General features: G+C 35.9%; 202 protein-coding genes (2 of these 202 running past the window's edge). 85 read left to right on the top strand and 117 right to left on the bottom strand.

Annotated features, from left to right (window positions below; genetic code table 11):
- The 4 genes from BLS98_RS07635 to BLS98_RS07620 form a co-directional block, all read left to right on the top strand.
- Positions 1 to 1,215: the 3' portion of a hypothetical protein gene (locus BLS98_RS07635; protein ID WP_089735179.1), read on the top strand. It extends 804 nt beyond the left edge of the window; 1,215 of the gene's 2,019 nt are visible here — the last part of the coding sequence; its start codon lies beyond the left edge, outside the window; the stop codon is at positions 1,213 to 1,215.
- Positions 1,216 to 2,454 (top strand): hypothetical protein, encoded by a 1,239-nt coding sequence (locus tag BLS98_RS07630; protein ID WP_089735177.1) that lies wholly within the window; start codon positions 1,216 to 1,218, stop codon positions 2,452 to 2,454.
- Positions 2,455 to 2,479: 25 nt separating this feature from the next.
- Positions 2,480 to 2,818, top strand: coding sequence for a DUF6122 family protein (locus tag BLS98_RS07625; protein WP_089735175.1), 339 nt, complete (start codon positions 2,480 to 2,482; stop codon positions 2,816 to 2,818).
- A 66-nt stretch (positions 2,819 to 2,884) separates the two neighbouring features.
- Positions 2,885 to 3,955 carry a calcium:cation antiporter gene (locus BLS98_RS07620; RefSeq protein ID WP_089735173.1) on the top strand — a complete coding sequence of 357 codons (1,071 nt, stop codon included), beginning with the start codon at positions 2,885 to 2,887 and terminating at the stop codon, positions 3,953 to 3,955.
- Positions 3,956 to 3,974: 19 nt separating this feature from the next.
- On the opposite strand, the gene BLS98_RS07615 is transcribed toward BLS98_RS07620, so the two are convergent.
- The gene (locus BLS98_RS07615; RefSeq protein WP_089735172.1) at positions 3,975 to 4,355 is read right to left on the bottom strand and encodes a group III truncated hemoglobin; all 381 of its coding nucleotides are present in this window, start codon (positions 4,353 to 4,355) and stop codon (positions 3,975 to 3,977) included.
- Between the two features lie 145 nt (positions 4,356 to 4,500).
- Between BLS98_RS07615 and BLS98_RS07610 the strand changes: the two genes are divergently transcribed.
- The 3 genes from BLS98_RS07610 (at position 4,501) to BLS98_RS07600 (ending at position 6,577) form a co-directional block, all read left to right on the top strand.
- A complete protein-coding gene (locus BLS98_RS07610) occupies positions 4,501 to 5,472 on the top strand; it encodes an ion channel (RefSeq protein WP_089735170.1) in 972 nt (323 codons plus the stop codon).
- Positions 5,473 to 5,961, top strand: a complete 489-nt coding sequence (locus BLS98_RS07605) for a YkgJ family cysteine cluster protein (RefSeq protein WP_089735168.1) — start codon at positions 5,473 to 5,475, stop codon at positions 5,959 to 5,961. It begins immediately after the preceding gene.
- 298 nt (positions 5,962 to 6,259) lie between these two features.
- A complete protein-coding gene (locus tag BLS98_RS07600) occupies positions 6,260 to 6,577 on the top strand; it encodes a hypothetical protein (protein WP_089735167.1) in 318 nt (105 codons plus the stop codon).
- 44 nt (positions 6,578 to 6,621) lie between these two features.
- Here BLS98_RS07600 and BLS98_RS07595 read toward each other — a convergent pair whose 3' ends face one another.
- The 4 genes from BLS98_RS07595 to BLS98_RS07580 all read right to left on the bottom strand — a co-directional run bounded on the left by BLS98_RS07595 (position 6,622) and on the right by BLS98_RS07580 (position 10,580).
- Positions 6,622 to 6,990: an iron chaperone gene (locus BLS98_RS07595; protein ID WP_089735165.1), complete on the bottom strand. Its 369-nt coding sequence runs from the start codon at positions 6,988 to 6,990 to the stop codon at positions 6,622 to 6,624.
- Between the two features lie 129 nt (positions 6,991 to 7,119).
- Positions 7,120 to 8,478 carry an NADP-specific glutamate dehydrogenase gene (gene gdhA / locus BLS98_RS07590; protein ID WP_089735163.1) on the bottom strand — a complete coding sequence of 453 codons (1,359 nt, stop codon included), beginning with the start codon at positions 8,476 to 8,478 and terminating at the stop codon, positions 7,120 to 7,122.
- 190 nt (positions 8,479 to 8,668) lie between these two features.
- Positions 8,669 to 9,778 (bottom strand): DNA-processing protein DprA, encoded by a 1,110-nt coding sequence (gene dprA, locus BLS98_RS07585; protein ID WP_089735161.1) that lies wholly within the window; start codon positions 9,776 to 9,778, stop codon positions 8,669 to 8,671.
- Between the two features lie 34 nt (positions 9,779 to 9,812).
- Positions 9,813 to 10,580 (bottom strand): rhomboid family intramembrane serine protease, encoded by a 768-nt coding sequence (locus tag BLS98_RS07580; RefSeq protein ID WP_089735159.1) that lies wholly within the window; start codon positions 10,578 to 10,580, stop codon positions 9,813 to 9,815.
- 248 nt (positions 10,581 to 10,828) lie between these two features.
- Between BLS98_RS07580 and BLS98_RS07575 the strand changes: the two genes are divergently transcribed.
- Both BLS98_RS07575 and BLS98_RS07570 read left to right on the top strand, forming a co-directional pair.
- Positions 10,829 to 11,755 carry a DUF3078 domain-containing protein gene (locus BLS98_RS07575; protein ID WP_089735157.1) on the top strand — a complete coding sequence of 309 codons (927 nt, stop codon included), beginning with the start codon at positions 10,829 to 10,831 and terminating at the stop codon, positions 11,753 to 11,755.
- 228 nt (positions 11,756 to 11,983) lie between these two features.
- Complete coding sequence (locus BLS98_RS07570) at positions 11,984 to 12,889, top strand: DUF3078 domain-containing protein (RefSeq protein WP_089735156.1); 906 nt, start codon at positions 11,984 to 11,986, stop codon at positions 12,887 to 12,889.
- Between the two features lie 88 nt (positions 12,890 to 12,977).
- On the opposite strand, the gene sufD is transcribed toward BLS98_RS07570, so the two are convergent.
- The 6 genes from sufD to BLS98_RS07540 all read right to left on the bottom strand — a co-directional run bounded on the left by sufD (position 12,978) and on the right by BLS98_RS07540 (position 17,864).
- A complete protein-coding gene (gene sufD, locus BLS98_RS07565) occupies positions 12,978 to 14,285 on the bottom strand; it encodes a Fe-S cluster assembly protein SufD (protein ID WP_045491835.1) in 1,308 nt (435 codons plus the stop codon).
- A gap of 34 nt (positions 14,286 to 14,319) precedes the next feature.
- Positions 14,320 to 14,712 (bottom strand): four helix bundle protein, encoded by a 393-nt coding sequence (locus BLS98_RS07560; protein ID WP_089735154.1) that lies wholly within the window; start codon positions 14,710 to 14,712, stop codon positions 14,320 to 14,322.
- A gap of 30 nt (positions 14,713 to 14,742) precedes the next feature.
- Positions 14,743 to 15,486 carry a Fe-S cluster assembly ATPase SufC gene (sufC, locus tag BLS98_RS07555; protein ID WP_089735151.1) on the bottom strand — a complete coding sequence of 248 codons (744 nt, stop codon included), beginning with the start codon at positions 15,484 to 15,486 and terminating at the stop codon, positions 14,743 to 14,745.
- Positions 15,487 to 15,504: 18 nt separating this feature from the next.
- Positions 15,505 to 16,011, bottom strand: coding sequence for a GNAT family N-acetyltransferase (locus BLS98_RS07550; RefSeq protein ID WP_089735149.1), 507 nt, complete (start codon positions 16,009 to 16,011; stop codon positions 15,505 to 15,507).
- Positions 16,012 to 16,018: 7 nt separating this feature from the next.
- Positions 16,019 to 17,467: a Fe-S cluster assembly protein SufB gene (gene sufB, locus BLS98_RS07545; protein ID WP_089735148.1), complete on the bottom strand. Its 1,449-nt coding sequence runs from the start codon at positions 17,465 to 17,467 to the stop codon at positions 16,019 to 16,021.
- Between the two features lie 67 nt (positions 17,468 to 17,534).
- Positions 17,535 to 17,864: a HesB/IscA family protein gene (locus BLS98_RS07540; RefSeq protein WP_045491822.1), complete on the bottom strand. Its 330-nt coding sequence runs from the start codon at positions 17,862 to 17,864 to the stop codon at positions 17,535 to 17,537.
- A gap of 215 nt (positions 17,865 to 18,079) precedes the next feature.
- Between BLS98_RS07540 and BLS98_RS07535 the strand changes: the two genes are divergently transcribed.
- Complete coding sequence (locus tag BLS98_RS07535; protein ID WP_089735146.1) at positions 18,080 to 19,036, top strand: GLPGLI family protein; 957 nt, start codon at positions 18,080 to 18,082, stop codon at positions 19,034 to 19,036.
- 13 nt (positions 19,037 to 19,049) lie between these two features.
- Positions 19,050 to 19,901: a GLPGLI family protein gene (locus BLS98_RS07530; RefSeq protein ID WP_089735144.1), complete on the top strand. Its 852-nt coding sequence runs from the start codon at positions 19,050 to 19,052 to the stop codon at positions 19,899 to 19,901.
- A gap of 111 nt (positions 19,902 to 20,012) precedes the next feature.
- Here the strand turns inward: BLS98_RS07530 and ypfJ are convergent, their stop codons facing one another.
- The 13 genes from ypfJ to BLS98_RS07465 all read right to left on the bottom strand — a co-directional run bounded on the left by ypfJ (position 20,013) and on the right by BLS98_RS07465 (position 36,058).
- Entirely contained in the window at positions 20,013 to 20,876 is an 864-nt protein-coding gene (gene ypfJ, locus BLS98_RS07525) for a KPN_02809 family neutral zinc metallopeptidase (RefSeq protein WP_089735142.1), read from the bottom strand.
- A gap of 114 nt (positions 20,877 to 20,990) precedes the next feature.
- On the bottom strand, positions 20,991 to 21,440 hold the full coding sequence (locus BLS98_RS07520) for a hypothetical protein (RefSeq protein WP_089735140.1): 450 nt from the start codon (positions 21,438 to 21,440) through the stop codon (positions 20,991 to 20,993).
- Between the two features lie 574 nt (positions 21,441 to 22,014).
- Positions 22,015 to 24,093, bottom strand: a complete 2,079-nt coding sequence (locus BLS98_RS07515; RefSeq protein ID WP_089735137.1) for an LTA synthase family protein — start codon at positions 24,091 to 24,093, stop codon at positions 22,015 to 22,017.
- Between the two features lie 214 nt (positions 24,094 to 24,307).
- Positions 24,308 to 24,826, bottom strand: a complete 519-nt coding sequence (ribH, locus tag BLS98_RS07510; RefSeq protein ID WP_089735135.1) for a 6,7-dimethyl-8-ribityllumazine synthase — start codon at positions 24,824 to 24,826, stop codon at positions 24,308 to 24,310.
- 3 nt (positions 24,827 to 24,829) lie between these two features.
- Positions 24,830 to 25,537, bottom strand: coding sequence for a YfgM family protein (locus tag BLS98_RS07505; protein ID WP_089735133.1), 708 nt, complete (start codon positions 25,535 to 25,537; stop codon positions 24,830 to 24,832).
- A gap of 206 nt (positions 25,538 to 25,743) precedes the next feature.
- The gene (locus BLS98_RS07500) at positions 25,744 to 26,280 is read right to left on the bottom strand and encodes an adenine phosphoribosyltransferase (RefSeq protein ID WP_089735131.1); all 537 of its coding nucleotides are present in this window, start codon (positions 26,278 to 26,280) and stop codon (positions 25,744 to 25,746) included.
- Positions 26,281 to 27,486: a hypothetical protein gene (locus tag BLS98_RS07495; protein ID WP_089735717.1), complete on the bottom strand. Its 1,206-nt coding sequence runs from the start codon at positions 27,484 to 27,486 to the stop codon at positions 26,281 to 26,283.
- A gap of 171 nt (positions 27,487 to 27,657) precedes the next feature.
- Positions 27,658 to 28,989: a hypothetical protein gene (locus tag BLS98_RS07490; protein ID WP_045491796.1), complete on the bottom strand. Its 1,332-nt coding sequence runs from the start codon at positions 28,987 to 28,989 to the stop codon at positions 27,658 to 27,660.
- 8 nt (positions 28,990 to 28,997) lie between these two features.
- Positions 28,998 to 29,684, bottom strand: a complete 687-nt coding sequence (locus BLS98_RS07485) for a c-type cytochrome (RefSeq protein ID WP_045491793.1) — start codon at positions 29,682 to 29,684, stop codon at positions 28,998 to 29,000.
- A gap of 1 nt (position 29,685) precedes the next feature.
- A complete protein-coding gene (locus tag BLS98_RS07480; RefSeq protein WP_047376185.1) occupies positions 29,686 to 30,207 on the bottom strand; it encodes a DUF3341 domain-containing protein in 522 nt (173 codons plus the stop codon).
- Entirely contained in the window at positions 30,194 to 31,591 is a 1,398-nt protein-coding gene (gene nrfD, locus BLS98_RS07475) for an NrfD/PsrC family molybdoenzyme membrane anchor subunit (RefSeq protein ID WP_089735129.1), read from the bottom strand. Before nrfD ends, BLS98_RS07480 begins: the two co-directional genes overlap by 14 nt.
- A 25-nt stretch (positions 31,592 to 31,616) precedes the next feature.
- Complete coding sequence (locus tag BLS98_RS07470; protein WP_089735127.1) at positions 31,617 to 34,676, bottom strand: TAT-variant-translocated molybdopterin oxidoreductase; 3,060 nt, start codon at positions 34,674 to 34,676, stop codon at positions 31,617 to 31,619.
- A gap of 23 nt (positions 34,677 to 34,699) precedes the next feature.
- Positions 34,700 to 36,058 (bottom strand): c-type cytochrome, encoded by a 1,359-nt coding sequence (locus BLS98_RS07465; protein WP_089735125.1) that lies wholly within the window; start codon positions 36,056 to 36,058, stop codon positions 34,700 to 34,702.
- A 182-nt stretch (positions 36,059 to 36,240) separates the two neighbouring features.
- Between BLS98_RS07465 and BLS98_RS07460 the strand changes: the two genes are divergently transcribed.
- Entirely contained in the window at positions 36,241 to 36,798 is a 558-nt protein-coding gene (locus BLS98_RS07460; protein WP_089735122.1) for an SPOR domain-containing protein, read from the top strand.
- Between the two features lie 48 nt (positions 36,799 to 36,846).
- On the opposite strand, the gene BLS98_RS07455 is transcribed toward BLS98_RS07460, so the two are convergent.
- The 6 genes from BLS98_RS07455 to BLS98_RS07430 form a co-directional block, all read right to left on the bottom strand.
- The gene (locus BLS98_RS07455) at positions 36,847 to 38,124 is read right to left on the bottom strand and encodes a DUF6080 domain-containing protein (protein ID WP_228425477.1); all 1,278 of its coding nucleotides are present in this window, start codon (positions 38,122 to 38,124) and stop codon (positions 36,847 to 36,849) included.
- A gap of 77 nt (positions 38,125 to 38,201) precedes the next feature.
- On the bottom strand, positions 38,202 to 39,056 hold the full coding sequence (locus BLS98_RS07450) for a T9SS type A sorting domain-containing protein (RefSeq protein WP_089735120.1): 855 nt from the start codon (positions 39,054 to 39,056) through the stop codon (positions 38,202 to 38,204).
- Positions 39,057 to 39,139: 83 nt separating this feature from the next.
- On the bottom strand, positions 39,140 to 40,681 hold the full coding sequence (locus BLS98_RS07445; protein ID WP_089735118.1) for a protein adenylyltransferase SelO: 1,542 nt from the start codon (positions 40,679 to 40,681) through the stop codon (positions 39,140 to 39,142).
- A gap of 75 nt (positions 40,682 to 40,756) precedes the next feature.
- Complete coding sequence (locus BLS98_RS07440) at positions 40,757 to 43,132, bottom strand: transglycosylase domain-containing protein (protein ID WP_089735116.1); 2,376 nt, start codon at positions 43,130 to 43,132, stop codon at positions 40,757 to 40,759.
- Between the two features lie 6 nt (positions 43,133 to 43,138).
- On the bottom strand, positions 43,139 to 43,603 hold the full coding sequence (locus BLS98_RS07435) for a gliding motility lipoprotein GldH (RefSeq protein ID WP_089735114.1): 465 nt from the start codon (positions 43,601 to 43,603) through the stop codon (positions 43,139 to 43,141).
- Positions 43,596 to 45,023 (bottom strand): PSP1 domain-containing protein, encoded by a 1,428-nt coding sequence (locus tag BLS98_RS07430; protein ID WP_089735112.1) that lies wholly within the window; start codon positions 45,021 to 45,023, stop codon positions 43,596 to 43,598. The genes BLS98_RS07435 and BLS98_RS07430 overlap by 8 nt, the downstream gene beginning before the upstream one ends.
- A gap of 477 nt (positions 45,024 to 45,500) precedes the next feature.
- On the opposite strand from BLS98_RS07430, the gene BLS98_RS07425 reads away from it, so the two are divergent.
- From BLS98_RS07425 to BLS98_RS07405, 5 genes are all read left to right on the top strand, one after another.
- Complete coding sequence (locus BLS98_RS07425; RefSeq protein WP_089735110.1) at positions 45,501 to 46,742, top strand: OmpP1/FadL family transporter; 1,242 nt, start codon at positions 45,501 to 45,503, stop codon at positions 46,740 to 46,742.
- Between the two features lie 11 nt (positions 46,743 to 46,753).
- Positions 46,754 to 48,310: an SGNH/GDSL hydrolase family protein gene (locus BLS98_RS07420; protein ID WP_089735108.1), complete on the top strand. Its 1,557-nt coding sequence runs from the start codon at positions 46,754 to 46,756 to the stop codon at positions 48,308 to 48,310.
- Positions 48,311 to 48,395: 85 nt separating this feature from the next.
- A complete protein-coding gene (locus BLS98_RS07415; RefSeq protein ID WP_089735106.1) occupies positions 48,396 to 49,334 on the top strand; it encodes a ribose-phosphate pyrophosphokinase in 939 nt (312 codons plus the stop codon).
- Positions 49,335 to 49,390: 56 nt separating this feature from the next.
- Positions 49,391 to 50,032: a 50S ribosomal protein L25/general stress protein Ctc gene (locus BLS98_RS07410; protein WP_089735104.1), complete on the top strand. Its 642-nt coding sequence runs from the start codon at positions 49,391 to 49,393 to the stop codon at positions 50,030 to 50,032.
- 258 nt (positions 50,033 to 50,290) lie between these two features.
- Entirely contained in the window at positions 50,291 to 51,511 is a 1,221-nt protein-coding gene (locus BLS98_RS07405; RefSeq protein WP_089735102.1) for an aminotransferase class V-fold PLP-dependent enzyme, read from the top strand.
- Between the two features lie 88 nt (positions 51,512 to 51,599).
- On the opposite strand, the gene hemE is transcribed toward BLS98_RS07405, so the two are convergent.
- From hemE to hemA, 4 genes are read right to left on the bottom strand one after another with little or no spacing between them, the layout of a single operon-like run.
- A complete protein-coding gene (hemE, locus tag BLS98_RS07400; RefSeq protein WP_089735100.1) occupies positions 51,600 to 52,631 on the bottom strand; it encodes a uroporphyrinogen decarboxylase in 1,032 nt (343 codons plus the stop codon).
- Between the two features lie 46 nt (positions 52,632 to 52,677).
- Positions 52,678 to 53,361, bottom strand: coding sequence for a uroporphyrinogen-III synthase (locus BLS98_RS07395; protein ID WP_089735098.1), 684 nt, complete (start codon positions 53,359 to 53,361; stop codon positions 52,678 to 52,680).
- A 57-nt stretch (positions 53,362 to 53,418) separates the two neighbouring features.
- Positions 53,419 to 54,327 (bottom strand): hydroxymethylbilane synthase, encoded by a 909-nt coding sequence (hemC, locus tag BLS98_RS07390; protein WP_089735096.1) that lies wholly within the window; start codon positions 54,325 to 54,327, stop codon positions 53,419 to 53,421.
- A complete protein-coding gene (gene hemA, locus BLS98_RS07385) occupies positions 54,314 to 55,588 on the bottom strand; it encodes a glutamyl-tRNA reductase (RefSeq protein WP_089735094.1) in 1,275 nt (424 codons plus the stop codon). The genes hemC and hemA overlap by 14 nt, the downstream gene beginning before the upstream one ends.
- Before the next feature lie 351 nt (positions 55,589 to 55,939).
- Between hemA and BLS98_RS07380 the strand changes: the two genes are divergently transcribed.
- The 6 genes from BLS98_RS07380 to BLS98_RS07355 all read left to right on the top strand — a co-directional run bounded on the left by BLS98_RS07380 (position 55,940) and on the right by BLS98_RS07355 (position 62,282).
- Complete coding sequence (locus tag BLS98_RS07380; RefSeq protein WP_045491741.1) at positions 55,940 to 56,965, top strand: rod shape-determining protein; 1,026 nt, start codon at positions 55,940 to 55,942, stop codon at positions 56,963 to 56,965.
- Between the two features lie 28 nt (positions 56,966 to 56,993).
- A complete protein-coding gene (mreC, locus tag BLS98_RS07375) occupies positions 56,994 to 57,848 on the top strand; it encodes a rod shape-determining protein MreC (protein ID WP_089735093.1) in 855 nt (284 codons plus the stop codon).
- On the top strand, positions 57,841 to 58,347 hold the full coding sequence (locus BLS98_RS07370; protein ID WP_089735091.1) for a rod shape-determining protein MreD: 507 nt from the start codon (positions 57,841 to 57,843) through the stop codon (positions 58,345 to 58,347). The genes mreC and BLS98_RS07370 overlap by 8 nt, the downstream gene beginning before the upstream one ends.
- Positions 58,344 to 60,392, top strand: a complete 2,049-nt coding sequence (locus tag BLS98_RS07365; RefSeq protein WP_089735089.1) for a penicillin-binding transpeptidase domain-containing protein — start codon at positions 58,344 to 58,346, stop codon at positions 60,390 to 60,392. The genes BLS98_RS07370 and BLS98_RS07365 overlap by 4 nt, the downstream gene beginning before the upstream one ends.
- The gene (gene rodA, locus BLS98_RS07360) at positions 60,389 to 61,618 is read left to right on the top strand and encodes a rod shape-determining protein RodA (protein ID WP_089735087.1); all 1,230 of its coding nucleotides are present in this window, start codon (positions 60,389 to 60,391) and stop codon (positions 61,616 to 61,618) included. Before BLS98_RS07365 ends, rodA begins: the two co-directional genes overlap by 4 nt.
- Before the next feature lie 82 nt (positions 61,619 to 61,700).
- On the top strand, positions 61,701 to 62,282 hold the full coding sequence (locus BLS98_RS07355) for a pentapeptide repeat-containing protein (RefSeq protein WP_089735085.1): 582 nt from the start codon (positions 61,701 to 61,703) through the stop codon (positions 62,280 to 62,282).
- Between the two features lie 211 nt (positions 62,283 to 62,493).
- Here the strand turns inward: BLS98_RS07355 and BLS98_RS07350 are convergent, their stop codons facing one another.
- Positions 62,494 to 63,204: a C40 family peptidase gene (locus BLS98_RS07350; RefSeq protein WP_089735083.1), complete on the bottom strand. Its 711-nt coding sequence runs from the start codon at positions 63,202 to 63,204 to the stop codon at positions 62,494 to 62,496.
- Between the two features lie 507 nt (positions 63,205 to 63,711).
- Positions 63,712 to 65,907, bottom strand: a complete 2,196-nt coding sequence (locus BLS98_RS07345) for a glutamine synthetase III family protein (RefSeq protein ID WP_089735080.1) — start codon at positions 65,905 to 65,907, stop codon at positions 63,712 to 63,714.
- 880 nt (positions 65,908 to 66,787) lie between these two features.
- Between BLS98_RS07345 and BLS98_RS07335 the strand changes: the two genes are divergently transcribed.
- From BLS98_RS07335 to BLS98_RS07315, 5 genes are all read left to right on the top strand, one after another.
- The gene (locus tag BLS98_RS07335) at positions 66,788 to 68,479 is read left to right on the top strand and encodes a DUF6909 family protein (protein ID WP_089735075.1); all 1,692 of its coding nucleotides are present in this window, start codon (positions 66,788 to 66,790) and stop codon (positions 68,477 to 68,479) included.
- Positions 68,480 to 68,628: 149 nt separating this feature from the next.
- On the top strand, positions 68,629 to 69,099 hold the full coding sequence (locus tag BLS98_RS07330) for a DinB family protein (protein WP_089735073.1): 471 nt from the start codon (positions 68,629 to 68,631) through the stop codon (positions 69,097 to 69,099).
- 185 nt (positions 69,100 to 69,284) lie between these two features.
- A complete protein-coding gene (locus BLS98_RS07325; RefSeq protein WP_089735071.1) occupies positions 69,285 to 71,123 on the top strand; it encodes a M1 family metallopeptidase in 1,839 nt (612 codons plus the stop codon).
- Between the two features lie 102 nt (positions 71,124 to 71,225).
- A complete protein-coding gene (locus BLS98_RS07320; protein ID WP_089735069.1) occupies positions 71,226 to 71,984 on the top strand; it encodes a type III pantothenate kinase in 759 nt (252 codons plus the stop codon).
- Between the two features lie 60 nt (positions 71,985 to 72,044).
- On the top strand, positions 72,045 to 72,581 hold the full coding sequence (locus BLS98_RS07315; protein ID WP_089735712.1) for a GNAT family N-acetyltransferase: 537 nt from the start codon (positions 72,045 to 72,047) through the stop codon (positions 72,579 to 72,581).
- 75 nt (positions 72,582 to 72,656) lie between these two features.
- On the opposite strand, the gene BLS98_RS07310 is transcribed toward BLS98_RS07315, so the two are convergent.
- The 14 genes from BLS98_RS07310 to BLS98_RS07245 form a co-directional block, all read right to left on the bottom strand.
- The gene (locus tag BLS98_RS07310) at positions 72,657 to 72,839 is read right to left on the bottom strand and encodes a hypothetical protein (protein ID WP_089735066.1); all 183 of its coding nucleotides are present in this window, start codon (positions 72,837 to 72,839) and stop codon (positions 72,657 to 72,659) included.
- A gap of 52 nt (positions 72,840 to 72,891) precedes the next feature.
- Positions 72,892 to 73,083, bottom strand: a complete 192-nt coding sequence (locus BLS98_RS07305; RefSeq protein ID WP_089735064.1) for a hypothetical protein — start codon at positions 73,081 to 73,083, stop codon at positions 72,892 to 72,894.
- 51 nt (positions 73,084 to 73,134) lie between these two features.
- Entirely contained in the window at positions 73,135 to 73,332 is a 198-nt protein-coding gene (locus BLS98_RS07300) for a hypothetical protein (RefSeq protein WP_089735062.1), read from the bottom strand.
- Between the two features lie 88 nt (positions 73,333 to 73,420).
- Entirely contained in the window at positions 73,421 to 73,852 is a 432-nt protein-coding gene (locus BLS98_RS07295; RefSeq protein ID WP_089735060.1) for a nucleoside deaminase, read from the bottom strand.
- Positions 73,853 to 74,404 carry a hypothetical protein gene (locus tag BLS98_RS07290; RefSeq protein ID WP_228436011.1) on the bottom strand — a complete coding sequence of 184 codons (552 nt, stop codon included), beginning with the start codon at positions 74,402 to 74,404 and terminating at the stop codon, positions 73,853 to 73,855.
- Between the two features lie 129 nt (positions 74,405 to 74,533).
- Positions 74,534 to 75,454, bottom strand: coding sequence for a helix-turn-helix transcriptional regulator (locus tag BLS98_RS07285; protein ID WP_089735058.1), 921 nt, complete (start codon positions 75,452 to 75,454; stop codon positions 74,534 to 74,536).
- A 177-nt stretch (positions 75,455 to 75,631) separates the two neighbouring features.
- On the bottom strand, positions 75,632 to 76,051 hold the full coding sequence (locus BLS98_RS07280) for an SMI1/KNR4 family protein (RefSeq protein ID WP_089735056.1): 420 nt from the start codon (positions 76,049 to 76,051) through the stop codon (positions 75,632 to 75,634).
- Between the two features lie 2 nt (positions 76,052 to 76,053).
- Positions 76,054 to 78,528 (bottom strand): HNH endonuclease signature motif containing protein, encoded by a 2,475-nt coding sequence (locus BLS98_RS07275; RefSeq protein ID WP_089735054.1) that lies wholly within the window; start codon positions 78,526 to 78,528, stop codon positions 76,054 to 76,056.
- A gap of 73 nt (positions 78,529 to 78,601) precedes the next feature.
- Entirely contained in the window at positions 78,602 to 82,384 is a 3,783-nt protein-coding gene (locus tag BLS98_RS07270; RefSeq protein WP_089735051.1) for a hypothetical protein, read from the bottom strand.
- Between the two features lie 36 nt (positions 82,385 to 82,420).
- Positions 82,421 to 83,539 (bottom strand): hypothetical protein, encoded by a 1,119-nt coding sequence (locus BLS98_RS07265; RefSeq protein ID WP_089735049.1) that lies wholly within the window; start codon positions 83,537 to 83,539, stop codon positions 82,421 to 82,423.
- Between the two features lie 18 nt (positions 83,540 to 83,557).
- Positions 83,558 to 84,199 (bottom strand): leucine-rich repeat domain-containing protein, encoded by a 642-nt coding sequence (locus tag BLS98_RS07260; RefSeq protein ID WP_089735047.1) that lies wholly within the window; start codon positions 84,197 to 84,199, stop codon positions 83,558 to 83,560.
- A 238-nt stretch (positions 84,200 to 84,437) separates the two neighbouring features.
- Positions 84,438 to 84,686, bottom strand: a complete 249-nt coding sequence (locus BLS98_RS07255; protein ID WP_139166086.1) for a hypothetical protein — start codon at positions 84,684 to 84,686, stop codon at positions 84,438 to 84,440.
- Positions 84,687 to 84,848: 162 nt separating this feature from the next.
- A complete protein-coding gene (locus tag BLS98_RS07250) occupies positions 84,849 to 85,886 on the bottom strand; it encodes a patatin-like phospholipase family protein (protein ID WP_089735708.1) in 1,038 nt (345 codons plus the stop codon).
- 192 nt (positions 85,887 to 86,078) lie between these two features.
- Entirely contained in the window at positions 86,079 to 86,579 is a 501-nt protein-coding gene (locus BLS98_RS07245; RefSeq protein WP_089735043.1) for a M15 family metallopeptidase, read from the bottom strand.
- A gap of 224 nt (positions 86,580 to 86,803) precedes the next feature.
- On the opposite strand from BLS98_RS07245, the gene BLS98_RS07240 reads away from it, so the two are divergent.
- The 3 genes from BLS98_RS07240 to BLS98_RS07230 all read left to right on the top strand — a co-directional run bounded on the left by BLS98_RS07240 (position 86,804) and on the right by BLS98_RS07230 (position 90,572).
- On the top strand, positions 86,804 to 88,387 hold the full coding sequence (locus tag BLS98_RS07240; RefSeq protein ID WP_089735041.1) for a Na+/H+ antiporter: 1,584 nt from the start codon (positions 86,804 to 86,806) through the stop codon (positions 88,385 to 88,387).
- Positions 88,388 to 88,576: 189 nt separating this feature from the next.
- Complete coding sequence (locus BLS98_RS07235) at positions 88,577 to 89,848, top strand: Y-family DNA polymerase (protein ID WP_089735039.1); 1,272 nt, start codon at positions 88,577 to 88,579, stop codon at positions 89,846 to 89,848.
- A gap of 112 nt (positions 89,849 to 89,960) precedes the next feature.
- Positions 89,961 to 90,572 carry a hypothetical protein gene (locus tag BLS98_RS07230; RefSeq protein WP_089735037.1) on the top strand — a complete coding sequence of 204 codons (612 nt, stop codon included), beginning with the start codon at positions 89,961 to 89,963 and terminating at the stop codon, positions 90,570 to 90,572.
- Between the two features lie 151 nt (positions 90,573 to 90,723).
- Here BLS98_RS07230 and BLS98_RS07225 read toward each other — a convergent pair whose 3' ends face one another.
- Entirely contained in the window at positions 90,724 to 91,335 is a 612-nt protein-coding gene (locus tag BLS98_RS07225) for a YdeI/OmpD-associated family protein (protein ID WP_089735035.1), read from the bottom strand.
- Positions 91,336 to 91,341: 6 nt separating this feature from the next.
- Positions 91,342 to 92,475: a serine hydrolase domain-containing protein gene (locus tag BLS98_RS07220; RefSeq protein ID WP_089735033.1), complete on the bottom strand. Its 1,134-nt coding sequence runs from the start codon at positions 92,473 to 92,475 to the stop codon at positions 91,342 to 91,344.
- Positions 92,476 to 92,572: 97 nt separating this feature from the next.
- On the opposite strand from BLS98_RS07220, the gene BLS98_RS07215 reads away from it, so the two are divergent.
- Positions 92,573 to 93,901, top strand: a complete 1,329-nt coding sequence (locus BLS98_RS07215; protein ID WP_228425475.1) for a M48 family metalloprotease — start codon at positions 92,573 to 92,575, stop codon at positions 93,899 to 93,901.
- A gap of 146 nt (positions 93,902 to 94,047) precedes the next feature.
- Here the strand turns inward: BLS98_RS07215 and BLS98_RS07210 are convergent, their stop codons facing one another.
- The 3 genes from BLS98_RS07210 to BLS98_RS07200 all read right to left on the bottom strand — a co-directional run bounded on the left by BLS98_RS07210 (position 94,048) and on the right by BLS98_RS07200 (position 98,149).
- A complete protein-coding gene (locus BLS98_RS07210) occupies positions 94,048 to 95,577 on the bottom strand; it encodes a hypothetical protein (protein ID WP_089735029.1) in 1,530 nt (509 codons plus the stop codon).
- An 89-nt stretch (positions 95,578 to 95,666) separates the two neighbouring features.
- Positions 95,667 to 96,500: a hypothetical protein gene (locus BLS98_RS07205; RefSeq protein ID WP_089735027.1), complete on the bottom strand. Its 834-nt coding sequence runs from the start codon at positions 96,498 to 96,500 to the stop codon at positions 95,667 to 95,669.
- A 107-nt stretch (positions 96,501 to 96,607) separates the two neighbouring features.
- Positions 96,608 to 98,149 carry a glycine--tRNA ligase gene (locus tag BLS98_RS07200; RefSeq protein ID WP_089735706.1) on the bottom strand — a complete coding sequence of 514 codons (1,542 nt, stop codon included), beginning with the start codon at positions 98,147 to 98,149 and terminating at the stop codon, positions 96,608 to 96,610.
- 326 nt (positions 98,150 to 98,475) lie between these two features.
- On the opposite strand from BLS98_RS07200, the gene BLS98_RS07195 reads away from it, so the two are divergent.
- Positions 98,476 to 99,171, top strand: coding sequence for a pseudouridine synthase (locus BLS98_RS07195; protein ID WP_089735024.1), 696 nt, complete (start codon positions 98,476 to 98,478; stop codon positions 99,169 to 99,171).
- A 289-nt stretch (positions 99,172 to 99,460) separates the two neighbouring features.
- Entirely contained in the window at positions 99,461 to 100,498 is a 1,038-nt protein-coding gene (locus BLS98_RS07190; RefSeq protein ID WP_089735022.1) for a quinone-dependent dihydroorotate dehydrogenase, read from the top strand.
- 33 nt (positions 100,499 to 100,531) lie between these two features.
- On the opposite strand, the gene BLS98_RS07185 is transcribed toward BLS98_RS07190, so the two are convergent.
- Both BLS98_RS07185 and BLS98_RS07180 read right to left on the bottom strand, forming a co-directional pair.
- On the bottom strand, positions 100,532 to 101,425 hold the full coding sequence (locus tag BLS98_RS07185; RefSeq protein ID WP_089735020.1) for a hypothetical protein: 894 nt from the start codon (positions 101,423 to 101,425) through the stop codon (positions 100,532 to 100,534).
- Between the two features lie 21 nt (positions 101,426 to 101,446).
- Complete coding sequence (locus BLS98_RS07180; RefSeq protein ID WP_089735018.1) at positions 101,447 to 102,691, bottom strand: DUF445 domain-containing protein; 1,245 nt, start codon at positions 102,689 to 102,691, stop codon at positions 101,447 to 101,449.
- 95 nt (positions 102,692 to 102,786) lie between these two features.
- Between BLS98_RS07180 and msrB the strand changes: the two genes are divergently transcribed.
- The 3 genes from msrB (at position 102,787) to BLS98_RS07165 (ending at position 104,577) form a co-directional block, all read left to right on the top strand.
- Positions 102,787 to 103,314 carry a peptide-methionine (R)-S-oxide reductase MsrB gene (gene msrB / locus BLS98_RS07175; protein WP_089735017.1) on the top strand — a complete coding sequence of 176 codons (528 nt, stop codon included), beginning with the start codon at positions 102,787 to 102,789 and terminating at the stop codon, positions 103,312 to 103,314.
- Positions 103,315 to 103,333: 19 nt separating this feature from the next.
- Positions 103,334 to 103,720, top strand: coding sequence for a DUF7079 family protein (locus tag BLS98_RS07170; RefSeq protein WP_089735015.1), 387 nt, complete (start codon positions 103,334 to 103,336; stop codon positions 103,718 to 103,720).
- 98 nt (positions 103,721 to 103,818) lie between these two features.
- Positions 103,819 to 104,577, top strand: a complete 759-nt coding sequence (locus tag BLS98_RS07165; RefSeq protein WP_089735013.1) for a murein L,D-transpeptidase catalytic domain family protein — start codon at positions 103,819 to 103,821, stop codon at positions 104,575 to 104,577.
- A 17-nt stretch (positions 104,578 to 104,594) separates the two neighbouring features.
- On the opposite strand, the gene BLS98_RS07160 is transcribed toward BLS98_RS07165, so the two are convergent.
- Both BLS98_RS07160 and BLS98_RS07155 read right to left on the bottom strand, forming a co-directional pair.
- Positions 104,595 to 105,974 carry a sensor histidine kinase gene (locus BLS98_RS07160; RefSeq protein WP_089735010.1) on the bottom strand — a complete coding sequence of 460 codons (1,380 nt, stop codon included), beginning with the start codon at positions 105,972 to 105,974 and terminating at the stop codon, positions 104,595 to 104,597.
- Positions 105,971 to 106,657: a response regulator transcription factor gene (locus tag BLS98_RS07155; protein WP_089735008.1), complete on the bottom strand. Its 687-nt coding sequence runs from the start codon at positions 106,655 to 106,657 to the stop codon at positions 105,971 to 105,973. The genes BLS98_RS07160 and BLS98_RS07155 overlap by 4 nt, the downstream gene beginning before the upstream one ends.
- A 239-nt stretch (positions 106,658 to 106,896) precedes the next feature.
- Between BLS98_RS07155 and BLS98_RS07150 the strand changes: the two genes are divergently transcribed.
- Genes BLS98_RS07150 through BLS98_RS07140 form a run of 3 tightly spaced genes read left to right on the top strand, consistent with a single transcriptional unit; the run spans position 106,897 to position 109,156 of the window.
- Positions 106,897 to 108,225 (top strand): hypothetical protein, encoded by a 1,329-nt coding sequence (locus tag BLS98_RS07150; protein WP_139166085.1) that lies wholly within the window; start codon positions 106,897 to 106,899, stop codon positions 108,223 to 108,225.
- Positions 108,226 to 108,236: 11 nt separating this feature from the next.
- Complete coding sequence (locus BLS98_RS07145; RefSeq protein WP_167356184.1) at positions 108,237 to 108,656, top strand: Dabb family protein; 420 nt, start codon at positions 108,237 to 108,239, stop codon at positions 108,654 to 108,656.
- A 20-nt stretch (positions 108,657 to 108,676) separates the two neighbouring features.
- A complete protein-coding gene (locus tag BLS98_RS07140) occupies positions 108,677 to 109,156 on the top strand; it encodes a cupin domain-containing protein (protein WP_228425473.1) in 480 nt (159 codons plus the stop codon).
- 84 nt (positions 109,157 to 109,240) lie between these two features.
- Here the strand turns inward: BLS98_RS07140 and BLS98_RS07135 are convergent, their stop codons facing one another.
- From BLS98_RS07135 to BLS98_RS07115, 5 genes are all read right to left on the bottom strand, one after another.
- Positions 109,241 to 110,365 carry a TlpA family protein disulfide reductase gene (locus BLS98_RS07135; RefSeq protein WP_089735003.1) on the bottom strand — a complete coding sequence of 375 codons (1,125 nt, stop codon included), beginning with the start codon at positions 110,363 to 110,365 and terminating at the stop codon, positions 109,241 to 109,243.
- 190 nt (positions 110,366 to 110,555) lie between these two features.
- A complete protein-coding gene (gene fabF, locus BLS98_RS07130; protein ID WP_089735001.1) occupies positions 110,556 to 111,797 on the bottom strand; it encodes a beta-ketoacyl-ACP synthase II in 1,242 nt (413 codons plus the stop codon).
- 190 nt (positions 111,798 to 111,987) lie between these two features.
- Positions 111,988 to 113,256, bottom strand: coding sequence for an acetyl-CoA C-acetyltransferase (locus BLS98_RS07125; RefSeq protein WP_089734999.1), 1,269 nt, complete (start codon positions 113,254 to 113,256; stop codon positions 111,988 to 111,990).
- 10 nt (positions 113,257 to 113,266) lie between these two features.
- Positions 113,267 to 113,872, bottom strand: coding sequence for a TetR/AcrR family transcriptional regulator (locus BLS98_RS07120; protein WP_089734997.1), 606 nt, complete (start codon positions 113,870 to 113,872; stop codon positions 113,267 to 113,269).
- Between the two features lie 117 nt (positions 113,873 to 113,989).
- Positions 113,990 to 114,406, bottom strand: coding sequence for an OsmC family protein (locus BLS98_RS07115; RefSeq protein ID WP_089734996.1), 417 nt, complete (start codon positions 114,404 to 114,406; stop codon positions 113,990 to 113,992).
- 236 nt (positions 114,407 to 114,642) lie between these two features.
- On the opposite strand from BLS98_RS07115, the gene BLS98_RS07110 reads away from it, so the two are divergent.
- From BLS98_RS07110 to BLS98_RS07055, 12 genes are all read left to right on the top strand, one after another.
- Positions 114,643 to 115,521 carry an AraC family transcriptional regulator gene (locus BLS98_RS07110; RefSeq protein ID WP_089734994.1) on the top strand — a complete coding sequence of 293 codons (879 nt, stop codon included), beginning with the start codon at positions 114,643 to 114,645 and terminating at the stop codon, positions 115,519 to 115,521.
- A gap of 512 nt (positions 115,522 to 116,033) precedes the next feature.
- Positions 116,034 to 118,994 carry a SusC/RagA family TonB-linked outer membrane protein gene (locus BLS98_RS07105; protein WP_089734992.1) on the top strand — a complete coding sequence of 987 codons (2,961 nt, stop codon included), beginning with the start codon at positions 116,034 to 116,036 and terminating at the stop codon, positions 118,992 to 118,994.
- A 15-nt stretch (positions 118,995 to 119,009) separates the two neighbouring features.
- Complete coding sequence (locus BLS98_RS07100) at positions 119,010 to 120,647, top strand: SusD/RagB family nutrient-binding outer membrane lipoprotein (protein ID WP_089734990.1); 1,638 nt, start codon at positions 119,010 to 119,012, stop codon at positions 120,645 to 120,647.
- 155 nt (positions 120,648 to 120,802) lie between these two features.
- The gene (locus BLS98_RS07095) at positions 120,803 to 122,101 is read left to right on the top strand and encodes an MFS transporter (RefSeq protein ID WP_089734987.1); all 1,299 of its coding nucleotides are present in this window, start codon (positions 120,803 to 120,805) and stop codon (positions 122,099 to 122,101) included.
- 35 nt (positions 122,102 to 122,136) lie between these two features.
- The gene (locus tag BLS98_RS07090) at positions 122,137 to 123,108 is read left to right on the top strand and encodes a glycoside hydrolase family 130 protein (RefSeq protein ID WP_089734985.1); all 972 of its coding nucleotides are present in this window, start codon (positions 122,137 to 122,139) and stop codon (positions 123,106 to 123,108) included.
- 122 nt (positions 123,109 to 123,230) lie between these two features.
- Complete coding sequence (locus tag BLS98_RS07085) at positions 123,231 to 125,459, top strand: GH92 family glycosyl hydrolase (protein WP_089734983.1); 2,229 nt, start codon at positions 123,231 to 123,233, stop codon at positions 125,457 to 125,459.
- A gap of 33 nt (positions 125,460 to 125,492) precedes the next feature.
- A complete protein-coding gene (locus tag BLS98_RS07080; RefSeq protein ID WP_089734981.1) occupies positions 125,493 to 126,920 on the top strand; it encodes a glycoside hydrolase family 125 protein in 1,428 nt (475 codons plus the stop codon).
- Between the two features lie 109 nt (positions 126,921 to 127,029).
- A complete protein-coding gene (locus BLS98_RS07075) occupies positions 127,030 to 129,186 on the top strand; it encodes an endo-beta-N-acetylglucosaminidase H (RefSeq protein WP_089734979.1) in 2,157 nt (718 codons plus the stop codon).
- A 60-nt stretch (positions 129,187 to 129,246) separates the two neighbouring features.
- Complete coding sequence (locus tag BLS98_RS07070) at positions 129,247 to 131,652, top strand: endo-beta-N-acetylglucosaminidase H (RefSeq protein ID WP_089734977.1); 2,406 nt, start codon at positions 129,247 to 129,249, stop codon at positions 131,650 to 131,652.
- 126 nt (positions 131,653 to 131,778) lie between these two features.
- The gene (locus BLS98_RS07065) at positions 131,779 to 132,639 is read left to right on the top strand and encodes an ROK family protein (protein ID WP_089735702.1); all 861 of its coding nucleotides are present in this window, start codon (positions 131,779 to 131,781) and stop codon (positions 132,637 to 132,639) included.
- Between the two features lie 22 nt (positions 132,640 to 132,661).
- Entirely contained in the window at positions 132,662 to 134,944 is a 2,283-nt protein-coding gene (locus BLS98_RS07060) for a GH92 family glycosyl hydrolase (protein ID WP_089734975.1), read from the top strand.
- A 24-nt stretch (positions 134,945 to 134,968) separates the two neighbouring features.
- On the top strand, positions 134,969 to 135,466 hold the full coding sequence (locus tag BLS98_RS07055; protein ID WP_089734973.1) for a cupin domain-containing protein: 498 nt from the start codon (positions 134,969 to 134,971) through the stop codon (positions 135,464 to 135,466).
- Between the two features lie 254 nt (positions 135,467 to 135,720).
- Here the strand turns inward: BLS98_RS07055 and BLS98_RS07050 are convergent, their stop codons facing one another.
- The 5 genes from BLS98_RS07050 to BLS98_RS07030 all read right to left on the bottom strand — a co-directional run bounded on the left by BLS98_RS07050 (position 135,721) and on the right by BLS98_RS07030 (position 142,010).
- The gene (locus BLS98_RS07050) at positions 135,721 to 138,426 is read right to left on the bottom strand and encodes a TonB-dependent receptor domain-containing protein (RefSeq protein WP_089734971.1); all 2,706 of its coding nucleotides are present in this window, start codon (positions 138,424 to 138,426) and stop codon (positions 135,721 to 135,723) included.
- A 67-nt stretch (positions 138,427 to 138,493) separates the two neighbouring features.
- Complete coding sequence (locus tag BLS98_RS07045; RefSeq protein WP_228425471.1) at positions 138,494 to 138,856, bottom strand: hypothetical protein; 363 nt, start codon at positions 138,854 to 138,856, stop codon at positions 138,494 to 138,496.
- A 19-nt stretch (positions 138,857 to 138,875) separates the two neighbouring features.
- Complete coding sequence (locus tag BLS98_RS07040; protein WP_089734970.1) at positions 138,876 to 139,526, bottom strand: hypothetical protein; 651 nt, start codon at positions 139,524 to 139,526, stop codon at positions 138,876 to 138,878.
- A gap of 82 nt (positions 139,527 to 139,608) precedes the next feature.
- Positions 139,609 to 140,295 (bottom strand): response regulator transcription factor, encoded by a 687-nt coding sequence (locus tag BLS98_RS07035; RefSeq protein ID WP_002982671.1) that lies wholly within the window; start codon positions 140,293 to 140,295, stop codon positions 139,609 to 139,611.
- 176 nt (positions 140,296 to 140,471) lie between these two features.
- Positions 140,472 to 142,010: a sensor histidine kinase gene (locus BLS98_RS07030; protein ID WP_089734968.1), complete on the bottom strand. Its 1,539-nt coding sequence runs from the start codon at positions 142,008 to 142,010 to the stop codon at positions 140,472 to 140,474.
- Positions 142,011 to 142,211: 201 nt separating this feature from the next.
- On the opposite strand from BLS98_RS07030, the gene BLS98_RS07025 reads away from it, so the two are divergent.
- Complete coding sequence (locus BLS98_RS07025; protein ID WP_089734965.1) at positions 142,212 to 142,697, top strand: SRPBCC family protein; 486 nt, start codon at positions 142,212 to 142,214, stop codon at positions 142,695 to 142,697.
- A gap of 121 nt (positions 142,698 to 142,818) precedes the next feature.
- Here BLS98_RS07025 and BLS98_RS07020 read toward each other — a convergent pair whose 3' ends face one another.
- The 8 genes from BLS98_RS07020 to BLS98_RS06990 all read right to left on the bottom strand — a co-directional run bounded on the left by BLS98_RS07020 (position 142,819) and on the right by BLS98_RS06990 (position 150,131).
- Complete coding sequence (locus BLS98_RS07020) at positions 142,819 to 143,646, bottom strand: hypothetical protein (protein WP_089734963.1); 828 nt, start codon at positions 143,644 to 143,646, stop codon at positions 142,819 to 142,821.
- A gap of 1 nt (position 143,647) precedes the next feature.
- Positions 143,648 to 144,487, bottom strand: coding sequence for a hypothetical protein (locus BLS98_RS07015; RefSeq protein WP_111994876.1), 840 nt, complete (start codon positions 144,485 to 144,487; stop codon positions 143,648 to 143,650).
- Position 144,488: 1 nt separating this feature from the next.
- Positions 144,489 to 145,376 (bottom strand): hypothetical protein, encoded by an 888-nt coding sequence (locus BLS98_RS07010; RefSeq protein WP_139166084.1) that lies wholly within the window; start codon positions 145,374 to 145,376, stop codon positions 144,489 to 144,491.
- Between the two features lie 554 nt (positions 145,377 to 145,930).
- On the bottom strand, positions 145,931 to 146,269 hold the full coding sequence (locus tag BLS98_RS07005; RefSeq protein WP_045491598.1) for a hypothetical protein: 339 nt from the start codon (positions 146,267 to 146,269) through the stop codon (positions 145,931 to 145,933).
- 38 nt (positions 146,270 to 146,307) lie between these two features.
- Entirely contained in the window at positions 146,308 to 146,484 is a 177-nt protein-coding gene (locus BLS98_RS23235) for a hypothetical protein (protein ID WP_167356183.1), read from the bottom strand.
- A gap of 40 nt (positions 146,485 to 146,524) precedes the next feature.
- Positions 146,525 to 148,567: a S9 family peptidase gene (locus BLS98_RS07000; RefSeq protein ID WP_089734957.1), complete on the bottom strand. Its 2,043-nt coding sequence runs from the start codon at positions 148,565 to 148,567 to the stop codon at positions 146,525 to 146,527.
- Between the two features lie 142 nt (positions 148,568 to 148,709).
- The gene (locus BLS98_RS06995) at positions 148,710 to 149,450 is read right to left on the bottom strand and encodes a uroporphyrinogen-III synthase (RefSeq protein ID WP_089735698.1); all 741 of its coding nucleotides are present in this window, start codon (positions 149,448 to 149,450) and stop codon (positions 148,710 to 148,712) included.
- 12 nt (positions 149,451 to 149,462) lie between these two features.
- Entirely contained in the window at positions 149,463 to 150,131 is a 669-nt protein-coding gene (locus BLS98_RS06990; protein ID WP_089734955.1) for a DUF4271 domain-containing protein, read from the bottom strand.
- Positions 150,132 to 150,371: 240 nt separating this feature from the next.
- On the opposite strand from BLS98_RS06990, the gene BLS98_RS06985 reads away from it, so the two are divergent.
- The 4 genes from BLS98_RS06985 to BLS98_RS06970 all read left to right on the top strand — a co-directional run bounded on the left by BLS98_RS06985 (position 150,372) and on the right by BLS98_RS06970 (position 153,821).
- Entirely contained in the window at positions 150,372 to 151,088 is a 717-nt protein-coding gene (locus BLS98_RS06985) for a polyprenol monophosphomannose synthase (protein WP_089734953.1), read from the top strand.
- A 47-nt stretch (positions 151,089 to 151,135) separates the two neighbouring features.
- The gene (locus tag BLS98_RS06980) at positions 151,136 to 151,501 is read left to right on the top strand and encodes a DUF4296 domain-containing protein (RefSeq protein ID WP_089735696.1); all 366 of its coding nucleotides are present in this window, start codon (positions 151,136 to 151,138) and stop codon (positions 151,499 to 151,501) included.
- A gap of 69 nt (positions 151,502 to 151,570) precedes the next feature.
- Complete coding sequence (gene tgt, locus BLS98_RS06975) at positions 151,571 to 152,701, top strand: tRNA guanosine(34) transglycosylase Tgt (RefSeq protein ID WP_089734951.1); 1,131 nt, start codon at positions 151,571 to 151,573, stop codon at positions 152,699 to 152,701.
- Positions 152,702 to 152,708: 7 nt separating this feature from the next.
- The gene (locus BLS98_RS06970) at positions 152,709 to 153,821 is read left to right on the top strand and encodes an LptF/LptG family permease (protein WP_089734949.1); all 1,113 of its coding nucleotides are present in this window, start codon (positions 152,709 to 152,711) and stop codon (positions 153,819 to 153,821) included.
- On the opposite strand, the gene BLS98_RS06965 is transcribed toward BLS98_RS06970, so the two are convergent.
- Positions 153,815 to 154,531 (bottom strand): biotin--[acetyl-CoA-carboxylase] ligase, encoded by a 717-nt coding sequence (locus BLS98_RS06965; protein ID WP_089734946.1) that lies wholly within the window; start codon positions 154,529 to 154,531, stop codon positions 153,815 to 153,817. The genes BLS98_RS06970 and BLS98_RS06965 overlap by 7 nt on opposite strands.
- Positions 154,532 to 154,618: 87 nt before the next feature.
- Here BLS98_RS06965 and rsfS point away from each other — a divergent pair, with 87 nt between their 5' ends.
- The 9 genes from rsfS (at position 154,619) to BLS98_RS06920 (ending at position 163,609) form a co-directional block, all read left to right on the top strand.
- Positions 154,619 to 154,984 carry a ribosome silencing factor gene (rsfS, locus tag BLS98_RS06960; protein ID WP_089734944.1) on the top strand — a complete coding sequence of 122 codons (366 nt, stop codon included), beginning with the start codon at positions 154,619 to 154,621 and terminating at the stop codon, positions 154,982 to 154,984.
- A 21-nt stretch (positions 154,985 to 155,005) separates the two neighbouring features.
- Positions 155,006 to 157,024, top strand: coding sequence for an ATP-dependent zinc metalloprotease FtsH (ftsH, locus tag BLS98_RS06955; protein WP_089734942.1), 2,019 nt, complete (start codon positions 155,006 to 155,008; stop codon positions 157,022 to 157,024).
- A 135-nt stretch (positions 157,025 to 157,159) separates the two neighbouring features.
- On the top strand, positions 157,160 to 157,741 hold the full coding sequence (locus BLS98_RS06950) for an LUD domain-containing protein (RefSeq protein ID WP_181575130.1): 582 nt from the start codon (positions 157,160 to 157,162) through the stop codon (positions 157,739 to 157,741).
- Between the two features lie 24 nt (positions 157,742 to 157,765).
- Complete coding sequence (locus tag BLS98_RS06945; protein ID WP_089734938.1) at positions 157,766 to 158,638, top strand: phosphatidate cytidylyltransferase; 873 nt, start codon at positions 157,766 to 157,768, stop codon at positions 158,636 to 158,638.
- Between the two features lie 4 nt (positions 158,639 to 158,642).
- Complete coding sequence (locus tag BLS98_RS06940) at positions 158,643 to 159,296, top strand: phosphatidylserine decarboxylase family protein (protein ID WP_089734936.1); 654 nt, start codon at positions 158,643 to 158,645, stop codon at positions 159,294 to 159,296.
- Positions 159,297 to 159,766: 470 nt separating this feature from the next.
- Positions 159,767 to 160,759, top strand: coding sequence for a helix-turn-helix transcriptional regulator (locus tag BLS98_RS06935; protein WP_089734934.1), 993 nt, complete (start codon positions 159,767 to 159,769; stop codon positions 160,757 to 160,759).
- A 100-nt stretch (positions 160,760 to 160,859) separates the two neighbouring features.
- Positions 160,860 to 161,273 carry a transposase gene (locus BLS98_RS06930; RefSeq protein WP_089734931.1) on the top strand — a complete coding sequence of 138 codons (414 nt, stop codon included), beginning with the start codon at positions 160,860 to 160,862 and terminating at the stop codon, positions 161,271 to 161,273.
- A gap of 1 nt (position 161,274) precedes the next feature.
- Positions 161,275 to 161,595 carry a transposase gene (locus BLS98_RS06925; protein WP_089734929.1) on the top strand — a complete coding sequence of 107 codons (321 nt, stop codon included), beginning with the start codon at positions 161,275 to 161,277 and terminating at the stop codon, positions 161,593 to 161,595.
- Positions 161,596 to 161,806: 211 nt separating this feature from the next.
- A complete protein-coding gene (locus tag BLS98_RS06920) occupies positions 161,807 to 163,609 on the top strand; it encodes a hypothetical protein (RefSeq protein ID WP_089734927.1) in 1,803 nt (600 codons plus the stop codon).
- A gap of 49 nt (positions 163,610 to 163,658) precedes the next feature.
- Here BLS98_RS06920 and BLS98_RS06915 read toward each other — a convergent pair whose 3' ends face one another.
- The 4 genes from BLS98_RS06915 to BLS98_RS06900 form a co-directional block, all read right to left on the bottom strand.
- On the bottom strand, positions 163,659 to 164,006 hold the full coding sequence (locus BLS98_RS06915; protein WP_089734925.1) for a DUF1801 domain-containing protein: 348 nt from the start codon (positions 164,004 to 164,006) through the stop codon (positions 163,659 to 163,661).
- A gap of 21 nt (positions 164,007 to 164,027) precedes the next feature.
- Positions 164,028 to 165,866 carry an ABC transporter ATP-binding protein gene (locus BLS98_RS06910; RefSeq protein WP_089734923.1) on the bottom strand — a complete coding sequence of 613 codons (1,839 nt, stop codon included), beginning with the start codon at positions 165,864 to 165,866 and terminating at the stop codon, positions 164,028 to 164,030.
- 230 nt (positions 165,867 to 166,096) lie between these two features.
- A complete protein-coding gene (locus BLS98_RS06905) occupies positions 166,097 to 167,020 on the bottom strand; it encodes a M28 family metallopeptidase (protein WP_089734922.1) in 924 nt (307 codons plus the stop codon).
- A gap of 176 nt (positions 167,021 to 167,196) precedes the next feature.
- Positions 167,197 to 167,586 carry a DUF4293 family protein gene (locus BLS98_RS06900; RefSeq protein WP_089734918.1) on the bottom strand — a complete coding sequence of 130 codons (390 nt, stop codon included), beginning with the start codon at positions 167,584 to 167,586 and terminating at the stop codon, positions 167,197 to 167,199.
- 144 nt (positions 167,587 to 167,730) lie between these two features.
- On the opposite strand from BLS98_RS06900, the gene rho reads away from it, so the two are divergent.
- Together rho and BLS98_RS06890 are read left to right on the top strand one after the other, a co-directional pair.
- Positions 167,731 to 169,560, top strand: coding sequence for a transcription termination factor Rho (rho, locus tag BLS98_RS06895; RefSeq protein WP_089734916.1), 1,830 nt, complete (start codon positions 167,731 to 167,733; stop codon positions 169,558 to 169,560).
- 204 nt (positions 169,561 to 169,764) lie between these two features.
- Positions 169,765 to 170,361, top strand: coding sequence for a superoxide dismutase (locus BLS98_RS06890; protein WP_089734914.1), 597 nt, complete (start codon positions 169,765 to 169,767; stop codon positions 170,359 to 170,361).
- A 69-nt stretch (positions 170,362 to 170,430) separates the two neighbouring features.
- Here BLS98_RS06890 and BLS98_RS06885 read toward each other — a convergent pair whose 3' ends face one another.
- The 3 genes from BLS98_RS06885 to BLS98_RS06875 form a co-directional block, all read right to left on the bottom strand.
- The gene (locus BLS98_RS06885) at positions 170,431 to 171,930 is read right to left on the bottom strand and encodes a T9SS type A sorting domain-containing protein (RefSeq protein WP_089734912.1); all 1,500 of its coding nucleotides are present in this window, start codon (positions 171,928 to 171,930) and stop codon (positions 170,431 to 170,433) included.
- 323 nt (positions 171,931 to 172,253) lie between these two features.
- Positions 172,254 to 172,676, bottom strand: coding sequence for a DUF6146 family protein (locus BLS98_RS06880; protein ID WP_089734910.1), 423 nt, complete (start codon positions 172,674 to 172,676; stop codon positions 172,254 to 172,256).
- A gap of 49 nt (positions 172,677 to 172,725) precedes the next feature.
- Complete coding sequence (locus tag BLS98_RS06875) at positions 172,726 to 173,925, bottom strand: endonuclease/exonuclease/phosphatase family protein (protein ID WP_089734908.1); 1,200 nt, start codon at positions 173,923 to 173,925, stop codon at positions 172,726 to 172,728.
- A 413-nt stretch (positions 173,926 to 174,338) separates the two neighbouring features.
- Between BLS98_RS06875 and BLS98_RS06870 the strand changes: the two genes are divergently transcribed.
- The gene (locus tag BLS98_RS06870) at positions 174,339 to 177,086 is read left to right on the top strand and encodes a TonB-dependent receptor (RefSeq protein WP_089734906.1); all 2,748 of its coding nucleotides are present in this window, start codon (positions 174,339 to 174,341) and stop codon (positions 177,084 to 177,086) included.
- A gap of 11 nt (positions 177,087 to 177,097) precedes the next feature.
- Positions 177,098 to 179,260 (top strand): DUF5689 domain-containing protein, encoded by a 2,163-nt coding sequence (locus BLS98_RS06865; protein ID WP_089734904.1) that lies wholly within the window; start codon positions 177,098 to 177,100, stop codon positions 179,258 to 179,260.
- Positions 179,261 to 179,651: 391 nt separating this feature from the next.
- On the opposite strand, the gene BLS98_RS06860 is transcribed toward BLS98_RS06865, so the two are convergent.
- The 5 genes from BLS98_RS06860 to BLS98_RS06840 form a co-directional block, all read right to left on the bottom strand.
- On the bottom strand, positions 179,652 to 180,122 hold the full coding sequence (locus tag BLS98_RS06860; protein WP_228425469.1) for a DUF6702 family protein: 471 nt from the start codon (positions 180,120 to 180,122) through the stop codon (positions 179,652 to 179,654).
- A 58-nt stretch (positions 180,123 to 180,180) separates the two neighbouring features.
- On the bottom strand, positions 180,181 to 180,933 hold the full coding sequence (locus BLS98_RS06855) for an LOG family protein (RefSeq protein WP_089734901.1): 753 nt from the start codon (positions 180,931 to 180,933) through the stop codon (positions 180,181 to 180,183).
- A 10-nt stretch (positions 180,934 to 180,943) separates the two neighbouring features.
- Positions 180,944 to 181,657 (bottom strand): nucleotidyltransferase family protein, encoded by a 714-nt coding sequence (locus BLS98_RS06850; RefSeq protein WP_089734899.1) that lies wholly within the window; start codon positions 181,655 to 181,657, stop codon positions 180,944 to 180,946.
- A gap of 62 nt (positions 181,658 to 181,719) precedes the next feature.
- Complete coding sequence (locus BLS98_RS06845; RefSeq protein WP_089734897.1) at positions 181,720 to 182,136, bottom strand: RapZ C-terminal domain-containing protein; 417 nt, start codon at positions 182,134 to 182,136, stop codon at positions 181,720 to 181,722.
- A gap of 98 nt (positions 182,137 to 182,234) precedes the next feature.
- Entirely contained in the window at positions 182,235 to 183,251 is a 1,017-nt protein-coding gene (locus tag BLS98_RS06840; RefSeq protein ID WP_089734895.1) for an aminoglycoside phosphotransferase family protein, read from the bottom strand.
- Positions 183,252 to 183,515: 264 nt separating this feature from the next.
- Between BLS98_RS06840 and xrtF the strand changes: the two genes are divergently transcribed.
- On the top strand, positions 183,516 to 184,046 hold the full coding sequence (gene xrtF, locus BLS98_RS06835) for an exosortase family protein XrtF (protein ID WP_089734893.1): 531 nt from the start codon (positions 183,516 to 183,518) through the stop codon (positions 184,044 to 184,046).
- Positions 184,033 to 184,464, top strand: a complete 432-nt coding sequence (locus BLS98_RS06830) for an exosortase F system-associated membrane protein (RefSeq protein WP_089734891.1) — start codon at positions 184,033 to 184,035, stop codon at positions 184,462 to 184,464. The genes xrtF and BLS98_RS06830 overlap by 14 nt, the downstream gene beginning before the upstream one ends.
- A gap of 86 nt (positions 184,465 to 184,550) precedes the next feature.
- On the opposite strand, the gene BLS98_RS06825 is transcribed toward BLS98_RS06830, so the two are convergent.
- The 18 genes from BLS98_RS06825 to BLS98_RS06740 form a co-directional block, all read right to left on the bottom strand.
- Positions 184,551 to 185,537, bottom strand: coding sequence for a cation diffusion facilitator family transporter (locus tag BLS98_RS06825; protein WP_089734889.1), 987 nt, complete (start codon positions 185,535 to 185,537; stop codon positions 184,551 to 184,553).
- Between the two features lie 58 nt (positions 185,538 to 185,595).
- Complete coding sequence (locus tag BLS98_RS06820) at positions 185,596 to 186,588, bottom strand: aspartate-semialdehyde dehydrogenase (protein ID WP_089734887.1); 993 nt, start codon at positions 186,586 to 186,588, stop codon at positions 185,596 to 185,598.
- Positions 186,589 to 186,655: 67 nt separating this feature from the next.
- On the bottom strand, positions 186,656 to 187,087 hold the full coding sequence (locus BLS98_RS06815; RefSeq protein WP_089734885.1) for a hypothetical protein: 432 nt from the start codon (positions 187,085 to 187,087) through the stop codon (positions 186,656 to 186,658).
- Between the two features lie 85 nt (positions 187,088 to 187,172).
- A complete protein-coding gene (locus BLS98_RS06810) occupies positions 187,173 to 189,848 on the bottom strand; it encodes a TonB-dependent receptor (protein ID WP_089734882.1) in 2,676 nt (891 codons plus the stop codon).
- A gap of 208 nt (positions 189,849 to 190,056) precedes the next feature.
- On the bottom strand, positions 190,057 to 190,917 hold the full coding sequence (gene nadC, locus BLS98_RS06805) for a carboxylating nicotinate-nucleotide diphosphorylase (protein WP_089734880.1): 861 nt from the start codon (positions 190,915 to 190,917) through the stop codon (positions 190,057 to 190,059).
- Between the two features lie 12 nt (positions 190,918 to 190,929).
- The gene (gene nadB / locus BLS98_RS06800) at positions 190,930 to 192,501 is read right to left on the bottom strand and encodes an L-aspartate oxidase (RefSeq protein ID WP_089734878.1); all 1,572 of its coding nucleotides are present in this window, start codon (positions 192,499 to 192,501) and stop codon (positions 190,930 to 190,932) included.
- 30 nt (positions 192,502 to 192,531) lie between these two features.
- Entirely contained in the window at positions 192,532 to 193,158 is a 627-nt protein-coding gene (locus tag BLS98_RS06795) for an NAD(P)H-dependent oxidoreductase (protein ID WP_089734876.1), read from the bottom strand.
- 124 nt (positions 193,159 to 193,282) lie between these two features.
- Complete coding sequence (locus BLS98_RS06790; protein ID WP_089734875.1) at positions 193,283 to 195,550, bottom strand: T9SS type B sorting domain-containing protein; 2,268 nt, start codon at positions 195,548 to 195,550, stop codon at positions 193,283 to 193,285.
- 37 nt (positions 195,551 to 195,587) lie between these two features.
- A complete protein-coding gene (locus BLS98_RS06785; RefSeq protein ID WP_089734872.1) occupies positions 195,588 to 197,855 on the bottom strand; it encodes a T9SS type B sorting domain-containing protein in 2,268 nt (755 codons plus the stop codon).
- 163 nt (positions 197,856 to 198,018) lie between these two features.
- The gene (gene rnhA, locus BLS98_RS06780; RefSeq protein WP_089734870.1) at positions 198,019 to 198,495 is read right to left on the bottom strand and encodes a ribonuclease HI; all 477 of its coding nucleotides are present in this window, start codon (positions 198,493 to 198,495) and stop codon (positions 198,019 to 198,021) included.
- Between the two features lie 24 nt (positions 198,496 to 198,519).
- Positions 198,520 to 200,106, bottom strand: a complete 1,587-nt coding sequence (gene dnaB, locus BLS98_RS06775) for a replicative DNA helicase (RefSeq protein ID WP_089734868.1) — start codon at positions 200,104 to 200,106, stop codon at positions 198,520 to 198,522.
- A 152-nt stretch (positions 200,107 to 200,258) separates the two neighbouring features.
- Complete coding sequence (locus BLS98_RS06770) at positions 200,259 to 202,358, bottom strand: T9SS type B sorting domain-containing protein (protein ID WP_089734867.1); 2,100 nt, start codon at positions 202,356 to 202,358, stop codon at positions 200,259 to 200,261.
- 35 nt (positions 202,359 to 202,393) lie between these two features.
- Positions 202,394 to 202,990, bottom strand: a complete 597-nt coding sequence (locus tag BLS98_RS06765) for a tetratricopeptide repeat protein (protein ID WP_089734864.1) — start codon at positions 202,988 to 202,990, stop codon at positions 202,394 to 202,396.
- 298 nt (positions 202,991 to 203,288) lie between these two features.
- Positions 203,289 to 204,524 (bottom strand): MFS transporter, encoded by a 1,236-nt coding sequence (locus tag BLS98_RS06760; protein WP_089734862.1) that lies wholly within the window; start codon positions 204,522 to 204,524, stop codon positions 203,289 to 203,291.
- Between the two features lie 92 nt (positions 204,525 to 204,616).
- The gene (locus tag BLS98_RS06755; RefSeq protein ID WP_089734860.1) at positions 204,617 to 204,979 is read right to left on the bottom strand and encodes a hypothetical protein; all 363 of its coding nucleotides are present in this window, start codon (positions 204,977 to 204,979) and stop codon (positions 204,617 to 204,619) included.
- A gap of 69 nt (positions 204,980 to 205,048) precedes the next feature.
- Positions 205,049 to 206,548, bottom strand: a complete 1,500-nt coding sequence (locus tag BLS98_RS06750) for a GH3 auxin-responsive promoter family protein (protein WP_089734858.1) — start codon at positions 206,546 to 206,548, stop codon at positions 205,049 to 205,051.
- Between the two features lie 138 nt (positions 206,549 to 206,686).
- Complete coding sequence (locus BLS98_RS06745; protein WP_089734856.1) at positions 206,687 to 206,989, bottom strand: hypothetical protein; 303 nt, start codon at positions 206,987 to 206,989, stop codon at positions 206,687 to 206,689.
- A gap of 179 nt (positions 206,990 to 207,168) precedes the next feature.
- Positions 207,169 to 207,564 carry a hypothetical protein gene (locus tag BLS98_RS06740; protein ID WP_089734854.1) on the bottom strand — a complete coding sequence of 132 codons (396 nt, stop codon included), beginning with the start codon at positions 207,562 to 207,564 and terminating at the stop codon, positions 207,169 to 207,171.
- A gap of 249 nt (positions 207,565 to 207,813) precedes the next feature.
- Here BLS98_RS06740 and mfd point away from each other — a divergent pair, with 249 nt between their 5' ends.
- From mfd to pth, 6 genes are all read left to right on the top strand, one after another.
- Positions 207,814 to 211,182: a transcription-repair coupling factor gene (gene mfd, locus BLS98_RS06735; protein WP_089734852.1), complete on the top strand. Its 3,369-nt coding sequence runs from the start codon at positions 207,814 to 207,816 to the stop codon at positions 211,180 to 211,182.
- 373 nt (positions 211,183 to 211,555) lie between these two features.
- Positions 211,556 to 212,377 (top strand): hypothetical protein, encoded by an 822-nt coding sequence (locus tag BLS98_RS06730; protein ID WP_089734850.1) that lies wholly within the window; start codon positions 211,556 to 211,558, stop codon positions 212,375 to 212,377.
- An 8-nt stretch (positions 212,378 to 212,385) separates the two neighbouring features.
- Positions 212,386 to 213,207: a hypothetical protein gene (locus tag BLS98_RS06725; RefSeq protein WP_089734849.1), complete on the top strand. Its 822-nt coding sequence runs from the start codon at positions 212,386 to 212,388 to the stop codon at positions 213,205 to 213,207.
- 8 nt (positions 213,208 to 213,215) lie between these two features.
- On the top strand, positions 213,216 to 213,956 hold the full coding sequence (locus BLS98_RS06720) for a hypothetical protein (RefSeq protein WP_089734847.1): 741 nt from the start codon (positions 213,216 to 213,218) through the stop codon (positions 213,954 to 213,956).
- A gap of 392 nt (positions 213,957 to 214,348) precedes the next feature.
- Complete coding sequence (locus BLS98_RS06715; protein ID WP_089734845.1) at positions 214,349 to 215,290, top strand: hypothetical protein; 942 nt, start codon at positions 214,349 to 214,351, stop codon at positions 215,288 to 215,290.
- Between the two features lie 86 nt (positions 215,291 to 215,376).
- Positions 215,377 to 215,940 carry an aminoacyl-tRNA hydrolase gene (gene pth / locus BLS98_RS06710; RefSeq protein ID WP_089734843.1) on the top strand — a complete coding sequence of 188 codons (564 nt, stop codon included), beginning with the start codon at positions 215,377 to 215,379 and terminating at the stop codon, positions 215,938 to 215,940.
- A gap of 159 nt (positions 215,941 to 216,099) precedes the next feature.
- Here pth and BLS98_RS06705 read toward each other — a convergent pair whose 3' ends face one another.
- From BLS98_RS06705 to BLS98_RS06690, 4 genes are all read right to left on the bottom strand, one after another.
- On the bottom strand, positions 216,100 to 216,735 hold the full coding sequence (locus BLS98_RS06705) for a carbonic anhydrase family protein (protein ID WP_089734841.1): 636 nt from the start codon (positions 216,733 to 216,735) through the stop codon (positions 216,100 to 216,102).
- A 53-nt stretch (positions 216,736 to 216,788) separates the two neighbouring features.
- Positions 216,789 to 218,381, bottom strand: coding sequence for a SulP family inorganic anion transporter (locus BLS98_RS06700; protein WP_089734839.1), 1,593 nt, complete (start codon positions 218,379 to 218,381; stop codon positions 216,789 to 216,791).
- A 148-nt stretch (positions 218,382 to 218,529) separates the two neighbouring features.
- A complete protein-coding gene (locus BLS98_RS06695; protein ID WP_045491478.1) occupies positions 218,530 to 218,829 on the bottom strand; it encodes a hypothetical protein in 300 nt (99 codons plus the stop codon).
- Positions 218,830 to 218,851: 22 nt separating this feature from the next.
- Entirely contained in the window at positions 218,852 to 219,520 is a 669-nt protein-coding gene (locus BLS98_RS06690; protein WP_089734837.1) for a carbonic anhydrase, read from the bottom strand.
- Positions 219,521 to 219,908: 388 nt separating this feature from the next.
- Between BLS98_RS06690 and BLS98_RS06685 the strand changes: the two genes are divergently transcribed.
- Together BLS98_RS06685 and BLS98_RS06680 are read left to right on the top strand one after the other, a co-directional pair.
- Positions 219,909 to 221,024: a helix-turn-helix domain-containing protein gene (locus BLS98_RS06685; RefSeq protein ID WP_228425467.1), complete on the top strand. Its 1,116-nt coding sequence runs from the start codon at positions 219,909 to 219,911 to the stop codon at positions 221,022 to 221,024.
- A 97-nt stretch (positions 221,025 to 221,121) separates the two neighbouring features.
- Positions 221,122 to 221,730 (top strand): DUF2306 domain-containing protein, encoded by a 609-nt coding sequence (locus BLS98_RS06680; RefSeq protein ID WP_089734833.1) that lies wholly within the window; start codon positions 221,122 to 221,124, stop codon positions 221,728 to 221,730.
- Here the strand turns inward: BLS98_RS06680 and BLS98_RS06675 are convergent.
- From BLS98_RS06675 to BLS98_RS06665, 3 genes are read right to left on the bottom strand one after another with little or no spacing between them, the layout of a single operon-like run.
- A complete protein-coding gene (locus tag BLS98_RS06675) occupies positions 221,727 to 222,284 on the bottom strand; it encodes a serine acetyltransferase (RefSeq protein WP_089734831.1) in 558 nt (185 codons plus the stop codon). The two genes, BLS98_RS06680 and BLS98_RS06675, sit on opposite strands and share 4 nt — an antisense overlap.
- Positions 222,285 to 222,295: 11 nt before the next feature.
- On the bottom strand, positions 222,296 to 223,447 hold the full coding sequence (locus BLS98_RS06670; protein WP_089734829.1) for a glycosyltransferase: 1,152 nt from the start codon (positions 223,445 to 223,447) through the stop codon (positions 222,296 to 222,298).
- A complete protein-coding gene (locus tag BLS98_RS06665; protein ID WP_045491460.1) occupies positions 223,448 to 224,011 on the bottom strand; it encodes an acyltransferase in 564 nt (187 codons plus the stop codon). It abuts the gene before it with no gap.
- 41 nt (positions 224,012 to 224,052) lie between these two features.
- Here BLS98_RS06665 and BLS98_RS06660 point away from each other — a divergent pair, with 41 nt between their 5' ends.
- Positions 224,053 to 225,027 (top strand): 3-oxoacyl-ACP synthase III family protein, encoded by a 975-nt coding sequence (locus tag BLS98_RS06660; RefSeq protein WP_089734827.1) that lies wholly within the window; start codon positions 224,053 to 224,055, stop codon positions 225,025 to 225,027.
- 33 nt (positions 225,028 to 225,060) lie between these two features.
- Entirely contained in the window at positions 225,061 to 225,297 is a 237-nt protein-coding gene (locus tag BLS98_RS06655) for a phosphopantetheine-binding protein (protein ID WP_089734825.1), read from the top strand.
- 17 nt (positions 225,298 to 225,314) lie between these two features.
- Here BLS98_RS06655 and BLS98_RS06650 read toward each other — a convergent pair whose 3' ends face one another.
- Both BLS98_RS06650 and BLS98_RS06645 read right to left on the bottom strand, forming a co-directional pair.
- Positions 225,315 to 226,487, bottom strand: coding sequence for a glycosyltransferase (locus tag BLS98_RS06650; RefSeq protein ID WP_089734822.1), 1,173 nt, complete (start codon positions 226,485 to 226,487; stop codon positions 225,315 to 225,317).
- The gene (locus BLS98_RS06645; protein WP_089734820.1) at positions 226,487 to 227,326 is read right to left on the bottom strand and encodes a glycosyltransferase family 2 protein; all 840 of its coding nucleotides are present in this window, start codon (positions 227,324 to 227,326) and stop codon (positions 226,487 to 226,489) included. Before BLS98_RS06645 ends, BLS98_RS06650 begins: the two co-directional genes overlap by 1 nt.
- A 267-nt stretch (positions 227,327 to 227,593) precedes the next feature.
- Between BLS98_RS06645 and BLS98_RS06640 the strand changes: the two genes are divergently transcribed.
- From BLS98_RS06640 to BLS98_RS06630, 3 genes are all read left to right on the top strand, one after another.
- Positions 227,594 to 228,364, top strand: a complete 771-nt coding sequence (locus tag BLS98_RS06640; RefSeq protein WP_089735694.1) for an O-methyltransferase — start codon at positions 227,594 to 227,596, stop codon at positions 228,362 to 228,364.
- Between the two features lie 136 nt (positions 228,365 to 228,500).
- A complete protein-coding gene (locus tag BLS98_RS06635; protein ID WP_111994874.1) occupies positions 228,501 to 229,529 on the top strand; it encodes an acyltransferase family protein in 1,029 nt (342 codons plus the stop codon).
- A gap of 184 nt (positions 229,530 to 229,713) precedes the next feature.
- Positions 229,714 to 230,686, top strand: the 5' portion of a protein-coding gene (locus tag BLS98_RS06630; protein ID WP_089734817.1) for an MBOAT family O-acyltransferase. Its footprint extends 461 nt past the window's final position; 973 of the gene's 1,434 nt are visible here — the first part of the coding sequence; its start codon is at positions 229,714 to 229,716; the stop codon falls past the right edge of the window.

Raw genomic sequence — 230,686 nt, 5'->3', positions numbered from 1 at the left:
CAGAAAGAACAGGACTCCATCCGCAGAGAAGATTTCAAGATCGTTCAAAAGAATGCTGAAGATCGATTTGATAAGTACTTCAGTTCAAATTTAGAAATTGAAGTTCCTAAAGAAATGCTGTCATTCAGAGACGGTAATTCTGATGTCTTTGTCTATACAGACTACGGCAGAATAGTAAATGAAGGAATCTATGGCAAGATGACAAAGTATTATACTTATGGGCAGCTTTTCAAAAATATGTACAATTCTAACCATGCATACAATCTGTATTTTGATAAAGACAAAGTAAGATTGGTCAATAATTATCAGCACAAAAACTCTGAAATCCAAAAGAGTATGTCCGCGATTTACAAAGGGAAGAAAAATAGAAAACTTCTGGAGCTTATCAATGAAAAGAGCGTTGGTTACTATGCGATGAATGTAAATGGGGCAAAATGTTTTGATATGATGTACAGTCTTCTTCAGAATTCCGGAGTCAATGAGTACAAAAAAGAAATGGAACTCATCATGGAAACCATGAAAATTATTCTGGATGAAGAAGCCATTGCCAAAATAGCACCAGGAAACGGAATTTTTGTTTTGAATGAGTTGAAATCTAAAAAAGTAGAGTATACGGATTATGAGTATGATGCTGATTTCAATGAAAAAGAAGTAAAGAAAACTAAGGAGATTGCTGTTCCTAACTTTACATTTGCTTTTGCAACGGAGAATGAAGGATATTGGAATCGTATTTTTGATATGCTGGCTACCAATAAAAAGCTGTCTAAAAGATTCTCTAAAAAAGGAAACGTATATACTTTTAAAGAAGAGAAAGAAGGAGGATATATAGACCAGTTGTTCTTTACTGTAAAAGATGGAGTGGTATATCTGATGAGTTCTGCGGATAATATGTTGTCAACCAGTCAATCTGATATTTCCAGAAAATGGGCGAAAGATTCTGCTAAATATCCTTTATCAGGAAGATTGGATATCCAGAAACTTTTAACAGGCTTAGATAAAGAATTTAAAAGCCCTAAAGAAAGAAAGGCATTGGATGCCATCAAGAAAAATGTAGGAGAATTGTATTATAAAACAGAAGTGAAAGGAGAAAGCATCCAGACGGAAATGAATTATAATATTAAAGATACTTCAGAGAACAGCTTAATGTATTTCTTCGATGTATTCGATCAGGTTTTTAAAACAAAAGAAATAGAAAAGAAGGAACCCATACTATAGATGAAAAAAAAGAAGATTATTGTCCCGTTACTTTTATTGCTGGTTGTTGCAGTGTATTTTGTGGCTTTTTATAAAGATAAGAACCTCAGATATATTCCCGAGAACGCAGATACAGTTGTGTTAATAGATAGTAAGAAACTAATGGGACAATATCTCTTCAGCCTAGTAGCACATCCTTCAAGCTGGTCAGGAAGTGATACAAAAGGTAAAAGTTCTGCTTCATTTAAAGATTCAGGAATCAGAATTCCTGATTTTTTGCAGATTTTCCATATTAAAGATACTAAGTTCTCGGAGTGGTATAGTGTTTTAGAACTTAAAGATTCTCAAAAGTTCATTGCTTTTTTAAAGAAGAAACAGTTTACTGATAAAGGAAACAACAGCTTTCAGAAAGATCAAATTTTCCTTATGATAGAAGGGGGTCACTGCATTGCAGGAAGCTCTGATCTGGCTTTTGAAAAGATCAAGAAGCAGCTTCTTCAGAATACGGCAAATCATGTTTGGGATGCAAACAAGTTTATTCAAAATACATTAGGGAGTATTTCATTCATTTCAGGACAGAAAATTCATAATTTTTCCATTGAATTGAACGATGATGAAATTGAAATAAAAAATAATTCAAATCAGGAAATTTTTAATTCAATCGCTTCAAAAATTCAGAAAGGAAATCAATTTCTGGAATTGGAATTAGATCAGGAGAACATCAGAAACTTCAGTCGCTTTTTCAATAAGAGTATAGCAGATTCTTCACATGCTATTTCTTTAAAAGCCACGGCAAATCTTGAACAGATTAATGATACTATTATCAGTTATGAATACGATGATAATTTTAATGAAGTTGAAAAAAAGACCTTTCAGAAGATTACACAGCCTAACTATAGTATTGATATTCAAAGTAAAGATGCTGGAAAAACTTGGGCATATTTCCAATCTAAAAAATGGATTAACGGAGAAAACCAATTCACTGCAATTCCATTTCAACCCAATCAAATTAGCAAAAGTAATAGCGGAGTTGTCATAAAATCTACCAGAAAACCTGTAATAGAATCTCCTCAATTAAAAGAAAATTATATTTTGTTCAGAAATAATACTTTACTGTATTCGTCCTTGAAAACACTGAGTAACACTGAGAAAAGAATCATTTCAGACATTGATTATGTACTGTATGGTAATAAATCACAGGATTATTGGGTAAAAATAAAAGCAAAGAAAGGAGATTTACCCTTAATTTTACGGTGGTAACCTGGAAACTGAAAAAAATCCATTAATGGCTCCATCAGAAATTGCTTTACTCAAAACCTGTACACATTACTTTTTGCATTTTGTGTTTCCTGTCTTTATTGCCTTGACCTTTTATCCTAAAAACTGGAAGAAAGCATATCTGATATTATTGGCGACAATGCTGGTAGATCTGGACCATCTTCTTGCCAATCCCATTTTTGATCCCTCAAGAGAAAGCATAGGTTTTCATTTTTTACATTCTTATTATGCCATTGCGGTGTATTTTTTGCTGCTATTTTTTAGAGGAAATATCAGAATAATAGCAATTGGTCTTTTGTTTCATATGTTAACGGATTATCAGGACTTTAACTTCTGGCCTCATTAAAATATTATTAATATTTTCTTTCGATATTGAAAATGTTATAGATTTTTTGTATTTTGTAGTCACTATATGAGACTTAAAGAACTTTTACATTACACCTATATTTTTCCTGTCCTTGCGGTAGGTTACTACTTTTCCGGACTGATGGGAAGTGGCGTTATTTATGACATCATTGCCGGAATTTTACTCATTGGGAGTGTTTTATCGGCGGTTCACCATGCAGAAATGGTGGCTCATAAAGTAGGCGAGCCTTTCGGAACTATTATCCTTGCTCTTTGTATTACTATTATTGAAGTAGCGTTAATCATCTCACTGATGGTTGCCGGCGGAGATCAGGCGATCACGCTGGCCAGAGATACCGTTTTTGCCGCTGTAATGCTAATCCTGAATGGGATTTTAGGAATCTGTATTTTGGTAGGTGGCGTAAAATATCATGAACAGTTCTTTGCAAGAACTTCTGCAACTACCTATTTGGTGAGTACTGTTTCAATTCTTGTTCTTACTCTCGTTCTCCCTAATTTTACATCCAGTGTTAATGGACCTTTCTATAATCAGGCACAGCTTATTTTTGTATCTATCGCCTGTCTTGTTATTTACGGTGTATTTTTGATGGTACAAACCGTGAGACACAGAAGTTATTTTATTGTTCCTGAAGAACATCCTGAAGAGCATTATATTCCAACATTAACAAAGACACTAATAAGCTTTGGATTTTTAGTGATTTGTCTGGTAATTGTTGTTTTAATGGCAAAAGGACTTTCTGATACCATTGAAGGGATGGTACAGAGTGTAGGAGCACCTAAATCTTTGGTTGGGGTTATCATTGCAGCAGTAGTATTACTTCCTGAAGGTGTTGCTGCGATACGTGCAGCAAGAGCCAATCAGATACAATCGAGTTTAAATCTTGCTTTAGGTTCAGCATTGGCAAGTATTGGGCTTACAATTCCTGCTGTTTCTGTGGTGTGTATCATGTATGATATCCCATTGGTATTGGGACTCGATAAAAAAGATATTATTCTTCTGTCCTTATCTGTCTTTATCGTAATGCTTTCATTAAGCCGTGGAAAAACAAATGTCCTATATGGAACTGTGCTATTAGTGAATTTGGCAGCATATATTTTTACGGTGATTGTTCCTTAGAGAGAAACCACAAATCCCATTAAAGTCTTCTTGCCAAGTCCATTTTAAAAGCCATCAGCTTGGCAATATTTTCGGACTTGTAAATGGCCATGTCAGCATTTTCACCTACAAAATTCTCCTCAATGGTTGTTCTCCATAGTTCAAGCCATCTTTCGAAGTGTTTTTGCTCCATAGCCTGTATTTCATTAATCGGAAAATGGACACCCATAGGATTTCCTTTGTAAGTCATCTGTCCGAAAAGAATAGATTCCCAAAACGAATACATCTTGGGAAGGTGTTTATCCCAGTCTACTTTAGCAATATCATTGAAGAAGAAACTAATAGTTTCATCCTTTACTACTTTGGTATAAAATGAATTAACCAGGTGTTCAATGTCTTCTCTTGATTCAAGCTTTTTCATATCCCAAATTTACTGTAAAATCAAATTGAATAAGTAATGATTCAATTGATAAAATTCATGAAAACAATATTTTATCTTTGTATCCGGAATAGGGAGAAAGGGTAATGGTCAATAATTTAGCTATTCAAAAAACAAATGATATAAGATGACAAGAGGATTCAGAAAAAAGATCCGCCAAAAAAATACTGAGAACAGTGGTTTCGGAAGTAATTCCTCAGGAAGATTCATCAATAAAGATGGCCTGCCGAATGTAAAGAGAACCGGTGTAAATGTTTTCAACAGCCTGAGCTGGTATCATACCATGCTGAACCTGTCTTCATTTCGCTTTATTTCATACCTCGTTGTGGCCTATATTCTGATAAATCTTGTATTTGCAATGATTTATTACCTGATTGGAGTAGAGCACTTAACAGGAATAGATAAAAGCGATCCATTGAATGAGTTTATTGATGTATTCTTTTTCAGTTCTCAGACATTTACTACAGTAGGATATGGAAGGATTGCTCCTGTGGGCTTTTTGGCCAGTTTAGTAGCCACTTTTGAAGCTTTTCTGGGATTGCTTACCTTTGCCATTGCAACAGGTCTTTTTTATGGAAGATTTTCAAGGCCGAGGGCTTATTTAAGATTTTCTGATATCGCAGTGATTGCTCCTTTTGAAGAAGGTACAGCTTTAATGTTCAGATTAGCTCCCTATAAGAACAATGCCCTTACAGATGCTGATGTTATTGTATCTACAGCCATTGAGGTGATTGAAAACGATGTTCCCAAAAGTAATTTTTACAGATTGGAAACCCATTTAAGTAAGATCAATACGTTGGCGTTGAACTGGACGGTAGTTCATAAAATCAATGAAAGCTCACCATTTTATGGCTTCTCTGAAGACGATTTTAAAAGTACGGATATTGAGATCATTGTTCAGGTAAGAGCATTTGACGAAGTATTCTCCAATACAGTAGTTCAGAGGTCTTCATTTGTGACAGGAGAGATTGTATACGGAGCAAAATTTGTCCCGATGTATTATCCTGATAAGAAGAATCTTGCTACCATTTTAGATCTTGATAAGATTAATGAATATCAAAAAACAGATCTTCCTGTTCAGGCAGGAAATAAAGAATAAATGAATTTAGATTTTTATAAAAAACAAGCTTTACAAAAGCAGAAAGAACATAAAAAATTTCTGGACGGATTAAAGAAAAAACCGCCCAAAAACCTCGATTATATAGTACAGGAAACCCATGATGAAGTTTTTGATGAAATAGACTGTTTACAGTGCGCTAATTGCTGTAAAACAACAGGTCCTCTATATACTGAAAAGGATATAGAACGTATTTCTAAGCATCTGCGTATGAAATCAGCTGATTTTGAAGCTAAATTTTTAAGAGTGGATGAAGACAATGATAAAGTACTCCAGAACCTTCCATGCTTTTTCCTGAACAGTGACAATACCTGTTCTATCTATGAAGTAAGACCAAAAGCGTGTAGAGAGTACCCCCACACGGATCGTAAAAAGATTTATCAGATCAACAATCTAATGCTTAAGAATACTGTGATTTGCCCGGCTGCTTTTGAATTTGTAGAGAGGATGATGAAGAATATAGCAAAATAAATTCTAAGATAAAAGGCTGGGAGATTAGAAATGAATGCCTTGGCAGGAAATAGTTTAATAAAAACTGAGGAAGATTAACAGGAATTGTTAAAGTATTTAGTATTAGTTTTCATAAAAATAAAAGAATAAAAATAGTTGTTCTTTGAGCCTGGAAGGGCTTTTTTTTATGATTTTATTTTCTTTTTTGTATTTACAAATTCCTCTTAAAAACTGATAAAGTCCGTTAAATAAGTTATTTACGCATAATTTTTATAAATGACACTCCGTTTAGTTTAAACAATCATTTAAATATTACATTATGAAAAAGTTATTTTTAACGGCAGCGTTTACATTAGTCGGAATAATCGCAGTATCGGCTCAAACCCAAACCCAGAAGCCAGCTGAAAGCACCACTAATAGCCAGACAACAACAACTCAAACACAGCCGCAAACATCAGAAACTAAAGCAGATTGGAATTCTACCACTTCCGCAACAAGTGGACAAAATACCACTGCAACGGAAGCTTCAACAGCAACTCCGGCAGCTGAGGCCACTGCAAGTGCAGGAACTACGATGGAGGCCACTAAGCCTGCGGAAGCAACAAAAGAACAAAAGAAATCTAAAAAGAAAAAGTGATAGTGCTTTAGCAAACACTAGTCTGAATCCTGGAATCTTGTATTTCAGGATTTTTTTTGCTCAATTTCTCTCATTCTGAACCCGACAATCCGGTTAATCAGATCCAATGGAATCTCTTTGTCTATTGGAAACTGTACAGCTCCTTTAGAAAACTTATAATTCCTTTCTTCAAAATCTTTCACAAAGTTTTTGATTCCTTCAGCACCAGGATAAAATCCAATATGTTTTTTATAACCTGCAAAATAAATCAAAGGCTTTCCTTTATATTTAAAAGCAGGCATCTGATATCCAATATATTCTTCAAGATCCGGAACCTGGGAATGTATAGCTTTTCTCAGCTCAAGAAGCTTTTCTTGAACATTGATGGGGAATAAAAGGATGTAATCATCAATATTTTTGAAGGTGTTTTTCATGCTTATAAAAATAAAAAAAGCGCTGCACATGGCAACGCTTTCTCCTTTCACTTTTTACTTTTTTCCCATTATCCCGGGAACAGGCTATATCAAAAAAGGCCGGGAGTTTTTCCCAACCTTTATTATTTTTTATACCACTCCTTGAGCTAACATTGCCTCTGCTACTTTTACGAAGCCCGCAATATTTGCACCTTTCACGTAGTTTACATAACCGTCTTCGTCTTTTCCGTAGTCTCTACAAGCTTTATGGATTCCAATCATGATTTCCTTTAATCTTGCATCAACCTCTTCAGAAGTCCAGTTAAGACGGATAGAGTTCTGAGTCATTTCTAATCCTGATGTAGCAACACCTCCAGCGTTGGAAGCTTTACCAGGAGAGAATAATACTTTATTGTCTAAGAAATAGTTGATAGCGTCTAATGTAGAAGGCATGTTAGCAGCTTCAGTTACACAAAGACATCCGTTTTCAACTAATTTTCTTGCATCATCTAAATCTAATTCGTTTTGAGTTGCAGAAGGGAATGCTACGTCACACTTTACTTCCCAAGGACGTTTCCCAGCGTGGAATTCAGCAGATGGATATTTTTTAGCATAGTCCTCAGCTCTGTTATTTCCAGAAGCTCTAAGTTCTAATAAATAATCAATTTTGTCTCCGCTGATACCATCTTTATCATAAACATATCCGTCAGGTCCAGAAAGTGTTACAACTTTTGCTCCAAGCTCAGTTGCTTTTTTGATAACTCCCCAAGCTACGTTTCCGAAACCTGATACTGTTACCGTTTTTCCTTGGAAATTCTGTCCGATAGTTTTAAGCATCTGCTCAGCGAAGTATACCACTCCGTATCCTGTAGCTTCAGGACGGATTAATGAACCTCCGTAAGCAAGACCTTTTCCTGTAAGAACTCCAGTAAATTCGTTTCTGATTTTCTTGTATTGTCCGAATAGGTAACCAATTTCTCTTGCTCCTACACCAATATCTCCTGCAGGTACGTCTGTTTCAGGACCGATGTGCTTGCATAATTCTGTCATGAAAGCCTGGCAGAAACGCATTACTTCCATATCAGATTTTCCTTGCGGATCGAAATCTGAACCTCCTTTACCTCCACCCATTGGAAGAGTAGTTAAAGAGTTTTTAAACACTTGTTCGAAAGCTAAGAACTTAAGAACTGATAAGTTTACAGTAGGATGGAAACGGATTCCTCCTTTGTATGGTCCAATAGCAGAGTTCATTTGGATTCTGAAACCTCTGTTAACCTGAATCTCACCTTTATCATCAACCCATGGAACTCTGAAAATAATAATTCTTTCAGCTTCAGCCATTCTTTCAAGCAGCTTCATTCCTGTATATTCTTTTCTCGTAGCAATGAATGGAATTACAGTTACGGCAACTTCTTTTACAGCCTGTAAGAATTCCGGTTCGTTAGGATTTTTTGCTTCAATTTTTGCAATAAACTCTTGGATTTTCTGGTCAATATTATATTGTTCCATATATTAAGGTTGAATATTATTGTCAACAAATTTAATTTTTTTTTCAAGATTCACAACACTATATTTTAACATTGTTAAAAATTAAATAATAATGACCTGAAATATTATTAAATTGATAATTTATGATTAAAATTTATTAAAAATTAAATGTTATGTGTGAAATAATGCAGTATTAAGAAATCGTTAATTCTTAAATTGCGATAAATTGCCTCCCGGAAAACGATTTTACTTTCCCTAAAAGTTCCAATTCTAAAATTATCGGTAAAATTTTGTGGGACGGAAGGTTAATTTCCTGAGCAAGATCGTCTAAAGAAATTTGAGGATTCTGTTTGATGAATTGATAAATAGTTTCTTGATTATCAGTTAATTGAATTACTGTTTCACTATAAGGGAAAAGCTCCGCAATTTTTTCTTTTGGATTATTGAAACCTAGCATACTTATCAGATCTTTGATGGTAGAAATGGCTGTCGCTTTGTTGTGCAAAATCAATTGATTACATCCTTGGCTCTGAACATCCGTTATTTTTCCGGGAAGGGCAAAGACATCTCTGTTATAATCATTGGCAAAAGCAGCAGTGCTTACAGATCCGCCTCCAAATCCGGTTTCTACAACAATGGTTGCTGGTGAAAGCCCTGCTACAATTCTATTTCTCTGAATAAAGTTTTCACGATCCGGCTTTCTTCTTGAATTAAATTCTGTGAGTAAACTCCCACCTTCCTGGAGAATTTTCTCCGACAGTTTTCTGTTTTTAGCAGGATATAAAAATTCGAAACCATGAGCAAGAACAGCAATGGTTGGTTTTTGATTTTGGATAGATTGTTCGTGAACTTCTTTATCAACTCCTAAAGCCAGGCCACTTACAGAAGCATATTGTGAAGATCGAGTAGCTTCAAAAAAGTCTCCTATAAACTGTTTTCCGTAAGAAGTCATATTTCGGGTTCCAACAATGCTTATTTTTTGAAGTGAATCGTTAATATTTCCTTTTTGGTAGAGGATAGAAGGAGCATCTATACATTCATTGAGAAGAGTAGGAACTTCATTAAGATGCCTTATTCTGATTCGGATATTGTTTTTTTCGCAGAACTTAAGTTCTTTTTCTGCAAACTTAAGATGGTTCTCATTTCCAATATCAGCAACTGTTTTTGAGCCAATTCCCTCTAGTCTTTTGTATTCTTTTTTTGCTTTGTTCCATGCATTTTCGGCACTTCCAAACGTTCTTACAAGTTTATGGAAATTGATGTCGCCAATCTGGCTGCTTTCGCGTAAAGCGATAGCATATAAATATTCCTCGGAGATCATGTGTGTTTTTTATCAAATGTAATGAAATAAGTTTTTATTTTCTTCTTAATTCATCCAAATGATCCCAAATATCATCTCTTTTTTTGTAGGGAAGTTCCATAAAGTCTTCCGGATGATTTTCCTTGTATTCTTGCCATAGTTTGTCATCCTTTTCACTATAGTAATTAGGATATTCCCAAATGAATTTTTTCTTTTTCTCCCCTACATTTTTAAAAGCAAATGCGATGATACTGCCAACAACGGCTCCGGAAAGGTGGGCCTGCCATGAAATTTTACTAGGCTCCTCCATATTATAGAACAGTTCCTCGGGAAGCATGCCCCATACTAAACTTCCGTAATATAAAACAACGAGTAATGAAATGGTCAGAAGTTTCATATTCCATTTAAAAACCCCGCTGAAGAAGAGAAAAAATGCTAATACATAGACTACACCACTGGCTCCAATGGTACAGGTGTACATATATTCACCGGTCATAATGTCAATAGGAGGAAGAAGCCATACCAAAAGACCTGTTGCTACCCATCCGATAAAGAAAACTTTATTAGCTACCAATGGATAGAATTGATATAACAGAAACATCAATGCGGCAATGGGAATAGAATTTCCTATAATATGGTCTGTATTTCCATGTAAAAGTGGAGAGGTAAGGATTCCCAGCAGTCCCTCAGGAACAAGGGGAATAATGGCTCCGAAGCAACTTCCAAAAAAGCCCTGCATTTGTAAAAAAAATCCGAACCACATTGCAGATAGCATCAGCAAAGGGTATAAAATCGCTCTTTTGGAAATTACATTTTTAAACATGGAGATTGTACGTCAAATCAAAAGCCAATGATAAATGTCGGAAAATTTGTCGATGAAACCATTTCTACTCCCTTGATTTTAAGACAAAAGGTATCAAATTTAGTTTTTGAACCCATTATTTTGGCATTGATTGCATTGAAGTATTTTGTTGTCAGCAGGTTGAACTCTAAAAAAGTATATTGTTTAAAGGAAAATTTGCCTTTAAAAAAAATATATTAATATTTTTGCATTGAAAATTATTTAGAGTAATGAAGAAGTTTTTATTGATTCTTTCCATATTTATTGGGATTGATGCAAGTGCACAAGAAGAATTAAAAAAAGATTCCGTTGTAGTAGACACAGTGAAATACTGGTCCGTGTTAGGGAAAAACACTGTAATGATTAATCAGGCAGCCTTTTCGAATTGGGTAGGAGGGGGAGCCAATAACGTAGGTTGGCTTGCCGGTATTAATTATAATATTACCTATGAAAAAGATAATGATCTTTGGGAAAATATTATTATTCTTGGTTACGGACAGAATGATACTAAAGGGTTAGGAATAAGAAAAACCCAGGATGTTATCAACGTTTCTACCAACTATGGGCGAAAGTTTTCCAAAAGCTGGTATTTCTCCTTAGGTGCAGGCTTGCAGTCTCAGTTTGCTCCGGGATATGAAGACGGAAATAATCCTGAAGCCAAAAAAATCTCAAACTTTATGGCTCCAGGCTATCTGAATGCCGGTATGGGTATCACGTACAGGCCGAATGATAACTTAACTGTAACATTACGTCCTACCAACGGCAGATGGACATTTGTACTGGATAAAGATCTTCAGCTTGCTGGAAATTACGGTTTGAAGAGTGATGGAGCTACTTCATTGCTACAATTCGGTTTTCTGGGAACTGCTATTTATAAGCTTAAGATTATGGAAGATATTTACTTAACAAATACAGCCTCGGTCTTTTCAAATTATCTTGATCGCCCTGACAGATTGGTGCTTGCTTATGGTGCTCTTCTGAATCTGAAGGTTAACAAGTATATCTCATCCAATATTTCACTAGATTTATTGTATGATCATAACCAGATTGAAAAAACACAGTTAAAACAAACGTTGGGAATTGGCTTTGCATATACGCTGGATAACGGGGTAAAACGTTCTGATCGTAAAGACAGCCAATGGTGGATTAAAAAATAAATTATTAATAATAATTCAATTTTAGAAGCGCTTCAGTAATGAGGTGCTTTTTTAGTTGTAAAGACTCAATATTTAAGTTACTTTAAGTTTGCTATGCTAGAAATGGTAATTTAAAGGTTTTATTTTCATTGTGTTATAATGATAGAGTTACCTGAATTCAATTCATTTTAATGTGAGTTTTATCTTGACGTAAATTATTATTTATACATTTGTATGAAATCGTTAATTATGAAAAAAGTTTTATTGATCGCTTCCGTTTCTTTTGGAGCTTTGACTATGGCCCAGGAAGCAAAAACCGATGTTCCTGTAACAGATACTGTTAAAGCCTGGTCTATTCAAGGACAAAACACTTTAATGCTTAATCAGGCTGCCTTCTCCAATTGGGTTGGGGGGGGAGCTAATAACGTAGGATGGCTTGCGGGTGTCAATTACAACCTTACCTACGAAAAAGGTAAAAATCTTTGGAAAAGCATTATTATTCTTGGCTACGGACAAAACAACACCCAGGGTACAGGGGTAAGAAAGACTCAGGATGTTATTAATTTATCTACAGACTATGGTAGAGAGTTTGCTAAGCACTGGTATGTTTCTGTAGGTACTGGTCTTCAGACTCAATTTGCTCCAGGTTATGAAGATGGTGATGATCCTGATGCAAATAAAATCTCAAACTTTATGGCACCAGGTTACGTGAGCCTTGGGGCAGGGGTTACCTACCGTCCTAATGATAATCTTACCGTGACATTACGGCCCGCGAATGCCAGATGGACTTTTGTTTTAGATAAAGATCTTCAAATGGCAGGAACATACGGACTTAAAAATGATGGTGATTCTTCTCTTTTCCAGTTCGGTTTCTTGGGAACAGCAATGTATAAGCTGAAAATTATGGAGAACATTACTTTGCTTAATACAGCTTCTGTATTTTCAAACTATCTGGATCATCCGGAAAGATTGGTTCTAGCATATAGTGGCGTTTTAAGTATGAAGATCAATAAATATATTTCTACAAATGTAACGTTGGATCTACTTTATGATCATAACCAGATATGGAAAACCCAGTTGAAACAGACATTGGGTGTAGGACTGGGGTATAATTTTGATTACGGAAAGAAACGTTCAGAAAATAAAGATGACTAAAACTGGTTGAAAAAATAATTTCAAAAGGATAAAACAATAAAAAAGCACTTCATTTTGAAGTGCTTTTTATGTATCAATATATATAAGATTAAAATTCTATATCTACTTCAAGTTTCTCAGCCAAAAGCTTTGAAATTTTTTCTTTTAGAGGCTCAATATCGATGTTTTGCATCGCATCATTAGCAAATGCATATAGAAGTAACGCCTGAGCTTCTTTTTTAGAGATTCCTCTAGCTCTTAGATAGAACAAGGCATCTTCATTAAGCTGGCCTACCGTACATCCGTGAGAACATTTTACATCATCTGCAAAAATCTCTAACTGAGGTTTAGTGTCAATACTTGCTCCTTCGCTTAGCAATACATTATTGTTCTGCTGGTAAGCATTGGTTTTTTGAGCGATTTTATCAACAAAAACTTTTCCATTGAAAACTCCGTGGGCATTGCCATCGAAGATTCCTTTATAGTTTTGGTAACTTTCACAGTTCGGGAAGTTGTGGTGAACCGCTGTATGGTGATCTACCAACTGATCTTTTCCGATAATGGTAATTCCATTCATGAATGAATTGATATTTGATCCATTCTGAATAAAATCAAGGTTGTTTCTTACCAGTTTTCCTCCGAAAGAGAATGTATTTACAGTGGTTAAGCTGTCTTTCTCCTGTCTTGCAAAGGTATTGTCTACAAGGTAAGAAGTATTGTTATCGTTCTGAAGCTTGTGCCAGTCTGCTTTTGCATTTGGATAAGTGAAAATCTCTGTTACAGAGTTGGTGAACACATAAGTGTCATCAAAATTGTGGTGGCTTTCAATAACCTCAACTTTAGCTCCTTCTTCTACGATTAATAAATTTCTTGTATTGTAGAATGTATTTTCATCCTGATTCTGAGAAATGTAGAAAACATGAATTGGTTTTTCAATCACTACATTTTTAGGAACTTTCAAAAAGAAACCATATTTGCAGTATGCAAGATTTAAGTTTGTGAAAGCTAAATCCTTAGAAGCAATTGTATTGAAATACTTTTCAAATACCTCTTTATGTTTGTCATCATTCAATGCGTAATTGAATGAAAGGAACTCTACATTTTCAATAGAAACTTTTGAAAGTTCTTTGTGTAGTTTACCGTTTACAAAAACAATCCAATCAAAATTTTCTTCACCAAGGTGCAATTCATCAAACTGCTCTTTAGTGATGTTGTGGTTTTCTTTCGGGAAGAAGTTGTAGCTTTTTTCCGTGATCTCCTTTAGATTGGTATATTTATATTCTTCGTCTTTTTTTGTCGGAAAACCAATACCTTCAAACTTCTGAAGAGCAGCTTTTCTATCGTCATCCAAAAATCTGTGACGAAGGCTCTCCAAAAACTCATTATGGTTTTCGATGATTTGTTCTTTTAAACTCATTGTTTATTTGAAATTTGAGATTTGAGATTTGAAATTATAGACGGTTAAATTTATTTCCATTATGCTCAATAGTTTTTAAGTACTTCATAAAGCCTGAAATCATTTTTGATAAATCCGTATAATCTTTTTTCAAATCATTAAATTCATTTTCGTTAATAAAACTTCTATCAAATGCTCTGATCAATTGAGATCTTACCTCGCCACATGATCCTTTTGACATAGATAGAAAATTAATAAACTCTTTATTTCCCTCCCTTTCAAAACCTTCTGCAATGTTATCCATGACAGAAGCCGATGATCGGTCGATTTGATTTTTAATATTTTGACTGCAATTTGAATTTTGTATTACTGAGATAAAAATTTTTTGGCACAATTCTCTGGATTTCTTCCATATGTCTAAATCTTCAAAATTGTTTATTGTTGCCATAATTTCAAATCTCAAATGTTCAATTTCAAATTAATTTAAAAGCCAGTCGTACCCTTTTTCTTCAAGCTCTAATGCTAAAGATTTATCACCTGTTTTGATGATTTTTCCGTTAGCTAAAACGTGAACGAAGTCAGGTTGAATATAGTTAAGCAATCTTTGATAGTGCGTAATCAAAAGAACTGCGTTTCCTTCATTTTTAAAAGCATTTACCCCGTCAGCAACAATTCTTAATGCATCGATATCTAATCCTGAATCTGTTTCATCAAGGATAGCCAATTTAGGGTTAAGCATCATCATTTGGAAGATTTCGTTTCTTTTCTTTTCACCTCCGGAGAATCCTTCGTTTAGTGATCTTGAAAGGAAATCTTTTTTGATTCCTAATTTTTCAGATTTTTCACGGATTAATGCAAGCATTTCTTTTGCAGGCATCTCTGCTAATCCGTTTGCTTTTCTTGTTTCGTTTAAAGCAGCTTTGATGAAGTTCGTTACAGAAACTCCCGGAATTTCCACTGGATACTGGAAAGATAGGAAGATTCCTTTGTGTGCTCTATCTTCAGGAGCATCTTCAATAATATCTTCTCCTTGAAAAATGATCTCTCCACCTGTCACTTCGTAATCCTCTTTTCCAGCGATTACAGAAGAAAGGGTAGACTTACCAGCTCCGTTTGGCCCCATGATAGCGTGAACTTCTCCCGGTTTTATTTCAAGGTTAATCCCTTTTAATATTTCTGCGCCATCTTCAATTTTGGCGTGAAGGTTTTTAATTTCTAACATTTTATTTGCTTAAACAAATTATTTTTGAATTCTATATACTAAACTTTCAGGTTGACCAGGAACATCATTAAGTATCCCGATTTTGATCATACCTGCCTTTTCTAAAACTTTAACAGAAGCTAAATTATTGGGACGAACAATGGCAAATATTTCTTCTTTATTGTCCTTATTAAGCCCAAAATCTATAGCTTTCTTTGTGAATTCTGTGGCAAATCCTTTCCCCCATGCCTGGGAAGCAAAACGATAGCCTAAATTCAATTTTTCTTCTTCTCCATAAAGTCTGTAGCTCAGTCCTCCAAAACCTATTACATTCTCAGGGCTGTTCTTTTCAGCAATTGCCCAGCTTCCAAAATGATAGGTTTCCCAATGATCAAGCATTCTGGTAAATGTACCTTCTGCTTTTTCAAAACTCATGGGTCCGCTTGGATTATGAATGTTGGTTTCAGGGTCATGATTAATTTCAAAGAAACTTTCAAAATCTTCTTTTACAGGTTTTCTTAAAATTAATCTTTCTGTAGCTATCATCTCTTTTTTATCCTACTGATCCTTCTAGTGAAATCTCAAGTAATTTCTGTGCTTCAATAGCAAACTCCATTGGAAGTTTATTTAAAACCTCCTTACTGAAACCGTTTACGATCAAAGCAATGGCTCTTTCAGTATCAATACCTCTTTGGTTACAGTAGAAAATCTGATCTTCTCCAATTTTTGAAGTGGTTGCTTCGTGCTCCAATTGAGCCGTAGGATCTTTGATTTCAATGTAAGGGAAAGTGTGTGCCCCACATTCGTTACCCATCAATAAAGAGTCACACTGAGAGAAGTTTCTTGCTCCTTTTGCAGAAGGCATTACTTTTACCTGTCCTCTGTATGAGTTTTGAGATTTCCCCGCAGAAATACCTTTTGAAATGATCGTTGACTTGGTATTTTTTCCAATGTGGATCATTTTTGTTCCTGTATCTGCATATTGGTGATTGTTCGTTACCGCGATAGAGTAGAACTCTCCAATTGAATTGTCACCTTTAAGAATACAAGATGGATATTTCCATGTTACTGCAGAACCCGTTTCAACCTGAGTCCATGAGATTTTTGCATTTCTTTCGCAAAGACCTCTTTTTGTTACAAAGTTGAATACCCCACCTTTTCCTTCTTCATTACCCGGGTACCAGTTCTGTACAGTTGAATATTTAATTTCAGCATTGTCCATAGCAATAAGTTCCACTACTGCTGCGTGAAGCTGGTTTTCGTCTCTTGATGGAGCTGTACAACCTTCAAGGTAAGAAACATAACTTCCTTCATCTGCAATCACAAGCGTTCTTTCAAACTGTCCTGTTCCTGCCTGGTTGATACGGAAATATGTTGAAAGTTCCATTGGGCATCTTACGCCTTTAGGGATATAACAGAAACTTCCGTCAGAGAATACTGCGGAGTTCAATGCTGCATAGAAGTTATCTCCTCTTGGAACAACTTTCCCAAGATATTTTCTTACTAAATCAGGGTGGTTTTTAATAGCTTCAGAGATAGAACAGAAAATAATTCCTTTTTCTGCCAATGTATCCTGGAAAGTAGTTTTCACAGAAACTGAATCTATTACGATATCTACAGCAACTCCTGAAAGTCTTTTTTGTTCCTCAATATTAATCCCTAGCTTTTCGAAAGTTTTTAATAATTCAGGATCTACCTGGTCAAGGCTTTCCAATTCAGGCTTAGCCTTTGGAGCTGCGTAGTAACGGATCGCTTGAAAATCCGGTTTTTCATATTTGATATTAGCCCAAGTAGGCTCTACCATTTTTAACCAGATTTTGAAAGATTCCAAACGCCATTCAGTCATCCATTCCGGCTCTTCTTTTTTAGCAGAGATGGCACGAACGATATCCTCATTTAAACCAATTGGGAAATCTTCATAATCAATTTTGGTTTCCCAACCGAATTCATATTTTTTATTTTCTAGATCGACTCTTAAATCGTCTTCAGTATATTTACTCATTATAATTTTTTAGATTTCAGATTTAGACCTCATATTTTTCTGATGTCTAGGATCTTATGTCTTTTCTCTAAAGACTAAATGATTCTCCACATCCACATGTTCTGGATGCGTTCGGATTGTTAAAAACAAATCCTTTTCCGTTCAATCCTCCTGAATATTCAAGAGTAGTTCCTGCTAAATAAAGGATGGATTTTTTATCGATAATAATCTTAATGTTATTATCTTCAAAAATCTGATCCGCGTCTGTTTTTTGGTTGTCAAACTTTAAAACATACTCTAAACCAGAGCATCCGCCGCTTTTTACCCCAACTCTTATATAATCTTCAGCAGGGTTAAAACCATCTTCCGTCATAAGTTGGATGGCTTTCTCCTTTGCATAGTCTGATACTTTTATCATTGTATTTATTTAGAATGATTTAATGACGCAAAAATACGAACTAATTTCCGCAATCTCAAATCGAAGATATCTATTTTAATGATTCTGATCTTCATAGACAATTTTTAGCCTAATGATTTATGTTAAAGTTATATAAATTTTCTTCTTTAAAGCAGGTGATTCAGCTTCTGACTTTAACCTTGAATCTTATTTTTTATCTATAAAGAAAATTAGTAATGAGACAAAAGCTGCTTGTTTTTTGTATGTTATTATCCGTGATGGTGTGTTATGGCCAAACCATAAGGTATGTTTATGCAACCTTGGTGAATCCGGATTCAATTAATCTGGTGAGCATGAAGAGTGAAAGAACTTTTCTTGATATTAAAGGAAGCCGTTCATTATTTATCAGCGAAAATAAATTAGTGAGGGACTCTCTTTTTGCTTCCTTTAAATCAGAAGTGAAAGAAAGTAATAAGAAAGATGAAAAAAGCTTTTCAAAACTGGAAGGAAAAAGACACTCTGAGCCTACTTTTTTTGAATATTTTATTACTAAGAATATTCCGGAACAGAAAGTATATTATTATGATAAGGTTGCTGGGAAACAAATTTATTATCAGGAAGACAGACCTATCAAATGGGAAACTTCTAATACTTTAGAAAAGCAAAACGGATATTCTGTTCAAAAAGCAGTGGCCCATTTTGGAGGGCGGATTTGGACAGCCTGGTTTACAAAAGATATTCCTGTTTCTGAAGGACCCTATAAATTTTCTGGACTACCAGGACTGATTGTGAAATTGGAAGATGATAAAGGAGATTATAAGTTTGATCTGGTTGAAAAAATAAATATTAATAATGCATTTGAAGAACCGATAAATACAGAGGCAAAACAAAGCACAAGGGTTAATTTCCATGGTGATAGGGCTGCTCTGGAGCTGGAATTTGGTAAAAACCGGAGAATAGTGGCTGGAAGTATTGAAAATAATGGAGACGGAAACACCAATGCACGTGGCGGAGGAAGACATGGTGGCGGAATGAATGGAGGTGGTATGAGAGGCGGAAATCACTCTGGTGGTGGAATGCACCGTGGTATGGGTGGAAATCAAGGTTTTCCTATGCAAGGAGCAACGATAGGAGATGCAACTTTTAAAAATAGCGGGATCAGTCAAAATCAGAACCCAATAGAATTGAATTAAACAAAAAATATAAATGAAAAAGTTAGGAATTATTGTTCTGGCACTCTTTATACAGCAGGTTTCTGCGCAAGCTAACCGATTTGTATATCAAGTAACAATGAAGCCAGATGCTGAAAATAAAGCAGATATTAAAACTGAAAATGCATATCTTGATATTTCTCAGGATAAATCGATTTTTTATTCTGAAAATAGGATTAAAAGAGATTCTATCATGCAGAAAGCTTTTCAAGGTGGTGGTGGAAGAGGAAATATCAACAGGGATCAGATGGAAGGTCTGAGATCCAATATCAATTATTCAGTAGAAAAAGATAAAACCAATCAAAAAACTTATTTTAAGGATAGAATAGGAAGGGATATTTATTCTTATGAAGAAGATAGACCTTTGAATTGGAAAATTTCTTCGGAAACAACAAAAATTGGGGAGTACAAGGTTCAGAAAGCTGAAACAGATTTTGGTGGAAGAAAATGGACTGCCTGGTTTACTACAGACCTGCCTTATCAGGATGGTCCCTATAAATTTGGAGGGCTTCCGGGGCTGATTGTAAAAGTGGAGGATGATAAAGGAGACTATTCTTTTGATTTGATGAAGAATTATAAGATTACAGAACTTCCTTCTTTAAATCAATTTGGAAATACTTTAAAAGTAAAAAGAAATGATTTTGTAAAGCAACAGCAAAAGTTTAAAACAGATCCAATGTCATTTATGACTCAGGGGAGCGGTGGAATGGCTACTACCATGAGAATTGGTGGCGGAGGAAGAGGACAAGGAGGTGGAAATCAGGATCCTGCTGAGATGAGGAAACGAATGGAAGAAAGGGTGAAAGAAGAGGCGAAAAAGAATAGCAATCCGATTGAGTTACAATAAATATATATACTTACTAAACCCAGCAGGTTCTAAAATCTGTTGGGTTTCAATATACAATAAGCGCCAGTGAATAGATTCACTGGCGCTTATTGTATAATGTAAGTTTATTAATTATTTTAAAAGTTGGTTGAAGGTGTCACCCTGTCTGATATCACCAGTGTTATATCCTTTCATAAACCATTCTTTACGCTGTGCAGATGACCCGTGGGTAAAGCTTTCCTGATTCACATATCCTTGTGATCTTTTTTGGATGTTATCATCACCTACAGCTTGTGCTGCGTCTATAGCAGATTGAATATCTCCCGGCTCCAGAATTTTTCTAGAGTCATCCGTACGTTTTGCCCAAACTCCGGCATAGAAATCTGCCTGTAATTCTGTAGCTACGGATACCTTGTTCATTTCTGCTTCGGAATATCTTCCACTTCTTCTCAAGGCATCTACTTTTTGGGTGGTTCCTAAAAGAGTTTGTACGTGATGTCCCATTTCATGAGCAAGAACATAGGCTACTGTAAATTCAGTTACTTTCGCTCCGAATCTCTGCTGAAGCTCACCGAAAAATTCCATGTCCATATAAATTTTCTGATCTGCAGGACAGTAAAAAGGTCCCATGGCAGATTGTGCCGTACCACATCCAGAATTGGTAGTGCTTTCAAAAAGTACAATTCTAGGTTCAGAAAAAGTCATCCCATTTTCTTTAAAGATTTGATCCCAGGTTAGGGTATTCCATCCGGACATCATATCAACCATCTCTCCGATCTGTTTTTCCTGTGCAGTAAGCTCTCTTTTTTCACCTGCATTTCCTGAAGACTGCATGCTTCCGGAATTTAAAATACCGGAAGGGTCACCTCCCAAAAAGAAAACAATGGCTGCTATAATTAAAGTTCCGAGTCCACCGCCTACAATCATTCCGCCACTTCCGCCTCCGGAGCCACGGCGATCATCAACGTTACCGCCTCTGTCGTCTGTCCATCTCATAAGAATATCTTTTTTTGTGTCGTAAATTTATAAAATTAAACCTTACAATAATTAAAATCTTATGATGAGAAGATTTTTATAAGGATAATTATCAAACTTTTGAATCAGATTTTTCTATTCTTCATTAAACTTTTCTCTGAGAACTTTTTTATAATATTCTTTATTATGTCCGTTGATGTGTTCAAGGTAATTGTACTTCTGTTGAAAATACTGTTTTTGACAACTTTGTGGCAGATATTGATTAGTACTGTCATCCTCAGTATGCTCAACAATAGGATATATTGGAATTTCTATTTGTAGCAGATTTTTATTTTTTGCTAAAATCTCAATGACATTATACAGCAACGAATTATTGCAATGATATTTTTTTATATCAGTTTCTATATATTTTTTGAAATAATAATTGATAGCTTCTTTTTTAAAGCTTGTTTCTTTTCGGTCAAGGGTAGAAAATACGGTATACAGCCAGTTATATTTGATATGATTTTTTAATCTTTTGGTTGAGATTTTATCTTCTGAGTAAACTACAATGTCAGGTAATTTAGTTTTCTTTAAGACATCCACAAGGAGTAGTTCTGAGATGTTTTTTAGTTCACCGATATTCTTCTTCTGACCTATTTGTTCATAAGTGTTTATTTTACCGAAAGTATCAACATTTAATGTTTCGTTCAGGTATTTATGGAGTGCAGTCTTATCTCCGGTATAAACAACTTTTTTATCCTTTTCTACAGTAATATTTAACTTTTCTGTTGGTTCCAGAAATAGATTAATATTTTGATTGAGATTATTAGGAATAGTAATGGAGATCGTATTCGTATCAATAAACTCTTTTTTATCCCGTTTATTAAGTGTTATTTCCTTTTAGCCGTTCTTTACCATGATTGGGATATCGCTATTATTGATAATGGTAAGCATCTGAGCTCTTACTGCTGAAAATAAAAATAAGAGGATGAAAAACATCCTCTTATGTATAAATGAATACTTCATATTTTAAAGTACAAAACTCATCAGTAATTAAATCCTGCTATTTATTTACAGTTTTTAATTCTCTTCCTGAATTTTTTATTTTTGGTTATTGTTTTCTGCCTTCAAATATAAATAAAATATGTAATGAAGGAGAAGCTTATTAAGCTTGTTCTTATCGGTTAAGCTGTTTGGTTTTCAGCCAATAAGAGGTAGATTGATAAGCCGAAATAGCATCATCTACCAGTTTCTGATCTGTGTTTTTCAACAGCTTTTCATCATAATATAATTTAAATTCCGGAGCAAGATCGCTTTTCTCAAGTTCCAGAGAGTATTGTTTTGCTTTTTTAACTGGAGAAATGATGGTTAAACGATTGTCTTTTACAAAACCAAGATCCTGATAAGTTGCAATATAAGCTTTAGGCTGGAATTCCGGTTTGAAGACATCCTGGCCTAAGAATTTAGATTGATAATTGAAATTCAGAAGTCCGAAAAGGGTAGGCATCAAATCAATCTGAGACATCAAAGTATCAAACTTCTGTGGCTGAATAAATCCTTCTGAAAAGATCATTGCAGGAATTCTGTACTTATCCATCGGAAGCTCTGTTTTTCCGGCACTGGATGCACAGTGGTCTGCAACGATAACAAATACTGTGTTTTTATACCAGTCCTGCTTTTTGGCCATATCAAAGAACAGTTTTAATGAATAGTCTGTATATTTTACACCGCCTTCACGGGATTTTGAAGTTCCCGGAATATCAATTCTTCCATCTGGATAGGTGAAAGGTCTGTGATTGGAAACCGTCATCCAATGGTTAAAGAATGGTTTTCCTGATTTTGCTTCTGCATTCATTACCTGAATAGCTTTTCTGGCCATATCTTCATCTGCAACACCCCAAACATTGGCAAAGGTAATTTCTTCCGGTTTAAAGTTATTTCTGTCTACAATATCATATCCGTTTCCACCGAAAAAGTCCTGCATATTATCAAAATAGCTATATCCACCATACAAGAATTTAACATCATATCCTTTTGATTTGAATATATTTCCTGTAGTGAATTTGTTTTTATTATCATTTCTTTTAATGATACTTTCTCCCGCAGTAGGTGGAATACAAAGTGTTAAAGCTTCCAATCCACGTACGGTTCTGTTTCCTGTTGCGTAAAGGTTAGTAAACATCAAAGATTTATCTGCAAGGCTATCCAGGAATGGCGTTATTTTTTGAGTATTTCCATAATGTTCAAGGAAATCTGCAGAAAGACTCTCAATAGAGATTAATACTACATTTTTCTTGAGTTCAGGTTGTTCTGCTATGATGTTTCTTGATAAAGTATGCTGTGGATACTGGCTTAAGAAATTTTTCTCTGCCTGCTTTTGGTCTAGCTGTGAATAAAACTGGAAATAGTCAAGTTCATTATGGGTGAAAGCCCAGTAAAATTTAGGAAGTCCGTTGGCTTCAATTTCATCGGCAAATACATTGTCAGATTTGATCTGCATTAATGATGGAAGAGTCAGTAAGCTGATGGCACACAGTACCACAAAGGAACCGAGTAAAATCAATTTTTGTTTGAAGTTAGGAAGCTCCAGCAATTCATCTTTAGTCTTTTTGTAGATAAACCAGGTAATGGTTACTGTAACAAGCATTATCCCAGAAAACAGAGGAATAACAGGATAACTTTCCATGATATTTCCAATGACTTCATTGGTATAGATTAAATAATCTACTGCAATAAAGTTATAGCGTACTCCAAATTCATTATAGAAGAAGTATTCACTTACTCCGTTGAAGATGATGAGCAAAACATATAGCAATAAGGTAATAAAATATAAAACATTACGTATTTTAATCCTTTGGGTAGGAAGGAAAAGCATCAAACCAAATAGGAATGTTTTTATTCCTACAAAAGAAAGAGCTACTTCCGTTACAGAGCCTCCGTATTGTTTGAAAATATTATTTGGAATAAGCCAGATATATAGGAAAAAGGCAACCAATGCACCAAAAATAATATATCCGTAAGGTTTTTTATATTTCGAGTCGGAAAGGAATAAAAAGTAGAGTGCAAGGATAGCACTGGCAAGGATAAAAACAAAAATATCGTTGATAAGACCTACAAACAGTACTTTTATGATCTCAAAAATTCCGAAACTGGCTGTTGTAATAGGATGGAAAAAGAATATTGTCCTTACGAGCAGGGAAATAATCAGATAAAAAACTCCTAAATATAGGAAAGGTTTTATTTTTTTTAGAAACATGGATTTATGGTCTATACGATTTTCACAAAGATAGTTGTTGTATATAAATTTTGGGTGAAAAAAAGCAAAACCTGATATTTATTAATAAGATTTTAAGAATTTTTAGGCTTAATTTAAACGCTTGTTTAATGAATTGTGTTGTAATCTTAAAATATTCAAATAAAAAAGGACTATTAAAAAATAGTCCCGATATATTGTTAAAGCAGGTCAGCGATTAAGAATGTCCAAAACCGATGTTTCCTTTTTTATCAGATAAATTCTTTTTGAAATCAATCATTCTTAAAGCGGTTACTGCTGCTTCTACACCTTTGTTTCCAAGGTCTCCGCCGCTTCTTGCGATAGATTGCTCTTTGGTATCATCTGTAAGAACACAGAAGATTGTAGGAGTATCCGTCATAATGTTGCAATCTTTGATTCCCTGTGCTACAGCAGAACAAACATAATCGAAGTGAGGGGTTTCTCCACGAATTACACATCCGATAGAGATTACAGCATCATATTTTCTTTCTTTGCAAAGTTGCATACTTGCATAGCTTAATTCAAAGGCTCCCGGAACTGGGAAAAGTCTAATGTTTTCTGCTTTTACTCCTTCTTTTTCAAGAATTTCCAAAGCTGCATCACGAAGATTGTACGTTACAAAATCATTCCACTCAGAAAAAACAATGCCGATAGAAAAATCTTCGGCATTCGTTATATGAAGTGGCTTGTAATCGGAAAGATTAACTGTTGCCATTTTTTAGTAATATTTAGTCATTTCAATGTAAGAATCAGACATTCCGTTGTCATAATCCTGATATTTCTCGTCAATTGAAGAGAAGTATTTTTTAGCTTCTGCATTTTTCTTTAATCCTAATGCTACGATACCTGCTTTTCTTGTGAAGAAGTAAGTTGTATAAGGATCATCAGAAGCAGTAGCTGCTTTGTCTAATAAAGATAAAGCTTCATCATTTTTATTCAATCCTGATTTTGCATCAGCCATAGCTCCGTATTTCATTGCCATTAGCGTCTTGTTATCAGAAGAAAATTTATCTAAAAGATCATAAGCTTCCTGGAATTTACCTTCTTTGAATTTTAATAAACCAGCATTGTAAGCAGATAACTGACCGATGCTTGTTCCTGAATATTCATTAGACGTTCCGATAAACCCTGGGTTTGCAGCAGATTTTCCTCCTAAAGCTTCAGCGTTTTTATTTTCTGTAAGGTTTTTCTGAGCAGCAAGGAAGCTTTTTACAGCTTCAACATTTTTAGGAGCAACTACAAATTGCTTATATCCGAAGAATCCTAAAACTCCTAAAACTAAAACTCCAAATACAATCCCTAAAGGTTTTGAATATTTTTCAAGAAATCTCTCAGTGTTTAAGGCCTCTCTGTCAAGATCTTTGAAGAACTCAACCGTTTCTTTACCTTCTTGCTCATTCTGAGCATTCTTTCCCAATTTTGCCATAAGTTTTTAAAAATTGAATTGCAAATTTAATTGTTTCTTAGAGATTTACAAAATACTTTATTAGTATTATTATTTAAATCTTGAGAATTTGTTCTTATTTATCATAAAAAAGCTTCGACTCTGCTCTGCGCGACATTTCTAAACCTAGAGTTTTTCTAGTAATTGTCATGCTGAGCGGAGCCGAAGCATATTTGATATTCTGAATTTTAATATTCTAAAATGTGGTAGACTTCTGCACCGAACTTTTTCAGTTTTTCATCTCCGTTCAGTCCTTTTAAACCAATCAGGAAACTGAATTGAGAAACAGTTGCTCCTTGTTTTTCTACTAACTTGGCTGCGGCTTCGGTTGTTCCTCCTGTTGCCAGTAGGTCATCATGGATTAAAACTCTTTGACCAGGTTTTATCTGCCCTTCACGGGTTTCAATAATGGCACTTCCATATTCCAGATCATATTTTTCTGAAATGACAGGTGGAGGAAGTTTTCCTGCTTTTCTGATTAAGATAAAAGGAACCTCCAGTGCTACAGCAATCGCAATTCCAAAAAGATAACCACGGCTTTCTATTCCACATACTGCATCTACTTTCCCTTTACTTTTGGCAGCAAGGTCTGTAATTACATCTTCATAAAGTTTTGGATCTAAAAAAATAGGTGAAATATCCTTAAACTGAATCCCTGGAATAGGAAAGTCCGGAATATTTTCAATTGTATCTTCTAGTCTTTTGATTAGTTCTGCTGAAGCCATTTATGGGTTGATTTTATAGCTGGAAATTTTCCAGTCTCCGTTTACATTTTTAAGTCCGAAAGTTACTTTTAATGAAGTAGTCTTTCCATTTTTATCCGTTACATCATAAGTAGCGTTTACACTTGCCCCGTTAGCATTAGTTGCACTTGTGGTAATGTTTTTAACACTTACATTTTTTACAGCTCCAAAACCTGAATTAGGGTTTGAGAAAGATTCATAACTTCCCCAGCTTGGGTTATTGGATGTATCATAAGCGGCTTTTAGGTTCTGAGAACTTACGCTGCTTAGAAATTTACTTACTATACTTTTTGGATCTGCAGTTGGCTGTTTTGGAGCAGCTGGCGTTGCAGGAGTGGCTGTACCAGGTTCTGTAGTTGTTGGTGGAGTAGTAGTGGCCGGATTATTCGGATCTACTACTGCACTTGGTTGTTGTGGCACTGCTGTTGTATCTGTTTTTGGAACGGCAGGAACTCTTAGGGCAGCTGCATTTACATCCAATCCGATTTTAGACATTTTGAATGTCTTTGCCGTTGTTTTTACAGAAACGGTGATATCAATTTTATTGTCTACGACTTTTGAAGCAGGAATAGAAGAGAATTTAAGGTTAAATCCTTTAAAGTTGTTATCCTGCATCAGATTTTTAGCTGTTGAAAGTCTTACTCCATTGCTGAAAACTTCTAGTGTAGCTTCCAAACCAGCCCCTGTAAATGATACGGGTTTTCCGGCAGCATCTACTAATCTTGGAATGATTTGGATAGCTGTAGGTGCTCCATTTCCATCATCACCTGTTGGGTTGGTTACAATAGATAATGCTCCTGCTTTTACGTCATTAGGATCGCTTTCTTTAGCTTTATCATCACCGAAGATATTCATTTCACCTAATGAAGGAGGATTAGTACTGGCCCATTCAATTCCGTTTTTCTGTGCAACTTCGTCGGCAAGGGTCAGAATCTCGGGAACTTTTTTCCCGTTAATCAGTTTTCCAAGAGCTTTAAGTTCATTTACATCTCCATCAGCTTCCACGCCAAATGTCTTAAGGATATAAAGAGCTTCATTAAACTTAATCTGTTTAATGGTAGGTAGGCTGGAAGTCATATCATTGATACTTGACTGCAGCGTTTTAGTATTCGTAGCATCTACATGATCTTTCTTACATGCTGTAAAAAGCAACAGACTGAAAACAAGTAGAAAAGAAAACTTTTTCATTTTTATTTGGTTTGTTGCAAATTTACTAAAACCTTTATTAATAGTAGATTTTATTTTTTGATTTGTTTTTCTGAACATGATTATAGCAATGATTGCTTAAAGTTTGTGTATAAAAAAAAGACTGATCGTTTTAACAATCAGTCTTTTATATTTTCATTTTATGATAAGTCCTTAGAAAGGATACTCATAAATTTCAGATTCGTGTAAGTATGGGTTTCCTGTAGGAATCAACTTCAGTTTAGATAAAGCTGAAAGTACAGTAAACATAAATAGTCCAGCTACGAATAGAACTGCTCCTAGGATTAACAAGAATACTTCAGGAGTGTTCCAGAATGGTCCTACCGTTCCCGGCATTACCATGTTGAAGTAATCTAAAAGGTGTCCTAAGATAACTACTACTGCCATTGTGGTAACCACTTTGTAGTTTCTCTTGATGCTGCTACTTACTAATACCAATAGTGGTAATAAGAAGTTAATAATCAGCATTGGTAAGAATGTAGTACCGTAGTGTTGGAATCTTCCGAAGAAGTAGTTAACCTCTTCCGGAACGTTTGCATACCAATAAAGCATGAACTGAGCGAACCATGTATATGTCCAAAGCATACTTGTAGCGAAAAGGAAAACTCCTAAATCGTGTAAGTGGTTGTCATTGAACTGTGGTAAGAAACCATTTTTCTTAAGATAAACACTTAATAGGATGATAACAGCAATACCACTTGAAAGGCAGCTAACCATTGAATACCAGATATACATTGTAGAATACCAGTGAGGGTCAATAGACATCAACCAGTCCCAAGCCCAAGCAGCAGAAGCAAATCCGAAGAATGCAATATATCCTACTGCCCATCTGTAAAGCATTTGATACTCAACTTTAGATTTAGTATCATCCACTTTTTTAGACTGAGCTTTAAGTTTCCATGCGAAGAAAGAAGCACCTACTACGTAAATGATAGTTCTGATAGCATAGAAAGGTATGTTTAAGAATCTTTTCTTTTCGAATAAAATTACGTCAAAGTGTGCAGATTCAGGATTCGTTAATTCCGGATCCATCCAGTGGAATAGGTGGCCATTGTGAGTGATGTTTAAAATCATCATAATAACCAGAATAGCACCTCCGTAAGGAATATAAGAAGCAATAGCTTCCATTACTCTTGTAATAATAATTGGCCAACCAGCGTGGGCAGCATGCTGAATACAGTAAAAAAACAATACAGCACAACTTACTCCAAAGAAGAACACAGCTACAAAGTGCAGCGATGCTAACGGCTGGTTGTGTACTTGCATAGTAGCATGCTCTAAGTGAGCAGCATGATCCTGCGGTCCAACCATTTCACTTGAGTGTGTAGGAGCATCATGTCCAGAAGCGTGAACAGCTTCCATCATGTGTTCTATTTGCTCAGTAGAAAGTCCTTTGTTCATAAAGAAACCAATACCAAACAGAACTAAACCTACAACAAGAAGTATGATAGAAGTTGATTTTAATTTTGGTGAAAAACTATACATTTCTTTTCTTATTTTTTAGTTTCGGTAGTCGTTTCAGTTGCTGGTGCAGCCGCTGTAGCTGCTGCCGGTGCTGCTGCTCCTTTTTTGAAAGCACTCATCACATACATAGCCACTCTCCATCTATCTCCTGCGTTTAATTGTCCCGCATAAGATCCCATGGCATTTCTACCGTTTGTTAATACATAATGAACAGACCCTACTGTAAGCTCTCTATCAGCATAGTTCGGCACTCCGGAGAATGCTCCTGTTTGTACAATTGGTCCTTGTCCATCACCTCCTGTTCCGTGACATGCAGCACAAGTGTGGTCAAACAATACTTTTCCTCTTTCAAGATCCTTAGCTGCATTAGCTGGGTTTAGAGGAGAAGCAGTAAGTTTTTTAGAAGCATCATAACCTGCGTTGTACTCGTCAACATTCTTTGGTTTTAATCCTTCTTCAAAAACTCCATCTTTATTTTGAGCAACTGATCCTTCTACTGGAGAAAGACCTGTTGCACCATTATTTCTAACAAAAGCCGGAATTTCATTTTCATGATCTGAATACGCATCCTGAGCCTTCATCAATGGATCATAAGCTACCGGAAAATACATGTCCGGGAAATATACCAACGGAGTATTCTCCTTTGGTCCGCAAGAGTTAAGTAAAACTGTTGTTAAACCTAAAACTGCTGCAATTCTTAATACGTTCTTTTTCATTTTAAGCGTCTTTAACAGTTATTTCTTCAACTCCAGTTTCAATTAGCAACTGCTTTACAGATTCTACATCTTCAGTTACAAATTCCATCATGAATTTATCGTCAGTAGTTCTTGGATCTGGGTTCTGAGCTGGAGCTCCTGGATACATTTTGTTTCTAACTAAGAAAGTTAGAGACATCATGTGAGCTGCACAGAATACCATTAATTCAAACATTGGAACTACGAATGCAGGCATGTTGTGCGCCCAGTCAAAAGCAGGTTTCCCACCGATGTTCTGAGGCCAGTCATGATTCATTACATACCAAGTTACAGTAGCACCAATAGTAACACCATAAAGAGCATATAAGAATGCGGCATCAGAAATTCTAGTTTTCTTTAACCCTAAAGCTTTGTCTAGTCCGTGAACCGGAAACGGAGTATAAACCTCGTTTATTGCGATTCCTTTATCGTTGAATGCTTTAACGCCGTTCATTAAATCGTCGTCGTCAGCATAAAGTCCGTATACAATTTTAGTGGTGCTCATCTCCTTCTTTTGCTTTATAAGTTTCACCTGAGATTTTCAAAATCGATTTTAATTCAGCCTGTGCAATTACAGGGAATGTTCTTGCATATAATAAGAATAATACAGAGAAGAATCCGATAGTTCCTAAGTATACACCCACATCAATGATCGTTGGCTTAAACATTGTCCAAGATCCTGGTAAGTAGTCTCTAGAAAGGTTGATAACGATGATATCAAAACGCTCAAACCACATACCGATGTTAATAATCAATGCAACAATGAATGTCCAGATAATGTTCGTTCTAGCTTTTTTGAACCAGAAAGAAGCAGGAACCACAAGGTTACAGATGATTAGTGACCAGAATGCCCACCAGTAAGGTCCTACTGCAGCACCTGGAGAAAGGTAAGTAAAGTCTTCAAATCTTGATCCGGAATACCATCCGATGAAATATTCAGTAGCATAAGCTACAGTTACCATACCACCTGTAAGAACGATTACGATGTTCATAATTTCAATATGATACATTGTGATGTATTCTTCTAAGTGACAAACTTTTCTTGCGATTAACAATAGAGTCTGTACCATTGCAAATCCTGAGAAGATCGCACCAGCAACGAAGTAAGGAGGGTAGATTGTTGAGTGCCATCCTTTAATTACTGAAGTTGCGAAGTCAAAAGATACGGTTGTGTGTACCGAGAATACAAGTGGAGTTGCTAACCCTGCAAGAACCAAAGAAAGTTCTTCGAATCTTTGCCAGTGTTTTGCTTTACCCCCCCAACCGAATGCAAGGAATGTATAAATCTTCTTAGTCCAAGGAGTTTTCGCTCTATCTCTGATCATTGCAAAGTCAGGGATTAATCCCATGAACCAGAATACAGTTGATACTGAGAAATACGTAGAGATCGCAAATACGTCCCAAAGTAGAGGAGAGTTAAAGTTCCCCCAAAGAGAACCGAATTGGTTTGGTAATGGGAATACCCAGTATCCAACCCAAACTCTACCCATGTGAATTACAGGGAAGATTGCTGCCTGTACAACCGCAAAGATCGTCATCGCCTCTGCAGATCTGTTTACAGACATTCTCCATCTCTGTCTAAATAATAATAATACTGCTGAGATTAGGGTTCCGGCGTGACCGATACCTACCCACCATACGAAGTTGGTAATATCCCAACCCCAGTTAATAGTTCTGTTAAGCCCCCATGATCCAATACCTGTCCCGATAGTATAAGCGATACATCCGAATCCATAGATGAATAGAACTAAGGCTGCATATAATGAAATCCACCATAATTTACCTGCTCTTTCTTCGATAGGTCGTGCAATATCTTCTGTGATATCGTGATAAGTTTTGTGACCAATAATTAGAGGTTCCCTTATCGGAGCTTCGTAATGTCCTGACATTTTTTACCTATTTATTATTTAAACTTTATTTTTCTACTCTGTTTCTTACTTTAGTGTGATAGAACACGTTTGGTTTTGTGCCGATCTCCTCTAGTAAATAATATCTTCTGTTAGAGGCATATACCTTTCTAATTGAAGAATCTTTATCATTCATGTCTCCAAATGTCATTGCACCAGTAGAACAAGCTTTAGAACAAGCTGTCTGGAATTCTCCATCCTGCACTCTTCTTCCTTCTTTCTTAGCCTCAAGAATAGTATTCTGAGTCATTTGGATACACATTGAACATTTCTCCATTACCCCTCTAGTTCTTACAACTACGTCAGGGTTAAGTACCATTCTTCCTAAATCGTTGTTCATGTTGTAATCGAACTTGTCATTTAGGTTATAAGTAAACCAGTTAAAACGTCTTACTTTGTACGGACAGTTGTTTGCACAATATCTAGTTCCGATACATCTGTTGTAAGCCATATGGTTTTGACCTTGCTTACCGTGTGAAGTAGCCGCTACCGGACATACAGTTTCACATGGAGCGTGGTTACAGTGCTGACACATTACTGGTTGGAAGATTACATCTGGGTTATCAGCAGGGTGGTTTAATGCCCCTCCGTCTCCGAATGCAGTACCATACAATTCAGGTACAGCCATTCCTTCTTTTAATCCTTCGTAAACTTCAACTTTCTGTCTTGAAGAATAGTAACGGTCAATTCTTAACCAATACATATCTCTAGACATTCTTACTTCTTCTTTACCTACTACAGGAACGTTGTTCTCAGCCTGACAAGCAATAATACATGCTCCACAACCTGTACAAGAGTTCAAGTCAATAGATAAGTTGAAGTGAGGACCGTCAGTATCATCAAATGCATCCCAAAGGTCAATTTTTCTTGCTGGAAGAGCTCCACTGATTGTGTGGTATTCCAAAGGCTTGTTCCATCCTTTGTGCTCATCATCAAATGGTACGTTGATGAACTCAGCTAAAGGAACTTCTTTAGCGATTTCGTAACGACCCATTAATGTATTTTGAAGCTGGATACCTGCGAATTCGTGATCTTCTCCTGTTTTCTCGATTTTAGCACCAGAAAGAACAAGGTTAGAACCATCAAATAAAGGATAAGCATTTACCCCTGTATCAGCAGTTGCTCCTGAGTTTTTCTTACCATAACCAAGCGCAAGACCTACTGATCCTTCTGCTTGACCTGGCTGTACGAATACAGGAACGTCTTTTATTGTAACTCCGTTTACAGTAAGGTTTACGATAGAACCATCTAACTGCATTCTCGCGTTAAGATCGTTATCGATAGCAAACTTTTCTGCATCTTTTGGAGAAATTGTCAAGTAGTTATCCCAAGACATTCTAGTGATTGGATCAGGTAACTCTTGTAACCAAGGGTTGTTTGCCTGAGTTCCGTCTCCCATTGAAGTCGTAGTGTATAATACTAGTTCTAAATCAGAAGCTTTGAAGTTTCCTAATTCAGCAACAGCCTGAGCAGCGTTTCCACCTGCATAAGATAATGTTGTTGAGTTAGTAGAAGCATTGATACCATTATATAATGCTTTGTTGAAAGAAGTACCACCTAAAAGAGAAGCAGAGCTTGCCTTTAAATAATCGTAGTAATTGTTTGCAGCATTGTTCTTACCATTCTTCCAAACCAATAGAGATTCTTCAATCTGTCTTGATTTGTAGATCTTCTGGATTGTAGGCTGCATTAATGAATATACTCCAGTCTGTGGTTCGATATCTCCCCAAGACTCTAACCAGTTAGCTACTGGAATAACAGCCTTAGCTGCTTTGTACATTTCATTTTTCTTATCAGCAACAGCAATTACGTAAGGAACTTTAGATAAAGACTTTTTGAAGTCTTCTCCTTTTGGATGAGCATAGATAGGATCTACGTTGTTTGTAACTAGTACACCAACTTGTCCACCGTTTACCCAACCTAGGAATTCCTGGTATCTTGCACCGTTGAATTCTTTTAGGAAGTTTGCTTTACCAGTGAAAGCAACTGAACCTAATTTTTGGTTGATTAAGTGTGCTAAAACCTGTGCTCCTTTAGAACCGTCAGCAAAAACAACAGCTTTGCTTCCTTTTGCTTTCAATTCATTGGCAATTTCAGTAGCAGTCTTATCAGAAGTACCACCACCTACGATTGCATTGTAAACTTCAACTAAAGTTTTGTTTACTGCACTTGGTTTTAATCTATATCTTGAGTCAGCGTTAGCACCAGTTAATGACATGTTAGATTCCACTTGAATGTGTCTCAACATGGTTGCACTTGGTTTTCTAGCCGCTGCGTAAGAAGACTCTAAGCTCGAAGCGTTATAATCTCCTAAGAAATCAGCCTGGAAAGAAACTACCAATTCAGAACCGTTAAGGTCATAAACAGGTAATGCTCTTTGTCCGAATACTTCCTGAGCAGCATCTAGTCCTGCAGCATATGGATATGCATCGAAAGTTACTAATTCAGCTGTAGGATATTTAGCTTTGAATTCAGCGAATAACTTTTTGAAAGTTGGTGAAGCAAAAGAGTGTGATAAAACCACAATCTTTTTGCCTGACGCTTTAGCTTCTTCCAACCCTTTAATAACGAAACTATCTACTTTATCGAAAGTTTCATCTTTACCGTCTAGTTTAGGCTGCTTTACTTTATCATTATCATAAAGAGAAAGTACACTTGCCTGAGCTCTTGCGTTAGTTTTACCTAAATCACCACCAGCCGGGTTTGGTTCAATTTTGATTGGTCTACCTTCACGAGTTTTTACTAAAACACTAGCAAAGTCGAACCCATCAAAATATGTTGAAGCGTAATAGTTAGGGATTCCTGGAATAATATCATGCGGTTTTACCACATAAGGAATCGTTTTGATTACCGGAGCTTCGCAGGCAGCTAAAGTAACTGCTGCTGTAGAGAATCCTAATAATTTAAGGAAATCTCTTCTTGAAGTACTTGATCCGTTCGTCTCAGCATCTCCAAGGAAATCTTCTACCGGAATTTCTTCCTGAAACTCTTTCTGAGCCAGCTTATTGTTTAAAGCTGGATCTTTAAGTTCATGAATACTTCTGAATTGTATTTTGTTTGAAGCCATTTATACTTCTAATTTTTTAGTTATTAATAATGACATTTACCACACTCAAGACCTCCAATTGCATCTACAGTGATTTTACCTCCATCTTGTGGATATTGTTTTTTCAACTTGTCATGTAGATTCTTGAAGTACTCTTTATTATAACCGTTGTTCATATCAACCTCAGTTGTTCTGTGGCACTCGATACACCATCCCATAGTAAAGTCGTTAGCCATTTGAACAACATTCATTGTATCAATTTTTCCGTGACAAGCTTTACAAACAACATCAATTTTGTTGTTAGGGTTCTTTTTGTTGAAAGAATTGATGATCGCTTGTTCACCAGCAATTACGTGCTGAGAGTGGTTGAAGTAAACGAAGTCTGGCATGTTGTGGATTCTTGTCCACTCAACCGGCTGTGTTTTTCCTGTGTACTGTTGTTTTGCAGGATCCCAACCTGTTGCCGCGTAGATCTTCTGGATTTCTCCGTCATAGAATGCCTTATCTTTTCCTGGCTCCATGTAGTGATCTGCGTTGTATTCAGAAATTGTTCTGTGACAGTTCATACAAACGTTCATAGAAGGAATCTCAGATACTTTTCCGTATTTAGCACTAGAGTGACATAATTGACAGTCAATTTTCTGTTCTCCAGCGTGGATTTTGTGAGAGAAGTAGATAGGTTGCTCAGGCTTATAACCTTTGTAAACCCCAATCCACATTAACCAGTTCCAAACTCCGTAAGCAGCAAGAATAGCAAGAACAGCTATTATACCTTTTCCTACATAATGGAACTTCTCATACATTTCCTTGAACGAACGAACTCTCGATTCGTTAAGCCCTGTTAGTTCTTCAGATTGACCTAGTTTAACTAATTGTCTTAGTTTAACCAAAATCCAAACTAATAAACCAGCAATGGCTAATAGGGAAATGATGACAATGTTTGTAGTAGATTTGTCTGCAGGAGCTGCCGCATCAGCGCCAGGTGCAGGAGTTGCTTCCGTTTTTTTCTCTTCCGGAGCAGGTGGGTTAGTAGTGAAAGCTAAAATGTCATCAATATCCTTCTCCGTAAGGTTAGGAAACTGTAACATCTCAGTTTTGTTATACTTTTCAAAAATTTCATTGGCGTATTTATCCCCTGAAGCTCTTAAAGCTTTGTTATCTTTGATCCACTTGTGAAGCCAATCTCTGTCTACACCACCCTCTGTCTTTACACGTTCTACAACCCCCTTTAATGGTGGTCCTATTACCTGTTTGTCCAATGCGTGACATGCAGTACAATTCGCTTTGAAAAGTTTCTCTCCGTTTTTAGGATCGCCGTCTTGCCCGTAAAATGAAGCACTGGTTGATAGCAATAAGCCTATTGCGATCAACGTTTTTTTATAATGCTTTCTCCAACTAATCATTTAAATTATCTTATGTTAGTAAATTATTGAAACATATCAATTCCGCAAAAATAATATTTTTAACAGAAATTTAACGGCAAAGCGAAAGGGGAAAATATCATTTACGTTTAATTTGTATTGATTCTAAATAACTCGTTTGGTATAGTTTTTTAATTTGTATAAATTTGCGGAAACAAGTTTAAATGAGAAATTTGATTAAAATATTTTCGATATTATCATTGTTTGGTTTTTATAGTATTGAAGCCCAGCAGGTTGTTAAAAAAGATACGCTTTCAGGAACAGAGCTTGTCATCACCATGGATTCCAAAATAAATGCTGCTTTGGAAGGAGTTGAAGATAAATGTTCTAAAGTTGTTACCAATAATCCAACCAAAGATTACAGTAATAATGATTCTGGTATTTCTTCAGGGATCAGTACAAAACCTCCTAAAATCTATGTGCCGAATAGGGAATTAACCAATGCTGAAATCTGTAGAAAAAATCCTAGAATTTTAGGATATAAAATTCAGATTACAACGGTTAAAAGCAATGAGGAAGCCAATGAAGTGAAATCTTATTTCAGAAAAAGATTCCCTAATTTGAAGGTAGAAACAGACGCTTCTTTAAGACCAAACTATAAAATTTTAGCAGGAAGCTATTTTACTAAGCAAAGTGCAGCGGGTGATCTTTCAAAAATAAGAGAGTACTTTAAATCTGCAGTAGCTGTACAGTACAGAATTTTCTGCTCAGAAGCAAAATAATATTGAAAATTTCAAAAATATAAAAGCCGAGAATAGTCTCGGCTTTTTTTATTGATAATAGGTTTGTAAAAACTCAAAAAACTCTGACAGTCTAAATAGATTATTGGAAAGTAAATAAACAAATAATAAACTGACGATAAGTGTTAAAAAAGCCATCATTTTAGGAGATGATTTATACGCATAGAACAGCCATCCAATAAGCAATGGATATACGAAAACAAAGTGCCCGCCGTAGATGTATGAAGTATGAAGTCCGAATCTCATGATGCAATGGATGAAGATATCGAAGAAGAATGAGATCATAATGACCTGAACCCATTTGTTCTTAAAATTCTTAAGATAACTCCAACTTATCAGTACTAATAATATCGCTATAAAAATATAAGGAATTACAGATGAATAAAGATCCATATAAAGACCTTTAAAAGTAAAGCCTTTCATGTTATGTTTGTCGGAAATAATGAAACTCGGGAATAGGATATTACCTCCAAAAAAGAATGATAAAATCATATCCCAGGTCGGCATGGATTCTACATTTGAGAATTTTTCGTACTGTTGATTCGTCTTTGAGAAAATGTTCTCGTATTTGAAATCGATCCTATAGAGGTAAAGGAGTGCATATATAGTGATGGCTATTATTCCTCTTAGAATGGCGCTTCCTATTTTTTTCCAGCTTTTAAAAAGACCTTTTTCAAAGAATACCGGAATGAAAACTTTTACAATATTGGTAATAGTGAGCCCTCCAATAGTAATGCCTGCTAATGAGAGTGCTGCTGCAGGAGTCTTTTCTTCCTTTCTGAGCTTTATTGCGGCATAGTGATTATACAAAGAAAGTAAAAACAGAGTGTAGGTAAAGTTCTCCGGAGTGAAGGAAAGGATAATGTTGGTAGAAAATATTCCGAAAAATAGGGTAATGAAAAGACTGTAAGCTAATGGAAGTCTGATGATGTTCTTAAGATATTTGAAGATCTGTACAACGTTTAGGGTAATGATAATATTACTTAGCCATGCAAGGGTGAGCCTAAATGTTATATCCATTTTTCCTCCCGAAATAAATAAACACAATTCTCTGATCCAGTTGAAGAAATAATAGGAGAGCGGATGTCTTTCAAAGCTGCCGCCGGTCATCAGGATAGATTTGTTATCAAAGCTGAAGTAAGCATCCCATGGGATTCTGCTGTCAAAGATGATTCTGTAATGGATGGCGATATAAGAGCCAAGGATTCCGTAGCAAGTAATGAAGAACAGGAAAACCCCCAGTTCTGTATAAGAGGATGGAAAAACCAACCTGAAAAAGTTTAAAAATTTTGTTTTAATAAATGACACGTGTCGTTTTTTTTGCAAAAGTAAAATAAAAAACCACCAGAATTGGTGGTTTTATGAAGATTGTATATACGCTGTGATTATTGTTTGATTATACTTCTTGTAGAAGAAGTTCCATCTGTAAATATTATTTTTAATAAGTAAGTCCCTTTTGGAAGCGAAGAAATGTCTGTTTTTTCATTGGTGGTTTGTAGCAATGCTTTTCCTGTCATATCAAATAGAGTTGAAGATTTAATATTCTTATCTGTTTTGATACTTATCTGTCCTTTTGTGGGATTTGGATAGATTTCTAATGAAGCTTTTTTAGACGAAACTTCATGAGTTCCTAATGTTCCGTTTGTAAGAACCTGTACGTCGTCTATGGAAACAGCGTCAGCATCTGTTGCTGTGTATTGGAATCTTATCTGAACATTAGTTTGCCCCGCATAGGCAGATAAATCTTTCTGAACCGATACAATATTGTATAAGTCGGTGTTTGCATTTCCGTCACCATCGTCAATAAATCCTGTCTCAGTATCTTCTGTCCATAATGTAGTCCAGGTTGTGCCTCCATTTGTAGATATTTGTGCAATAAGATCTCCTAAGTTCTGATCAATCATAAATGACCAGCCTACTACTACTTTAAATTTTAGGAGAGGGGCTGTTGCTCCTGCTAAGCTGAAGGCAGGACTTGTGAGACCAGCTGTATTAGCACCAGAAGCATAATCAATTGCGGCAGATGTATTACTAATAGAATAGGTTGCTATGGCAGCTGATCCACTTGAAGGGAACGTTGTTGCTACATTGGAAGGTCCCCAAGGCCTTGTTGATAGTGTTGCAGACCTTGTCCAACCAGTTGGAGGAAATGTTGCTCCATCAAAATTCTGAGACAATGCTATTTGAGCGCTGCTGTAAAAACTAGCTAATAAAGCTAAAGATAGTAGAATTCTTTTCATGTTAAATATTTTTCTAAAATTAGTGAAAATATTTAATACGGTATGAATAATTTAATATTTATTGTATTTTATTAGTGTTTTCGTTAAGAACTACACGAAAGTGTAGAGCATCCTGCAGTGTCGTCATATCCGGATGGTCTTTTGATAGAAAACTCCGGAAATATTTCTTCATAAGGGTTTTCCAGTGCTTTAGTGAGTTTTTCCAGCATTTCTTTTTGGCCATTGTTGATTTCCTCAATGCATTCATAGAGCAGATAATTTCTTAGAATGAATTTTGGATTTGATTTTGCCATCATTTGTAAAGACTCTTCTCTTGAGATGGTATTTGAATTCAGCCTGGATTCATAATTTTCAATAAAGTTCTTGAGCTTTCCAAGTTTTTCTTCATTTAAAAAAGTATAAGATATATTGCTGAAATGTTCTTCTAAATCAGTACCAACAGTAAATTTTTCCAATTGACAAAAAAATAAAGTGTGATCCAGTTCCAGTTCCTGCATTAATCCCTGCCAGTTGGTAAAAAACTCTTCGTCCTCTTTTCTTAGTTCATCAAAACCAAACTTTCTGCAAAGCATTTTGTCATGAGCTTCCCAGAAATAGGTGCCATATCTGTTTAATGTATTCTCTAAAAACTTCTCATCCTTGATTAACGGATGAAGTGCGTTGGCAAGTTGCCACAGGTTCCATTGAGAGATTTGTCCCTGTTTTCCAAAAGCATATCTTCTTCCTGGAAGATCCGTAGTATTAGGAGTGAAATTTAAATCATATTCATCCATCATGGAATAAGGTCCGTAATCGATCGTGAGTCCCAAAATTGACATATTATCCGTATTCATCACTCCATGCACAAATCCAACCCTGAACCATTCAACCATAAGATCTGCAGTTCGGATGCATATATTTTCAAAGAAATCTTTATATTTTTGGATGTCTGATGATGTGATTTCCGGATAATAATTTTCAATGATAAAATCCAAGAGATCCTTTAGGGTTTTATATTCCTGTTGGGCAGACATCAGTTCAAAGTGGCCAAAGCGGATAAAACTCTCTGCGGTTCTAATTACGGCTGCTCCTTTCTCCAATTGTGGATTTCCGCTATACATAATATCACGAACAACATCTTCTCCTGTAAATGCAAGGCTTAAAGCTCTGGTTGTGGGAACGCCTAAATGATACATGGCCTCACTCATCAGATATTCTCTTACGGAAGATCTGAGTACGGCTCTTCCATCCGCGTGTCGGGAATAAGGAGTTGCTCCAGCTCCTTTCCACTGAATTTCTGTCCTTTTTCCTGAAGTATTAGTGATTTCGCCAGCAATGATAGCTCTTCCGTCTCCAAGCTGTCCTGCCCAGTTTCCAAACTGATGTCCTGCATAGGCTGTAGCATAAGTTTGAACATTGTTGGGAAGATTGTTTCCAACCAGAAAATCAAGGTCTTTTTCTTCGAACGAACCTAATCCTATTTCTTCTGATAGCCTTTCATTAAAGGCAATTAACTGAGGTTTGTCAAAGCCTGCCGGTTTGATAGTTGAAAATAAAACCTTTGGCGTATTCCTTTGCATAGGGTTATTGGAAAAGTCTCCCGGAAACTTCTTGATAAAAGGCTGGCTGATGCGTTCGATATTCATACTTCAAAGGTATTAATTATAAAAGAAAAGACCTTCCAAATTATTGAAAGGTCTTGTGTATTTCTAAAAGAGAATTTATTTATTAAAATCTACCTCATCGTTTGAATGAAGGTTTTCATTAATATTTTCCTCTTTCTTTTCTGTTGGTTTCTTAGGAGTTGGATCTGCCGGTCTTGGATTCTTGATCTCATCAATGGTCTGAAGACTTCCGTCATCTCCATATCCGCCACCTAGTCCCTTAAGGTTTGAACAGCCGTCTTTCCAGTCTGAAGGTTTGATAAACTTATCATCCGGAGTAACTCCTAATGTTTTGTCTGCCCAAACTTTCTTCATGAAGATTGCCCATATTGGTAATGCCATTCTCGCACCCTGACCTTCACCAGTTCCGAAGAAGTGGGTTGCTCTGTCTTCCCATCCTACCCAGGCTCCTGTTGCCAGTTTAGGAGTGATTCCCATGAACCAACCATCGGAGTTGTTCTGTGTGGTACCTGTTTTAGCAGCAATTTCAACACCTTTTGAGATTCCTCTTCTTCCCAGTTCTCCTGAAGCTGTACCATATTGTGCAACACCTTTCATTAATTCAATCATGGTGTAAGCATACATTGGGTTCATTACTTCTTTAGGTTCTACATTAACTTCCTTAATTACTCTACCGTTGGCATCCTCAATTCTCCAGATCATTTCCGGTTTATTGTGATTTCCGTAGTTAGCAAAAGTACTGTAGGCACCTAGCATTTCATAGATTGTAATATCTGATGAACCAAGGGCGATGGTATTGTTTCTTGGAATATCTTCTGTTACTCCCAGGTCTCTTGCAGTTTGGATAACTGCATCTACACCGGTCATTTCAATAAGTCTTGCAGCAATTGGGTTCTGAGAGTGTGCTAAACCATCTTTCAGGGTAAGCATTCCTCCTCTTCCCGGTACATGCCATCCATTGTGGTCGTAAGTTCCGTTAGAAACCGTTGAACAAGGGGTCATACCCAGTTTCATAATTGCAGTTGCATATACAAAAGGCTTGAATGTAGATCCTACCTGTCTCTTACCTTGTTTAATGTGGTCATACTGGAAGTGCTGCCAATCAATTCCTCCTACCCAGGCTTTGATCTCTCCGGTTCCTGGAACCATAGACATTAAACCTGCCTGTGCAATTTGTTTGTGGTATCTGATAGAGTCCCAAGGTGACATTTCAACCTCTTCTTCTCCTGCCCATGTAAATCTTGAAGTTTTGATTGGTTTTTTGAACTCCATCATGATAGAATCGTCAGGCATACCATCTGCTTTTAACAGCTTGTATCTGCCGGTTCTTTTCATGGCCTGAAGCATTACATCTTTGATTTGCTTGTCTGTAAGATAGTAGAAAGGTCTGTTTTTTCTTCCTCTCTGTTCTGCATCAAATCTTTTCTGAAGATCAGTTAAATGTTCCTTAATTGCTTCCTCTGCATACTTCTGCATTTTAGAATCAAGGGTAACATAAATTTTTAAACCGTCTTTATATAGATTTAGTTTTTTACCGGTTTCTTTTTCGTGAGACTCAAGATATTTATCAATCTCTTTTCTCAGATAGAATTTGTAATAAGCAGAATATCCGTCAGTGATACTCTTAATTGGATGGAAATCTACTTCTACAGGAGTATTGATTGCTTTTTCATAAGTAGCAGCATCAATATATCCGGTTTTCTGCATTTGATCCAATACAACATTTCTTCTTTCCTTAGCCTTTTCGGGATATCTGTAAGGGTTATTCTTTCTTGGGTTTTCAAGCATTGCTACAAAAGTTGCAGCTTCCGGAAGGGTAAGTTCAGAGGTTTTTTTGTTAAAATAAACTCTGGATGCCATTTCAACACCATTTGCATTAAATAAGAAGTCAAACTTATTGAAATAAAGAGTGATAATCTCTTCTTTGGTATATCTTTTTTCAAGACTTACAGCTACTACCCATTCTTTCAGTTTCTGGAATGCTCTTTCAAATTTATTCTGAGAAGCAGTTCCGGTGAAAAGAAGTTTGGCTAACTGTTGAGTAATGGTAGAACCACCACCACGTCCTCCACCATAAGCAACGGCTCTGGCAATAGAGTATAAGTCGATTCCTGAATGTTCTTTAAAACGCTCATCCTCTTTTGCCTGAAGGGCATAGATAAGGTAAGGAGGAAGGTCCTTATAAACGATAGGTTGAGTTTTTTCTTTCTCAAATTTACCTAAAGTTACCCCATCTGAAGATATGATTTCAGAAGCTACGAAGATATCCGGGTTCTCAAGTTCTTTTACATCCGGCATCTCTCCAAGGAATCCCTGGGAAACCGCAAAGAAAAGTCCTGAAATCCCTAAAACTACCGCAATGAGTCCAATCCAAATAAATGAGACCCATTTTTTCCAAGAGGTGTTCTTTTTTTTGGGAGGCAGAGGAAATGTTTTCCCCTTATTTCCTGCATTTTTATTGTTTACTTCCATTTATGGTTACGGTTTAGCCGTTTCTATTTTTATCCCAACATCCTCAATTCCAGGAAGGTTGTCGTTTCTCATTGCCTGAGATAGACCAATTTCATATTTTCCTTTCGCTGGAAATTTATAATTTACCTTATATTGAAAAAAAGTTTCCTTTGTGTCACCAAAGCCTGTACCAAGCCATTCTCCGTTTGGTTTAGCCAAAACATAATTCAGGGTATCTGTCTCCTTTTTCTTGTTTTGGAGGTTGGTTAAATTCACAATAAACCTTATATTACTGTAAGGATAATTGTTGTTATTTCTTACGACAAATATAATATTTTTAGGATTCTGCGGATCTGAAATTTCAAGATTAAATTTTTGTTCACTTTTCTTATTCCACTTATTATCAACGGAATTCATAATAACATCTTCTCCTGAAGAAGAGTTACAGCTAAAGAAAAGGATAAAGGTGAATAATCCTAAAATTTTACGCATTTTTATCTTTTTTGGGAGGATATTTCTTTTTAAATTTTTTCTTGTGTGGGTTGCCTTGTTGCGCTTTATCTGCATCAGGGTTTGCTTCAGCTTTTACGTTGTCCACAGGTGCTTTTTGTTGCTGTTGCTGTTGTGGTTTTGGTTGCCTTGGCTGATTTTCGGAATTTGTATTAGGGTTTTCAGATTTCTCAGGTCTATTAGGTCTTTCCTGTCTTTCAGACCTGTTTTTCTTTTGTCCCTGTGGTTGTCCTTGTCCTTGTCTTTGTTCCTGCCCCTGATTTTGATTGTTGTTTGGCTTGTTTTGATTGTTTCTGTTTCTGTTGTTTCTGTTTTTCTTCTCAAAGCGGTCTACATTGTTCTCCTGAATAAGGTCAATGCTTTGAGATGGTGTTTCAGGCTGTTTCAGATCTTCTAAAGGAAGAATTTTTTCTCCTTTTTTGTTCTTTGAAATCAGTTTTTTAACAAGATCAATATCAAAATCATACCATGCAATGGAGTTGTCCACATAAGCAAACCACATTTTCTTTTTGAAAACGTCTATTTTAATACAGAATGCTCTTCCTTTTTCTGTATCAAGGGTTGTAGAAGAAGAAGGGAAGTGGCTTAATGCATCCAGATAACTGTCAAGTTCATAGTTAAGGCAACATTTAAGCTTACCGCACTGTCCTGCAAGTTTCTGAGGATTAATACTTAACTGTTGATATCTGGCTACGTTTGTATTTACAGATCTAAAGTCTGTTAACCACGTAGAACAGCAAAGTTCACGTCCGCAAGATCCTATTCCGCCTACTTTTGCAGCTTCCTGTCTGAACCCGATTTGTTTCATATCAATCTTGGTTCTGAAAGCTCCAGCGTAATCTTTAATCAACTGTCTGAAGTCTATACGGTTATCAGCCGTATAATAAAACGTTATTTTTGAAGAATCTCCCTGATATTCAACATCAGTTACCTTCATTTCAAGGCCTATTCTTTGAGCAATTTTTCTTGCTTCAAGCTTTACGCCATCTTCTTTTTTTCTTGCTTCCTGCCATACCTCAAGATCTTTTTGGTTGGCCTGTCTGTATATTTTAAGTGCTGATTCTTCTGAAAACTTTTTCTTTTTCATCTGAATCTTTACTAATTCTCCCGTAAGGCTTACTACGCCTACATCGTGTCCCGGACTAGATTCTACTGTAATTACGCTACCTATATGTAAAGGGATATTATTTACATTCTTATAAAACGATTTTCTGTCATTTTTAAACCTAACTTCTACAAAATCACACCTGTTTGGTGCTGGATTGTTGATGTTAGAAAGCCAGTCAAAAACACTTAATTTATAACTATTCCCGCAGGTATTTACATTTTCACAGCCATTTGCGGTTTTTTTAGGACCACAAGAATGTGCAGAATCGCCGGATGTTTTACATCCACAACTCATATTACTATTATTTATAATCTTGCAAATTTATGTATTTTTATCTTTATGCAATTCTAAAATACTCAAATAACCTGAATTCCGGGAAAAACATTTCTATATTTTGAGTAGGATGTGATTAGAGAATTGTACAGAAGCTAAGTTTTGCATGTTTGGAGAGCTGGTTTTCGAGTTTTTTAAAAATTTATAATTGTTGAAAAAGACCTGTCGATAATTTTAACATTTTTTTAGACTTACCTTAATCTTGATGCTTGGAAAGATGATAATTCACTTGTGTTAAACATATGTTTAATATTAAACGATTTTATCATTGTTTAGTTTACCTATTTATAATCCTTTGTTAATTATCGTTTTGTGGTTTATTATGTCTAGAATGTTATTTTAAACATAGTTTTCTTTTTGTATATTGTTTAAAATGTTATGAAATATTAACAGGTGTATTCAAAATAATTTTATATTTGGGTTATATAATAATAGTCTATGAAAAAAATATTAGTATCAACTGCTTTATTGGCGGGCGTTTTATCTTACGCAGGAGGCTTTAGAGTTTCTCTGCAGGGGGTAAAACAATTGGCAATGGCGCATACTAGTGCTCATGCCGAAGATGCAAGTGTGGCATTCTTCAACCCGGCAGGTATGTCATTTATTCCTTCCAAGCTGAGTGTAGTAGCGGGAGGGTTTGGTGCAAGTAATAAAGTTACTTTTCAAAACTTAAATACTTTGCAGAGTACAGAAACGGATAACCCTCTGGGAACTCCTTTCTATGCTGCGATTACTTATAAGCCAATAGAGAAACTATCCGTAGGTCTTAGTGTTTCAACGCCTTTTGGAAGTACAATCCAGTGGCCGGAAAACTGGGAAGGTAAAGAAATGGTACAAAAACTGGAACTGAAAAGTTTCTATTTCCAACCGATGGTTTCTGTGAAACTGGCTCCATGGTTGGCTTTTGGTGCTAGCTATATCTATGCAAGAGGAGTTGTAAATTGGGATAAAGCCGTAACACAATTCGGAGGACAGGTTAATATTAAGGACGAAAAAGCAACCGGACATGGGTATGGATTTGGTTTCTATTTCAGACCTGATCCAAAATTAGATGTGAGTATTGCTTACCGTTCACCAGTAGATATGAAAGCTAAGAACGGAGTGGCTACATTCAAGTTCCCAACGCAAACACCTTATTCACTATTGAAATTGAATGCTGCAGGCCAGGATGGGTTTACTGCAGAGCTTCCATTAGTTGAAGAATATACAATTGGTTTAACCTATAAAGTGACACCGAAATGGCAGATTTCTGCTGATTTCAACTATCACGGATGGGAAAGATATAGTAAACTTACTTTGGATTTTGACAATGCACCACTTGCACCTAACAATCCAGGTGATCCAACATTAGTTGTTAGTCCTAAGAACTTTAAAAACTCTAAAACATTCAGATTGGGAACTCAATATGCATTCACTAATATGATCTACGGACGTTTAGGAGCATATTATGATGAGTCTCCTTATACCAATGAGAACTTTATTCCGGAAACACCTTCTTTTGATACCTATGTAATTACGGGTGGGGTAGGATTTAAACTAAAGCAGTTTGGAATTGACATTGCTGGAGGATATGCAATGCCTCAATATAGAAATGTTAATAATGCTAATCTTGGATTCTATGGACAAGCAAAAGCAAGAGCGTTCTATTTTGGTCTTGGTTTATCTTATAATCCTTTTTAATTTAAAAGACTATGAAAAAAATTATAATATCAACAGTAGCAGTTTCTGCGCTTCTTTTTACCGTAACAAGCTGTAAAACTGATTTTGATACCGATGTAAAAGATATACAAGTGTCAAAAGGAAGTGCTGATTTCTCAAAGTATGTTGCTTTAGGAAACTCACTGACTTCCGGATATAGAGATGGAGCTCTTTATATAGATGGCCAAAATGAATCTTATCCTTCAATGTTAGCAGGGCAAATGAAACTTGTAGGTGGAGGAGAGTTTAAGCAGCCTTTAATGGGGGATAACAACGGAGGATTGCTTCTACCTATAGGAGGTGGTGCTACCGCTCAGATTCAGGATACAAAGCTTTATATAAAAAGTTTTGTTGATGGAGCACCTGATATTGGTCCAATTAATGATAATAAAGCAGCAAATTTAGTGAGTAATATTCTTAAGGGGCCTTTTAATAATATGGGGGTTCCCGGAGCAAAAGTAGCTCATTTGTTAGCTCCAAAATATGGTGATATTGCGGGAATACCAGGAAAAACTGCAAATCCTTATTTTGTTAGATTTGCTTCATCAGCTAATGCTTCTGTAATAGAAGATTTTGCAAACCAAAACCCTACGTTCTTCTCATTATGGATTGGGAATAACGATGCTTTACTATATGCTTTAGCAGGTGCAGACAATTCTATTGAAACTTTAACACCTCCCGCTCAGTTTAAAACATATTATGATATGTTGATTTCTAAAATTGAAGCCACAAAAGCGAAAGGTGTTATTGCTAATATTCCCAGTGTAACATCTATTCCTTCTTTAACAACAATACCAACAAATCCTTTGACGGCAGCTGTTTTAGGAAAAGGAAATGTTGCTGCTGGAGAGGCTGCAATTGATGATTTAAATAAAAACGTATATGGACCATTAAGCCAGATTTTAACAGCATTAGGAGCTGGAGACAGAATTAAACCTCTTTCTAAAACAGCAGCTAATCCATTGTTGATTAAAGATGAAAGCATTCCAAATTTAGGAACGCAAATTGCGGCTGCGGCTGCGGCTTCTGGAAATCCAACTTTAGTAATGCTTTCTGCTTATCTTGGTGCTACTTATGGGCAAGCAAGACAGGCGAAATCTGGAGACCTTATTCCTTTAACAACAAAAGCTGCTATTGGTACAGTTGAGCCACTTCCTGCACCTATTCCTGCATCTCTTGGCGCTAGAGGGATAGCTTACCCATTTGCAGATAAATATGTTCTGATTCCATCTGAGATTAAGGAAATCAATGATGCTATTGATGCTTATAACGTAACTATTAAGGCTGCAGCCACTGCAAAAGGATATGCTTTTGTGGATGCTAATGCTAAACTTAAGCTGCTAGCTGGAGATTCTGGTATTTCATGGGATGGAGTAAAATATACTGCTAAGTTTGTTTCCGGAGGGGCATTCTCATTGGATGGAGTACACTTAACAGGTAGAGGGTATGCTGTTATTGCTAATGAATTTATTAATGCAATTAATGCAACTTATAAATCGTCATTACCTCAGGTGAATCCTAATAATTACTCAGGAGTTACACTACCATAATTATTGATTAAATAAAAACTTAGAAACCACAAGAGTAAATCTTGTGGTTTTTTTTTAAATTTGCAAAATCTTTTAAAAAGTAAAAATGGCCGATCAGTTAAGTTATCTATTTTGTACAAGAACCAGCAGGGACTTGGCAGAGAAAATTGCCCAGAGTTATGGGAAAGAATTAGGAAAAATCAACTTTCAGGAGTTCAGCGACGGGGAATTTGAACCTGTTTTGGACGAATCTGTAAGAGGAGGAAGGGTTTTCCTAATCGGATCTACATTCCCGCCTGCAGACAATCTTTTAGAACTTCTTCTAATGATTGATGCAGCGAAAAGAGCTTCTGCAAAGAGCATTACCGTTGTAATTCCTTACTTCGGACTTGCCAGACAGGACAGAAAAGACAAACCAAGAGCGCCGATCGGTGCTAAGTTAGTTGCAAACCTTCTTACAGCAGCGGGAGCAACAAGAGTAATGACAATGGATCTTCACGCAGATCAGATTCAAGGGTTCTTCGAAATTCCGGTAGATCACCTTTATGCTTCTTCGATCTTTGTTGATTACATTAAGTCTTTACACCTTGATAACCTTACGATTGCTTCTCCGGATATGGGAGGTGCGAAAAGAGCGAAAAACTATGCTGGTCACCTAGGTGCAGAAGTGGTAATTGCTTATAAGGAAAGAAAGAAAGCAAACGTTGTAGAAGAAATGTTCCTTATTGGAGATGTAACAGGTAAGAACGTAATTCTTATTGATGACATGATTGATACTGCAGGAACACTTTGTAAAGCTGCTGATATCCTTATTGAAAAAGGTGCAAAAACTGTAAGAGCTATGGCAACTCACGGAGTGCTTTCAGGTAAGGCTTACGAGAATATTGAGAACTCAAAACTTCTGGAAGTTATTGTAACTGACTCAATTCCTGTTAAAAATAATTTGTCAACTAAAATAAAAGTGCTATCTTGCGCCCCATTATTTGCGGATGTTATGACAATGGTTCATGAGCACAAATCAATCAGTAGCAAGTTTGTTATTTAATTGATTTAAAGTAGTTTGCAGATTAAAATAAGAACAATTTTTTAAATTTTTTATAAATGAAATCTATTACAATTCAAGGTACAAAAAGAGAAAGCGTGGGCAAAAAGTCTACAAAAGCTTTACGTGATGCTGAATTAGTTCCTTGTGTTGTTTATGGAGGTGAGGCACCTTTAAACTTCTCTGCTGAAGAGAAAGCTTTCAAAGGATTAGTTTACACTCCTGAAGCACACACGGTATCTATTGAAGTTGACGGAAAAACAATTCCAGCAGTTCTTCAAGATATTCAGTTCCACCCAATTACTGACAAAATTCTTCACATTGACTTCTACCAACTATCTGACGATAAGCCAGTAGTTATGGAAGTTCCAGTAAGAATTATTGGACGTTCTAAAGGTGTTGTAGCTGGTGGTGTTTTACGTCAGTCTTTCAGAAAACTAAAAGTAAAAGCTATTCCGGCTAACCTACCTGACGAAATCGTTGTAGATGTTACTCCATTAAGAATCGGTAACAAACTTTACATCGGTGGTATCAAAACTGAAGGATATTCTTTCATGCACCCAGACAATGCAGTAGTAGTTGCTGTTAAGATGTCTAGAAATGCAATGAAAGGAGGTGCAGCAGCAATGGATGATGAAGATGATGAAGAAGTTGCAACTGAAGAAGGAGCAGCTCCAGCAGAAGAAACTGCAGCAGAATAAGAATTGCTTATTTAAACAATATAGAACCCGTCATTTTTTGACGGGTTTTTTATTGATGGTATTAGTAGGAAAGGCTGTACGTAATTTTAGTTTTTCTCGCTTAATTTTCTTTGCTTCATCAGCTTACTTCGTTATTCCTCATTGAATATTTCTATTAACTGACAAGTATCAGCTAGTATCTCCATGCTTCCTTTCGGAAAAAAAGCCGTAAATTTGAAGGGTTCTAAATAAGAACGTTTTAATTTAAAAAATAAATAAATGTTTGACATTCAGGAAATAAGAAGCCAGTTTTCTATATTGGACAGAGAAGTGAATGGTAAGCCATTGGTTTACTTGGATAATGCAGCTACATCTCAAAAGCCAAATTCGGTTTTAGACGTCTGTCACGCATATTATACAGAACTTAATGCCAATGTTCACAGAGGTATTCATACATTAAGCCAACTAGCAACAGAAGAAATGGAACTTTCCAGAAGAAAGATCCAGAAGTTCATTAATGCAGAACATGACTTTGAAGTTATTTTTACCAAAGGAACAACCGAAGGACTAAACCTCATCTCTTATATTTTAACACAGAAATTACAAAAAGACGATGAGATCATTATTTCCTATCTGGAGCACCATTCCAATATTGTTCCATGGCAGTTGCTTTGTGAAAGAACCGGAGCAAAACTTCGTGTGATTCCTATTGACGAGAATGGAATTCTTCAGTTAGATTATTTTGATCAATTTTTAAGTGAAAAAACAAAAGTAGTTTCTGTAAATCAGGTTTCTAATGCATTGGGAATTGTAAATCCTATTGAAGAAATCATTGCAAAAACAAGAAAAAATACCGATGCTTATGTTGTGATTGATGGGGCACAATCTGCTCCTCACTTCAATATTGATGTTCAGAAGATGGATTGTGATTTCTTTGTATTCTCAGGACATAAAATGTACGCTCCGATGGGAACAGGTATTTTATATGGAAAGCGTGAGATATTAGAAGCTTTACCACCATTCCATGGAGGTGGTGAGATGATTGCAACATGTTCTTTTGATGGAACAACCTATGCAGGACTTCCGTTTAAATATGAAGCAGGAACACCCAATGTAGGCGGAAATATTGCTTTAGGGGCAGCGGTTGATTTTATGAACAGAGTAGGACATGAAAATATTCAGAACCATGAAAATGCTTTATTAGAATACGCTCAAAGACATCTTTTAGAAATTGAAGGTCTTAAAGTATATGGTGAAAAAGCGAAGAGAACAGGAGTTGTTTCCTTTAATCTGGAAGGAGTTGGGATTTCTTCCGATGTAGGAATGATCCTGGATAAAATGGGTATTGCTGTAAGAACAGGACATCACTGTACACAACCTATCATGGAGTTCTTTAATATTGCAGGAACTGTAAGAGCAAGTTTTGCTGTTTATAATACCTTTGAAGAGATTGATCTTTTAGTAGAAGGCGTTAAAAAAGCACAACGAATGTTGAGTTAACAATGCAAAAAACATATAAAAAAGCCCTGTCAGTAATGATAGGGCTTTTTTTATTATCGAACTTTCGGTGTGAAAGTTAATTCTTGTTTTAAAGCGTCGGCTTCCAGTCAACAACTGCTCTGATGAACGCTTCAGCATTTTCAACAGGAACGTTTGGAAGAATTCCGTGTCCAAGGTTGGCGATGTATCTGTCTTTTCCGAAACGGTTGATCATTTCGTTCACCATTTTCTTGATCGTCTCAGGAGTTGAATGCAATCTTGCAGGGTCAAAGTTTCCTTGTAAAGTCATCGTGTGATTCGTTAGTGTTCTTGCGAATTCCGGTTTAATAGTCCAGTCAACACCAAGAGCAGAAGCTTTAGACATCGTCATATCTTCCAATGCAAACCAGCATCCTTTCCCAAATACTACTACATGAGTAAGAGGGCTTAATGCTTCAACAATCTGGTTGATGTACTGCCAAGAGAATTCCTGATAATCAGTTGGAGAAAGCATTCCTCCCCATGAATCAAAAACCTGTACAGCAGAAACACCTTTTTCCACCTTTCTCTTAAGATAAGCAATGGTAGTGTCAGTGATCTTTTGAAGTAATAAATGAGCCGCTTCAGGCTGTTGGAAACAGAAAGACTTAGCAATATCAAAAGCCTTACTTCCTTTTCCTTCTACACAGTAGCAAAGAATTGTCCATGGAGATCCGGCAAAACCGATCAATGGAATATCATTGTCTAATTTCTGTAGCGTTAATTCAATAGCATCAAAAACGTATCCTAAAGTATCGTTCACATCCGGAGTTTCGATATTCTGAACCTGTTCCATTGTTCTGATCGGAGTATCCAACCAAGGACCAACGGATTCTTTCATTTTGAAATCAATCCCCATAGCCTGTGGAACTACCAAAATATCAGAAAACAGGATCGCCGCGTCTAAAGGAAATCTGCGGATAGGCTGTAATGTAATCTCAGCAGCAAGTTCAGGTGTCTGACATCTTGTAAAGAAATCATATTTGTCTCTTAAGGCAATGAATTCCGGCAGATATCTTCCAGCCTGCCTCATCATCCAGACAGGAGGTCTTTCAACGGTTTCTCCGCGAAGTGCTTTTAAATATAGGTCGTTTTTAATCATAATCTATTTAATCTAATATTACCGTCATAATGCGGTAACAGAAATTTTAAAGTTTGCTCACAATTTCCTGTCTTATCAGCTCAAATATAGAGCTCAGCGTATTTTCTTCAGACGTAAAAATGTTCTCGTGAGTATAATTTCTTAATTCCCCGGAGGTGGTTTCTCCAATCGAAAACAGCTTCATATCTTTCAGGGAATTTTGCTTTGCAAAACTACGAACTCCGCTTGGACTAAAAAATACTGCGGCATGATATTTTTCAGGAATTAAAGGATTGATTTCCTCCGTATTGTAGATTGTAATCTTTTTATACTTAATATTTTGAAGAGGAAGCTCCTTATCAAGCACGTTGATGGCAAGATTACCGCAAAAGTGGAGAAACTGTTCATGCTGGCAGTTTCCGATAATGAATCTGGAAAGCGAATCAGCATTTCTTAATACCTTAAATGTTCCAAAGCCATGTTTCCTTAATGCTTTCTTGGTTTTTTCACCAACGCAGTAGATCTTGTTGTAGTTTTTAGCCGTGAAATTCTCATTAGGCTTAAATCTGTTTTTAAAAAAAGAAGCTACACCATTTACGCTGGTAAAAATCAACGAGTAATTTTTCAGATCAAACGGGCTGATCAGAATAGGTTTGGTCTTAATTACCTCAACACAGTCAACCGAGATATCCTCTCCTAATTCTTTGGATATTGTTGCTTGGTCTATATTTTTGGTAAATAAGATTTTCATGTCTGTTGATTAGAAAATGAAAAGGGGTTAAAAGAGAAGCTTGAAATCTAAAAGCTCTTAGATCTGGCTTTTGATTTCTGCCATCAATTCTTTTCCACCATTTTCCAGTACTACTTTTGCAAATTTTTGTCCAAAATCTTCTGTAGAGTTGTACTCGAAGTTCTCATCAATAGCAATGCAGTTTTTACCATCCAGCGAGCAAAGTGCTGCTGTAAAGCGGATCTGATCCTCAATAATCTCTGCAAAAGCTCCGATAGGGGCTGTACATCCTCCTTCTAAAGTGCTTAGGAAGTTTCTTTCAATCTCTACACAGGTTTGAGTAGGCTGGTGATTGATTTGTCTTAGTATTTCATTGATCTCCGGTTTGTCGGAATGTCCTGCCACAGCAATAACGCCCTGAGATGGGGCAGAAATCATTACCGGAAGCATTTCATAATCAATTTCCATTTTCATTCTTTTGATCCCAGCCAAAGATAGAATGGTGGCATCAAAATCTCCATCTTCAAGTTTTTGAAGACGGGTCTGGATATTTCCACGGATATCTGAAAATTCAGTATTAGGGAAATGTCTTAACCAGAAAGCTCTTCTTCTCAAACTGCTTGTTGCAAGCTTCAGTTCATGAAGCTCTTTGTTTTTTGCGGATGCTTTTCTGATGAGAATGTCTTGTGGATAATCTCTTTCCAAATAGGCTATCATCTCAATATTCTGAGGTAATAGGGTAGGAACATCCTTTAATGAGTGAACAGCAATATCAATCTCATCATTCAATAAGGCTGTATCAAGGTCTCTTGTGAAAACCCCGGTGATCCCTAATGAATACAAAGGTTGATTAAGGTTCTTATCGCCAGAAGAAACGATAGGAACGATTTCCGTTAAATAATTGTTGTTCTGAAGGTGCCTCGCAACCTCTCTAGCCTGCCAAAGTGCAAGTGCGGAATTTCTTGTTCCGATTCTAATGCTTTTCATTGAATTCGTTGTTTGGTTGTTCAACTAATATTTCGTGCATTAATTTACTAATTTCTTCGGCTTTTAAAGGATTATCGATGATATATTTTGCAAAACGGTTGGTGATCTTCTGGATCATTTTATCAGAAAGTTCCATGTCCGTAATACCTATATATTTATTTTTCTTATAAAAGTTATGCATTTCATTGCGTTCCATGTTCTTTAAAACAGCTTTGAAATGATGAATGTTTGGTGCTAGTTTTCTTTTTTTCTCCCATTCAATGAAGTCTTTCATCAGTTCCTTAATGATCTTTTCAGCTTTAGGAATTTCTTTTTCCCTTTGTTGAATTGTTTCCTGGATTTGTTTTGAAAGCTCATCAACATCAATTAAGGTTACATTTTTATTTTCTGTAACATTCTTTTCAACGTTGTGAGGAATGGAAAGATCAATCACCAATGTTTCCTTTCCGTTCGGGAAATGCGATTGGTTGATGATTGGGTGTTTTGCCCCAGTGGCCACGATTAGGATATCAGTGTTTTTTAATTCCTTGTCAACATCAGAATAATCAACATGAGGAATATTATATTTCTGGGAAATTTTTTCAGCTTTCTCCTGAGTTCTGTTTGCGATTTTAATTTTCGGCTGATAAACATGTTTTACCAGGTTTTCTACCGTATTCTGTCCAATCTCACCTACACCAAGAAGAAGAATGTTCTTTTCAGCAATTCTCTTTTGGCTGTTTAAGATATAGTGAACAGCTGCATAAGAAACAGAAGCGGCTCCGTTAGAAATTCCAGTTTCGTTCTTTATCCTTTTGGAAATCTGAATAGCAGCATTAATAGCTCTTTCAAGATAAGGGTTAGAATTCTGTCTTTCTTTTTTAAAACGGCTGTATGCTTTTTTGATCTGACCGATAATCTCAAAATCTCCGATAATCTGGCTTTCTAAGCCGGCAGCTACTCTGAAAAGGTGTATTAAAGCCTCTTCTTTGGTTAGGATATTGGCAAACTGAAGAAAATCTGTAAGATTTACTCCAATGGTTTTGCAATACTCTTCTGCAACTAAAAGATAATTGGAAGATGTGGTATAGATCTCGGTCCTGTTACATGTGGAAACCACAAATGCATCCCCAAGGTCTTCCTGATGGACGCGGGAAACAAAGTTTTTGATGTTTTCATCAAAGAATGCAAACTTTCCTCTCGTTTCTACATCGGCCTTTTCGTAGCTTATAGAAAGCACGGCAAAATTCGATGTTCGATGGATGTTGGAATACTGTAACATAAGCAGTCGCAAATTTACGCTTTTTTTAATTAATCATCCTCTGATAGTGTATATGATAATTATCGTAAAAAACTATAGGGTGGAAGTAAATCATACAAAGAAAAAGAATGCTCAAAACTTAAGCTGCTAAAGGAAATTTTACCAATCCATTTATTTTCTGCTTTTCTTCATGTTTTTATGGTCCAAATTCCTCCGTTAATTTTAGTTGAAATCAAACTCTGTAATTATCTAAACAGAAAGTTAATAAAGAATTATAAATTTTAATAAAATTTTAACCAAATTAAGTTGTGATGAAATTTCTTTAGTAGTGTTTAATTTATATCTTTGTAAACTTAAAATCAGAAGAAAAATATGAGTTTATTTGATATGTTTACGCAAGAAATTGCGATAGACCTGGGAACAGCCAATACCCTTATCATCCATAATAATAAAATTGTTATAGATCAACCGTCAATTGTTGCAATTGAACGCTCTACGGGTAAACCCATTGCGGTAGGTGAACAGGCGAAGCATATGCAAGGTAAAACTCACGAAGATATCAAGACGATCCGTCCATTGAAAGATGGGGTTATCGCAGATTTCCACGCTTCTGAACATATGATTAAGGAATTTATCAAGAAAATTCCTGGAATTAAAGGTAAATTCATACAGCCTGCATTAAGAATTGTAATCTGTATTCCTTCTGGTATTACTGAGGTTGAAAAAAGAGCGGTAAGAGACTCAGCTCAGAAAGTAAACGCAAAAGAAGTAAGGTTAATCTACGAACCAATGGCAGCTGCTATAGGAGTTGGGATCGACGTACAGAAACCTGAAGGAAATATGATCATCGATATAGGTGGAGGTACTACTGAAATTGCTGTAGTAGCTTTAGGAGGTATCGTATGCGACAAATCTGTGAAGATTGCAGGAGACGTATTTACTAATGATATTGCTTATTACTTAAGAACTCACCATAACCTTTATATTGGAGAAAGAACTGCTGAAAGAATTAAAATTGAAGTAGGTTCTGCAGTAGAAGATCTTGATGTAGATATCGAGGATATCCCGGTACAAGGTAGAGACCTTATTACTGGTAAACCTAAAGAAATTATGGTTGGATATAAGGAAATTGCACGTGCATTAGATAAATCTATCATCAGAATTGAAGATGCTGTAATGGAAACTCTTTCCCTTACACCGCCGGAATTGGCTGCTGATATTTATAAAACTGGTATTTATCTTGCCGGAGGAGGTGCATTATTAAGAGGTTTAGCGGACAGAATTCACAAAAAAACAGGTCTTCCTGTATTTGTGGCAGAAGATCCGTTGAGAGCGGTAGTTCGCGGAACTGGTATTGCCCTTAAGAATATGGATAAATTCAATTTCTTAATTAAATAATTTTAACTTTTTACGACTATATATCTGAATGGGATTTTTGCTGAGATTATTTTCGAAGAACACACTTTTTGTCTTCTTTATATTCCTGCAAATTATTGCTCTGGTTCTGATATTCTCTAGAAATGCCATGCAGAGATCCTGGATTGCGGGCCAAACGGCTGCGTTAAATTCATGGATTTCCGGGTATATCGACGAGGGAGTTTCTTATCTGAAGCTAAAACAGATCAATGAAGATCTTGTTGTTCAGAATAAAGCTCTTATGGCAGAACTCTATGGAAAAGATGGAACAAAGAATCCTGTTTTCAAAAGAGTGCATGATACCATTGGAGGTGGTCAGATCTATACTTTTGTTGATGGTGAAATTGTTTTCAACAGTATCAACAGAAGAAATAACTATTTTACAATCAACCGTGGCCGTAGAGATGGAGTCTTCCCTCAGATGGGGGTAATGGCACCTAGAGGTATTGCGGGGATTGTTATCAATTCTACAGACAGTTATGCATTGGTTCAATCTGTATTGAGCGTTAATACGATCAGAATTAATGCAGCCCTGAAAAATTCCGGATATTTTGGAACGTTAACATGGAATGGGGATAACTCCAGGGTAATGCACCTTGCAGATATTCCTAAATATGTTGCTTTAAAAGTAGGAGATTCTGTTGTTACAGACGGTAAATCAGCTATCTTCCCGAAAGGGGTGATGATTGGAACTATTGCCGGATATTCAGTAGATAATAAAACCGGTTTCTGGGATATTTCTGTGGAGCTGAGTGAAAAAATGGGAGCGTTGAATAAAGTGTATGTCGTGAAAAATCTGAAAAAAGCCGAAGTGCAGAAAATTCAGGACACGATGCAAGCTGTAATAAAAAAGGAAAATGATTAGCAGGACTTTATTTACCGATATATTAATCATGATTTTTCTTGTTGCATTACAGATTTTTGTATTGAACAGAATTACTATTTTTGGGAAATATACTCCGGTATTATATCCTGTATTTGTCATGTTCTATCCTTTTTTCAGAAATAAATTTCAGTTCTTAGCACTAAGCTTTTTAATAGGACTTTCTGTAGATGGATTCCTTAATACATGGGGGATTAATGCTTTTGCAACAACGTTGATTGCTTATTTCAGAACGTTGATATTCAGAACGTCTACAGATACCTCTACAGACTTTTTCTCTTTTCAGTCCCTTCAATGGGCGCAGTTTTTGCTGTTTTTATTTTCAAGTATCTTCCTGCATCAGCTTTTAGTACAATATATTGAGTTCTTTAAGTTTAGCAGGTTTTTTGAAATATTATTTAATGTTTTGGTAACTAGTGTAATTTCGTTTATATTTATCGTTATCTACGCATTAATATTTAAAATCAAACAAAAAGTTTGAACACACGTTATTTAAAAATTTTTTCCGTCCTTGTTGTAATCGCTCTTATTTTTGTAGCGAGGCTTGCTTATTTACAGCTGTTTACAGACCGTTATGCACTGAATGCAGCCAACACTTCCATTAAAATTGAATATGTAATTCCTCAGCGAGGAGTTATTTTTGACCGTAATGGGAAGATCATGGTAGGAAACCAGCCTGCTTATGAAGTTTCCTTTACCCAAGGTTTAATGAAGCCTGATTTTGATACATTAGGCTTTTGCAGTCTGATGAAGATCTCTAAAGCGGACTTCATCAATAAGATCAATTTTATTAAAAAAGAAAAGTATTATTCTAAGCTGACTCCTATGACTTTTTTAAAGGATCTCAGCAGAGAAGATATCGCAAGAGTGCAGGAGATTATTTTTAAATATCCGGCGTTTAATATTGTACAGAGACCTCAGCGTCAATACGAAGTATCTACTTCCGGAAATCTTTTGGGGTATACCAGTGAAGTAAATGAAAAAGAGATTAAAAAAGACTCTATCTACTATTTACCTGGAGATTTTATCGGGAAAACAGGAGTAGAAAAGTCATATGAAAAAGAGCTTCGTGGGGTAAAAGGGATGAAGTATATCCAAAAAGACATCAGGCTCCGAAATATCGGATCTTATAAAAACGGAACTTTGGATAAAGATGTAGTTACTGGTAAAGATATTACCCTGACTATTGATTATGATCTTCAGAGAACTGCTGAAGAAATGCTTGTTAATAAACACGGTGCAGTTGTAGCGATAGACCCGAATAACGGAGAAGTATTAGTTGCAGCAACCGGACCAGATATTGACCCGAATCTTTTCACCGGACCTTATAAATCTAAAAACTTATACGCCCTGTCAAAAGATACGCTTTATGAAAATAAGCCAACTTTTGACCGTTCTTTACAGGCAGGTTATCCTCCAGGTTCCACTTTTAAATTATTAACTGCCCTGGCTGCAATGCAAATGGGAGTAATGACTGATAAAACTATTTTCCCTTGTGGAGGTGGGTTTTTCTATAAAGGGAAAAGGATTAAAGGACATGGTGGAGCAGATCCGCTTATTCCTTCTATTCAGGTTTCCAGTAACTGTTTCTTTACCTATGCATTTATTGCTATCATCAAAAAATATCCTGGAAATCCTTCAAAAGGTGTTGATGAATGGAAAGAGATTATGAGTAGTTTTGGAGTTGGAGAGTTTTTAAATAATGACTTTGCTGTTGGGGCGAAGGGGAGAATACCTTCTGGAGACTTTTATGAGAAAAGGTTTAAAGCCATCATGAAAGCAAGTGGATCCCAGAAAACTGATTTTAAAAACTGGGATGAAATGTCAACCGGTGCTATTTATAATGGAATGGGACAGGGAGACGTTTTGGTAACACCTATTCAGTTGGCCAATTATGTGGCCGCTATCGCTAATAGAGGTTGGTATTACACGCCTCATATTGTAAAAGCAATTGACGGAAAGGCAAATCCTGATCCAAGATTTAAGGTTAAACATAAAACGTTAGTAGATCCAAAACATTTTGATCCTGTTTTAAAAGGTATGGAAGCCGTAGTTTTGAGAGGAACGGCAAGAGGATTGAAATCCAATGATTTTACACAGCTAGCTAAAACAGGAACAGCACAGGTTCCGCAAGGAAAAGATAACTCTATCTTTGTATTAATTGCCCCTGCTGATAAACCTAAAATTGTTGTTGTGGCAGTAATGGAGCATGCAGGATTTGGAGCTACTTGGGCTGGGCCGGCTTGTACAGTGATTGCTGAAAAATATATTACCGGAGATTTGAAAAGAGAAAATCTGTACAAGAAAATGATTACCTCGAGTTTCATGCCGGAATACAAAAGACAATGGATTGCAGATTTAAAACGTAAAGGGCTTTATAAAGACCCTAAACCTGACTCCATTAAACAAAAAAGAATAAAGGATAGTCTGGAATTGGTTAAGCAACAAAAAGCCAAGCTCCAAAAGAAAATAGACGAAGAGAAGGCTAAAAATAATAACACTGCTAAAAAACCTGTAAAGCAATGAAATGGACAGAAGGAATAGATAAATTAGGTCTAGGACTGTATTTCATGCTTTGCATCTTTGCTATTGCAAATATTTACAGTGTTGACCAGAAGCTTGGAGAAAAACAGTTGATGTTCTTCTGTATCTCTGTGTTTGTAGGGCTTATCATATTTGTGGGAAGAAGTAAGTTCTTCGAAAATATGGCAGGTATTATTTATATAGGCGGGGTACTCTTACTGGTAGGGCTTTTTCCTTTTGGTAAAGAAATTTTGGGGCAGAAGAACTGGTATAAGTTCGGAAGTTTTACCATGCAGCCTGTAGAATTTGCGAAAATTGGTACAGCGTTAATGTTGGCCAACTATGTTTCAGGCCCCGATTTTAATCTTAAGAATAGAAAATCTTTACTTACTGCTTTAGGAATTATTGGTATTCCGGCTGTGGTAGTGCTGGCTATTCCGGATGTAGGATCTATGCTTGTATTCATTGCATATTTTATTGCTTTATACAGGGAAGGATTGAGTGGTTGGTTATTTGGGATAGGTTTCATTTTCGCAGCTGTTTTTTTGGTGGCTTTAGCAATTCCGCCAGTGTATGTAGCTGGAGCTATTTTACTAATTGCCGGCGTTTTGATCGCGATGAATTACCATAGAATGTCCTGGGATGTAATTTCAATCTCCGGAATTTCAGGATCTATTCTTCTATTATGTGGACTAGCGTTTGGTTCTCCTTATATTTTAGAAAAGCTGCCTAAACACCAGAGAGAAAGAATTGAGGTTCTTTATAAAGGTGAAAAAGCATTTAGAGATACTTCGGGATACAACTTATTATATTCCAAAACAGCAATTGGATCTGGAGGACTTTTAGGAAAAGGATACCGTGAAGGTTCGGTTACTCAGGGGAAATTCGTTCCAGAACAGGAAACTGATTATATTTTCTGTACCGTAGGAGAAGAGTGGGGATTCCTGGGAAGTGCTATCCTTATTTTATGCTACATGGTATACATCGGACGAATCTATTACCTTGCAGAACGGCAGAAGTCAACTTTTAACCGCGTATTTGGGTTTTGTTTTGCTTCGATCCTTTTAATGCACTTTTCTATCAATTTAGGAATGGTTATGGGGCTTTTCCCAACGGTAGGAATTCCACTTCCTTATTTTAGTTATGGTGGAAGTTCTTTGTTGGCCTTTTCCATGATGACTTTTATTTTCTTTAAACTTAATTATTCGGACAAGAACAGCTTAGTATAGCTATTTCCAAAACGATTTACCTTACTTTTAGATCTGCAAAATTTGTGGAGGCTATTGTTATACCTATAAATCATTACTTTTTATGAAAGATACTTATATCTCAGATCAACATTTTGAAAATACAGATTTTACGCAATTTCCATTGGAAAAAGGAGAGTATGAGAACTGTACCTTTAAGAATTGCAGTTTTGAATATGGAAACCTATCCGGGTTTAGTTTTACAGACTGCGAATTTGTAGGTTGTAACCTCAGTATGACAAAGCTTACCTCGGCAGCTTTTCGGGATGTTCTTTTTATGGAATGTAAAATGCTGGGCCTGCCTTTTAATGATTGTAATGCCTTTGGTTTGTCTTTTAAGTTCGATGGCTGTGTGCTTAATAATTCTGTCTTCTACCAGACATCCATAAAGAAAACTCTTTTTAAGAACTCTAAACTGATTGAGGTGGATTTTGCAGAATGTGACCTTTTTGGTGCTGTCTTTAATAACTGTGATCTTTCAGGGGCCGTTTTTGAGACTACTAATCTTGAAAAAGCAGATTTTAGAACTTCTGTTAACTATTCTATAGATCCTGCTTTAAATAAGCTTAAAAAGGCTAAATTTTCGCTTTCGGAAGTCTATGGGCTGTTGTATAAGTTAGATATTGAAATAGACAGAAATAGCTAGGTTTTAAAAGGTAATGCTAAGACGTCAAGGTTTTTTAATAAAAGAACCTTACTATAATCAATAATAAAATTCAATAGAAACGGGCTTTAGCCCGCTTTTTTATATCAATCTGTTCCATTGGCTTTAGCCAAAGCTTAATAAGAGAGTATGATACATAAAAAAGCCATCAGAATTCTGATGACTTCATTATTTAAATCAATTATTTATAAAATTAAAAATTTGCTGGTGTAGCTTGAGTAGTAGAAGCTAGATTGTTGTAAGCTTCTCCTTCTGCATTGATTACTCTTTTTGCGAATCTGAATTTAGGTCCCCAATAAGAATCATTCAGTGAAGAAACCATTACTCCTTTAGATGTTGCTGCGTGAATAAATTTGATTTCTCCTTCTTCAGTAACACTTTCTACAATACCTACGTGAGAAATTCTTCTTCCGTGAGAAAAGAAGATTAAGTCTCCTTTCTGTAATTCTCCTTTTTCAATTCTTTCACCCTCCTGAGCCTGAGAAGCCGCTACTCTTGGTAAAGTAAGACCTGCTGCAGCTCCGAAAACAGAAAGAACGAAAGCTGAACAATCAATACCTCTTCTTGTAGTTCCTCCATATCTGTAAGGAGTTCCTAGGTATGTTTCAGCTTCTTCAAGGATACCGTCAATGGTTTTATTGTGTTTGATTGCTTTTGCAATCTCAGAATTCTTAACAGCTTTTTTAGCATTTGCTATAGATGCGGCCTTTTCAGCAAGAAAAGAGTCGATTAATTTCTGCTTATCCTGCTCCATTTTTTTGTTATCAATAGAAGCTAGTTTGGCATCTGTTTTGTATTCTTTACTGTAAGTTGCTGGTTTTGACACTACATAATTGGTAGCACACGATTGCAATGATACTGTAGTAACTAAAGCAACTAAATAAAACAAAACTCTTTTCTTCATATATATTTGATTAACCGTGTTAAAAGGGAATATTTATTTTCAAAAGCAATACAAAAGTAGAGATTCCGAGTAAAAGACCCCTGATATGATAATTGTCAGGATCTTATTTTAACACTATTTAACATATTGTTTACATATGTTAAAGAAAAATAAACCGCAACTGCCTATTTTTGGCAAGCCTGCGGTTTTTTTTATTAAGATTCTTTAACAAAATCTATCGATTTTCTTCTATAAATCACGTTTTGTAATTTAAAACTCTAATTTTCAAGGTTGTTAAAAAAGTAAAATAAATTATTGAGAAACTCTGTGTTGATAGGGTTTTGTGGGGTTTTTGCAAATACTCTTACATCTTAAGTCTCTTTTCCATATAAAATCTGATCTGGAAAATTTGTTTTAAGTAAGAAACTATAAAATCTTAACAAAGAGAATCCATCATCATGAAAGGTGGGATAATAAAAAATTCCTCAGAAAAACTGAGGAATTTAACTAATATGGAACTTTACAGAGTTATTTTGTAAACAACATCTCTCTGTATTTTGTCATCGGCCAAAGCTCATCGTCTACCATCATTTCAAGGTTATCAGATGCCTCTCTGATTCCGTCAAATAAAGGTTTTACTTTGTTGCAGTATGCTTCTGCCTGCTTTTGGCTGTCTGATATGCTTTTTGCCGCTTCTCTGGCTTTAAGAAGTTCTTCAACACCAAGTTTAATGATAGAAACATTTTCAGAAATGCTGGTAATTAAACTCATCTGTTCTTTTGCCAAAGATTTGAATTCTTTGTCACCAAAGATTTCTTTAAGGCCTTTTACGTTTTCAATTAATCTGTTCTGATAATTTAAAGCTGAAGGAATGATGTGGTTTCTTGCGATATCACTTAACACTCTTGCTTCAATATCAATAACCGTAGAGTATTTTTCTAATTTAATTTCATTTCTAGCTTCAACTTCTCTGTGGTTGAAAATTCCCATTTCTTCATATAGATCTAAGAATTTTTTATCCATTTCCTGTTTTAAAGCTTCAGGAGTTGTTTTAAGGTTATTCAATCCTCTTTTCTTAGCTTCTTTTGCCCAGTCATCAGAATATCCGTCACCTTCAAACATAATGTTTTTACACTGCTTGATGTATTCTCTTAATACATTAAAGATAGCTTCGTCCTTCTTAAGACCTGTTTCAACTAGAGCATCAACTTCTTTTTTGAAATCATTAAGCTGTTTTGCCGCAATCGTATTCATTACCGTCATAGATTCTGCACAGTTTGCAGATGATCCTACGGCTCTGATTTCAAATTTATTTCCTGTAAATGCAAATGGAGAAGTTCTGTTTCTATCGGTGTTGTCTAATAGAATTTCAGGGATTTTTCCAACTACATTTAATTTTAATTCTGTTTTTTCTTCCGGAGATAGTTTTCCGTTTGTTACCTTTTCAAGTTCTTCCAAAACGCTGAACAGCTGGGTTCCGATGAATACGGAGATAATTGCAGGTGGAGCTTCGTTAGCACCCAATCTGTGATCGTTGCTTGCAGAAGCGATACTTGCTCTTAAGAGGTCAGCATATTCATGAACCGCTTTAATCGTATTCACGAAGAATGTTAAGAACTGTAAGTTTTTCTTAGGGTTTTTTCCTGGGCTTAAAAGGTTTTCTCCAGTATCAGTAGCTAAAGACCAGTTGTTGTGCTTTCCGCTTCCGTTTACTCCTGCGAATGGTTTTTCGTGGAATAGGATGTGGAAGTGGTGCTTGTGAGCAACTCTTGCCATGATGTCCATCAATAGAGAGTTGTGGTCTACTGCAACGTTTACTTCTTCAAACATTGGAGCTAGCTCGAATTGGTTTGGAGCTACCTCGTTGTGTCTTGTTGTTGCTGGAATTCCAAGCTTCATACACTCAATTTCCAGCTCTTTCATGAAGTTCATTACCCTTGTTGGGATAGAACCGAAGTAGTGGTCATCTAATTGTTGTCCTTTTGCAGGAGAGTGTCCCAATAATGTTTTTCCTGTTAATACAAGATCCGGACGTGATTGGTATAACGCTGAATCAACAAGGAAATATTCTTGCTCCCAACCTAAAGTAGGAGTTACCTTAGTTACATTTTTATCAAAATACTGCATTACACTTGTTGCAGCTTCATCCACGGCATTCAAAGCTCTTAATAAAGGTGCCTTGTAATCTAAAGTCTCTCCGGTATAAGAAATGAAGATGGATGGAATACATAATGTAGTTCCCATGATAAATGCAGGAGATGTAGGATCCCAAGCAGTATATCCTCTTGCTTCAAAAGTATTTCTGATTCCTCCGTTAGGGAAAGATGATGCATCTGGCTCCTGTTGGATTAGCATGTTTCCGCTGAATCTTTCAATAGCTCTACCTCCTTCAATAGGGGTGAAGAAAGAATCGTGCTTTTCTGCAGTTGTCCCTGTCAAAGGCTGAAACCAGTGAGTATAGTGAGTTACTCCTTTGCTCATAGCCCAGTCTTTCATCGCTACAGCTACCTGGTCTGCGATATGTCTTTGGATCTTAGTGCCCTTTTTAATGGCATCCATGATAGAACCGAATGCTTCTTTTGTTAAATATTCTCTCATCGTTTCTTCCGAGAAAACATTTTTACAGAATAGTTCCGATAATTTTGCAGGGATTTCAACAGAGTTATCTTTTCTGAAATCCTTAAATGGTAGGGTTTCTAATGCTTTGAATCTTAACGTTGACATATTTGGGTGATTTTTTACAGGGCAAATTTACAAAAAAAATGAATAAAAAATATTTTACCCCTGTTTTTTTTAGGGGTATTTTGAATTTTAACTAAAATTTAAACAGTGGTTTTACTTTTTTAAGAGGGGTGATTTGGAATTAAGACTTATTGTTACGGAAAGTTAAAATAGAAAACAGCATTGAACAGCGGAAGAAATACAGTGTTGGAGGTTTTCTATGTAGTTATGATATGTTTTCTAAAAATAACCATATTAATTATAATTGTTATTACCAGACATACAACAGTTATAGAATTTGAGCCATACCCTTCATTACAAAACTGCATAAAAACAGGATAAGTGAGAGCTAATGATACAATATAACTTATGTAGAACTTCTGAAAGTACAGATTAACCAGATACATGGTTACCATTGATATAATAACTAATCCGCCAATGCCGTCCAATATCCCAAATAATCCTATTATGGTGCTCCTCAATAGTAATAAGAGGATGTTGTTGTTGTGAAAAATATCGTCATCAGCCTTACCCTCTTTTATGATTAGAAATATAATCAGCAGTAAAAAATAAATTAAGATATGACATATCCATACTTTCCAAAAAAGAGAAATATTATTTAATTTGTCTTTGATCAGGGTAAATACTTTTGATATTGACATGTTACGATCCAAATTGAATTTGTTTTTTAACCTCAGCCCTAAAATGTATGCTTGTATAAATATAAGATTAAAACAGTAATATTCATTTCATATTAAAATAAACAAGAAGATCATTATATCTTAAAATAATACTGCCTATTTATGGGTTTTAAACAACTTAATTAAAAGATAGTTAAAATAAGTTGAGCGGAGATTTCGTATATTTGTGTGAAATTTATTTTATGACAAATTCTAGAGCAAGAGAGACAACGGAGGCTATTGAAAGATTATACATTTCTATGAGACATTTATTTTATAGAGGATTTTTCAAGCCAGGAGGTGTTTCAGGAGAAAGTATTAGAAGCTTGTTGAAAACCATCAATCCGGAAATTTATGGTACCATGAATATCCCGAACAAATTGGAACTTGATGGTTTAATGTATGTGCTAGACAGGCTTCCGGAAGGGATTGAAGAATGTGCTTTTATTCATCTTACATCTGATGAAGGGTTTGATAAAGGAAGTTTCGAACCTATTGTTCCAAAGAAAAGAAGAAGAAACTGTTATAGAATAGACGAACACCAGATGAATATTGAGGTTCTTTTGGGCCGTTCCGAAATTTATGACATTCTTACCCACCTTACATTCCTATTTATAGAAGCTGATAAAATCCGTAACCTGGCATTCATTCAGGATGAAAACTGGAAACCGATACGCGCTTTCAAAATTATTGAAGAAGTGGTGAAGGGCGAAAAGAAATTCAGCAGAAAAGAAAAAGAAGTGGCATTAATCCACCTTTCTTCTTTAATAGGAAGATCTTTTGATGAAACATTAAGAGCTTACAATACATTTGGAGATGATGATAATCCTGACCGTTTATTTAAAATCATCTATAACTTAGGAAAAGTAAGTCTTGAAGATGCAAAAGGGTCAAGAGAAAGAGAAATTCATTTCAGTGCTATTTTAAAGGAAAGAGTAGGACATCATTATTTTGGTGAAAAATGGGCTAATAAAGTGAAAGACGTTTTATTTGAAAACAATCTTCATACCCGTCCGTTGCATATCATTTCAGCAAACATGCACTCTGTGAAGAATATGCTGTATGCAAATGATGCTCTTAAAAAGAAGCACAATAATGAGGTAGATTATAAACTATACGAAGAGATCTCCAATAAAAAAGAACTTCGTGACAAGGTATTAAAATTTGCCATGGATGAAGGGATGATCCATATTGCTGATAAAAGTGGAAGTAATATTGATGTCCAGATCATTGACCTTAGCAAAATGAATCTGAAAAATACTCCATTTGCCGATACTAAATTTTCAGGAGATGATGTGGTAATGGTATTTGACTATGCTTTCGGAGAACAGGCTTTTGAGGTAATGGATGAATTACTGAAACCTTATGAACATAAAGGAGAAATTTACATGATGCATGTAAAATCTGTTTCCATTATGGGTAAAGCAGGAATTCTTACGGGAGCAAAAGGAGATATTATGATCCCAACTTCTCACATCTTTGAAGGAACTGCTGATAACTATCCTTTTGAAAATGCGTTGAAGCTTGATGATTTTAATGACGATGAGCTGAAGGCTTTTGAAGGGCCAATGATTACGGTGTTAGGAACTTCTCTTCAGAATAAAGATATCCTTTCGTATTTTATGAATACTTCATGGAAGGCGATTGGTCTTGAAATGGAAGGTGCACACTATCAGAAAGCCATTCAGGTAGCTTCGAAGATCAGACATCACATTTCACCGGATCTATTCGTTTGTTATGCATATTACGCTTCGGATAATCCTTTGGAAACAGGAAGTACTCTGTCTTCGGGTGGTTTAGGTCTTACAGGAGTAAAACCAACCTATCTGATTACTTTAAGAATCCTTGAAAAGATCTTAAGACATGGAAAGAAAGAAGTTTCTGCTAAGAAATAATCTTAATTTCTAATGAAAATACAAACCTCAGCTGTTTTTACAGCTGAGGTTTTTTGATCCTTGTCAAGGTTTAAAACCTTGACAAGGATCAGCGAGAGCTTAAAAATCAATCTTTTAATTTTTTATCTTTAGAAAAACATACTATAGCTATGAGTTCAGTATCACAATTAGTCAAGAGGTTTAGAGAGGTTCTTCTTGATGGTCTTTGGATAGCCAATACCAACTTTAAAGATCAGCTTTCTGATGTCACTTGGGAACAGGCGGTGAGCAGAGTTGGGTCTTCAAATACCATTGCTATGCTCACTTTTCATATTGATTATTATATTGCTGGAATTATCCCTGTTTTTGAAGGTGGAACACTGGATATAAAAGACAAATACAGTTTTGACCTACCATCTATTGAATCTCAGGAACAATGGGAAAGGCTGCTGAACAAGCTGTGGTCAGATTCTGAGAAGTTTGCAGAATTATTAGAAAACCTGCCGGATTCAAAGCTTGATGAGGTATTTGTAGATGAAAAATACGGAACCTATCAGAGAAATATTGACGGGATGATTGAGCATGCTTATTATCATTTGGGTCAAATTACATTGATTAAGAAATTATTAGAAAATCAATAATATTTAATGATAATGATCTCTCGAAATTGGTGTAATCTGCGGGCAAAAAATATTTTTACAACTCCTTTAACAATCCGGAAAAAGATTCATCTAAAACCATATAAAAAAAGAACAGAACCCTGTTATAACTCCACGTTTGAGGGTTTTATTTAAATTACCTACCTTTAGAAAAAATAAAATTTTAAATGAGAAAATCGGCTGCAATCATTTTTGCGTTTATCATTTCACAATTCCAGGCTCAGCAAGGAGCTTATTATCAGCAGGCTGCGAAGTACAAGATGGATATCGATGTAAATGCTGAAAAATTTACCTATCAGGGAAAACAGACCTTAGAATACACCAATAACTCACCAGATGAGCTTAATGTGGTATATTTCCACCTGTATTGGAATGCTTTTAAGCCCAATTCTATGATGGATCAGAGGGTGTCTTCCCAGGGGAAAAATGGTGACGGAAGGTTGCAGAAAAGCGGTATCTCAACACTATCTTCTATTCCAAAAGATCAGGAAGGGGCTCAGAATATTCACTGGATCAAACAAAATGGTAAGGACTTGAAATTTGAAGTTCAGGAAACCATTATGAAAGTATATCTGGCAGAACCTATCAAACCAAATTCCACAACAACCTTTACCATGGATTGGGATGCGGTGATTCCTCAGCAGATCAGAAGAAGTGGAAGAAACAACAGAGAAGGAGTGGATATGACGATGACTCAATGGTATCCTAAAATTGCCGAGTATGATTATGATGGCTGGGCAACTTTTGATTATCTGGGAAGAGAATTTCATGCGCCATTCTCTGATTTTGATGTAACGATTAAAATCAACAAAGATTATGTAGTAGGAGCCGGAGGAATTCTTGAAAATCCAACAGATGTAAAAGGATACGATACTGCAGCTAAGATCAAAGCAGAAAAAGATAAAAAAGCAACCTGGAAATGGACTGCGAAAAACATTCTTGATTTTGCATGGAGTGCAGACAGAGATTATTCTGTAGAAAGCTTCAATGTTCCGGAAGGTCCAAAAGTATATTTAGTCTATCAGAAAAATGATAAAACTAAAGTGTGGGGCGAGGCTCAGCCTTATATTACCAAATATTTCCAGATTATGAATTCTCATTTCGGGAAGTATGTGTACCCAACTTATGCTTTTATTCAAGGAGGTGATGGTGGAATGGAGTACGGAATGTGTACCATGATTCTTGGAGAAGCTAAAAGTATTAAAGACTTAATGGGCTTAATGGCTCACGAAGGTTCTCACTCTTGGTATCAGCAGATGCTTGCTACTAATGAATCTGTACGTCCATGGATGGATGAAGGCTTTACGAGCTATGCGGAAGGGTACACGATGTACCAATTGTTTCCTGAACAATTACCTAATCCTTTTATGGAAAGACTGGAGGCCTATAGAAACTTTGTTAAAAAAGGAATTGAAGAGCCTGCTGTTTGGTTAGGAGATCACCATGATAACGGAACATCTTATACTTATGCTTCTTATGTGAAAGGAGAGTTGTATTTAGTACAGTTAGGATATATTATGGGTGAACAGAATCTTACAGAAACTTTAAAACAATACTATGACCAATGGAGCATGAAACATCCTTCAGACAGGGATTTCCTTCATATTGCTCAAAAGGTTTCAGGGATGGATTTGAAATGGTTCCACAATTATTGGATCAATACAACCAAAACAATCGATTATGGAATTAAGGATGTAAAGTACGATGCTAAATCTACCACGGTAACCCTTGTTAATAACGGTCAGGTTCCAATGCCAATTGATTTCAGTGTAATGACTACAGATAAGAAAGTAGTTACGTATCAGATTCCATTGAATATGACGCACACGTGGAAGGAAAAAGATGCTTACGGTGAATTCAAAACAATGCCATACTGGCCTTGGACTCAGAAAGAATATACAATCACCATTCCTTATACAAAATCTCAATTGTCTGTACTGGGAATTGATTTCAGCCAAAGAATTGCAGATGTGAATATGGCAGATAACTTTGTAGAAGTAAAATAAAAAGATAAAATAGAGATAAAAGGAGTATTTGTAAATACTCCTTTTATTTTTTTATAAATTTGGAACTCAAATTTTTTCAAATCATAGCCTGTTTAAATATAAATGAATTCAATTGTAATTAACGTAGGGAACAGTAATATCAGATTCGGCCTTTTTAATGGTGATAATTGTGATATTTCATGGGTAATCAATACAAAACCTTACAGAACGGCAGACGAGCTTTATGTACAGATGCTGATGCTTTATCAGACTTATAAAGTTGAACCAAAAGAAATAGACAAAGTAATTATTGGATCGGTAGTACCTCAGCTTACCAAAGTAATGAGTTCAGGGATCAAGAAGATCCATGGAGTTACTCCGGTGATTGTTGATCGTTCAACGCCGTCAGGTGTGCAGGCAAAGTCAAAGCAGATGGGAACGGATATTTATGCCAATCTGGTAGCTGCTCATAACCTGTATCCAAACAGAAAAAAGATTGTTATTGATTTCGGAACGGCTCTTACAGCAAGCTGTGTAGCTGAAACGGGTGAAACACTGGGCGTAATTATTGCTCCGGGGATTGTAACATCTTTAAATTCTTTAATCAACCAAACGGCTCAACTTCCTGATATTGAATTGAAGAAACCTAAATCAGTGCTGGGATTAGATACAGTAACTTGTATGCAAAGCGGAATGGTATACGGCTTCCTGGGAATGGTAGAAGGGTTCATTAACCGAATTAATGATGAGGTGAATGATGACTGCTTCGTTGTGGCTACAGGTGGTGTTTCCCATGTATATAAGCCATTAACCGATAAAATTCATGTAATGGATAGGCTGCATACTTTGAAAGGGCTTTATTTTCTTGGAAAAGATTTATAAATATAATCCAGAACTTTTGAACTAAGCTTTGACTTAGTCTCCAATATAACCATGAACAAAATGAAAGAATTAAAAGAGTTTCCAAGAATAGACACCGAAAGATTGATTCTCTCCCAATTGGAAGAGAAAGATATTCCTTTTATTGTGGAGTTTCTTCAACATAGGATATTTTCGGATCTTACTTCCAATATTCCTTATCCTTATACGGAAGATGATGCTAAATTCTGGCTCAAAATGTCCAAGGATGCCTTTGAAAATAAAACAGGATTTACGTTTGGGATCCGAAATAAGGAAGAAGAGCTTATTGGAGCTATCGGACTTCATGACAGAGAAGACGATAAAGCTGAATTAGGCTATTGGATAGGAATTCCTAACTGGAACAAAGGATACGTTACAGAAGCAGCTAAAGCTATTGTCAATTTTGGTTTTGAAGAATTGGAACTGAATAAGATTTATGCCACACATCTCATTCATAATCCAGCTTCGGGGAAAATCATGGAAAAAATAGGAATGGAAAAGGAAGCGTTGTTGAAACAGCATGTAAAACATGATAATGAATATTTTGACCTTGTGATGTATTCTATTTTTAAAGACTGATACAAGGCACCTTATAAAAACAAAATCAGAGAACACAATGTTCTCTGATTTTTTTATTAGTGTGAAATAGCTTTCTTAAAGGCCTCCTCCGCACGGATCACATTCGATTAAAGGATAGATCCATGTTCCATCCTCCTGCTGAAATGGTTGGTTTCTACATCCAATTTTTCTTACTCCGTTGCTGTCAATATAAAAACACTGATCAGGGCGGATCCCGCCATTAATTTTAGCCGTTTCTTTTCTTGCTAATTTTTTCATGTTGTTTAATTTGATTGTAAATGGAATTAGTTGTAATGGTCTTTACTCATTTTTAAAGATCTCCTGTACATGATTGGCATTCATGTCCTGGAAGTGGGTAAACCCATCCTCCACAACAGTCTGGAATAGGTCCTATCTGGCATCCAAGCTTTCTCTTGCCAGTGTTAGGATCGGTGTAAAAACATTGTCCTGGTGCGATGCCACCATTAATTTTAGCTGTTTCTTTTCTTGTTAACTTTTTCATGTTGTTTAATTTGGTTGTAAATGGAATTAGTTTAATGGTCTTTATTCGTGTTTAAAGCTCTATTACTGGATTACATGATTGGCATGTATGTCCTGGAAGTGGATAAATCCATCCACCACAGCAGTCTGGAATAGGTTCAACCTGGCATCCCAGTGTTCTCTTACCTGTATTGGGATCAATATAAAAACATTGTCCAGGTGCAATACCGCCATTGATTTTAGCTGTTTCTTTTCTTGTTAACTTTTTCATATTGTTTTAATTTGAATGTGCATCAAATATAAATAATTATTGAATTGCTTTCAATTTATTTATTCAATATTTAGGGATAAATCAAAGATTACCTTTTGTTTTTGAAAAAGTCTTTAACAATTATGGAGCACTCATTTTCCATAATACCTGTAATCACCTCTGTTTTTGGGTGTAGCGAAAGGTGTTTATTGATGAAGCCTCTCTGTTCATCCCGGGCACCAATAACTACTCTGGAAATCTGGGACCAGGAAAGAGCTCCTGAGCACATAACACATGGCTCCATCGTCACATAGAGTGTACAGTCTTTTAAATACTTGCCTCCTAGGAAATTCGCTGCTGAAGTTATAGCCTGCATTTCTGCGTGGGCTGTTACGTCATTTAATGTTTCAGTGAGGTTATGGGCTCTTGCAATAATGCGGTTGTTGGCAACTACCACACACCCGATAGGCACTTCATCCTGTTCTAAAGCTGCCTCTGCTTCCTGCAGGGCCATTTTCATATAATATTCGTCTGTAAACATCTAATCTGTCATCGTTAAAGTTAAAGGAATCCTGAAACGGAATCTTGCCGGATCACCTTTGACCACAGCGGGAGAGAACTTTTCAGAAATAGAGTAGAGGGCAATTTCAGCTTGTCTGTTGAAAGTGAAATTGTCTCCCTGGGCATGAACATTGCTGATGCTTCCATCTTTTTCAACAATAAAAACAACATCTGTTTTTACTGTTTTGGAGTTAGAATTTACACCATCTACATACAAAAGATCTGCAACCTCCTGTCTTAGGGTATTGATACCTCCGGGATAGTCTGCCATCTTTTCTACATTTGCAGATTTATCACTAAAATCCTGAGAGGTTCCTATTGTTGTTTTTAAAGTCTGAAGGTCTTCAATATTCCTTACTCTCAAGAGGGCTCCAATTAAGGCAGTATTTTCAATACTGTCCATCTTTTTCATGAAAAAAAGAAAATCTCCTTTAATGACATTCTTTTTAAGAGCATTGGATTCAGCATCAAATTTTTTCTTGAATTCATTATTCAGCATACCTCTGTGCTGGTTGTAATAATTTTTTACCAACCGAAATTCTTCTTTCTGCTGAGATAAGCAAAATGAAGAAATAAAACAAAAGATACAAATGAATAAAGTTCTCAATAGGTTATATTTATGTAAATATAACCAAAAAATGTGAGATTGATTTACGATTTGTTAACTTTCAAGGTAGCGGTTTAGAGACTCTTGAAGATGGTTTCGGATCTCATCAACTAAACCTTTCGGTTCCAGAACAGTGACCTCTTTTCCATAGGATAAAATCTCCTGCATGAAGTCATAAGTAGGATGGAGGAAAAACTCAAAATAGATTTCTTCCGGTGTTTCTTTCGTTTCTTTTTGGGATTGATGAAGCGGAAAGCTTCTGATATATTCCCCCTGATGACGGCTGCATTTTAATACAATATTCTGTGGTTTTTGTTCTGCCAGATTCATCACTCCGAAAGCATTTTTAAAGTGTTCTCTGAAGTTATATTTATATTTCTCTCTATATTGGTTTTTGGCCACATCCAGATAATTGATTCTGTCTAATCCAAATGATTTTAAAATTTTATCCTTGGTGTCAATTGCGATGAGGTACCATCTGTCTTTAGATTCTTTTAAGGCTAAAGGATGAACCTTTCTGGAGGTCATCAGTTTGTTTTTGTAATTGTAATGTTCAAAGCTTACTACTCTTTTATTACGGATGGCAAAGAACAGATCATAAAAATTTTCAATACCGGTTGGTTTGCGGCTTTCAAAGAAAATAAAATTTGAAAAATCAGGGTGAAGATTCAGGGCATTGCTTACCTGGAATGATTCCAGTAGCTTTTGGTTGTATTCATCCACTTCCATAATCGGGCGGCTTTCGATATAGTATCGGTTGTCTCCTTTCTTCTTATTGTGAATGGAAAGGTTAAAAAGGTCGGAAATCTCACGAATATCTCTCTGCAAGGTACGTATAGAATAACTTTTGATCTCTGCATCCTGGAATTCAAAAGAATTTAAAAGATAGTCCTCCAGCTGAGAATAGGTAGCTGGAGAACTTTCTAATCTTTTAATAATTAAGGCATATCTTGTCAGATAAAAATCTTTCTTCATGGTAAAATTTTGTACCACAAATATATGGGCTTAATGCGACAAAACGTGTCGTGTTTTAATTTTTGTGAGATGATTTAAGAATCGTTTTTTAGTTTGAACTACTAAAAGCTGTTATTACTAAAATCCTCTGCAGAAGAATTCATACAGAGGATTGTATGTTTTATAGAATGAGGAATTTTAAAAATCAGGATCTTCTTCTAAACCATCCATAAATTCTTTAAAAGAATCTGCAAGTAATTCTGCCTCTACATCTCCTTCATCCAAAGCACAAAAATAAACTTTTCCATAGTCTTTTCCACTCTTTAAGTTTAGACAGAAAGGGTTTCCTCCTTCATCATAGGCAAAATTCAAGAAATCTTGAGGAAGAGAATCTTTCAGTGTTTTGTACGATTTTTCCAATGGATATTTACCATATTTAATAGGATAAAAGTGTGCAATTACTTTTTCATCAAAACAGTCTTTCTCTTCTGGAGTTCCTCCATTATACTTTAATATATGTTTTTTATAGCTTTCGGGAAGGGTTAAGCCAATTTCTTGTTCGAAAGTTTCTAACTCTGTATTTGTAATTTTTTTTTCGGTTAAAATAAAATTGTCCATAATTATAAATATTTTTTTAATGGGATAGTCTTTTTTAATTGTCCAGCAGAACCATAATGTGTATAGGTTGCTTCATGCGCTTCTTTAAGGACAAGTTGCATTGTACACACCATATCTTCAGTTAAGTCATCCAAATGGTGCCAGGTATAATCTTTTAAAATAGTTTTTATAACCTTTCCGTCAGTGATTCCCATAAGACGGAATGACTCTTTAAAATCTAATTTACGGCTCCCCATAATTTTAATTTTTATGATACTCTTCTGGTTATATAAATACTGTGGAGTTTTTGAAAAGTCTGGTGATGTTCCTAAGGGACTTTTTGGGACATCATAGCCTTTTAATTTTGCATTATCAGGATTATATTTTTTAGTACTATTCTTCAGTTGTGAATTCACTTCTTCAATAATAGCCTTTCGTTCTTGTGCTGTTTTTTTAGCGAAAGATATAAATTTTTCATAATCTTTTTTAGCTAATCTGAAAAAAGTTTCTCCCGATTCATCAACCAAATCAATGTTCTTTTTCAAGATTTTTTTAGTAAAACGGCCTTCTGCAATTCTGTTGGCAATATTGTCTTTAAAGTAGGCTAATTCATCAAGGTATTTTTCTGCCGCTTCTTTCCCCATTGCTTCAAGCTCACGGGTAAATTTGGCAACACTTTTTTCTTTTCCTGAAAAAATTTCGATTCCTTTATGATAAAGCTTATAAGTGTTATCGGGTAGTGAACCTAATGATCCAAGGCCTCCGCTTCCTATTTTCCTTACATTTATTTTAAATTTTATAAGTGCTTTTGAGGTAATCTCGCTTAAGCCTATTCCCATTAATTCTTTCAGTCTTCCAAAAGCGTCCTTACTTTTGATAAAAAAATCAGCTATTTTTTTCCAGATCTTATTTAGAAAAGCATAAAATTTTTCACCACCATTTATAAGAATTTCACCAATCTCTTGCAAAATTTTTAAGGAATTCTGATATGCCTGTGCTGTTTTTTGAGTGATGATACTTGCTCCTTTGGTAAAACCACGACTAATTTCTTCTGTAAACTTTGCCGTTATTTCTCCAAATTTTCCTGTTTTAGTTAGGTTACCAAGCTGACCAACAGGAATGAAAAAAGTGGCAATTGTACATAATCCATACCCCGAAAAATAAGCAATACGTGTCCAGCTGTATTCGTCAGAATTTTTAGACTTGAGTTCTTTTTTAATTTTTTCATATGTGAGTTGAGCACTTTCAAACAGATTTTTAAAGAAATCATCGTGGGTGATAATGTCCCAAAAGTTATCCAGATATTCTAAAGTAGCCTGAAAGTCTTTTGCAATCTTGAAAGGAGCTTCTAATAATAAACCGAAGAATTTGAAGATCCCTGAAACAAAGTCTACAAGGGCATTCCATTTACCACACTGAAAGGCTATATATTCAGATATTCGATCAAAAATAAAATCAGCTGTCGGGTCTTCAAAACCAGCATAAATCTTTTCTATATTCTCTTTTATGAATATGTTGTATTTGTCTATATAAGTTCTTAATCGAGAAAGAACATATTTTGCCATTTCCTCTATAGCATCAGGTAAAAGATCTGTAACATCCAGACCTTCCTTTTTTTCTAATAAGCTTTCAAGGGAGGTGATGCTTGATTGTGAGATGCTAAGCTTTTCAATGAGATTATCTTTCTGAAAGAAATATTCTTCGTTTTCAGTATCCCAGAATTCATCAGAAATTTTTAAAAAGTCGATACCATTACCAATTTTATTGAGCGCCCATCCTACAAGCTTTGGAAAGGCGGTAACACCAATAGCAGAATATTTTAAATACTTGAAAAAACCTTCCTTAATAGGGGTGTCCTCAATGTATCCTTTCTTCATAAGCTCCTCAACAATCTTTTGATTGACATCTGCATACTTTTGTACTCCTCTCATTACCTGGGCATCAAAAAGGTTACTTTTAAGGTTTCCATCTTTATCAGTAAACTGCTTACGGACTTTTTCAGATATTTTACCATACAGCACCTGCTTGCTTAAGCCGCCATCAGTTTCTAGAAATAAAATGACTTCATCATCATCAGGATTGGTGACTTCATAGCATTCTTTTACTTTAATACCATCAGTGGAAACAAAAAGTAAAAGCTTGAAAGCAAGTATATCTCCTCCATCACCATAAGTACCATTAAAGTTGCTGTCAAAAAAATAGCTTTCACTATTAAAATTAAATCCATTTTTTTCAATGAAAGGCCCAATAAGGTCTGCTATAATATTGGTGTTTCCGTTCTTGGAAATTGGAGAACCTGGAAAATAACTTTTAGCAGTAGAACTACTATTTTTATTATTGATTTTAACAGCTACATCGGGATTTACATTACTCATCCCCCGAACATTTTCACCTATTAGAAAAGGCATCTGGCTGATAGGGGGAACTATAAATTTATTTTTCATCGAAAGCGCCTCTTTTCCAATGTCAAAAACATCTTTATAATCTGTGTTTTTCATTTTTAATAATTTTAAAGATTAATAAAAAAGGCAGAGTAGAACACTCTGCCTCATGAAGTATGATTCAACAGAATTATTGAAGCGCTTTCTTTAAATCAGATAAAGGAAGTGACGCAATGACTTCTTTAGGATTATCATCGGTAGTCAGCTCAAGGAATCCACTGTTTAATTCGATATTATCTACGAATTTCTCTCCTCCTGAATTAAGTTTAGAATCTACAATAGAGAATTCGGTTTCTGTTACAACGTCTGAAGGAACTTCAAATTCATCTGGATTTTCTTTAGTAAACGGAAGGGCTGTAAGGGTTTTTAATCCTGCAGAATCCTCTTGTAAGATGTTTAGAGAAGTAGGCAGAGTAGTGATCCATGGTTTTCCTTGTTTCACTCCTACTGGCTCACGCAATTCATCTACAATACTTAGATACATTGGATCTCCGATTACCGGTACTTCTCCGCCGTTCCAGATTCTTCCTGTAGACATAAAGAATTGTACAGCATCTTCAAATCCTGGTTTTACAGTTACAATTACTCTTGCCATACCTGCTTGTAAGAAACTTCTGAATAACGGATCTGTATTTTGAGAAAGATACATTTCCTGCCATCTTTTCTTATCACCCCAATAGTACGGATAGAAGGTATAATCCATAATATTCCACTCAAATGCCTGCTCCATGAATTTGGCTAATGAAGTATATTGTTCAAGTTCTTCACCGAGAATAACCTCAAAGTTGCTCATTTTATCTCCCACAGTAAATGATTTTCCTAATGGGACAATATAGTTTTGTAACAAGTAAGCAATACAGTTGTGCTTGAGAATCACAGATTCCATAGAACGGTAGAAGTTTCCAAGGCTGTCTTTTTTCTCACTTGCTGCTTCTGAATCGGCTTTTGCTTTATCATCCAGTTCTTTTTGTTTCACAAGGAATTCTGCATAAGCTGCTTCGTAGGCTTTAATAATAGCATCAAAGTTCTCCTTCTTCCATAATTCCACAAATTCATCAGAAAGGGTGCAGTATTTTGTAACTTTAAATGAAACTAGATCAATATAATAGATATGGAATGTAAGAGTGAATTTATTAACAGCATTAGCTGGGAAGCTTCTGTCTCCTTCATGGTCTGTTAAGTCTCCGGTATTATTGATTCGAATCTTTCCTTTCTTACGTTTTTCTTTATAAGAATAGTGAACATTGTAATGGGTACATTTATAATTTTGAGGTACAGACATTTCAATATTTCTCATTTCCCAGTCTGAAGCACCTGAGCTATCATCATGATACTGATCTTCAGTGATATTGGCTTTTGGCATTTCCGTTAGGGTAACTCCATATTGTTCAGCCCAATGCTGAAGCTGTTCTTTTGTTGCAGTCTTGAAATCAGGCATTTTCCATTCATCATTTGCTTTTCTCGGGTCCACCGGAGCTTTAAGCGTATCTGCTTTTATGGAAGGTGTTGCCAGGTTATGTAACCTTGCAGGTTCAGGGATCATGAATTCAAACATGGTGCGTTTACCGTAGTTGTAGATTTGGTTTTTCATTTTTTTATCAACCCATCTGTATACGCCTACTACATGTTTTTCTCCGTTTCTGTTGTCGAAACCATGTGCATTGTTTTCCTCAAATTCTTCGATGATTTTTTCAATTCTTTCTTCGGATACTTTTGTAAGAATTCTTTCAGTAGCTTTTGCTGTAATTTCCTGAGATTTTTCCATCGCTTGTCTTGTACTGGTCTCTTTAGAATTATGAGCGGCAAAGCTTCCTCCTATTTCAAAAGATTTACCCATTCCTCCATATCTGAAGTGTGCTTCAGTGTTGATATCCTGCTGAATAACGTTAGCTACTTCAGACTGCATATCATTTCTTGTGGTAGTTGTCGTATCACTTAGGGTTTCTCTTTCCGTAGATTTTGAAGTAGTTGTCTGAATTTCACTTCTTCTCAGTCTACGTGTTGATTTTTGCTTAAATTCTTTAGCCATTACGTTTTCAATGTGCGTAACTTCTCCCGGAACGTAAGCATGAGTAGATTGCACTACTTTAAGATAATCAGCAATACCTAATCTTTTTACTCCAAAATGTTTAGGGATAAAAGTTCCTGGTTGTGGATTTGTTCCACCGCCTTCTCCAGGATCAGTACCACCTCCGGGATTACCACCTCCAGGGTTTCCACCACCTTCACCATCATCTACCATTGTTTTAAATGTGAATTTTCCAGTGTATTCCTGATTTGGTGCCGTGGCGTGTTCTACTACTGTATGTTCTCCATTTTTAAAGTATAAGTTGATTCTTACTCTGGATACATTTTTCATGTAGTTAAGGGCAGGAGGGAAGACTACTTTCCCATCAACAATATTGGTAGCAGGCACACTTACATTTTGTTGATTATCACCTATAATTTCCATACTGGCAGAGGCTAATGCTAAAGAATCACTATCTGTATTGTAATAGAATGTTACAACATTAAGTGTAGTAAACATTATTTTTTTGAAAACTACTTTTAAGAAGTACGTTCCTGAGATTTCAGTATAGGTGATCTTATTAGCTATCGGTACTAAAACGGTTCCGATTTGGGCATATTCCATTTGCTGAACAGGAGATCTTGCAAATAATTCCTGTGTTTTGGAAGAAGCTTCTTCATCAATCGTTTCAAAAACTTCAAGGAAAGTATCGTATTCTTCGGTAATGTTTACAGGAACTTTATCAATAAGAATTGTTTTATCGGAAACAAATTCGATTTTCGAAAAATCTAATTCTCTCTCCAGAGGTAATCCATTGTTTACTAGCGTGAAATGCTTAATGAACACTTCAAATAACTCAGTAGAAAGCTTCGCGTTAAGATCTTCGAAGTTAAGTTCGTTTTTATAATCAAATTTAAATTGAGCAACAGTTAATCTATCTAAATCAGCATAAAGCGCTTCAATTTGTTCCGGAGATAACCCTCCCTTATCAATCTGTACATTGATCTTTGCAAGCATTGCATTGTAAGCATTAATACCAGCTTGGTTAGCAATTAGATATTGTTTGTAAGCATTGTCATAAGTTTTCGTTCTGATGCTGAAATATAATTTCTGCATTTTTTCAAGTTCTGCTTTTAGCGCTACTAGTTGATTTCTTTCAAGGTTTAGAATGGTTTTATCAACAATTTCTTGCCCCTCTATCTTTAGCTGTTGTTTCACAGTTGCCGGAATAGGAGTTCCATTAATCACTCCGTCTCCAATTTTGGATACGTTAACCTGAAAAGCATTTCCGGATGGAGTTGTAGTGTTTCCTTCTCCCTCATATCCATCTCCTAAAAGCTTCATAGGAAGTACCACTCTTGCTTCAAGCGCTTTTGCTTTCAGATCATTTCCATTGATTTTTATGAGCTCCGGAGTTACAGGAAGATCTGCAACATATCCAAAGTGTAATGCTCTTAGAATATGGACAAGTGCTTCTTTGGTATAAAAGTTATCTTGAGTAACCGTCTGATAGATTAGATTATCCCAGATTTCGCCCATCTTGCTTTGGATGGAACCACTATTATAAAGGTTTTTAGCCGTCATTTCGTCTACAGAGGACAGTGCTTCTTTCTTAGCAATCTTTCTTCCGATTTTTAAGGCTTCTGATAATGCACCTGCTTCAATTTCCACTTCCGTTTTATAGCCTGCAGGATTAAATGTTTTTACGGCTGCTTCAAGTGCTTTGAATTTTAGCAAGGCAGGATCGCTAGGATTTACCGCTACATCAAATGCTCCTGTAAGCCCTGAAGGTCTGTGAATGAATCCCAGGTTTTGTTTTTTAGTCTCAGTAAGTTGAGGATTTCTTAAACTCACAAATCTGAAAAGAGTTTGTGGAGTATTATTTTGTGTATTTTCTGTTGCCATTTTTAATATTTTGTTTGTATTGTTTTTTTCGTGTAGTTATACCGGTACATCGCTTTTTTTCGTGTACTCAATCGTCAGGGTAAATGATTCAATATTAGAATAGTTATAGTCAGGAGCATCTTTAAGTTCTATGGTAGCTAAAAGAGTATCCAAGCTGATGAATGCTAATCCTTTGAATTGATTGCCAGAAAAGGCAGCATCCATATTATACCATTCCGTAAACATCTGGTTGGATACAATGACTTCCATATCTCCAAAATGCGGCTCCAGTTCAATGATCCCGTTTCTTGGGATTTGAGTAAAAACAACTGTTTTTCTATAAATAGGTTTATTATTAATCCATAGCCCACCCGTTTTTACTTCTTCTTTTGAATAGGATTGTTGTTTGTCTGCATATTTCTTTTGGATAAAGGAATTGTCTTGATATGAATCCCCATAGTAGTATGAGCCTACAATTCCTTGTCCTTGTGGTTGGCTTCCATATATATCTAAGCCAGATATATATACATTCCCTCCTGATTTGTTATTCATCTCGAGGAGTCCATCTTCTCTAAATTCGATATAAGAAGTACCATCATTAGATCTTATCCTTTTATCTCCTGATGAAATATGTATTTCAAGATCTCCTGTGATAGGTTTACCTTGCTCGGTTCCTGATAAAGGAATATGATTTAAATTCTCAGCGGGTCTATCTGTCCATCCGATTGTTCCGTCATTTTTCATGGTAAGATTTCTTGCACCAGCGTTGGCAGGAATATATTGAGGATTGCTAAGAATCAGACCTTGTGTTTTAATGTTTCCTTCAACCTGGAAAACTTCAGTAGGCATTTTTGTTCCTATTCCGATCTTCCCATTGTCATAATACAAATTACTGCTTACGAAATTGGATCCATTCCATGAAGTAAGGAAATAAGAATCTAAGTTAATTTTTTGATAAGTAGTCCATGGACTGTTATACGTAATGAAATAAAATCCGGAGCCTCCTGAATTGGGAGCGTTCAGTTTGGTTTTTAGAGAGTCTACAAGTCCTGAAATATTGTCTTGAGAAATTTTTTCATCTTTATGCCAGTAAGATTCCTGCCAATCCCAGAACTCTTCCTGTTTAGGAATGTCCCCGTTTTCGAAATATTGTTTTAATTCTTGTTTTGTTTTCATTTTTTATTGATTTTGTTTTTACATTTCACTGATGAGTGTTCCGCCTGATACTGTAGTTTTAGGGTCAAATGAATCTGGATAATACTGGTTGTTTTTATCCAGTTTTACCATAGTTAAACTCGGATTGTAATTGAATGCTTTCGGACCAATTTTTGAAACTGAAGGTGGAATGTATAGCGATGTAATTTTGTTGTACTGGAAAGCAGATTCTTTAATTTCTGTTACTCCATTAGGAATGATTAATGATGTAAGTTCATTACCACTAAAAGCTCGCTCATTAATAATTTTCAGCTGCTCAGGAAGAATTACTGATTTAAAAGAATTGTTATTGAAAGCTTCTATTCCTATACGTACAACACTATTGGCAAAATGTATTTCATGCATGTAATAATTTTGCATAAAGCGATCAGGAATATATAATGTTCCGGGTTCAATAGTTACTTTTTTGACCAATAGGTGGGCGAAAGAAGCATTTCCTTCAGCATCTATTTTTGCATAAATATTATTGACGCTAGGTATTCCATTTTCAAGACCTTCAATTTTAGTTATATCAATTTTCTCCTCTTTGTGCCAGTATGAGTCCTGCCACGCCCAGAAATCTTCCTGTCTGGGGATATCTCCATTTTCGAAATAGAGTTTTAGTTCTTCTTTTGTTTTCATAAAAATTGTGATTGGGTTAATAATTGAAGCTTAGGACCGCTTCAGAGCCTGGCTTTGTTTTTAGTGGTCACAAACCGAATTTCCACATGATTTATATTTTCAGACATAGTTCTGGCTGTCCAGCATTTTGTGAATGGTGAATTCAAAGGTGTTGATAATGTTTAATGAGACTGCTGTGCGCGTATTATAGAGATTTCAAAGGTAATGGTGGACAGCGTCAGAACTTGTCGTGTTTTATTTAAAAGACATCTTCTTCAAGAATGTCTTCTTCAAAATCTTCTCTGAAGAAATTTTCAATGTCATTGAGATAGTTTTCATAATCCATCTCCGCATTTTCAATGTCACTCCATTCCACGGTGTAGAGATCTTCATCGAAGAGTATATCTGTATTGTGATTGGGTGTTTCCATGTTGGGTGTTGTGATTGAGTGTTGGTTATATTTTGAACATACTTTTGGCTGTTCAGCATAAATGAATGTTGAATTCAAAGGCGTTTTTAAGTTTTTGTTGGTGGTTGTTTTGTGTCTTTTTTGATACTCCAAAGATAATGGGGCAAGGCGACAAAACTTGACGTGTTAAAAAATGGTTTTTATTTTTTTTGAAAAATATAATCTTTATAGCTTATATTGAGTTGGTATAAGTCAAAAAGCTTATATTTTGTTTCTGATGAGTTTTTGGACAATCTGATTCAGCGTTTCCCTGTTATCATCAATATAGCTTAATCCGGCTTGTATCAGGTTTTCGATATTAGAGCGTCTTACATTATCCATGGCCGGAGAAGCATTTTTCAATGATGGATTCAGACGATAATAATTTTTCTGATTTCTCAATCCTAAAGTCTGGAACATTTGAGAAAGTTGATAATCTACTGTTTCTGCATTCGCGGACATTAAAATGTCGATGATTGGGCCTACCCAGCCAATTTTCCCGGCTTTTTCCAGTCTTTTAAAAGGATAAGGTCTGGCTTCAATTCCTGTTCCGATAGATATAATAATCATATCGTTTACTCCAGGGTGATTGGCTTTCTGATGATTTTTTAAAACCTCTGCAAAAGGAATCTTTCTGGCTTCTGCATAAGCACAAAGAGCAGGATTATTGGCAAACATTCCGCCATCAATCAGGCTGAAGATCTGCCCATACATAGATTTGATCTGTACCGGACTAAAATAGGTAGGAGCTGCAGAAGTAGCTCTGCAAACATCTTTTACATAGAAATTGTCTGTGCTGAGATGTGCTTCACATGAGTTGAAAAGCTTTGCTCTTCTGTTTTCTATGTCATAACTTGTTATTAAGCAGGGTTTTATTAATTCTTTTAATTCCAGATTTCCAAAAAAGTCATTTAGGTTTTTCTCAAGTGCTTCCTGAGAAATCCTTTCATTCAATAATCCAAATGGATTAACCAGTTTTTCCCAAAAGGAAACCTGGAAGATGTCACCGCCCTTTTCAGCATATAATTCTAATCCTTTCTGGATAGAATACTTTGCTTTACGGACTTCATCGGGACATAGAATAATAGAAGCAATCAAGCCACCTGTACTGCTTCCTGCCACCAGATCAAAATAATCTCCAAGTTTGGCACTCGGTTTATCATAATACTGGAGCTGTTCTTCTATGTAGCGCAGAATAATGCAGGTAATAATTCCTCTTATTCCGCCCCCGTCCAAAGAAAGAATGGTTGTCTTTTTCATGTTTTTTGTTAGTTGTTTTTTTGTTAAAGAAGACATTGCAATATGATCGCGTGGAATTGGTAATTTTGGTCAGAAAAATGATTGAATTCCATGGTTGGATCTTGTTGTTTTTAGTGGTTTTCTTGTAAAACAAAGGTAGGGCGGGGAAGCGACAGAACTTGACGTGTTTTATTTATTTTCAATAAAAAAGCATTAAAAAATAACATAATTCTGCTGGTCTCTGGGCATCTTCAAAAGTATTCTCCAGCTGGTTTTTGTAAGTCCTTTCTTCAATGGAATTGTCTTTTTTTCAAAGTGGGGAAGGTCTTTAAAAGTTTTCCAGTTTCCACCCCAATCCCAGCCATGTTTTGCGAAGATTTTCACACACTCATACCAATCGGCTACCTTATCATTATCCCAGTCTTTTACAGTGTCCCAGCTGGCCGTTTTTCCATCAATCATCAGGCATATGTCTACGGCAAGACCATAATTGTGAATACTTTGTCCTGCTTTTGCATTTGTCACCTTTTTTCCGGACGTTATTCTTCCAATCGCGTAAAGTTTTTCCTGCTCTTCAAAAGATCTTAATCCCTGAGTGATTCTTATCTTGGCTCTACCAGTGAGTGCTTCATCACATTCCTTAATAATTTGTTTTACTTCATCTCTTACCAAAGGGTGAAGTTTCTGAATTCTTTCTAGTGTTACTTTATCCATAAATCTTTATCGTTTGAAACAAAAGTAGGAATGGGGAGCGACAAAAACTGACGTGTTTTAATTACTTTTCTATAATAATCAATCCAAGAAGGAAAACATAATATTAAACTGATTTATAGGGTTTACATTAATTTACTTTATGAGAAACAAAGAAAAAATGGCACTTAAATTTTTAAAAATCAAATAGAATTAGTAAATATGAAAGATAAAAAACACAACATCAAATGCATACCATTCTGCCCTTTTTATTAGCTATGATTGCAGCCATTGTGCTGTTAAATATGTGTGCTGTCCGATTAAAAATTGCGTATCCGATTTTACTTGTTTTATTTGGATTACTCGTCAGTTTTGTGCCAGGTTTACCAGCTGTAAAGATTAATCCTGATCTTATTTTTTTTATATTCTTACCGCCACTATTATTTGAAGCCGCCTGGTCTATTTCCTTTAAAGAAATGAAGAGATGGTGGCGTATTATCGGAAGCTTTGCTTTCCTTGTGGTATTTTTTACAGCATTTTCAGTGGCTATTGCTGCCAATTATTTTATTCCGGGATTTACCATTGCTTTGGGATTTTTATTGGGAGGTATAGTGTCTCCACCAGATGCTGTAAGTACGGGTGCCATTATGAAATTTGTGAAAATTCCCAACACGACTGCAGCTGTTTTGGAAGGAGAAAGCTTACTCAATGATGCTTCTTCACTTATTATTTTTCGTTTTGCATTAATCGCTGTAGGAACCGGACAATTTGTATGGCAGGATGCTTCTTTAGATTTTTTATGGATGATGATTGGAGGATCTGGAATTGGATTATTACTGGCCTGGATTTTTGTACAAGCCCATAAACACCTTCCTACAGAGGCTTCTTCTGATATTGCACTAACATTAATTGAACCTTACTTAATGTATTGGGTGGCTGAACAGTTTCATAGCTCTGGAGTATTGGCTGTAGTATGTGGTGGATTGTATATGTCGGGAAAACGATTGATATTTTTAAACAGCACCAGCCGCATCAGAGGATATAGTGTATGGGAAAGCTTTGTCTTTATTCTGAATGGGATTGTATTTTTAATTATTGGATTGGAGCTTCCCGAAATTGTAGGTGGGTTGCGTTCTGAAGGAATAGCTTTAAAAACGGCCATTAATTATGGCATATTAGTGACTGTTATTCTTATTGTAGCCAGAATAATAAGCTCCTATGCTGCAATGATTGCCACGATTATTTTTCGTCCTTCTGTAGCTCCCAGAGCATCTTCCATGAGAAGACGTCTGATGATGCCTATTTTACTTGGATGGACGGGAATGCGAGGAGTGGTATCTCTGGCAGCGGCGCTGGCTATTCCTATAACTCTTGAAAATGGGACTCCTTTTCCAAACAGGAACCTTATATTATTCATCACCTTTGTAGTAATACTGCTTACCCTTTTGGTACAAGGGCTCACATTACCTTATTTTATAAAGTATGGAAAAGTATTTGATGACTTTATAGATGAAGAAAAAGAAGAACTGGCCCGTAAGGAAATCAAACAAAAATTAAGACAACACGTTTATCATTTTCTTAAGAACAAACATGAAAGTGAACTTCATAGTGATGCAGGAATAGAACGGTTGTTGAGACATTGGGAAGAAAAAAATAAAGCCAATGATGCAGATTGGATGAATGAAAAATCCAAAGCTGTTTTTATCGAAATGCTTGAAAGCCAGAGACAGTTTCTCACAGAACTTAATAAGGATGTATCAATTGATGAAGAGATCATTCGTCATCAGCTTTTCCAGCTTGATTTGGAAGAAGAGCGTTTGAAAATGATTTAATCTATAGTATTACGTTAAATAAAATAATGTTTTTGAATACAAAATTAAAGTGGTAATACGACAAAACATGTCGTGTTTGAAAATAATATTTATTTGTTTTTCAATGTGTTAAATATGATGTTAATTCAGGATTAAAAAGTGATTTTATTCCTGAAAAATAATAATTTTGTAGGATAATTCACGATCATCATGTATGCTCTGGTAGATTGTAATAACTTTTTTGTTTCCTGTGAAAGGACTCTGGATCCTGACCTTGAAGGCAAGCCCGTTGTGGTACTTTCCAACAACGACGGATGTGTTGTATCCCGAAGTAAGGAAGCTAAAGATCTGGGTATTCCTATGGCTGCTCCGGCCTTTAAATACAAAGATCTTTTCAAAGAGCATGATGTAAAAAGCTTTTCTGCAAAATTTGAACTTTATAATTACAAGAGTCAGCAGGTCATCAATATCGCTAAGTCTTATGTGGTGGATTATGAAGTATACAGTATTGATGAGCTTTTTCTTGATTTAACAGGCTTTAAATACATCGATATCCACGAATATTGTTCTAACATCAAAAACGAAATTCAGGAAAAAGAAAATATTCCTGTAAGTATAGGCATTGCACCCAGTAAAACCTTATGCAAAGTGGCGAACAGAATTGTAAAGGATTTTCCGGAACAATTTAATGGGGTTTATATTATGGACACTCCAGAAAAAATAGAAAAAGCATTGAAATGGCTGAATATAGGAGACGTTTGGGGAATAGGAAGAAAGTTGGCCGCCAAAATGAATGACAGTGGGGTTTATAAAGCCTGGGATCTTCTTCAGAAACCTGAAATATGGGTTCGGAAAGTAATGGGAATTCATGGGGTGAGAATGATTCATGAACTAAAGGGAATTCGCCAGCTGGAACTGGATGCACCATCTCCTAAAAAATCAATTGCCGTTACCCGAAGCTTTATGGAAATGCTTACGGATAAAGAAGCGGTCCGGGAACGGGTAGAAACTTTTGGAATGTATTGTTCAGAAAGATTACGAAAGCAGAATACCTGCTGTAAAATAATCACAGTTTTTGTACAGACTAACCGATTCAGAAAAGATCTTCCTGAATATAGAAATGCAATGACTCAAATTCTTCCCAATCCAACCAATTCGTCTATATTGATCGGAAGAGTAGTGAATGAACTTTTTGAAGCTGTTTACAGAGATGGATTTCATTATAAAAGGGCAGGAGTGATGGTGAATGACTTTGTGCCGGAAGATCAGAGACAGATCAGTCTTTTTGAAGAAGATACACAAAACCAACATCTCCCTGTGATGAAGGCCATGGATGCCATGAACAGGAAATTCGGAAAAGATAAAGTCCGTTTGGGAAGCATGAGCGGTGAAAATACCTTTGGCCGGGCACAATTATCTCCCGAATATGAAGCCTTCCTGAAAAAAAACACACTGCCTGAAGCTAATTTTAGGTTTCATTAAGTTTTGAGTTGTTGTAACTAAGGTGAGTATGTGTAAACCGCAGAGCGAATATTAGTCAGGTTGTAGAAATAAATACAAGTAATGCTGAACTAAGAACATTTGTTGTAGAATAATGAATAAAATTAATATTACCCCTTATACAAAAGAATTATCAGATTCTTTATTTAGTGACAGAGAAATAGAAAAACTGAGATATTTTCCTATGGATAGATTTTATTTAATAGATAATAATTATTTAGGAAAAATAGTATCATTAAATTATTTAGAATTTCTTTTTTATAATTTAGAAATGGTAAATGAAAGTTATACTGTTCAGTTACTGGTCTGTTTACCAGAGTTATGGGAAAATGTTGCTTATGAGGATATTATTTTTTTGATTGAAAATTTTACTAATTCTTTTTCTTTCTATGCTTTGGTAGAATTTACACACAGATATCTAGAGATTGATTTAATGGATGAAATATTTTATAATGAAAATGTAGACTTAAAATTCAAAAAAGACTGTGCTAGGTATTTACACAATATTATAGCAACTCTATATATGAATGAATTTGATTATATTGATTTCAAGGAGAATTTATTTGGAGTAAATATGGAACAACTAGAAAAGATACGGCTGAAATTTCAAAATGATAATAATTTCAAAAAAACTATATCTATAGAGGAACTTTATAAAAAGTTATCGCTTATCAGATTTGATAAGGATCATTCTTTGCCAGTATAAATGTATCATTCATGTTCAAAATACAAGACAAATCTTCACAGCGGTGAAAGGTTTGTTTTTTAGTATTGAATTCTTTTTACAAAGATTGTGAATATAACTTGTAATTATGAGATATTTTAGGTTTCATTAGTTTGAAGTATCTTGCTTTTAATTACTTTTTCTCATACTTCCAATTCCTTCCTTTTCCTTCTGCAACCCATTCTAAAGCCTGTTCCATTCTTTTATTTCGAGTAGCTTCTGTCTTGGCTTCTGTAATCCATGTGATATATTCTTTTCTGAAGGATGGCGAGGCTTTTTCAAAAATTTCTAATGTTTTTGATTGTGCCTGTAATGCGGATAAAAAATAATCTGGAATTTCTATTTCTGTTTTGGATGGTGCCGCTTTTTTCATGGTAACACCCATATCCGTAAGTTCCATGGCTTCTTTAATGGCTTTTTTTAGTTGAGGTTTTGAAGGCAGGTCTTCAATCTTTGTAATTTTTCCCAGGCTAAACATAGAATTCTTCTCAATATCCTGAGTAATTTCCTGCATGGTTTTCATCTCCTTTTCCAGCCAGAACCCGAATGTGCAGTGCTGCTTGAAAGACGCCATAGCACAAAGGTTTTTACCCTTGTAGATAAAATGTGGAAAACTCCATTTCATGGTTTCTTCTGCATCAGGGCAGTATTCATGAACGGTTTCCCGAATATAGTGAAGGATAGGTTTAGCGAAATCCTGAGACTTTTCAATATAGCTGTCTATCTTTGAACTGTATTTCTCCATATTTTTTTACTGGAATAATTGTGCGGTTTCATTCACTAGGAATTTCACCTGATCCGGTCTTCCTCTATCATTTTTAGGGCTGTTGGCATAGCTTCCTGTTTTCACGATTACCATATTATGCTCCGGAACCATAATGATATATTGACCTTGCAGTCCCAGAAAATAATAATGTTTGATAGGATTGTCATGATTAATCCAAAGTCCCATTCCATAAATGTTTTCTGACTTTTCTGTCGGAGTTCTCATCTGCTCAATAAAATCTGTATTAAGGATCTGCTGATCTCCAGCTTTACCGTCATTCAGGAAGAGAAGCCCCAGTTTGGCAAAATCTCTTGTATTTGAGTGGATACAGCAATACGTTTTTTCCATTCCATAGTCATCTGTACTCCATTTTGCATTTTGTTCCATTCCCAGAGGAGTCCAGAATTTTTCAGAAAGGTAGCTGGCTAAGGGTTGTTTCAGTGCTTTTTTTAAGGCAAAACCAAGAAGTTGTGTGGTTCCGCTTTGATATTCAAATCTTGTTCCCGGTTTTTCTTTGAATGATCTTGGAAATACAGCTTTTACAAGACTCTTTCCATAATAAGCTTTGGCATTAGGAAGAAAAGGATTATTATAGTTTTCATCCCAATCGAGACCAGATTCCATCTGAGCCAGATTTTTAAGAGTAACGTCATTTCCGAAAGTTTTCTCTTTAAATTCAGTATAAAAATCAGACAGCTTTTCATCAATGTTGTTGATGAGTCCTTCTTCCAGCGCTTTTCCCAAAAGCATAACAGTTACAGCTTTTGCCATGGAAAATGAATTGGTTTGTGAGAGCTGATTGTAGCCGTCCCAATATTGTTCGTGAAGAATTTTACCATTCTTTATCACTACAAAAGATGCTGTTTTAGACCGTTTTAAGTTATCAACTAAAATTTTAGGTAATTGTTTTTTATTGTACTCAGGATCTTCTTCCCATCGCTTGGGAGATTTTGCAGCAATAGGATTACTGGGAAACAGATTTCCATCATCAATATGGGCACTTGATCTCCCTTTAAGGTAGGTTTTGGAAATACCACTGAATAAATAATCATATCCGAAAAAGTAAGCTGCAGCAGCTCCGGCTACAGCTCCACCTATCATGTATTTTAGTATTCTCATTTTTTGTTAATCGGTCTTTAACAAATTTAAAATAATTTGGGTGAAAAAATAAAAATGAATCATCAAATACATTATTTTTGTTTAATTGATGAAAAACATGACCAGAAAACTTATTGTATTGATGTGCTTCCTGCTCTCAGTAGCAGGGATTTCTCAGACCTATAAAGCGATAGATACCGCAGATTACCTTCAGCGGAAAGAATTCTTGAAAAATTTTACAGCTCATAACGAAAGTTTGATAAAAGGGCTGAGGTCACAATATTCAGGGAGTGGAGGTTCTGAAATATCTAAAATTTATAAAGAATTTGGAACTGATTTTGAAAAACAGGTGAAAAACAAAGACTTTGTGTTCAAGTCTGAATTTGATGTGGTCATTAAATCCTTGGTAGAGCGTCTCAGAAAAAATAATCCCAAAGTTCCTCAGGATCTTAAAATTCTGATTGCAAGAGATAATACTCCTAATGCTTATTGCCTGGCAGATGGAACTTTTGTTATCAATATGGGACTGTATAACTGGATGGATAATGAAGCTCAGGTAGCGGGTGTAATTTCCCATGAACTAGGGCATAAAATAGAAGATCATACGCTGAAATCAGTCCTGAATATTGTTGAACAGAATACATTGGATAAATCTACAGTACAAAATATCAAAGAAACAACAGGTGGACGGAGCCTGGAGCGTAATGAAAAGGCATTTGATATTCTTAAAAACAGGATTTACAAAAAAAGTGTAGAGAAGAGAAAGCTTGAAATACAGGCAGATAATTTGGGATATGTTATTTTTAAAAACAGTGATTTTAAGAAGAGTGAATTTATCAACGGATTACAAAAGCTTCAGACATTTGATACAATCTCTCCAAGAGAACTTAAGATAGAGACCTATAAAAAACTTTTTGATCTTCCAAAGCAGGCTTTCAAAGAGAAGTGGATGAAGAAAGAAGATTTTTCACTCTACAATTATAATTTTTATAAAGAAAAACTGAACAAAGACTCTTTAGCTTCTCATCCCGAAATGGTAAAAAGAATAGAGAGTCTCAAGAAAGCTTTTCCCGAGCTGAATATTTCCGAAGAACCGGAAAAACCATCAGAGGCTTATCTTGCTCTGAAAAAGACTGCAAGAATGGAGATTCTTCCAAACTATTTCCACTCTGAGGATTATGGATTGGGAATTTATGTCGCGATGCAATTCCTTCAGGATGGTGAAGAAGATAAATACTATAAAAATTGGTTAGGAAAATGTTTTTCTAAAATTTATGAAGCCAGAAAAAACTATAATCTGAACCGCTATTTGGACAGAATAGAGCCTAAAAATCAAAGTGAAAGCTATCAGCAGTTCCTGAATTTTATGTGGAATCTAAGCCTGGATGAAATTAAAAATATTTCAGAGTATTATCAGACCACGGGAATTGCCACAACATCAAAATGATAATAAAGGCGAATAATACTCCCAAAAATCTGAATGATCTTCTTGATCTGCAAGACCATTAAACCAGCAGCGAATTTTTAGAAATAAAAAGCTATCTCAAATGTGAGATAGCTTTTGGTTTGTTTACTAATATAAAACACTGTTAATTAGTAGTTTAGTTTTTCTAAACGGATCTTATTGAATTTATCTTTTGTATTGTATTCACGAAGAAGAATATAACCTTCTTTGGCCACATAAGGTGTTACCTGATAATTATCTTTTTCAGAAATAGGAATAATCTCCTGTTTGAATTTTCCATCAATAACCGTATTGATGAATAGATTCCAATTTTTTTGTCTTGTTACTTCATCTTTCTGGTAATCGCGGTAAAAGAAAACCACATCTTTTCCACCGTTGAGGTATTGTGAGAACAGATAATCACTGTTTACCCATTTTGATTTTTCTTTTTCAAAAACCTGAACATTTTTCACCTTGAAATCTTTATCTGTATAGATGTAAACGAGGTCTGTTGTTTTGGGAGCGTTATATTGTCCTGCAGGTTTATATTTTTCAGATAAAATTCCCACACTTCCATCATTCATAAAATACATATCCTTGGTCTGAAGGATATAACCGTTTTCCACCATTCCGTTTTTATTCACTTTTGGAAGGAATGCTGCGATATTAGGTTCATAATTGATTGTTTTAGTATCTGCAGTAAAATCTTTTTTGTCTACCATCATTCTTGCAAATCCTACTGACTGAGAGTCATCATAATTTCTTCCCACAAGAACTACTTTATCATCGAAAGTTTTGTCATTATCTATTTTTCTGTAATCAGAGTAGAAAGAATCAATATTGGCTGTTGTATCATCAGACAGTCCGGTAACTGGTTTGTTGGAAGTTTCTTTTCCGGTTTTCATATCAAGAACCAAGAGAGTAAATGTTTTCTGCTTTTCATTTACTTTTTTCATGATGCAGTACATGTAATTATCATCTCTTTCCAGAACAGATAAGGTGGTGTAAATTTTCTTGGTTCCGTCAGTATTGTATTTATATCTCCAGACCTCCTTTTTATTTTCATCAAACTTCATAAGGCTGTTGTTATTTTCATACTTTCCATAATCTTTGTACTCTACAGCAAAATAACCGCCTTCTTTTAGCTCACCTACGGCAGAAACGTAGTTGTACCCTTTATCTTTTTTCTCATCACGGTTTTCCTTACGCTGTTCCTTCCAACTTTTAGGTTCGTTGATTTCTTTGAAGCTTCCATCTTCGAGATAATCATAATATACTTTTCGGGTAATGGTATTGGTCTTCGGATTGATGACCATAGAAACAGGAGTGAATATTTCCCTGCTTTTAACCAGAGAATAATCCATCATGGAGGGCTTTAGAATAATTTGTCCTTTGAAGTCCACATATCCCCAATAAGAGGTGGCGGTGATATCGCCTTCAAATTCCTTATTGGCAACAGGATTGAGGTTCTTATCCAATATAACGTATTCAAATTTCTTGGTTTTATCCCCAGATTTTCCGTAAGAATAGATGGAAACATAGCCATAAAGATTGTCTTTATCATCAAACAGCGCGTTCATTCCTACATGGTCTCCTGCCGCTAATGTTGTTAAATCCTGGGTTTGGGAAAGTGCAAATGTCTGGATGAGCCCAAACACCAATAAAGTGATTTTTTTCATGGTCGAATTTTGGGCTAAAATAATAAATTATGGAATACGTTGGAGAAAAATAAAAAAGCCCTGAAAAACCAGGGCTTTGTAGTTGAATATTACTTGTTATACTCGTAATTATAAGTGTGAGTGTTAGTTCCGGAAGATCCTCCTGTATACGTCATTACCGATTTTGTAGGATAGTTACCCACATTGAGGGTATGAACTGCATTGGTTTTAGTGGTTCCGTTCAAAGCACCTGCATAATTTCCGTCTGCTTTTACCAGATTGTTGTAGCCTACTTCTCCATCTTTAAGAGAGAGCATATCCATTTTTATATACCCTTTTACATTTTTCATAGGATGATTGTTGCCGTCATAAGAAAATGTAGTGCTATATGTTGTTCCGTTATTTGAGTAAGTTACTGAAAGCAAGTTTCCCTGGGCATCTAAATAAATATCTTGATCGAGGTATTTTATGTCTGTATAAACTCCAGTGGTTGGATTATAGGTAACCGTGTGAAAAGCATTGTGCTTTATATGGCTATCGCTCAGATACTGAAAGTTAGATGTGTAAATCAATGTACCTAGTTGATGCTTATCAGTTACTTTTTCAGAAACCAGTTTTCCGTTAATATAAGAAAACTCTCTCATAATTTTTAGAGTTCCATTCTGAGTATATACTTCAGTTTTTGTGATATTATCACCATCATAAGTATATATTGTCTTTTCATTATCCGCAACATCAAATGATTCAGTTATTTTGGTTCCGTTATATTTATATTCTATAGTATAAGACTGGTTATCCTGAGTAATCTCAGTAGATTTTTTTAGAAGATAAGGAGTGTTATTATTATTGTTGTTATTGTTGTTGCCTGAGGCATCATCATCATTTGATGAGCTGCAGCTTGCGATCACTGCCATTGCAAGTGACGAAATAATTAATTTCTTCATGATTATTATTTTAATGTTTAAATTTTGGCTAAAATAATAATTTATTGAATATGTTTGGCGTTGTTTATAAAAATAACAAAAGCCCTGAATTTTTCAGGGCTTTTATATTATATTTTAGAAAGTAGATTTCGGAAGTTGGTTTTCTCATCAATGATTCTTCTCAATTCTGAAACCGGAACTCTTTCCTGTTGCATGGTGTCTCTGTCTCTTATGGTTACCGTATGATCCGTCAATGAATCGTGATCTACAGTAATACAGTAAGGAGTACCAATTGCATCTTGTCTTCTGTAACGTTTTCCGATCGCATCTTTTTCCTCATAGAATAAATTGAAATCGTATTTCAGATCGTTAAAAATCTTCTCAGCATATTCTGCTAAACCATCTTTTTTCATCAATGGAAGGATAGCTGCTTTAATTGGTGCTAATGCAGGAGGTAAAGATAAAACTGTTCTTTCTGAACCGTCTTCTAATACTTCGTCTCTTAGGCAGTGTGAGAAGATAGAAAGGAATAATCTGTCTAAACCTACAGACGTCTCTACTACGTAAGGAACATAGTTTTCATTTCTTTCAGGATCGAAGAACTGAAGTTTTCTTCCTGAATGTTCTTCGTGAGCTTTTAAATCGAAATCTGTTCTAGAGTGAATACCTTCCAATTCTTTGAAACCGAATGGGAAATTGAATTCAATATCAGCCGCAGCATTTGCATAGTGCGCTAATTTCTCGTGATCGTGGAATCTGTAATTATCATTACCTAATCCTAGTGCCAAGTGCCAGTTCAGACGTTTTTGCTTCCACTGCTCATAGAATTCAAGTTCTGTACCTGGAGCTACAAAGAATTGCATTTCCATTTGTTCGAACTCACGCATTCTGAAAATAAACTGTCTTGCAACAATCTCATTTCTGAATGCTTTACCAATCTGTGCAATACCGAAAGGAAGTCTATGACGTGAAGTTTTCTGAACATTTAAGAAGTTAACGAAAATCCCTTGTGCTGTTTCCGGTCTTAAATAAAGATCCATTGCACTGTCTGCAGAAGCACCAAGCTTTGTTCCGAACATTAAGTTGAACTGTCTTACTTCCGTCCAGTTTTTAGAACCTGTATCCGGGTCAGCAATTTCAAGCTCTTCAATTAATGCTTTTACATCAGCAAGGTCTTCATTTTCTAAAGATTTTGCCAGCCTTGAAAGAATGGTCTCTCTTTTTGCTCTGTATTCCAAAATTTTTGGATTCGTAGCAACAAACTGATCTTTATCAAAAGCCTCTCCGAATCTCTTCGCAGCCTTTTCGATTTCCTTATTCTCTTTATCTTCAATTTTTGCGCAATAGTCTTCCACCAAAACATCTGCTCTGAAACGTTTTTTAGAATCCTTATTATCAATCAATGGATCGTTGAAAGCATCTACGTGGCCTGATGCCTTCCATGTTGTTGGGTGCATAAGGATTGCCGAATCAATACCCACAATATTTTCGTTAAGCTGTACCATAGCCTTCCACCAATATTGTTTGATATTATTTTTAAGTTCAGCTCCGTTCTGTCCATAATCATAAACAGCGGATAAACCATCATAGATCTCACTGGAAGGGAAAATAAATCCATATTCTTTAGCGTGAGAAATTACTTTCTTGAAAACATCTTCTTGCTTTGCCATAATTTTTTTACGTCTGATGTGCAAAAATAGCAAATTGGATCCAAAATCATGAGATTCAACAAAAAAAGCTATTAATAATACTGTAAATAGTCCTGTTTTTATTTTTAGAAGCCGGGAACCTGCTTTCGCTACTCGCTTTTTCTGGGTTTCGGCGGCGGCAAAGCCGCCGCCAAAACCCAGAAAAGAGCTCAAACATACCGCTCAATCAGGGCTAATAAAACCTCACAGGTTTCAAAAATCTGTGAGGTTTAGAATAAATCTACCATTAAATGTTGAAGGTTTCCCATCTGAAATAAGAATCAGCAGAAAATCTCTACTTTTGCCACATGTTAGAAATTCTTTATCGGGACGAGTATATTATTGCTATCAACAAACCCAGCGGACTATTGGTTCATAAATCCTTCTATGCAGGAGAAGCAGATACTTATGCCATTCAGGAACTAAGGAACCAGATTGGTCAGAAAGTGTTTCCTGTACATCGTTTAGACCGCAAAACTTCCGGGGTTTTGTTGTTCACTTTAGATAAAGATACGCTTAGAATTATGAGCGACCGTTTTGCCAGCAGAGAAGTAGAGAAAAAGTATATTGCTATTCTGCGAGGTTGGGCGAAAGAAGAAGAAACCATTGATTACGACTTGGTTAATGAAAATGAAGTTACACAAAATGCAGTTACATACTACCGCCGTTTGCAGACTTCAGAGATAGATTTGCCCTTTTTAAAGCATCAGACTTCGAGATATTGTTTGGTAGAAGCAACTCCTGAAACGGGAAGATTTCATCAGTTGAGAAAACATTTTAAACATATTCTGCATCCTATTTTAGGCTGTAGAAAACACGGCTGCAATAAACAAAATAAGTTGTGGCTTCAAACATTTGGGATCAACAAAATGACGCTTCATGCGCATCAATTAATTTTCAATCATCCTATTACCAATGAAAAAATGGTACTGAATGCTACTGTAGATGAAGAGTTTAAAAGAGTAGGAGACATTCTGAATTTTGATTTGAGTGCATATTCTTAATGTAAGCCAAAAATTTTGAATCTCTAAGATAGAGCCTTGCCAAGGTTTTAAACCTTGGCAAGGCTTCTCTCAGGGCTCTTCTTCACTTAGTGAAACACCTTGGCGAACAAAAATTTTTTCAGGATTGTCCCAATCTATTGCGATCGCAGCGTTTAAAAATCTCATTAATTTTGCAGAGTACACGGATCTTTCTACCTTATAGATGCTATATATCAATCATTTTGATAAAATATCATAGGTTAATCCATGGTTAATTTTAAAATGAGTAATTTTGTAAAACTTTTTTTCAATGTACAAATCGCTCATTCGTCCGATTCTTTTCAAATGTGATCCTGAAGAAGTACATCACTTTACTTTTTCGATGCTTAAGAATTTTGGATTTCTTACCAAATTATTTTTCCCAAAACCTATTGAAGACAAACGTCTGGAAAGAGAAGTTTTCGGATTAAAATTTAAAAATCCTGTAGGACTGGCTGCCGGTTTTGATAAAAATGCAGTTTTGTTCAACGAATTGGGAGACTTAGGTTTCGGGTTTGTTGAAATCGGAACAGTAACCCCAAGAGCTCAGGCAGGAAATCCTAAGAAAAGATTATTTCGTCTTATTGAAGATGGGGGAATTATTAATAGAATGGGATTCAATAACGATGGTCTTCAGGCTGCAATCGAAAAACTGAAATCCAACAAAGGGAAAATAATCATCGGTGGAAACATCGGGAAAAATACAGATACACAACCCGAAAACTATACACAGGATTATCTGGATTGTTTTGAAGGTCTTCATCCGCATGTAGATTATTTTGTACTCAATGTAAGCTGCCCGAATGTAGGAAGTCACGCTAAACTGGAAGATGTAGAATACCTTCGTGAATTGATTACGGAAGTAAAGAAAATCAATCAGTCAAAATCTGTACAGAAACCTATCTTACTTAAAATTGCTCCGGATCTTAATAACGCTCAGTTAGACGAAATTGTAGAACTGATTGCAGAAACAAAAATAGATGGAGTAATTGTTTCCAATACCTCTGTCAATAGAGAAGGACTGAAAACATCTCCTGAAGTTTTAGCAGAAATAGGAAACGGTGGATTAAGCGGAAAGCCTATTCGTGAGAGAAGTACAAAAATGATTAAATATCTTTCCGAGAAGAGCAATAGAGCATTCCCGATTATTGGAGTGGGGGGAATTCACTCAGCAAAAGATGCTATTGAAAAATTAGATGCCGGAGCAAGTCTGGTTCAATTGTATACCGGATTTATTTATGAAGGCCCGGAATTGATTAACGAAATCAACAAGGAGATTTTAAAAAGAGCAAGCAGATTGCCAAGATAACATAAAAAGAGAGTTCAGAAAATGAGCTCTCTTTTATTTTGATTTTGTTACAGATGCATTTTTAATATCAACTGTTAATGTATGAGCAGGATAAGAATCCGATTTTCTTATTTTGTACTGTATCGTTTTACCATCCTTTGATTTTGTTTGCGTGGTATCATAGATGTTTTCCATGCAGCTTTCAGTAAGAAACTCTTCATAGCGTTTATAATTCCAGTCTTTGGTAAAATAAAGAATTCTGTAGCCTTTTTCACCTTCGCTGGCTCCGCATCTTCCACATGCATTAAGGTTGGAGGAATGTTCAAAATATAATAAAACACGGTTCCCTTTTTCTCCAGAAGCGTAAGATATAAGTTCGTTTCCACCATACAGATTAATAATATCAAAGGTGTTGATTCTTTTGTTATTGGGTAAAATCAGATAATTATTATAACGGTAGATCATATCATTACCGGTAAATAGTTTAGCTGGCTGTGTTTTGTCTTTATTCTCAAGATAAAAACTTCCAGGAATAGGATTTTCCTGAGTTGGGTTCTGTCCAAATAAGATGGTTTCTTTGGGTGCAAGGTTTTTTGCAATCTCAACAACCTTTTCAACGTCCTGTGGAGAGTTGATTTTTTCTTTAAATTGTTTGGAACTCTGTTTATGCTTAGATCCGAAATTGTATAATGACAACTTGCCATAATCATAAAGTCCGGTTAGTGGAATTTTCTTCTGATATTTATCGTAATAATACCAGCCATCTACAAAATGCTGATATAAGTTACAATCCGGAATGCCATCATAATGAAGCTGTATGGTAACAGGAATTCCTGCAATTTCTCCTTTAAAGATCTGGGAAGAGTCTGTGACCTGCTTTAATTCAATTTTCTGACAGAATAAAAAAGCTAGGCTTAAAGACAGTAACAAGGTGAGTATTTTTTTCATGGTCGGAGTATCGCTGCTGTTTTATATAAAAAAGTGAGCAACGGTATAGATTATCAATCCTACCAGACCGCCAACCAAAGTTCCATTAACACGGATGAACTGAAGGTCTTTTCCTACTTCCAGTTCAAGTTTCTCACTTAATTCTTTTCCCTGCCAGTTGCCAACAGTGGTACTGATGAGGTTTCCGAATTGATGGGTGTTTTTCAGAATATATTTATAAGCCGTTACCCGAACCCAATGATCGATTTTATTCTGAAGATTTTCATCTGTTTTTAAGTTTTGGGAAAACTCATTCAGATTTTTGGAAAGATAACTTTTCAAGGCAGAATGGTCTTCCTGAAGTTCTTTCATTAGTGTTTTCTTAATGGAAACCCAAATGTCATTAGAATATTCATCAAGCTTATCATTTTTAAGAAGCCCGTTTTTGATAGTTTTGAATTCTTCATCCCATTTAGGATCCTCTTTAAGATCAACCGAAAATTCATGGATTTTTTGAGTAATCAACCCTCTGACTTCATGTTCAGGATTCTCTTCTATTTCCTTGAAAAAATCAGACAACCCATCTGCGATCTTATCGGCAATTTTATTATCAACAAAAGATGGAATAAAAGTATAACTTCCTTTTTTCACCCGGTCCTTAATCATTTCATCATTTTGGATAATGTATTCCTTAATCTGTTTTGAAAGATTGGTGATCATCCTCTGATGGTCATTCTTTTCCAGAATATAATGGATTCCGTTGCCTACCACCTTGTTAAGTTTGATATCATCCGTCATGTCTGATACCTTTTTACTGATGAACTGGCTCACCGTAGAATCATCAAGTTTATTGAGAATATCAAGAACTATATCAGAAAGGTTTCGGATCAGAATATCCTGATTTTTTTCCTTGGCAAGCCATTCTCCGGCAAAACCGGAAACTTTTATTTTCTGAATGTACGGTCGTATATTTTGAGGTGAAAGAAAATTACTGACCACAAAACTTCCCAGATTATCTCCCAGCTTTTGCTTACTGTTTTCAATCAGATTGGTATGAGGAATCGGAAGCCCAAGCGGATGACGAAACAGAGCGGTAACTGCAAACCAGTCGGCCAAAGCACCCACCATAGCTGCTTCAGCAAAAGCACGAACATAACCAATCCAATGAGAGGAACTGGACTTCTGCATAATGGTTGTTACAATGAAAATAAGTGCCATCAGAACAAAAAGTCCTGTCGCAAATGCCTTATATTTTCTAAGCTGTTTTCTTTTTGCTTCGTCATTCATATTCTCAAATTTACTAAATTTGGTTATGAAACTGTTTAATCTTAATAAAAGCTTTTGCTTTAATTGCAATTAACCTTTAAGAGTTAAGAATTACAATGAAATTTTTAGTTTCACTCATTATATTAATTGTTCTGCAGGGATGTACGCAGAAACAGCAACCTATTAAAATTACTTCTATGGAAAATACAGAAGCAAAAAACAATCCATATTATTCAAGAACCGATACTGCAAAACTGAATATCTCCAATGATGAATGGAAGAAAATCCTGGCTCCGGATCTTTATGCAATCTCAAGAGAAGCAGCTACAGAAAGGGCTTTTACCGGAAAATATAATGATTTTGATGAGTTAGGAGATTATTATTGTGCCGTTTGTGGTCATCATTTATTCCGTTCCACTTCAAAATTTTCAAGCAGCTGTGGCTGGCCAAGTTTCTTTGAAGCGGATAAGGAAGGGGTTTACTATAAAAGAGATACTGCCTATGGAATGGAAAGAGTAGAAGTGCTTTGTAAGAGATGTGACTCCCATCTGGGGCATGTCTTTGATGATGGTCCAAAACCTACAGGATTGAGGTATTGTATGAATTCTATTAGCTTGGAATTTGTAGGAGATTCACAAAAATAATGAACCTTATTTCATTGCCATGGAAGAATTGAGTCTGGAAAACCGAAAACGAGTCTGGATCACTTTGTCAGAACTCTATCTCGATACAGAGCTTCAGGATTCAGATTTCAGATATATGGCAGCATCCCTTTTTGAAAGTTCTTTTACTTTTGAAGAAATCAAAGGAATTGATCAGGATGAGGTTTTTCCTGTTTTCTTTTCAAACCTTTTGATTCCGGCAGGAGAATGGGCTGGATTTGATGAGTTGATATTGGTTAAAAATATTATGAAATGGATGGAAACAAGAAGTAAGTTGGATATTTTAGCAATCAAATGTCTTTACCCCATCTACGATAAGATAAATAGGAGTTATTGGAAAAAAATAGAAGAGGTTTATAATCAGATACATGCTGAGGCCCTCCGTTAAAGTTTCTTAAATTCAGTTAAACTTTGTGGAGTTATAAGTGGCTGATAACTATGTTTTTATAATTTTGCCCCACTAATTTGGTACTAATATATTATTGAATGAAAGGATTTTATGGCGTAATAGGCCTTGTTTACATGGTGACGACCTCATTCTACATTTCTCCTAGAGCGGTGGTAAAGAATGAAAACATCAACACAACAAAAACGGAAAGAGTAACTGACACGAAATCTGAGAAAAATACTACTAAGGCAGTATCTTCGGCAGAAGCATTATATCAATCAATTGAATTTGATCCTGAACACGAACTGAACTATGAAGTTTTTACTAAAGCATTAACAGGATTTGAAAACCTAAAGAAAGCAGGATTGCTTACTGATGAGTCGCACTTATTAACGGTTTGCGATTTTTCTATGTCTTCCAATACCAAAAGACTTTGGATAATTGATCTTAATGATAAAAAAGTATTATTCAACTCACTCGTTGCCCACGGTAAAAATACAGGCGAAGAATTTGCCACGAATTTTTCTAACACGGAAAGTTCGCGACAGAGCAGCATGGGATTTTATATCACGGATGCAACCTATCAGGGAGACAATGGGTATTCATTGAGATTATTGGGAATGGATAAAGGATTCAATGATGCAGCCTATAGAAGAGCGATTGTAATGCATGGAGCAGATTATGTAAGTGATACATTTGCAGCAGTACATAAGAGAATCGGAAGAAGCTGGGGTTGCCCTGCAGTCCCTAGAGAACTGTCACAATCCATGATTAATACGATAAAAGGAAGAAATTTACTTTTCATCTATTATCCCGATCAGAATTACCTTTCCTCTTCGGAGTGGTTAAAAGCATAAACGGAAAAGCAGTCTGATCAGACTGCTTTTTTATTTTTAGATGAAAATTCTATGGTGAATGTACTTCCTTGAGAAACCTCTGAATATACATAAAGGTTTCCTTCATGAATTTCTACAATTCTTTTTACAATAGACAGCCCAATCCCGTTTCCCTTTTCAAAATTTTTATTGGAACCTCGGTAAAACAATTCAAATATTTTTGAGAGATCCTCCTCCGATATTCCTACCCCATGATCTACAAAACGGATTTTTATAGATGGGCTGTACGCTTCAATTTCTACACGGCAACTTTTATCTTTGGAATATTTACAGGCATTTTCCATAAGATTTGAAAAAGCCACTTGTAATAGATAAGGATTACCATGCCAATCGTAATTGCTTGCCTCTTCGTCATTACTTATATAATTGATTCCGATTTTATAATGGATGTTTTTTTTGATCAACGCCAGTTTCGCTTCTGCTAAAATTTCATCTAAACGAATATTGGCAAAACTGATCTGTGAAACGTCGTAGCTAGCCCTCGCAAAATCTAAAAGCGCTGATGAAAGTTCTGAAGCATCATTGGCATCCTGCAGAGCATTGTCAATGGAAAGTTTATAATCATCCAAGGTCACATTCAGTTCTTTTGCAAGTTCCAGTTCTGCAATGAGAGTAGAAAGTGGCGTTCGGAATTCATGGGAAATGGTCGTAACAAATTGTTTATGACTGTTAAATGACTTTTCCAGCCTGTTAAAAGTAGAGTTAAAGGTTTCCGTAAGTTCGTAAATTTCATCTTTAGCCTTCGGAACATCAAGGCGTTTGTTGAGATTATGTTCTGAAATATCACGGATTTGAAGAATGATATCTTTTAAAGGCTTCAAAGTATAATAGGAAAAAAGAAACCCGATAATGAAAATAAAAATAATCGAACTGATGTAGATGATGATGATATCTTTCTTAAACTCTGCGATATGTGCGTTTCCCGTTACATCCACTGCACTTCCGATGATATAATAATCTTCTCCTGCTGATTTGAACTTAATAGCTATATATTGACGGTCACCCTGCTGCCAGAATATTCTGTTTTTGTTGGATTTAATGATTTTATCAAGATACTTTTCATTGCTTTTCAAGGGTGGAATATCAGTAAATGTAAGGTCTTTTTTGCTGTTGTAAACGCTGATATCGGCCTCATTCAATAATTTCTGATTTCTCTGATGCAATTCACGGATCTTATCATCACTGATTCGGACATCAAAAATAAATTCAGAGCGCCAGATTACTTTATATCCTAAACGATCATTAAACTCATCTTCCCTGTTTTTCTCTGAAACAATATATAGGACATAAGCAAACATAAAGAGAATGCCTGCTGTAAGAATGGCGTAAATTAATGCTGTTCTGGTTGCTATTTTCATAACTGTGAAGCGAAAATAAATCCTACACCCGGTTTGGTGTGAATAAGTTTGGTATCAAAATTCTTGTCTATTTTTTTTCTTAGATAGGCAATGTAAACATCAATATAGTTGGTTCCGGTATCAAAATGATTGCCCCAGACATTATCAGCAATTTCTTCACGGGTAAGAATTCTTTCCGCATTATTTACAAGAAAAACCAGCAGTTTGAATTCTTTCGGGGTAAGTTCTATTTCTTCACCATTTCTGAAGACCCGATTAATTTTTTTATTAATCTTAAGATCATGATATTCCAGATCAGTAAGATAGGCTTCTCTGTTTTTGTTTGAGCTTCTTTGGAGAATGGCTTTTATTCTGACAAAAAGCTCCCTTATTTCAAATGGTTTTACCATATAATCATCAGCACCGGCATCAAACCCTTCTACCTTCTCATCAATTGTTCCCAATGCCGTAAGCATGATAATCGGTAAATCAGGATACTTCTGTTTAATGAATTTACACAAGTCTATGCCGGTCATTTTAGGAAGCATAATATCTGTAATAGCCAGATCAAAAGTTAATTTACCAAGCAGCACAATAGCATCCTCTGCATCTTCAGAAATATATACCTGATAGCCCTGGCTTTCTAATCCTCGCTTTAACAGACTTGAAACTCGTGAATTATCTTCTATTATTAAAATTCTCATAAGGAAATATTAAAGGCGGTGAAGGCTGATATTCAGCTCAGTATTTTGTTTTTAAAATATTGATTTCCAGATTGCCTCAAGCCCTTTGCAAAGGTATTTCTTATTTTCTTTTTATGATAGCAGATTAACTCTTTTAATAGTTTTCTAAAAGGTTTCTAATAGATTTCTAATAACGGTCCGGGCTTTCCCGATCTAATTTTGTCCCGTTGAAATCAACAAAAAGATTAGAACAGAAAAATATGAAGACAAGATCTTTCAGAACCGGAATTGCTTTATTTGTCCTGTGGGGAATTACGGGAAAATTAGAAGCTCAGAAAAAAAATGACTTTAATAATCCGGGATTGACTCATTATTTTAATGATGAACATTCACGTTATATCTCTCTAAGTGGTTACGCAGAATTATGGGCAAGATATACCCAGCTTAATCCTGGGAGCCTTATCAATAACGAAGCTAAATCAGCTGCCTCCGACCTTTCTCTTCGCAGGGTTCGGGTAAAAATGACGTATAAACCTACTGAAAAATTAATGTTTGTACTGCAGGGAGGAACTACCAATGTCAATGTCAACGCAAAAGGAAGTAATTACTTTGATTTATTGGATGCTTATGCAGAATATGCTTTCAGTGATAAAATAGCTTTCGGGGCGGGACGTTCTACCTGGAGGGGGCTTTCAAGGTTTACCACAGGTCCTTTGAATACACTACTATATGATTTACCGGCTTATGCAACATCTAATGCAGGGGCTACCGATTATACTGTACGTGAACTCAGTGCTTATGTTAAAGGGCAGCTGGGTAAATTTGATTATCGATTGGTTGTTGCAGATCCTTATACCATGGCTACTTCAGATCCTAAATTTAATGTGGCTACTTTCAGTAAGAATTCTCCAGGAAAAGACTTCTCAGGCTATTTCAGATACGCTTTTTTAGATAAAGAAAATATTTCAACACCTTTTAATTCAGGAACCTATATGGGGAAAAAGAATGTGTTAAGCTTAGGAGCAGGGTTTGATTATATCCATAATGCCTTATGGCACCAGGATGCGTCTAAAAATACGGTGAATGATGATATGAAGAGTTTTGCGGTAGACTTATTTTATGATGCTCCTTTAAATAAAGAGAATGGAACCTCGGTAAGTGCTTATGGAATGGCAATGCATAACGACTATGGGCCTAATTACATCCGTTATGTAGGAACGAATAATCCTGCTACTTCGGTAGATGTTACACAAGCTACTCTAAACGGTGCAGGAAATGCAATGCCGGTGATTGGAACCGGAAATACCTATTATTTACAATTAGGAGGAACCCTTCCTTATTTAGATAAACAAAAGAAAAACCTTCAGCTTCAACCTGCTGTTGGACTACAGTTGTCCGACTTAAAAGGACTTCATGATAATGCTATTGTTTATGATGCCGGAATATCATTGTTGATGAATGGAATGTCTTCGAGATTAACCTTTGATGCCCAAAATAGACCTATCTATGCTAATGATCCTTCGAATAATGCGGTTGTTTCAGATAGAAAGTGGCAGTTTGTTCTTAAATACAGAATCGATTTTAATTAAAATATATGACTATGGAAAGAAGAAAATTTTTATTCCGATCGGTACAGGCTTCGGCTTTGTTGCTTATTTCCGGAAATATGTTTGCCTCTGCTTTACCAATGTTTAATCCTATAAAAAAGAAAAAAATGTACTTCCATTATTTATTATTCTGGTTAAGAAAAGATCTTTCGGAGTCAGAGATTAAAGAATTTGAAATTTTTTTTGAAGGGCTTAAAAAACTTCCTTATCAGAAAAATCTTCGTTACGGAAAGCCGGCTGCTTCAAGTCCAAGAACTGTTTTGGATAATACTTTTACCTACAATGCTTCGATGGAGTTTGACAGCCTGGAAGAACTGGAAGCCTATGGTCAGCTTCCTGAGCATCTTGCATTGGTGCAAAAGTATAAACCATTCTTTGAGAGAATGTTGGTTCACGATACTGTATATAATTAAAAATAAAATTTAAATTTATAATGAAAAATATTATTAAAGGCCTTAGCCTTGTTGTAGCATTAAGCACCGTAGGATTTATGAATGGACAACATAAAAACCATAAAAATGTAAGTGTAACTCCGGAAGAATCTACAGAGTTTATACCTGCTGTAAGATTAATTAATAATCCGGATGGCTCATGTTCTTTTGAAAAAGGAAAGATCCCGACGCTAAAACACATGAATACAACTACTTTCTGGATGAGTAACAAGACTGAAGAATGGGAGAAAAATGCTCATCCTGCGCCAAGAAGACAATACGTAATTACCATCAAAGGTAATATCAGATTTAAAGTAACGGATGGTTCTACTTTTATGATTAAGCCAGGGGTCGTACTTCTTGCTGAAGACCTTAAAGGGACAGGACATAGCTGGGATATGGTGAAAAGTAAAGAATGGGAAAGATTATATATCCCCATTGCCGAAAATGCTGATGACTTTTTCGTACGCGACAGTCAGTAAACTTTAATACAACTCTTTTATAGAGTATATATAGATTCGTTATGTTTTAAGCAGCCAATTGGCTGCTTTTTTATTTTAAAGAAATTATTGCAAATATTCTTTAATAACGGTTCTGGCTTCCTCAATACTGTTGCTGATTCGGGCAATTATTTTTCCGTTTTCATCGATGATAAAATGGAGCGGATAGCTTGTCGCATTTACTTTCTTTTGGAAGTCTTTATTTGCATCAAAGAAATTTATCCAATTGGCATTGTTTTTCTTTAAAATACTCTTTGCAACCTCTATTCTATTGGGTTTTTGTTCGTCTGTAATCGTGATGAAATTTACATTTTGATCTTTATAATCATTATATAGTTTCACAATTTCAGGCATGCTTTTTATGCAGGGAGCACATGTAGTAGACCAATAGTCGATAAAGGTTAATTTATATTTCTTAAAGTCTTCAGAAGTCAATTTATTTTGGCTGTCAAAATAAATATCAGATATTTTTTGTCCTATGGAGGTAGACTGTTCTGCTTTTAAACGAGTTTCAACGCCTTTGTATAATTTGTTTTGTTTAAATTTTGCTGAAAATAAATTCATGTTTTTCAAGTAAGCAGGATGGTAATCTTCAAGAGTATAATCATTTACAATTTCCCATAAGGCGACATACGAGTTGGGATTTTTCCTGATATATTCTCCTAAAAACTCCTGTTTTTTGTCCATGTTTATCAAACTGTCACTTTGATTGGGGCTTTTTGATTTTATATAAAACTGTTCCAATGATTTATGTAAAGCCTTATACTCTTTGTTGGTTGGAGAATCTATGTCAAGTTCCAGATTATTAATATTTTGTGGTAAATCAATCTTATGTTTTCCTTTCTCTAGGAAAAATATCTTTGTATTGTGACTTGCTTCACCTTTCTTTCCCATATGAATAAAAGCTACAGGTTGAGGATATTCTATAAAGCCTCTGACAATATTTTTCTTTTGAATTTTAAAATAATAAATTGAATGATCTATCTTGTTCTTTTCTGCAAAATCAGAAATGTTTTTATTCGTTTGCATTTTAAATGTATAAAGATCTCCAAATCCTTTTCTCGTCTCCGGAGCTCCCAACAGCAGACTGTCATTAATGTACGGATCTGAACTGAGATCAATTTCAAAATTATTCTGAGAATAAATAAAATTTGAAATGAGAATTAATAATACATAGTGAAGTTTCTTCATAAAATATTTTGTAGTGGAACTAACTTACAAAAAACTTTGATACATAGAAAATCCCTGTGCTTTAAAAAACACAGGGATTATAAATATTTTCATTAAAAATCTTCCGGAATTTTTATCTTTCCAACTAACTAAGAGTCTATTATACTTAAATAGTCAGAGATAAAAATCTGGTAGAAATTCATTTTAAAAATTAAGAAAACTTCTTAAAAACAAGCGTTGCATTGTGCCCTCCGAATCCAAAAGCATTACTTAATGCAAAATTGATCTCTTTTTCCTTAGCTTCACCGAATACAATATTAATATCCTTCGGAATGCTCTCATCAATACTGTGAAGATTGATGGTTGGCGGAATAATACCATTCTGAATAGCTTTAATAGAAAGAATAGCTTCAACGGCACCTGCAGCACCTAATAAATGGCCTGTCATTGATTTTGTAGCACTGATGTCAAGTTTTTTATTTCCCTTGAAAGCGTTGTTTATTGCTTTTAATTCAATTAAATCTCCCAATGGAGTAGACGTAGCATGTGGGTTAATATAATCTATATCTTCCATGTTAACACCCGCTTCTTTTACTGCCAATTGCATTGCTTTGATGGCTCCCACACCTTCCGGATGAGGTGCGGTCATGTGATAAGCATCTGCAGTCATGGCTGCACCTGCTAATTCTGCATAGATTGTTGCCCCTCTTGCTACTGCATGTTCATATTCTTCAAGTACTAACGCACCTGCACCTTCACCCATTACAAAACCATCTCTGTCTGCATCATAAGGACGGCTGGCTGTTGCAAAGTCATCATTTCTGGTAGACATGGCTTTCATAATAGAGAAACCGCCTATTGAAGCCGGAGTAATGGCTGCTTCAGAACCACCACTGATGATAACCTTCGCCTTTCCGAGACGGATGTAGTTGAAAGCATCCATCAAGGCTGTATTTCCTGTTGCACAGGCAGAAACTGTTGTATAATTGATTCCCTGAAGTCCATATTTCATGGAGATCATTCCTGAAGCCATATTGGCAATGAACTTAGGGACAAAGAATGGATTAAAACGGGGTGTACCATCACCGTTTGCAAAATCCATTACTTCCTTTTCAAAAGTCCACATTCCGCCTTGTCCTGTTCCCCAGATCACTCCGGAGTCGAATGGATCCATATTCTCAAGATCTAAACCTGAATCCTGTATTGCCTCTGCTGAAGCATACATAGCGTATTGTGTAAAAAGATCACTTCTTTTGATTTCGTTGTGGGTAAGGTGTAGCTTTGGATCAAAACCTTTTACTTCACAAGCAAAGTGTACCTTAAATTTTTCTGAATCGAAATGAGTGATTAACCCGGCTCCACTAGCTCCGTTAATACTGTTGTGCCAAAATTCTTCGACATTATTTCCCAAGGGTGTCACTGCGCCCAATCCTGTAATGACAACTCTTTTCATATAGTTGATTATTTAAAACTGATTAGATTTTCATGAGGTAAAGTGTTTTTACTCATGCTTCATTTTACTGCTTTTCTTGATCATTCTGTTTTCCGTTTGCAATATTATCATTTTTCTTTCGCTACAGACGAATAAACAGGGATATTATTTATTGCATAATGAATATTTTTTCTACAAAAATAGCTGAAAACTATTTTTCTAAGATCATGGTTATGCCTTGTCCACGGGCTGCACAGATAGAAATAAAGCCTTTTCCGCTGCCCTTTTCATTCAAAAGTTTGGCTAAGGTGGCTATTATTCTTCCGCCTGTTGCTGCAAAGGGATGAGCTGCTGCAAGACTGCTGCCTTTTACATTCAATTTATTTCTGTCTATTTTTCCAAGAGCTTTTTCCAATCCGAACTGTTGAGCCAGATCATTATTTTCCCAGATTTTAATGGTTGCCAATACCTGAGCTGCAAAGGCTTCATGAATTTCATAATAATCAAAATCCTCAAGATTCACTCCTGCTTTCTTCAGCATTCTTTCGGCTGCGAAGACTGGCGCCAGAAGTAAATTTTGTTGATTTTCTACATATTCTATCCCTGCCAGTTCTGAGTAGGTAATATAAGCCAGAATAGGAAGATTATTGGCTTTTGCCCATTCTTCACTGGCTAATAAAATGGAAGAAGCACCATCTGTAAAAGGAGTTGAGTTGCCTGCTGTTAAAGTTCCGTTTTGCTTATCAAAAGCAGGCTTTAGCTGAGATAACTTTTCAATACTGGTATCACGACGCAGATTATTATCTCTATCAAGACCGAAGGCGGGAGTTATCATATCATCAAAAAATCCTTCATCATATGCTTTGGCCATATTCTGATGACTCTTAAAAGCCAGTTCATCTTGTTCTTCTCTTGAAATTTTATAATATTTTGCAGTTATTTCGGTGTGTTCTCCCATCACTAGGCCAGTTTTAGGCTCTTGACCTTTGTAAGGAATAGGCATCCAGTCCTTCAATTTTGGACTTAACAGCTGTTTAAGTTTCCTCAATGCAGATTTCTCTTTATTGGCTTTTAATAGAGCTTTTCTCAAGCGGGGCGAAGACTCAAAAGGAATGTTGCTCATGGCTTCTACACCACAGGCAATACCACTTTCTATTTGTCCAAGGGCAATTTTATTCCCGATATAAATAGCTGCTTCAATTCCTGTATCACAAGCCTGTTGAAGATCGCAGGCAGGGGTTGCAGGATCCAGAGAAGTATTCATTACGGTTTCTCTGATGAGGTTACTCTCAGAGATGTGTTTGATCACTGCACCGCCGGCCACTTCTCCAAGTAGTTTCCCTTTTAATTGATAACGGTCTATTAATCCATTTAGGGTAGCCAGTAAAAGATCCTGATTACCCTTTTCGGAATAGGCGGTATTCATTCTGGCAAAAGGGATTCTGTTGTATCCCACGATAGCCACTTTTTTTGTTTCCATATTGTACAATTTATGATGGAAGGAGGGTTAGTTCATAGTCAATCATATCTTTGACCTTATCCAGAGCTTGATTTAGAAATTTTTCATCATCCATAGTTTTTGAAAGAAGAATTCCACCTTCAATAAGCATGATAAAAAGAGAGGCGTATTCATCAGCATTTACTGAAGCTTTCAATTCACTGTTTTTCTGTCCCTGAACAATTACAGCAGCTATTTTTTCTGTCCATAATGTAAATGATTTCTGAACATAATTTTTAAGTGCAGGAAAAGAATCATCAGCTTCTGTAGCCGCATTCATCAGCGGGCATCCTCCGTTTGAAAAAACTGAACGCCAGTTTTTTCTGTAAAATGTTACAAAAGCATGGAGTTTTTCTGTTGAGGTTTGATATTGATCTCCAAGTGAATGGTTCATTACTTTGCTCAACAGTCCGGCATTGTATTTATAGACTTCTATAGCTACCTGATCTTTATTCTCAAAGTTTCCATAGATACTTCCTTTGGTGAGTCCGGTTACTTGGGTAATATCAGACAAGGATGTAGCATTATAGCCCTTAGTATTGAATAAAGTAGCTGTTTTCTCAATAATAAATTGTTTTGTCTTTTCTGCCTTTGACATTTTAAATGCTTAATTGTAATACAAATATACAAAAATATACCAAATGGTATATTTTATTTAAAAATGAAGTCTGAGAACATTAAGGAACTCAGACTTATTGTATTATAAATGACATTCTTAAGCTAAAGTGGCATTCAAAGTGATCTCAAAGTTGAAGGCTGCACTTACAGGGCATCCTTCTTCTGCGATCTTGGCATATTTCTGAAATTCTTCTTCTGAAATTCCGGGAATCTTTGCGGTAAGGGTTAATTCAGACTTTGTAATTTTTCCAATGCTTGGATCGAGGGTGATTACTGAAGTGGTCGTTAATTCTTCAGGAGCGTAACCTGCCTGGGAAAGCTCAGCGCTTAATTTCATCGTAAAACATCCGGCATGGGCAGCGGCCAGTAATTCTTCCGGATTGGTTCCCACACCATCTGCAAAACGGCTGTTAAAAGAATATTGAGTCTGATTTAAAGTTGTACTTTGCGTAGTGATATGTCCTTTTCCTTCTTTAATGGTACCGTTCCAAACGGCTGTTGCATTACGTCTCATACTGTTGGGTTTTAATTAATATTAATGAATGTTGATGTAAAAATTGTTCTGTATAAAGATACGAAAAAGCATTGCTTGAAGTATATTAAATTAAAGAAGCCGGATTTTATTCTGATATGCATACCAAAATGAAGTGAAAAAAACAGCAAATATATTTTTACATTGATATTATTTCATCAAATTTACAAATATTTGTACTGCGAACGATATTTTAACCCTTTTTCAAAAATGCCTGCATGAACGGACTAGAAAATATTCTTAGAGAAATAACTCCACTATCTCCCGAAGATAGTTTTCTGGTATTTGACAGGATTAAAGAGTCGTTTGATTTTCCCTATCATTATCACCCGGAGATTGAAATTAACTTTGTGTACAAAGGTAAAGGATATCGTAGGATGATTGGAGATCATACAGGTGAAATTGGAGATCTGGAATTAGTGTTGATTGGCCCCAACTTGCCACATTGTTGGGCAAATTATAAATGCAAATACAAAAAGACTCACGAAATTACCATACAGTTTAATCAGGACTTTTTTAATCAGGCACTGATGCAGAAAAACATCCTGAAACCTATTAATAACCTGATTAAGGATTCAATTAAAGGCATTTTATTTTCTACAGAAACGGCTGAAAAACTAAAAGATTCGTTTCTCAACCTTTCCAAGATGAATAGCTTTGAATCTTTTATAGAAATTATGAAGATTCTTAATGAATTGGCGGTTGCAGAAAATAAGATACTTTTGTCTTCCTACAGCATTGATTCTGAAACTTTTGATGATAATGATAAAATGAAGGTTATCCATGATTTTGTTCATAAGAATTTTGAGAATAAAATAACCCTGGATAATGTAGCTTCATTGGTGAATATGAGTAATGTGACATTCAACAGATTCATTAAAAAAAGAACGGGAACAACGTTTATCAATTACCTTAATGAGATCCGAATAAGTTATGCTGCCCGCTGGTTGATGGAAAAAAATCTTACCGTTTTTGAAATTGCTTTTGAAGCCGGTTTTAACAATATTGCTAATTTCAATAAAGTCTTTAAATCTATCAAAAAGACGACTCCAACCGAATTTAGAGAACAATTTAAAGGGGTAAAAAAGATTGAATAATTTCTTTTCAGATATTTCTTTTTTACTGCTTGAAAGTTTTTCATAAAATCCTTCTGTCATTCTGAATACAGACGGAAGGCCTGCGAACGTAATTCAGAAGTGGAGTGAAGAGACCCTATGTTAAAACCGATGTTCAGCTCTATTATTGTTCACTTTTCTGTTTCAAAATACGGTCAATTTCTAGATTGTATTTTTCTTATTCAAAATAAAAAAACATAAAATAATTCTCCTTTTTTTGATTGTTTTGATTTTGTTTTAATTTGTTGATAAACAGGTTGTTATTTATAGTTTGATTAATCGGCTGAAAAAATAATATCGTTTTATGATAAAATAGTATTATATCAGACTGTTCACAAAATTTAGATTTGTTAATGTGAATTAAATCTTAACAAAACTTTAAATAATTTAATACATAAACTGCAAAAGGTTGCTAAAAAAACAATAAACTTTTGGGTATTAAAATCTGAAGTAATGTCATTGATTCTCAATTAAATCTAACTAATCTAAACCTTATGAGAAAAGCAGTTATACCGGTTCTATTTGTTTTTTCCCTTTCTGCCACTGCACAGGAAAAAAAAGCGGCCGACACTACTAAGACAACCGATATTCAGGAGGTCGTAGTCACCTCTTTGGGGATTAAAAGGCAGGCCCGCGCTCTTACTTATTCCAGCCAGCAGATTGGCGGAGATGAGCTGACGGAAGTAAAAACGCCCAATTTTTTAAACTCCATCAGTGGAAAAGTTTCCAATGTACAGATCAATAGAACTAACGGTGTAGGAAGCTCGGTTAGGGTTTTAATGAGAGGAAATAAATCAGCAAGTAGCAGTCAGCCTCTATATGTAATAGATGGTATTCCCATTATTAACAGTGTTGGGAAGTCTGCTGAGGCCAGCCAATATTCTACAATGCCAGATGCGGGAGATGTTTTAAGTTCCATCAATCCAGATGATATTGAAAGCATCAACTTCTTAAAAGGAGCTTCCGCTTCCGCACTTTATGGCTCTATTGGGGGAAATGGTGTTATTCTGATTACCACTAAAAAAGGAAAAGTAGGTAAAAGCTCTATAAGTTACAATACTAGTTTTACAGTAGATCAGGCATATAGTCTTCCTAAATTACAGCATAGTTATCTGTCTTATGACCCCTCAGTCTCTGGACAAACACCTGGTCTATCCAATGAAAGCTGGGGTGCGAAAGGAGCTTCTAAGGATCATCTGAAAGATTTTTTACAAACTGGTACAACATGGGTTAATAGCCTTTCTTTCCAATCAGGTACCGAAAAATCAACGAATTATTTCTCCATAGGAAATACCACTAATAAAGGGATTGTTCCTTCTTCGTATTTCGATCAGTACAATGTCTCCTTTAGAAATTCCAGTAAATACCTGAATGATAAATTAACATTGGATGCTAATTTTATTGGTTCTATACAAAATAGTATCAACAGACAGACTCCTGGTATTTCTTTTTCACCGTTAGTGAGTTTATACTGGTTGCCAAGAGGAGTAGATTTTGATCAATATAATAATAGTAACTATTCTTTTATAGACAAAAAAAGATTATTACCTGCTCAGAATTGGTGGGCTATAGGAGCAGATGGAAAATTTAATGGTAATCCTGCAACACAAAACCCTTATTGGGTATTAAACAGAAATAAAGTTGCTGTTAATAACAAAAATACATATAGTGCTTTATCATTGGCCTATCAAATCAATCCGTGGCTATCAGCGAGAGTAAGAGGGAACTATAGCTGGAATATTACAGATAGCCAAAGAGGTGTTTCGGCCTATTCGGATCCAATTCTGATAACGAGCAATGGAGAAAATGGAAGATTTCTTCAAAACAAATACGAAAACTCTTCTACTTATGGTGATGTTTTATTAGTAGGGAGTCCAAAATTAAGCGAAGATATTTCATTAGATTTTACGGTGGGTGGAAGTATCAATACCTCAAGAAATACAGTAACTGAAATTGATAATGCTTATTTAGCGATCCCAAATTTATTTACCATCAGTAATCTGCAGTGGAATGTAGATAGAGGAGTAGGAGATGGTTTTCATAATATAAGCTACAGTACCAAAAAACAAATACAGTCGATTTTTGCAAGTGCATCCTTGGGGTATAAGAATATGTTCTTTGTGGATATGACTTTTAGAAATGACTGGGATTCCACTTTGGCTTATACAGGAACCAGTGGATATGATTATGAATCTGTGGGTGCTAACGCTGTATTATCTTCAATCTTTAAACTTCCTGAAACCATTAGCTTTTGGAAAATAAGAGGGTCCTATGCTACAGTAGGATTAGGACTGCCCGCAAATTTAACAACGGCTATGATTCCATATAATAGTGTTTATGGATACAATGTTGATGCTGGTCAAATTGTAAAACCTAAATATTCACTTGTAACAAATCCTGCTTACAAGGAATTATTTGTAAAACCAGAACTTAATAAGACTTTTGAAGCTGGAACTGAACTAAGATTGTTTAAAAACCGTTTAAGTTTTGATATCACCTATTACAATTCCAATGCTTCCAACCAGCTTTTAGCACTTAATATTGACTCTAACTTAGGAGGTTTACCATCCGGTTCCTATTATATAAATGCCGGAAAAATACAAAATACAGGTTTTGAAGCTTCTCTATCCTATAAAATATTTGATTCGGAAAAATTTGGCTGGACGGCTAATTTAAATGGTTCTGCAAACAAAAATAAAATTGTAGAATTATTCCCTTCTAGGCTTAGTGGTCTTGAAAATCAGCTTCTTGCACTTACGGGTGGTGGTGTTTATACAAAACTTAAGTTGGGCGGATCTTTCGGAGACATCTATGGGGTTAAATTTTTGAGAGATGATCAGGGGCGAATTTTAGTAGATGCTGATGGAAAACCTATGGCAGATAAACAAATTGGTTATTTAGGGAATCCTAATCCTAAATTTATGTTAGGATTTAATAACTCTTTTAATATTGGAAAACTGGGAATTTCTTTTCTGATTGATGGAAAATTTGGCGGTCAAGTCCTATCTCTTACAGAAAAAGCAAATGATATGCTTGGGGTAAGTCAGAACAGTGCTTCTGCCAGAGATGCTGGGGGAGTCTCTATTCCGAATGCGGTATATGCACCAGGAACACCAAATGCAGGCGCTGCCTATACTGGGTTAACTGATGCACAAGCTTATTATAAAGCGGTAGGAGCAAATCAGGAAGGAGCAGGAATTGATGAAGCCTATATCTATAGTGCGACCACTGTAAGGCTGCGTCAGGCATCTATAGGATATACTTTTGATATCAAATCTAGCTACCTAAGGAATGCAACGGTAAGTATAGTGGGAACAAATCTATTTTTCTTTTATAAAAAAGCACCATTTGATCCTGAACAGGTTTCAGGAAACACACCCGGTGGTGTAGGAGTAGATTCTTTTGGTATACCTATTACAAGATCTATCGGATTATCATTAAAAGCTAACTTCTAAATATATAATACAACAATGAAAATAATTAATATTAAAACTTATATACTTGGAGTAGCCGTGCTTTTTTCTGCCTCCAGTTGTATCGGAGACTTTGAAGAGTTTAATCAGCAGAAAGTTGGAGGTCCGGAAAATTTTTATGCAGATTTTACAGCCATTGTAAATCCTATGAAAGACATCCAAAGAGGTTTTCAGTCAGATTACCAATTAGCGACCAATCTCAACGCAGATATGTTTAGTGGAATGTTTAGTACAGCATCACAGTTTAATGGAGGAACGAATAATCTTACTTATTTAATGATGGATGGCTGGAACAATAGAATCATTGCAAGACAGCGTGATGTTTTTAATAATTCTATTGTCATAGATGACGCGGCAAAATACAACTATCCCGGAATAGATTTCACAGCAACTTTTGCAGTTAAAAAAATATTAAAAATTCTTACAGCGGCAAGAGTTTCAGATCGCCATGGGCCTGTAGTATATAGTAAATATGATACTCCTAATGCAAATGGGATTACAGATTTTGATTCTCAGCAGGACGCTTACAACAATTTTATTAATGACCTTACTAGCGCTATTTCTGATTTGCAAAAAGTACAAAATACTCCCGCAACTCAGAATGTAGAAGATAAAACTGTTGTGAAAAAAGCAGATTTGATTTATGGTGGAGACATCGCCAAGTGGGCAAAATTAGCCAACTCTCTTAAACTGAGATTTGCTTTGCGTATGAGCTATGCTGATCCGGCAAAATCAAAAAAATATGCAGAGGAAGTCTTTGCTTCGTCCGCAGGATTAATCTCTGATAATGCAGACAATGCATTGATAAGTGTTGGACAGCATGAATTAAGTTTTATTATCTATTCGTGGGGTGACTGTTATATAGGTGCTCCAATAATGGCTTATATGAATGGCTTTAAAGATCCCAGGCTTGCTGCGTACGCTAATCCGGCAACAGATCCGGCAACAATTGTAGGTGGTAAACCACAATATATAGGAATACGTCAAGGAATTGATTTAATTAATGGGAAACCAACCTATGGTGGTTATTCCCAACCTGCTGCAAGATCTGCTAGTGGAGATTATTTCTCTGGTACTGATGGAAAATTCAAATTATTTACTGCTGCTGAAACCTGGTTTTTAAAAGCTGAAGCAGCTTTGAGAGGGTATTCTGGGGCAGGTGATGCACAAGCTAATTATCAAGCGGGTGTCAGTCAATCTTTTGGGGAATGGGGTAAAAGTTCTGATGTAACGGCTTATTTGGCGGACGCTGTTTCTACAGAAGCTCCTTATATTGATCCTAAAAATGCTGCCAATAACATCCTTTCCGGAGATTCTCAATTAAGTACCATTACAATTGCTTGGAACAACAGCGATTCTAACGAAAAGAAACTTGAAAGAATCATCACTCAAAAATGGCTGGCTCTTTATCCGGATGGTCCTGAAGCATGGGCTGAACAAAGAAGAACAGGATATCCGGTTTTATTCAAAGTCAGAAAAAATGATAGTGGCGGATTAATCAGTACAGATCAGATGATTAGAAGAATTCCGTTCACGAATGATACAAAAAATTCCACTTTTAATTACGCACAAGCTGTTCAGCAACTAGGTGGCCCAGATAACGGAGGAACCAAGCTTTGGTGGGATAAAAAATAATCAACAGGCAAAACACACAATACAGAGACATCTCATAAAGGATAATCATTCAGGCAGGAGGTAGGCGTAGGACCTTCAAAAAATTTATAGTTTCGTTTTTAGCTGGAATGAACCTTGAGATGTTCTCTTTTTCTTTTTGAATTTTATTTTTAAATATGGGAAAAAACAACTCCGGAACCCGTCGGATTCAGCCAATTCTCTGGATATCCACATTATATTTTGCAATGGGTGTACCCTTTGTAACCATTAATGCGGTTTCAGGAATCATGTATAAAGATATGGGCGTTTCGGATTCACAGATTACTTTCTGGACAGCTCTTGTCATGTTTTCATGGACGTTAAAGCCACTCTGGAGCCCTTTTCTGGAAATCTATAAAACTAAAAAATTCTTTGTTGTTGCTACCCAGTTTGCCATAGGAATTCTGTTTGCTCTAGTTGCATTAAGTCTGCCTATGCATGACTTTTTCAAATACAGTATTGCTCTTTTTGCCGTAGTTGCATTTTGTGGAGCTACCCATGATGTAGTAGCAGACGGAACTTATATTGGTTTTCTTAGCAATAAGGAACAGGCTAAATACATTGGCTGGCAGGGCGCATTTTATAACCTTGCTAAGATTATCAGCAGTGGAGCTTTAGTGTATGTGGCCGGAGTTTTAGAAAAAACAAAAGGTGTTACCCATGCCTGGATGATTATCATGGTAATCTATGCATTATTATTCTTTGCATTAGCCATTTATCACTATCTGATTTTGCCTAAAGAAGATAAAGAGGTTCAGAAAGATGAAAAGACTGCAGGAAATGTCCGTGCAGAATTATTGGAAGTCATTACCTCTTTCTTTACCAAAAAGAAGATACTGTGGTGTATCCTGTTCATTATCCTGTACCGCTTTGCAGAAGGTTTTGCCATCAAAATTGCACCTTTATTTTTTAAAGCACCAAGAACTTCAGGAGGACTAGGATTATCAACTTCAGATATCGGGCTTATCTATGGAACATATGGTTCGGCAGCATTTATTCTGGGATCTGTTTTAGCTGGATATTTTATTTCAGCCCGCGGATTAAAAAAATCTTTAATATGGCTGTGCTGTGCATTCAATATTCCATTTGTGGTATATGCATTATTAGCTTATTATCAGCCAATTGATCTTTTACCCGTAGGAGTTGCTGTAGTGGTAGAATACTTCGGCTATGGATTCGGTTTTGTGGGGCTAATGCTTTATATGATGCAACAGATTGCTCCCGGAAAACATAAAACAGCCCATTATGCCTTTGCCACAGGAATTATGAATCTGGGAGTAATGATTCCGGGAATGTTCAGTGGGATGATTAGTGACTGGATTGGATATAAAATGTTCTTTATCTGGGTGCTGATTGCTACAATTCCTGCATTTCTTGTCACCCTGTTTGTTCCTTTCCCGTATTCAGAAAATCAGAAAGAAGAACCAATCAATTAATAAACAAATTTTAAATAAAAAAGTAAAAATACTTTATGACAGCTCAATCAGTAATGATTCCTTGGCAGGATCGCCCGGAAGATTGTAATGATATCATGTGGAGGTTTTCCGAAAACCCGATCATTAACAGATATGCAATACCTACCTCCAACAGTATATTCAACAGTGCCGTAATTCCTTTTAAAGATGGTTTTGCCGGAGTGTTCCGTTGCGACAATAAAGCCGTGCAGATGAACATTTTCGCAGGGTTCAGTAAAGATGGAATCAATTGGGATATCAACCATGATCCTATTGAAATGCAGGCCGGAAATACCGATATGATTGAATCCGATTATAAATATGATCCACGCGTTACCTTTATAGAAGACCGTTACTGGATCACATGGTGCAACGGATACAACGGACCAACCATCGGAATTGGATATACTTTTGATTTTAAAGAATTTTTCCAATGTGAAAATGCATTTCTTCCTTTCAACAGAAACGGAGTTCTTTTCCCGGAAAAAATCAATGGTAAATATGCGATGTTGAGCCGTCCTAGTGATAATGGACATACCCCATTCGGAGACATCTATATCAGCTATAGTCCTGATATGAAGTATTGGGGCGAGCACCGTTGCGTGATGAAAGTTACTCCTTTTGCAGACAGCGCATGGCAATGCACGAAGATTGGTGGCGGGCCGGTTCCTATTAAAACAGAAGAAGGATGGCTGCTTTTTTATCATGGAGTTATCAATACCTGTAACGGGTTTAGATATTCTATGGGAGCAGCTTTGCTTGACCTTGAAGATCCCTCAAAAGTATTGTACAGAACAAAACCATATTTATTGGCTCCTGCAGAGCTATATGAACTGGCAGGAGATGTTCCTAATGTCGTTTTCCCTTGTGCGGCCTTAACGGAAGGAGACAAAGTAACAGTATATTATGGCGCAGCCGATACTGTAGTGGCTATTGCCTTTGGATATATTTCAGAAATTATTGATTTTATGAAAAAGAATTCAATCTAGATAGACCCAGATTAAAAAAATATGATAAATAGTTTAATTTCTCTCCTTTTTGGGATTTTTGTAATGGTTTTCATATTTTTAAACAAACTTTTAAATTAAAAAATCCCTGATACTCTCTTATCATGAAAAAAGAATTGCTGATCTGTTTTTTTACCTCGCTGATTTCCATTGCGAATGCCCAAAATAAAAACGATGTTTTATCCTGGGTAGATCCGTTCATTGGAACAGGGGGACACGGACATACATTTCCGGGAGCTACTACACCATTCGGAATGATTCAGCTGAGCCCGGATCAGAATACCAAAAGTGGAGACTGGGACTGGTGTTCCGGATATCATTACAGCAGTAAAACGATTATGGGATTCAGTCATAACCACCTTAGTGGAACAGGTTGGGCAGATCTTGGTGATATTCTGGTAATGCCAACAGTAGGGCAGGTAAAAATGGTTCCGGGGTCAGAAGATAAGCCTGAAACAGGATACCGTTCAACTTTCACTCATGATAAAGAGACTGCAGTACCGGGATATTATTCTGTAATGCTAGATAGTTATGGAATTAAAGCAGAACTTACGACTTCTCCAAGAGTAGGGTTCCATAAATATACCTTCCCGAAGACGGATGAGGCCAATATTATTATTGATCCTACGAATAAAATCTTCGGAAATATCTATCACACGTTGGTAAGTGTAGAAGGGAATAATAAAATCAAAGGATATTGCTACAGCAATGGCTGGGGCGGGAAGAGATTTGCCTATTTCGTGATGGAGTTTTCCAAACCATTTAAATCTTATGGGGTTTATGCTGAAGGGAAAATAAAAGACAACGAAAAAATTGCATTGGCTAAAGATGCTAAAGCCTTTGTAAGATTCGCTACTGAAGATCAGGAAAGTATTGAAGTGAAAGTGTCTTTATCTCCTGTAAGTACAGAAAATGCTCAGGAAAATTTTGATACAGAAGCAAAAAATGTGGATTTTGCAAAAGCGAAAGAAACCGCACAAAAGACCTGGAGAGATCTTATTGGAAGATTTCAGGTAACCGGAGGCACAGATAATCAGAGAAAGATATTCTACACAGGGGTTTACCATACATTTATCGCTCCGAACCTTTATATGGATGTGAACGGAGACTATGTAGCTGCTCAGGAAAATATGAATACGAAATGGTTTACCAACTACAGTACTTATTCTTATTGGGACGGATTCAGAGCAACTCACCCGTTACTGACCATTATGGACCAGAAACATACTAAAGAATTTGCCAACTCTCTTATCAGCAGATATACGGATCGTAAGGATCACATGCCAATTTGGGAACTATGTGGATATGATAATTTCTGTATGTTAGGTTATCACAGTGCGTCCGTGATTTGGGATGCTATTTCAAAAGGAGTTCCGGGTATTGATGCTGAAAAAGCATTTGCAGCCATGAAAGATGCTTCTCTTACTGATAAAATGAGCAGCAGCGATGGAGGCGGAGGTCTTAACGATTATATTAAATTAGGCTACACCCCTTCAGAAAACGGAGCTTCTGTTTCTGCAACCTTAGAATATTCTTATGACGACTGGTGTATCCAGCAGCTGGCAGAAAAGCTAGGAAAGAAAAATGAAGCAGAAGTGTATAAAAAACGTTCAATGAACTTCCTGAATACGTTTAATAAAGAAAATAATCACTTTTGGCCAAGGCAGAAAGATGGTAAATTCTTAGCAGACTTTACCCTTAATGACTGGAAAAAGCTTCAGCCACATTGGGTTTCAGGAAATATCTGGGCTTATGATTTCTTTGTTCCCCATCAGATTGATGAAATGATGAATTTGTATGGTGGCAAGAAAGGATTTGAAGAAAAACTGGATAAGACATTTTCTGAAGATCTTAAGATGGAAGGAGAGCAGCATGTGGACATTTCAGGATTCATCGGATCTTTAGGATTTGGAGATGAGCCGGGACATCATGTTCCTTATCTGTACAATTATGCCGGAAGCCCTTATAAGACTCAGAAAATGGTAAAATACATCCGTGATAATATGTATGCAGCCAAACCGGATGGAATTGTGAATAACGAAGACTGCGGACAAATGTCAGCATGGTATATTTTCTCTTCATTAGGATTCTATCCTGTAACGCCAGGAAAACCGGTTTATGCCATTGGAGCTCCTCAATTCCCAAAAGCTTCATTACAGCTGGAAAATGGGAAAACATTCACAGTAGTTGCAGATAAAATTTCAGATAAAAATATCTATGTACAGAAAATGTTCCTGAACGGGAAAGAGTACAAAAGCTGGGAGCTGAACCACAGTGATATCATGAACGGTGGCGAACTGAGATTTGTAATGGGAAGTAAGCCTGTAAAATAAAGACTAATAAAAATAAACGAAATAAAAGTATCAATGGAAAGGAGAGATTTTATTAAAACAAGTGCATTGGCAGGAGCCGGATTGCTGTTTACTCAGAATGTTTTTGCAAAAACCCTGGCTACGGAAGGTTTTCCTGTTGTCCGCGTTCCTAAAGATAAAAGACATTTTACCAGTGAATCCGTAGAAAATGCTATTGCAGCCTTTAAAAAGAAAGTAAACAATAAAGAGCTAAGCTGGCTTTTTGAAAACTGCTTTCCAAATACATTAGATACTACTGTTTTCTACAGTGAAACCAACGGTACACCGGATACATATGTGATTACAGGTGATATTGATGCCATGTGGCTTCGTGACAGTTCTGCACAGGTTTTCCCATATCTGCAGTTCTCCAAGAAAGATGAGAAGCTTCATCAACTTATTTCCGGAGTGATTCATAAACAAACAACTTTCATCCTTAAAGATCCTTATGCGAATGCATTCTATAACGATGATAAAAAGATCAGCAAGTGGAAAGAGTATGATCATACCGATATGAAACCGGGAACCCATGAAAGAAAATGGGAAATTGATTCTCTGTGCTATCCTATCCGTCTGGCGTATCACTTTTGGAAAACAACAGGAGATACAAAACCTTTCGATGCTAACTGGCTACAGGGAATTAAACTTACCTTGCAGACTTTCATTGAGCAACAAAGGAAAAAGGACTTAGGTCCATACAAATTTGAACGTACAACATCATGGGCAACCGATGGAGTTCCTATGGGTGGATATGGTTATCCAACAAAACCTGTAGGTCTTATCAGCTCTATGTTCCGTCCAAGTGATGATGCTACGATCTATGGATTCCTGATTCCATCCAACTTATTCGCAGTCGTAAGTTTACGACAGGCAGCAGAAATGGTGGCTCAGATTAAAAATGAAAAAACGTTGGCTCAACAACTGAACAGCCTTGCTGATGAGGTAGATGCAGCCATCAAAAAATACGGAATTTATAATCATCCTGAATTTGGAAAAATATACGCTTTTGAAGTGAATGGCTTTGGAAGTTACAACCTGATGGATGATGCGAACTGCCCAAGTTTGCTGGGATTACCTTATTTGGATGCGGTGAAAGCGGACGACCCTGTGTATCAGAATACGAGAAAATTTGTGTGGTCGGAAAATAACCCGTTCTTTTTCAAAGGAAAGCTGGCAGAAGGGATAGGAGGTCCACATATTGGACTGGATATGATCTGGCCAATGAGTATCATTATGAAAGCGCTCACTACAAAAGATAAAAGTGAGATCAGATGGTGTATAGATACCTTACAAAAAACGCACGGCGGGACAGGCTTTATGCATGAATCCTTCCATAAAGACAATGACAAAAAATTCACCAGAGAATGGTTCGCATGGGCCAATACTTTATTTGGAGAATTGCTTTGGAAAACCTTTAACGAAAATCCTGATTTACTGACATAACCCATTAATTTATAGGACTTATTTACTTAAGATGCTTTCCTAAAAAAGAAAGGATCAGGGGAATCCTATATCAAATTCACACACCAAAACACCTTAAAAAAATTATACAATGAAAAAAAAATCAATCCTTACTGCACTGATGGCTATGGCACTTCAGTCTGGTGCTTTCCTTAACGCACAGCAGCTTAATCCTAAAGGAATATGCTATGTAGAAGTGAACAACAACAACATCCTGAATGCAGGAGCGTATAAACTGCAAACATCGAATAGCTATCTATTCAATGTGGTGAATATCTTTGCGGCTAATATTAACTATGATACCAGCCGTGGAAGAGCCTATTTGTATTCTAACAACAATGTAACTAAGGTTCTTACCAACGCAGATACCTACATAAAGCCACTGCAGCAAAAAGGAATGAAAGTGGTGTTAACTATTCTGGGAAACCACCAGGGTGCGGGGATCTGTAATTTCCCTACCCGTGAGGCAGCGAAAGATTTTGCATTACAGTTAGCCAATACAGTAAATACTTACGGTCTTGATGGAATTGATTTTGATGATGAATATTCAGGATATGGAAATAACGGAACAGGGCAGCCTAACGATAGTTCCTTCGTAATGCTAGTTCAGGAATTAAGAGCATTACTTCCGGATAAAATCATCTCATTCTATTATTATGGAGATGCTGCTTCAAGACTTTCCTGGAACGGAGCCCGAGTAGGAGATAATATCAACTACAGCTGGAATGCGATGTACGGAACATTCTCTGCTCCTAATGTTCCTCCATTGACTAAAGCTCAAATTTCTCCGGCAGCAGTCTGGTTGGGAAATACGTCCAATTCTACAACAACAAGCTTGGCCACTCAAACGAAAAACGGAGGCTATGGATTATATCTTTGGTATGATCTTAAAGGAACTAATCAGACATCACAACTTACAGCAGGTACTCAGACATTGTATGGCGAAGCAACGGTGCTAAGCGGTACTCTACAATCATGGACACAGGGAACCAATTGTGATGCACCAATCGGATTATACACCAGCAATCTTACGGGAACAAGCGCGAAATTGAACTGGTCTGCCGTAGGTACCAATACTTACGATATTGATTATAAACCTGCTTCTTCAATAACTTGGACAAATGTGGCTACGGCTGTTAATGCTACTTCAGCAACCATTTCAGGATTAACTGTTAATACTGAATACGATTGGAGAATCAGGACAAACTGCAGTGTAAAAAGTACTTATATGTTCGCTCCAAGATTCAACAGCGGATCAGGAGGAACAATGCCTACAGGTTCTTATGCCCTTTCTCTGGATGGAAGCACTGAATCTGGAGCAGCCGGAAATATGAATTTAAGTGGCTCAGCATTATCTTTTGAAGGCTGGATCAAACCTTCATCCTTCAAATCAGCTTCTCCATACATTTCATCCATTATGGGAACAGAAGTAGGAGATACTAATTCAGCATTATTAAGATTGGGTGATGCTGGTCTTGCCAATAATAAACTTCAGTTTGTAGTAAGCATCAATAATGTACAGCAAAAACTGGCATCCACTACAGCTTTGAGTGCCAATACATGGTATCATGTGGCTGCTACTTATGATGGAAGTTCTATGAAACTTTATATCAACGGTGTATTAGACGCAAGCAAAGCTCAAACCGGAAATGTAAGTTCTAATGGAGCATTTAATGTAGGATATTTATATAATACTTCCCGGAATTTCAATGGTAAGATTGATGAGGTTAGAGTTTGGAAAAAGGCATTAACTCAGACGGAAATAAGTCAGAACATGTGCGATGTCTCTGTTCCAGCTACTTCTCTTGCTGCTTATTGGAAATTCAATGAAGGAAGTGGTTCTACCGTTCAGGATAGCTCAGGAAATGGTGTTGGTCTAAGCTTAACAGGAGTGGATGCTTCCAATTGGGGAACAGATTTGCCATGTGCAACGGGAAGTTCAAAATTATCAAAAACGATGGCCACCCAGAGAGGAATAAATTCAGAAAAAGTTCAGACTAAGACTCAGATTAAATTATATCCGAATCCTGTTAGTAAATCTTCTTCATTCACAGTCTCTGTTCCTGATGAATACAATAAAGGGAAATTGACCATTTATGATTTTAACGGAAGAGTTGTAGGGACAAAATCGTTGAATGCAGGTGATAATCATTATGAATCATCAGACCTTTCAACAGGAAACTACATCCTTCAGTTTGAATCTCAAAATGGAGGTAAAAAACAAACCGAAAAATTAATAATAAAATAATAAAATCAGTCATTGGGCTCAGGCCCAGTGGCTTTTCCTATTCTAATAAAATTAATATCTATGAAAAAAAACGCTTTTCTGATTCCCTTGATGGCCTTGATGTTTCAGGCAGCCCCTCAAATGAAAGCACAGCAGCTTAATCCTTTGGGGGTCTGCTACGTGGAAGTCAATAACAACAACATGCTGAATGCTGGTTCTTATACTTTGCAGACTACCAACAGACAGCTTTTTGATGTGGCCATTATCTTTGCAGCCAATATTAATTACGATGTTTCTAAAAGCAGAGCCTATATCTCAAGTAATAATAATGTTACCAAAGTACTAAATGACGTAAATACCTATGTAAAGCCTTTACAGCAAAAAGGGATTAAAGTATTGTTGGATCTTTTAGGAAACCATCAGGGAGCTGGAATCTCCAATTTTCCTAATCGTGAAGCAGCCAAAGACTTTGCTCTACAGGTTGCTCATACGGTATACACTTATGGTTTGGATGGTGTAGACCTGGATGATGAATATGCAGGATATGGCAACAACGGGACAGGACAGCCCAATAACAGCTCTTTTGTAATGTTACTACAGGAACTGAAAGCTGCAATGCCTGATAAACTGATTACTTTCTATTATTATGGCCCGGCTACTTCAAGACAAAGTTATAATGGAGACTCAGCAGGAAACTATATCAATTACAGCTGGAATGCCATGTATGGTACTTACGTTGCTCCAAATGTTCCGCCCCTTGATAAAACAAAACTTTCTCCGGCGGCAATCTGGATACAAAATACAAATCCCCAGTCTACTCCAGCATCTGTTGTTGCCTCGTCAGCAACCAGTACCAAAAATGACGGATATGGTGTTTTCATGTGGTACGATTTAGCAGGAACAGATGTAGCCAACTATCTGAGTACGGGTTCCAATATTCTTTATAATGAAAATACCCAATTAAGCGGACAGCTCTATTCATGGAGCCAGGGACAAGCCTGTGATCCACCGTTAGGATTAGACGTAACCAATGTAACAGGAACCTCTGCCAAATTAAACTGGGTATCTAATGGCTCTCAAACCTATAATATTGATTATAAACCAGCCAGTTCAACAACATGGACTAATGTTGCCAGCAACTATTCCGGCAGCAATGTGGTGATCAATAATTTAACGATGAACACAGATTATGATTGGAGAATACAGTCTAACTGCTCTTCAACCTTAACAAGTACCTATCTTTTTGCTCCAAGATTCAATTCAGGAAACGGATGTGCAACACCTTCAGGATTGGTGTCAGGAAGCTACCTGGGTAATTCTGCTCAATTGTCGTGGGATGCAGGAACAGCGTCTTCTTACACCCTACAGTACAAAACAACAGCAGCTACTGCATGGACTGAAGTTCAGAATATTAGCACCAATAATTATTCACTGCAAAATCTTTCCCCTAATACAAGTTATGTATGGAAAGTACATGCAGCATGTAATGGAGGAACGGTAAGTACTTATTCAGCAGAAGGAGCATTCAATAGTGGTTTTGCTCCGGTTGTAAGTCCTGGCCCGAGGTCACTTTCTTTTAATGGAAGTACAAATTATCTGAATGCCGGACAGTTTAACCTGAGCGGAAATGCAGTAACCATTGAAGGTTGGGTAAAAGTAAATGCATTTAAAACCGCCTTTCCTAATATTTCATCAGTGCTTGGGATTGAAGTAGGAGACAATAACTCTGCAATGCTTAGGTTCGGGGATGGTAACCTGGCCAATAACAAACTTCAGTTTATCCTGAGTTTCGGTTCCTCTCAAGTGAAAATTAATACCAATACAATATTCAATACCAATACATGGTATCACGTGGCAGCAACCTATGACGGAACAGCAATGAAGCTGTATGTTAACGGAACCCTGGATACAAGTACACCCGTTACAGGTAATTTTACAGCAAACGGTATTATGTATTTAGCGAGAAATTATGATAATTCCAGAGCGTTAAACGGTTCTTTGGATGAATTCAGAGTATGGAAAAGAGCATTATCAGCTCAGGAGATTCTTGATAATAGCTGTAATGTGGCAGCCAATTCACAAGGATTAGAGGCGAACTGGAAGATGGATGAAGGAAGTGGGACAGGAGCTTTGGATGCTACAACCAATACCCATTTTGCAACTTTAGTCAATATGACCAATACCAGTTGGAAAACGGAAGTTCCTTGCAACGCTTCATTATCTGTAAGAGATGTTGAAAATGTAAAAGACAACAATTCAGTGTATCCAAATCCTGTAAAAAGAGGAAGTGATATTCACTTTACGGTCACCGATAATTCCAGCGAGGTTTCTTTTTACGATATTTCAGGAAAACTCTTGAAAAGACAGAATATTAATCAAAATAATAACACCGTAAATACACAGGATTTGGCTACAGGTACTTATATTTACAAAATCACATCTTCAAAAAATAAAGGAGTATCATCAGGTAAAATCATTGTGAAATAAAACTCAGTGAATGAATATGTTATCTGAAAAACAGATAACATATTGTAAAGCAGGCAGACAAGTATTATCTTCTTGTTTGTCTGTTTTTCAATACAATAGAACAGCTTGAATTTAAATTATAAAATGATGCAGAATATATTAGGAATCGATATTGGAGGATCACACATTACACTCGCACAGGTAGATCCGGAAAAACGTGAAATTCTCACTTCAACGTACATAAGAGAACATGTTAATTCCTTTGATGACAGAGAAACTATTTTCTCCACCTGGACTTCAGCCATAGAGAAAGGAGCCCATAATCTGGTGAAAACAGATCTTTTAATTGGAATTGCCATGCCAGGACCTTTCGATTATGAAAACGGAATATCACTGATGGAGCAAGGGAAGTTTATTGATATCCTTCATGTCAACATCAAAGAAGAACTAGCTAAAAGATTGTCCATTTCTACAAAGCAGATTCACTTTGTTAATGATGCGGCAGCCTTTATGGAAGGTGAAGTATTCGGAGGATGTGTGCAGGGCTTTCGAAAGATTTTTGGAGTCACTCTCGGAACAGGATTAGGAACCACATTTTATAACGGAGAGTTGGCTACAGATGAAGACCTTTGGGATTCACCTTTTAAAGAATCTATCTTTGAAGATTATCTGGCCACACGCTGGTTTGTTAAGCGGTATGAAGAACTTACAGGGGAACAGATCTCAGGCACCAAAGACCTATTGGATAAACCTCTGGAAATACAGAAACAGATATTCGATGAATATGCAGATACTTTCTCTGAATTTGTGGTGAAGTACGTAGATCATTACAAACCGGAAGTTTTAGTTATAGGAGGAAATATAGCAAAAGCTTATCCTCATTTTGAGCAAAGATTTATTCAGAATCTAACAGAGAATAATATTAACTTGCAGGTTAAAATCTCTGCCATTTTTGAAGATGCAGCCATTCTGGGAGCTGCCAGCTATGCCTTAAAAAAGCTTATATAAATTAACAAAACGAAACGATACAATGAAGTCTATTTTTTCTACTTGCTTTCTTTTATTACAGGCCGTGGTTTTTGGTCAGAATGTATCTCCTGTAGACTATGTAAACCCATTGATGGGAACCCAATCCAAACCCTCACTATCCAACGGAAACACCTATCCGGCAGTCGGACTTCCATGGGGAATGAATATTTGGACGGCACAAACCGGAAAAATGGGTGACGGATGGGCCTATTCCTACGATGCAGATAAAATAAAAGGATTCAAACAAACCCATCAGCCATCTCCCTGGATGAATGATTATGGCGCATTTTCCATTATGCCGGGAGTGGGGAAGTTGAAATTTAAAGAAGATGACAGAGCGAGCTGGTTCAGCCATAAAGCTGAGGTTACCACCCCCTATTTCTACAGTGTTTATTTAGCAGATATCAATGTAACTACTGAATTTACCCCTACAGAAAGAGCCTCTTTTTTCAAATTCGATTTTCCGAAAACAGATAGTGCTTATGTAGTGGTTGATGCCCTGAATAAAGGTTCATACATCAAAATATTGCCTAAAGAAAGAAAAATTCTGGGCTATACCACCAGATATTCTACCGGGAAATATGACAATTTTAAAAACTATTTTGTAGTTCAGTTTGATAAAGACTTTGAGCTTACAAAAACCTGGAAAGATGATAAACTGATTAATGATAAGCTTGAAATTACCAGCGATCATACCGGAGCAATCGTAGGTTTTAAACTGAAAGATAAAGAAACAGTCTATGCAAAAGTAGCCTCTTCATTTATCAGTTTTGAACAGGCTGAAATCAATCTTAAAAGAGAAATCGCAAACAAAAATTTTGAACAGGTAAAAACCGATGCTAAAAATATCTGGAATAAGACCTTAGGGAAAATAGAAGTAAAAGGAGGAACAGATCAGCAGATGAGAACCTTTTATTCTTCACTGTACAGAACATTATTCTTTCCACAGAAATTATACGAAATTGATGCTCAGAATAAGATAAAACACTGGAGCCCATACAACGGAAAAATTGCAGACGGAAAAATGTTTGCCGGAACAGGTTTCTGGGACACTTTCCGTGCCTTGTATCCTTTCCTGAACCTGGTATATCCAAGTATCAATGTCGAAATGCAGGAAGGATTAGCCAATGCTTACAAAGAAGGAGGATTCTTACCAGAATGGAGCAGCCCTGGATATTCCGATATTATGATTGGAAATAATTCCGCTTCTGTAGTAGCAGACGCTTATATCAAAGGTCTTCGCGGATATGATGTAGAAACCCTTTGGCAGGCTGTAAAACATGGTGCCAATAACGAAGGTCCTATAAAAGCAGTCGGACGTGCTGGCGTAAAATATTATAATGAATTAGGCTACGTTCCTTACGATGTAAAAATTAATGAGAATGCAGCCAGAACATTAGAATACGCTTATGATGACTTTTCCATCTATCAATTAGGAAAAGCATTAGGAAAACCTGCTTCAGAAATTGATATTTACAAAAAAAGAGCGTATAATTACAAAAATCTGTTCGATAAGGAAACAGGATTGATGCGCGGTAAAAATAAAGACGGTAATTTCCAGAAACCTTTCAATCCTTTCAAATGGGGTGATGCCTTTACAGAAGGGAACAGCTGGCATTATACCTGGTCAGTTTTCCAGGATATTGATGGCTTAGCTCAATTGATGGGCGGTAAAAAGAAATTTGAAGCCAAACTGGATGAAGTATTTTCATTACCACCGGTTTTTGATGACAGTTATTACGGTGGAGTGATCCATGAGATCAGAGAAATGCAGATTATGAACATGGGGCAGTATGCCCACGGAAATCAGCCGATACAGCATATGATCTATCTGTATAATTATGCAGGAGCACCTTATAAAACCCAATATTGGGCAAGGGAGGTGATGAATAAACTATATCACGCTACTCCGGATGGCTATTGCGGTGATGAAGATAATGGGCAAACCTCTGCATGGTATATTTTCTCAGCATTAGGTTTTTATCCGGTAACACCGGCAACAGATCAGTATGTATTGGGGGCACCATTGTTTAAGGAAGCTACCATTCATCTTGAAAACGGCAAGAAAATTGAAGTAAAGGCAGCAGAAAACAGTACTGAAAATTTATATGTAAAATCATTGAATGTAAATGGACAGCCATACTCCAAAAACTGGTTAAGTCATAAAAATTTAATGAATGGAGCCGTTCTGGATTTTAAAATGGATAGTAAGCCAAATACAGACAGAGGATCACAGGAAAAAGATTTCCCTTATTCAATGTCAAAAGAAAAGTCAGATCAATAATTTTAATTAAGAGAAACAAGATATATGAGCACGGAAAAAAAAGAAATATTCGATAGAGTTGAACAGACTCTACAAAGCCAAGGGTTTACCATTGCTGCAAAAGACGAAACCAGACCATGGGGAGGTTTTTTTGTGATTGATGAGGCGCAGGCACAGGATTTTGCTAACCAGTACTTTGATGGAATTGATGTAGAAAACCTAAGAATAGGAGGAAAGTTAAGCCCGAAAATTCTTGTTGTAGCTCCAGAAGCAAGACTAAGCTGGCAATATCACCACAGAAGAGCCGAGATCTGGCAGGTAGTAGAAGGAACCGTAGGAATCAAAAGGAGTACTACAGATGAAGAAGGAGAAGTAGCAGAATACAGCCCAAAAGATCAGGTAAAACTTCAGCAGGGAGAAAGACACAGATTAATAGGTCTTTCAGGTTGGGGAATCGTAGCTGAAATATGGCAGCATACCGATGCTTCCAATCCTTCAGATGAAGATGATATCGTAAGAGTGCAGGATGACTTTGGAAGATAAAATAAAAAAATCAGCATCAATTTTGATGCTGATTTTTTATTTTGGTAAGGAAGCTGGATGCTGGAAGAGGGAAGTTCCTGAAGGTTTCCGGAATGATTATTTCAACTATTAATCTAATGGTTCAAACTGGATTAACCAGATAAAAAAACAAAACGTTATAGGACTCTTATAACGTTTTGTTTATATTCATTTATCGTAGCTAAAGATGTCTGTATACAAAGAGTACTTCTAACCTCCATCTTCCAGCTCCCATCCTAGAATGTTACATCCAATCCCACATAGAAATTGGCTTTCATAATTGGAGCATATACCATTCCGCCATCAAAATAATTTCCAAAAGGATTTCTAAAATCGATGATTGCGTTTTTCTGATAATATGAAGTAAGATTTTCCCCACCTACATACGCTCTTATTTTTTTGTTGAAATTTCTTGAGATCTGTGCATTTAATACTGCGTAAGAATCAGAGTATCTTGGTAACTGGAACTCTTCAGGATTGCCAGACATATCAGGAAGCCTTTGTTTTCCTACCCAGTTTAAGGTTGTATCAAAACTCCAGAAACCACCTTTATCATTTTTGTTGGTAGCATAGGCAAGATTCACAAATCCTCTGTGTTTCGCCATAAAAGGAACCTCTCTTCTTCCTCCAATATAATCTGCCTGTACATCATAATATTTATAAGCCAGTCTTACATCAAAGTTCTTGAAAGGAGTAAAATCCCATTGGGTCTGGAATGAATTCGCAAAAGATTTTCCTTCCAGGTTATAGAAGGTAAGCTGCTGAGGAGATCTGTCTAAATCCACCAACACCTGATCCTGGAAGTCCGTTCTGAAGAAGTCAGCAATAATGGTAGATTTTCTTCCGAAAAGCTTAAACTCCTGCTGTAAACTTGCTCCGTAGTTCCATGCAATTTCAGGCTTTAAACCATAGATATTTCCTCCGTTAGGCAGAATATTGATCGCTCTGTTAGAAGCGAAATACTGCTGGCTCTCCGCAAATACATTCGCTGTTCTGAATCCTCTTCCTGCAGAAAGTCTTAAAATAGTCTGTGGAGTAAAGTCATATTTAAAATTTACTCTCGGTGTAAACTGAGTTCCTGCAAGATTATGGAAATCCACTCGGGTTCCTGCTACTAAAGTATATTTTAAGCCTGTTAAAGTATATTCAGCAAAGATTCCAGGAACAATTTCGTTTCTTTTAATATTATCCACTAAATACGTTTCCTCATAACCATCATATAAGAAACTTGCTCCCGCTTTATATTTATGGTTGGTATTTCCGATAATACTTTCAAAAATTAAATTTGAATAATACGTATGCTGCTGTCCTGAATAATTTCTCAGTCCGAAGAAACTATCCTGCTGGTGATAAACATATTGGTTCATCCAACCGATACTTTGATAAGGCTTTCCTTTAAAAACATATCCTGTTTTGTTCCAGACCTGAAATCTTGAAATATCAATACCAACACCATAAGCCGGTTGCTTATCCTGAGCCAGTTTTTTGTCGAAAGCCGTTTGTCCTGCAGTTCTTTCATCACGGATAAAATTAATCCCAAAATGAGACCCGAATCCAGACTTTTCAAGGTCATTATAATTCAGGAGATAAGCTGCATTGATCTGTGTTCCTTTTGGTCTGTCAAGGAACCCGTCATCATTCATATCCGTATTCCCGAAAGTTCCGTTTCCGTGAAGCAGGAAAGTTTGGGACCATTTATCATTAATAGGAGATACATTGGTGATGTTTACTTCAGCTCTTCCGTTAAAATCAGAAAAAAGGTTTAGAGAAGTTTCTGGCTCCTTAGCATTCTTCAGTAATTCAGTATTGATCTGTCCTGTAATACTTTCATAACCGTTAGTTACCGTGCTTCCACCTTTCGTAAGCTGAATACTTTCAATCCATCTTCCTGGAATAAAATTCAATCCATAAGCCGATGCCAATCCTCTGATCTCTGGCAGCTGCTCTTTTGTTAAGCTTGTATACTTTTGATCCAACCCCAGCATTTTCAGTTGTTTTGTACCCGTTACAGCATTGCTGAAAGATACATCTACGGTTGCATTGGTTTCAAAACTTTCAGATAAATTACAACAAGCTGCTTTTAACAGCTCTTTTTTATCAATATTAAAAACAAGTCCTGCTTCTTTCTTGCTTAAAGATGTAGCCGCTTTAGAACCTGTTACTACAACACCGTCAATACTTTTCTCATGCTTACTGTGAGAATCATTGTCAGTTGTAGCCGCATGATCTTTGTGTTCATCATGCTTTGTTTCTTCCTCATAATGAACCTTTGGATTAGCTTCTCCAAAAGTGAAATCTCTGTCATAAAGACAACATCCCGGAAGACCATTATAAGTCGTGTCTAAAGCCTTGTATTTCTCGTTATCATGTCCTGCATCGGCAATAGCCTTTAAGATCTTATCTGATGAGGTTTTGGCGGCATCAAAATGTAAAGCAACCATTTGCTTTTCCGCATTCCACTCTGCTGAATCTGCACCTGCACCTTTAGCTGCCTTTTCAATTCTGGCTTTGCATGATGCACAGTTTCCTCTTACGTAAAATTCGTTATCCTTTTTAGCAGGAGTTGTAGCAGTGGTGTGATGATCATGGTGAGATTCCGCGTGTGTTGGCTGTAGATCTCTGTCATACAAACAACATCCCGGAAGACTTTTGTAAACATCATCCGAAGCTTTGAATTTTTCATTATCGTGACCTGCTTCCGCTACTTTTTTCAGAATATCGTCTGCAGAAACCTTATCCGTTTCTAGAGTCAGTGTTTGAAGATCAATAGAATAAACAGCAGTTTTTGCCCCTGCTTTTTTGGCAGCTCCTTCAATTCTTGTTTTGCACATTTCGCAGTTCCCTTTTACTTTGAACTGGTTTTTCTGAAGATTTTGAGCTGATATAAATTGAGTAAATAAGAATAATGCACCAAGTATGAACCTGGAAATATATAATTTCATTTGTTTAAAGTTTAGATTAAATAAAATACGGTTCGCTATAATGTATAACAAACTCACAATGTTTTAATTAACCTATTTTAGGCGGTTGCCAGATTTCCTTTAAACGGTCGGAAAGATAAGGGTCTGAATACTGAAACTGAGGATTCTTATTCGCTTTGTAATAAGAAAGTTCCAGACGCAGGTTTTTTGAAAAAGGAGTCTCAATAAAAGTAAAGCAGGCAATACATGAAGAGCAACAATCATCATGACATGACTTTGTAGCATCATCTTTACCCTCTTTTTTTGAGGAGTGATTTTTACAGCAGTCGCTCTTTTTTCCGGATTCTGCCTTGCAGCAGGTTTCCTGCATAGATTGAGCGTAGAAGCTATCCTTAGGAACCAGAAAGATTCCCAAACAAAATACTACTGCCAGTATGTGAAATAGCTTCATAGCTGCAAAAATACAAAATTTATGGCAAAGGATCACCAACTTTTAGAGAACAGCTGTGCCAAGGTTCTCCATGAGCAGGGTTTACTTTAGGTTTTTCTCCCATAGCCAGATTCTGAGAAGCTGCTTGAGTCTGAGCCGGAGTTGGGGTAGGAGTAACCTGTATATTGTTTTGTGCAGATGGAGAAGTCGTAATAGATTTACTACTCAAAGGCTGTCCTACAGGAATATCACATCTATGTCCCGGTTGTCCATGTGGTGGATTCATTCCAGGAGCCGTTTTTACGGGTTGAGTACTGTTGTTCATGGCTACTTTTGCCTGAGCTGCCGTACTTGGGTCAATTTGAATGGTATTATTAGCACCAACACTAATGTTTTGGGATGCAGGAGTTGCTGTTGGCTGGCTGTTTAAAGGCTGTCCTACAGGAATATCACATCGGTGTCCCGGTTGTCCGTGCGCAGGATTCATTCCAGGAGCAGAGGCCATTGCAGCAGGTGTTGCATTGGACTGGATTCCCGCCTGATCCATCAGTGAAGCTTTGGGAGCATTGTTTAGAGCTACAGAAGGCTGTTGTGAACCAGCTTCTTCTTTTAAATAAGTTGCTTTCTCATCTTTCTTACAAGAGACAGCTAATATTGATACAGAGATCAAACCTAAAAACGTATTCTTCATATCCTTGATTGGGTATGAAACAAAATTAGCAAAACATTTTTAATTGTTTTGCTAATTTTATATTTATAATGCGATTTTTAGATTAATTTTTCACAAGAAGTCTGAATCCTTCTCCGTGAACGTTGATAATTTCCAATCCTTCGTCATCTTTCAATAGTTTACGAAGCTTGGCGATATATACGTCCATACTTCTTGCTGTAAAGTAGTTTTCCTTTTTCCAGATCTTTCTAAGTGCAAGATCTCTAGGCATGAAATCGTTTCTGTGGATACAAAGAAGCTTTAATAACTCATTTTCTTTTGGAGAAAGTTTATATTCTTTATCACCTACTTTCAGCTGTCTCAGCATAGAGTCGAAGAAGATATTGCTGATTTTAAACTGCTCCTGCTCTTCATTTTCAAGAGTAGAGCTTCTTTGAAGAATCGCTTTGATCTTGTATAAAAGAAGTTCTGTATCAAATGGTTTTGTGATATAGTCATCAGCACCCAATTGGTATCCTTTAAGAATATCTTCTCTCATATTTCTTGCGGTAAGGAATATGATTGGTGTATTTTTATCAATCTTTTTTACATCTTCAGCCAATGAAAACCCATCTTTTTTAGGCATCATTACGTCAAATATACAGATGTCGAATTCATTTTCTGTAAATTCTTTCAATCCCTGTTCTCCATCAGTTGCAAGGGTTACTTCAAAATTATTGATGGTTAAATAATCTTTAAGCACCGCCCCGAAACTCTGATCGTCCTCTACTAATAATATTCTGTTGCTCATAACTTTTACTAATTAATAATTAACAATTAAGAATGAACTGTCTCACTCTCTCTTCTTATATTTTGTTTTTTGGTTTCTTATTTTATAATTGATGAATGATGGTTGATCATTGATGCGAAATATTTTTTTATCACCAATATATTATCATTTATCACTCATTGCTTATCATTTATATCTTAGCTCATTGGCAGTTTAATTGTAAACGTACTTCCATCACCTTTGTTGGATTCTACAATAATCTGTCCTTTGTGCAGTTCTACAATTTTTTTCACGTAAGAAAGGCCTAATCCCTGTCCTTTTACGTTGTGAATATTTCCTGTTTCTTCTCTGAAGAATTTCTCGAAGATCTTTGTTTTATTCTGGGTTTCCATTCCCATTCCTTTATCTGAGATCTCAATCACATACCATTGTCCTTCATTTCTGGTCTCCACATGAATTTCCGGAGCTTCAGGAGAATATTTGTTGGCATTATCCAGTAAGTTCACCAGCATATTCGAGATGTGGAACTCATCAATTTTGAAATTATAATGAGTGGCATTGAATTTTTGGGTCAGGCTGCCGTTTCTCTGCTGTACAATCAGATTGAAGGATTCTGTTGTCCTTTTAATCAATTCCCTTACGTTGGTCTCTCTCAGGAATAGCTCTACCTCATTTCTTTCAAGCTTAGACATGTTCAGAACATTTTCTACCTGCTTTTTCATCCTCAGGTTTTCCTGTTTAATCAATTCCGAATAATACTTTACCTTATCCGGATTGGTAGCAATCTTATCATTCGCTAAAGAATCAGTTGCCACAGAAATAGTTGCTAATGGTGTTTTGAATTCGTGAGACATATTGTTGATAAAGTCTGTTTTCACTTCAGCCAATTTTTTCTGTCTCATCATATAATTAATGGAAATAATATAAATCCCAAGAATCGTAAGCAATGAAAGAAAAGTTCCCAGCAGCATCGGCCAGTTGTTCATTGCCAAAGAATATTCTTTCTTAGGAAATACTAAAGCCAGATTATATAAGGTGTTGTATTTTTTATCAGTAAAAAGAGGATAGTTGTACGTATTGCTGTCTTTTTTTTCTTTATAAGCTTTATTTGCAATACTGGTAAGTTTATTGTCTTTATCAACAATTCCATAACCGAATTTAGCCGTGATTCCTCTGATTTTCAATTCTTTTGTGATCACTGAATCCAGAGTAGCCGGGCTTACCCTTTGTGCAATGGGTAAATTGTTTCCATATACCTTTACGAACTCTTTTACAGCATAATCCCCGGTTTCAATATCCTGATTGATGTCCGAGGTAAGAATTTCGCGGTTGGTAGTATCTCTTTTTATTTTGTAAGCTGCTTCATCCGTGTATAGAGTAGTTAGCTTTACAGAGTCTCCTTTTTTAGAAATAGGAAGCTGTGCATTCGAAATAATATTCTTGGAATAGATAATCTGTCTCTGAGTTCCGGAATCCTCTACCTGTTGAATGGTAGTAAGCGAAGGGTTTTTGCTGTTGGCAAGAATGGTACTTCTGTTGTCTTTGGTCAGATATTTATCAGCTTCAATTTCTTCAATTGTTTTCGATGTGCTTTCCAAAACGGAATAAACTTTATTTGAAAAGTCCTGTTCCAGTACTCCGTAATAGCCTTTCAACCAATAAAATTGGAGCGTAACGAAGACAATCAGTGAGATTGTCATAAACACCGAAATTATTGGGATGAATTTATTATTCATTATTTAATTATATATGTTTTGGAAAAATGAATGTTAAAATTAATTGTTTTAAGACTACGTAAACAAAAAACGAGCCAAAAAATTATGTTTTTTTTCTTAAAAGACTGTTTTTTAACAATTATTTATGAATTATTGTTTACTTGTCATAGGAAAAGTCCTTTCTGTAAATAAAGAGCTAACTTTAATAAAAATTATTACTTTATGGAATCTAATATCATTTTCAACAAAGATTTTGATTCGAAAAGTGTCTATGTAATGATTGTTTACAAGGCTGATGTTTCGAAAGTGTGGAACTATTTTACCCAATCCGAATTATTGGATCAGTGGTGGGGCCCAAGACCCTGGAAATGTGAAACGGTAAAACAGGATTTTAAAGAAGGCGGAATCTGGCTGTATGCAATGGCAGGCCCGAATGGAGAAAAAGGATATTCCCAATCCCAGTACGGAGAAATTATAGAGCATAGAAGCTTTGACTGGACGAGTGCTTTTCGTAATGAAAATGGGGAGGTGAACGAAGATGCTCCAAGATCAAATTGGCTGCTCGGTTTCACCGGAGTAGAGGAAGGAACGAAAGTAACGGTTAATATTCATTATCAATCTGAAGAAGTAATGAAAAAAATGCTGGATATGGGATTTGAAGAAGGTTTTAAAATGGGACTTAGCCAGCTTAAGGAAATCATTGGATGATCAGCAAATGGAGAAGTGATGATGGATCGTTAGTTTTATAAAAAATAAAAACCGGGTACCTCAATTGAAGTACCCGATTTAATGAAATATGGAATATAAAATGTTTCGTGTTATTTCAGACTTATAATTTTTCTATACTGATAAAAGTTCCATCTGTTGGAACAATTTTGTAGATATCAGCAACCGTTAAGATAGAAACCCCTCCGGAAACCTGAACTTTAAGCTTGTCTCCTTTGTCAAACATGGCTAAAAACTCCATCGTTCCTACTCTGTTGGCTCCGGCTGTAATCAGGATGGCTTCATTTAAAGGAACATCATTTCTGGCTAAGATCGCTCCATTTTTTAAAGCTCTGAACGAAATAACAGGTGGGCTCACGTGGATCCCTGACGTTTTTACTTTTAAGCTGATCAGTATCTTGTAAAATCCTGATTCCTTGAATGTGAAATTACTGAAGTCACTATTCACAGCTCCCTGAGGATCAATAATACCAAGTTTATCTCCGTCTAACGTGTTACTGTAGAATCCAAAAGGAACATCTTTTTGTCCACATCCGATAAGAATACATCCTACAGAAGGAAAATCACTTTCAGCGGTTGTCGGATTCATGCTGGCGCGGGTCGTTCTTCCGCCGGATTCATAAAATGTTGGTTTCCATTGATCTCCGTCATAGACTACAACACGCTGAATATCTTTTCTGTACATAATCATTCCTTGCATAGAAGGATCTTTATCAAAACGATTCGTTTGACTGGTGTTGTACAGGGGTAATTCTGTTTCATTGTTTACCGTTGGGATCATCATTCCTTTAGATTGTGCAGAATTATCTTCTTTATTCACAATACTGAACATGGAATTGGGGCTTGGATTGGATGCCCCGCCAACGATAACCTGAGAAAATGCCATCGTGGCTGTCATTAAAAAGGCGGCGATATATATTTTCTTTCTCATTTTAGTTCAGTTTTTCTATATAGATAAAAGTATCTTTATCATTCATTTTAAAATTTACACCAGCTCCCACATTTAATCCAGTGTCAGCCTGAATGCCGGCTCTTATTCGGATTTGGTCTCCCGCACGCAGATATTTTGTTGTGGAAAAGTTGTTCACAGAGTTTGAGCTGCCGGCTGTTACCAACAATCCGTACAGCAGAAAGCTGTTTTCATGAATTTTCTGCCATCCTTCTCCAACAGCATTAGCATATAGAGTCTGTAATGAAACAATGGTAGCTGCATTTCCCACAGAAAGACCTCCGGCACTGCTTGTTTTTATAGACGGATTGATTCTGTAAAAGCCATCTGCCGGAATTGTAATTTCTCCATTAGCATTTACCGTAACACCTAAATTATTTATATTATTTCTGTCAAAATCATTTAAGATATTAAAAGGAAGGGTAGGGCGTCCTGTAATTCCTAATACATTGGCAACGGACACATCCGATGAATTGGATCCTAGAATACTTACGTTTTTATAATTTTTGATACTTCTCTCTGTGGCAGCAATCCACCTGTAACCATCATATTTTACCACATCTTTAATCTCCTTGTTATAAAATACTAACCCATTATCTTCAGGTTTGTTTTCATACAGATCCGGGTGTGCTGCATTATAATTAGGAAGTTCAGTATGGTTTTCAACAACGGGAAGCATAATTCCTTTCGCATTGTGCTCTACCTGCAAAGCTGCTCTTGGATGAATTGTTTCGGGTTTGTTACCCATTTTTACCTGAGCAAATCCTAGTGTACTTATTGCTGTTACAATAAAAACTTGGAGCGTAATCGTTTTTCTGATCATTTTAATCACTTACTTTGGTGAACATTATTTCTCTTGGATAGTATTGGGCGATATTGGTATTGGCTGCAGCAGTAAGGGTAACCACTACAGATACTGTTGCCAATGGAGAATGTATTCTCGAAACAATATAATCTCCCGGATTCAAACGGATCCTTGTCGTGGTGAAGGCTGCAGTGTTGGTATCTCCGCCAATTCCCAGAATACCATAATAATCAGGGAAGAATGTGGTGAGTTTTACTTCATTGTAACTTCCGTTGCTTTGTTTCAAATAGGCCCTTAGCTGATATTGAGGTCCACTTGTCAGGGATACAGCTCCTCCTGTTTTGGAAGGAACATTCAGGTAGATATCATAAACACCGGCTTCATTTATAACGAATTTGGCATTGTTAAAGCTTTTGTCTCCATAAATTCCTCCTCCGGCTACTACAGCAGTTTCTCTTGTTATATTAAGGCTGTTATAGGATTGTTTTCCGTCAACAGTTGCCCCAAAGCTAAGTCCTACATGTCGGCCACATCCCAGAAGTACACATACAACACTTGTTTCTTCATCGGCATTGGATAAAAATCTGGATTGTTTCATTTTGAAGTCGGCAGCAGTAGGCTCATTGTTCCATTTTCCTCCGTCATAGGAATAAAATGTAGCATGTGTTTTTTCGAACATCATCATTCCTGCCATCTCTCTGTCTGGATTGGCGGAGTTATACAATGGAAGGTTTTCGGGTGCAGATACTTCAGGAAGCATCATCCCGTAATTTTTTCCTTCATATTTTCCGTCTACCTGTAAAATGGCCTTGTTGTGGATTTCAACCGTTGGGTTTTTCGAAATACCTACTTGTGAAAAGGCCATACTGACAATGAGCAACATTAAAGAAGTGCTAATTTTTTTCATGGTTTGATTTCTATTTAAATTTTAATCTGTTTTACTCAGAAGTAATTCTTTTGAAATACATAGTTTTTCAGTCCTTAGTTTTTGTGTGTATTTTTTTCAAATTTTTATCCTGCCCGGCTCATAACGAGTCGGGATATCATTTTTGCTGTGTCTTTTTTTTCAGTGCTGTACGCCAAGGACAAGCCTGAAGAAATTGACCATGGTATTCTGAGGGATTTTGATCATAGTAACAGATCAAAAGAATGTGGTCTGGAAGTCCCTAAATTACAAATCTAATATGGAATATGCCTATCAAATTCTAAAAAATTCTAAAATATGAATAAAATATTCGTAAAAATAGTATGTAATTAGCTGATGTTGAAATGGTTTAAAATATTAACTCTAATTAAAAAAATACGACATTTTTTAAATATTAATATTGTTTTTGTTTAAAAAAAATAGAGACAAGTTTTTGGCTTGTCTCTATTTGTATAAGGTATGTAGTGTTTTAGGTTGGTTTTGCTAATGATGGTATAGTTTCATTATCAAATCTCTAAATAGCCGCATTTTTGACTTTAAATCAGTTCCTCTTCCTGAAAGTACTGAATAATCGCCTTTTTCATAAGCAAGGTCTGCTCATTAGGTTTTAATTCCGGAAGATCTTCCAGTTTTTCAAACTGTGGCCACCCATCTTCATAGTGGGTAAACTTGTAATATCCAAAAGGTTCAAGTAATCTGCAAACAGCAATATGGATGAGATTTACTTTGTCTTCTTTTGTGTATTTCTGCTGCCCGCTGCCCAGTTCCTGTAGTCCTATTAAAAACAGTAAAGTCTCAATAGGTGGATTCTTCTCAGTCTCGAAATTATCTTCGAAGAACTGTTCTATTTTTTTCCAATATTCAGATTCATTCATATGATTATAACTGTCACTTTTTATCATGACAATGTATTTTATAAATTGTTATTTTCTTTGTTCTTAAGATCTTCCTCTTTTGCTTTTTTCAGGATATCCTGTAGCTTCTCCTCTTGTCTAGCCTTAAAATCTTCTCTTTTTTCTATTCTTGTAATTTTCTGTTTTTGTATTAAATAATAAATAATAGCAATTGAAATAAAAACTAGTAATAGCATATATCTTGTATTATGAAAATTAATAGAGAGAAGGGGAAAGCTATTGTTTATTTATCTTCAATAAGAACGCGTACTCAAGGGCATCTTCTTTCAGAGATTCAAATCTTCCGCTTGCGCCTCCATGACCTGAACTCATATCTGTTTTAAAGATCAGAATATTGTCATCGGTCTTCAATTCTCTAAGTTTTGCAGTCCATTTTGCAGGTTCCCAATATTGTACCTGGGAATCATGGAATCCTGTTGTGATAAGAATGTTTGGATAGTCTTTGGCTTCTACATTGTCATAAGGAGAATAATCTTTCATATAGTGATAGTATTCTTTATCATTAGGATTTCCCCATTCATCATATTCTCCGGTTGTTAAAGGAATAGTATCATCTAACATCGTAGTAACAACATCCACAAAAGGAACCTGTGCAACTATACCGTTGAATAATTGAGGTTCATAATTGACAACAGCTCCTACTAAGAGACCTCCGGCACTTCCACCCATCGCGTAGATATGTTTAGAAGACGTGTAGTTTTCTTTTACCAGATATTTTCCTGCATCTATAAAGTCAAAGAAGGTATTTTTCTTGAATAGCATTTTTCCATCTTCATACCATTCTCTTCCCAGGTATTCTCCGCCACGGATATGGGCAATGGCATAAATAAAGCCACGATCAAGGATAGATAACCTTACATTTGAAAAGCTTGCATCTACAGTGTGTCCATAACTACCATAACCATATAATAGAAGCGGAGTATCTGGTGATTTCTTCGTGTCTTTATGATAAACAAGAGAAATAGGGATTTTTGTTTCACCGTCTCTGGAATCTGCCCATATTCTTTCAGAAATGTAATTTTCCGGGAAGAATTTTCCACCTAAGACCTCTTGTTGTTTCAGAAGTTTTGTGGTTTTATCTTTCATGTTGTACTCGTACGTAGAACCCGGTTGAGTTAGGGAAGTATAACCATAGCGTAGAACTTCGGTGTCAAATTCAAGGTTGATTCCGATATAAGCAGTATAAGTTGGATCAGAGAAAGGAAGGTAATAAGACTCTTGAGTTTTCTCATCAATAATCTTGATTTGAAGCAGTCCTTTTTCTCTTTCTTCAAGAACCAGATAATCCTGGAAGATTTCAAAGCCTTCCAATAAAACTTCAGGACGATGAGGAATGACATCTACCCAGTTTTCCATACCACAGTTATCAATCTTTGCTTTTACAATTTTGAAGTTCGTAGCATCATCAGCATTCGTGATAATGTAGAATTCATCTTTGTAATGCTCTACGGAATATTCAAGATCATCTATTCTTGGCTGAATAACTTTCCACTCTGCAAAAACATTGTCTGCAGGAATAAAATGATGTTCATCAGAAATGGTACTTGAACTTGCGATGAAAATATACTGTAAGGATTTTGTTTTAAAGACATTCACATCAAAGGTGTCATCCTCTTCATGGAAGATCAGAATATCCTCCGAAGCATCAGTTCCCAGTTTATGTCTGTAAACCTGAAATGCTCTAAGGCTTTTGTCCTTTCTGATATAAAATATATGTTGGTTGTCATTGGCCCAAACAGCCTTTCCTGTAGTATTTAGGATTTTATCCGGAAGAATTTCTCCTGTCTTTAAGTTTTTGAAGTTTAAAGTATAGATTCTTCTTCCTACATTGTCTGAAGAAAAAGAAGCCAATTCATTATTAGGGCTTACCGCAACGCTTCCTACTTCGAAGAAATCTTCACCTTCTGCTAGAATATTTACGTCAAGTACTATTTCCTCTTCGTTGTCCAGACTTCCAAGCTTTCTGCAGAAGATCGGGTATTCTTTACCTTCTTCATAACGTACGATGTACCAGTATTCATTAAAGAAATAAGGAAGAGATTCGTCGTCCTTTTTATATCGGGCTTTCATTTCTTCAAAGAGTTCTTCCTGTAGCTCTTCGGTGTCTTTCATGATGAATTCTTCGTAAGCATTTTCTTCTTCAAGATATTGGATTACTTCCGGGTTTTCCCTTTCATTAAGCCAGAAGTAATTGTCAATTCTTCTGTCGCCGTGGGTTTCTAGTGTTTTTTCTATTTTTTTTGCCTGTGGAGCTTTCATCAGAATATTTTATTTTTTTGCAGGCCCTGATATGCTTTATCAGAACGTACTATTTAATGTTAATTTTTGTTCAAATGTAGTTAAAAAAAAACCATCTTTCCTGTATTGAAAAGATGGTTGAGCTTATTTTTTGTATTAAAGACTATTTGTGTAGCGCTTTAATATATTTTTCTAGGGCCATGGTCATAGAAGGTGTTTCCTTCGTAGGAGCCATTAGGTCTACTTTTAATCCCGCTTCTTCTGCTGCAGCCAAAGTGGTGTTTCCGAAAACTCCGATTTTTGTTTCCTCCTGCTTGAAGTCAGGGAAGTTCTGTTGCAGAGATTTAATTCCTTGTGGGCTGAAGAAGATCAACATATCATAGTCTTTAATGTTGATGTCTGTCAGGTCACTGCATACAGTACGGTACATAATTGCTCTTGTCCATTCAATGTTTGCAGAATCCAAGGTTTTTATCGTGTCCGGACTTAAAACATCTGAAGATGGTAACAAGTATTTTTCAGTAGGAAACTTCTTGAACAGAGGAAGTAGATCTGAGAAGTTTTTTTCCCCAAAGCTGATCTTTCTTTTTCTGTATACAATGTGCTTCTGAAGATAGTTAGCAATTGCTTCCGACTGGCAGATATATCTCATTGTATCCGGAACTGCAAAACGTAATTCTTCTGCAAGTCTGAAGTAATGATCAATAGCATTTTTACTGGTAAAAATGATACCGGTATATTGCGTCAGATCTATTTTCTGAGTTCTGAGCTCTTTATTGTCAACCCCTTCAACGTGGATAAATGGACGGAAATCAATCTTTATTTTTTCCTTCTTCGCTATATCCAGATATGGAGAAGATTCACTAGGCGCTGGTTGAGAAACCAATATGGACTTTATTCTCATCATTGACATTTATTAAAAAAATAACAATTTCCAAAGCAGTAATAATGGTGCGATTTGGAGCGTGCAAATATACAAAAATTTATAATACCATTTCTCAGGAAGAATCTTGTTCTTGTGAAATAAGTAGAAAAAAACTTTGAAAATGAATACAAAAGAAAAGAAGGAGAAATAATAGAGGAACATTTTATTTCTGTCTATTGGGAAGTAATAATGGGTAACACACAAAATTATCAGCAAAAAAGACAGGATAAAATAGAATTTGGTGGCAGTGAAATAAAAAACAGTCCATTTTTTTCCATCTCCTATACTTTGATAAAATAAATAACCTAATGTTGATTTTATCAGATAAAAAAATAAAACCGCCAGCAAGGTGTAACCGAATTTATTAAGCTGGTATCCCAAAATCTGCAGATCTGCAATAAACTTAGGAACTACCGGAATATACTGAGAGATCAGTACAGATAGCGTAAGCGTAATGACACAGGATGTAATAATCCAGCTCGGAAGGTTATTGCTTGCATCAAAATACTTTTGAAGCAGAAAATCTTTAAGACTGGCATCTCTTTCTATAATGTTCATCATAAAAACATATAAAAAGATACAACCTATAAGTATAAAAATTACCCAATCGTTATTCTCAGGTATTCTTACATGATTGATGTAGTTTGGTGATGACGGCAAAATTTAAGTTTTTTATTTTTTTATTTAACTATAAATAACACAACTTGGCATAGAATTTCTTTATTGCTTCATCTGTTAAATCTAATCTTACAATCTATTTTTCATTGATGATATGGAGCATTCAAAACTGACGAAAACAATTTTTGTCTGATCCCAGAATCTTTGAAAAAGATTTTTGCAAAATTATAGATTATTTTGTATAAAATAAAAAGGTTAAATAAACTATCTTTGCAAACTGAAATGAAAAAACTCGTCATCATCCCAACGTATAACGAAAAGGAAAATATTGAAAATATTATTTCCGCAGTTTTTGCATTGGAGGATGACTTTCATATCTTAGTAGTGGATGATTCTTCTCCGGACGGAACAGCAGATATCGTAAAAGAAATACAAAAGAAATATCCACATTACCTGCATCTTTCGATAAGACATATTAAAGATGGTTTAGGGAAAGCCTATATTCATGGGTTTAAATGGGCAATTGAAAATAAATACGACTACATTTTTGAAATGGATGCCGATTTTTCGCATAACCCTAAGGATCTTCCTAAACTTTTTGAAGCCTGTCTGAATGCAGATATGGCCATTGGTTCCCGTTACTCAAAAGGAGTGAACGTGGTGAACTGGCCAATGGGAAGAGTTTTATTATCTTATTTTGCATCAAAATATGTGAGATTTATTCTAGGACTTCCTATTCATGATACCACAGCCGGTTTTGTCTGCTTTTCACGAAAAGTATTGGAAGAAATCGGATTGGATAATGTAAGATTGAAAGGATACGGATTCCAGATAGAAATGAAATTCAGAGCTTTTAAAAAAGGGTTCAGAATTGTAGAAGTTCCTATTATATTTACCAATAGAATTTTAGGTGAAAGCAAAATGAACGGCGGAATTATCCATGAAGCTGTTTTTGGTGTTTTAAACTTAAAATGGAAGTCAATCATCAATAGATTATAACATAAAACATGACGAATTCTTCCAATAAAAAATATAAAAATAAGCTGATGAAAAATTTGATTCTTGTTTTTGTTTTTCTGGGGCTGTTTTCATGTAGTGACTATATTGATAAGCCTAAAAATCTGGTCGATCAGGACGTTATGGCAGAAGTTGTCGCAGAACTTGTAATGAATGATCAGGTTAACTTCATGTATCAGAACAGAAATATGGAAGCCGGTACAAGGTTTATTTTAAAATCTCATAATATAAAGCCGGATGACTTTGTTGAAAGTTTTAAATATTATGTGATTAAAGAAGAAATGGAAGGGATTGCGAATGATGCACAGCAAATTTTACTGAAGAAAGATCCCAAGGCGGATCAATATGTAAAAGATAAGCTGAAAAAGGCTGAATTAGGAATGCCTCAAAAATAAATAATGATGTAGCGGGTTCTGCCCGGACAATGATAATTGCTGATTGCAGTGAGCTAAAAAAGTGTACAGATGAAATTTTTTAATATCGAAAAAACCTCTGAAGGAAAAGCTAGGGCAGGGGAGATTACTACAGACCACGGGAAGATTCAAACTCCCATTTTTATGCCGGTAGGAACTGTTGCAAGTGTGAAAACAGTTCATCAGAGAGAATTAAAAGAAGACATTAAAGCCCAGATTATTTTGGGAAATACTTACCACCTTTATCTTCGCCCAGGAATGGAAACGATGCAGGATGCCGGTGGTTTACATAAATTTATGAACTGGGATCTTCCTATTCTTACAGATTCAGGAGGTTTTCAGGTGTTCTCGTTAGCGAGTAACAGAAAAATGACCGAAGAAGGAGCAAGATTCAAGTCTCATATTGATGGAAGCTACCACATGTTCTCTCCGGAAAGATCAATGGAAATCCAAAGACAGATCGGAGCAGATATCTTCATGGCTTTTGATGAATGTACACCTTACCCTTGTGAATACAACCAGGCGAAATCATCTATGGAGCTTACCCACCGTTGGCTGAAAAGATGTATCGAATGGACTAATGATAATCCTGAACTATACGGATATAAACAAAGACTTTTCCCAATTGTTCAGGGATCTACCTATTCAGACTTAAGAAAAATTTCAGCAGAAGTAATTTCTGAAGCAGGAGCTGAAGGAAATGCCATCGGAGGACTTTCTGTAGGAGAACCTGAAGAAGAAATGTATAGAATTACTGATGAAGTAACAGATATCCTTCCAAAAGAAAAACCAAGATACCTGATGGGAGTGGGAACTCCTTGGAATATTCTGGAATCTATTGGATTAGGTATCGATATGATGGATTGCGTTATGCCTACAAGAAATGCCAGAAATGCAATGCTTTTCACATGGCAAGGGGTAATGAATCTTAAAAACGAAAAATGGAAGCGTGATTTCTCGCCTTTGGATGAATTCGGAACCAGTTTTGTAGACCGTGAATATTCAAAAGCGTATCTTCGTCATCTGTTTGTTTCCAAGGAATATCTGGCGAAACAGATTGCTTCAATCCATAACCTTGCGTTTTACCTTGATTTGGTAAAAGTAGCAAGAGAGCACATCATAGCAGGAGACTTCTATGAGTGGAAAAATTCTGTAGTACCTGTTCTTAGACAAAGACTGTAAAAGACGTATGCTTAAGATTATAGACAGATATATCATTAAAAAATACCTTGGAACTTTTAGTTTCATGCTGGTACTATTGTCTATAGTAGTACTTGTTATTGATGTTCAGCAGAAGATTCCAAGGATAGAAAATGCAAAGGCCCTTGATCCCAAATTAGATCTTGGGTATTTTCTTGTTCATTTTTATCCGTTCTGGATCATTAACCTTGTGGTGACATTCCTGTCCATTCTGGTGTTTATCACCGTGATCTATTTCACATCCAGAATGGCTAATAATACTGAAATTGTAGCTATTATCAGTAGTGGTGCCAGTTTTCATAGGTTTTCGAAACCTTATCTGTATACCTCGATTCTGATTGCATTGATGGCGCTGGTGGTGTACCATTTGGTGCTCCCCTGGGCGAATATCAAGAAAAATGAATTGGAAGCTTATACTTATAATGCTGCCAATAAAGAAAAAATTCTTGGAACTGCTCCAGCCTCTTCACAGTTAAGCAGAACTGAATATATCTTCGTAGATTCCTGGAATAAAAGGGAAAAAAGAGGATCAAGCTTCGTGTATCAAAAGTTTGACACCCATAGAAAAATGGTGTACGAATTAAAAGCCAGTGAAGTATATTGGGATCAGGACAAAAAACAATTTGTCTTAAATAATTTTCTGGAAAAGACCATCAATAAAGATAATACAGAAAAGCTGAATAATGGGATAGAGCTTAGGAAAAACTACAGCCATTCCCCGGAAGAACTTTTCCCAAATGAACTTTTAGGACAAAATAAAACCACACCGGAACTTTTAAAATTCATAGAAAGAGAAAAAGCCAGAGGAAACAGTAACCTGAATTCTTATCTGAATGAGCTTCATCAAAGAACTTCAATGCCTGTTTCTATTATTATTCTGACTTTCCTTGCGCTTTCCTTGTCTTCTCAAAAGAAAAGAGGAGGTTTGGGGATTAACCTTGCTATAGGAATATCGTTGGCCTTCCTTTTTGTCTTCTCATTTGAAGCTTTAAAGGTGGTTTCAGAGAATAAAAGTTTATCACCGGCTTTAGCGATGTGGCTGCCTAATTTGGTATTCCTTCCGCTTACCCTATATCTTTATATCAAAAGAGCCAATCAGTAAAGGAGCTTTACTTCTTTGTGATAGAAAGAACGAAGACCGTCATTTTCCAATTCTATCCAAAGTTCACCCTTTTCATCTGCATTTCGGATGATGCCATTTTGTCTCTCTTTTTCAATTTCAAAAACGGAGATCTCATCCTTTCGGAATAAATTTTTATTGAAGCTGTCCAGAATTTTCTGGTCAGAAGGAATGTTTTTCAGTTTTTTTGTCATGAATTCATGAAAGTTTAAACTAAGCTCTTCAAGATCAAATTCCTGTCCTGTTTGCGTCAGGAGTGATCCGGCGTTCGATATTTCATCAAATTTGTTCTGAAGAATGTTAATTCCTGTTCCAATAATGAAATAATTATTTTGATTAATTTTTTTCTTTTCAATCAATATTCCAACGATTTTTTTACCTTTAAGGATAATATCATTCGGCCATTTGATTTTTACGTCATTATCAGCCAAATTGGCAAGGAAATCCCTGACAAGCATTGCGGTATAATAATTGAATATAAAGTCGGAGCACAAGATGTTTTGAGTATTCACTGCCAGCGTATAAGCCAGATTTTTTCCGGCGGTAGGAATCCAGACATTTCCATACTGACCACGGCCTTTAGTTTGATTGAAAGTATGCAATCCTATAAAATCTGAATCTTCATAAAGTAAAAACTTTGATATTTCGTCATTAGTAGAAGAACATTCTTTCAGATAGAAGAGTTGGCTCATTTAAGAAAACTTTAAGACATTAAGGGGGTAAAAGTAAGGTTAAAGTAAAGAAAAAACAATAAATTTGCAGATTATAGTATTTTTTTAATGAATAAAACAGCAGAAAAACAAGCACTAATAGATAAAATCGTTGAAGCACTTCAAGATGTAAAGGGGGAAGACATTATGATCTTCGATCTTTCGAAAATTGAAAACTCAGTAGCAGAGACGTTCGTAATATGTAGCGGTAACTCGAATACACAAGTTTCGGCATTAGCTGGAAGTGTAGAGAAAAAAGTGAGAAATGATCTGAAAGACAGACCTTGGCATGTTGAAGGAACTGAAAATGCAATGTGGGTATTGGTAGATTATGTTTCAGTAGTGGTTCACATTTTCCAAAAAGATGTACGTGAATATTACGATATCGAAGAACTTTGGGGTGATGCAGTCATTACCAAAATTGAAAATGAATAATAAAAATTTTAAAAAGTCTAAATGAATAACAAAGGATTCAATTGGTTCTTTCCTATTGCAATCATAGCTCTTTTGCTTTTCTTTGGTTCCAATTTCCTTGGTGGAGATACAGCAAAAACTATTGATGAAGATGGTTTCTTTAGAGAAATGCAGGCGGGGAAAGTCCAAAATATTATTATATACAAAGACATAGAGAAAGCTGATGTTTTCCTTACCAAAGAAGCGAAATCAGCAATGGTTAAAACCGGAAAGGAAAATAATCCTTTTTCAGCTTTAGATATGGCTCCAAAAGCAGATTATTCTGTGAAATATGGAGATCTTCAACTTTTCTTACAGAAATTTGAACAAATCAAAGCAACCAATCCGGCTATTAAAACAGCTAAAGATTATGGAACAGGAAAGAGTCCTTTCACGGATATTCTTGTATCTGCATTAATCTGGATTGCTATCCTGGGATTATTCTACTTCCTTCTTTTCAGAAAGATGGGCGGTGGCGGTGGCCCTGGTGGACAGATCTTCTCAATCGGGAAATCTAAAGCTAAGCTTTTTGACGAAAAAGAAAGAATTCAGGTAACATTTAAAGATGTTGCAGGATTAGAAGGTGCTAAAGAAGAAGTACAGGAAGTGGTAGACTTCTTGAAAAACTCTGAAAAATATACAAAATTAGGAGGTAAGATTCCTAAAGGTGTACTATTGGTAGGCCCTCCGGGAACAGGTAAAACCTTATTGGCAAAAGCTGTTGCAGGAGAAGCTAAAGTTCCTTTCTTCTCTCTTTCAGGGTCTGATTTCGTGGAAATGTTTGTGGGAGTAGGTGCTTCAAGAGTAAGAGATCTTTTTGCTCAGGCTAAAGCGAAGTCTCCGGCAATCATCTTTATTGATGAGATTGATGCTATCGGACGTGCAAGAGGAAAAAATAATTTCTCAGGCGGGAACGATGAAAGAGAAAACACCTTGAACCAGCTTCTTACTGAAATGGATGGTTTCGGAACAGATGTGAATGTGATTGTAATGGCGGCTACCAACAGAGCAGATATCCTTGATAAAGCTTTGATGAGAGCAGGACGTTTTGACCGTTCAATCTATGTAGACCTTCCGGAATTACATGAAAGAAAAGACATTTTTGATGTTCATTTAAAGAAAATCAAACTTGATGATAATGTAGACAGAGACTTCTTAGCAAAACAAACTCCTGGATTCAGTGGGGCAGATATTGCTAATGTGTGTAACGAAGCAGCGCTTATTGCAGCAAGATACAACCATACCTCTGTTACAAAACAGGACTTCCTGGATGCAGTAGATAGAATTATTGGTGGTCTTGAGAAGAAAAATATGGCCATTAAGCCATCTGAGAAAAGAAGAGTGGCTTATCACGAGGCAGGTCATGCTACAATCTCTTGGTTGGTTGAGCATGCTTCACCACTTTTAAAAGTAACTATTGTTCCAAGAGGACGTTCATTAGGTGCCGCTTGGTATCTTCCGGAAGAAAGACAGCTTACGACTACTGAACAGATGTTGGATGAAATGTGTGCAACATTAGGAGGTAGAGCAGCTGAACAGGTGATCTTCAATAATATTTCAACAGGAGCACTTTCTGATTTGGAAACTGTAACGAAGAGAGCACAGGCAATGGTAACGATTTACGGATTAAGCCCGAATATCGGTAACATTTCTTACTATGACAGTTCAGGTCAATCTGAATATAATTTCGGAAAGCCTTATTCTGAAGAAACGGCTACCAAAATTGATGTAGAGATCAAAGCGATCATCGAAAATCAATATGAAAGAGCGGTAAGAATCCTGGATGAGAACAAAGATAAACTTGATGCTTTAGCAAATAAGCTTTTAGAAAAAGAAGTGATCTTCCGCGAAGACTTAGAGGAAATCTTTGGTAAAAGAGCTTGGGATCCTGAATTGACAGAGAAACCGGTTACCAATACAATCCCTGAAAAAGATCAGCCAGACGTGTTGGAAACGCCTCAGATTAAAGAAAAAGAGGAGGAAAGCGAAATACAGGCTCCAGAAAGCCCAACGCAGCTTTAAAATCCTTAAAAAATAGGAAATATAAAACCTGACAACTTTAAAATTGTCAGGTTTTTTCATATTTAAGGAGATATTTTAGAATCTATTGTAATTTATTTTCTATTTTTGTATAAAGTTGACTAAAAATAGATTAAGTTGAATTTATTCAAGAGGATTGTAAGCAAACTTACCAACCAGCCTGAAGAAGAGGACAAACAGAGCCTGGAGAAGCTTGGGGATTCGCTGAAAAATGCGGATCTCGACTATAAGTTTGCGCAATTATTTACGCATTCGGGGGGATTTTTTAATTATTGTGCAGATGAAGCGGAGGCTCTACAAACTTTAAATCAAATTATCAAAATAGAAGGTATTAACAACCTTTTCTGTTGGGATAAGGAACTTCAGAACTTTTTGAACGTTGTGAAATCTCCTTACACTTCAGAACTGCAGTCGTCTAATGATGCTGCATTTATCACTTGTGAATATCTGATTGCGTATGATGGCAGAATTATGCTTTCACACAATAATATTCTTCATTATCATTCTTCAAGGCTGCCGGATAGAATTATTATCATTGCCAATGTTTCACAGATTGTAAACAACCTGAATGATGCCATGGGGAAAATAAAAAGAAACGGAAATATCAAGAACCTTACTTCCATCAGCGGAAGCCAGAATAAAATGGACAGTTCTTCGAATTCCAATGCAAAACTGTTTTTATTGCTGCTTGAAGATTAAGCACCCACTACTAAATTTTAAATTTTGGACAAAAACCTCATTCAAAGGACCGTTTCAGGTCTCGTTTATGTAGCCATTATCATTCTTTGTTCGACTCCGTTAGGGGCGCAACTTATCAATAGTATCTTTCCTGGTCTTATTCAACAACAGTATCTTTACTATGGTTTGATAAGTCTTTTATTGATCGTAGGAACCTGGGAATGTGTAAAGATCATGAAATTTGGAAAAGGATATGAAAAATGGGTAGTGTATCCATTGGTTATTTTTATATTCTATGTTTTTTCCAAAAGATATTTCCATCACGATTTCTTTTTTGATTTCAGATTGAGTGAGATATTAGCTCTTGCCTTAATTGGTATTGCTGTAGTCACTTTATTTAAGTTTCCTAACGAATTATACTTTGACAGCGGAAAATTGATTTTTACGGTCATTTACGTTGCTCTGCCGTTCAGTTTTGCATTAGGGTTACCAAAGTTTTCCAGTTATAACGATAGCTTCTCTCTGGAAGTTCTTTTCCTTTTCATCTTGATTTGGAGTAGTGATACTTTTGCTTACCTGGTAGGAAAATTCTTTGGAAAACATAAGATGGCTCCTAAGATTTCTCCTAAAAAAACATGGGAAGGTTATATAGGAGGAGTTGTTCTTACATTGGTGTTGTCTTATTTTGTAGAGCACTATCAGCCTGAGCTGAGGGGAAACTGGATGGTTGTAGGATTTCTAGTGGCAGCTTTTGCTCCATTGGGAGATTTGGTAGAGAGCCAACTGAAAAGAAATTTCGGTGTGAAAGACAGTGGAAACATCATTCCAGGGCATGGCGGAGTATTAGATAGGCTGGATAGTTTTATTATCTGCGTTCCTGTCGTATATTTGTACTTTATTTTAGAAAAATTTATTTAGTCTCATGAAATTGCATAGAGAATCAAAAGGAACGATTACAGTAGCAACCATACTTTTTCTGGTATTGGGAGCTTTAGCCATCTATTTCCTTAAAATATGGTCTTTGTTGATCATCGTACCTTTGTTGGTAATTTACTGTCTTGTATTCTGGTTTTTCAGAGTTCCAAACCGTAGTATTCTTGACCACAGGGAGAATGTGATAGCTCCGGTTGACGGAAAAGTGGTAATGATCAAAGAAGTGGAAGAAAATGAATTCATTAAAGGAAAGGCCATTCAGGTTTCTATCTTTATGTCTCCATTGAACGTACACATCTGTAGATATCCGGTAACCGGAAAAGTGATCTATAAAAAATACCATCCGGGAAAATATCTGGTGGCATGGCATGAAAAGTCATCTACAGAGAATGAAAGAACTACGGTAGCTGTGGAAACAGCAACCAATCATAAAGTAGTTTTCAGACAGATTGCTGGATATGTAGCCAGAAGGATCGTATTCTACTGTAATGAAGGAGATCAGGCGAAAGCCGGGCATGAGTTCGGGTTTATCAAATTTGGGTCAAGAATGGACGTATTCCTGCCTTTAGATACTGAAATCATCTGTAAGATCGGAGACATTACCAAAGGAGGTTTAGATGTCATCGCTAAATTGAAAGATTAAGATTTTTAATTTAATCATATAATACAAAAGAGAGCTACATGCTCTCTTTTTTTATTTTGAACATTACGTAATGAATCATTTGAGTTTAATTACGCACGAGTAATATTGAGTAGCCTCAAATGAAACTTCTTTTGCGTAGATTGATAATTTTGTAGCTTGATGAAAGATAGATTATTAATACTTTTTAGGTGATAGATGATATAAATAATTTCCGAAAATGTTTTTAGGATATAATATTGATATTTTTATCACTAATCACGATTTTGTTTAATAATTTAATGCTGAATTTTAGTAAATTGTAACTGCAAAACACAAATCATATTCTTTTTAACGCGAAAAATTACATGCAAATATTTTGTTTTTGTGGTTTTTTATATGGCTTAAAAGCTATTAATATTGGAAAATTTACACCTTCAGTGGTACAAATCCCAACTTGAGTTTTTGTAGAAAACGTATAAAAAAACAACAAAATGATTTATAAATTTTTCTTTAAATTGATTAATAATGAAGAAGAGAAAATAGATGACGATTATGATCGCAGCTATCAGCATCTTATCAACCGGTATTTACTTTTATTATTTTTCATATTTCTGTTTTATTCCATTTTTATCATCGTTTTTTTCGGAGATATGCTGTCTTCAATATTTCTTACGGTGATTACGCTTTTCTGGTTATTTTTGATGGCTATAAAGGGTAAAACGAAACGATTCAGAAAGGTTTTAAAGCCAACGATTATTGCAATATTTGTTCTGCTTACCTTTATTGTGAGCTTTTTCAATATTTATACCTATAAAAATGCAGGAGTAGAATATTTTTATTTCTGTCTTTTGTTTGCAGTGCCATTTTTCCTAAATTATAAGATGGATTTTTTTTCCATACTCTTTATTGTTTTTATCATCAGCATTAATTTTATTGCATGTCTATATTTTAATTTTGATTTTTTTCCAAAGAGCCAATTTTTCCAAAAAGATGATTTTAAGGTTATACGAATATTAAATATATTATTTTCCATTGCTTCTTTCCTTATGGATATTGTTTTTATTACCCAAAAAGATAGACTGATTCATGGATTGATTCATGAAAAAGAGATAAAAGATTCCACAATCAAGGACTTAGTAAAGACCAATGCAGAATTAATGAAGCACCAGATGCTTATCAATAACCTTTCTGAAGAAAATATTCAAGAAATTTTAAGCCTGGCAGAAAATAATTCTCCTGTTTTTTTTGAGAAATTTCAGATCTTTTTCCCACACTTCATTCCGGAAATTCTGCAGATAAACCCCAATCTTATTCATTCTGAGCTATTCTTTTGCGCACTGATGAAACTTGATTTTGATACCAAAAAAATAGCACAATGTACCAACAATAGTATACGTGCTGTGGAAAGTAAGAAATACAGGATCCGTAAGAAGCTGAATATCTCCTCTGAAATAAACATTAACAGCTTTCTTATCAAGATTTAAATGTGCTGACTTTAAGTTTTAATACTCATACGTAGTTTTGAGTAGGTGGAGATGCCATTTATTCTTTTGACTGTCAATATTTTTACTTCAAAATAACACGATGAATATTAAGAATATCCATATTGGCAGCCTGATACAATCTAAAGTGACAGAGCAGCAGATTTCAATGGAAAGAATTACAAATTTTTTGGGGAAAACAGATCGAGAGGTTGAAAGTATGTTTCATGCGAAAAGTATTGATACTGATATCCTATTGAAGTGGTGTAAGCTTTTGAAATTCGATTTTTTCAGACTTTATACGGGACATCTGATACTTTATGCCCCTTATTCCAGAACTGGTAATACCATTAAACAGAAAAAAGGGACCATCGTTTTTAGAAAAAGTATTTATACACAGGAAGTGAAAAACTTCATCCTTGAGAAGATAGAAACTGGTGCAATGTCTGCCAATGAAGTTATTGCCAGATATAAGATTCCTAAGACAACGCTCCATAAATGGTTGAAAAAAATATAATATGATCCCGGATTACAAACAAATCTATTCCGATATACTTCAGGAAAAATTTCCTGAAAAATGGACTGATGTTGCTATAAGGAATAAGCTGGATACTTTGAGTTCTGCTTTAGATATTCTGAAATTTAACCAACTTGTTTTTGGAGAACCCGAGTACATGATAGGTTTCAATAGCCAGAGACTTCGTTCTTATGATGAAGAATCTATTTTGCAAATTCTAAGATATCAGAAAAAAAACGGACTTAGCAATCTGCAGATAAGCAATGATTTTAAGATAAGCCGAAATACGATTACCAAGTGGAAGTCAATTTTTAAAATATGAAATGAAGTTCATTTCATATCCGGAGTAATGCTTAGAAATCAGATGTTGTGAGGAGAAATTCAGAAGCTTTATATAGGGTTATAATGAGTTTTACTACGCGTGAGTAGTATTGCGTAGGGTAAATTGATTTGTAATTGGCTGTGGATGATAATTTTGTGTTGGTTAAATGACTGAGAAAAATTTAATCATTAAAACAATTATAACTTAATAAATGATGGACACAAAATTGAAAATGCCTTTGGCGAAGGTCTTGCTTATTATCTTGATTTCTGCCTTTGGAAAATTGTATTCCCAAACCAATAATGGGGCTGTGGGAATTAATACTGCTTCGCCCAATTTGAATTCTGTTCTGGATGTTGTTTCAGGAAATAATAACAAAGGAATACTTATTCCCCGACTTACTGAATCGCAAAGGAATGCAATTACAATTAATAAACCCACTGATGATGGTTTAACGATTTACAATACTACAGAAGACTGTTTCAACTACTGGAGTTTTGTTGATGACGAGTGGAAAAGTGTATGCGGACAGTTAGGAAAAGGAGTCTTTACGATAGACTGTTCTGCAACCCAGGCTATGGGCAGTTATGTAAAAGGTAGGGATCTTACCAATTCTAATTACCTAAGTGTGAAAGTAAATGTCACGAAATTAGGGAACTACACGATTTCAGGAACAACCTCAAACGGATATAATTTTTATGGAACCGGAGTATTTTTGAATACAGGAATACAAACCGTACAAATACCAGGACAGGGGAATCCTCAGAATATTCAGACTGATAATGTGGCCCTTAGTGCCAATGGTACAGACGTAACCTGTACACCTCCTGTTTCTATCACAGTTCTTAGCCCTGCAGGATCTTATACAATGAGCTGTGGAAGTGCAACTGTGAATGGGGTTTATAAAGTAGGAACAGCTCTTACAGCTTCCAATACGATTACTTTGCCTGTAAACGTTTCAGCATTGGGCAGCTATACGATTACTACCAATACAGTAGATGGTATTTCCTTCAAAGGTTCAGGAACATTTACATCTACTGGAAATCAAAATATTACACTAGGTGGCACAGGAACTCCATCTTCCACCTCCGTGAAAACAATTACCATTACATCTGATAGCCAGGGCGGTGTATCAACAACCTGCTCTGTGAATGTAATTGTAGTAATACCAGCAAAGAAGTTGCTTGCCATAGGCTTAGGAACAACATACGGATATAACTTAAGTAATACAGGGAGGCCTTCAAATACTTTAATTACTACCAATACCAATTATGGTACACTTCCTGCGAGTACTGTAAAATATGAAGGATGGTCTCAGATTATTGATGGTGGAAACTCTCCGAATACAACCCAATTAAATACCTGGCTATTAGGATCAGCTCCTGTGGATATAGTGGTGATAGGATACAGCTATGGAATGAGCGCTGCTGAATCTGCAATTTTTTTACAATATTTACAGAAAGGTGGTGTTATTCTTTCATTCTGTGAAGATAACGCTGGAAATCAGAATTTCTTCAGAACGATTTTTAATGATCCTAGCCTTACCCAATCAACTACAGGAGGCTCAGGTGATGGTAGAACATACACATTGCCAATCACAGCCGATGAAATTACAAATGGCCCTTTTGGAGATATTCGAGGTAAGCTTTGGGGAGATGATGCTACAGATGTTGTTTATTTTACAGGATTGCCATCTGGTGAGATTAATACGTATTCAAATGCTACCAATGCAAATAATAATACAGGAACGGTTCCCGGTGCTGTTACGGCTTTCAAACATAAAAGCTTCAACCTTGTTTGGGTTGGGGAAGGAGGATTTAATTCTCAAAGCGGAAATACAGGAGATTTGAACTCAAATACAATTTGTCCGTTTATCCTGGATGCAAATAAAAAACCAGTAGCTAAAACTACTTATGGTACTGCCGGAACACTGATTTATAATTCGATATTTACTGCAAATGCATTCGCTTGGGCGATTAAACGAGCAGAATTCAACGGAATTAACACACAATGATGAAAAGTTTTTAAAGAAGACTCCGGTACAATGATTTGTGCCGGAGTTTTTATTTGATATAAACTTTAATTTCTTCCAGAAGTTTTAATATGAATTCTACGGGTAAATCCTCTTCCACATCAATTAAAAGAATCTTAAACTTCTTCCTTCCATCCTGTGTAAGTTCCGGATAATCCAGCTTATCACCATGATAAAAACTCAGGTAATGTTTTTTATATTTTTTGCTATAATAAAAATAGCACAGCATTTTCTTTTTGTATTTGATGAAGGGAAGTCCAAAGCTGAAGGTTTCTGTAATATTTTCAGGATCTGAAGCCAGAATGGTTTCCCGTAAAAAAAGAAGAGTACTTCTTTCAGGCTCTTCGATTCTGTAGAAATACTCTTGTATTGGGTTCATTTTTATATTGATGTAAAAATATTAGTCAAAGTTTTGAAGTTCAACCAGTTTGTTGTACATACCTTTTTTAGCAATAAGGTCATGATGGGTTCCTTGTTCTACAATGGTTCCTTTTTCCATTACTACAATCCAGTCTGCTTTTTGGATCGTTGAAAGTCTATGGGCAATCACAAGGGAAGTTCTGTTTTCCATCATTTTTTCCAAGGCATCCTGTACAAATCTTTCAGACTCTGTATCTAACGCTGAAGTGGCTTCATCCAGAATCATAATCGGTGGGTTTTTCAATACAGCTCTTGCAATAGAAACTCTTTGTTTCTGACCTCCGGAAAGTTTATTTCCATCATCTCCGATATTGGTATCATACCCTTCAGAAAGCCCCGTAATGAATGCATCTGCATTAGCGATTTTTGCTGCTGCAATCACTTCTTCTCTGGTAGCATCAGGTTTACCCATCAGGATATTATTGTACACAGAGTCGTTAAACAATACAGATTCCTGAGTTACCATTCCCAGAAGCTGGCGGTATTCCTGTAATTTCAAATGTTTGATATCTACACCATCAATAAGAATTTGTCCTTCAGAAACATCATAGAATCTTGCTAAAAGGTTGGCAATGGTTGTTTTTCCACTTCCACTTTGCCCTACCAATGCAACGGTTTTCCCTTTCGGAATTGTTAAATCAAAGTTTTTAAGGATCAGATTGGCTTTATCATAGTAGAATCCAATATTTTTGAATTCAATATTTCTGTTAAGGGTTGAAATAGAAACCGGCTCTGCAATCTCTTCAATTTTCACATCTGCATCAAGAATTTCCAATACTCTTTTTAAGGAAGCTTCTCCTTTCTGTACGTTGGAAATGGATGTTGATAAGGTTTTTGCCGGAGGTAAGATTTGGAAGAACATTCCTAAGAAGACCAGAAAGCCTGCCGGAGATAAACTTTGGTCAACAATAATCTGTTTTCCTCCATACCATGCAATAATCAAGAAGGTAATAGAACCTAGAAATTCACTCATTGGCGATGCTAATTCTTTCTTTCTTCCCAAACTCATTGAGCTTGAAATCCATCTGCCCATAGATTGCATAAAACGGTTATCCATGATCTTCTCAGCATTAAATATCTTAATAACTTTTGAAGATTTCAGGGTTTCATCTACAATAGAGAAGATAGTTCCCAATTCATGTTGTGCTTCATGAGAGTCTTTTTTAAGACTTTTCCCAATCAGGGCGATCATTGTTCCCATTACAGGCAGCACCAGTAATGAGAAAAGAGTCATTTCCGGGCTTACAATAAATAAAGAGATCAAAGTACTGATCAACATAAAAGGAGCGTTGATTAGCTCAACTAAGCTCCCCAGAATGCTTCCTTCAACTTCTCCCACATCATTAGACATACGGGACATCATATCTCCTTTTCTGCTTTCTGTAAAAAATGAAACAGGTAATGATAGTACTTTTCTATACATTGCACCACGTAGATCTTTGGTAACGCCTACACGGTAATTGATCAAAAGTAATGCTCCTAAATATCTGAAAATATTTCTTAAAAGAAACATAAAGGCTGTAATGATACACAACCACGCAAGAACTTTCAGAGAACCATGCTCAGCAACTAAAGATTGTATATAATAAGTTGAATATTCTTTTGCATAAGAGAAGAAATCTACGATCTCACCAGAATAAACAGGTTCTTTCTCTTGCTTTTCTGATCCTATAGTGCCAAAAAGCATTCCTAAAACCGGTAAAATAGTTCCCAGGGATGCAATCTGAAACAGGGAATACAGAATATTGAAAAATAAACTTCCGAAAATATATTTTTGATGGGGCCTCGCGAACCTCAGAATTTTTTTATACTCATTCATTCAATGAAAAATTTGGATAGCAAAATTACGTAAAATTAGAAGATAAGACGTTCTTAATCCTGTTTTACTTTAATTGATAAGTTTCAAAATGATGGTTTTTGTTACAACATACTGAAATAAAGTGAAAAAGAAGTGATAAAGACTACAAAACCTGCATGATAAAAACATTGGGTTTTCAGATAAAGCCAAAATAAAACCGCCCAAAAGGCGGTTGTTGTATAATGGTTATATTAATTGAATTTTACCTGATCGTTATATTGAGGAGCAAAGTTCTTAGGATTTAGTTTCTCCAGTGTCTTTCCAAAATTATTGATGATTTGGGTCATATTATCTACGTCTACAATGTTGATATCATCATTTACATGGTGATAGTGAGTTGCTTTAGTCATGTCAACCGTTGAAAATGAATGAGCGATGATCTTCTTTTTTACAAAGCTGACATTATCTGAACGATAGAAGAGTTGTTGCTTTGCATAAGGATCTGCATTGATTTTTAAACCGTTTACAGCCTGTGTATTGAAGAGCTCGTCAAGATCTGAAAAGCCGTCTCCAGTCATGTATAATGCATTTTTCCCCCATTGGGACTCTGTAGCGACCATTTCAAAATTGAAAAGGGCCGTCATATTTTTATATATTTTATCAAGGTTTTTATCCTCAGAAATAGCCTTTGACCCAAGCATTCCTTTTTCTTCTCCATTGAAAGCCATGAAGGCCATAGAAAACTCAGGTTCCTTATCTTTGAAATAATCTGCAATGCCTACCAATGTAGTAATTCCACTGGCATCATCATCAGCCCCATTATAAATATTGTCACCACTTTTTTTATTGGTTCCGATATGATCAAAATGTCCTGAAAAGCCAAGCGTTTTATCAGATTTACCTTTTTTTATACCACAAACATTGTAAGCTGTTTTACCATTATAATCAAAAGGAATAAGGTACGAATTTCCTGTACAGTATTTAAGATTATTTTCTTTGAAAAGAGTGGCAATATAATTAGCAGCATTTTCATTTTCAAGAGTTCCGATTTCCCGGCCCTTCATTTCATCAGATGCTAAAGTGGAAATAACAGTTTTTACTCTTTCTTTTGAAATTTCCTGTGCAAAAACAGATATGGAGAATAGTGATAAAGTAAGATATGTTAGCTTTTTCATAGTCTTTAATTAAAAGTTATAGGATCTGTCGTCTTTTATATTAAAATGTTGCAGGGAAGTTACATAAATTAATTGATCTGAGTAGATTACCGTGTGGAATAGCGGAATACAGATAGATACAAATAAAAAAACAGCTCCTAAAAGGAACTGTTCTCACTCAAAAAATCGTTGTAAGGTTATCGAAGTCTGTCTACAGATTTCACGAGCCTCTCATCTTTACGGATGTATACATTTGCTATAAGCAGACATATCACCGCGATTAATGGGAAAATCGGCTCAATACCCTTCTCAGGAAACTGAATTCCTCCGGATAAGTTTAGCAGCCAGTACGCCAATACACCAATCAACAAAGCGTTTATAATGATGCTGATGGTATTCAGCAAAATTTGTCTTTTTCTGTTTTTAAAACTGAAGACGCTTAATGATCCAATAATAACAAGGATAATGCATCCTATATTAAGTACAGGAATACTGTCGGAAATCACAACATCCTGTCCTGTTATAAAAAGGAAAACAGCAGCTAAAACTGCTAATAAAGTCCATATAGTTTGTATTCTCTGTAGCATTGAATATTAAATTCTTGGCAAAAATAACATAAATTTTGCACAATTCAAAAATAAGTGTAGATTTGCATTATACAATGTACTTGAAAACAAAAGTCACCGGACTTACTTTTCTTACTCACAATTAATTACATTTTTACATTAAATATGTTTAACATAGAAACGTTAAGGTCAAAATCCGTAACGGAACTGACTAAAATCTTAAAGGATTTGGGCGTTAAAGTTGCAAGAAATAGCAATGATAATGACAAAATCTTTGCAATTCTTGACTTTCAGGCTTCCAATCCTAAAGTAGCAAAAGATTATTTCAACGCCACGGAAACCAGCTCCAATACTGAAGAAGCCCCAGCAGAAAAAACGGCAAAGGCTCCTGTAAAAAAAGCTGCTCCAAAGAAAGCCCCGGCAAAGCCTAAGGCAACTGCTAAAGTTCCGGAAGAACCAAAAGTAGAGGAAAAAGTAGAAGAAACAATGCCGGTTGCTGAAGAAGTAAAAGCAGAAGAACCTAAAGCTGAAGCAGTAGTAGCAACAACAAATGAAGAAGCATCTGCCGCTAACCCAGCTAAGAAAAAAAGAAAAAGAGTTTCTCCCAATACAGGAAATATAGAAACTTCTCAGGAAAAACCTGAAGCTCCTAAAAACACAGAACCTCAAGAGCCTGCACAGGCAGAAGAAAAGCCTCACAACCCTCAACAACAACCACAGGCTAACAGACCTCAAAAGGGACACAACCATCCACAGAACAGTGGAAACCAACATAAAAATCAAAACCAACATCAGAATCAAAATCCTAACCAAAATCAGAATCAAAACAGACATTCTGAAAGAGTAGAGGAACAGCAAGACCATAAGAAGGAATTTAATTTCGACGGAATGGTAAGCATTGAAGGTGTTTTGGAAATTTTACCTGATAACTACGGATTTTTACGTTCGTCAGATTTTAGTTATATTTCTTCTCCTGATGATGTGTATGTATCTACAGCACAGATTAGAAATTATGGATTAAAAACCGGAGATACCGTAAAAGGTATTGTAAGGCTTCCAAAAGAAGGTGAGAAATATTTTTCATTATTAAAGCCTACAGAAGTAAACGGACGTGACCTTGCATTTATCAAGGACCGTGTAGCTTTTGAATATCTTACTCCGCTTTTCCCTGAAGAGAAATTTAATCTGGCGGGAAGTGATTCTACAATTTCTACTAGAATTGTTGATTTATTTGCACCTATTGGAAAAGGACAAAGAGCAATGATTGTTGCACAGCCTAAAACTGGTAAGACAATGTTGCTTAAAGATATTGCTAATTCTATTGCAGCTAACCATCCGGAAGTATACATGATGGTTCTTCTTATTGATGAGCGTCCGGAAGAGGTTACCGATATGGAAAGAAGCGTAAATGCAGAGGTAATTGCTTCTACATTTGACGAAGCTGCAGAAAAGCATGTGAAAGTAGCTAACCTTGTTCTGGCAAAAGCACAGAGAATGGTTGAATGTGGGCATGATGTAGTTATTTTACTAGATTCAATCACTAGATTAGCAAGAGCATATAATACCGTAACTCCTGCTTCAGGTAAGGTTCTTTCTGGTGGGGTAGATGCTAATGCACTTCACAAGCCGAAAAGATTTTTCGGAGCAGCAAGAAAGATTGAAGGAGGTGGTTCTTTAACTATTATTGCAACTGCACTTATTGATACAGGTTCTAAAATGGATGAAGTGATCTTTGAAGAATTTAAAGGTACAGGTAACATGGAACTTCAGTTAGACAGAAAAATTGCAAACAGAAGAATCTATCCTGCAATCGACTTAATTTCTTCAAGTACTCGTAGAGATGATCTTCTTCTGGATGAAGTAACTTCTCAGAGAATGTGGATTTTTAGAAAATATCTTTCTGAAATGAACCCTGTAGAAGCAATGGAATTTGTAAATAAAAACATCAAAGGAACTCTTAACAATGAAGAATTCCTGATGTCTATGAATAAATAAATTTAATATTGTTAAATAGAAAGCACGAGTCTCAGGATTCGTGCTTTTTAGTTTTAATAATTTACTGAATGAAAAAAATATTTTAAAATTTAATTCATTCTAAATCAATATATCAATGTTAAAGATTTATTAAAGTAATCCCCAATCTTTGATAATACCTTAAATATTGGCTAATTTTGAAGTATAACATTAAAAATAAAGATTATGTCATTTGAATTACCAAAATTAGGATATGCATATGATGCATTAGAACCTACAATCGATGCAAAAACTATGGAAATCCACTATACGAAACACCACCAAGCGTATATTGACAATTTAAATAAAGCAATCGAAGGAACTGATCTAGCAGGAAAAACTATTGAAGAAATCTGCCAGACAGGAACTGATAAGCCAGCAGTAAGAAACAACGGAGGTGGACACTTCAACCACTCTTTATTCTGGGAAATTTTAACTCCTGGTGGAAGCAATGAGCCAGTAGGAAATGTAAAAGCTGCTATTGAAAACTATGGTGGTCTTGAAAAATTCAAAAATGATTTTTCTGATGCTGCTAAAACAAGATTCGGTTCAGGATGGGCTTGGTTAGTAAAAAATGCTGACGGATCTGTATCTGTTTCTTCAACTCCAAACCAAGATAACCCGTTAATGCCTGTTGCAGACGTTAAAGGAACTCCGGTTTTAGGATTAGATGTTTGGGAGCACGCTTATTACCTAAACTACCAAAACAGAAGACCTGACTATGTTTCTGCATTCTTCTCTGTAGTAAACTGGGATAAAGTAGAAGAATTATTCAACAAATAATTTTCAGCTATTATAAAAATAAAAGGTTCAGAATTTTCTGAACCTTTTTTAGTTTGATATTTTTAAAATTTATCTTTTTATCATTTTCTGTGTAAACACTTCGTTACCGGAATTTACTTTCACAATGTATGTGTTAGATGGTAATGAATGAATATCAACAGCTATTTCTTTTTCATTGCTGAATGACTTTTCAAAAACTACTTTACCATTGATATCGTTAATGTGTAATGATCCTGAACGTACTTTGTCAAGCGATATTATAAATACCCCGTTATTAGGATTCGGTGAAACCTGGATGTTTTTCTGCTGAACCTTTTCTTTAAGCATAGATTTCGTGTTGTTAGGATCTGCATTAAGATCAATACGGTAATCTTTATCTTTTGGTCTTGCAAACTTAGCTGCAGGATTGGAAACATTTGTGTTAGGACGCAAATTCTCACAGTACATGAAATCATATGGAGTATTGATCGTATTTTCAGCATGAATGCCATCATTATTACCTCCAAGAGAGTAAACCAGTTCAATGAGGAATTTGTATTGTCCTGAAGGCGGGTTGGTAAGATCTGCCTGATTTACTGTAAATTCAAACTCATTAGAGTTAGGGAAATTAACCGCAGCAGACGTTGGATAAACTGTGCTTGTTGCGATATCCAAAAGCAATAGCTGAAAGTTTACGATGCTTGCTCCTTGTGGAATTGCATAGTTTCCATTTACATGTAATGGAAAGGCTGTAGGCTCTTTACATGAACGGGTTTGATAGGTGAAATCAACATAAGCTGTGTTCATTTTGCAGATGCTGCTGCTTAGTTCTGCTATTTCTGTGTTGGTTAGGGTAAAGTTTGTTTTATTCAGGTAAAATCTAGGAAGTAGATTATGATCCGGATCATCATTGTATTGCTCAATAGGTCCGTTGTATGAACCTCCACGGCTTGCAATATTGGCTGCAGCTTCTATGTATGGCGAGTAATCACTTACGTGTACCACAATAAATTTCGCATTTCTATCCATTTTAAACTTTGTAAAGGTTGCAAAAGCATTATCCTCATGTAAGCCATTTGGTGGATTGAAGTTAACCAGATAAGATCCACTGCTTAAGCTTCCATTGGCCCTTTCAGCATCGGAGAATAAGACGATCACTAATGGTCTCTCACGATGTCTATCCAACGTTTTTTGTGGACTTACAATATCAGGATGAGGGTAATGATCAAGAGCTGCTCCTATTAAATTAGTTGCATCATGAAAATGATCACCATTTTTTAATCTTCTTGAGAATGTTTGGGCTGTTGCCAGATCATTGGTGAAATTAGATTCTATATAGATTCGTGGAAGAGGAGGGGTCATATCCTTATAGTCTGTTCCGTAATGCACAACAGAAACACGATTATCACGATTGCATTTTAAGACCTGCTCCATAAGTTTCATGGTAGAAACAGTCATTTGATTGAAAGCTACATCACTGATAGAACCACTGTTGTCCAGGCAGAAAATGATATCACTTCCTGTTTGTGAGTAGAGCGGTTTCCAGGATAATAGAATTGAAAACAGGATAAGTTTAATTGTATTTCTCATATTACATTGATTTTGTTAATTTAAGAATTGATTAAATCGCTTATCCGATGATTTGATGTTTACAGAGCGAAATGTCTGTAGGATAGAACAAGGCATGGCTGAAAAGCATGCAGTGCAGGTTGTTTTTTTCATGGTTTTAAATTTTGTTATGGTTAGTAGACACTGGAATATCAAAATTCAGTGATATACAAATATATTAAAACCTGAATAGAAAGTTAAAAATATTTTCAAAAATTAAATAATTGTAGAATTTATTTTTGTTTTTCTCTTTAAATTAATATTTTTGTTAATATGTTTTGATTTTTTAAATGAGGCGGATCAGGTTATCTTCTTACATCGCTTCCGGACAATCCATTCATCTTTAATCCATACTTCCAGCTCACGTACGAAAATACCTGGTAAAGTTTGTACTCGAATTTTATCCCATAATTTTCTCTGGGATTATAATCTATTCCGGATTCTATGATATTTCTATATTTTCCGGTGCTGTAATAGCTATTCCATTCATTTACCAAGAAGGTGTTTTTTGTTTTCAGAAAAGATTCTGAATATTGGCTCATAGGTTTAGCTATGGCATTGAGAAAATAATCAAATTGGGTATCCATAACGGTAAGATCCCACTCTCCGTCATCGTTTTTAGACGGTTTCATCTCATTCTGTTCTTTATCCTTTTTAGAATTGTTTTGCTGTGAAAGACAGCTAAAAGGAATAAGAGCAACAAACAGTATTAGAATAAAGTTTCTCATGACTCAATTATTTATTAAAAAAGCACTCCAATAAGAGTGCCTTTCTGTGTTATTTTTTAATATATTCTTTCTGAATTACGGAAACCGCAGGGAAGTGGTCACTGTATCCTCCAGTGAATCTATCCCCATCCCAAGAACGTAAAGGATATCCTTTCCATTGTCCTTCTTTGTTTACCAGGTAAGCCGGAGCATAGATCTCAGCTTTAAAGATAGTATATGTAGGAGTGATTTTTTCCGGGGAATAAAGGTTTCTTGAAACAATAATCTGGTCAAACAAGTTCGGAGCATCTCTATAAGCAAGAGAAGCAACACCAGCCTTATATAATTTATACATTAAGTTATAATAAGGTGTTTTATCAGATAACTCACTTGGATCACCCACAGCTGCCAAATGTTTTTTCAAACTTGGGCTTACCGGGTCATCATTATAGTCACCCATTGAGAATAACTTAATACCAGGGTTTTCTGCAGTTACTTTGTCCATTTCTTCTTTCAATACAGTAGCAGCTGTATTTCTTTTAGCAAGGGAAATAGCTTCTCCGCCTCTTCTGGATGGCCAGTGGTTCATAAAGATTCCTACTTTTTCTCCATCCAATAATCCGATGGCTACTACAATATCTCTGGTATATTCTCTTTTTCCGTTTTCATCATAGATTTTAATTTCCTTTTTATATGAATCTAAAACAGAAAATCTTCCTTTCTGATAAATAATAGCTACATCAATCCCTCTGAAATCATAAGAGTTAAAATGTACAATTCCATAGTTGCTTTTTGCTAAAGCTGGTTGTTTGATAAGATCTTCAATTACCTGTCTGTTTTCCACCTCAATCAATCCACAGATTGCAGGGTTATCGTTGGTGTATTGTCTTCCAAGTTCGGAAATAACCTTAGCTTCATTAGCTAGTTTTTGGTTATAATATTTTGTACCCCATCTTTTAGGGCTGTTTGCAGTAAAATCTTCAGATAAAAACTGTTTTCTAATAACTTTTTTTCCAATTAAAAGATCATCACTCCACTCCCCTTTATAATCTTCTGTTGTTTCAAGATATTTAAGAGAATCTACGGGTACACTTCTGTGGAATTTAGGATTGGAACGCGGTAAGGTTGCGTCAATATAATCTGCAGAAGGAATTGTATCCCAAAGGTTTTCAACGTTCAGGAATGCGACAGCTGCTCTCTTTACCTGCCTCTGTTGTGAGAAAGCAGAACCAAAGCAAAATAGGGCGGTGATGATTAAATATTTTTTCATATTCTTAGTATATTCAAAAAATGAGGGGGTAAAATTACTAATTTTATATAAGAATAAAGATTAAAATAATCTGAGTTTAATTTAATAAAAGGTTAAGCTTTAGATGGAAAGTCTGAAAGAAATACATGATCATTCATTATTTTGATATTGCGAAGCGTTATTTATTATTTATATAATGCTAAAAAATATGCTGTTTGTTTGGGATTAAAAATACTCTGTCATCATTGTTGAGTGCTTTTCCTAAAATCTATAACCCTTTTTTGTGATTGATTAAAATTAGCCCATATTTTTAGGATTATGAATGAAGGTTAAGAAAAATTAATAGAATAAAGAACTAAAAATGTTTGAGTTAATGAAAATAGTCCTAAATTTGTTGCCCCTTAAATAAAGAAGGAGTTAAAAATAAGTTTATTATGATTAAAAAACTATCCCTAATCTCTTTGTTTACTTTAATGCCTGCCTCTTTTTATTTTGCGCAAACAACTGTTTTTGCGTATGTTAAAGATCAGGATGGTAAGCCTTTAGAGAAAGCAGAAGTAGATCTAGCACAGTCCACCGATGACACGTCTGTGGATAAAATTGGATACTTCCAGTTTGTGGATTTAAAACCTGGCCACTATCTTATTACAGTGACAAAACCAAATTTTGAGTCTAAAATCTTAGAGTTTGATGTTACTGCAGATGAGAAGAAAAAAGATTTAGGTGTTATTACACTTAATTACAACTTAGGATCAGATGCAGGAGTAATAGTTATTGACGACTCAGCAAATGATACTGAAGATGGAGGCTCATCAATGCAGCCTACTGTAGGACTTTTAAGCTCAGGAAGAGATGCTTTCCAGAATGTTTCCGCTTTTGAACTTGGTGCATACTGGTTCAGACCAAGAGGAGTAGACAACAGATTTGAGGATGTGCTTTTTAATGGGGTATCAATGTCTAAAAATGATGACGGAAGAATTGACTTCAACAACTGGGGAGGTTTGAATGACGTTACAAGATATCCATACGAAAATGTAGATAATATTACGCCTTCAGAATATACTTTTGGTAATTTAGGTGGGGTTGTGTATTATAACACAAGAGCATCCAGCTATAGAAAACAAACTTCATTAGCCTATTCATTTACAAACAGAAGCTACCTGCACAGAGCTATGGCTACTTACTCTTCCGGATTAAGTAAAAATGGTTGGGCATTTACCTTCTCTGGAAGTAGAAGATGGGGAGATACAGCGATCCTTGATGGAGTTTATCAGGATGCATATGCTTATTTTGCTTCTATTGAAAAGAAGTTCAGTGATAGGCACTCTATTAACTTAACGGCTTTCGGATCTCCAACGTACAGAGCTTCCAATGCTCCAAACACTCAGGAGGTTTACGATATTATGGGTAAAAATTATAACTCATATTGGGGATGGCAAGATGGAGAAAAAAGAAACTCCAGAATCAGAAATGTTTTTGAACCAATGTTTATCTTAACAGATTACCTGAAAATTGGCAAAAACTCTAATTGGAATAATACGGTTTCTTACCAATTTGGTAGCGATGCAAGAAGTAGGCTAGACTGGTTTCACGCTGCAGATCCAAACCCAACTTATTACAGAAAACTTCCAAGCTTTGGGGCTTTAACGGCTGATGAATTTAGACAACAGTCTCAAATCGATTGGAATTCTTTATATAATGCGAACCGTCTGAATCTTACCCAGATGGATGGTATAACTCCAAGAGGTGCTATTTATACTATTGTAGAAGATGTTAATAAAGATAAGACATTCAATTTCTCCTCTCACTTTGATACAAAGCTGAAAGACAATTGGAAGCTGAACATTAACTTCAACTATCAGAATCTAAAGTCTGATAACTTCAGAAGAGTTAAAGATTTATTAGGAGCTAACTTTGCAAACAACCTTAATGCATTCAACGGTGATGCAAAATATGACGCAGATAATGCAAATACTAGAGTAGGAGAAGGAGATAGAACTCAATACTCTTATGAGCTTACAAGAAATCATTATGCATTAAACGTTTCCACTGAATTAGATTTTAATAAGTGGAATATAGTGGCATCTATCTTCTCTTCATATTCTGAAGCTTACAGAGATGGTCATTTTAGAAGTGGAATTGCAAGATTTAAAGATAACTCTAAAGGAAAGAGTGCAATATATGATGCTTTAGACGCGGGGATTAAAGGTAAAATTACTTATAAGATCAACGGGAAAAACTTTATTGTTTATAACGGAGCATTCTTTAGTTTAGCGCCTACTCTTAATGAAGTTTATATCAACCCAAGAATGGTTGATTATGTAACACCTGGGGTTAACAATCAGATGATCAACTCTAATGATCTTAGTTATATCTTAAGAGGACAGATCTTAAAATTAAGATTATCTGCTTACTATACAACCATTCAGAATTCTACAGAAATTTCAAGATACTATGCTGATGTAAGTGATGGAGAACTAGGAAACTCGTTCAGTACATTGGTGAATGAAGCTATGAGTGGTGTAAACAAAAGATACATGGGACTTGAATTAGGATTTGATGTTAAGGTAACCCCTACGTTAAACGCAGTTGGGGTAGCAAGTATCGGAGAATATAAATATACAAACAATCCTGAGGTTTCTACTTTTGATGACCTTAACGGATTCAGAGGAACAGACTTCTGGGGTAAAGCAAATGTTAAAGATTACAAAGTAGCTGGTACTCCTCAAAAAGCATTCTCATTCGGATTAAAATACAACTCTCCAAAATACTGGTGGGTAGGAGCTTCTGCTAATTATCTGATGGATCAGTATCTTGATTTCTCAGCATTGAACAAGACTCCTTACATGTATATGGATAGAACAACCAATGATCCTTTTCCAGGCGTGACTCCTGAATTAATTGAGCAAATTACTAAACAGAAGAAATTTGACAATCAGTTCATGTTGAATGCTAATGCTGGTAAATCTTTCCAGTTTGGAAAATACAGAATGGGAGTGAGTGTATCTGTAAACAACATCCTGAACAACAGAGATTATGTAACCGGAGGATTTGAACAAGGAAGAAACGTAAACTTTAACGAAGCTCTTATTGATTCGCAGAGAGCAACGCCTTATTTCGGACCAAAACTTTGGTATGACAGAGGAAGAACTTTCTTTACTAATGTTTATTTAAGATTCTAATAACAACTACAATGAAAAAATATAATTCAATTTTAAGATATATTTTCGTTGCGGCTGCGTCTCTGTTTGTAGTAACAGGATGTGTGCACGATGATAAATATGACCAGCCTAATCTTGATGGATACGACTGTGCCGACAAAAAAGGTATTGTAGTGCCATTCGCTGAAGTAAAATCAAAATATATTCCTAACGGAGATACCTACGTTTTCCCAGAAGATAAAACTCCAAATGATGAATCTGATGATTTATATATGGTAGGATATGTTTCTTCAAGTGATGAAACGGGAAATATCTATAAGACAATATACATCCAGGATGCCCTTGAAAATCCTACCCATGGTTTTACAATCAGCGTAGATGCGGTAAGTACTTATACAAAATATCCTCAGGGATCGAAAGTGTATGTTAAACTTAACGGTCTTGCTGTTGGTAACTATGGAACCCTTGTACAGCTAGGTGTAAAATTAGGATCGGAATCTAAAGGTTCTGTATCAAGAATTCCTGAAAAGCTTGTTGGGAAATATATTTTCAGATCTTGTGGTCCGAAAGGAAAAATTATTCCTAAGGTAATGAAGCTGGCAGATATGAGTGATCTTACTGACCAGTATTTAGGATGTTTAATTGAAGTAAATGATGTAGAATTTGATGCAAGAGCATTATGTACTACCTATGCACCAAATGGAGTAACCGTAGATAAAACTATTGGAGAAGGCTGGGCAGGTGGAAAATATGCAAAAACTGCAGTGGTAAGAAACAGTGGATTTGCTTCATTTGCTAATCAACTTATGCCTTCAGGTAAAGGACAGTTTGTGGGAATTTTCAGTAAGTTCAAACCAGGAACTAGTGCTACAACTTACCAGTTGTATATCAACAGAACTGAAGATCTTACCATGAAAACGTTTCCTCGTATAGATTTAATTACTGAAAGTCCTTGTGATTTTAACCCAAGTAAACTGACTCCTAAAACTGTTGCAGATATTAAGCAGCTGGCTGCCGGAACTACAGACTGGGTGCAGATTACAGGAGATTATTCTCTTACAGCTCAGGTTGTTGCTAATGATGAGACTGGAAACATTTACAAATATGTTTATGTAGAAGATGCAACAGGAGGAATCAGAATTAATATGAACAAAACAAATCTATATCTTGACAGCAGATTCAGATTAGGAAAAGATGTAAATATTAAACTTAATAATCTTTATGTAAGAAATGTAAACGGTGAAATTCAGATTGGAGCTTTATTTAGTAACAATACAAAGTTTGGACAGATTGAAGAAGCTGAAATGTACAAATATTTCTTCGATAGCAATACTGCTCCAAGAGCTGTAGTGCCTACAGAAAGAACAATTTCTCAATTATCAATGGCCGATGTCGGAAGATGGATCAAAATCAAAGATGTTCAGTTTATTAATGGAGATTTAGGAAGAACATTAACAGACGGTACTAATGTTACCAGCAGAACCCTTGAGGATTGTTCAGGAAATACTGTTATTTTGAAAACAAGCGGACAGGCTAAATTTGGTAATACCACTCCTGGAGGTTACGAAGTAAAAGGAGGAAAAGGTGATGTTTATGCAGCTTTGAGTGTTGAGAATGGGGTTTACCAGTTATGGATTACCAGATTAGCACATATTGATTTTGATGCTCCAAGATGTGATGGTAGTATATATACACCACTTCCTGTTATTTACAGTTATCCTTTTGCAGCAGGAGGATTTAGTGATGATTGGGTTGCCGTAAACAAATTAGGACCTCAATTCTGGCAAACATCTAATCAAGGAAACGGAATTAATTATTATGCAACGATGAATGGTAACGCAGGAGGAGCTGGTAATAATGTGGCTAACGAAGACTGGTTGATTTCTAAAGCGGTAAGCTTAGCAGGAAAAACCAAAGCTGCGGTAAGCTTTACAACAGATGTGAGATATGCAGGAAATGCTTTACAGGTGTATGCTACAGATAACTATACTGGAGATGTTGCAACCACTAACTGGACTCTCCTTCCAGCAACCCTGGATACGAACTCAAATGCATTTGGAGACTGGGTAGGATCTGGAAATGTAGACTTAAGTGCTTTCTTAGGTAAAAACGTAAGAATCGCATTTAAATATACTTCTACTACATCCGCTGCAGCAACATGGCAGCTTGATGATTTCAAAATCAAAGGACAATAATTATTGTTTATATATAGTAAAAGCCAGCTCGAAAGAGCTGGCTTTTTTATAATGCGAGTGGGATTAACCAGCGTTTTTATATTGTAGTGATAGTCTATAGAAAAGTAAAGAGAATACATAACGCAGCACAGTACTTCTGTAAAAATAGAAATTAAGATAGTATTAATATGCCTTTTAAAGAAGAAATACAAATAGTCTTTATTCCGCGGATTATATGTCACATTAAAGTAAATCAATAGAGAGTACTTATGTTGAATATGAAGATATACCCCATCTAACAGTGTTTTCAGATTATGTGAATACTTTGTCGGACTTTATCAAATAAAAAAAACATTATAACAAATAAAAACCCACTGCTTGGCAGTGGGTTTTATATTACAAAATTATTTATTTAAAAAGAAACCTCATTCACTTCTTTTCCTCTTTGGAAGTTCATCATTTTCTGGCTGCCTTTGTAGGCTATACTCACCAGATTGATTTGCTTCGGAAAAGAACTTAATAGGATTGTATTTTTAATTTTTAAGGTACTGATATCCGAAACTCCTCCGGTCTCAAAATATACCCATACTGTTTCTCCGCTGATCTGACTTCCCGTGAAGGTAATTGTTTTAGGAGCACCATTGACAAATACATCAAAATTATTGTTCACATATTTTTTCACTTCAGCTTCAAATCCTGCTGTGTTAGGATTGATCTTAATAGCGTCCGAGATATGGCTTGTATTCATTTTTGTGGTAAACTTCAATGTCTTGCTTCCATCAATATAATCCACTTTGGTCATTGAAGAGAAAAAGTCTACATACATAAAACTCATTAACACAAAAAATGTTAAAATTCCTGATATATATAAAAGTTTTTTCATCTTAATTAATAGATTTACAATCATACTTGCTAGTTATAGTTCACAAATAATATGCCAATTAAAAGTTTACGTTCACAGAATACTTATCATAAAAAGCTTTAATGTGCGCTACGGCCTCATCAGCAGTGTCTACCACTCTGTAAAGATCAAGATCATCTTCTGCAATCATGCCTTCTTTTAGTAGGGTAGCCTTAAACCAATCTAATAACCCACCCCAGAATTCACTTCCTACCAAAACGATTGGAAATTTACCAATTTTATTGGTTTGAATCAAAGTCATGGCTTCAGTCAGTTCATCCAACGTTCCAAACCCTCCAGGCATTACGATAAATCCCTGGGAATATTTTACAAACATTACTTTTCTCACGAAAAAGTAATCGAAGTTCATAGAATAAGACTTGTTAATATAAGGATTAAAATGCTGCTCAAAAGGAAGGTCAATATTAAGTCCTATTGATTTCCCTTTTGCATTGAATGCTCCTTTATTTCCAGCTTCCATAATTCCGGGACCTCCGCCGGTAATAATTCCGAAACCTAGTTTGGTGATCTTCTCAGCAATTTCCACAGCCATTTCATAGTATTTATTTTCAGGCTTCAGACGTGCTGAGCCGAATATAGATACACATGGGCCAATTTTGGCCAATTTTTCGTAGCCATCTACAAATTCAGCCATGATCTTGAAGACCATCCAGCTGTCTTTGGTAAGTGTTTCATCCCATGTTTTTTGTCTGAAACTGTTGTGTAGCTTTGTTTCGTTACTATCTAATTGAGGGTTTACCAGGCTTTCATCCCTAATTCCATCCATTTCCATTTGCAAAAAATTATTTAAAATGTTTTTCGGCTTCTATTACAGATTCCGGTCTTCCAACATCTATAAGCATGCTGTCATGCAGAAAACCATGTATATGTTCAGTCTGCATCAGATCCAGATATTCTTCCATAACAGAGAATTTGCCTTTTCTTTTTATTTTTTCAAAGATGACAGGGTTGATACAATGAACTCCACTGAAAGCAAGAGCTTTAAATCCTTTATTGAATTCAGCAAGTCTCTGTTCTCCTGTTTGTACATTCAGCCAACCTCTTAGCACCATATCATCATTGAAAAGGAGTTTTCTCGAACTTTCACGGTCCGATACTGCTAAAGTAGCAAAATCTTTTATTTTTTTGTGATATTCTACCAATTCATTAATATTGAGATCAGTTAAAATATCAGCATTTAAAATTAAAAAATCTTCTCCATGATCAAGGAATCTTCTGGCAAAAATCAAGCCGCCTCCGGTTTCCAATAGTTCGCTGGTCTCATCGGAGATTTCAATCTTACAGCCGAAGTTATCATTTTTATTTAAAAAATCAACAATCTGGTCCCCAAAATGATGAATATTTATCACAAAATCCTTTATTCCATAGCTTTTCAGATAATTGATATTTCTCTCCAGAAGGGGAATATCATTTACCTTTGCTAAGGCTTTAGGATGATGATTTGTAAATGGCTTAAGCCTTGTGCCTTTTCCGGCGGCGAAAATAAGAGCCTTCATATTGTATGAGTAATAAATGATTAGTAATGTAATAACGACAAACGAATATTGCCGATTGCTCATTACTGATTACTAATGTTCAGTTGTGGTTGTTCGTCGTGATGAATAGTTATCAGAGTTCCGTTAGGATATTTTTCTCTGATGAATTCAGCAATTTTTATAGCAGAGTATACAGATCTGTGTTGTCCGCCAGTACATCCGAAATTAATCTGAAGATTTTCAAATCCTCTTTCCAGGTAATTATCAATATTGATAGATACAAGAGATTTTATAAGTTCTAAGAACTTAGGCATTTCAGTTTGGGTTTCAAGATATTCTTGAACGCCGATGTCATTTCCGGTTTGAGTTTTATATTCTTCAACTCTTCCGGGATTTAAAATTCCTCTGCAGTCAAAAGCAAAACCACCTCCGTTTCCTGAATTGTCTTTAGGGATTCCTCCTTTCTTATACGAAAAACTGTGTATGTCTATGTGTAGCATTTTCTTCTTTATTTTTATTAACAGGATTTAACCATTAAGGTATTTTAAGTTTTTAAGGTAAGTTGTATGAAGTTCCAAAATACTATTTTTTATCATTTTTATTTTAAAATAGTATCAATTTTCTTTTTGGTTTCGTCTAATAACAACTGTTCTATGACTTTGCTAAGCTCCGGATAGTTCTTCATATTCTCCCAGGATTCGGCAAATTCTGTGATGTTTTGGACTCCTTTTTCAAGGCTTGCTATAAAATGATGCTTCCTTTGAATCAGGCCTCTGAAACCATAGGCTCCTAAGACTTGTAAGAATCTCATCATCTGAATTGGTTTAAACGAATCTTTTAGTTGATGTTGAGTTTTTTGATCTTCAAAAAGTTGAATGTAAAAATCCAACATTTCATTTTTAAAATTTTCAGGAAAATCTGCCTTGGCTTGAAACAAAAATGAAACAACATCATACATCAAAGGGCCCTTCATTGCCGATTGATAATCAATGAACGAAACTTCATCTTTCTCATTAACCATGATGTTTCTTGCCTGAAAATCCCGGATCATGATGCCTTTAGGTTCAAGGCTCTCTACCAATGAAGCAATTTTTTTAAATTCTTTCAATAAGGTAGATTTATTATATTCCAGCTCCAAAACATCAGCTACGAAATTTTTAAAATAATACAGATCATGAATCACTGGAAGCTCATCATAACTTTCATATTCAAACGTTTTGGAGAAATCAATTTTTTCCTGTGTTTGAACCTGTAGTCTGAAAAGCTTTTCCAGAGTTTGCTGTACCAAAGTTTTTACACGAGATGAAACCTGTTCTTGTGTAATGATCTCCGATAAAGTTTGCCCTCCTAAAAACTCCTGCACATACATTTTCCTGTCCTCAGAGATGGCAAGAATAGCAGGGGTATTAAGATTAAGCGCAGAAAATACTTCAGAATAATAAAGAAAACTTTCATTTTCCGGAATATTCTCATTGTAGGTGATGATGTATTTTTCAGTATCGGTTATGGCCAAAAAGTTGACCCTCGCAGAACCGCTTTGAGCTAATGTGATGAATTCAGTGGATTTTTTGCCTAATTGGCTTTCAAAAAATCGATTTGCGTGTTCAGAAGTCATAATTAATATGGAAACAAATATACTAATTTAACATGAATAGTTTTTAGGAGGGAAGTGGGAAGCTGGGACAGGGAAGAACTGCAGTTGAAAATAGCGGATGAAGCTTGTTTCTAAGCAGTGGATTTGAATAATTTTGTTAAAAGAACACTATGATTTATCACTTAATGGTGGAAATTATACTTTATGTACCGAGCTTTCTGTTTTATATTTTAACTTTCTTGCTTCTCATTCAGGTTATTACAGCCTAATTTTTATCTTTGTAGTATGTTAAAGGACTTTAAGCCGGTGTTAGGGATTTTGCTGCGCTTCATCATTATTTATCTGGTGTTGCTTTTTGCATATCAATTTTATCTGAATGCGAATAAGGATTCCGGTTTGGATCCTTTTTCAAACGTTATTGCCAACCAGGTGAATGCGATACAACATGTTTTAGGGTATTCCTCCCAACTTTACAACGATGTGAGTAATGATCAGGTGTGGTTTTATGTAAAGAAACAATATGTAACGAGGATGGTAGAAGGATGTAATGCTATTTCTGTTATGATCCTGTTTGTATCCTTTGTTTTTGCTTTTTATAAAGGATCTAAGACATTTGTTTTTGTGCTGGCAGGGCTGGGTTTACTTTACATTATGAATCTTTTACGGATTGTGGGATTGAATATTGTAATGGCAGAACACAAAGAATATGGTAAAATGTTCCATGACTTTGTTTTCCCAGCAGCTATTTATGGCAGTGTTGTTTTACTTTGGTTAATCTGGATTAAATTCTTTGCTTTAAAACATGAAAATTCTTAGTTGGCTTCTTGTTATTTTAGGAATCTGCGGTCTCATAGGAGTGAGAGTGGTGGAAAATAAAATGTTTTATGATCCATTTCTGGATTATTTTCATGAGAGTAATCAAAACATCAGCCTCCCAGCGTTTGAGTGGGGGAAATTAATAGGAGGTCATTTGTTCAGATTCATCCTTAATCTTTTATTCTCCTGTTTGATTATTCAGGGATTATTTAAAAATAAACAATGGACGATGCAAGGTGCTTTAATGATGATTATCGTTTTTGCGATTGCGTTCCCTATTTATCTGTTTTGTATTCAAAATAAATTTGAAATAGGATATCTTTTCTCTTTTTATATGCGAAGGTTTGTAATACAACCTTTAATTATACTTCTGATCGTTCCGATGTTTTATTACAGGAAGCAGATGGAAAGAAGATAAATAAAGAAGGCTGAGAAAGCAAATACGGCTAGGAATGTACCTGTATATTTGCTTTCTCAGCCTTTTTAGCTTTATATGTTACTTTTTTATTCTATAGTATGTTTATCCACACTTGTTACATTTTCTGCGGTCCATTCCACTCTTTTTACAAAGTCTTTTTGGCGTACAGGACAATTTTCAATCTGGCAAACTGGGCATGAAATAGGTTTACAGTCATCCATATGAAAATTAAATTCAATGTTTCTTTTGATGCTATTGGCTAGTAGAATAATAACTTTTTCCATTTCGTTATGGGCATCCCGTAGATCATAATACCAGGGTAGGGTGATGTGGGCATCAATATGCAACGAGGCCCCAAACTGCTGGATTTTCATATTGTGAACATCAATCCACTCTGTATGTCTGTTCGCTTCAAGGATTCTGATCACCTGATGCAGTATTTCAGGATCCTGTTCGTCCATGATACCGCTTAACGATTTTCTTACAATTTTATAGCCTACGAATATGATATAAAGTCCAAATATCAAAGCAACAACGGAATCCAGCCAATAGATTTTTGTAAAATAAACAATTACTAAGCTGGCAACCACTCCAAGGGTTGTGATGGTATCAGACTGAAGGTGTTTTCCGGAGGAAATAAGAACAAGGGAGTTCTCTCTTCCCCCTTTCTTTATGGAAATATAGCCCAACAGATAGTTGATAATAGCAGTGGCCAGAATGATCCAGATTCCTAAATCAATTTTGCTCAGGGTTTTTCCTACGATAAGACTGTTTATGCCCTCATAAATAATCATAAGACCGGCAATGGCAATTAAAGCACCTTCAATGCCGGAAGTAACAAATTCAACCTTTCCATGACCGTAAGGATGGTCTTCATCTTTTGGCTTTGCTGCAAGGTGAAGCGAATACAATCCCATAAATGCGCTGATGACATTCACAATGCTTTCCATGGCATCGGAAAACACAGCATCGGAATTGGTAAGCTTCCATGCAATAATCTTTCCTACAAAAAGAATAACTCCAAATGCAGCAATGATTTTCTGGAATCCTATTTTTTCTTTGTGGGTACTCATAAATGTGTTTGATAAAAAAAAGAATCTCAATTCTGAGACTCTTTTTTATTTTGTTAGTTTATACTAAGTTATTTGCTACAAGGTATTCTGCAATTTGTACAGCGTTTGTTGCTGCTCCTTTCCTCAGATTGTCTGCTACAATCCAGAGGTTAAGCGTTTTCGGCTGTGACAGGTCTCGTCTGATTCTTCCTACAAAGACTTCATCTTTTCCTTCTGAATACAGCGGCATCGGGTAGTGGTTGTTTTTTACATCATCCATTACAACTACTCCAGGAGTTTCAGATAAAATTTTTCTTACTTCATCCAGCTCAAATTCGTTTTCAAATTCGATATTTACACTTTCTGAGTGCCCTCCCTGAACCGGAACTCTTACTGCAGTAGCTGTTAAATTGAATGTATCGTCACCCAGAATCTTCTTAGGCTCTTTCATTAATTTAATTTCTTCTTTAGTATAGTCATCATCAGCAAATACATCACAATGAGGCAACGCATTCTTGAAGATCTGATATGGATATACTTTTGCAGCAGAATCATCACCGTTGATTTCTCCGTTTAATTGGTCAACAGCAGCTTTCCCTGTACCTGTTACAGATTGGTAAGTAGAAACAACTACTCTTTTTAAATCATATTTTTTGTTCAAAGGTCCTAAAACCATTACCAATTGAATGGTAGAACAGTTCGGATTTGCAATGATCTTGTCTTCTTTAGTCAATACATCTGCATTAATTTCAGGAACGACTAATTTTTTATCAGGATCCATTCTCCATGCTGAAGAGTTGTCGATAACTGTTACTCCAGCCTCTGCAAATAATGGGGCAAATTCAAGAGAAGTAGAACCTCCGGCAGAAAAGATAGCAATATCCGGTTTGGCAGCTATAGCGTCCTTCATGCTTACAATCGTAAATTCCTTCTGTTTATACTTCACCTTTTTACCTACAGATTTTTCGGAAGCTACCGGAATTAATTCTGTTACAGGGAAGTTCCTTTCTTCCAAAACTTTAAGCATAACTTGTCCAACCATTCCTGTTGAACCTACTACAGCTACTTTCATTGATTTAATTAAAAATTTAAGATTAAACTATTTATAAATTATAACGCATATAATTTCTTTGTCTGTTTTAAGCTCCAAAGACTTTTGCCCAAGGGAACGCGAATGCAAATAAACCTACTGCAATTAATCCCATAATAGTAATACCCAGGGAAATTGTATCGTTTGACTTTACTTTTTTGTTAACGATCGTCATTAATACTGCCGCAATAAGCATAGAAAATGGATGTTCAACATATTGGAATCTTAAGTCTGCATTTTTCATTACTGAACCCATGTCCATTCCTTTAGTGAAATTGATAACCAGCATAATGATTCCCAATAAGAACTGAACGTGGAAGAAGATCATTGTGAAAAGGGTAGTTTTCTTTAAAAACTTGTTCACTTTCCCGCTGAAACCGAACATAGTAGCTAAAAGAGCAATGACAAATAATGCCACCAAAAGAAGTTCAAGATACCCGAATCCTTTGTGGGCATTTTTCAAAATTCCGTAAAAATCCATATTTTCTATTTTTTTGTACACAAAGATAACAAAAATCCCGGCTCAAAGCCGGGATTCATATTTATAAAATCTAATATTGTGATAATTAGAAGTTGAAAGATAATGTTGCTGCCCAAGTTCTTCCGAATCCGAATAACACACGGTTATCTGTTGCAACACCTTTGTACATATATCCTAATTGTTCGTAAGTCTTCTTCGCTGTATTGTTTGAACCGTCAGCTAGCTTAGAAGGAGCATCAGATGGCAATACGTTTGTTGAAGCATCAGAAATGTAGAATGTATCAAATAAGTTGTAAACGTTTGCTCCGATTGTGAAATACTGAGAAGCGTCTTTTAACTTGATTTTGTATGAAATTCCTAAATCAAATAAGTTGAAATCAGGTAATTGTAATACTCCTTTATCTTGTGCTGCCTGGTTAGAGAAAGTAGCAATATCAATAGAAGAATATAGTTTTCCTACATATCTCCATGTTCCGAAAATGCTAAGGTCTTTTACCGGCTTAACAGTAGCTCCTAACGAAGCAGTTAACTGAGGAATACTGTTGTTACTTGTTCCTCCTACTTTTACTTTATCTAGATAAAGAGTTGATGCAGATGCTGTTGAAGATCCTGATAATGAAAGTGGGTTGTTGTTGTCATCAAAAGCAGATCCACTAGCATTTCCTTTATAGTAGTAGTCTCCCCAAGAGAACATACCCTGGAATTCTAAGAAACTGGTTGGTTTGTAAACCGCATCAAATTCAACTCCCTGGTGAACTTCAGTAATACCACTGATTTCAGCATATCCTGTAGCCGTTGTATTATCAGCTAATGTAAATGTCTGGTTAGTTCTTCTTAACCATCTGTCTTTCCATTCAGTTCTGTACACGTTAACGTTTGCACTGAATTTAGGAGATCTGAAACCATATCCAACTTCAGCTGAGAAAATTTTCTCATTAGTTAAATTAGCGTTTAAAACCTGGAAGTTACTTGGGTAAACAGAGTTCATGAACGGCTGTTTGCTGTAGTAACCAATGTTTGCGAATACGTTGTGGTTGTCATCAATATTATAGTTGGCACCCCCTTTAATATTATATCCGAAAAGATTTTTGAATCCGGTTTTTGTATTAACAACTTGTCCTTGTTGTTTAGTTACACCATCCTGAACGAAGTTATCAATTCTTTGATATCCTTGGTTAGAAACCGATCCCTGAAGGAATGCTGATAATTTATCTTTAGTATATTCAACCTGACCGAATGCACTGTACCAGATAACTTCTCCGTCATTACTATATCCGATCTGCTCGTTTAAAGGAGCCGTTTTTCCTCCAAGTGGATTCCATGCAAGTTGCTTGTAGTCATACCCTCTTGAAGGGATATAAGGTGCAACGTTGCTGTTTAGAATTTCTTTATATCCTTTTGCTCCGTATAGATCAGAAACTACCTGATAGTGATAACCATAGTAATATCTGTCATCTGTACCAATTGAGAAGTTCCAGTTATCATTTACTTTATGCTGGAAGTTGGCTAAGATACCATACCAGTTATGAGAATTGATACTTGATCTTCTGATGATACCATCTCTTACCTGATATTGTTTTCCGTTAGCAGGGTTAGTCACCATATAAGGAGTACCGGCTGCTGATAAACCACTATTTAAAGCAAAGATTTGGTTGTAGTCAAAAGTTCCGTCTGGTCTTCTGTAAAAGTTGATGTTATTGGTAGTAGGACTTCCATTGCTTCCAAATTTACCGTTCCAGTAGCTTCCAAGGTCTCCTGTTCCACCACCTCTACCATTAGACATGTATAAAACAGTACTTAACTTAGATTTTTCACTCATTGTCCAATCCCAGTTCAACATGATTACCGGTTTCGAGTAATAATTTGCTCTGTTTGCAATTGGAGTTCTTGATCCGTCTGGATTTACATAATATCCCCAGTCAGAGTTATAGGTTCTGTCAGGTGTATTATTATTGTCCGGATTATAGTTGATGTAGTCCTTAATGAAAGGAGAGTAAGTTCTTTGATCGTGCCATTGAGGAGAACCTGTAATGGTGAATTGGAAATTGTGTTTTTTGTTTGCTTCCCATCCTAAAGCAAAGAAGTAAGCATATGATTCATAATCTGTATTTTGAACATATGTGCTTCCAGCTTGTCTGCTCATTAAGAATGAAGAAGACCAACCTTTTTCTGATTTACCTGTATTGTAAGCAAAAGAGGTTTTTAAGAAGTCATTGTTACCAACTCCTAATCTAACAATACCTCCTTTTTTCATATCTGCAGATCTTGTAAGGAAGTTCATAGTACCTCCTACAGAAGCAATTGCTAATTTAGAAGAACCAAGACCTCTCTGTACCTGCATAGTACTTGTTACATCTGCTAAACCTGTCCAGTTTGACATATAAACAGTACCACCTTCCATATCATTTACAGGCATACCGTTTACCATTACTGCGATGTTTCTTGATTCGAATCCTCTGATTACAATTTGAGAGTCTCCGAAACCACCACCACCTTTAGTTGCATATACAGAAGGTGTTGTATTTAAAATTTCAACAAGTTCTTGATTTCCTTGTCTTTCAAGAATTTGAGCTGCTTTAATGTTAGAAACAGCTACTGGCGTCTTTCTATCTTTAGCGATATCCGTAACACCTTTTAAGATTACCTCTTCAATGTCTTTAGACTTAGCTTGCACTGTGTCTTTGCCTTGTTGAGCGTAATAAACACTAGCTGTGGATAATGTAATAACCGCAGTTAGTATTGATTTGTTGATTAATTTCATAATCGTTAGTAATAATTAGATTTAATTTTCTGCAAAATTCGCAAAATATATTTTAACTATTATTAACTCAATGTTAATTTTTAATCAGTCTTAATAGTGTTAAGTGTTTGATTGTCAGTTTTATCAGTAAAAAACGACTTTTTATATGAAAAAAGTCATGTTATTGAGTTTTTAATAAAGGGGGTGTCTTTTTGTTAAAAATTCAACGCTATTTCACCGCTTTGAGACTCAAATCTATATTCTCAGCCGAGTGTGTTAAAGCTCCCACGGAGATGTAGGTAACTCCTGTAGATGCTATTTCTTTAAGCATATCACGGGTAATTCCTCCTGATGCTTCAGACTCACATGAACCGTTGATCATTTTTACAGCTTTCTTCATTGTCTTAACATCCATGTTGTCAAGCATAATTCTGTCAACTTTTGCATTAATGGCTTCCTGAACTTCTTCCAGATTTCTGGTTTCCACTTCAATTTTTAATTTTTTCTTCGTCTTTTTAACGTAGTCTTTAGCCATTTTCACAGCATTAGTGATACTTCCATTGTAGTCAATATGGTTGTCTTTAAGCATAATCATATCATAAAGACCATATCTATGGTTGGTTCCACCACCAATAGCCACTGCCCATTTCTCACACATTCTGAAGTTAGGTGTTGTTTTTCTGGTGTCTAAAAGTTTGGTTTTACTTCCTACTAATCTGGAATCCCAATCATGCGTAAGGGTTGCAATACCACTCATTCTTTGCATACAGTTAAGAACAAATCTCTCGGTAGAAAGAATTGATCTGGCGCTTCCGGTTACAATAAGGGCAATATCTCCTACTTTACAGGGAGTACCATCTTTAATGAAAGTTTCAACTTTAAGCTTTTTATCAAAAGCTTTAAAAATAATTTCTGCCAATTCTACGCCTGCAAGAATGCAATCCTGCTTTACCAACAATTTAGCGCTTTGCTGAAGATCTTCAGGAATCGTGGAAAGTGTAGAGTGATCTCCATCCTGGATGTCTTCTTCAAGGGCATTTTTTATAAATGTCTTTAATGCTTTATCTGTAACGTATGCTGGTCTTTTCATTATAGTATGCTTTTAGGCTAAATCTTTATTGTAAAATGCTCCTTTGTTTTCTGTCATTTCCATAGATTGGGTAATGATGAGATGAGCAACGGTGGTAAGGTTTCTTAGTTCTGATAATTGTGGAGAAAGAATAGAGTAGTGATAGATTTCATCAACTGCAGCTGCAATTTCCTGGTGTTTTTGTAAAGCCATGTTCAGACGTCTGTTGCTTCTCACAATTCCTACCAGATCGCTCATCATTTCCTGAAGTTGTTTTCTCAGATAGCTGACGATGACCATTTCATCCATTATTTTCATTCCTTCTTCGTTCCATTCCGGAACTGCTTTTAAATCATCAAAATTGAATAAATTTTCATTAAGAAGGGATACTGTTTTCATCGCAGCATTGTGTCCGAAAACCAATCCTTCAAGTAAGGAGTTTGAAGCGAGTCTGTTGGCTCCGTGTAATCCGGAATTCGTACATTCTCCCACCGCAAAAAGGTTTCTGATAGAAGATTGTCCGTCTCTGTCTACTTCAATACCACCCATCAAATAGTGGCATGCAGGGACAACAGGAATTAATTGAGTGAAGGGATCAATACCTTCGTCTTTGCATTTTTTATAAATATTCGGGAAATGTTCAAGAAATCTTTCCTGATTCATTTCTCTGCAATCCAGACCTACATATTCATCTCCTGAAATTTTCATTTCATTATCAATGGCTCTGGCTACAATATCTCTGGAGGCTAATTCTTCACGTTCATCATATTTCTGCATGAATTTTTCACCTCTTTTGGTTCTTAATTTGGCACCATCTCCTCTTACTGCTTCAGAAATAAGGAAAAGCATTCCGTCAATCTTACTATAAAGAGCAGTAGGGTGAAACTGGTAATACTGCATATTGGAAACCTTTCCTTTTGCGCGGGCTACGAAAGCAATTCCGTCTCCTGTTGCAATAGAAGGGTTGGTTGTGTTTTTATAAACATGCCCGGCCCCGCCTGTAGCAGCTAGTGTAATTTTGGATGTGATTTTTTTGATCGTTTTGGATTTTTCATCCAATATATAAGCACCATAGCAATGAATATCTCCTTCGTTAAGTTCTTTTCCCGGAACATGGTGTTGTGTAATGATATCAATTACGTAGTGATGGTCCAGAATTTCAATATTTGGGCTGCTGTTAGCTGTTTCTAGTAAGGCTCTTTCAATTTCAAAACCTGTAATGTCTTTATGATGAACGATTCTGTTTTCGGTATGACCTCCTTCTCTTCCCAGAGCAAATTTGCCGTTTTTCATATCGAATTGAGCTCCCCATTCTACAATTTCATTGAATCTTGCAGGAGCTTCCTTTACTACCATTTCTACAACATCGCGTTTGTTTTCACCGTCTCCGGCGCGCATAGTGTCATCTATATGTTTTTCAAAATTATCATTCTGAAAGTCGGTCACTACAGCAAGGCCACCCTGTGCGTATTTGGTATTACTTTCGTCTTCATCAGACTTTGTTACAATGATGATTTTGGCATCAGGGAGTTGTTCAGAAACTTTAATGGCATAAGAAAGTCCGGAAATGCCGGAACCGATTACTAATACATCCGCTTTTATCATGTGCTTGCTTTAGGTACAATCATTTAAATATTAAATAAATTTAAACAATTTTTCGTTTGGTTTTCTTACTTTTTTCATGTGCTGGAAGTAATCTTCCTCAGAACGGTAGCCTAAAGCGAGGGTGACGGTTACTTTTTCTGTTTCGGGATTTATGTTCAGGATCTCTTCTATCAGATCTTGTCTGAAGCCTTCCATAGGGCATGAGTCTATATTTTCAATGGCAGCGGCATACATCAGATTGGCTAATACGATATAAGACTGTTTTTCTGCCCAGTTGAAAATTTCATCCTGTGTTTTTTGATTAATATGCTGATTAATACTGTTCTTGAATGGATCAAGTTTCTCAAGAGGAGTTTCTCTTACCTCAGAAATATGTTTAAAATATCCTTGGATATAATTTTCTTCAATGTTTTTCTTTGAAACAATCACAACAAGATGAGAGCATGTAGAAATCTGGGATGGATTATAAAAAGCAGGAACCAGTTTCTGTTTCATATCCTCGCTTTCAACAATGATCATCTTATAAGGTTGAAGTCCCAGAGAGCTTGCAGACAGTTTTCCTGACTCAAGAATGTTGTGAAGGGTTTCCTGAGGAATAATTTGATTATTAAATTTTTTCACAGAATATCTTCTGCTTAAAGCTTCCAAATAATTCATAGCACAAATTTAAGAATTGAATATGAATAAAGGGGCTTTAAAATGAAATATATCCTCTTAAATTAATACAAAAAAATCACCCCGCATAACGGAGTGACTCTTCTAATATAAATGATAAACGTGATTAATTTCTGTTTTTAACAATAATCCAGCCTGCAAAGTTGATGGGTGTTGTTTTGTTCATGTTATTTTTTTCATTCCATGAAACGGAATACCAATAACTTCCTGTAGGAACCCTTCTGCCATTAGCTGTACCATTCCATCTGTACCCATTGGTTTTGTCTGCCCTGAAAACCTGTACACCGTACCTGTCGAAAATATTAACTTCAAAATTAGGTTTAATAGCCAATGCTGAATAGTCAATAAAATCATTGATACCATCATCATTAGGGGTAATAATATTAATGAGATTAGGTATTGTGACATTAATCATAATAGGCTCACAATTGTAACTGTCTTTTACATATATTTTGGCAACGCCTCTCGTAACATTGGTGAACACGTTAGAATCCTGCCAGGTGATATTGTCTGTGGAATATTGATAAGGAGGCATTCCGCCATTTACGTGTACAGTAACGGTTTCTCCTGAAACATCTACACTAGAGATGACAGGGATTTCTGATGGGAATACCGTTACAGTTTGAGTAGTGAAACAATCTCCGGTTTTTAATTTCACCCAATAAATACCAACCCCAACATCTTTAATAGATTGTGTAGTGGCTCCCGTACTCCATTCATAGCTTTTGAATCCTGGGCCTGCATCCAGCGTTGTTTTGCTTTCTACACAAATGATTTTGTCTTTTAAAACTCTGGATGGAGCCGGAGCTTTGACTGTTAGAGTAACTTTAGCGATTGAAAAGCATCCGGTAGCATTGAAAACCTTAACATAGGCTACACCATTGGGAGCAATATAAGCACCTGGGGTAGTTATTTCATTGGTTCCATTAAGAGCGTCTGTTATGGATGGGTAATATTTTTTTGTAAATCCTGCCGGATTTGGAACAACGCCAGCATTAATAAGATTAAAAGAGGCTGTTAATGGGTTGCTCTCTATAAAGCATGACTCTATTGGGACATCATAAACGGTTATAACAGGATGGGTATTCAGTGTGATTTTTGCAGTGCTTACACATCCTTGCGCTGTAATTACCCTTACATATATAATCCCAGGAGGGGAAACATATGCGGAAGGGGTAGTGATCTGATTTGTGCTGGCGTTCAGATCATGTATGCTTGGATAAAATTCTTTAGTAACACCGGTTACTGTGGTTACTGCTGCGGTGTTGAGATCAAAAATACCGACTCCACCATTGTTATTGTTGCATTCTGTAAGGCTGGCATCGGTGGCTGCAAATGGAGTGGGATTTAGTTCTATAATGCCGTCTCCGTTATCACAAAGCGTTGATGTGGGGTCTTTAACCACTACTTTAATAATGGTGTTTCCTGTATATTGAAAACTAGTTGGGTTAGCTATAGGAGTAGCAACTCCCAATAGATAATATGTGAAAATATAATTTCCGGGATTGTTTACAAATTGGTTATTGTATGAAGTAAGGTCTACAGTTCCGCTTCCGGTTGCAGGGTTGGTGCAAACAAAAGGTTTTATAGTGTTGTTTAAAATAGGAACTTTATCTACAAAAACTTTAGCATTCTGGATGGAATGTCGGGCGCTAGCACCTCCTGTTGCTGCAGAAAATCCAAAATATCCCTGTGTTATTCCTACTGCATTTCCGGAAGGAGCAAATGACTGATCGGCAATAAGTACTCCGTCTATTTTAATTTTAATAATCCAGTTGGTGGGATTGGTAAGATCTGTTTCTCCGTTTACTTCGACGTGTTTGTAGTTGTTGCCTACAAACGGTTGAGTAGCATTCAGGTCTGGAGAGTGAAAAGTACTTCCAGGGGTATTGTTGAATTCTATATTGTTGCCAGCGGTATTATTTGTACCATATAAAACATGTACTTTACTCATCTGGCCTTCTGTAGTGTTGTTGAAAATATCAAAACCTACCATTAGTCCTGATGCATTGGCCGGAATTCCAAGACCACCACCTGATACAAATCCTGTAGGTGGGTTAGCCAGATACCAGAATGTAAAACCATCTCCACGTCCAAATTGGGTTGTACCGTTTCCGTCAATTCTGAAATCAAATTCTACCTTCCATTTATCACAATAGCTTAAGGTAATTGGAGTGGATAATTTTATAGCTCCGTACTTGCTTGTTTGGTCAGTAGTAAGTCTTATGAAATCTCCGCTTACGATAGCATCTGAAACAAGGTCCCAACCTGTAGTGTTTACAGGGTTTCCGGTAAGTTGATAGGTTTGTGAGTATATTTTTCCTGACAGACATAATAAAATACCCAGAAGAAAAATGAGTAGATTTTTTTTCATAGTGGAAGGATTGTGGTGTTGTTATTTGTATTAATGTTTATTCCATATTTTTTACCAATACCCAGCCTGAGTATTTTGTTTCAGTACTGTTTTTATTGTTTTCATTCCATGAGATTGTATACCAATAAGTAGCAGAAGGGATTTTTTTGCCGTAAGCTCTTCCATCCCATGTGTAATTTCTTATTTTGTTAGCTTCATACATTTTGTTTCCATATCTGTCATACACTGTGAAAATTAGGTTTTTCTTGTAGGCAAGAACTGAATAATCGATGAAGTCATTTTTGTTATCCCCGTTTGGTGTAATGGCATTGATGAGGTTAGGAACGGTAATCTGAACTTCAATAGGTGAACAGTTATAGAAATCTTTTACGAAAACCTTTACTTCTCCTCTGACCAGACCCGTAAAAGTATTGGATGTTTGCCAATGAGTTCCGTCTAGCGAATATTGATACGATGTTTTTCCGCCTACTACATTAACCACAATCGTATTGTTATGGATATCAATGCTGGCTATTACAGGGTTGGGAGATGGTTGTACGTTAACAATCTGTGTAGTGGTACAATTTCCAGTTCTGAGTTTAACCCAATAGGTTCCTACATTTACATCTTTAATAATGGGAGTTTTAGCTCCGGTGCTCCATAGGTATTCATCAAAACCAGGGCCTGCATCCAAATCGGTTGTATTTTCTATACAGATGGTTTTGTCTTTAAGAATTGTAGATTTAATAGGTGGAAGTACCACAAGGTTAATTTTAGCAATAGCAAAACATCCGTTGGTGTCTGTTACTTTTGCGTATACGGCTTTGCTTGTTGAAGTATATAGATAAATATCAGTAATCTCGTTGGTGTCGTTAATAGCATTGGTAATGCTTGTGTAATATTTTTTAATAACCCCTGTAGCAAGTGAAGTGATATTGGCTGTTGTTAAATTAAACACGCCATTGAGTACATTGTTTTCAATAAAACAAGATTCAATAGTAGCCTCTTTTACTGTTGTTTCAGGGTAAAAAGTAAGATTGATTTTTGCTGTACCTGTACATCCGAGGGGTGTAGTTACTTTTACATAAACGGTGCCCGGTGCAGATAGATAAGTGTCTGGGTATAAAATTTCATTCGTTCCTGAATTTAAATCATTGAGTGTCTTATAGTATTTCTTTGTAACACCAATCACATCAGTTACATTGGCAGAATTTAAATTGAAAGTGGCTGTTCCTGCTTTATTGTTGTTACATTCGGTAAGTGTTTTGTCGTTGGCTTTAAAAGGAGCCAGATCCAACTGTATTTTTGCATCAGGATTATCACAAAGTATTCCGGCGTTGTCTTTAATAACAACGGTTACTGTGGTATTGGTATTAAATTCATAATTGGCAGGATTAGAGATAGGGGTGGAGCTGCCTAAAGGATAATATTTGAATGTATAATTTCCAGGATTGGCAACGAACTGAGTGTTGAAATCAGTTAAGTTTACGGTTCCGTATCCGGTAGCTGGATTAGGGCAGAAGGACTGTGTGGCTAAGTTTTTTAGAATTGATACCTTATCCGTGTATATTTTTACATTTTTAATTGAATTTCTTGCTGATGCACCTCCTGTAGATGCTGAGAAACCAAAGTATCCCTGGGTCATTGTAGCAGCTCCGCCTGAAGGCGCGAATGACTGTGAAGTAATAATGGTTCCATCCATTTTTACAGTAATAATCCAATTTGTAGGGTTGGCGGGATCGGTTTCGCTGGTTACTTCAACGTGTTTATAGGTGTCGCCTACGAAAGGTTGTGTTGTGTTGAGATCTGCGGAGTGGAATGAGCTTCCAGGTGTATTGAAAAATTCAATATTGTTAGTGTCTGTAGTGTTGGGAACTACCCCATAAGCAATGTGCACCTTACTCATTTGAGCGCTGGTTGTATTGTTGTAAATATCAAAACCAACCATAAAACCAACGGCATTTTGTGGGATTCCTAATCCTGATCCCTGTTGGCTTGTTACAGGCGGATTGGCGAGGTACCAAAAGGCAAAGCCATCACCTTTTCCAAATCCTGGAATTCCATTTCCGTTAATTCTGAAATCAAATTCCACTTTCCATTTATCACAATATTTTAAATTAATGGGGTCATTGAGTTTTATCGCTCCGGATTTGTTTCCAACATCATCAGTAAGCATAATAAAATCACCGCTTGTGGCCGCGCTGGGAACAACGGTCCATCCTGTAGTGTTGATAGGGTTTCCGGTGAGTTGATAGGTCTGGGCGAAAGATGCTCCAGATAGGGATAGTAAAAGAATTGAGAAGTAAAATAATAAAGTTTTATTCATTTCACTGGGAATTTAATTCATGGTAAATATATTAAATCCCAAGTAATAAATGGTTATTTTGTGTTAATTTTGTTAAAAAAATTAATTATTATTCAAAAAATGATATTTATTATGATAAAGTAATGAAAGTTGTACGCGTTATTTGGAATTTGTATTAATTAAATTAAAAGAGAGAGTTGTTATCCAGTCCTTCAAAATAAGAATCTATTTCCAGATCGGGTGAATTGGCAGCAGCTACTGCTAGTTTGTCGCATAGCTCATTTTCAAAGTGGCCTGCATGTCCTTTTACCCAGTGCATAGTAGGTTTATGCTGGTTATACAGTTCAATGAATTTTTTCCATAGGTCTGGGTTCTTTACATTTTTCCAGCCTCTTTTAATCCATCCAGTGATCCAATTCTGGTTAACAGCATCTGCTACGTACTTGCTGTCGGTATATACATGAATGTCATTTTCTGTAGATTTTAGCTTTTCCATAGCAGAAATTACAGCAAGAAGTTCCATTCTGTTGTTAGTGGTTTTTCGGAAGCCTTTAGAAAAAGTTTTTTGATAATTTTTTTCTGGAACACGCATAAGAATTCCATATCCTCCTTTTCCGGGATTGCCACTGCATGCGCCGTCTGTATAAATTTCGATTCTCAAATCTGCTTTATAAAATTGAATTATTTAAAACGGGAAATCGTCATCATCATCAAAATCGTTCATGGAAGATCCTGAAAGTTTTGAACTGTCCGGAAGATCAAATGCCGCTCCAGGCTGGATAGTTGTTTTGATCTTGTCAAAACCACTTGGTTCGCCGAAGTTTGATGGATAACCGCCCCCCATACCGCCGTCAAGGGCAGCTTCAATATCACCGAATTTTGCAAAATGCTTTAAGAAAGATAATCTCACATCGGCTGTAGCACCATTCCTGTGTTTTGCAATAATTAATTCGGCTTGGTTTTCTGTAGATGTTTCCTGTCCTTCATCATCATTATCCCAAACGGTGATTTTATAATATTCTGGTCTGAAAATGAAAGATACAATATCCGCATCCTGCTCAATTGCTCCGGATTCCCTTAGATCTGAAAGCTGAGGTCTTTTTCCTGGGCGTGTTTCCACGCTACGGGAAAGCTGGGAAAGGGCAATTACCGGAACATTCAATTCTTTTGCAATTGCTTTTAATGAACGGGAGATCATGGAAATTTCCTGTTCACGGTTTCCAACTCCTTTTCCGCTGCTACCAGCGGTCATCAACTGAAGGTAGTCAACCATTATTAGTCTTACGCCATGCTGCATTACCAGTCTTCGGCATTTTGCACGGAAGTCGAAAATGGATAATGATGGAGTTTCGTCAATATATAAAGGGGCATTTTCCAACTCTGATACGTTGGAGAATAGTCTTTGCCATTCTTCGTCGTCAAGAGTTCCTTTTCTTAGTTTTTCGGATGAAATTCTTGTTTCAGAAGCAATCATCCTGGTGATAAGCTGTACTGAGGCCATCTCGAGAGAGAATAAAGCCATTGGGATTTTGTGACCCACTGCAATATTTCTTGCCATCGAAAGAAGAAATGCTGTTTTTCCCATCGCCGGACGGGCAGCAATGATAATAAGGTCGGAATTCTGCCAACCTCCGGTTTCTTTATCTACATCGCGGAATCCTGAAGGAACTCCTGAAAGTCCCTGCTTGTCCTTTAAAGATTTGATAGTGTCAATTGCTTGTTTTACCAATGAGTTGGCGGTATCAAATCCTTTTTTAATCGTTCCGTTGGTAATCTCAAAGAAAGATTGTTCCGCTTTATCCAGAAGTTCAAATACATCGGTTGATTCTTTATAAGAAGAATCAATTACATTCGCGGAAACATTAATAAGACTTCTTAAAATATATTTTTCAAGAATAACACGAACGTGATATTCAATATGGGCAGATGAACTTACTCCCATAGTAAGGTCAATAATATAATGATCTCCTCCTGCCTGGCTTAGTTTGTCCTCTTTCTTAAGTTCCTGAATAATGGTCATCAAATCCACAGGATGGTTACCTTCATAGAGTTTTAAGATAGTGGAAAAAATAACCTGGTGTCTGGGATCGTAAAATACTTCCGAGGTAAGGAGATCAATGGAATGGTCAAGACCTTTTTTGTCAATCAAAAAAGTTCCGATAACAAGTCTTTCGAAGTCCACTGCATTAGGAGGCATTTTTCCATCCGCAATAGATAGCTCTTTTGCAAAGTTTCCGTGGGTAAGGGATGATAATGTTTCTTTCTGCGCCATGGTGCAAAGATAGCTTATTTAAAAAATATTTAAAAAATAGTATTCAACAAATTATTAGCAGTCTTTGTGAAAATGCGGTTAATAGTGGATTGGATGTGTTGATAAAAAAAATCACCTCAATTGAGGTGATTTTTTATGATATAATGGAGAGGTTACTCTCTGTTTTTCACAATAATCCATCCTGAAAATTTGAATGGGGTGTTTTTGCTGTTATTCTCATTCCATGTTAGAGAATACCAGTAAGTACCTGTAGGTATTTTTTTACCTGCAATGGTTCCATCCCATTTGTATCCATTAGATTTGTCAGCCTGGTGAATTTTCACACCATATCTGTCGAAGATATTCAAGGTTAGATTTTGTTTACCAGCAATAGCAGAATAATCAAGAACATCGTTTATTCCGTCTCCGTTTGGTGTAATAACATTTACAATATTAGGAACTATTGCTTCAACAATAATAGGGTCGCAATCATAAGCATCTTTTACATAGACCTTGTAATTACCTCTTGGTACATTATTAAATACATTAGAATCCTGCCATACAACATTGTCTATAGAGTATTTATAGTCAGGAGTTCCTCCTATTACATTTACTGTAATATTTGTAGTAGATACATCAATGCTGGAGATAACCGGCTGTTCAGCAGGATATACTTTTACAGTTTGAGTAGTAACACATTCTTGAACTTTGGATGTTAGTTTTACCCAGTATGTTCCTACTCCTACATCACTAATGCTTTGGGTTGTTGCTCCGGTGCTCCATTCGTATTTCTTGAATCCAGGTCCTGCATCCAGAGTGGTTTTGTCTTCCATACAGATGATTTTATCCTGAAGAATACTGGATTTTACCGGAGGAAGTACTTGAAGTGTTATTTTAGCAACAGTGAAACATCCAAGGTCATCGTATACCCTTACATATACTAAGCCATTAGGAGCCATGTAGGTTTTGTAATTTGTTATTTCATTGGTTGCATCTACTGCATCAGCCATTGAAGGGTAATATTTTTTCTTCGTACCATCGGCTGGTACTGTAATTGGAGCGTTATCAAGATTGAACATTCCCATAGAAGGATTTGCTTCCAGATGACATTCTATTATTGTAGGGTCAGGAAGTGCTTTTACCAATGGATGGAATTTTAATTTAATTTCTGTAATCGTAATACATCCAAATTCATTGGTTGCTTTTACAAAAACAGATCCTTCTGCTGAAACATATTGATAAGGATTGGTTATTTCGTTGATGACGTGATCGAGGTCATACATTGAAGGATAGTACTTTACATTAAGATTGGGTGTTATTCCTATATCAGCTGATGATAAGTCATATAATGCTGTTCCTGAGTTGTTATTACTACATGAGGTAATTTCCCCAACGGTCAGTTTGAATGATCTGTCAAAAAATCTGATGTCCCCAAATTCTCTACATTGATTTAAAAAGCTGAGGGGTTTGGTAGGGTCAGCATAAGAAATAGAATATGTATATTTTGTAGTAGTATTAACTGAAATAGGGGCCGTGATAGGGTCGTAATCACTTGCTGCATCGGCTGCGCTACGATAATATTTTATAATGAAGTTTGGGTTGTTATTTCTGATGTGATTGGATAGGGTAGCAAAGTCAAAAGTTACAGGATTGCCACAGATGTCAATGTTTCCATCATTTTTTGCACCAGGCTTTAAGAATGGGAAAGGTTGATAGATTTTTAATGAATTATTATCAAAAGGAGTAAGCAATGTTGCTGTTCCGCCAAAGCTTAATTTAAAAGGTGCAATTTCAGAGGAATAGTTGTTTAAAAGTAAATGATATACCTCTCCCGGAAGTACATCAATGTATTTTACAAATCCGATTCCACCACCGCCTTCTGTAGTGTCTGTTGCGGTCATACTAAGACCGGTAAGAGGTCTGCTTATTAGGTTGCCCATTCCCGCATAAGAACATCTTAAAGGGAGTTCTCTGATGTTGGCGCAGTCATGATTGGGTCCATATAATGCGAAATCATAATCAATGTCGTAAGCGTTGGGTCCCATAGGAGTAATAAGGAAGGTTAAGGTTCCTGCTGTTTGTATGCTGAAGGTGAACCATATAGAGTTACTCTCGCTGCTTAGACAGCCGCTTCCTTCTTTTACGCTTCCGCTCCCGTTAGGTTTTAGTGAGATTTCTGAATCACTACAGATTGGTATTGCTGTGATACAGTCCTGCTGTGCAAAAACCATTTGGGTGATGAAAATTAGAAAAATCAGTAGATATTTTTTCATTTTTGACCGATTTAAAATTGAATACTTGAAATAAATTATTTGTTTCCAGAGATAAGTTGCTTACCCCATCCAGGTATAGAGCTCAAGGTTGTGAAACCTGTTGCTGCTTTTTGGTATTGAGTTTCAGCCTCGGTCGTGTTGCCAGATTTTTCAGCTGATTTTGCTTTTAGGATTGCTAATCTTGGGTTGTTCGGATCAGAACTTTCTGCTTTTGCAATATATTTTGAAACTTCTTGCATTGCTTTTGTCGGATCATTGTAAACATTCAATTGTACGTTTTGCAACATAACGAGCCCTAAGAGAATGTTGTTTTCAGCATTGTCGGGTTGGGAAAGTTTTCCTCCGAGAGCAAATTTTTCGGCCATAATGCTTGGCTCGCTAGCTGAGGCAGGAGATTTTTTTGATAAAAGATCTGCCTTAAGATACATAGAAACAGCCGCATAGTAAAAAGCCTGCCATTTTTCAGAAGTATTAGTTTCTGTGAATTTCTTAAATAATTTGTCGTAATCACCTTCGGTATTGGTGGTGTTGAGCTGTGAAGCACTTTGTTGTAATGCTTTGTCGGTAAAAGTCTGAGCACTTGCCCAGAAACCAGTCACGAAAAAGCTTAAAATAAATAAAATTTTATTCATAAAGGGGATATTTCTAGCAAATATATGAAATTATTAATGTTTGGTGATGTATTTTGATATATATTTAAATAATGAGCGTTCTTGTTTTGTAATATTGTATTTTTATTATTGTATTATAATATATGAAGATTGTAATGGAAATATATTTGTATCTTTTGATTTTAAATAAAACGGCGAATTGTTTTAAAATAAATCAGGTATAAAATAAAAATAAGGATAGAAAGCATTCTATCCTTATTTTATGTATGTGTAATTTTAATTGATTTATGTGTTTTTAAATCAATTGATAATAAGTTTGTTAATATTGCATTTTTCTTAGCTTTGGATTAGTGCTTCCAACAATTAGAGCAATCAAAACGGTCATGCATCCGCCAAATACTACAGAGCGAACCACACCCAACACTTTCGCCATTAAGCCACTTTCAAATTGACCCATTTCATTGCTGGACATGATGAATATCGAATTCACACTCAATACACGACCTCTTATATGATCAGGTGTTTTAAGCTGTACAATAGTTCCTCGGATTACTACAGAAACACCATCAAGCATTCCGCTTAATACCAGGAACATAAATGAAAGCCAGTAAAGTTTGGATAATCCAAATCCAATGATGCAGATTCCAAATCCTGTAACAACTGCAAGCAGTATTTTTCCCTGGTTTTTTCGTAAAGGAACAATAGATAAAAGAGTAATGATGCACATAGAACCAATATCAGAAGCGGCATTCAGTAACCCAAATCCTTCTGCTCCCGAATTCAGGATGTCTGTAGCAAATACGGGGATCATTGCGACTGCACCACCAAAAAGTACTGCAAACATGTCTAGGCATAAAGCTCCCAGAATTTCCTTCGTCTTAAAAATATAGGAGATTCCCTCACGCATACTCTCCACAACATCTACGGTCTCTTTTTTATATTCTGAATATTGTTTATTGAGCTGCCAGAAAAACAGGGAAGCTATAAATATCAGCAATAAAATCACAACCAGTGTCCATTGTACTCCAATATATCCTATAAGAAGTCCGCCAATAGCGTGTCCACATACAGAAGAGATAAGGAAAGTAGCTTGGTTTAGGGTAACAGCATTCGGAAGGTTTTCCTTTTTTACAATCTTAGGAATCATAGAAGGAACAATAGGCCCGATAAAAGCTCTTGCAATCCCAGTAAAAAATATAACCCCATAGATGTAATATGTAATCTCATGTCCTGTAAAATGCATTTGTACATTAAAGAAAGCAGGAATTAAAAGCAGCCCAATCAGAAAAATATAAACGTAATTGCAGATGAGCAAGAGCCTCTTTTTTTCATTCATATCAATAACGTGGCCTGCATATAAGGCGCAGCTTACCGCAGGAATAACCTCTGAAAGGCCGATAAGTCCAATTGAAAAAGGGTCTTTTGTTAATTGATACACCCACCATCCTAATAAAGTGGCAAGCATTCTGAAGGCTAAAACAATAAAAAATCTCCCGGTAAGAAGATTTCTGAACTCAATATTTTGTAAAGTTTGTAAGGGGGTAAAGGAAATCATGAACAAAAATAGCCCTAAAAATTTATTTAGGGCTATCTGTATATTGTTTTTTAACAGATATATTAAATATATGTCAAAAGATAAAATCTATTTTAGTCTGCTCTTGAAGAACTGATTACGATAGCAGCAACTCCAGCCGCCCCAATAATCGTAGCGCCTGCTGCAATTCTTGCTTTTCTTCTGTCTTTTACCGCTGCTACATTAGACTTAGGAATAATTACTTCTGTACTGTCTTTTTTTCCAGCCGTACCTACAAGATTATCTCCAACAATATTTCTGAATAATATTTTTTGTTTCGGAGATCCGTCTCTCATGGTAACTTTGTAAACCTTTCCGGCTTCCAGATTGGAATAGTTGTTTTTTGAAATATCCTCGCTGTATTTTGTAGTAGCGCAAGACGTAATAACAAATAAAGACGTTAATAAAGACGATTTCAACAGTACAGATGCTTTCATTATTTTCGTTTAGTTTTTCAAATTTATAATTTTTTTCGAATATACGTTTTTGGAATTGAAAAAATATCTCTAAAATTTATAAATTTCTAATATATCTGCGATATTTCTGTCATTAGCCAATCTTGGAGTCTTATTTTGCCCACCTAGTTTTCCCTGAGACTTTGCATATTCATGGAAGGCATTTTTCTTCAGTTTTGTAATATGAAGCTTTTGAAGAATATTTCCGGAAATCAGATCATCATAATAAGTATTTCTGTTTCTAAGCTGTTGATCCAGCTCATTCTTGAATACTTCCATATTTTCAGGATCCTTTTCAAATTCAATCAGCCATTCATGATAAGGAAGCCCTTCGCTCGGGTTAACCTGCGGAGCCAGATGGAATTCAGTAATCTGTGCAGGATATTTCTCAAGAGTTGCTTTCAAAGCTTCCTCTACTTCAAAAGCAATTACATGTTCTCCGAAAGCAGATGTGAAATGTTTAGTTCTTCCACTTACCAGAACCCTGTAAGGATTTTTGTCAATAAATCTTACGACATCACCAATGGAGTAGGCCCATAACCCTGAATTGGTAGTTAAAATCAGAGCGTAATCTTTGTTAAGCTCAATTTCTTTTAGAGTTAATCTTCTGGCATTAGGTTTTCCGTATTCTTCCAATGGAATAAATTCATAGAAAATGCCATGGTTGGTTAGCAGTAAAAGACCTTCTTTCGTATAATCATCCTGAAAAGCAAAGAATCCTTCAGATGCAGGAAAGGTTTGAATGATATCTACTTTTCCACCCAATAAATCTTCCATTTTATCACGGTAAGGTTCGTAATTTACTCCACCTGTAACAAGAAGCTGGAGGTTAGGGAAGAGTTGTTTTATTTTTTTTCCATGTTTTTCAGTAAGTTTTTCAAAATACATGATGAGCCATGGTGGTATTCCTGAAATCAGGGTCATGTTCTGATGCTCTGTTTCTTCAACAATCTTGTCTACTTTAGCCTCCCAGTCTTCCATGATATTGGTTTCCCAGCTTGGTAATCTGTTTTTTTGAAGATAATTAGGAATATGGTGTGCTACAATGCCGGATAATCTTCCGGTTTTAATTCCGAAAACTTCCTCCAGTTCCGGGCTTCCCTGCAGAAAAATCATTTTTCCGTTAACAAAATCCGCATTGTTCTTTTTACTGATATAATGGAATAAGGCGCTTTGAGCTCCTGCAATCTGATACGGCATCCCTTCCTTAGATATGGGAATATATTTTGATCCTGATGTTGTTCCTGAAGTTTTCGCAAAATATTCAGGAGTATCTGTCCAAAGAATATTTCCCTGTCCTCTTTTTACTCTTTCAATGTAGGGCTTTAAATCTTCATAGTCGGTCACAGGAACTCTGTCCTGAAACTCTTTTACAGAACGAATGTTTTCAAAATCATGTTCCCGCCCGAAAAGTGTTTTTTGAGCTGTGGTGACAAGGGAAATCAATAGGTCCTCTTGATTTTTTTCTGCATTTTTTTTGAATTCCTCCGCCTTTTGAACATGTTTTTTTGCCCAGATAAGCGCTGCGTTTTTCTTGAAGAAGTTTAACATGGTTCAAATTTATAAATAAGTATAGAATTGTGGAACCATTTTTAGAAAGGATGGCATAAAAAAAACCGATGAAATAAATCCCATCGGCTTTTCTCGAAATTTGATTATGAAAATAACAACTATATGTTGATGTTATGCTTATTTGTTGGCTTTATACCTTTTGTCCGGAGTACCATCTTTTTTCAGATGTTTGTTGTCTTTATATCTCTTATCCGGAGTGCCGTCTTTTTTCATTTTAGCAGCAGGGGCAGGCTGAGATGGTTTTGCTTCTGCGGGTTTTGCTGTTTTTGCAACCATTGGTTTTGCAGCTTTTACTTCTGCTGGTTTAGTGGCTGCAGTCTTTACAGGGGCAGGAGCTGGATGAGTAGCGGGAGCAGTCTGCTGAGCAGTAGCAAGACCTAGTCCTAAAACTAATGACATTGCTGATAATAATTTTTTCATAGGAATACTGTTTATTTTTTGTTGAATAAAGATATACAAAAAGCAGGCTAAAAATTTTGGTTTTTTAAACTTAACTAAAGTTTATTACAGCTTAAAAAAAAATTAAAGCGGTTTTATGAAGAATAAAAAAAGCCTGTTTCCGGTTAAGGGAGCAGGCTTTTGCATAAATAAAAGGTGGTTTAACGTGTACAGTTAGCTGTCCATGTTTTGCCATCCTGGATGTATAAAATTTTCAATGTATTATTATCAATTCTGATATAAGATGTTGCGGTAGATCCTACCATTACTAAGGTGTTATCACCTTGTTTATTGAATTCTATTCCGTTTAGACTCGGAATGCTGTTGGAGAAGGTAAAATTGTACTTGGTACCACTGGCAATCTTCGTTACAAATACACTTCCGGCATCAGTACTGATGTTGGTAGAACCTCCATCTTTATAAGATACACTTCCTTTGTAGGTTCCTGCAAAGAAGTCGTTGTCTGCAGGATCATCATCCTTGCTGCACGACGAAAAAGAAAATGCTGTAAAAACTAACAGCATCAAAACTCCTAAAATTTTCATTGCTTTTTTCATAATACTACTTTTAATGTTTGGTTTATTTAAAATCCCAAACACTATGCCATGAGAAAATATTTGATTTTTTTTAACACGTAATTAAATAAATTAATAAAAATTATGATTTAAAAGGCTAAGTGATTCATTTTAAATCCAAAAGTCAGCAAGGTTTCAGCTCAAAGAAAAAAATATGCTTACCTTTGTATAGTATTAAACGGTTTCGGAAAACTCCCGAAATCGCGTTTGTCGTTTATACCATTACTATTTATGCAGTTAAAATCCATCAACGAAAAGTTCCTTCCGGATCTGATGCAAAAAGAATTCGGAAAAGAAATTTTCACCCAGTTAGAAAATAGTCAGCATATTGCCGTGAGGGGAAGTGCAGGGTCTTCAGTTTCTGTTTTTGTTGCTGAGCTTTTTTTGGTTCAGAAAAAAAATATTCTTTATGTGGTAGATGATAAGGAAGATGCATTGTACGCCAATACAGAAATGGAAGACTTGCTTGGGAAAGAAAAAGTACTTTATTTTCCAGCTACTCACCTTGAGCCCTATCAGGTAGAAAAGACACAGAATGCCAATCTTGTCTTAAGAACTGAGGTGCTGAATAAAATCAATTCCGGGAGATCTCCAAAAGTAATTGTTGCCTATGCCGGAGCTTTATCAGAAAAGGTTTTGAAGAAAGAAGACTTTAAAGCTATTTCACATCATATAAAGGTAGGAGATCAGCTTGATTTTGATTTTGTAGATGAACTGCTTAATCATTATCATTTTCAGCAGACAGATTTTGTTTCAGAACCCGGAGAGTTTTCTGTAAGAGGAGGAATTGTAGATGTATTTTCTTATTCCTATGAAAAGCCCTACAGGATTACGTTCTTTGGGAATGAGGTGGAAAGTATTAAAACGTTTGATATAGAAACTCAGCTTTCGGTAGATAAAGTGAAAGATTTTCAGTTGGTATCCAATATGAATTTTTCTGTGACAGGAAGCAGGGTTTCATTGCTTCAGCTGCTGCCTAAGGAAAGTTATGTGATTTCTAAAAATGGAGTGGTTGGAATGCAGAAGATTAAAACATTCTATGAAAAGTCTCTTGAAAAGTTTGAAACATTAAGTAAAGACATTGCTCATAGAGCTCCACAGGAACTTTTTATTTCTGATCAGGAGTTTTTATTCGATTATAAAAAATTCAAAACAGTTGACTTTGGAAATGCTGCTATTGAAGGAGTAAAGGAAATTGCTGAAATTAAAATGGAGCAGCTTCCGCAACCTTCCTTCCATAAAAACTTTGAGCTTTTGATTGAAGACATGGAAGAAAAACAGAATGATGGATTTGATACCTGGATTTCATTTTCAACGGAAAAACAGAAAGAAAGACTGGAGTCTATTTTTGAAGAACTTGAGCATGAACTTCCTTTTAAAAGTTTTAAATCTGAATTGCATGAAGGGTTTGTAGACAATGGACATAAACTATTGGTATATACGGATCATCAGATCTTTGACCGTTATCAGAGGTATAAAGCTAAAAATACCTTTGCGAAATCAGAGCAGCTTACGCTGAAAGACCTGATGAGCTTGAAGATTGGAGACTATATTGCCCATATCGATCATGGAATCGGAAAATTTATGGGATTGGTGAAGGTAAATAATGACGGAAAAATTCAGGAATGTTTTAAACTGACTTATAAAAATGGAGATTTGTTATATGTGAGTATTCATTCATTGCATAAAATCTCAAAATACAACGGTCCAGATGGAAGAGAGATTGTGTTAAGCAAACTAGGCTCACCAACCTGGAAGTCGTTAAAACAAAAAACAAAAGCTAAGGTAAAGCAGATTGCATTTGACCTTATTCAATTATATGCTCAAAGAAAAACGGCAAAAGGATTTGCTTACACACCAGATTCTTACCTGCAGAATGAACTGGAAGCAAGCTTTATTTATGAAGATACTCCGGATCAGGAAAAAGCTACTGTAGATGTTAAAAAAGATATGGAAGCGGATACGGTAATGGATCGTTTGGTTTGCGGGGATGTAGGATTTGGTAAAACCGAGGTGGCAATTCGTGCTGCATTTAAAGCTGCTACGGATGGTAAACAGGTCGCTGTATTGGTTCCTACTACCATTCTTGCATTTCAGCATTACAGAAGTTTCAAGGAAAGGCTTAAAGATTTCCCGGTAAACGTTGCCTATGTTAACAGATTCAGAACGGCCAAGCAGAAGTCTGAAACCCTTGATGCTCTGAAAAATGGAAAAGTAGATATCATTATCGGAACTCATCAGCTAGCAAGCAGCTCAGTTAAATTTAAAGATCTTGGATTATTGATTATTGATGAAGAACACAAATTCGGTGTTTCTGTAAAAGATAAGCTGAAGACCTTGAAAAGTAATGTAGATACGCTTACATTAACTGCAACTCCAATTCCAAGGACGTTACAGTTTTCACTGATGGCGGCAAGAGATTTATCAGTAATTAAAACGCCACCACCCAACAGACAACCGGTAGATACACAATTGGTGGGATTCAATGAAGAGTTACTTCGTGATGCTATTTCTTACGAAATTCAGAGAGATGGGCAGGTGTATTTTATCAATAACAGAATTGAAAACCTTAAAGATATTGCAGGGCTTATTCAACGTCTGGTTCCTGATGCAAGGGTAATTACCGGGCATGGACAGATGGAGGGTAAGCAATTAGAGAAGAATGTTCTGGATTTTATGGAAGGCAAGTATGATGTACTTGTTTCTACCACTATTGTTGAAAGTGGAGTGGATGTTCCAAATGCCAATACGATTTTTATCAACGATGCTCAAAGATTTGGAATGGCAGATCTTCATCAAATGAGGGGAAGGGTAGGACGAAGTAACAGGAAGGCTTTCTGTTATCTGATTACTCCGCCTTATGATATGATGACTGCTGATGCCAGAAAACGTCTAGAGGCTATTGAACAGTTTTCTGATCTGGGAAGCGGTTTCCAGATTGCGATGAAAGATCTTGAAATTCGTGGTGCTGGAGATTTATTGGGAGCAGAGCAGAGTGGTTTCATTAATGAGATGGGGTTTGAAACTTATCAGAAACTAATGCAGGAGGCTCTTGAAGAATTAAAAGATGATGCTGATTTTGAAAAACTATTTGACAATGAAGAAGATAGGCAGAAGCTTTTCAAATCTGTAAAAGATGTGAATATTGATACCGATCTGGAACTGATGTTGCCGGACTTCTATATTTCTAATACAGAAGAAAGATTACTATTGTATCAAAAATTAGCAGAAATTAATAACGAAAAAGATCTTCATCAGTTTGAGCTGGAGTTGATAGATAGATTCGGAGCATTACCAAAAGAAGCCGTGAATTTATTGAAAAGTGTTTCTTTAAAATGGCTGGCTGCCGATATAGGTTTTGAGAAGATTGTAATGAAAAATGGAGTGTTCTTAGGTTATTTTCCGGGCAATCCTCAGGATAAATTCTATCAGACAGACAGATTCCGACATATCATTAATTATTTAACCAGAAATCCTACTGAGGCTCAGCTTAAAGAGAAATCCGGTAAGGAAGGGAATCAGTTGATGATGAGAAAAGAAAGGGTGAAAAATGTAGATGAGGTTAACATCTTACTAAAAGCTATCATTGAACATAATTAAAAAATAGCACTCAAAAATTACCAAATTTTCTATAAACACTACTAAACCATATAAAAAGGATGAATTTTTATATGGTTTTTTTGTGATTGTTGTCATGTTTTTTGACCGGAATACTCCTGCTCAGGAGAATTAACGCCCTTTTAATGGAGCTAAAGTCACTTTTTAATGAGAAAATACCATTAGATAAACCTCGGAGTAGAGGCGCTTTAAAGTACTATACAATTTTATTTTAAATTTTTTAAGGGATGGATGTAGAAATAATTCTACTTTTTTATATAAAAAATTCTATCGTGTAATGTGTTTATTTCTATAGGTTTAAGTGTTATAACTGGAATTTTTTCGATTCGTAATTTGTACCTTTGCAGTCCTTATTATGAAAAAAATTATATTTAGTTGTGTAGTTGGATTGCTATCTCTCTATGCTAACGCACAGGTGGGAATAGGAACCACTAAGCCAAAATCGACGCTCGATGTAAACGGTAAAACCACTTTAAGAAAAGAACTTAGAGTAGGTGGAACTTCCTCTCAGGTAGGAAATGCAGGACTAAACGGACAGGTTTTAGTTTCTCAGGGAGAAGGTAAAGCTCCTGTTTGGAAATCATTAACTCTTACTTTTATGGAAGAAGGTCAGTATAAACTGATCAATTCATATTTATCATCAGACCAAGTAGGAATTACAGCCCTTTCCAACAGTGTCCAGGGAGACGGTGTTGCTAGGAATAGTGTTGGAGATGCTATTGATGACACTTCGAAAGGTAAATGGGTGAAAATTGATGGCCTTAAAAATACCTTTATCATAAAAAATGGTAAAAACAGACTTACTTATCAATTTCAGACTGGAATTGAAATGAAAGCTCCGCAATCTACTACTTCAGAAAACATCCGCTTTGCATGCGGTGTTTTTAGAAATGATAGGCTGGTAGCAGTGCGTCCTGATAGAGTTGCTTCCACTAATAATAACGGGAAAGCAGGGATACAGGATTATATTTTTACTCTTAATTATACAGAACTTAATGTTCCGGTTGGAGTACAGAATCTTGAAATTGCATGCAGAAAGATCAGTACTTCAAATGTGAATTCTCAGTTTGCTATAGGTCGTGACGTTCAAAGTTCTAATGGAGCATCCAATGCATTTACATTAGAGTCTAACATGAAGATCGATGTGATTGAGTATGTAACTTATAAATCCAATTAAAAGAACTGATGAAAAATATATTATCGACTTTATTTCTTGCCTCGGGATTGATGCTTTCTGCTCAGGTGGGTATTAATACTGATACTCCAAAAGCCAAACTGGATGTAAACGGAGATTTGAACCTTAGAGATAAAATTGCTGTACTTGATGCTACAGATAACAGCCTTTCTCAGGGAAATAATGACCAGTTGCTGGTTTCTCAAGGTGAGGGATATGCTCCTATCTGGAAAACCCTTCGCATTCCGGAATATGAACCGAATAAATTTTATTTGATCTTTAATAACTCCTTTTCAGACAAAGTTGGGGTTGATTTTACGAATAATGAACAACCTCCAGTAACAAGTACTGGTAAAGCGGCAGCTTTTACAAAGGGAGCTGATTTTTCTAACCTTACTGCATTTAAAAAAATTAATGGTTTGTCACAGAAAATCCAGGTTTTTAGTACTGAGAGTAAAGCATATTTTCAGTTTGAAACTGTAGTGCAGGCCAATTTTTCGTCTAATGGAACCCCTGATACCTCAATAGATTATGCCTGTGGTATTTTTGTAGATGATAAACTGATCAGTTTGAGACAGAATAACCTTAAGGCGAGTAGTGCTCAGTTTACTTTTATTACCCATAATCAAATTGGAATGGTAACAAACCTTTCTAAAGGAGAGCATACCGTGAGTGTAGGATGCTCAAGACTTACATCGTATGGAGATGCTCCTAACAGAAAGCTGGCTATAGGGACAAATACAAGTACCAATCTTAATAGCTTTATTGCTCAATCGTCTTTGAAAGTAGATGTATATGAAGTTCCACAAGTGTTTAACACGATTATAAAGTAAAACCAACTATGAAAAAAATATTTTTTGTTCAATTTTTATTGATTATCGGGCTTATTGAAGCTCAGGTCGGTATTAACACTCCGAATCCTGTTAATAAATTAGATGTAAATGGAGATATCAATGTTAGAAGGGAACTAAGAACTAATGGTACAGATCTGTTGAACGGATCAGCAGGTAATAGTGGAGAGATCTTTCATAACAATTCGGCAATGACAGCCAATGACTGGAAAAATATTAAAATAGCTGATGGACAAGGAAGTATGTCTCTGTTTTCTATTAATACTGTTGCAGATCAAACAGGAGTTGCATTTTATAGTAATGGGAATCCAGTGCCATATAATGAAAATGATGATTTAACAAGTAGCTGGACTGTGATCCCCCAAGCTGTGGATACATTCAATGTAACCAATGCTATTAACAAAGTGACATTTTCGTTTCAAACCACTGCTCAAAAGGCAAATAACGGTACATCATCTGCAGGTTTTGCCTGTGGTGTTTTTATAGATAATAAACTTAAGGCAGTGAGAGCTGATGTATTGCAAGGAGATAGTGGGGCTTATAAGATCTTTAATCTTAATGCAACACTTGAGAATCTTATCCAAAAAAACAAATATTCGGTTAAAGTGGCCTGTACAAACAGGACTTTGAATGGTAATGCACTTGGAATAGGAACAGCGGTAGATACAGCATCCCTTAATGGGGATATGGCACAGTCTGTTTTAACAACATCTGTATTACAGCCGTATTAATTTACATACTCATATAATAATTAAGAATCTAAAAACGTTATGTTTTTAGATTTTTTTATTTTTTGACTCTATTCTTTGTGAATTTGTCGATTGAAATAGTCTGTGTTGTATAAAATTGAATTATATTTGAACAAATTAAAAATATATGGTAAAAAACTATTTTCTTAATGTGCTTGCCGGTATTAATCCATTTAGATTGCTGGTTTCACTTCATACAATACAAGACTATCGAAACCCACATCCAATGGTGAGGGCAGGTCTCAGAATCTGAGTTTTACCTATTAATAATTGTAGGGAAACTATTATTGTTAATCTTATCAGAATATAAATAATGATATAATTTTTATGCAAAAAAAAATTATATTTGTGAAAAAATAATCAATTACCAGGAAATGAAACAAATTTTCTATTTTATCTTATTAATTGCAGGGTTTTCTTCAATACATTCCTGCAAAAATTTACTGGATGAAGACGGGAATCCTCTTTTGGATCTTAATAATACAGGCGGACTGAGTGGCCCAAGAGCTTTATATAAAGAAATTACGGACAAAACTACTCTGGCAGAATATCAATACAGCGGATTGCTTGTGAATAGAGTGATCACAGATAGTGCTTCTATTACGGATATTATGTACAGTGGTGACAGAATCAGCCAAATTAACTTCAGAGGTTTTCTTGATCTTAATGGAAACGGAAAACTGGATAAAGACAGTATATCTTATGATAGACAGTTCAATTATGGAAACAACAGCAGACTACAGTCTATTTCTGAGACCCGTTCTGTTTTCAGAAGACCACCGCCGGTTCCACCTTCCACTAAGCCTGGGCCTCAAACCTTATTCGCTTCAGAAAAGTACATTCATACATTAACCTATAATGCAGGTACTTCAAAATTAGAGTCTATTGTTACAATAAAAGGTGCAGAGACTATAGGAGGTCCCATTAATTATACAGAATATTCAAAATCAGAGTTTACTTATGTGGGAGATAATGTGTCTAAAGTACTTAATGTTTCAGGACCGGTAACATCCAATAATCCAATTGTGTATGGTGCTCCTACTGAAAAATATGGCTATGAGTATTATGCTTACGATCAGCAGATCAGCCCGTTCACTTTATTACCGCAGGTATATAAAATCTCAAGGCTGTTGGCTACTAAAAGCAGTATTAAAGAGAGTTTAATTCTATCTCCAAATAGTCCTAAGAGATGGTCGGTAACAGATCTTACGGTAAATATTCCACAACCTATCGTAATGAGTACAAATTATGTATATGATCTACAGACTTACATGACAAAAGGCTACGGTATAAACTATATTTATAAACCTCAATAGAATAGTTTTTTCAACAATATTTAAACTCAATCTTCCTAAGGTTGAGTTTTTTATTTTTTATCCCTTAATTTTGCAAAAAATTTCTGATGAAATATTTAATCGTTGGGCTTGGAAACAAAGGCTCAGAATATGAAAATACACGACACAATATAGGCTTTAAAGTGGCTGAAAAAATAGCTGAAAAATTAGAAGTATCATTTAATACTGCTAATTTCGGCTGGATGGCAGAAGGAAAGTATAAAGGCAGAAAAGTTTTTGTTCTTAAACCGGATACCTATATGAATTTATCCGGGAATGCCGTGAGATACTGGATGCAGAAAGAAAATATTCCTTTGGAAAATGTACTGATTGTAACAGATGACCTGGCATTGCCTTTCGGAACTCTGAGATTGAAAGGTAAAGGTTCGGATGCGGGTCACAATGGGCTTAAGAATATCAATGAAGTATTACAGACTCAGAACTACGCAAGGCTTCGTTTTGGAATTTCAGCAGATTTTTCTGCGGGGCGTCAGGTAGATTATGTATTAGGAACATGGAATGAAGAAGAAACTGAAAAACTTACAGAAAGAATAGACACTTTTTCAAAAGCCAGTCTTTCCTTTGTGTTTGCGGGAATCAGCAATACAATGTCCGGATTTAACGGTAAATAGTTCGCTGTTTTTCTTTTTAGCTTTCTAAGAATACAATAAATAAAGGCCATCGGATTTCCGATGGCCTTCTGTTATGCATTTAAATTAATTTCCAATCAATTGATCTGAGCTATGTTATATACTTTATTAGTAAGTAGCTAAATAGGACTCTTGATTATTCTATAACCAGTTTACTGCGCCTGTTTCAACATCGTAGTTAGCACCAACAATCTTAATTTTTCCTTCTTCTTCAAGTCTTTTAAGTGTTGAGCTTTGTTTACGAATGTCTTCTATAGCACTTTTTACATTCTGGTGATTAAGTCTTTCTAAAAGAGAACTGTTTTTTGATGAACGTTCTTCATTTTCTTCAATGATGTCATTGATAATTGGGTTAAAATGATTGATCAGGTGGTTCAGGTTGTCCATTCCCATTCCTTCAATCTGTGCTGCATCAAGACCTCCTTTCAGAGCTCCACATTTAGTGTGTCCTAAGACCACAATCAGTTTAGAACCTGCCACATTACAGCCAAATTCCATAGAACCTAAAATGTCCTGATTTACAAAATTACCAGCAATTCTGATACTGAAAACGTCACCCAATCCCTGGTCGAAAATCAATTCTGCAGAAGTACGGCTGTCTATACAGCTTAAAACCACTGCAAAAGGCCATTGTCCTTCGCGGGTTGCATTTACCTGCTCAAGAAGGTCTCTGTTGGCTTTAAGATTATTAACGAACCTTTGGTTTCCTTCCTTTAAAAATTCTAATGCTTTTTCAGGAGTAATGGTAGACTGAGTTTCGTATGTATGTGCTTTCATATAATGTTAGTTGTTTGTTGAATTGTTAAGTTTAAAATAAAATGGGTTTGAGCTTACATAGCTCTTTTGTGAGTAATCAAAATGTGAGAATCTTCACTTCTTTCATAATCTTTGTATGAGGTTTTAAAACCTAGAAGTTCTACATTGATATCTTCTTCTTTTGCGCGGATGTTAGCAAAATCCTGGATCATTTCCAGTACATCTGTCGCGATATATGAAGTTTCTCTTGCGTCAATAATTACAGTAGAGTTAGATTTAATGTTTTTCAATGTTTTTTTGATGGCTGCTTTATTTAAGAATGAAACTTCTTCAGCCAGTTTGATCTTGATTCCATCTGCATCATCCAGCTTTTCTCTGCTCAGATAATAAGCTCTTTTCATATTTCCCTGAAGGATATAGAATACAGAAATTGCAAGACCAATTCCAACCCCTTTTAACAGGTCTGTTGCTACAACCGCTACAACTGTTGCCACAAATGGTACAAACTGGAATTTTCCAAGATGCCAGAAATGTTTGAAAGTGGCAGGTTTTGCCAGTTTATATCCTACAAGGATTAAAACAGCAGCAAGAGTTGCCAATGGGATCAGATTCAAAATAAAAGGAATAGTAAGTACACACACCAATAGAAGTACACCGTGAATCATCGCTGATGATTTAGAAGTAGCTCCTGCATTGGCATTGGCAGAACTTCTCACTACTACGGAAGTCATAGGAAGTCCACCGATAAATGAACTGATTAAGTTTCCTATTCCCTGTGCTTTAAGCTCAAGATTAGTATCTGTAATTCTTCTTTGCTTATCTAATCTGTCCGAAGCTTCAATACAAAGTAATGTTTCAATAGAAGCTACAATGGCAATAGTTGCTCCTACAATCCATACTTTAGGATTGGTAAAACCTCCAAAGTCCGGCATGGTAATAAGATTCTTAAAATCATCCAGTGATTTCGGAACCGGTAATGATACTAAGTGTTCTGTTCCAATAGCTAAAGAGCTGCCTGATAATTTAAATAATTCATTTAATAATATTCCGGCAACTACCGCTACTAAAGCTCCAGGAAGCATTTTCATTCTTTTAAGAGTTGGAAATTTATCCCATGCAATAAGAATACCTACGGAGACTAGTGTTACAAGAATAGCTCCGGGGTGAATAGCTCCGAAAAGTTCTGTAAAATAATTAAAATTCAATCCGTTGCTAAACAAAGATTGGTTTCCTTCGTAATCCTTATCAAATCCCAATGCGTGAGGAATTTGTTTTAAGATAATAATGATACCAATAGCTGCAAGCATTCCCTCAATTACATTATTGGGAAAATAATTGGAAATACTACCAGCTCTCACAAAGCCTAGGATCAATTGAATTAAACCAGCAATGATTCCGGCACATAAGAACAGTTCAAATGCTCCAAGGTCCGTAATTGCGGTTAATACAATAGCGGTAAGACCTGCAGCAGGCCCGGAAACCGATATGTTTGAATTACTAAGAAATCCTACAACAAGACCACCTACAATTCCGGAAATAACTCCAGACAATGGTGGTGCTCCAGATGCAAGAGCGATTCCTAAACACAATGGAAGTGCTACTAAGAATACAACGAGCCCGGAAGGGAAATTCTCCTTGATTCCTCCTAATAATGATGTTTTTTTCATGATATTTTTGAAAATATTATAACCGATTGATTTATTATTAAATAATCAATTATAAAAGATTGGAAAATTAATTTTAAAGCATAAACAGCTTATCCATTACCTGAAAAGGCATGAATAACTATAAAAAAATCTAACTACTACTTTAAAATTAAGCTTCCGGAGGCGGAGAAAATATACTAAGTAAAGGAGATAGATGAAAGGAATCATCTACCAGTACAAAAGACATAGACTGAGGTGCAGGCTCAGAAAACTTCAGATAGTCGAAAACATCTAAAGGTTTTGGAAGTGTCTTTTCGTAAACAATAAAAGAGGATGGGTGAGAGTGTGGTTCTTCTTCATTTACTATTATATTCGTTCTCAGAATATCCCAGCCTGCCACCGCAGCAATGCTTGGCAGCGCTGTAAAATTCAGAAAAAACGTTAATACAATAATACTCCAGAATTTCATTTCACATTCTTTTTTAGAAAAACTATTTCGTTTTTCTGCTCATTACCCAATCTGAACCAGTAAGGTTGTAAATCTTTTGGATGTCTTTTAAGGTTTTCTCAAAATCAATCTCAAGATCAATAATTTTACCTGTTCTAAGGTCAAATACCCAGCCATGTACAACAGGTTGTTCTTCTAAAATATACCTTTCCTGTACGCAGGCCATTTTGATGACGTTGATACATTGTTCCTGAACATTCAGTTCAACCAATCTATCATAACGCTTATCTTCATCTTCGATAGAATCAAGTTCTGCCTGGTGCAATCTGTAAACATCACGAATATTTCTCAACCAAGGATTCAATAATCCTAAATCCTGAGGAGTCATCGCTGCTTTTACACCGCCACAGTTATAATGTCCACATACGATAATGTGTTTTACCTTAAGATGTTCTACAGCATATTGAATAACTGCGGTGGAACTCATATCTAAAGTATTCACAACATTTGCGATGTTTCTGTGAACAAAAACTTCTCCTGGTTTTGCTCCCATCAGTTCTTCCGCTGTAGCTCTACTGTCTGAACATCCTATATAAAGATAGTCCGGGTGTTGAGTTTTTGCCAGCTCTTTGAAGAAGTTTGGATCTGCTGAAACCTTAGATTCTACCCATTTCTTATTGTTCTCAAAAATAACTTCGTACGATTGTGACATAATTTTAAATTTTAAAAGGTTTATAATTATTTATTTCGTTTAAATTATTTTCGAAATCAATAGATCGAATCAATAATTATGCAAAAATATACTTTTTGCAGAAAATCTATCCACTTTTAACAAAGTTTAATATTAAAATATGCTTAAAATCATGTCTAATATTCCGATATACTTTGCCTTAGCGTGAATAAGTGTTCTTCAATAATCCAAACGTTTAAAAACTAATATAAAATTACAAAGTATAAATCATAAAATAGAATCTGAAGATTAAAATATTTTTAAATTTTTTAAATTTTCAAAGAAACTGGATATAACAATTGAAAATAAATAGTCATTTACTGTGGAAAAATGAATAAATTCAGACCCTGATTTTAACCCTATAATGCTAATGGCAGATTTTGATCTGGGAATATTGTATTGGGCAGGGATTTTTATCGCCTGTTTTTCATCTTTGCTGATATTGGGAAAGCAGAAAAAGAAAACACAGGATTTTCTTTTAGCCATCTGGTTTTTGATAATCGGTGTTCATCTTGTTTTTTTCATATTATTACGTTCAGAAGGATATTTAAAATACCCTTATCTCCTCGGATACGAAATTCTTTTACCCTTTATTCATGGGCCAATGCTGTATTTGTATATTTTATATATAACGGGAAGGAATCCGGGTAAAAAGGACTGGCTATTGAATTGGGTTCCTGTTCTGATTATTTATCTGATCCTGTTTCGGTTTCTGATGCTGTCTCCTCAAGATAGAATGATGGTTTATCAAAACAAAGGAAGAGGATATGAAGTATTGAGCGATGTTATTAAAGTTTTAATGAATCTTTCAGGAGTATTGTATGTATCGCTGAGTCTTTTTGCGATCAAAAAGTACAAGCAGAAAATTTCCAGTCAATATTCCAATACTGAAAAGATTAACCTGAACTGGTCATATTATCTTATTACGGGAATTGCATTGATATGGATGGCCGTTATCATAAGAAATGATATTCTTATTTTTTCAATGGTGGTTCTGTTTATTCTGGTAGCTGCTTATTTTGGCATCAGCCGTGTTGGTATTTTGGATTTGCCTGTTGCTGAAAAAGTCGATGAAAAAGCAGTTGGAAATGAATTTGTAAAGTATCAGAAAAACTTTCCTGGAGATAATGCTATACAGACTGTTTATGAAAAACTGATAGCGAGAATGGCGCAAGAAAAACTGTATAAAGATCCTGACCTTAATCTGAATTATGTGGCGCAATTGCTGGATGTTCATCCAAATATATTATCTCAGGTAATTAATTCAGTGGAGAACAAAAATTTTTATGACTATATCAACCGTCAGCGGGTTGAAGAGTTTAAAAGAATAGCAAGCCTTCCTGAAAATCATAAATACACGATTCTGTCATTAGCCTTTGAAAGTGGTTTCAATTCAAAGACATCTTTTAACCGGAATTTTAAGAAATACATGAATTGTTCTCCCAGAGAGTTTCTAAAAAGCAAAAATCTCACTCTGGAATCGTAAGTGTCAGATAATAAGTAATATAATATTGGTTTCATCTTTCATTTTGGAACAGTTGAGTCTTTCTTTATTCCCAATTTTGCAAAAAAAATCAATGGTCATGAGGAAACTCTTATTTATTATCATCTGTATTTTAGCATTGCTGATTGGTGCCTATCCTTTAATTTATGTTTTTGTTGAACATAAAAATACTTTTCTGGGATCCAAATTTTTGGAAATTCTCCAAAACCAAATCTGGAAATTTGCATTTTTCGCCCATATTATTTTTGGAGGAATCTCTCTTTTTATTGGCTGGCGTCAGTTTGGCAGCAAGTTTCGAAATAAGTATCTAACACTTCACCGGATCATTGGGAAATCCTATGTTGTTTCTGTATGGATAAGTTCTGTTGCCGGGATCTATATGGGAGTATATGCCAATGGAGGAATTATATCCTCTGCAGGATTTATAATGTTGGGATTTATATGGCTTATTACAACGCTAGCCGGAGTAATTCAGATTCGAAAGGTGAACGTGATAAAACACCAACAGTGTATGGTTTACAGTTATGCCTGTACCTTTGCTGCGGTAACGTTAAGACTTTGGTATCCCTTATTGCAGAGTATCACCCATGATCCCGACAAATCCTACCTTGCTGTAGCATGGCTATGCTGGCTTCCCAACTTGTTCGTAGCTTATTGGATTAATAAAAAGAATCTTGAAATTAATTAAGATAATTTATTATTGATATATCCTTGGGTGGCATTTTCTGCTTCGTAAATCTTGCCGGGATTTCCCATAACCATAGAGTTTTCAGGAACATCAAAATTCACGTATGCATTGGGTGCAATCAAAACATTGTTTCCTATGTTTACATTGCCGACAATAACAGCGTTTGGGCCTATCCATACTTCGTCACCAATAACAGGGTAGCCTTCATTTTTACCTCTGTTCTGCTGGCCGATCGTTACGCCCTGGGCAATATTGCAGTTTTTGCCGATTTTAGCTTTAGGATTGATAACAAGTGTGCCCCAATGCCCAAGATATAAACCTTCTCCAATTTGTGTTTCAGGATAAATCTGAAAACCATATTTGATCTGATAATGTCTTAAAACAAATTTCCAGAACAGACCGGAAATAGATTTTTTCTGGTGTTTCTGAGCTTTTCTAAGGATATAGAGATAATGAAGATTAGGATTGATGCACTTTTTCCAAATCTCAAAGGTGGAAAGCCATTTGCCGCTTTCCCTGTAAAAATCTTTCTGTATTGCTGTATATTCTGGCATAACAAAATATTTTATGCATGATCAATAATCTCCTGAAGATGTGCCACTGATTTTTCAAGCACAAACGGAAGATCAGTCTGAGTTATTTCCTTTTCATATTGTCCGGAAAGTTCACTGTTTGTTAAGAACTGTTTCATTCCTTCATAAATTCCGTCCTCAGAATTGGGGGTAATGAGACCTAGTTTCCCATCCTGAAGCAGGTCTTTTATTCCAGAAACATCTGTGGAAACTACTGGTTTATTCAGGATAAGAGCTTCTGCAATAATAGTAGGGAACCCTTCATGTCGGGATGACATTACATAAAAATCCGATTTTTTAAGATATGGATAAGGGTTACTTCTGAAGCCAAGCATCTTTACCGTCTCCTGAAGCCCCAATTGATTAAGTTTTGTCTGGATATTTTCAAAATCAAATCCATCTCCAATAATGATGATCTGATGTTTCAATCCTTCATCCATTAATTTTTTATGAACATCCAAAAGCCTGTCATAGCCTTTTTGTGGATATACCGTGCCTATAGTTACAAAGGTTGGAAGATCCTTGGAAAAAGGGTAGTCGTCAATTTTAACCTCTGCTTTCTGGAGTGTATCCTGAGAGTCAATAGGATTGAAGATCTTAACAACAGCCTGTTTTTCTTTTTCAGTACGGGCTAGTTTCTGCATTTCCTCTTTAAGCTTATTGGAAATGACCAGGATTCTGTCAAATTTGAAAAACTGTCTGATTACGTCAGGAGTGTACTCTTTCAGATTAAAGATATCATTCTGGACCCATACGATCTTTTTGGAATCCTTTTGCGGACTGGATAGTACTTCTTTGTACATCCCATGGATAGCCGCAATTTCTACATCATATTTTTTATTTTTTAATATAAACTTATAAAGAAGGGAGGGGAACATCAGGAACATTTTCTGATACAATACCCTGAATGCCTTTACCGGAATTTCATGAGGTCTGTTGGTGGTGATCATTTCCCCTTTCAGGAGATAATGCAATTTTACCCAAGACGGAACTTCCTGGATGTACATTCCTGTATAGAGGTTAATCAAAAGATCAACTTCATATTTATCTTTGGGAAGGTTTTTAAGAAAGTTGACTAGAACTTTTTCTGCGCCACCATGGCGAAGGGAACCGATTCTAATGAGAATTTTCTTTTTTTCAGACATTTATTTTTTTATAGGTTTATAAGTATGAGGGAGATGTTCACTTACATAAGCTTCCAGTTTAGGCCTGTCTGCTTCCAGTTCTCGAGGATACATGACATTGTTTTTTAATGCTTTGTCTCCATATTCTTCAATAGTGCAGATAAATTTTGCAGGAATCCCTGCATAAACCGTTCCGTTCGGCATAGAGGAAGTCAAAATGGAACCTGCTCCCAATACACAGTTATCACCTATTTCTGAGCCTAGCATGATGATGGTGTCTGCACCAATAAAGCATTGTTTCCCAATTTTTATGCGCCCAAAAGCTCTTACATCTTTATATTTTTCGAAAAAATGTAAGGCATTATAACCGCCGTCATGATTAATGAATCTAACATTATTAGAAAGTGTTGTTTCGTCACCTATTTCAATTAAAAAAGGTTCTGTACCTAACTCGGGAACTTCTACAAAACGAACATTTTTTCCTACCTTTAATCCTTTAGCAATACAAATTTTGAGATAGATTCTCTTGATAAGGTATTGATAAGTGGTATGAATTTTTAATATGATACGATATATAAATATCATTATTCTAAATTTGTTTTTCTCATACAAAGAAAAGAATTTATATGATAAGAATTTCTAAAATAGAATATTATTTGCCTGAATTGGTTCTCACTAATACGGATTTGGAAAAGGAGTTCCCAGAATGGAGTTCCGAAAGAATCCGTGAAAAAGTAGGGATTGTACAGCGCCATATTTCTTCTGAAAATGAGACCGTGCTGGACCTTGCAATACAATCATCAGAAAAGGTGTTTGAAGACTATGACAGGAGTAAAATAGACTTTATTCTTTTCTGTACTCAAAGTCCGGATTATTTTCTTCCAACCACCGCATGTATTTTACAGGATAAGCTTGGACTGAGAAAAAATATCGGAGCAACAGATTTCAATTTAGGGTGTTCCGGGTTTGTATATGGATTGGCTTTTGCAAAAGGATTAATTGCTTCAGGAATTGCCAACAGCATTTTGTTAATTACTTCAGAAACGTACACCAAACATATTCACCAGAAAGATAAAGGAAACCGTTGTATATTCGGAGATGCCTCTGCCTCAGTAATTATTGAGAAAGACACCAATGTAGGCGATTATCAATTTTGTTTGGGAACTGATGGCAGTGGGGCTGAAAACCTAATGGTTAAAAAGGGCGGTTTCAAGAGAGATTTTACACTAAACCCAAATCATGAGTTTGATCCTGAGAATCTTTATATGAACGGACCTGAGATTTTTAATTTTACCATAGAAAAGATCCCGGGATTGGTTAAAGAAACAATGGCTGAAAACGGGCTTACCATGGATGATATTGATTATTTTGTTTTTCATCAGGCTAATTCTTTTATGCTGAATTATCTGAGACGGAAAACGAAAATTCCCACCGAAAAATTCTACATTGATATGGAAACAACGGGGAATACCGTTTCTGCAACCATTCCCATTGCCTTGAAAAATATGCAGGATAAAGGTCTGTTGAAAAGAGGAGATAAGATTTTACTGGCTGGTTTTGGAGTGGGGTATTCCTGGGGAGCAACAATAATTGACTTTTAATTTTTAAATCACAAATCACAAAATTTAGAATATATGAAAACTTCCGTCTTTTTAGAAAAGCTGCAAGAGGAACTGGACGAAAAACAACCGCTGAGCCAGGAAACTAGGCTAAAGGATCTTGAAAACTATGATTCTATAAGTTTACTCTCCGTCATTGCTTTTGTAGATGAAAACTTTAATCAACAGCTTGATCCGGATCTGTTTAAAAATATGGAAACGGTTTCCGACCTAATGAATATTATTGGGCAGGAAAACTTTGAAAATGAATGATGATGGTTACATAATCATCATTCACTTTGTTTTTGCTGGTAAAGGTTCTCAAGGATCTTTTCAACGGAATTGAATATTTTTTGATTATCAAACTGATCTTCAATGGTAAGAAGGTTCTTTCTGATTCTGGAGATTAATTCCGGATCGGAAAGGAATTTTTTCATGGCTTCATACATTTCGTTGGTTTCATAATTAATCAGATATCCAGTTTCGCGATCTTTAATCATAATTCCAACATCACCGGTATCTGTTGCAATAATCGGTTTTTGAAGGATCAATGCTTCCGCAATTACAAGCGGCCATGCTTCAGATTCGGATGGAAGAATAAAATAATCTGCCTTTTTAATGTAAGGATATGGATTCATTTTATTGCCACATAAAATAAATGTCTTCTGAACATTATTGGTTTTGACTTGCTCTTTCAGATTTTCCATTTCTTCTCCATTTCCAAGGACTAAAATGCTGTGGTGGAAGCCTTCGTCTATTAATCTTTTGTGAGCATCAATAAGTTTATGATACCCTTTTCTGTGATGAAGTCTGCCTACGGAAACAAAGACAGGTCCCTGAGGGAAGTTTTCTAATTTTTCTTCTGCCTTTTTCTTAATCTCTTCAATAGGAATAGCGTTGATGACAACACTTTCTGCAGGATATTTTAAATCCGGATAATACCGATGCATCATTTCTTTGATCCTTTGCGAGCAATAGATCATATGGTCAAACTTTTGGAAGTTATTTATAATCTCCGGAACTGCTGGTTGTAAGGCAGGTAAATTGATTTCAGAGTGAAACCAGCCTATTTTTTTTGAATGTTTATTGCTTGAATTATTTACAGAAGAGAATGTAGCATAAGAGGGAGAAATCTCTACATCAAACTTTTTATTCCCTAAGATACGGTCTGAAATTCTTGGATTTTTTAATATCCGCATCAGTTTTAATCTTCTGCGGACAAGCTGAAGTTTATTGATGAAAGGATTTTTAGAAAAAGTTTCTTTGCCTTCAGTAAGGTAAACCTTTTTTACATGACTTGGGATTTCATTTCGAAGCTCTCCCTGATTCATGTTGAGGCATATGGTTAAGTCAAATTTATCAGGATTCAGATTGTTGAGCATGCTCAATACTACTTTTTCCACCCCTCCCATTTCCATTGAGCGGTGCCTGAAAAGAACCTGTATTTTCTTATTTTCTGACATTATCTGAAAAGTTTTTGTAAAGTAATGGCTATATTTTTTTTAATCCTGTACCAAATTCCGTGCTGATATTCCAAAAGAGCAAAAATCTCCTGATGATTGGTGTATTTTTCCGGAATCTTTTTTCCGTTGATGCTGCTAAGATTTCTCCTTTTCATAGTTGCCAAGACAACCTGAGCAAAGTAATCATAAGATTTATCTTTATTATTATTCTGGGAAATACCTCCTGCATGCGCTCTGTAAAGATAATTGGTGTCATCTATGAAATAAACATCTCCTTTTTCATACATTTTTAAATACAGATCCTGATCCTCAGCAATTCTTAATGTGGTATTCATTTTTTCTGTCTGTTCATAAACATCCTTTCTGAATGTTACAAAATGATTGATCTGATTGGGATAATTAAAGAAATAAGAATCACCATTCCTCACTTGCATGGCTGATTTAAAGGCGGCAATAGGTTTTAGATCTTTATCACATCCCATAAAGCGGGAATAGGTGAGTACCACTTTCTTTTTGTCTTTAAAAATCTGAATGGCCTTTTCAATAGCTGTGGGAAGTAGGGCATCATCTGGATCTACAAATCCACAAATTTTCCCAGTAGCAAGGTCTATTAATCTGCTTTTTGTAACGCCTACACCACTGTTCTTTTCATTTTCGAAAAACTTAAATCTTTCATCTCCAGCAATGGTAGTTTTTACCAGCTCTTTTTCATCTTCTGAAGATGCATCATCCACAATAACAGCTTCCCAATCGGAGTAGGTTTGTTTCAACAGAGAATCGTAGCAGTCTCTAAACAATGTGGCATTATTGTAATGAGCAATAAGTATGGAAAATTTCATATTGATTTATAAAAAATGGTGATAATTAACTCCTGTATGGTCTTTTTGACTAAAGGACTTGTTATTTTTATCAGTTGTTGCTGGCGAATATTTCAGGAAATAAACTGAAAGAAAATTGTTCATTGAAAAATGAAATCCTGATGATAAACTGACATTTTTCATAATAGGGATAGGGTAATGCTTTTTTTCACTTGAGTTACACAAATATAATTTGTTTTTATATAAGTGAGAAAAAAAACTTTATTTTTGCTTTTTAAAAAAAACACAGTGGGAGAAATAACAAGGATTCTCAAAACATTTATCGGGTATCTGAAAAGGCCTGATCTTTATCCTGAATTGAGGCGGAAAATTATTAAAAATACAGTCAATAGAGGTAATGCCTTTAAGGGAAAGGAAAAGACCAATTCCTGGGCAGCCGAAAGGGCGGTATCACAGAAAGAAGCGGTTTCAAAGCTTTTTGGATTTGAAATAGACGCTTTTCGTAAAGATTATCAGAAAATTTTAATGAATGCAGCTCAGAGAGAAAAGGAATGTCCTGTGAAAATGGGGGGTCCCGGCGCTTTGGAACTAATTTACTATGCATGTGAGTTTGCTAATGCTCAGTATGTTGTGGAAACAGGAGTTGCTTACGGATGGTCTTCATTGGCTTTCCTTTTATCATTGGGAAAGAGAAACGGAACTTTGTATAGTTCAGATATGCCTTATCTGGCTCAGGATGGAGATCAATATGTAGGCTATGTGGTTCCTGAAGACCTTAGAGTCAATTGGAAATTATTCCGTTTTGCAGATAGGGAATCATTACCAAAGATCTTCGCTGAAAATGCTGCTTTCGATGTTCTCCACTATGATTCTGATAAGAGCTATAACGGAAGGACTTGGGCGTATGAGGAGCTTTATAATCATTTGAAAAAAGGGGGTGTTTTCATCAGTGATGATATTGGTGATAATTCTTCATATCAGGATTTCTGTGAAAAAAATAATATAGTGACCACCGTAGTAGAATATGAAGGGAAATACATAGGTGTTTTTATTAAATAATTCTAGACAAAGCTATTTTACTGATATATATTAATCTCCTTTTTATTGATATATTTGGTGGAATCCTAATATGGAAAGATTTCCGGATAAAAAAATATGTGTATAAATTTATGATATAGCTGTTTATACGGTTTTTATGAAGATAAGTCAGATTACATTTACCAGATTTATTGCGGCTATGGCGATTGTCATTTCCCATTTCAATAAAGATCTGTTTTTATATAAAATCGATTATATTTCAAAGATATTCCTGAATGCCAATGTAGGAGTGAGTTACTTCTTCATTCTTTCAGGTTTTATTATGATTGTGGCGTACCACAAAAAAGATAAGATTGAATATTTTGATTATTATAAAAACCGGTTTGCAAGGATTTATCCATTGTATGTGCTAGGACTTCTGCTGTATTTGGTAACCAGATATTCCAACTTTAGTATCTATAAAGGATTTTTATATTTGTTTGGGCTCCAGAGCTGGATACCGGGCGAGGCTATGATTCTTAATTTTCCAGGCTGGTCTATTTCTGTAGAGTTTCTTTTTTATCTGCTGTTCCCGTTGCTGTATAATTATTTTTATTCTAAAGGAAACAAAAGTATCTGGGTAATCACTGTTATTATTTGGATCATAACACAGGTATTTTGCACTCTATATTCAGGTTCATTTTACTATAAAGGACCTCATACGGAAAGCCATGAGCTGCTGTATTATTTTCCGCTTATGCATATTAATGAATTTCTGGTGGGAAATCTTGCAGGATTATTTTTTGTGAAAAACTCGGGGCAGAAGAATTATGATGTACCGGTAGTTATTATTTTCGGACTCTTATTATTGTCCTTAATTTTTGTTCCGTTATTCTATCATAATGGGCTGATGGCATTGCTCTTTATCCCTCTTATTATTTTGATATCCAAAAATAATGGGACATTAACGAGGATGTTTTCATGGAAGCCTCTGGAATATTTAGGTGAGGCAAGTTATGCCGTATATATTACCCATATTCCTGTTCTCTATATCCTGAGAGAGGTGTTAAAGTGGGGTAATTATAATTTTTCTATTGATATTGTATTCGGGATTTATATTGTAGTTCTTATTATAGTCTGTATTCTGTTTTATCAATTTATTGAAAAGCCATTAAGAGATTATCTGAAAAGGGTAAAGATCAGATAAAAATCTTTATTTTTGTAACAAAGCACTCACAATGATTGAAATAACAAATGTTCCACTTAAAATGAAGGGTATTTTCACAGTAGAGAACTCCGTATTTGCATGGGTTCACAACAATTGTAATATTGATGCCAGAGTAATAAAGTCGCAGGGAAGTATAATGATTATTAACTTCTAAATAAAGACAATGTTATTCAATTCAATCGGATTTCTTATTTTTTTACCAATTGTGTTTTGTCTCTATTGGTTTGTTTTCAATAGAAAATTTCAGGAACAGAACAGGTTGCTGCTATTGGCCAGTTTCTATTTTTATGCCTGTTGGGATTGGAGATTCCTTTTTTTACTCCTGTTTTCCATTGGCTTGGATTACGTTTCAGGAATTAAAATAGAGAATAGCAAGACGAATAGGGGAGCTACATTCTGGCTTACGTTGAGTATTGTTATTAACCTTGGTTTTCTAGGATTCTTCAAGTATTATAATTTCTTTGTCGAAAGTTTTGCAGATTTTCTGGGAGGCTTTGGTTTCAAGGTAAATGTCTGGCTGCTCAATATTATACTTCCTGTAGGAATTTCCTTTTATACATTTCATGGGCTGTCTTATGTGATTGATGTCTATAAAAAAAGAATAAAAGCTGAGAGAAGTTTTATAGACTACGCTGTTTTTGTAAGTTATTTCCCTCTTCTTGTGGCTGGTCCTATAGAAAGAGCAACTCATCTTTTACCTCAGATACAGCGGGAGAGAGCATTTAATTATGAGCAGGCGGTGGATGGGATGCGGCAAATCCTTTGGGGATTTTTCAAAAAGATGGTCATTGCTGATAACTGTGCTCCGTTGGTGAATGAGATATTTAACAATTATCAAACGGAAAGTCCTGGAATGCTTGCAATAGGAGCTGTTTTGTTTGCCTTTCAGATTTACGGGGATTTCTCCGGATATTCTGACATTGCATTGGGAGTTTCCAGATTATTTGGAATAGAATTGCTGAAAAACTTTGCATTTCCTTATTTCTCCAGAGATATTGCAGAATTCTGGCGAAGATGGCATATTTCACTTTCTTCATGGTTCAGAGACTATCTGTACATTCCTTTGGGAGGAAGTAAAGGTGGACTTTCTATGAAGATTAGAAACACATTTATTATTTTCCTGGTGTCAGGATTCT

Source organism: Chryseobacterium jejuense, from assembly GCF_900100075.1.
GTDB classification, from domain to species: domain Bacteria; phylum Bacteroidota; class Bacteroidia; order Flavobacteriales; family Weeksellaceae; genus Chryseobacterium; species Chryseobacterium jejuense.
Note: the sequence above shows the minus strand (reverse complement) of the source record. Positions and strands in the feature narration are given on the sequence as shown.

Coding starts and splice junctions, on each gene's coding strand:
- BLS98_RS07630 (WP_089735177.1), top strand. CDS start 1,216: ATGAAAAAAAAGAAGATTATTGTCCCGTTACTTTTATTGCTGGTTGTT.
- BLS98_RS07625 (WP_089735175.1), top strand. CDS start 2,480: ATGGCTCCATCAGAAATTGCTTTACTCAAAACCTGTACACATTACTTT.
- BLS98_RS07620 (WP_089735173.1), top strand. CDS start 2,885: ATGAGACTTAAAGAACTTTTACATTACACCTATATTTTTCCTGTCCTT.
- BLS98_RS07615 (WP_089735172.1), bottom strand. CDS start 4,355: ATGAAAAAGCTTGAATCAAGAGAAGACATTGAACACCTGGTTAATTCA.
- BLS98_RS07610 (WP_089735170.1), top strand. CDS start 4,501: ATGACAAGAGGATTCAGAAAAAAGATCCGCCAAAAAAATACTGAGAAC.
- BLS98_RS07605 (WP_089735168.1), top strand. CDS start 5,473: ATGAATTTAGATTTTTATAAAAAACAAGCTTTACAAAAGCAGAAAGAA.
- BLS98_RS07600 (WP_089735167.1), top strand. CDS start 6,260: ATGAAAAAGTTATTTTTAACGGCAGCGTTTACATTAGTCGGAATAATC.
- BLS98_RS07595 (WP_089735165.1), bottom strand. CDS start 6,990: ATGAAAAACACCTTCAAAAATATTGATGATTACATCCTTTTATTCCCC.
- gdhA (WP_089735163.1), bottom strand. CDS start 8,478: ATGGAACAATATAATATTGACCAGAAAATCCAAGAGTTTATTGCAAAA.
- dprA (WP_089735161.1), bottom strand. CDS start 9,778: ATGATCTCCGAGGAATATTTATATGCTATCGCTTTACGCGAAAGCAGC.
- BLS98_RS07580 (WP_089735159.1), bottom strand. CDS start 10,580: ATGTTTAAAAATGTAATTTCCAAAAGAGCGATTTTATACCCTTTGCTG.
- BLS98_RS07575 (WP_089735157.1), top strand. CDS start 10,829: ATGAAGAAGTTTTTATTGATTCTTTCCATATTTATTGGGATTGATGCA.
- BLS98_RS07570 (WP_089735156.1), top strand. CDS start 11,984: ATGAAAAAAGTTTTATTGATCGCTTCCGTTTCTTTTGGAGCTTTGACT.
- sufD (WP_045491835.1), bottom strand. CDS start 14,285: ATGAGTTTAAAAGAACAAATCATCGAAAACCATAATGAGTTTTTGGAG.
- BLS98_RS07560 (WP_089735154.1), bottom strand. CDS start 14,712: ATGGCAACAATAAACAATTTTGAAGATTTAGACATATGGAAGAAATCC.
- sufC (WP_089735151.1), bottom strand. CDS start 15,486: ATGTTAGAAATTAAAAACCTTCACGCCAAAATTGAAGATGGCGCAGAA.
- BLS98_RS07550 (WP_089735149.1), bottom strand. CDS start 16,011: ATGATAGCTACAGAAAGATTAATTTTAAGAAAACCTGTAAAAGAAGAT.
- sufB (WP_089735148.1), bottom strand. CDS start 17,467: ATGAGTAAATATACTGAAGACGATTTAAGAGTCGATCTAGAAAATAAA.
- BLS98_RS07540 (WP_045491822.1), bottom strand. CDS start 17,864: ATGATAAAAGTATCAGACTATGCAAAGGAGAAAGCCATCCAACTTATG.
- BLS98_RS07535 (WP_089735146.1), top strand. CDS start 18,080: ATGAGACAAAAGCTGCTTGTTTTTTGTATGTTATTATCCGTGATGGTG.
- BLS98_RS07530 (WP_089735144.1), top strand. CDS start 19,050: ATGAAAAAGTTAGGAATTATTGTTCTGGCACTCTTTATACAGCAGGTT.
- ypfJ (WP_089735142.1), bottom strand. CDS start 20,876: ATGAGATGGACAGACGACAGAGGCGGTAACGTTGATGATCGCCGTGGC.
- BLS98_RS07515 (WP_089735137.1), bottom strand. CDS start 24,093: ATGTTTCTAAAAAAAATAAAACCTTTCCTATATTTAGGAGTTTTTTAT.
- ribH (WP_089735135.1), bottom strand. CDS start 24,826: ATGGCAACAGTTAATCTTTCCGATTACAAGCCACTTCATATAACGAAT.
- BLS98_RS07505 (WP_089735133.1), bottom strand. CDS start 25,537: ATGGCAAAATTGGGAAAGAATGCTCAGAATGAGCAAGAAGGTAAAGAA.
- BLS98_RS07500 (WP_089735131.1), bottom strand. CDS start 26,280: ATGGCTTCAGCAGAACTAATCAAAAGACTAGAAGATACAATTGAAAAT.
- BLS98_RS07495 (WP_089735717.1), bottom strand. CDS start 27,486: ATGAAAAAGTTTTCTTTTCTACTTGTTTTCAGTCTGTTGCTTTTTACA.
- BLS98_RS07490 (WP_045491796.1), bottom strand. CDS start 28,989: ATGTATAGTTTTTCACCAAAATTAAAATCAACTTCTATCATACTTCTT.
- BLS98_RS07485 (WP_045491793.1), bottom strand. CDS start 29,684: ATGAAAAAGAACGTATTAAGAATTGCAGCAGTTTTAGGTTTAACAACA.
- BLS98_RS07480 (WP_047376185.1), bottom strand. CDS start 30,207: ATGAGCACCACTAAAATTGTATACGGACTTTATGCTGACGACGACGAT.
- nrfD (WP_089735129.1), bottom strand. CDS start 31,591: ATGTCAGGACATTACGAAGCTCCGATAAGGGAACCTCTAATTATTGGT.
- BLS98_RS07470 (WP_089735127.1), bottom strand. CDS start 34,676: ATGGCTTCAAACAAAATACAATTCAGAAGTATTCATGAACTTAAAGAT.
- BLS98_RS07465 (WP_089735125.1), bottom strand. CDS start 36,058: ATGATTAGTTGGAGAAAGCATTATAAAAAAACGTTGATCGCAATAGGC.
- BLS98_RS07460 (WP_089735122.1), top strand. CDS start 36,241: ATGAGAAATTTGATTAAAATATTTTCGATATTATCATTGTTTGGTTTT.
- BLS98_RS07450 (WP_089735120.1), bottom strand. CDS start 39,056: ATGAAAAGAATTCTACTATCTTTAGCTTTATTAGCTAGTTTTTACAGC.
- BLS98_RS07445 (WP_089735118.1), bottom strand. CDS start 40,681: ATGAATATCGAACGCATCAGCCAGCCTTTTATCAAGAAGTTTCCGGGA.
- BLS98_RS07440 (WP_089735116.1), bottom strand. CDS start 43,132: ATGGAAGTAAACAATAAAAATGCAGGAAATAAGGGGAAAACATTTCCT.
- BLS98_RS07435 (WP_089735114.1), bottom strand. CDS start 43,603: ATGCGTAAAATTTTAGGATTATTCACCTTTATCCTTTTCTTTAGCTGT.
- BLS98_RS07430 (WP_089735112.1), bottom strand. CDS start 45,023: ATGAGTTGTGGATGTAAAACATCCGGCGATTCTGCACATTCTTGTGGT.
- BLS98_RS07425 (WP_089735110.1), top strand. CDS start 45,501: ATGAAAAAAATATTAGTATCAACTGCTTTATTGGCGGGCGTTTTATCT.
- BLS98_RS07420 (WP_089735108.1), top strand. CDS start 46,754: ATGAAAAAAATTATAATATCAACAGTAGCAGTTTCTGCGCTTCTTTTT.
- BLS98_RS07415 (WP_089735106.1), top strand. CDS start 48,396: ATGGCCGATCAGTTAAGTTATCTATTTTGTACAAGAACCAGCAGGGAC.
- BLS98_RS07410 (WP_089735104.1), top strand. CDS start 49,391: ATGAAATCTATTACAATTCAAGGTACAAAAAGAGAAAGCGTGGGCAAA.
- BLS98_RS07405 (WP_089735102.1), top strand. CDS start 50,291: ATGTTTGACATTCAGGAAATAAGAAGCCAGTTTTCTATATTGGACAGA.
- hemE (WP_089735100.1), bottom strand. CDS start 52,631: ATGATTAAAAACGACCTATATTTAAAAGCACTTCGCGGAGAAACCGTT.
- BLS98_RS07395 (WP_089735098.1), bottom strand. CDS start 53,361: ATGAAAATCTTATTTACCAAAAATATAGACCAAGCAACAATATCCAAA.
- hemC (WP_089735096.1), bottom strand. CDS start 54,327: ATGAAAAGCATTAGAATCGGAACAAGAAATTCCGCACTTGCACTTTGG.
- hemA (WP_089735094.1), bottom strand. CDS start 55,588: ATGTTACAGTATTCCAACATCCATCGAACATCGAATTTTGCCGTGCTT.
- BLS98_RS07380 (WP_045491741.1), top strand. CDS start 55,940: ATGAGTTTATTTGATATGTTTACGCAAGAAATTGCGATAGACCTGGGA.
- mreC (WP_089735093.1), top strand. CDS start 56,994: ATGGGATTTTTGCTGAGATTATTTTCGAAGAACACACTTTTTGTCTTC.
- BLS98_RS07370 (WP_089735091.1), top strand. CDS start 57,841: ATGATTAGCAGGACTTTATTTACCGATATATTAATCATGATTTTTCTT.
- rodA (WP_089735087.1), top strand. CDS start 60,389: ATGAAATGGACAGAAGGAATAGATAAATTAGGTCTAGGACTGTATTTC.
- BLS98_RS07355 (WP_089735085.1), top strand. CDS start 61,701: ATGAAAGATACTTATATCTCAGATCAACATTTTGAAAATACAGATTTT.
- BLS98_RS07350 (WP_089735083.1), bottom strand. CDS start 63,204: ATGAAGAAAAGAGTTTTGTTTTATTTAGTTGCTTTAGTTACTACAGTA.
- BLS98_RS07345 (WP_089735080.1), bottom strand. CDS start 65,907: ATGTCAACGTTAAGATTCAAAGCATTAGAAACCCTACCATTTAAGGAT.
- BLS98_RS07335 (WP_089735075.1), top strand. CDS start 66,788: ATGACAAATTCTAGAGCAAGAGAGACAACGGAGGCTATTGAAAGATTA.
- BLS98_RS07330 (WP_089735073.1), top strand. CDS start 68,629: ATGAGTTCAGTATCACAATTAGTCAAGAGGTTTAGAGAGGTTCTTCTT.
- BLS98_RS07325 (WP_089735071.1), top strand. CDS start 69,285: ATGAGAAAATCGGCTGCAATCATTTTTGCGTTTATCATTTCACAATTC.
- BLS98_RS07320 (WP_089735069.1), top strand. CDS start 71,226: ATGAATTCAATTGTAATTAACGTAGGGAACAGTAATATCAGATTCGGC.
- BLS98_RS07315 (WP_089735712.1), top strand. CDS start 72,045: ATGAAAGAATTAAAAGAGTTTCCAAGAATAGACACCGAAAGATTGATT.
- BLS98_RS07310 (WP_089735066.1), bottom strand. CDS start 72,839: ATGAAAAAATTAGCAAGAAAAGAAACGGCTAAAATTAATGGCGGGATC.
- BLS98_RS07305 (WP_089735064.1), bottom strand. CDS start 73,083: ATGAAAAAGTTAACAAGAAAAGAAACAGCTAAAATTAATGGTGGCATC.
- BLS98_RS07300 (WP_089735062.1), bottom strand. CDS start 73,332: ATGAAAAAGTTAACAAGAAAAGAAACAGCTAAAATCAATGGCGGTATT.
- BLS98_RS07295 (WP_089735060.1), bottom strand. CDS start 73,852: ATGTTTACAGACGAATATTATATGAAAATGGCCCTGCAGGAAGCAGAG.
- BLS98_RS07285 (WP_089735058.1), bottom strand. CDS start 75,454: ATGAAGAAAGATTTTTATCTGACAAGATATGCCTTAATTATTAAAAGA.
- BLS98_RS07280 (WP_089735056.1), bottom strand. CDS start 76,051: ATGGACAATTTTATTTTAACCGAAAAAAAAATTACAAATACAGAGTTA.
- BLS98_RS07275 (WP_089735054.1), bottom strand. CDS start 78,528: ATGAAAAACACAGATTATAAAGATGTTTTTGACATTGGAAAAGAGGCG.
- BLS98_RS07270 (WP_089735051.1), bottom strand. CDS start 82,384: ATGGCAACAGAAAATACACAAAATAATACTCCACAAACTCTTTTCAGA.
- BLS98_RS07265 (WP_089735049.1), bottom strand. CDS start 83,539: ATGAAAACAAAACAAGAATTAAAACAATATTTCGAAAACGGGGACATT.
- BLS98_RS07260 (WP_089735047.1), bottom strand. CDS start 84,199: ATGAAAACAAAAGAAGAACTAAAACTCTATTTCGAAAATGGAGATATC.
- BLS98_RS07250 (WP_089735708.1), bottom strand. CDS start 85,886: ATGAAAAAGACAACCATTCTTTCTTTGGACGGGGGCGGAATAAGAGGA.
- BLS98_RS07245 (WP_089735043.1), bottom strand. CDS start 86,579: ATGGATAAAGTAACACTAGAAAGAATTCAGAAACTTCACCCTTTGGTA.
- BLS98_RS07240 (WP_089735041.1), top strand. CDS start 86,804: ATGCATACCATTCTGCCCTTTTTATTAGCTATGATTGCAGCCATTGTG.
- BLS98_RS07235 (WP_089735039.1), top strand. CDS start 88,577: ATGTATGCTCTGGTAGATTGTAATAACTTTTTTGTTTCCTGTGAAAGG.
- BLS98_RS07230 (WP_089735037.1), top strand. CDS start 89,961: ATGAATAAAATTAATATTACCCCTTATACAAAAGAATTATCAGATTCT.
- BLS98_RS07225 (WP_089735035.1), bottom strand. CDS start 91,335: ATGGAGAAATACAGTTCAAAGATAGACAGCTATATTGAAAAGTCTCAG.
- BLS98_RS07220 (WP_089735033.1), bottom strand. CDS start 92,475: ATGAGAATACTAAAATACATGATAGGTGGAGCTGTAGCCGGAGCTGCT.
- BLS98_RS07215 (WP_228425475.1), top strand. CDS start 92,573: ATGACCAGAAAACTTATTGTATTGATGTGCTTCCTGCTCTCAGTAGCA.
- BLS98_RS07210 (WP_089735029.1), bottom strand. CDS start 95,577: ATGAAAAAAATCACTTTATTGGTGTTTGGGCTCATCCAGACATTTGCA.
- BLS98_RS07205 (WP_089735027.1), bottom strand. CDS start 96,500: ATGAAGAAATTAATTATTTCGTCACTTGCAATGGCAGTGATCGCAAGC.
- BLS98_RS07200 (WP_089735706.1), bottom strand. CDS start 98,149: ATGGCAAAGCAAGAAGATGTTTTCAAGAAAGTAATTTCTCACGCTAAA.
- BLS98_RS07195 (WP_089735024.1), top strand. CDS start 98,476: ATGTTAGAAATTCTTTATCGGGACGAGTATATTATTGCTATCAACAAA.
- BLS98_RS07190 (WP_089735022.1), top strand. CDS start 99,461: ATGTACAAATCGCTCATTCGTCCGATTCTTTTCAAATGTGATCCTGAA.
- BLS98_RS07185 (WP_089735020.1), bottom strand. CDS start 101,425: ATGAAAAAAATACTCACCTTGTTACTGTCTTTAAGCCTAGCTTTTTTA.
- BLS98_RS07180 (WP_089735018.1), bottom strand. CDS start 102,691: ATGAATGACGAAGCAAAAAGAAAACAGCTTAGAAAATATAAGGCATTT.
- msrB (WP_089735017.1), top strand. CDS start 102,787: ATGAAATTTTTAGTTTCACTCATTATATTAATTGTTCTGCAGGGATGT.
- BLS98_RS07170 (WP_089735015.1), top strand. CDS start 103,334: ATGGAAGAATTGAGTCTGGAAAACCGAAAACGAGTCTGGATCACTTTG.
- BLS98_RS07165 (WP_089735013.1), top strand. CDS start 103,819: ATGAAAGGATTTTATGGCGTAATAGGCCTTGTTTACATGGTGACGACC.
- BLS98_RS07160 (WP_089735010.1), bottom strand. CDS start 105,974: ATGAAAATAGCAACCAGAACAGCATTAATTTACGCCATTCTTACAGCA.
- BLS98_RS07155 (WP_089735008.1), bottom strand. CDS start 106,657: ATGAGAATTTTAATAATAGAAGATAATTCACGAGTTTCAAGTCTGTTA.
- BLS98_RS07150 (WP_139166085.1), top strand. CDS start 106,897: ATGAAGACAAGATCTTTCAGAACCGGAATTGCTTTATTTGTCCTGTGG.
- BLS98_RS07145 (WP_167356184.1), top strand. CDS start 108,237: ATGGAAAGAAGAAAATTTTTATTCCGATCGGTACAGGCTTCGGCTTTG.
- BLS98_RS07140 (WP_228425473.1), top strand. CDS start 108,677: ATGAAAAATATTATTAAAGGCCTTAGCCTTGTTGTAGCATTAAGCACC.
- BLS98_RS07135 (WP_089735003.1), bottom strand. CDS start 110,365: ATGAAGAAACTTCACTATGTATTATTAATTCTCATTTCAAATTTTATT.
- fabF (WP_089735001.1), bottom strand. CDS start 111,797: ATGAAAAGAGTTGTCATTACAGGATTGGGCGCAGTGACACCCTTGGGA.
- BLS98_RS07125 (WP_089734999.1), bottom strand. CDS start 113,256: ATGGAAACAAAAAAAGTGGCTATCGTGGGATACAACAGAATCCCTTTT.
- BLS98_RS07120 (WP_089734997.1), bottom strand. CDS start 113,872: ATGTCAAAGGCAGAAAAGACAAAACAATTTATTATTGAGAAAACAGCT.
- BLS98_RS07115 (WP_089734996.1), bottom strand. CDS start 114,406: ATGAGACGTAATGCAACAGCCGTTTGGAACGGTACCATTAAAGAAGGA.
- BLS98_RS07110 (WP_089734994.1), top strand. CDS start 114,643: ATGAACGGACTAGAAAATATTCTTAGAGAAATAACTCCACTATCTCCC.
- BLS98_RS07105 (WP_089734992.1), top strand. CDS start 116,034: ATGAGAAAAGCAGTTATACCGGTTCTATTTGTTTTTTCCCTTTCTGCC.
- BLS98_RS07100 (WP_089734990.1), top strand. CDS start 119,010: ATGAAAATAATTAATATTAAAACTTATATACTTGGAGTAGCCGTGCTT.
- BLS98_RS07095 (WP_089734987.1), top strand. CDS start 120,803: ATGGGAAAAAACAACTCCGGAACCCGTCGGATTCAGCCAATTCTCTGG.
- BLS98_RS07090 (WP_089734985.1), top strand. CDS start 122,137: ATGACAGCTCAATCAGTAATGATTCCTTGGCAGGATCGCCCGGAAGAT.
- BLS98_RS07085 (WP_089734983.1), top strand. CDS start 123,231: ATGAAAAAAGAATTGCTGATCTGTTTTTTTACCTCGCTGATTTCCATT.
- BLS98_RS07080 (WP_089734981.1), top strand. CDS start 125,493: ATGGAAAGGAGAGATTTTATTAAAACAAGTGCATTGGCAGGAGCCGGA.
- BLS98_RS07075 (WP_089734979.1), top strand. CDS start 127,030: ATGAAAAAAAAATCAATCCTTACTGCACTGATGGCTATGGCACTTCAG.
- BLS98_RS07070 (WP_089734977.1), top strand. CDS start 129,247: ATGAAAAAAAACGCTTTTCTGATTCCCTTGATGGCCTTGATGTTTCAG.
- BLS98_RS07065 (WP_089735702.1), top strand. CDS start 131,779: ATGCAGAATATATTAGGAATCGATATTGGAGGATCACACATTACACTC.
- BLS98_RS07060 (WP_089734975.1), top strand. CDS start 132,662: ATGAAGTCTATTTTTTCTACTTGCTTTCTTTTATTACAGGCCGTGGTT.
- BLS98_RS07055 (WP_089734973.1), top strand. CDS start 134,969: ATGAGCACGGAAAAAAAAGAAATATTCGATAGAGTTGAACAGACTCTA.
- BLS98_RS07050 (WP_089734971.1), bottom strand. CDS start 138,426: ATGAAATTATATATTTCCAGGTTCATACTTGGTGCATTATTCTTATTT.
- BLS98_RS07045 (WP_228425471.1), bottom strand. CDS start 138,856: ATGAAGCTATTTCACATACTGGCAGTAGTATTTTGTTTGGGAATCTTT.
- BLS98_RS07040 (WP_089734970.1), bottom strand. CDS start 139,526: ATGAAGAATACGTTTTTAGGTTTGATCTCTGTATCAATATTAGCTGTC.
- BLS98_RS07035 (WP_002982671.1), bottom strand. CDS start 140,295: ATGAGCAACAGAATATTATTAGTAGAGGACGATCAGAGTTTCGGGGCG.
- BLS98_RS07030 (WP_089734968.1), bottom strand. CDS start 142,010: ATGAATAATAAATTCATCCCAATAATTTCGGTGTTTATGACAATCTCA.
- BLS98_RS07025 (WP_089734965.1), top strand. CDS start 142,212: ATGGAATCTAATATCATTTTCAACAAAGATTTTGATTCGAAAAGTGTC.
- BLS98_RS07020 (WP_089734963.1), bottom strand. CDS start 143,646: ATGAGAAAGAAAATATATATCGCCGCCTTTTTAATGACAGCCACGATG.
- BLS98_RS07015 (WP_111994876.1), bottom strand. CDS start 144,487: ATGATCAGAAAAACGATTACGCTCCAAGTTTTTATTGTAACAGCAATA.
- BLS98_RS07010 (WP_139166084.1), bottom strand. CDS start 145,376: ATGAAAAAAATTAGCACTTCTTTAATGTTGCTCATTGTCAGTATGGCC.
- BLS98_RS07005 (WP_045491598.1), bottom strand. CDS start 146,269: ATGAATGAATCTGAATATTGGAAAAAAATAGAACAGTTCTTCGAAGAT.
- BLS98_RS23235 (WP_167356183.1), bottom strand. CDS start 146,484: ATGCTATTACTAGTTTTTATTTCAATTGCTATTATTTATTATTTAATA.
- BLS98_RS07000 (WP_089734957.1), bottom strand. CDS start 148,567: ATGAAAGCTCCACAGGCAAAAAAAATAGAAAAAACACTAGAAACCCAC.
- BLS98_RS06995 (WP_089735698.1), bottom strand. CDS start 149,450: ATGAGAATAAAGTCCATATTGGTTTCTCAACCAGCGCCTAGTGAATCT.
- BLS98_RS06985 (WP_089734953.1), top strand. CDS start 150,372: ATGAAAAAACTCGTCATCATCCCAACGTATAACGAAAAGGAAAATATT.
- BLS98_RS06980 (WP_089735696.1), top strand. CDS start 151,136: ATGAAAAATTTGATTCTTGTTTTTGTTTTTCTGGGGCTGTTTTCATGT.
- tgt (WP_089734951.1), top strand. CDS start 151,571: ATGAAATTTTTTAATATCGAAAAAACCTCTGAAGGAAAAGCTAGGGCA.
- BLS98_RS06970 (WP_089734949.1), top strand. CDS start 152,709: ATGCTTAAGATTATAGACAGATATATCATTAAAAAATACCTTGGAACT.
- BLS98_RS06965 (WP_089734946.1), bottom strand. CDS start 154,531: ATGAGCCAACTCTTCTATCTGAAAGAATGTTCTTCTACTAATGACGAA.
- rsfS (WP_089734944.1), top strand. CDS start 154,619: ATGAATAAAACAGCAGAAAAACAAGCACTAATAGATAAAATCGTTGAA.
- ftsH (WP_089734942.1), top strand. CDS start 155,006: ATGAATAACAAAGGATTCAATTGGTTCTTTCCTATTGCAATCATAGCT.
- BLS98_RS06940 (WP_089734936.1), top strand. CDS start 158,643: ATGAAATTGCATAGAGAATCAAAAGGAACGATTACAGTAGCAACCATA.
- BLS98_RS06935 (WP_089734934.1), top strand. CDS start 159,767: ATGATTTATAAATTTTTCTTTAAATTGATTAATAATGAAGAAGAGAAA.
- BLS98_RS06930 (WP_089734931.1), top strand. CDS start 160,860: ATGAATATTAAGAATATCCATATTGGCAGCCTGATACAATCTAAAGTG.
- BLS98_RS06925 (WP_089734929.1), top strand. CDS start 161,275: ATGATCCCGGATTACAAACAAATCTATTCCGATATACTTCAGGAAAAA.
- BLS98_RS06920 (WP_089734927.1), top strand. CDS start 161,807: ATGATGGACACAAAATTGAAAATGCCTTTGGCGAAGGTCTTGCTTATT.
- BLS98_RS06915 (WP_089734925.1), bottom strand. CDS start 164,006: ATGAACCCAATACAAGAGTATTTCTACAGAATCGAAGAGCCTGAAAGA.
- BLS98_RS06910 (WP_089734923.1), bottom strand. CDS start 165,866: ATGAATGAGTATAAAAAAATTCTGAGGTTCGCGAGGCCCCATCAAAAA.
- BLS98_RS06905 (WP_089734922.1), bottom strand. CDS start 167,020: ATGAAAAAGCTAACATATCTTACTTTATCACTATTCTCCATATCTGTT.
- BLS98_RS06900 (WP_089734918.1), bottom strand. CDS start 167,586: ATGCTACAGAGAATACAAACTATATGGACTTTATTAGCAGTTTTAGCT.
- rho (WP_089734916.1), top strand. CDS start 167,731: ATGTTTAACATAGAAACGTTAAGGTCAAAATCCGTAACGGAACTGACT.
- BLS98_RS06890 (WP_089734914.1), top strand. CDS start 169,765: ATGTCATTTGAATTACCAAAATTAGGATATGCATATGATGCATTAGAA.
- BLS98_RS06885 (WP_089734912.1), bottom strand. CDS start 171,930: ATGAGAAATACAATTAAACTTATCCTGTTTTCAATTCTATTATCCTGG.
- BLS98_RS06880 (WP_089734910.1), bottom strand. CDS start 172,676: ATGAGAAACTTTATTCTAATACTGTTTGTTGCTCTTATTCCTTTTAGC.
- BLS98_RS06875 (WP_089734908.1), bottom strand. CDS start 173,925: ATGAAAAAATATTTAATCATCACCGCCCTATTTTGCTTTGGTTCTGCT.
- BLS98_RS06870 (WP_089734906.1), top strand. CDS start 174,339: ATGATTAAAAAACTATCCCTAATCTCTTTGTTTACTTTAATGCCTGCC.
- BLS98_RS06865 (WP_089734904.1), top strand. CDS start 177,098: ATGAAAAAATATAATTCAATTTTAAGATATATTTTCGTTGCGGCTGCG.
- BLS98_RS06860 (WP_228425469.1), bottom strand. CDS start 180,122: ATGAAAAAACTTTTATATATATCAGGAATTTTAACATTTTTTGTGTTA.
- BLS98_RS06855 (WP_089734901.1), bottom strand. CDS start 180,933: ATGGAAATGGATGGAATTAGGGATGAAAGCCTGGTAAACCCTCAATTA.
- BLS98_RS06850 (WP_089734899.1), bottom strand. CDS start 181,657: ATGAAGGCTCTTATTTTCGCCGCCGGAAAAGGCACAAGGCTTAAGCCA.
- BLS98_RS06845 (WP_089734897.1), bottom strand. CDS start 182,136: ATGCTACACATAGACATACACAGTTTTTCGTATAAGAAAGGAGGAATC.
- BLS98_RS06840 (WP_089734895.1), bottom strand. CDS start 183,251: ATGACTTCTGAACACGCAAATCGATTTTTTGAAAGCCAATTAGGCAAA.
- xrtF (WP_089734893.1), top strand. CDS start 183,516: ATGTTAAAGGACTTTAAGCCGGTGTTAGGGATTTTGCTGCGCTTCATC.
- BLS98_RS06830 (WP_089734891.1), top strand. CDS start 184,033: ATGAAAATTCTTAGTTGGCTTCTTGTTATTTTAGGAATCTGCGGTCTC.
- BLS98_RS06825 (WP_089734889.1), bottom strand. CDS start 185,537: ATGAGTACCCACAAAGAAAAAATAGGATTCCAGAAAATCATTGCTGCA.
- BLS98_RS06820 (WP_089734887.1), bottom strand. CDS start 186,588: ATGAAAGTAGCTGTAGTAGGTTCAACAGGAATGGTTGGACAAGTTATG.
- BLS98_RS06815 (WP_089734885.1), bottom strand. CDS start 187,087: ATGGATTTTTACGGAATTTTGAAAAATGCCCACAAAGGATTCGGGTAT.
- BLS98_RS06810 (WP_089734882.1), bottom strand. CDS start 189,848: ATGAAATTAATCAACAAATCAATACTAACTGCGGTTATTACATTATCC.
- nadC (WP_089734880.1), bottom strand. CDS start 190,917: ATGAAAAGACCAGCATACGTTACAGATAAAGCATTAAAGACATTTATA.
- nadB (WP_089734878.1), bottom strand. CDS start 192,501: ATGATAAAAGCGGATGTATTAGTAATCGGTTCCGGCATTTCCGGACTT.
- BLS98_RS06795 (WP_089734876.1), bottom strand. CDS start 193,158: ATGAATTATTTGGAAGCTTTAAGCAGAAGATATTCTGTGAAAAAATTT.
- BLS98_RS06790 (WP_089734875.1), bottom strand. CDS start 195,550: ATGAAAAAAAATCTACTCATTTTTCTTCTGGGTATTTTATTATGTCTG.
- BLS98_RS06785 (WP_089734872.1), bottom strand. CDS start 197,855: ATGAATAAAACTTTATTATTTTACTTCTCAATTCTTTTACTATCCCTA.
- dnaB (WP_089734868.1), bottom strand. CDS start 200,106: ATGGCGCAGAAAGAAACATTATCATCCCTTACCCACGGAAACTTTGCA.
- BLS98_RS06770 (WP_089734867.1), bottom strand. CDS start 202,358: ATGAAAAAATATCTACTGATTTTTCTAATTTTCATCACCCAAATGGTT.
- BLS98_RS06765 (WP_089734864.1), bottom strand. CDS start 202,990: ATGAATAAAATTTTATTTATTTTAAGCTTTTTCGTGACTGGTTTCTGG.
- BLS98_RS06760 (WP_089734862.1), bottom strand. CDS start 204,524: ATGATTTCCTTTACCCCCTTACAAACTTTACAAAATATTGAGTTCAGA.
- BLS98_RS06755 (WP_089734860.1), bottom strand. CDS start 204,979: ATGAAAGCATCTGTACTGTTGAAATCGTCTTTATTAACGTCTTTATTT.
- BLS98_RS06750 (WP_089734858.1), bottom strand. CDS start 206,548: ATGTTAAACTTCTTCAAGAAAAACGCAGCGCTTATCTGGGCAAAAAAA.
- BLS98_RS06745 (WP_089734856.1), bottom strand. CDS start 206,989: ATGAAAAAATTATTATCAGCAATGTCATTAGTTTTAGGACTAGGTCTT.
- BLS98_RS06740 (WP_089734854.1), bottom strand. CDS start 207,564: ATGAAAAAAGCAATGAAAATTTTAGGAGTTTTGATGCTGTTAGTTTTT.
- mfd (WP_089734852.1), top strand. CDS start 207,814: ATGCAGTTAAAATCCATCAACGAAAAGTTCCTTCCGGATCTGATGCAA.
- BLS98_RS06730 (WP_089734850.1), top strand. CDS start 211,556: ATGAAAAAAATTATATTTAGTTGTGTAGTTGGATTGCTATCTCTCTAT.
- BLS98_RS06725 (WP_089734849.1), top strand. CDS start 212,386: ATGAAAAATATATTATCGACTTTATTTCTTGCCTCGGGATTGATGCTT.
- BLS98_RS06720 (WP_089734847.1), top strand. CDS start 213,216: ATGAAAAAAATATTTTTTGTTCAATTTTTATTGATTATCGGGCTTATT.
- BLS98_RS06715 (WP_089734845.1), top strand. CDS start 214,349: ATGAAACAAATTTTCTATTTTATCTTATTAATTGCAGGGTTTTCTTCA.
- pth (WP_089734843.1), top strand. CDS start 215,377: ATGAAATATTTAATCGTTGGGCTTGGAAACAAAGGCTCAGAATATGAA.
- BLS98_RS06705 (WP_089734841.1), bottom strand. CDS start 216,735: ATGAAAGCACATACATACGAAACTCAGTCTACCATTACTCCTGAAAAA.
- BLS98_RS06700 (WP_089734839.1), bottom strand. CDS start 218,381: ATGAAAAAAACATCATTATTAGGAGGAATCAAGGAGAATTTCCCTTCC.
- BLS98_RS06695 (WP_045491478.1), bottom strand. CDS start 218,829: ATGAAATTCTGGAGTATTATTGTATTAACGTTTTTTCTGAATTTTACA.
- BLS98_RS06690 (WP_089734837.1), bottom strand. CDS start 219,520: ATGTCACAATCGTACGAAGTTATTTTTGAGAACAATAAGAAATGGGTA.
- BLS98_RS06685 (WP_228425467.1), top strand. CDS start 219,909: ATGGCAGATTTTGATCTGGGAATATTGTATTGGGCAGGGATTTTTATC.
- BLS98_RS06680 (WP_089734833.1), top strand. CDS start 221,122: ATGAGGAAACTCTTATTTATTATCATCTGTATTTTAGCATTGCTGATT.
- BLS98_RS06675 (WP_089734831.1), bottom strand. CDS start 222,284: ATGCCAGAATATACAGCAATACAGAAAGATTTTTACAGGGAAAGCGGC.
- BLS98_RS06670 (WP_089734829.1), bottom strand. CDS start 223,447: ATGTCTGAAAAAAAGAAAATTCTCATTAGAATCGGTTCCCTTCGCCAT.
- BLS98_RS06665 (WP_045491460.1), bottom strand. CDS start 224,011: ATGATATTTATATATCGTATCATATTAAAAATTCATACCACTTATCAA.
- BLS98_RS06660 (WP_089734827.1), top strand. CDS start 224,053: ATGATAAGAATTTCTAAAATAGAATATTATTTGCCTGAATTGGTTCTC.
- BLS98_RS06655 (WP_089734825.1), top strand. CDS start 225,061: ATGAAAACTTCCGTCTTTTTAGAAAAGCTGCAAGAGGAACTGGACGAA.
- BLS98_RS06650 (WP_089734822.1), bottom strand. CDS start 226,487: ATGTCAGAAAATAAGAAAATACAGGTTCTTTTCAGGCACCGCTCAATG.
- BLS98_RS06645 (WP_089734820.1), bottom strand. CDS start 227,326: ATGAAATTTTCCATACTTATTGCTCATTACAATAATGCCACATTGTTT.
- BLS98_RS06635 (WP_111994874.1), top strand. CDS start 228,501: ATGAAGATAAGTCAGATTACATTTACCAGATTTATTGCGGCTATGGCG.